Raw genomic sequence first — 228,376 nt, 5'->3', positions numbered from 1 at the left:
TACTCTGGACCCTTCGTTTCGGTGATGAGGTCAGGCCTGAGAAAGAATGCTTCGAGAATATCGAGGACGATTCTGACCCTGAACTAATCCCGCTGATGCAGAAACTCATCAAGCAAAAAACCGAGAAGTGGTCGCGTGAGATGGTGAGCGACCCTGTTCAGGAAACGCTGCTGCAACTGATTGCGACGAAAAAGAAATCACTGAAACCAAGGAACGGCGGTCGAAAAGGGAGTGCCCCCGCGGAACCTAACAACGTCGTCAACATTATGGATGCACTGAAGAAGTCGTTGGCCAAAGAGCTTAACGGCGGAAGAAAGGCTGGCTGATATGCATTTGACTGAAACACACATTGAACACTCAAATGATGGCTGGAAGATCGAATTCATTGGAGATGATGGCGATGAAGTGATCGTCAAAGTCGCTGGTGACAACGATCTTGACGAGATCGATGTTGTCGAGCGGGCTCGCGCCGTGATGGTGCAATTAACTGCATTTGGTACTCGCGGCGGTGGAGAAAGCGTCAATTCCTATGATGCTCTCAGTAACGGTAATTTTGATGATGACGACAGTGTCGTGGAGACGCACCACTGACTGCCCCTCACCTTCACTCGTGTTTTGGATTTCGTGCAGGGTCGCCAATGGGCGGCCCTTTTTCCAAACGGGCGCCAAACCTTATTGTCGTTTTACGCTTCCAATTGACTGACGCCATCAACCGTTGATGCATCTTTTTCATGAGGTTGCGAGTTAGTGAGGTATCGCTAACGAAGGAGAATACCATGACCAAGCGCGAACTGATTGATACGGGAACTGACAAGCGGTACGTCCGCCGAGATGAGGACGGCCGCTTCAAAGAATCCGTTGATGTGGGCAGGTCTCTCTCAGCAGACAAGCGGCATAACGCCAAACACGATGCGAAACCGGGGGAAGGAGACAAGGGCGACCGCAAGTCGAAGTGATAGTCGCGACCTACAATGTCAATGGCGTAAACGGCCGCCTTGAGGTTTTGCTGAAATGGCTCGAAGAGGCGCAGCCCGATATTGCCATACTTCAGGAACTGAAAGCACCTGACATCCGGTTTCCCGAAGACGCAATCGGAAAGGCTGGGTACGGCGCGGTTTGGCATGGTCAGAAATCGTGGAACGGTGTCGCGATACTCGCTAGAGGACAGATGCCATTACTCACCCGTAAGGGGCTACCTGGGGAACCAGAGGACGAACAGAGCCGCTACATTGAGGCTATAGTAGATGGCATCGTAATCGGCGGTCTCTATCTTCCGAACGGTAATCCATATCCTGGCCCGAAGTTCGAATACAAACTCCGCTGGTTTCAACGTTTGCGGGATTATGCGGCGGGGCTTCTCGAACTCGAGGTACCCGTCATTCTCGCCGGCGACTACAATGTTATGCCGACCGAGCTCGACGTATATAAGCCAGAAAGATGGAAGAACGATGCACTCTTCCGCATTGAGGTCAGAGATGCATTTCGCGAGCTGATTGCTCAAGGATGGACGGATGCCATCCGTGAACTTCACCCCGATGAGACAATTTACACTTTCTGGGATTACTTCCGGAATGCCTATGCAAGAAATGCTGGGCTCCGTCTGGATCATTTCCTTCTCAGCCCCGATCTTGCCGAACGGTTAGTGGAGGCGGAAGTGGACAAGCATGTCCGCGGGTGGGACCACACGAGTGATCATGCTCCTGTCAGAATTGAACTTGCAGAAAAGCCCATCAAAAGGAGAAAGAGATGACAGCGCAATGGCGAGATGAACTCCGGCTCAAACTCGAAGATTTGGTCGACAGGTTCGTTACGGAAGGTGTCGACCAAAAGGAAGTTCTCGTGGCGGTCAGCGAAGAGATAGGAAATCTGCATAAAGCCTACCAGCAAGATCCAGATCCCGCTGACGACGATAGCCTGGTCGATCAACCAGCCAACGACTGGCCCGCTGCGACCTAACTATCTGAGCCAGTGGTCTGGCTTCGCCCTTCCCCGCTTTGCCCGGGAAGCCATACGTGTTCCCAATCAAATTTGAGAGGGCGTGCAACCAGCTAAAACAGGCGTGTGTCGTGAGCCCTGAGCCTTATTTGAGATGCTGTGGCTGAAGATGGCGCTATCACGGTGCAAGGACGATCATATCTGAAGCAACGGCGATCGTATTTACGAAATCTCGTCCCACACCAGAAATGATGAGCTACACAGTGATCCCTCTCGCCTAGCCATTCACCTGTCCCGGAATAAGTAGTAGCTTTCCTGTGGTGGAGCGATCTTCCGTGGCGGCATGGGCACGCGCTGCATCGGAGATTGGGTAGCTGGCGCTGACATCAAGGCTGACATCCCCTGTGCTCAGCCAGTCGAACAGCTGTGCAGCGTGTCGACGCAACAATACCGGTGTATAGATGTGATCGAAGAAGACAGCAAAACCGATCTTGATACTCTTGGGAAGGATCATCAAATCGACCGGCGCTGGACGACCCAGAACCGGACCGTACCAACAAAAGGTTCCTGATCTACGCAGCACTGCGACCGAGCCCGTAAAAGTCGCCGGACCCGATCCATCATAAACGACATGAACGCCCTCTCCTCCAGCGATACGGATGACCTCGTCGGCGAAATTGCTTCCATCATCGACGACGACATGGTCCGCACCGGCGGCACGTGCGGCATCGACCTTGGAGGCCTTGGAGACGCGTCCGATGACCGTCCCCCCTCGCAGCTTGATAATCCGGGTGAGTAACTGACCGAGCCCGCCGGCTGCGGCATGAACCAGCGCAATGTCGCCAGGTTGGATAGGATAGAAATCGGTGGCGAAGTGGCTGGCGGTCAGTCCCTGCATCATGATCGCCGCGGCTTGCTGATCGTCTATTTCGTCAGGCACGGGGACAAGTGCGTCGGCAGAGATTGCAACGCGCTCGGCATAACTGCCCGGTCCATACGCCCAGGCGACACGTTGGCCAATCACAAAATCACACGTAGCCCCACCGATCTCGATGACACGGCCTGCCCCCTCGACGCCCAGTGTGTGCGGGAACTGGATATCGTGCCCAATAATCCCACGGCGCACGCCGATGTCCGAGAAATTGACACCGGCAGCCGCAACCTCAACGACCACTTGGCCAGGGCCTGCCACAGGCTCTGGCAGGTCGACCATTTCCATCACTTCGGTACCGCCAGGGCGGGTCGCTACAATAGCTTTCATCAGGCAACTCCTTGAGGTATTCCTTCGAAGGGAGATTAGTATCTACTTAGCACACCGGGCGCCCGTGGTATGCCCCGTGTCCGCTGATGCCACGAGGCTGCCACACCTTCCTGCAATGCGTCAGGGTAGCCGTCCGAACACAAAGGTTGCAATCGGCGTCACGCTCAATTCGACTTCGACATATCCTCGCGCTTCCATCATCGTTTTTATTTCGAGAGGGTCGGTGATTTCACCTCCGCTTCGGAGCGTTCTTAGATTTGCCATGAGCGCCAGAAATGGATCTGCTGGCTGGGTATATATCCCCGCGACGAGATAGGCATTGTGAACCGAAGCGCGTACAATCCTGTCAAACGCTGCCTCGACGATTGGACGTTTCAGAAACATCGTCGGCAACCATACTAGCGAATACCTGTCCTGCTCGTCTAATGCACAGACATCAAGATTGCGCGCGCTCACGCGGTCCGAGTAACCGCTTTCGGCGATGTTTTTCCGGGCTAGTTCCAGTGCCGGCTCCCAGATGTCGATCCCTTCAACCTTGATTTCAGGGCAGGATCTGGCTGCCTCGAGGGCGATGCCTGCGACCCCGGTGCCAACATCCAGAAATGTGCCGCTAAACGTTTCACGCATTGCTGGATACATTTCGGCAATTGATTTCATCCGTATGAAGGCGCTTTTGGACGAACGACCCATAGCCTGCATTGCCGCCGCATCCGTAATTTCCCAGTTCGAACCTCGGTCCGGATTGCGAAAAAGTTCGCCAGCCTCGCTCAGCGCCATTTCGACCATCGTCAGGGCCACGGATGCCTCCTCTTCATTGGCTTCATTCAAACCGTCACCCAAGGCCATCCGCGCACCAAGTTCGATCTGCTCGCGAATTGCCGACATGACTGAAGCGTCGGATCGCAGTCTGATTGAGGCGCCAACAAGCGACAGCATTCTCGCAGACTTGGCGAGCTCTTGGATCTTCAGCATAAACGTATCGGACATCTCTTTTACCTCACGTTGCTTCTCCGGCTCGGAGAATGCGTCTTGCACGACGTAAGCCCCACTCGAGGCGACCAGCAGCACTGTTTCATCCTCCAGACGGCGTTGAGCCTCTTGTGACGGTTCTTGCTGCGTGGTGGCACCGCTGCGCTTGCGGGCGGTCTTGAGCGAGGGAGTTCCCGGACTCAGAATTTCGGCCGGGGAGACATGACAGAGTAGACATTTTCAAATGGTGGAGGACCAACCATCACCGAGCCGCCATTCTTGGCCATTTCCGCGATTTCGGCCAGATTGCCGCCGTCACTGAAACCGATCAATCTGAAAGTTTCCTCCATTTCGCCTGGAGTGAAGATAATCAGAACCCTCACCAGCGCGTCGGAGAGATTAGCCCAGCTGTGGGGAGTGCCCCTCTTTACAGTTACGGAATCGCCAGGTGTTAGCGTCACGCTCTCGTTACCATTCACCATCTGAAACGTGCCCTCTAGAACGATGAAGTGTTCTTCCTCGTTGGCATGAGTGTGAACCGGCACAGCGTTACGTGGCTCGACAGTCATTTCGATGATGGTGCAGAAACCGCCCGTGTCCTCGACGGACGCACGGACTGTAAAGTTTTCTCCGGGGGTGACCTCCCACCACTCATTGAGAGGAGTTCTGGTTCTGGGCGTAGCATTGATGTTCATGCGGATTGACCTCTGTGTAGATTATGCCTGCGTATCAGGAGACCCTGTTTGCAGACCCCGCATTGCTCACTGGTTACAGTCACCGCACCACAGGTTGCAATTGTAACATGGGCATGCACAGGAGTAGAGGGAACCCGTATTATATGCGCCTTCGGCGCAAAACTCCCAGTGGTAACGATTTTTGGCAACTCGACGAGATCGTCATCACAATTGTTGGACGGAAACACTGGCCATGGCGGGGCGGCGATCAAGATGGGTATGTGCTAGACGAGATCGTCCATAACCGCCGCACCACTTAAGCTCCTAGGACATCGGTGACGCACCTACTGAAAAAAGCAGGGTATCGTACTGGAAGCGGATGATCACTGACACGTTGCGCTCTTATCGAGCAGCCCGGCGACAGTTCATGACGCACCTCGAATTCCGATCCCGATGGCTTTGCACACCCGTGTCGAGCATTATCATGTGCCTCTGCTAAAACGTGAGCGGATCATGGAAGGCTCCCGGTCACCGGAAAGTCATTTCCAGAGTTTTTACTGAACTGGTCCGATCGAACATGTGCGATTGCTCTGTGTATGCGCTGGCAACGGAATATCATTTGCCGCTGCGGCTCAAGGTCAATGACTTTACCGAAAACGATATTGAGCAGACATAGCTCACTCGTTAGGGCTTAATCGGCCCCAAAAATATTTGCCTAGTCTTGAACGATGTCGCGTCCATCCCAATATCATTTTCGCTTCTAGATCTGGTTGTTTAGATTGGAGGTATGAAATGGACAGCCAAGACGTGTTATTTCGTTCACCTGTTCGTGTCCGTCTGCAGTGCGGGCTCGAAAGAACATTTCTAAGTGTCTATGACGCGCTGGACTATCTTGAAAATGAGTGGCCCCTGCGGCGCGGCGAACGATATAAGAAAGCGGTAGACAAGTGTCGCGCAGCACTCTCCTGGTTCGCGCCAGTCGAGGTTGCCCGCGAGGCTTTTATTTCCGCATGCCTTGAGGCTGGCATGCCGCTGGTAATGACCGCCCCCCGAGGCATAGGAGATACCAGTATCCGGGCAAGCGCCTGACCCAAAATGGCCCCGCCGGATGGCGGGGCTTTATTGTTTTGGCAGGCATGCGGGAGAAACGCCCCTCGCCCCAAACAGGCCACATGCTGTAATATCGCGCCTACCCAAAGTTTTGATCTCGCGCACAAGGACGGCAATGGATGTTGTGGTCCATTATGGCCAAAGGGGGATGCGGTTCAGCAAAGCAGAGCTGCCGGAAGCGGCAATGTTTAATGCCAGGATTGAGGCTCTCGTGCCATTCTCGTAATAGGTTTCCCACAACTCTGGCACATCCGTGGGATGCCGAGATGGGACAAGCTGGCAAACATCGTATGTTTCGAGTGAAATTCCGCTATTTCACGCACTTGGTCAATGACGTTAGCATCTACGAAATATGCCACAGCGTTTCTTTCGAAAACATTCTCTGCATATCGATGCATAAAAGAATCCAGCTTTTGGTACACCCTCCTGGCAAGGGATAGAAATGAGGGCGCTCGACCCGCTTACGGGGAGCGCCCTCGCCATCCCGTCAACAGCACAAGCGCGACCGTCGATCGCTGCAGGCTGAGTTTGTTCGGGAGGTTATCCTTAGATGAGGATGTCGAAACGGATATTCAAGATCACATCACATGGCGCTGGCCGTCGTTTCCATCCAGGCACGATGTCGGGCCTCATCTTCGTGAGCCTTCATGAAAAATGCCTTCGACTGGGGAACCGCATCCTCGTGACGCGATGCTCGCTCGTAAGCAGTGACGGTATCATCTTCATTCGTCTTCATGGCTTTCAGGATCGCTGAGTCGCCAATCAGGTCCGCAAGTGCGATCTTGCCTGTCGTAAGCATCTGTTTCATGTCGCCTTCGGTCGGGGCTTCGATGCCGAGCTCTCGAGCCATGTCGTTCAAGACGGAAACATGCTGGAGATGGTCCTGTCTAAACTCGGCAATTTTCGCACTGAGTGCTTTGTCATCCAGCCGCTCGATGCAGGAATCGTATGCGGCGATTGCATCATGCTCCAAATAGAGAAGGTCTTTGACGAGCTTTTCAATATTGCCTTCGTTGCCAACCAGTGTAACCATTTTCAGGGCTCCTGTTGTTATGGGACCTCGAAAACGTCGACTGGCTCGTCTTGTTCCCAGTCAGGCTTCAACGGTACGCAACCGGACGCGGTGAATTTGATAGTATCCCACGTTTGACCGGGTCCATTGAACGTCCAGCGTGTGTAAGCTACGCGATGTCGGGCCCATCGCCGGAATGCGGGCATCTTCAACGCCACGAAAAAAATTTTGACGGATATCTTGAAACTGTTTTTCCCAAAATTAGATCATTCTCGTCAGTCGCCGACAGGGGCTGACAGAACCGGGGACGCGAGTTTCCGCGTCCCCATTCCATCTCGCTTCAAGGAGGATTTGGCTATGAGAACCGAACTCGATTTTGCACCTCTCTATCGCTCCAGCGTCGGTTTCGACCGCGTGTTCAATCTGTTGACCAACGCTCAGCGTCTACAGGCAGTTGACCCTTGGCCTCCTTATGACATCGTCAAAACGAGTGACGACGATTACCGTATCGAAATGGCGGTCGCGGGCTTCGGCGAAGCCGATCTCGACATCATGCAGGAGCGCAACGTACTGGTTGTAAAAGGCCAAAGGGCCGAGGACAGAGACGGCGAATATCTCCATCGCGGCATTGCCGGTCGTCCGTTTGAGCGTCGTTTTGAACTTGCCGACCATGTGAAGGTAGAAGAAGCCACTTTGGTGAATGGACTTCTACGCATTGCATTGCGGCGAGAGATTCCCGAGGCCCTGAAACCGCGCAAAATCACGATCGGCCCGGCTGGTAATCAGGCAGCCCCGCTACAAATCGAAGCGGAACGACAGGTCGCATAAGGCGCCCGACATGAAGACGCGGCTTGTAAGAACTTGATCATAAGCGGGAAGCGGACCACGCTTCCCGCATTCATCTCTCATACAGACACAATCGGGGCAGATGGAAAGGAAAAGCTGATGAAACCCGATATGTTCGAGGAACCCGTTACCATTCTTTTGGGTCTAGGCATGCCAACAAAAGTCAGATCGGTCATGCATGCCTACCAGATACTCTTGGATTGGCGAAACCCTGCGGATCTTGAGCGCGAGCTGGCGCTCAAGGCGTGCAAGACTGCGATCAAGGGGGAAATCGATGCCCAGACCGCACGAGCCGTTTTTGTGGCCTTTGCCGAACGACATGATCTCCTTGCGCCGGACGTTGACAGTCTGGTGGCGCAGAGTAAAAAGCGCAACAGCGACCCCCATATTCGTTGAGCGGATTATGACCAGTGCATTGCGGGGATCACACTTCTTCACCGCACTCCAGCTCGAAGAAATAAAAGCGGTCGTCGCCGTTAACGACCATTGCTCCCATTATGCGTCCGTCATCGAATTTGCAAAAATGATCGATGATGGGCCGTCTGTGGTAGATCATCGCAGCGCTCGTGACGCCTTGGTTTTTAATGAAGGCACAGCGCCCTTGGCCCTGAGTCGGCGGAGTAAGTCGGAAAGCAGGCCGGTTCCGGCTTGAGACCTCCCAATCTGGTGGAAACGAAAATCAAACGCAGTGGCACCCAAGCCGGTTCAATACCAGACACCTGGTACGGCGCGAAACAACAGCGCATTGGCTCGCTACTGAAGGGAAATGCGGTATCAAATCTTCGGCTTCAACTAGCACGCGAATTGGACGAACCAGTCTGCTCGCCGTGGTCTTATCACTGAGAAATCAATGAAGACCCGACATGACCGCAAGTCCTGCTAGACACGTGACTTTGTCGTCGCGGTTGTCCGCGCCTCAGAACCGTTGACGCGCGATGACGTCAACGAATTGCGGCATTCTGCAGTTGGCCTGCTGCCCATCAAGCGCGACGAGTTGCTTCCGCGACAATGAGCTTCACTGACGGAAAATCTCCTTAATCGCGTTGGTCAAATCCTCTTGGCTGTAAGGCTTTGTCACTAGGAAAGCGCCAGGGAATGTTTCTTCAATTTGGCGCGATTGACCGCTCGCAAATATAACTTTGAAGACTCGACCTGCGTTTCCAAGCTCCCGAACAAGCTCATAACCGGATAAATCGGGTAAGCCGATATCGGTCACAAGAAGATCGAAGCTTTTCTGGGCCAACATGAGTGCTTCTTTTGCTGAGCCCGCCTCCAAGACACTGTGCCCTAAATCCGTAAGCATCTCCGCCGTGTTCATGCGTATCAAAGCGTCGTCTTCGACCAATAGAACGTTGAGAGTAGGGTTGGGATGTTCTGGAGCTTTGGGAACTGTTGTCTTCTGTGTCCGAACTTGTACACGTTGAGCTCGATTGCCAAGGACGTGTCTCATCTTTCGTGCCAGGGCTTCACGGGTGTACGGTTTCGATAAAAGTTCGACGCCGGCATCAAGTCTACCGCCGTGGACGATCGAATTTTCAGTGTATCCGGACGTGTAAAGTACGGCGATATCCGGTTGACGCTCTTTGGCCCGCTTTGCCAGTTCGGTGCTTTTCATGCCGCCAGGCATGACAACATCAGTGAATAGAACGTCGATCGAAATTCCAGATTCGACAATCACTAGTGCCGCTTCCGCACTGGACGCCTTCAAGACACTGTATCCCAAGTCACTGAGCGTCTCGACCACGGTGGCACGGACCTCATCGTCGTCTTCAGCGACCAGGATGGTTTCCGAGCCTCCCATAATCGGCCCTAAGGCAATGGGAGTTTCGCGATCTTCACTCGCAAGCGCCCGCGGCAGATACATGCGAACAGTCGTTCCGTGGCCCACTTCAGAATATATTTTTACGTGGCCACCTGACTGCTTCACGAAACCAAACACCATGGACAGGCCAAGTCCTGTTCCTTTGCCCTCCGGCTTCGTGGAGAAAAATGGTTCAAATACCTGTTCAATCATATCGGCCGGAATACCCGTGCCCGTGTCGGTCACCGAGACCATAACATATTGGCCGACTTCGACTTCGTCATGCTTGGCTGCATAGTCGTCATCTAGAAAGGCGTTTCCAACCTCAATTGTTAACTTACCCTGCCCATTCATCGCGTCACGGGCATTAATCGCCAGGTTCAGAACGGCATTTTCCACTTGAGCCGGGTCCGCAAGGCAGTTCCAGAGCCCCCCAGTTATAATTGTCTCAATTTCGACGGCCTCGCCAATCGACCGCCGCAGCATGTCGTCCATGTCGCGCAGGAACCGCCCAATGTTAATGACCTTTGGATCAAGGGCCTGGCGTCGCCCAAACGCCAACAGCTGACTTGCCAATTTGGCACCGCGAGTGACCCCAGCCATTGCATTTGTCAGGCGACGCTGTGCTTTCTCGTTTCCAGAGAGGTCTTTTTGCAAAAGCTGGAGGTTGCCCGAGACAACTTGCAGCAAATTGTTGAAGTCATGTGCAACCCCGCCCGTTAGCTTACCAATGGTCTCAAGCTTTTGACTGTGACGCAGTCGCTCTTCTGAGGCCCGCAATTCTTCTGTTCTCTGAATGACTTTCTGTTCAAGACCCTCAGTGAGCTGTAAAAGGTCGTTCTCCGCGCGGCGGCGCTCCACGGCATTGCGCAGTCTCAGCGCCATCTCCTTTAAAAATGTCAGCTCCTCGTTGCGCCATGCTGTTGCCTTCGAGTTATTGACGAACAGGACGGCGACAAGTCCACTTTGCTCCCTCAACGGAACATTGACGCTTGCACGCGCGGAAATCACGTCTAATGCTGCGGCGCGCTCCCGTGTTCGAGGATCGACCTCGGCGTCGGATATAACAACGATTTCACCCTTCTTGAGGTCGTCAACAAACATGCCGTAGTCGCGAAAACGTCGTAGTCCGCTTAGGCTACCAGTGCCGCCACTCGTCCAGTCGTGTTCGATCAATATTGTCTCGCGGGCCTCATCGATTGTCCCATAACCTGCGCGACTGACTTTCAGCAGACTTCCAACCGTCTGCAGTGCTGCTTTCACGATATCGCCGGGATCACGCAGCGTTGCAACGTGCTCATTAAATTCGACAATCGCCGTTCGCTGTATCTCGGCAATTTTGAGTTCGTGCACATCCGTGCAAGTGCCATACCAGCGCGTGATTTGACCTTGGGCGTCAACGACCGGGTTTGCTCGACCAATAACCCAGCGATAATGTCCGGTATGATGTCGCAGACGATACTCGATGTGATAGGGCTCGCCAGTTCGCAAACATTCGCGCCATACAGCCCATGCTCTTTCGCGATCATCCGGGTGGAAAATCTCATTCCACCCAACGCCGTCCGTGGAACCACGCTCGACACCAGTGAACTCATACCAACGCTCGTTGTAGAAGTCGTGAAAACCGTCAGGCCGGGTCGACCAAACCATTTGGTCAATCGAGTTGGTCAGGGCTTTCAGGCCGCTCTCGCTTGCCCAGAGCTTTTGTTCCATATCGTGTCGCTCATCAATATCGATGACCGAGCCAATATAACCAAGGAATGTTCCATCCGCAGAAAAGCGGGGTTCCGCCGCGTCGATAGCCCACCTGTAAATGCCGTCGTGACGGCGAAGACGGTACTCGAGTCGAAAGCCTTCCCGACGAGCCAACGCCTCCATGAACGTTCGGGTCGCCAGTTCCTTATCGTCAGGATGCGTGGCGTCGAGCCAACCGAAACCTTCGGCTTGCTCCTGGGATTGCCCCGTAAAATCGTACCATTTGGTATTGAGGTAAGTGCATGCACCCGCCTCATCGACGACCCACATCATAACCGGTGCGTGATCTGCCATATTGCGAAAACGCGCTTCGCTTTCCCTAAGCTGCTGTTCGCCTCTCGTGCGCTCTGTCGTCTCGCTCACGATACATAATACACCCCCAACCGAACCATCGGCGATGGTTACGGCTGAGTAAGCAATGTCGAAGGTTACCGTTTCCGGATGACCATGACGCTCGATATAAAAGGGTCTATCCTTGAGAAAAACAGGCAAGCCCCTCTCCATAACCTGATCGAGGAGCGGCTTGAGATCTTCCCATAGCTCACTCCAATAATCCCGCGCGGGACGGCCGAAAGCATCTGGATGCTTCAGGCCAATGGATGGAGCGTATGCTTCATTGTAGAGAGCGACATATTCCCTACCCCAAAACAAAATAATCTGGTGTGGGGACGCCGCTATCGTCCGAAACGTAGTTCTCAAATCCGCTGGCCATTGCTCAAAAGCGCTGATGTGGGCGGTGGGAAGTCCACCTAGCATTTCTTGAACCCACGCCGTGTCGGCACCCGCGGACGTATTCATGCTTATCAAGCCTCATCTAAACCGTTAGACTTGCCTAAAGAAGCCAACGCAAACAGTAAAGACCTTGTAACGTACGAAGCTGTGAGCGCATGCTTTGCACGCGAGAGCCAGCCGTGAAATCAAACATCCGCTATCTCATCATCTTCTCGAACAGAAACCCTTCGTCGTCCGGTAAATCGTTAGGACCGGGATGGTTTGGATCGGGGTGCTTTGAATGAAAGAACGCGATGATCTTGAAGCCACACTTATTGACATAGAAGTGGATGTTTCTCCTCTCAAAGTATGGCGTGTGCGTTCGCCAGGTGGCGGTCTCCCGATAGCGCGCTTCAATGGCAAGCCAAGCCTTGTGACCGAGACCATTGCCATGCTCCCCGACCTTAAGGAAAAACAGGTCGAGCGTGTTGTGGTGGGTCTCCTCATCGATGGTCACAACCGCGCCACCAACCTTCTTGCCGTCTGAGAGAATCCGCAGGGCGACCGCGTTCGGAGCATTGATTGAATTGTCGATATCCTCGTCGGAAGGAATGGGACCATCGGGGAGCTCCCCGTACTTTTCTATAACCGCGACGGCGAACGCCTCTTGGAGTTCCCTTCTAAAGTCCGGGAGATCGGCGGGATCTGCTACGATGAGGCTCACAGTGTGACTGTTCATGACTTCTTTCGAACTCTTCAAACGAGCGACCCGTTTACACAGACCGGATGCCCGTACAGTTCCTCGTTGTTTTGTGGACGCTAGCAGGCCCAGTTTGCGGCTTTTTGGTGAGCGTGTAGAGTCTTCTCGGTGGTGATGAGGTTTACGGTCAGCGTATCCGTTATCTACTCAATTCTTATCGAAATGATAGACCTCGGCGGTCAGCCAGGCTGGCCAGTCCCTTTCAAAAAAGGACTTTGCATTTTCATCAAAGGACCTGTTCAGCCGCACCTGAACTTCCATGCTCTGATCGACCTTTTGGATGATGATCTGTTCATCGCGGTGCTCATCTCTTTCCTTGCGGAAGCGAAATTCTTCCAAAGCACCAGATCGCGACTGAGGCAGTGCCTCGCCGTCTTGATCACAGATGGCTCGCGCGCCACGACTTCCACCACCAGCAGAGATAAAATAATGCAGCGCTGTGAGGACGGCTTCTGACGCTGCTGCCATCTGCGCCCACTGTAGCGCCCTTCCCGCTTCTGCGGCTCGTTCGTACCCAATTCCTTCCGTACGAATACGGGCATTAAGATGTCTGGCATCCTGTAGCGCGCCGGCAACGCTTTCCGCGTCGCAGATCATTCCCGCTTTCTCACTCATCCTAGTCTGTACTTCGGAGCGGATATGCCTGACCGTAAGCGGGCTGTCTGGTCGGAGCAAACCAACGAACTGGTCTAAGGCATCGGCAGCGGACGCAGGCACGTTTTTGTCTTCGACGGCTTTCGCTTTCCCACTGGCTGAAATATGTTCAGCGACGCGTGTGCCGAACACCTGGCCGGAATTCAAGGCAGCGCCGCCTGGCCGTGTCACACCGTGCGTGCCTGCCGCCTCACCGACCGCATAGCAGCCGGCGAGATTGCTGCGGCCCCAGGTATCGACCATCACACCACCGTTCATATGCTGATTGTTGACAGCAAATTCGAGCGGCCGTGATGCGATGTCGACCTTGTAGCGACGATACAATTCTATCGACAGAGGGTTCATTTGCCGAAGGCGGTCAATCGGCATGTCCTGAACAGCACCAGCGTTGGACAGATATTCGCTGGCATCACGGTCGAGCCGCTCCAGCGAGAATGGGACATCTCCCGGAACCTGCTGAGGATTACGATTGAAATCCATGAATACGCGGCGACCTGCCGCGCTTTCGCGATAAATTGCCAAATCAACGAGGCTGGAGCCGAAGTCGAGCATTCGGGTCGAGTGGAAGGGCCACTGGTACCCTTTCCGGAAGATATTGGATGCCAATTCTTGCGTGGTACGATAATAGTCGCCAAGGAAATGGCGCTCCTTTCCGTCTGCGTCGACCGAATAGATGTGAGGCATTGCCTGCACATAAGTACCCGAAAGATTCCAGGGAAACCCTTCGCGGCGGGTGCCAATTCCAAACTGACTTTCAGTGAGATTGACGAGCTGGATACCTGCCTCCAATGCTAGGCCGAGCGAACCAAAACACCCATTCGGGTAAACGCTATCGCGATAGAGTTCCCCAGGGCCACCTGCAGCAAGCACCACAACGTTGCAGACGAAAAGGGCCCACCCCATTGGATTTTCATCGCTGCGCGCGGCGGCCATCATAACGAGTACGCCAGTCACACGCGACATGCCGGGCTGACCGTCGCTTAGAAGTTTTACAGCCGTTGTCTGGTTATAGAATGGAATTTCAAGCCTTAGCGCCTCTTCGGCAAGTACCTTGACCATCAATCGCGATGTTCTCGGCCCACAACTTGTCGCACGACCAACCTCGTCATGATCAGTCTGATAGCGTAGGGTGCCTCCCAGCGGATCCTGCGGCAACGGCAAGCCAAGATACTGCAGTGAGGCCATCATTCGAGGAGAACCAACGGCCTCGACATATGCGGTATCCTCGTCCATTGCGCCACCAGCGCGGATGGCACGCGCCATTGCTTTGAAATTGTCTCCCTGATCAGCCGTGTTGGCCGTATGCAAGGTCTGTTTGTCAGACCCAGAGCAGGCCGATGTCCCGCCCCATGCACTCTGACTGATGATCACCGCGTCAACGCCGCGGCGGTTGAGTTCGACAGCAGCGCGCAGCCCCGCCGCCCCGGATCCAACGACCACACATCCCGGCCGGTACACGGGCATTTCAACGCCACCAATGCGGATTTTTTCTGCCGACAATGCCTCTGGAGCAAGCTTGGGCATCTCTACATCTGTCAACGCGTCCAGAATATGTTGAGGAACTTTGATCGTCATGGGACTGGTCCTTAGAGGCTATTCAGGCGAACGGGAGGTCGACCCAGCGCCTGGTGCGGGACGATTCCATGCAGGCATCGACAATCTGGCAAATATGATGACCGTTTTCGAACGTCGGCCACATCGGTGTTCTCGTGGTGATTGCTCTCACGACCTCTGAAGCTTCGATAATTTTGCTCTCGTTGTAACCAAGCGCAAAGTTCGGCAGCGGTAGGAAGGCGCGGAACGTCGCATTCTCGGGACCTACGTCGATTTCGCGAAATCCTGCGCGGCCTGTTTTATCATCGCCTGAATAAAACCGCAGGCGATTAACCTCATCGTAGTTGTAGACGATGCTACCCTTGGTGCCATAAATCTCGTAGGTCTGCATGAACTTGCGGCCTGTGGCAACACGGCTGAAGTCTACGATACCAGCCGCTCCGTTCTGAAAACGGCATATCAGATGGGTTGCATCCGGATTGGTAATCTCGGCCCATTTTTCGTCACCCGTCAAAGCTACCTTCTCACCATAACCAAGACCTTCAACAACTGGACGCTTGGGAGTGAGGATCAAATTGTCGGCGACCAGCGCGGTAACGCGGCCAACCAGAAACTCCATGAAGCTGAAAACATGCGAGCCGGTGTCCCCAACAATGCCTGTGGGAGCCAACTTGCCGTCAGCCCGCCACATGTATGGAGCCAAGGGATCTCCATACATGTCGATATGCTGACACCCCTTGAACATCTTAATGTCGCCGATCTCACCAGCGTCAATGATCTCCTTGGCGAGATCATGCACGGGGTTTCGCGGAAAGGCGTGCCCCACTCTGGTAATCAGACCCTTTTCCTTGGCGATGTCGGCAAGCTCGCGGGCTTCTGCCGCGGTATCCGCAAGAGGCTTTTCGCAATAGACATGCTTGCCGGCAAGAAGTGCTGCCTTTGCGACCTCGTAGTGAAGGCTGTCCGGCAGGCAGATATCGATGAGATCGACCTCAGGATCACTTATGGCCTCTTTCCAGTGCCGCAGTATCTTCGCACCGGGGGCACGGCGGGAAAGATCGTCTTCAGCAGCCGGATTAGCCTCGACGATTGCAACGACGCGAGCAGTCCCGCCAGACGTGCCGATAAAGTGTGGAAAGGTCTGGTAGGCCATGGTGTGTACCTTGCCCATCCAGCCCGAGCCACCGAGAACAGCCACTCTTACTTCAGTCATTACGAGCACTCCTATGAAAGCAATCTTGGGCTGGGAAAAGTGTTTCCGTTAACGAATATCGGCGCGCGCTCTTGGTCGTGCATCGTTGCGTTCGTAAGAGAAGACTGCAGAGGGCAGAGGGGGCAGATTTCGGATGATGTCCGCCCCTTTTTCACCGACCATGATTGTAGGTGCATTGGTATTGCTCGACGGGACTCGTGGCATGACCGAGGAATCGCAGACCCGCAATCCCTCCAACCCGTGAACTCGCAGATCGAGCCCAACAACAGCCTCAGGCCCTGTCCCCATTTTGCACGTGCCGACGGGGTGATGATCTGTTTTGGCATTAGCGCAGCCATATTCGAATAGTTCATCGTCACTCATCACTTTCGGACCGGGCAAACGCTCTGCAAGGACAAACGGCTTGAGAGCCGCCTGCTGCATGATTTCGCGCGCCAGCTTGAGGCCTTCCAACGACATTTTCCTGTCGTGAGGATCAGCCCAATAATTGGGATCGATGAGCGGCGCGGCTGACGGATCTGACGATGATAGACGGATCGTACCGCGCGATCTCGGATGGAGATAGGCCGAGTTGAGGGTGACGCCGGCATTCTTGAGGCGCTCAACACCCGCCTCAATGCCAGAGCCGAGCCCCAGATGAAACTGGACGTCCGGTGAGCGGGCATTCGGGTCTGCATACCAGAAACCACCCGTCTCAAAAAGCGAAGACGCGACGGGCCCGGACCTGAAGAGGACATACTGAAGACCTGCCCAAAGCGTTCGATGGAGTTTTGCGACACCATCATACGTATGGTCTCCGGTGCATTCGGCGATAACAAAAAGATCGAGATGATCCTGCAGGTTTCCGCCAACTCCCGGCAGATCGTGCTGCACCTTCACACCGACGGAGTTGAGATGGTCAGCCGGTCCGATCCCCGATTGCAACAGAAGTTTGGGAGAGCCGATTGCACCTGAAGATATAACGACATCACGTTCCGCACGGATGATTTGAGGACCATTTTTACCGATGATTTCGACACCGACAGCACGGTTACCTTCCAACACAATGCGCGAAACGGGAGCATTTATGCGCACTGTCAGGTTCTTACGATCCTTGATCGGAGACAGATAGGCAAGAGATGCCGACGAACGACGCTTGTCGCGCTGCGTCAGCTGATAGAAGCCAACACCAGCCTGTTGCCGACCGTTGAAGTCATGGTTGTAGGGGATGCCGAGCTCTTGCCCCGCCCGGATATAGGCATCGCAAATCGGCAGCGCTGAAACTGGCATGGAGACGCCAAGTGGGCCGCCATAGGAGTGATAATCATCCGCGAAGCGCTGATTGTCCTCGGCGCGCTTGAAATAAGGCAGGATAGAACGGTAATCCCAACCTTCGCAGCCATCTTCATTGGCCCACATGTCATAGTCGGCTGCATTGCCGCGCGCATAAAGCTGCGCATTGATGGAAGACCCGCCACCGATAACCTTTGCCTGGGTATAGCGAAGTACCCGCCCCTTCATGTGTTTCTGCGGCACGGTGGACCAGCCCCAGCTGGCGACGCCCTTTGTCATCTTCGCAAAGCCCGCTGGCATATGGAAGAGAGGGTTCCAATCCCCGCCGCCCGCTTCAAGCAAAAGAACACGAACGTCCGGATCCTCTGACAGACGATTTGCCAACACGCAGCCAGCCGGACCTGCGCCTGTGATGATGTAATCAAAGCTCATATTTATAGCTCCTTGAAATAAAGAGGCCGAATCCGACGGGCGCGACGGAGATCTGACAAACGGCTGCGAAATTCATGAACTCAATCCTGTCGTCACCAGGTGGTCGGCGACGCGCAGTGCCTGAGCGGCAATCGTCAAGGCAGGATTGACGGCGGCCGATGTTGGAAGAAATCCGCCATCGACCACGTAAAGATTGGAGTGATCCCAGGCACGGCACCACGGATCAAGAACCGATGTTGCAGGGTCAAGACCCATGCACACCGTGCCGCATTGATGGGAGGGGGTGCGTTTGTCGAAGGCTTGCGAGAGGACCACAGGATATCCGGCCGCCTTGAAATGCTCTCGCATCTTGTTTTCAAGGCCCGATAGCGCCTCCATGTTCGACCGCCGCCACTGCATGATGATGCCTTTGCCGTCGACCATGATGCGGCTTTCCGGGTTCGGTAGATCCTCTGTCATCATGTACCAATCCACGGCGTGTCCCGCCATGAAGTCGAGAGCAAAACGCGGCGCATAACGCGGCGCATTTGCCCTGAGGATGTCACTGTTGATTTTGCCGAGCAGTTGAACATTGCCGAGCGGCAGGTTATCGCGCCCCCCTGACAGATAATAGTCATTCACCATCAAGGTCTTTTGATAAATGCTGTCATTGCGCTTGAACGGATTGATAGCCAGCATCGCGCTGCAGTTATGGTTCATGAAGTTTCGCCCGACCTGATCGGAGCGATTTGCCAGGCCCTTGCCCTCCCCTGAGCGGAGAAGAATGGCTGCAGAGTTGATTGCGCCGGCAGACAGGATGACAAGTTTCGCCACCAGGCGCTTTCGCTCACCTCGATGCGTGTAGTGGATCGCCTCAATCCGGCCGTCCCGTCCAGCTTCCAGCGTATCGACATGGGCGGACGTCACGAGTTCGATGTTGGGGTCTTTCAACGCCAACTCGAGGGATGCCGTTTCAGCATCCTTCTTGCCCTTTCCCGTGTTGGGAAAGCCGTCCCAGGGTGTGCGTCCGCCAGCCAGCCAGGCGTCGATATCAACGCCAAGCGGCAATGTTGCCGGGTGTAATCCCTGTGCCTTCAACTCCGCTCTAACACGCGCGATTACCGGTTCATCCGGCACGGCAGCGTGAGGATAGGCTGTAGAGTGGACCGGTTCCGTTGGGTCTTCCCCCAACCGGCCACGGGCCTCGAACAAATGCTCGGCCTTGCCGTACCAAGGCTCCAATTCTTCATAAGGAAATGGCCAGGCAGGCGAGACACCACCGAGGTGCTGCATCTCGGTAAAATCTTGCGAGCGGTAGCGCAGAAGAACGGCACCAAAAAGTTTGGAGTTGCCACCGACGTAATAAAAGTTGCCGGGATTGAATTCTGTACCGTCTGTTTCGCGCCAGGTTTCCTTTGGCCTGAAATGGCCATCGACGAAAATCGAGCGGTAACTGCGCGCCTCCGGCGTGTCGGGCAGGCGTTCACCACGCTCGAGAATGGTGATACGCGCGCCAGACCCAGCAAGCCCGGCAGCAATCGTTGCGCCGCCAATACCCGAGCCTATGATGACGATGTCAGGAGCCTGTGTCATTTCAAGGATCTCGTTAACTCTCACGCGATGCGAAGCTGGTTTCCAGGGTCGAAAAACACTGCCTTGTCCAGATTGAAGGCAAGACGCGCGTTTTGGCCGGCGGATATCCTGACGTCGGCGCGCAGTCGTGCGACGATTTCCTTGCCACCAAGATGGGTCACGGCAAATGTATCGGCACCAGCGGGTTCCACGACCTCGATCAGGCAATCACCTTCCGCAACGGTGCGTGCATTTCGGTCAGCACCGTCGGGATCGGTCAGCGCCTCCGGGCGAATTCCAAAAATGACGTCCTTACCCTGATATGCAGCAAGGCTTTCCGGTGCATTCGGCACCGCCAGCACCAATGGTTCAGCCTGATGGCGAGCAAGCGAAACGGCAAGACCCGAGCCATTGGCCGTAACCTTGGCCTTCAATAGGTTCATGGCTGGCGAACCCATGAAATCAGCGACAAAAGTGTTGGCCGGGTTGTTGTAGATTTCCGCGGGTGAGCCAAACTGCTGAAGCACGCCGTCTTTCAGCACGGCGATCTTGGTCGCAAGTGTCATAGCTTCGATCTGATCGTGCGTGACATAGACGATGGTTGTCTTCATGCGCTGATGCAGTCGTTTGATTTCCGTTCTCATGTCGACACGCAGTTTTGCGTCTAGGTTCGACAGAGGTTCATCAAACAGAAAGAGTTTGGGGTCGCGAACGAGTGCCCGCCCCATGGCAACGCGCTGACGTTGCCCACCAGACAGCTGACCGGGCTTACGATCGAGCAGATGCGAAATCTGCAACATCTCGGCCACCTGTTTGATGGATTTTTCCCGTTCATCCTTTGCGATGCCGCGAATCTCCATGCCGAAAGCGATGTTACCGGCAACCGTCATATTGGGATAAAGTGCGTAAGACTGAAAAACCATGGCGATGTCGCGCTTGGATGGGTGCAAGTCCGACACCGAACGGCCGTCGATGGCGATATCACCTGAGGTGATCGGCTCAAGACCGGCGATGGTGTTCAACAACGTGGATTTACCGCAACCGGACGGGCCGACGAGAACCAGGAAACCTCCCTGCTCGATCTCTATATTGATGTCCTTGAGGATTTCGAGTGCGCCATAGGACTTGCGCAGATTGCTGATCTTGAGGAACGACATGTGGCATTATCCTTTCACTGCGCCGGACATCAGGCCGCGCACGAAATATCGTCCTGAGACGACGTAGACGATGAGGGTGGGCAGAGCGGCGAGAATCGCGCCTGCAAAATGGACGTTGTATTCCTTCACGCCCGTCGAAGACTGAACGAGATTGTTAAGAGCAACAGTCATCGGAGTCGTGGATGCACCCGAGAACGTGGCACCAAACAGGAAGTCGTTCCAGATATTGGTGAACTGCCAAATGACGGAAACAACGATGATCGGACCCGATGAGGGCAGCAGGATGCGGTAAAATATCTGGAAAAAACTGGCACCATCGATCTGTGCCGCCCGGACCAGTTCCGTCGGAAAAGACTCGTAGTAATTCCGGAAATAGAGCGTCGTGAAGCCGATACCGTAAATGATATGGACGAAGGTCAGCCCCCAAATCGAGCCAGCCAGTCCCATCATGCCCAAGATGCGTGCCATCGGAATGAGAACGATCTGGAACGGAATAAAGCACGACAGCAACAACAGGCCGAAAAAGATATTCGATCCCCTGAATTGCCATTTCGTGAGTACATAACCGTTCAAAGCGCCCATGATTGTCGAGATGGCAACGGCTGGAACCACCATCATGATCGAATTGATGAAAAACGGACGTAAACCGGTTGGTTGCACACCGATCTGGGCGGACGACCAGGCGGTAATCCACGGTTCGATCGTCCACTGTTGTGGCAGGTTAAGCATGCCGCCCTGGCGGATTTCATCCAGTGGCTTCAGTGAGTTCACCAGCATCACGTAGAGTGGCAGCAGGTAGTAGATCGCAAACAGCAGAAGCGCCGAGTAGATCAGTGCGCGTGTCAGTCGGTTATGCGATATGGCATTGTCGGGGCTGGATACGCTCATCGGCTTTTGCCTCCGCGAACTTCAGAATAGAGATAGGGAACGATGATCGAGAAGATCATGATCAGCATGATGATTGCTGACGACGCACCTATTCCCATCTGATTGCGGGTGAAGGTGTAGGAGTACATGAAGGTGGCGGGAACTTCGGTCGCCTGACCAGGGCCGCCACCGGTCAACGCGACGATAAGGTCGTACGCCTTGATAGCGAGGTGGGCGAGAACCACGAAGGCTGACAGGAACACGGGGCGCATCAGAGGAATGATGATGCGGCGATAAATCGTCGGGGTCGATGCGCCGTCAATCTGGGCCGCTTTGATGATCTCGTTATCGACACCGCGGAGACCTGCAAGGAACATCGCCATGACAAATCCAGACGATTGCCACACTGCAGCAATTACAACGCAATAAATGGCGTAGTTTCGATCCTTGATCCAGGTGAAGCTGAAGCTTTCCCAACCCCACAGATGCATGGTGTTCTCAAGTCCGATGCCCGGATCGAGGAACCATTTCCAAGCCGTACCTGTCACGATGAACGACAGTGCCATTGGGTAGAGGTAAATCGGCCGCAGCAACCCTTCTGCCCGAATTTTCTGGTCCAGCAAAATAGCAAGGCCAAGACCAAGCACCGAAGAGATGATGATGTAAAGCGTTGCAAATATTGCAAGGTTGCTGATCGACCGCCACCAGTGCGGGAGAGCCCACAGCTTGGAATAATTACTGAGGCCGACGAAATTATAGGACGGCAGCATCTTGCTGTCCGTCAGCGACAAAATACCCGTGTAGGCGATGAAGCCATAAACGAAAACGAGTACAATGAGAAAACTTGGAGCTAACACAAGCTTCGGCAGAAGCTCTTGCAGCCGGCTTCGGCTATCCATGGTCGATACCACCGTTGAATCTTGGTTGAGGGCGCGTCACCCCCTACTCTGGCCTGATCGCTCTCTTTCCTGTGAAAGAGACGCATCCGCTGCCCCCAGAGGCTCTCTCCCCGCAAGGAGAGAGCCGGTTGTGCAGTCGTTATTTTGCCGCTTCAACGGCAGCCTTCAGTTCCTCGACAGCTTCGTCTGAGGAAAGCTCGCCGTTGAACTGACGTGTCACAACGTCATAAATCGCGTTCTTCACGGATGCAGGATTGGCATGGCCATGCGCCATGGAACCGAACAGCGTGCCATTTTTATCGGCTTCCGCGAGATCCTTGATGGCCTTCTTGCCGCAATCGTCAAACGCCGCATCAGACACGTCGGTGCGGGCTGGAGCCGAGCCCTTGACCACGTTGAAGGCAGACTGGAAGGCCGGGTTTTCGATGGCTGATGCCATCACAAGCTGGGCGGCGGTCTTTTCTGCGGAAACCTTGAACATCGCGAACTGGTCGGAGTTGAAGGTGACAGTGCCCTGAGTGCCAGGGAAACGCATGCAGACAAAATCGGTGCCTGGCTTTTTGCCCGCCTTTACGAACTCACCCTTTGCCCAGTCTCCCATGAACTGTACGCCGGCCTTGCCTTCGATGACCATTGCCGAGGCAAGGTTCCAGTCGCGGCCGGAGAAGTTATCGTCCACATATGAGCGAAGCTTCGTCATACGATCGAAGGCTTCCTTCATCTTGGCACCGCCAAGCGCATCCGGATTGAGCTCGATAAAAGCCTGATTGTAGAAATCATTGCCGAGCGACAACACGACGGCGTCAAAGATGGTCGCGTCCTGCCAAGGCTGACCACCATGGGCGATAGGGGTAATGCCCTGCTCCTTGAACTTGTCGAGCAGCGCAATCAGTTCCTCCCAGCTTTCCGGCTGCTTGCCGCCTGCCTTGTCGAGGGCAGCTTTGTTGATCCAGACCCAGTTGGTGGAGTGTACGTTGACAGGCGCAGCAATCCAGTGGCCGTCATATTTGGAGAATTTCTGCAGCGCAGATGGGATGACCTTATCCCAACCTTCCTTGGCGGCAACCTCGTCCAGATTGCCCAATGCGCCTTCTTTTGCCCAGTCGACAATATCGAAACCAAGCATTTGAACAGCCGTCGGTGCGTTACCACCGGTAACGCGTGCACGAAGAACCGTCATCGCTTCGGTACCGCCGCCACCTGCTACCGGCATGTCGGTCCAGGATATGCCTTTGGTTTCCAGGTCTTTTTTCAAAACATCCAGTGCGCTCGCTTCACCACCAGATGTCCACCAGTGCAGAACTTCCACATTCTCTGCGGCCTTGGCGGCCATGCCACCTGTACCCACCATCACTGCGGCAATTGCAGTCATTGTCAAAAACTTGCGCATGAGAACCTCCCAGTTCGACTTGCCAGATGCAGGACCATTCCCGCACCGATTACCCGCCCTCCTCGGGCAGTCTCATTACCGGATGGACCGGCTTATTTCTGCGGCATCCACCAGCCCGTACGTGCTCCAATGTGCATGTTGAGTGTTTTGGTCTCGGTGTAATCTTCGACCGCATGACGACCCAGCTCACGACCAAGGCCGGATTGTTTGTAGCCACCGAACGGAAGCTCGGAGGCGCCGTCCATAAAGGTATTCATCCACACCGTGCCTGCACGAACTTTCCTGCCGATGGTTAGGCACGTATCGAAATCGCGGCTCCAGACGCCCGCCGACAGGCCGTAGTCGATGGAGTTGGCAATCTCGATGGCCTGTGCAGTCGTCTCGAAAGTCAAAACGGAAAGGACAGGGCCAAAAACCTCTTCACGAGCGACCGCCATCTCCGGTGTGACCGCGTCGAGGATCGTCGGTGCCATAAATTGGCCCATGCCGAAATCGAGCGTTTCACCGCCATGGGCAACGTGGGCGCCATTGCTGGTCGCACCGGCGACATAAGCATTGATCTTTTCGAGATGCTGGGGCGTGATAATCGCGCCGACCTGCGTCATTGGGTCAAGCGGATCACCGACCTTGACGTTTTTGGCGAGTTCAGCGACGCGTTTTACAACATCCGAAGCAATGCTCTTGTGAAGGATCAGTCGTGAGCCTGCATTGCAGCATTCACCTGCGTTGAAATAGGCTCCAAACACGGCCGCATCGATGAAGGCATCGAGATCCGCGTCTGGAAAGACAATCTGCGGGTTTTTTCCGCCGAGTTCCAGCGAAACTTTTTTCAAGGTCTGCGCAGCATTGGTCATGGTCAGCTTGCCAACGCCTGTCGAGCCCGTGAAAGACACCATATCGACATCCGGATGCGTCGTCATGATTGCACCGACCTCCGGACCAGTACCGGTGACGATGTTAACGACACCATCCGGAACGCCAGCCTCCTGGAGAATTTCGCCGAGCAAGAGCGTCGATCCGGACGTCAGCTCGGAAGGCTTTACGACTGTGGTGCAACCAGCAGCGATTGCAAATGGCAACTTCTGTCCGACGATCAGGAACGGGAAATTCCACGGCGTGATAATGGAAACAACACCAATGGCTTCACGAAGAACGACACCAAGCGTTCCTTCACCAAGCGTGTTGTAGCTTTCGCCGTGGAGATCACGGGCGAGTGCGGCAGCATAACGCCAGATATCGATGGAGCCTGCGATTTCTCCGCGAACCTGCGAAATTGGCTTGCCGGCCTCAATCGCGTCGAGATAAGCGAGCTCCTCGGCGCGAGCGGAGATCAAATCAGCCGCCTTCAACAGAACAGTTGAGCGCTCCGACGCCGTCATCCGTGGCCATGGGCCGTGATCGAAAGCCTTGCGTGCTGCTGCAATGGCGCGCTCCGCGTCGGCCTTTGTGCCTTTGGGATAACGGCTGACAACGACGCCGTGGCTCGGTGCCACGCGCTCAATCGGCTGTGCGCCACCGGCTTCCCACTTCCCATCGATCAACATTTTGAAGTCGCGGGTTTTGTGATCGGCAAGAGCCTTGGGAGTAACCAGAACCGTCATTACCATTCTCCTTTGAATTGTGCTGGGCGCTTCTCCGAGAAGGATGAGACGCCCTCCTTGAGATCACCTGTTTTCGCGACAAGAATTGAGCCCAGTGCCTCGACGGCCGTGCCGTTATCCTCGCCGTTCGCGGAAGCGATCATCAGTTTCACGACTTCGAGTGCTGCCGGGCCCCGCGCCGAAATTCTTTGCGCATATTCCATGGCCGCATTCACAGCATTGCCTGTTGAGGTCACGGCATCGACCAGGCCAAGGTTGGTCGCTTCGTGAGCTGTGAAAATCTCGCCGCCGAGCGCCATGCGGCGCACAACCTGTGCGCCAAAACGCTTGACCAGACGCTGCGAGCCTGACCAGCCCGGCACCATGCCAAGTCCCGTTTCAGGCAAACCGATCTTGATCTGCTCTTCCGCAATTCGAATGTCGGCAACACCAGCGAGTTCAAGACCGCCGCCCAAGGCGTGGCCATTCAGCGCAGCAACAAGGGGAACTCGCAAAGTGGCCAATCTCTCGAAAACCCGGTGGCCGTGACGAACCCATGCGTGACCAAATTCTTCCGGCCGCATACCTCCCCATGCCTTGATATCGCCGCCGGCTGAAAATCCTTTGCCTTCGCCGGTCAAAATAGCGACCCGCACATGGGTATTGGCTTCAACCTCATCGAAAGCAGTGACCAGCGCTTTCAGCATGTCCAGATCAAGTGCATTCAACTTTTCAGGTCGTGAGAGTGTCACAATCGCGACGTGCCCCTCGACATCGACTTTTACAGTGCCGCTAGCCATTAAACACGCCCTCCAGAATCCGGACGGGTTTCGTTGAAAGCGTAAGACCGATATTTGTCTCGGCGAAGAGGTTCGCATCCATCGTCTTGAGGTTTTCGGAGACGATCAATGGAAACTCGGACTGGTTCAGAATGTGCTCCTGGAGATCAACACCCGGAGCAATCTCGGTCAGTACGATACCTTTCGGCGTCAGCTTCATGACGCAGCGTTCAGTGACATAGGTGATGTCCTGGCCCTGCTCGACAGCGCGTTTGCCGGAGAACGTCACGTGTTCGACCTCCTCGACAAGTTTCTTGAGCTTGCCTTCCTTTTCGATGACCAGCTTTCCATCTGTCATTGCAAGTTTGGCACCGGCATTGAACATGCCTGAGAAAACAATCTTTCTGGCGCGAGCCGTAATGTCGACGAAGCCGCCTGCCCCTGCGGTCACGTGCGGGCGAAATGACAGCTTTGACACATTTACCGACCCATCTCTGCCGATCTCAAGGAATGAGAGAAGCGAGGCGTCAAACCCGGCGCCCTGAAAATAGGTGAACTGATACGGCGAGGGCATATATGCATCGGCGTTCGACGCGCAGCCGAATGCAAAATCAAGTAGCGGAACGCCGCCGACCGCGCCTTGTTCGATGACCCAGGTCACAGCGCCGTGCAAACCTTCTTCCATGAGAATACGCGGAACATTCGCCGAGATGCCGAAGCCAAGGTTCACACAGCTGTTTGCCTGCAATTCCTGTGCGACGCGACGGGCAATAACCTTCTGAATATTGAATTCAGGCACCGTGAAGGTGTCCAACGGCCTCATGATTTCGCCGGAGATGGCAGGGTCATAAATTGTTTGCGTTGTCTGCTTCTGGTCCGGATCGACAATGATGTAATCGACGAGCATGCCGGGGACACGAACGTCATGGGGTTTCAACGACCCTTCTTTGGTTATGCGTTTGACCTGGGCAATGACGATCCCGCCATTGTTGCGCGCGGCGAGCGCCTGATCCAGACCACCGAGATATGCACCTTCGTGCTCGTAGGTGAGATTGCCACGCTCATCAGCGGTCGTGGCGCGAATAATCGTCACCTGTGGCGCCATGGCTGCGAAATAGAGATAGTTTTCACCCTCGAATGAAACATGCTTCACGACCGGCTCTGCGGAGCCGAGCGCGTTCATTGCGCAACCCTGCCGGCTTGGATCCACGAAGGTATCGAGTCCGACTTTGGTGAGGACACCCGGCCGTTTTGCAGCGGCCTCACGATGAATGTCGAACATGATGCCGGACGGAATATTGTAGGCAGGAATTTCGTTGTTTGTGATCATCTGCCAGATAAGTGGCGGCTCTGCACTCGATGGTCCCGAAGGATACGATCCGCCGATAATCTTCTTCAGCAGCCCCTTCTTGGCGATGTGGTCGATGCCCTTGATACCGCTCATATCGCCAGCAGCGATCGGATGCAGGGTCGTCAACTCGCGCGGATGACCGGTCGCATCGAAACGTTCACCAATTGCCTTCAACATCAAATCGGGGCAGCCAAGGCCACTCGAAGATGAGACGGAAACGACTGCGCCGTCCGGTATAAGAGCTGCGGCCTCGGCCGGAGTAATGTGCTTGCTCATGTGCGATTAAAGCCCTGTTTCAACTTTTACAGCCATTCGCGTTTCCACCGCCTTTTTCACGGAGAGCGCAGTGGCCAACGACCAGATCCCGTCCTCGGCAGTTGCCGTGGGAGAGCCGTTCTTGATTGCTGCATGGAATGTGCGGATCACGCCCTCGTAAAGATTGCCGCCGACGGTAGAGAGTTCCTGGTCTCCGGCCGCTGTGCGCAGCACAACGCTACCGACGGGACGCTGGGTCATGACATTGCGCCCGATAAGCGAACCTTCAGTCCCGTGCACTTCAAGGCCGGTCTCGGCAAAGCTTGTTGTAAAGCCATCGTGCAACTGGGCAATGATATCGTCATCGAACCGAACGACTGACATCACCGCATCCTCGAGACCGGAACTCGTCATCCCCGCAGACTGCGCGAATGCCACGACTTCTATTGGGTTGCGCCCGAGGACGAACCGCAAGGCATCAACATCATGAACGGTGAGATCGAGAATGGCGCCACCGCCGGCTGTTGGCTTGTCGAGACGCCAGCCTTGCAGGTGTTTGGGCAGATATCCTGCGTGAAACACGCGCGCTGAAAGCGGGCGACCAATCTTGCCAGCTGCAATTGCGTCACGGATTGCCTTATGGGTCGCAGAATTGCGCAGATGATGATTTGTCGCAAAAACAACACCTGCCTTTTTGGCGGCGTCAGCCATCGCTCGGGCATCCTCGACGGAAAGAGCCAGAGGCTTCTCGCACAGGACGTGCTTCCCAGCACCTGCCGCCGCAATGGCCTGATCGCGGTGCAGTTCATTTGTTGTTGATATATAGACGGCGTCGATATTGGCATTCGACAAAAGTTGCTCGAGGCTCGTGGTATAACCCTCAATACCGTTGGCTGCTGCGTAACTGCGTGCACGATCCTCATCAGAACTCATGACAGACACGATGACGCCATCAGCTGCGCGGATCGCACCGATAACCCATTCCTTTGCGATCGTACTTGCGCCGACCAATCCCCAGCGAATTGTCATACCCGGCCCTCCCCTGCATTCGCGTCCTTCGAAGCGCCGCAGCTTTCACGCACCACCAGTCTGACCGATGAAACAATCGTCTCGGCTTCTGCCTTGCCGGCACTTATCTGCTTCAACAGTAATTGCGCGGCCCTGCGTCCCATGCCCTGCGGATCCACTGATATTGTCGTGAGGGCTGGTACAGCGGTTTTTGCCTCAATCACATCATCGAAACCAACCACGGCAAAGTCGCGCCCAGGCTCCAGACCTTTGGCGCGAAGACCATCACATGCACCAAAGGCAACGGCGTCGTTGAAACACACAGCACCGGTCGGCCCATTTGAAATCGCAAGCGCGCGATTTATGGCTTCCGCCCCCCCTGCCCTGGACGGCGCAGAATCGACGATTAGTTCGTCATCCAGATTGAGGCCACAGGCAACAGCAGCAGCGCGATATCCCTCCAGACGTTCACTGAACACCGCCGTGTCGCGAAACCCTCCGAGAAAAGCAATCCGGCGATGACCAAGCGACACAAGGTGCTTTACGGCGGCAAATATACCTTCGCGGTTGTCGGAGGCGACAGACGAGACCTTTGCACCCGGCACGTTTCGTACAGCGACCACAACAGGAATGCCTGCAGCAACCAGTGGCTTCAAATCTGCAGCTTCCGTTCCGCGCGATGGAGACAGAATGAGACCTGAGATCCCATGCTCTCGCATGGAGGCGATGACCTCGCGTTGGCGATCAAGGCTTTCGCTCGTATTCGAAAGAAACTGAACAAACCCGGCGGATTGGACAACCACATCGACGCCGACTGCAAGCTCAGCAAAGAAGCTGTTTGTCAGGTCGTTGACAACGACGCCAACGATCATCGATTTCGAACCTGACTGCCTAAGGTTCGCGGCGCCACGGTTATAGACATAACCAAGCTCGCGCATAACCGTACTAACCTTGGCGCGAGTGGCATCACCAACAAGCGAAGAGCCCTGCAGCACAAGCGACACTGTCGACTTCGAAACGCCCGCAGCCCTCGCGATATCGATGACGGTAACACGTGACTTTGCCATCAGACCCTCCCAAAATCTTCAGCCGCAAGCGATCATTAATTGGAACGTTCCAATAAATCAACTTAAATATCATTGGTCTTATCTTAAAAACCACAAGCGCCCCCACATCACATTGTTTTAAATCAATCTAATCTCTGCGACGCTGTGCTCAAGACGAACAAAAACCCCCGATATTATTGGAACGATCCAATATTTCCATTCTGAAATCCCTATCTCTACATACCGTAAATTTCTGGAGTAGCGTGGAAGAGGGAGCATGATGCGTTGGCGCACCTTGGGTAGATGTTTTCAATTGAAGGCCTCAGTCACATCCTTTCGGATGTGGCAAGTTTGCCTTGAGTCGTCACCGCGATCGTCATGCACGAAAGCTCTGGCAAGTTTTTAAACATCCAGGTATGCAGGACGGTATCCAGTTTTTGAGATGCTTAGATGGGCCAACTCTGTATCAGGAACAAATATATCCGTGAATTGGCTATGGCTGTGATGAAGGCTACCGGCGACAATAACAAAACGGAGGTTGTTCGTCAGTCGCAACGCGCACGGGAAACCGTGCCTTTGCGAGAGGGTATGCGCAAGCTTCAAGAAGCCGTCACTGCGAAACGTGGACCAACCCCGAAACCTATCGATTTGAAGAATATCTCTGATGAAGTCTGCAACATGTAGCTTGATGATGCTCCAGCCACGGCTTCGATCCTGACGAACGAGGACAATAAGGGGGCAGTCTCCTCGCATTCTATGGTGGTCACATCTCCAAAACAGATATCAATTGCGCGTAAGTCGAGGTCAGGAGGCACCATTTGCCGTGGCTGTACCCGTGAACCGACTTGGCGCGGCCTCCTCTTGCTATCGCATAGAAAGGCTTTCTTAGACATACCGCCGCGTTATAACACCGCGTTCACTTGAAGCACCGCGTCCAAGGACGGGACAGGTCATTTGATAGTCGATTATGATCGCTGTTGGCTGGTGCCGTTCTTCACAAAAAAGTACCGCCGAAAGCGGCGATGTTCAATGCCAGTATTGAAACCGTCGATACGTCGGGCGCGTTTTGTGAGCCGTTCAAATCGTAACGCCCTGCACTTCCTGCCGATGGATATTTCGAGTGGGCGACCAGCGCCGAGGATTGCAAGAGAAATCCAAGGCTAATTCAAGATGCCAGAAGTAAGAGGGTCGCAAGTTTCACCACAAAGCAGAATTTGAAAAATTTGATTTCGATAACAGGCGGCTTATTAGCCCACAGCTTTTCACTGCGCTGCACCTGCGGATGGTTCGGCTTGAAGGATTTCAAACATACTGGCCACCGTTCACGGCTTGCCGTTGACGTGCACAATCCCCGCCTTCAACGCCGAGCAGGATGCGTCAGAGTAAAGAGGACAGGACACAACGACGCTGTGTCCGCAGGCGCATATGTTGGGGACCCGTGCAATTTCATGAGTGAGCTTCTGCGTCATCGCACTTACATAAGAAAATATGGGCCAGCGATTGCGCTCCCCTGGCAGCACATCATCTTTATGGAACCCACACCATACTCCAGGGTTGAATAGTTGAGCCCAAAGGAGAGAGTAATGATCGACGAAACACGACGCCCTAATCCACCATATGCTAACCAGCAGCAGGAGCCGCCGGGCAAAACTGCCTTGATGCAACCTGTCCCAGACCATGGCGAGCATTCCTATAAAGGGGATGGCAAACTCACAGGGAAAGTCGCGCTCATTACCGGAGCCGACTCGGGGATTGGCAAGGCCGTCGCCATCGCTTTCGCCCGGGAAGGTGCCGACATCGTTATTTCCTACCTCAACGAGGACGATGATGCCCGCGACACCGCAAAATGGGTGGAGGACGCCGGCCGGAAGGTCCTTGTCATTCCTGGCGACATCAAATCCGAGGAACACTGCACCGACATTATACAACGCACCGTCGACGAGCTCGGTGGCATCGACATCCTTGTAAACAACGCCGCTTTCCAACGAACCTATGATGACATCGCCGATATTACGGGTGATGAGTGGGATGAAACTTTCCGAACCAACATCTACGCGCCATTCTTTCTCTCGAAGGCTGCTACTCCTCACATGAAGCCGGGCAGTTCAATCATTAACACGACCTCGATCCAGTCAAGGCAGCCATCGCCGCAGCTTTTGGCCTATGCGTCCACCAAAGGCGCCATCTCTAACTTCACCGCGGGTCTGGCCGAAATGCTTGCAGACAAAGGCATACGTGTAAATGCGGTTGCGCCCGGGCCAATTTGGACTCCGCTTATTCCCTCGACAATGTCGGCTGAAAAAGCAGCCAGATTTGGTGAGAACACCCTTATCGGTCGGGCCGGGCAACCAGCAGAACTGGTCGGCGCTTACGTCCTGCTTGCCTCTGCGCTGGGCAGTTACATGACGGGGGCCGTGGTTCCAGTTACCGGTGGCGAGATCATGATCTAATCGACAACTGGCTGCCGATGCAATGTCAAGCGCGGCCACTGTCACGAACCTGTACTACAGGATCTGTCGCCGTTAGCGTGGATGACGTCGACAGAGTTCACACTTTTGCACTGCAGAAACCTAGCGTCGGACCATAATTTGCCCCCTTAAATGACGAGCGGGATGACGTTTGGGTCTTGCCGCGGGCATAGGCGGGCATCATCCAGTTAAGTGCACCTGGCACCCGAGGCGGTTATAAAAGCGTTAAACTGTACGATTGAGGGAGTATCGGAAATTCCGATAATGACAGCTGTACTGGCGATGCATTAATGAACGCCAAGCCTTATTGGACACCTGCCGGTCCCGGCCAAAGCTTGGATACTAGATATCGATCATGTCGCAACAGGTCGCTCGCGCGATCGCCTGATACACCGTCGCTGCCCGCAGTTTCCTTCTGGCGGTGCTGATATAGAGGCGTACCGCGCTTTCTGATAGGTGTAAACTCGACGCGATCCGCTTGGGAACAACGCCTTGAGCCAACATCTGTAGGCATTGGCGTTCGCGTCTGGAGAGGTGGCGAAAATCATGATTTCGCGCTTCCAGTACATCTACAAAACGTTCATGCATATAGTGCGAAATGAGGATAAGGTCGGGTTTGGATCGCGTTTTGAGATATGTCCACTCTCGCCGTGATCTGTCTGATGTCGCTGAAAACAAACTTCGCTCACCTGACGGCCCCCTCACTGGGACAGTAAGGCCGTGGCGTCCGACGCCCAGACTATTCGCCTCGCGGAACAGGTTTTTTATCGGCTTAGATGTCCGGTCAAGTGAAGACCAGTCGACTGGCAGTAGATCAGTTTTGTGGACTTGAACAACGGGATCCACGGAAAAGTAGTCGTTTACGACATAGTGTGCAGTCCACTCTTCGGGATAGGTAGTGCAGTACACGGGCGAAGAATTTCCACTGCCTGGATTACGTACAGAAAGGAACGTCAAATGATTAAACTCGTAGATATCCCTGATGCCGGAGAACGCTTGTTCGAGCCCGTTCCAGCTTTTTGCTGACTGCAGCTTTCTGAGAGACCGGGAAAGCTTAGATTGTTCATATTTCCCCATTAAACCGGATCCTTAAAATAGGGCTTGGACAGTCTTGAATTTGCGCAACCACCTACCTTCGCGCACTTAAATGCTTCCCGAGGTGCTGATCGAAATATCTGTCACTTTGGGTTAGGAGTTTGACTACCACCCTCATAATCGCCTCAGTTGCGCTCGGAGTCGAGACCATCGGGCGGTGATCTCGCCCGTTCCTAAGTCTACAGTGGAATGATCGAGCGGGAATTGGCCTGCACAAACTTTCTCTCGCACAGTCCCATGCTTTCCAGCTTTCTCGCGATCTGATGGTGCCCATCACGCCTTTCAAATTTGGCGTCCTTGGTCCAACGAACTCGATGGCGAAGACTTGCTAGAAGCCGTGAATATTTTCCGCACTGGTCTCAATGAAACCCACTTATCCGTGCCGCTGGCAAGCAGTTGGCCTCAAGGCAACTTCGCCGCAGCACCGCCCTGCAACTTTTACCAGTTGCAAGCAGCGCTCTTCTACCCTCCGCTCTTCGCGGCTGATTGCAAAACGTTCTGCAAATTGACGAAAAGGAAAAAGGGGCGGCCGCGACACGGCCGGAGACAGTATGAAAAGAGAAGACTTAGAGGCGCTGCGCGCCAAGGTCAGTTGCGAAGCTGCGCTCGAGAATGCCGGATACGAGATAGACCATAAACAGAGCACGCGACGGGCTGTAAAGTACCGGCATGGCAGCAACATCGCCATCGTAACCCATGATGGACGAGGATGGTTCGATCCGCTTAGTGACAACAAGGGTGATGTCTTCGAACTTGTAATGTTTCTCGAAAGGATCCCGTTCCCGACTGCCGTGGACATGATTGCGTCATTGGTCGGGTTTGAACCTTCACGGCTGCAATGTAAGGCATCGCACCCGAAGCAGCAAATCAAAGGCATCGTGGAGCGCTGGCAAAGTCGTCGCGCGCCATCGAGGGGCTCCAGCGCATGGCACTATCTATGCTCGGTGCGCAAAATCCCAACAGCCATCGCCCTCACGGCCATACAGGCCGGCGTCCTTCGGGAAGGACCGTGCGGCAGTATCTGGGCGGCACATCTCGACAACGGATGCCGCACCGTCGGCTGGGAAGAGCGTGGTCCAGAGTGGCGAGGTTTTTCCAAAGGGGGCTCGAAGGTCCTTTTTCGCATTGGCTCAAGCCGCGCTTCCCGTCTCTGCGTAACGGAGGCTGCAGTCGACGCGCTAAGCTTGGCCGCACTTGAAGGTCTGCGGGATCAAACGCTTTACGTCAGCACAGGCGGCGGCTGGTCTCCGGCAACAGAAGCCGCACTTAACGTAATCGCCTCGAGGCCGGGCTGTCAAATTATCGCCGCGACCGATTCCGATCCACAGGGGGATGTCTATGCGGAACGTCTGCGTCTCATTGCTCAAAGTACGGGAAGCGACTGGCAACGGCTCCGCCCACCTGCGGACGACTGGAACGACGTTCTCCAGAATATGAAAGATATTAAGGCAAAGAAAAAGCTGGGGCCTGCCGCATCTAGAGAGGCATCCTCCGACAGACGCCCATCATTGACCCGTCCCGACACCACGTCGGCAACGCGCGAGGGGTGCTAGGCTGCGATCGATAGTCACGTTTAAATGACATTTTAACCTTCACTTCCAGCCCTTGAAAGGGTCAAGATGATGAACTCAATAGCCCGCCGTCGTCAAGTGTTTCCAAGCTGTAGCCAAGCGCGTGCTGGACTTGTCTGGTTTTGATGTCAACTGCATGGGGGGCTTGACCAGTCTGCCTTCTCGTGGCGCGCGATCTGTGCCGCACCGCCCTTATTGTTCGCAGCGTTGGGAACCGCCGGCCGATCGTTTCAAGGCCGCGGTGAGGCCGACTTAGCCTGCCTGCGCAAGGCAGGTCCGCACTCCCGAACAGTTCGAAACCCGCAAGCACGCAAACCTGCCCTGCCGGTTCAGACGGATCGAACCTGTGCAGCGCTCGTCATTTGCCGGTTCTCGTCATCGGCAACGAAGCGCAGACCAGCATGGGTTTAACGGCTTTGGCAGCTAAGGAAGGAACAGAGATGGTCAAGGCAACCGCTTTAACACGGGCCCAGTGAAATCTCGCCGCGGCACCATCCTCGAAGTGGTTGGCCTCCACCCAAGCCAACAAGATCGCAGAAAGCTTCAGCACGCCAGTTGTCGACAGCGATGGCATCGGCCATCTCCATGAGCGATTACTCGTCGAAACCGCCGAAAACCTCGGCGCGAAGGCAATGCAGATCCATCTGCAGCGCATCGTAGGTGCCTCCGTTGGATCGGCGCACGACGCCGGTCTGTTCCACTCTTGCGCCGTCACCGTCTCGCGTGACGCAACGGCCAAGCCGTCGAACTGCGCGCGCTACGAATATCTTGGCGGTCCTGTCGGCTATGACAGCACCGCACGGGGCAAGAGCGAGTTCGCGGCCGATATAGGCGTCCAGTCCCACGCACTTCGCATGGCAGCAGAGGGTGCGGGCCGCCTATGATCAACTCGTTGGCGAACCCTGGAGGCCGTTCGTTCGGGCGGTTGAAAACCCCGATGCGCCCATCACAGGCTCGCTTCCAGTCGCAGTTGTCGAGACGGGTTACAGTCGCATAATCCTCTTACCGCTTACCATTAAGTTGCAGCGAACTATCAGCATCGAGCCGTCCCAGTTCAACGCCATCCTACCGTCGGAAAGAGCTTTGCGGATGGCTCGCGATCCCACCACTGCTGAGTTACACCTCTGTCAGTGATTGATGCATATCACAGTGAACCTTCACAGAGACGTGACAGGATAGGTGCGGTTTGCTCAAGCCGCTAACATTCCGGTAGGCTGGTTTCATATCCCTTGCTCTTCATTTCCGGCAGCCCGTCTGCGGGCTCGATGAGGCATGTCTGACCGGAGACCGGCCTCGCCTCGATCGTCTTCCCGCAACGGCAGCTCTGATTTCTTACCCCAGAGACCTCCGGTCTCCTCCTCTCCCACTAACAAATCTGCGACTTGCCGTCCTCCATTATATTACGGCCCAATTGCCACCCCATCGCACGCGATGGGGCCCCGGCTGGGTGCGGTCCGATCGTCACCGGTCTTAGCGACAGCCATCGAGGCCGCGATGGGCGCGGCCCGAATAACCAGAAGGAATATGAACATGGCAACCATCGGTAAATTCGCCTCCACCGAGAACGGCTTCACCGGCTCCATCCACACTCTGGCCGTCAATGTCAAGGCACGCATCACGCGCGTCGAGAACCCCTCCGATAAGGGCCCTCAGTTCCGGGTTTACGTAGGTAGCGCTGAACTAGGTGCCGCTTGGCAGAAGACCTCCGGCGAAGGCCGCGATTACCTGTCGGTCAAGCTCGACGATCCTAGCTTCCCGGCTCCGATCTACGCAACACTGGCTGAGGTCGAAGGTGAGGATGACCTCCAGCTCATTTGGTCCCGTCCGGGACGCGACTGACGAGATCAAGGGGCTCCGTCAATGGCGGAGCCTCATGTCGGCTTTTGGTCGAAAACCGAAAACACGCTGGCACACTAACGTTTAACCGAAATTGAGGTCGCTTTCGGTCTTTATCGTGACGACAAAAGCATTGCAGTCGGAGGTGACCCTTCCCCTCGTGAGTTTATGCCTTCCATACAATACGAAGATTGGGTCTATCGCCACATCACCCGCCGGGCATATGTCGCAGTTTAGCACCAAGATTCACGCGTGCCGCTCCAGGTTCTCGCAAAGCCTTCGGAGACAAGGATGTCACCGAGCCTGCGGCCATCCCGAACCAGCACGCGAAGATTGCGACCGTATCGGTCCTTTTCTCTACCGGGCCATGCCTGAAGCTCGAACGGACCATCGTTGATGAGTTCCATCAATCGTCCCGTGGCCTTGATTCCGAGTGAAAGTTCGGAGGCACATTTTGGTCTTCTTACCTCAGGCGTATCTATGTCGGCGATACGGATCTTATGGCCATCCAGCCAGATCGTATCACCATGAACGACACATGTTGTACGGTTGCCGGTCTCGCAGTTTCGGATGATCTGGGAAGGTCTGACCTTGGTCGTGTGCGCTGCTGTACTGTTAACGATCAAGCTAATGACAGCGAATGCAGTCATCACCGACATCGGCACCGATTTGGTACGCAAGTTGGTAAAAGACCAACTAAGACTATTACCTCGGTGTTGTAATCACATGTTGCCATCCCACAGTTGTTTTGAACTGCCTCTGATTAGCGACTGGTTCCTGTGGCAGGTAAGACGAATGAACAGCCGTGACGACGCTTTCGTGAGAGCTGTGGGCAAACGGACTGACCGCGTCGCTTTCGACGGCGATGTGATGAACCTTTAAGTGCCTCTGGTTCCGATAGGTCTAAACTCCGTAGTAGAGACATTTGCCAAACTAATCCGGCTCAGTGGACAGGGCGAAACGATAGTTGTCATCGTGGATATTCGTGTTCTATATGAACAATCCACCCGTCTATTGAAGTCACTAGTCCGGTGTTCCATCTTGGGTAGACAGATCCATGCGCTATATGAGCAAGGGCCGTATTGGTCCTCGCTCATTTGGGTCACGATCTCTCCTCATCATCACTCCGCACCTTCGTAGGCAATCCGATCGCTCTGGTCTCACGGCTCAACCCTCTTTGCGAAACACATGCCATCATATCCTTGCGCCTGAACCAGATCGCGCGACCGCATCTAAGCGGCGGGTTGCCGGCGGTAAACACTATCTGTTCGTCGGCACGCATGCGCAGGACTTCGTGCGGCTGGATAAGTGACCGGGCGGCAAGTTGCTTCGAGCGGGTGCGAGATGATCCGCGGGATTGGAAGCTGCGACTGAGCTGGTCGATCTCCACCGTGGTCATACCGCAACGCCTGGAAATATACTCGGCGGTTTCTGGATCATTGATCGCTGCAAACGAGATCCAGCTGGCGCTTTCGAACCACTTGCTTGATGCATCACGCCCGCCATAGGTTTCGCGCAACTGCCCTATCGATTGATAAATCATCGTCAGCACTATGCCGTATTTGCGACCTGCGTCACGTGCCGTCTCCAGAATGCGCATGTAACCAAGCCGGGCGACCTCATCGAGAAGGAACAGGGCGCGGCCGTCCATGTGGCCGTCTCTATTGTAAATGGCGTTGAGCAATGATCCGATCACAACGCGCGCAAGACCGGAATGGGTTTCCAGTGTCTTCAGGTCTATATTGACGAATATATCGGTCTTTCCCTCCGCAATGTCGTGCGTGCGAAATGTCGCACCTGACACAAGTGCCGCGTAGTTCTGGTAGGAAAGCCAGTGGGTTTCCTTGATGGCGTTGGCGTAAACACCGGAGAATGTTTCCGCAGTCATGTTGACGAAGGCAGCAACGTTCTCCTTCACGAAGTCCGATCCGGAATTGTCGTAAATGTCCTGCAGCCGCTGGCGAAGTTTGGGCTCAGGTTCCGAGAGATTTGTGCGCACCTGACGAAGCGTCTGTTGCTCTCTTGGTGTGTGGCCCGACAAGCAAACGTCGGCGATGATTGCCGTCAGAAGCTGCTGGGCGGACGCACGGAAAAAGTCGTCCCGTAAACCGGTAGCTCTTGCGCTGTCACTCATGATCCATGATGCAACCGATGCAATATCCTCCTCTCTGGTTCGTCCGTACTGGCCGACCCAATCGAGCGCGTTAAATCCGGTCGTGGGATTGCGCGGATCGAGCATCCTGATCCGCCGACCGGCGCGTTCACGGTGTTTTGACACCATCGGTGCGACCTCGTTCGATGGATCTAGGATGACGAGTGAGCCTCCCCATTTGAGTGCGGTTGGAATCGTCACCGAGCTCGTCTTGAACCCGCCTGATCCGGCAAACACGATGCCGTGAGATGAACCGAAGGAGCCATCAAAACAAAGCAGTGGTGATTTCCCCCCTGCCCCCCAGGTTTCTTTGTTATCGTTCCGGAATGGCACCGCCGCAACACTGTCAAGATCGACCCTGTATTGTTCGCCAACCACAATACCGCCGGTATCAGGCAACAGCGTTGCAGCTTGAGTAAGCGTCATCCAATCGGCCTCCCCGTGCAGGGCACGTCTGCCGATGATCCGTCTTGGTGTTGCCCGCGCAAAGGCAGCATTGCCAAGCATTGCGACGCGGATGGCAAAACAGCCGGACATCATTGCCGCGACCGCACCGATCACCGTCGCCGGGTCGAGATACGTTATCACCGATGTCCCTGTAGAGAGCTGCGTTGAGATGCTCGCAAGCCGCATGGTCTCTCGCGCGGCCGCAATCACAATGGTCCCGATGTTTGCGATGATCACTCCCCAGGCGGCGGCGCGAATGCTTGATGAACTGGCTGTTGCAAACAGGAAGATCACGCCGGTTGCTGCTGCCACCACATAGGGTGCTGCGATACCGATCTGCCCCAGAGTCAGCCTCGCCGCGTCGGTTTTGCCAAAGCCGACAAGCCACACCTCGATCCCCGTCAGGAACAACACTGTGACGATCATCATTGTGACGGGAAGTCCAGCGAGCAACATCTTAGTCGCTTTCATGACCAAACGCCTTTGCACCGACTACCGTCAGGCGAGTACGCTCACCTTCATCGACCGCCAATCTCTGCCGCAACTCGATCAGAGCGCCAAGCAGCAGAGCCCGTTTCTCAAAACGCAGCCCTGCTTTGACGATCAGGCCGCCAAGCTCGATCTTGTCACGGGTGTCTTTCTTGCGCGCATGCGAGATTGCGTTTCTCCTCATCCGCTCAAACCTCATCAGTGCTGCCCGTAGACGCGCCAGGCGTGACCGCTTCGGGATACTCGCTGCCCTCACAGTCTGTCCCTTCTCCTTTCCGTCCGCTCGTAATGGGCTTTCCCGCGCGAAAGCGTCTGCGCAATTCCTCGAAGGCCTCCTGCAGGTGTGTCTCGTCGATCTCGATGTCGCCAATCCCAGCCTTTAGTGCAATGCGCCCAATGCGCTCGGCCTCTCTCGTCTCGGCTACCTTTAGCTGGTCCTGCAGCTTGGCGATTTCCTGCCGAATCTTTGATGATGGTTTCTTCATTTCCGATTGTCCCTTGACGGCATTGATCGTAATTTATGCCATCATGCTCTGTCAGATCGGCGCGCCGATCCACTGACAGAAATGCGAGTAGGCGCAGCCTACGCTTTTGCGCACCATCCCGACCGTTCGAAGGACGGATCCGAAGGGCGCAAATGTACTTGCTGAGCGCGGTCTTCTTCGGCTCGAGTGGCCGGTAGGTCAGAATTATCGCATGCTTGCTCTCGAAATGCCCCTGCTCCCGCCCGAAATGGGTCCGGCGCTCGGCATCGATCGCGCGGGTAACGGGGTCAGGGAAATGGCACTGGTCCGGTGTGGGGTAGTCGATCGTCGGTACTCGGATGGCTTCGACCTGAATCATCCAGCCCGTTCCCAGACGCGACAAGATTGCATTGATCTGCCGGGAAAGCTCGTTGCGTTCGAGGTCGGTGGCGCTTTCGGAGTCAGGACCGGCAAAATACCAGCCAGCCATCAGGCTTCCGTCCTTCAGCAGCAGTACACCGTTGTCAACCAGGCCGGCATATGGAACGAGATCAGCGAACGATGGACCGGTCGCGCGGAAACGTTTGAGGGCAGCCATTGGACACCTCTAGTATCTTCGCCACGGCGCGGCCGTCGGCCGGTAGTGGGACTTGTAGGAAATGTGCCTGATATAGACCTGCCGCATGAGAGGGTCGGACTTGGCCATCATGCGAAGCAGGCCAACGATGACGATCCAGACGGCAACACCGAAGAGCGCCGAGTAGACCGTCAGGACAACGAAGATCAGGATCACAGCCGCAAGCCCGGTGATCAGCACCAGCTCGCGGTCGGCACCCATCAGGAGATTCGGACGCGACAGCGCGCGATGAATGCGATTGCGGTGGAGGCTCACGACGCCCCCTCCCCCGCTCCGTCCGAAAAAACTTCTGTGACCTGATCCCTTGGCAGGCCGATAGACGCGCCGGTGGCACCAAAAAGACCGACAATCGTCGTCGCGCCGAGCAGAATGCCGGCAACCAGGACGACATATATCAGCCTGCGGGCGAAATCGTTGAGCTCACCACCGAAGATCAGCATGCCGCCGGCAATCGCCACAGCTGCCAGTGCGATGTAGCCTGCGACGGGACCAGTGATGGATACCTGGATCTGTTCGAGTGGCCCTTCCCAAGGAAGACTTCCGCCAGAACTTGCGAAGACGGGCGACACGGCGGCGACGGCAGAGAAGGCGATCACGGTCAGTGTCAGGAAGGATTTCTTATGCTGCATCGCGGCTCTCCTCTGCGTAGGGCTCCGTCTGGTACTGGCCGCCTGCAAAGCGGGTGACGTGAAGGATTTCGCTGATGCGCCGACCCTTGGCCGTTCGCTCGATCGAGATGATCAGGTCGACTGCATCTCCGATGACCGCTTGCATCGGCTGATGGCTAGCCTCGGCGGTCAGTTGCTCGAGACGCTGAAGTGCGGAGCGTGCGCTGTTCGAATGTATTGTTGCGACGCCTCCGGGATGGCCGGTGTTCCAGGCCTTCAGCATCGTAAGCGCTGCACCGTCTCGGACTTCCCCGACGATGATCCGATCCGGCCGAAGGCGCATCGTGCTTTTTAGGAGACGTGACATGTCAATGGCATCACTGGTATGCAGGCTAAGCGCATTTTCGGCAGAGCATTGGATTTCGGCGGTATCCTCTAGGATGACGAGCCGATCGTGGGGGCAGTTAGTTACAATTTCCTCGAGGATTGCATTGGTAAGCGTGGTCTTACCCGAGCCAGTGCCACCGGACACAAGAATATTGAGTCTCGATGCCACGGCGCTGCGAATAACTTCAGCGTGTCTGTCGGACATGACTTTGTTCGAAACAAAGTCATCGAGCGGGATAAGGCGCGAAGCGCGCCGACGGATTGTGAAGGAAGGAGCTGAGACAATCGGGGGAAGCAATCCCTCAAATCGATGTCCTCCGATTGGGAGTTCGCCTGAGATGATCGGGCATTCATCGTCCACTTCGGTAGACAATACGTGGGCGACACTGCCTATTATTGTTTCTGCGTCGAAACGGTTCATCTCACCCGCTGGAGACATTCCCACACCAAGCCGCTCAATGAACAGTTTTCCGTCTGGATTGAGCATGATTTCAGTGACTTCAGGATCGTCAAGGGCGCAGCACAGGTGGTCTCCCAGAGCGTTTTGCAGCTTATTGACGAGCCTTGGAAATGATCGGTTTGGTTTGCTGATCATAGTCTATCAGGCTCCTCTGTCTCTCCCATGAAACTTGACGAGTAAGTGCTTGGCCGGAGCAGATCGAAGCTCCCCCAATCCGCCGGTAACAAACCAGCGACGCTCTTAGTCTCGTTTATCGTTATCGCAGGACCTAAGCGGCGCAACGACCATCCAACGCGCCGAAATATTCGCTCAAGGCGCACATCCGTCGCGGTCACAATCTCGCTATAACCGTTGAGAATGCTCCACTCGACAATCCCGGCAAACATAGTCAGAGTTGCCTGGTGAAGACCGCCCTGCTCCCGACCTGCGGAGGCTTCGGTGTCGACACAAAAGCGCGAACTTTCGATCATCCTTTTGTGGGCGGTCAGGTGCCCGGCTTCCAGAAGTTGCGGGAATACTTCCTGCAGCATATTTTGCTGGTTCGCCGGAAGAAGACGTGCGCAGCCAATCACTGTCTGGGACTCGTCAAGACAGAGAATGTAGGTTGGGTATAGCGCGTCGAACTGATCGATTTCGAGACCCGAGTGGCAGTCCAGGTCCCACGCTAGGCGGCCTTTGAAAATGCGTGTGCGGAGACGATGCATTTCTTCAACCAAGCGAATATCGAATGCGTTTTTTGGGTTCTTAATTGCGACAACGCGCATCAAGCAAATCTCCCTTGCATTGTTCACGCATTCAGGTTTGCCGGAGCGTCAAAATTAGGTCTACTACCAAAACTATCAGTGACCGACACTCTTCAGCATCGCATACCTTGTTGTTCTGGCGGACGAGGTGTCACCCCTCTAACCACTTAAGCTCGAGCGGAGGCTTGTTTGATATTGCCACAAGGTTATCGCTCGCTGGAACTTATCGCGTAGTTCCTGCGGAGACATTCCTCCGCATTTTTGAAGATGGAGAAGCAGCTCAATGTTGGCGGCAGGTCATTGATCCGTGAAAATGGCGTCCCGTCTTTTCCGCGGCATTGAGACAATCAGACGAAATTTTGAGCGTCACTGAAAATTCCGGCTCTTTACCTTCAGCGTATCAATATGGAGGTCGCGGACAAACATATCCCTTGGCTGCGCCACCTTAGGTCTGTCTCGGGAATCGGGTCCCCCGCCATGCGAAAATTCGTCGCCTCTTCCCGTAGGGAGCCTGAAGCCAGTCTCCCTGTCCCCCAGACCTGACAGATCAGAGGTCAGATCAAACAGTTGTTGTGCCACAAGGTGGACGACATCGCCTTCCCGCTGAATACGACCGTTTACCGCCATCATTGAGGATCCGAGCACGACACGCCGACGCTTCTCAAACAGCGTCGGCCAGACGACGAGATTGGCGGGACCTGTTTCATCCTCGATGGTAATGAACATCACGCCCTTGGCAGAACCAGGCTTTTGTCTCACGAGAACCAGTCCTGCCGTATAAACCCACCGCCCATCCCTAGCATTCATCGCGTCCGCGCAGGTGATAATGTTGCGGGTTAAGAGTTCATTGCGAAGAAAGCTGACTGGGTGGTGGCGCAACGTCAGCCCCACATGGCTGTAATCCTGGACCACATTGTGTCCCTCAGTCATTTGCCGCAATGCCACCTCAGGCTCCTGCTGTTCCGCTATGGCTGTCATCAGTTTATCTGCTGCCGCGGCGAATAGGGGCAGAGGTTCATCGCGCAGCGCCTTTATTGCCCAAAATGCGTCACGGCGTTCAAGTTTCAAGGAGGGCAGAAACGCATCAGCCTTGGCGAGTTGTACCAATACCTCCGACGGTACGCCTGATCGCCGCCACATGTCGTCGATGGATGTAAACGCCACATTCATTCTCGCCGCAACGATCCGCCCAGCATCGACACATGCCAACCCCTTGACCTGCCGAAAACCGAGCCGAACCGCATGGCGGCCGTTGTTGCCCGCTTTCTCCAGTGTGCAATCCCATCGCGACCGGTTGACACAGACCGGTCGCACCTCGACACCGTGCGCTCTCGCATCGCCAACTATCTGGGCCGGCGCATAAAAGCCCATCGGCTGCGCATTTAACAGTGCGGCACAGAATGCATCCGGATAGTGGCATTTGATGTAGTTCGAGGCATATGCAATAAGGGCAAAAGAAGCGGCATGACTTTCCGGGAAGCCGTAGCTGCCGAAGCCCTCGAGCTGGGAGAACGTCTTTTCGGCAAATTCCGGCGTGTAACCGTTCGTCACCATACCGGACACAAGCTTTTCCTTGAACCGCGACACCCCGCCGGTAAACTTGAATGTTGCCATCGACTTGCGCAACTGATCGGCTTCGCCGCCTGTGAACCCGGCGCACACCATCGCCACCCGCATCGCACTTTCCTGAAACAACGGCACGCCCAGCGTCTTGCCAAGGACGGCTTCAAGCTCTGGTGTGGGGTATTCGACCGGCTCCTTGCCCTCTCGCCTTCGCAAATACGGATGCACCATGTCGCCCTGGATCGGGCCGGGCCGAACAATCGCAACCTGCACGACGAGGTCATAAAAGGTGCGGGGTTTCAGGCGCGGCAGCATTGCCATCTGTGCCCGACTTTCGATCTGGAAAGTGCCAAGCGTATCGGCCTTGCGGATCATTGCATAGGTCGCAGGATCCTCCTGCGTGATCTTTGAAAGGTCAATGTCCTCCCCCTTGTGATCGCGGATCAGATCAAAGGCCTTTGCCATGCAGGTCAGCATGCCAAGCGCCAGCACGTCGACCTTCATGAACTTCAGCGCCTCGACATCATCCTTGTCCCATTCGATGATCTGACGATCCTTCATCGTCGCCGGTTCGATCGGGACAAGATCATCGAGCCGATCATGGGTCAGCACAAATCCGCCGGGATGCTGACCAAGATGCCGGGGGGCACCCATCAACTGCTGCGCAAGCTTCAGGGTCAGGACGAGCCGGCGATCATCGGGATTGAGATTGAGCTCGCGGACATTTCGGTCGCATACCGCCTCCGACCAGGACCACATGCCCGATGACAGCGCCTTTATGACATCCTCGGGCAGACCAAGTGCCTTACCGACATCCCGGACCGCACCCCGTGCCCTATAGCGGGTGACAGTGGCGCACAGCGCCGCCTTCTCACGGGTGTAAGTCTTGTAGATCCACTGGATGACCTCCTCCCGTCGCTCGTGCTCGAAATCCACATCAATATCGGGCGGCTCGTCCCGTTCCTGGCTGACGAAGCGCTCAAACAGCAGATCGTTGGTTGAGGGATCAATCGACGTGATACCGAGAACATAACAAACCGCGCTATTGGCCGCTGACCCTCGCCCCTGACAGAGAATGCCCTGACTGCGGGCGAATCTGACTATCGAAAACACCGTCAGAAAGTACGGAGCGTACTTCATTGTGCGTATAAGGTTGAGCTCGTGCCGAATGGTCTTCAGAACTTCCGGCGGCAATCCTTCTGGATAACGATCGGGCACACTCTGCCAGACATAATGTTCCAGCGACGCCTGGGCATCCTTGCCCGGTACGATTGCTTCCTCAGGATACTGGTAGGTCAGTTCTTCAAGCGAGAAGGTGCAGCGCCGGACAATTTCCACGGTGCGTGCCAGCGCTTCAGGGTAGCGCGAAAACAGCCGCTGCATTTCCTTTGGTGGTTTGAGGTAGCGATCTGCGTGACGTTCGCGCTCGAAGCCTACCTCGTCAATGGTGGTGTTGTTCCGGATGCAGGTGACAATGTCCTGTAGCTGCCGACGACCAGGCTCGTGGAACAGCACGTCATTGGTGACGACGGTTGTCACATTGAACCGCGCTGCCAGACTGGAAATCTCATGCAGTCGCATCTGATCGTTCTGCCGTCGGCGCAAACAGAGCGATACATAGGCTCGATCTGCAAACACATCGGCCATCTTCCTCATCTGCACCGCACAGACATCGTCCGGCAAATCAGGAATGAATATTCCGATCATGCCGTCGCAATAGGCAATGACATCATTCCAGGTCAGAACGCAGTTGTTCTTACCGCCACGGGATTTTCCAAGCGTGATTAGACGGGTCAATCGAGAGTAGGCTGCTCGGTCTACCGGATAGACCAACAACGACATGCCGTCTTGGAGATCTAGTCGGCAGCCTACAACAAGCCGCAAGCCCGTTGATCGCGACGCCTCCAGTGCCCTGATAATGCCTGCCAGCGAATTGCGATCGACAACACCAAGCGCCTCGATACCGAGCGCCTTGGCAGTTTCGAACAGTTCCTGCGCAGAACTGGCACCACGCAGGAAGGAAAAATGTGTGGTGACCTGAAGCTCGGCGTAGCTCATGCGAATATCCCATGCATGAACCAGCGATGGGATCCGGTTTCAGGGTCAACGCCATCGCCTGAGCGGAACACCCACAGACGCTCGCCGGTTTCATCCTCGATCAGGAAATAATCGCGGACCGCCTCCATTTCCGCGTTGCGCTGCCACCACTCACCGAAGATACGCTCCGGCCCATCAGCCCGCTTCACCTTGCGGCGCTTGCCACGCCAGACGATCGAGACTGGTGGGCGGTCAGGCAACAAGGCAATGGCTTCAATCAACTCCGGTTTTGGCAACAATCTAACAGGCCTTCGCCAATGACTGACCCAAGCATTGGCGACAGGATCAGCCGCCGCAGAAATCCTCTGCACGCAGCGTTCAGGCACGTCAGACGCAACAGGGGCCACACGATAGACCCGATTCCCGCGATTGCCGTAAATGTCGATCAACGGCGTGACATCGGTGACGTCGTCCTCAACCAGTGAGGACACTTTCTGCGTCTCTTCCAGAAGTTCGACCATCACCGCGACCAAGGTCAGTTTTTCGATACCAAAACCTGGTTCGATCTTTTCGGTGCGGTCGCGAAACAGCTTTGTCAACCAGGCGATATCACGCGCTGGTTTGGCGGTTCCGGCACGGATCGCCTGTCGTGTGCCATCTACCTTTTCGACGATCAGGTCGGCACGCCTGACACCCAATCCCCTTTTCTGCAATTCATCTATCAACTGGACGACAAGTCGGCCGACATATTTGTTGATGGTATCTGCAGCTCCGATCGGTTCGGCAAATGCTCTGCTGACCTCGATCAAATCAGGTGTTCTGATTGGATCAATGGGTTCTGCAGCCCGACCGAACATCTGATCAAGCCGACGGCCAATTTCAGGCCCGAAGCGTAAGGTCAGTGGCGCGCGTGGTGTGTTGGCAAGTTCGCCAATCGTCTGGAAACCGAGGGTCTTGAGATCAGTGATGACATTTGGTGGCAAACGCAGCAGCGATACAGACAGTTTCTCCACGGCCCGCACGCTCTCCCCTACCGGAACAATCACCGTGCCGCGATTGATGGTTCTCGCACAGGCATGGGCTACACCCCAGGTATCAGCCACCGCCACACGGACGTTAAGCTTCTTTGCCAGAAACTGGTTGGTGATTCTGGTAACCATCGGCAGTTCACCACCCTGCAGATGATCAGCCCCTTCCGTATCCATGACAATGCCATCTAAACCGTCGACCGCAACAACTGGCGAATAGATGGTGAGTGCCCAAAGGGTAATACGTTCCAAGGCAGCCGCGTCAGCTTCAAGATCAGCATCGACCAGCAGCAATTCGCGAAACAGAGCCTGCGCTTTCGCCGCTGGCATGCCGACGTAGACGCCAGCTTTTCGGGCCGCGTGATCAGTGGCAGATACCCAGCGTTTGGAGCCGCTTCTGGCAATCACCACAATTGCCTGATCAGCCGAAATTGAAGGATCGGCGCGACGAATGCGATCCGTCGGCAGATCCGGTAGATAGATGGATACGACCCGTGTCATCGCACGCCCTCACGAAAAACTCCGCACACTCGCCCGCTTTCACGCGCATCAGTTCCAGAAACCACTGGGCACTGCCTACCCCGGGTACCGGAAGTCCTTGCGATGGCATCACACTGACGCGCCATCTGGTTGTTGACGCAGTTGGTTGGCCGAAATCATTGGCCTCCGTTTGACGACGCCATCGCCGGACTGCCAGGGCCATGGTGCCAGTTCGTTCGGCCGCCAGTTGAAGCCGACGTGAACCGACCATCGGCAAACGAACGAGTTCACCAACGACAGCCCCCAACCCGCCAAAGGATAATCCCTCTTCCATGTTGGCAAGCACGTCTTCTTCACGGTCGGATTCCACAAAAATCACTCGATCCGGATGGAGGCCGACTTGTGCGAGGGCTGGAAAAAACAGATCAGGTCGCGTCAGGCACCAGACGATAGGGCCCTTGGTGCGGGCAGCAATACCGGCCGCAAACAGGGCTGCGGCTGCGCCATCAACCGTCCCTGCCCCGCCGCCTGCAAACTCGTGAAGCGCACCAAAGGCGAGGCCACCACTTGGCAAAACCCTATCAATATCAGCGACGCCAAACGGTAACACTCCGGCTTTGCGCATGGATGCGCCTTCAAGCGACGCTATACGCTCACGCAAATCTGCGATCACCCGTTTGCAGGCAGCAGTCATCGTTCACAGCTCCCTTCGGACGTGTGTTTGCAAGTCGACATTACGTCGCAAGAGTTCATTTGTTCATTGTTTGTTCCCAAGGCAACGAAGAGTCAAGCGCTGTAGAAATTGGGAATATTATCCTTTTTGCTAGAATGTCGGCAAATAGTGATTAGAATCAAATTCGTAGCGAAAACGCAATTTATCTAAAAATATTTGCCTATCTGTAGCCAGATGGTGGATAGCGGGGAAAAATGGCCTCGTCCAATTTTCTTGAGCTTCCCCGGATCAGTCGCCCTGAGCCAAGGCTAACAGCTTGGCCCTGAAAACATCTGCTTGGCTCTCAGAAAATAGAGCTGAGTGGTAAGCAGCACGGGCCGAAACCTCTCTTTTCGACCGCACCAAGGCCGCGAAAACCATACGGCGTAACTCATGTAGACCAAACGGGCACTAACTTGAGAAATCTGCGGGCTTCGACACGGTGGTGTCTAACCTAATGCATGGCTTAGTCCGTCAACGTACACAGAGCTTGTTAGCGGAACACAATAGCGACCGTTACCATTACACACTGCCGCCGCAGTGGGCGATGTGGAGTAAATGCATGAATACCAGAATTTGCATCATCGGTTCAGGCCCAACCGGAATTTTTACACTCAAGACGCTGGTTGCCTCTCCAGTCCCGCTGATAATCAGCGTGTTTGATGCCGAACTTGTCGCCGGCAAGGGAACACCCTACCTGCCGGGGGCAAATGATCCGGTTATGTTGTCAAATATTCCCAGCATCGAGATACCGCCGTTGATGGAAACGCTCGTGGATTGGCTTAACCGTCAGTCCAACGACTATCTGAGCACATTCAACATAAACCGATCATCAATAAATGATCGCGAATTTTATCCGCGTTTAGTGATCGGAGACTATTTTCACGATCAATTTCAGGCGATCCTCTCCGTTGGAAAAATCAACCGCCATCGCGTGGAGGTTTATCCCGGCCATAGGGTTACCGACATTGAGCTCGGTACAACCGATATCCGTCTTAAAGTCTCCAGCTTCGACGGGGATTTTGACGCCGTGTTCGACCATGTCGTTATGGCCACGGGTCACAACTGGCCTGAAAACACTCAGGTCAAACCCGGATATTTCGCGTCGCCGTGGCCCGCCACAGAACTGCAAGAGATCGGCGATGGCAGACTTGGCATTCTTGGTACATCGCTCAGCGGTATCGATGCACTTCTAACAGTTGCGACCTCTTGTAGTTCATTCGTGTGTGACGCCGGAGGAACATTGCAGTACGTAACAAGTGCAGGACACCAGGACTTTCACGCAACAATGATGTCCCGGAAGGGCTTATTGCCCGAAGCTGACTTCTACTGCCCACTTCCCTATATAGAACCACAAATTTGTACGTATGAAGCCATCCAAAACGAAGTCAATATCGGTTCTCAGGGCCTGCTGGATCGGGTGTTTGATCTGTTCCAGCGAGAGTTGTTGGCAGCTGACCCTGATTATTCCGCTGAAATCGGTCTTAGTCACCTGTCGGTTGACACATTTGCGGACGCTTACTATGGGCGGCGTTCAGACACCGATCCATTCGTATGGGCGGCGGCAAACCTTGCGGAAGCGCACCTTAATTTCGAGCTGCAGTTCACCATTCCCTGGCGATACGCCATTCTCATTACGCATGAGATTATAGAGAAAGCCATACCACACCTCGACACAACCGATCTCACGCGTTTTAACCGGTCATTCAAGGGTATTTTTATCGATCAGTATGCGACGGTTCCACATCTTTCTATTCGTCGGCTTTTGGCACTGCGTAACGCTGGCCGATTAGACATTATTAAGCTCGGATCGGACTATGACATTGAGACCGAGGGGCTCGAACGCGGAGCACGGATCCGGACAGGCGATAGAGAACAACAGTTCAGCAGTTTCATCGACGCGACCGGACAAAGCAGTTTGTCTGTTCGTGAACTGCCTTTCCCTACACTGTTAAAGCAACGCGGAATCCAGGCGGCAAACACGCCTGAGCCAGCACGTCGTTTCATGGATGGCGAAAGTGCCAACTTTAAAAAGACAGGTGGCATCGAGATCGACGAGGCGTACCGACCACGGGGAGCAACTGCACTCTCAAACCGACTTTACTGTGTGGCAATCCCATTCCTCTTGCACAAGCGTCCCTTCGTTCAGGGCATCACAAGTGCAGCGGAACTGGGAAAAACGGCAGCAAACGCTATATTGGCGGATATTGCTGTGGATCAGCCGCCCATACTTCGCATGGCATAACAGAGGCTGTGGAACAGCTGAATTCGTCAAGCGTTGGCTGGTAATGAAAAAAATCGGAATAGTAAAAGAGATTTGGCGCTACCCGATCAGTTCAATCGGCGGGGAACGGTGTCGTCGGGCGGAGGTGAATGGCTCAGGGATGTGCGGAGACCGTCAGTATGCTCTGTTCGATGCTCGCTCAGGGGCTGTGGCGGCGCCCGAGAAGGACAGCCGGTGGCGCCCTGCCCTGTTCTTGAGCAGCCGCACCTGCGATAATGACATTACCCAGATTTGCTTTCCCGACGGGCGTCGAATGGACGTCAATGAACCAGGGTTGCTGCCATACTTGAGGGATCATTTCGGATTTGACGTGGCTGTAGGCCAGTACGATGAACCAAACGCACAAAATGTTTCGCTTCCACAGGTAAGTAATCGATACGATCTAGCACCCCTACACCTGCTGACCACTGCCTCGCTTTGTGAGATTGTAAAAACAGCTCCAGAAAGTGCTAACGATCCACGGCGCTTTCGGCCAAATATCTTGATTGAAACAGATTGTGAAGCAAGCTTTGCAGAGACAAATTGGCTCGGCGCGAAGTTGAGTATTGGTCCCACCACATTGAATGTCTCAGAGCCCACGAAACGTTGTGGAATGACCTTCATTGGCCAGCCGGGTCTTGAGGAAGAACCAGAAATATTGCGCAATATCGTCCGAAAAAATCGCAGGACACTCGGTGTCTACTGCGACGTGATGATATCAGGATCGATCGAGTCGGGAGCAGCAGTCAACCTGCAAATTCAGTCGCTGAACGAAAAGCCTACCAACTGACCTCAACTCATTGCCACAACTGATGGACATGGGCTTTGTGGTCGGGTTAGCGATTGAAATAGTTCTGGAGAAACATAGACGCCTTCTGCGCTCCGGATGAGGAGATCGTGTGACCAACATCTGGAAGCAATGTCACTGAAACATCAAACCCAGCAGCCTTCAACTGCGTGCCGGCAGCTACCGAGGCAGCCGACGGAATAGTTTTGTCGGCGCGACCATGGATCAACAGAACGCGTGTGTCGTTACTGGCAGAGATCGCTAATGGCAGCATGCCGGCAAAACTAACGACGGCGCCTACTTTCCATCTCCCATTGGCGACTGCGTCCAAAGCCATGATTGCGCCTTGCGACACACCCACGAAAGCAACGTTACGAAGGTTACCTTCGAAACCTTCTCTTCTCACGATCTCCGATACCAGTTCGTCAAATGCCTGTCGCGCTCCCTGGATGCGATCGGGACGCATAACTTGGTCATCCACTACGAACCACTGCCTCCCACCCGATCTGTGAACGAAGGGTGCATCGGGATACACGAAGCTCGTATTCGCCAAGGTCTTTTCCCACGATTTTCCGATCGTGGTAAACTGACTCCCCCCTCCTCTGATGCCGTGGAAAAAGATAACCAACTGTCGGCTTTTCTGTGCGTTGGCCGAGCTTTGAGCGATCTGTGCAGTGAAAAGCTCATGGGTTCGAAAAGCGGTTGGCTGGAGAACTTGGCCGTGGACTGCAACTCGTCCGGGACGCTCCAACGCGCTTGCGTTGGATGAAACCACCCCCAAGAAACCGACTGAAAAGACCATGCAAGTGACGAAGGTGAATACGGCGAGTGATGACATCATAAACGGTCCCGTGGAATTATCGAAACCAGTCTGACTTGCCTTTGTTCCCCTGTTCCGCCGTTACCATGGCTAACAACTGCGTGATTACATATCGCTTATTTTAGTTGGCACGACGACGCAGGCCTGATGGTGTTCGGAACATTCGATTTAGACCATCGTTATCGGACGAGAAGTCATCACACATGTCGGGAGAATTTCATGCAGCGCTTCCACGGTAAGGTTATCATCGTCACCGGAGCTGGATCCGGAATTGGCAAGGCAACAGCAGAGAGATTTCTGAGTGAGGGGGGCCAAGTCACACTCGTTGGCCGCACCATGTCAAAGTTGGAAGAGGTGGCGAAGCGATATTCGCCCGATCAGGTGTTGATCGTTGAAGCAGACGTATCGAATGAAGCTGAAGTAGCTGCATTTGTTGCGGGAACCAAAGAGAAGTTTGGCCGCATAGATATTCTTGTGAACAATGCAGGCGTGGTCGCCGAGGGCGACGTCGAGACGCTCTCTACTGATGACTGGCGCAATGTGATGGCCACTGATCTCGATGGTGTCTTCTTCGCGTCGCGTGCAGCCATGCCACATCTCAAATCGTCAAAGGGTTCGATAGTGAATGTCAGTTCGGTTTCCGGGACAGGTGGTGACTGGGGTATGGCTGCCTACAACGCAGCCAAAGGCGGTGTCACGAACCTGACGCGAGCAATGGCGATGGATCATGGCAAGGACGGCGTGAGGATAAACGCAGTTTGCCCGAGCTTCACAAGCACTGGAATGACCCAGGATATGATGGGTGATGAAAAGCTTCTCGCCAGATTTAATGAGCGGTTCGCGTTGAATGGGCCAGGAAAGCCGGAGGATGTGGCCGGGGTCATCGCCTTTCTTGCGAGCGAGGACGCGAGATTTGTGACTGGAGTGAACTTACCCGTAGATGGTGGCATGTCGGCCTCCAATGGCCAACCGCCTCAATAATCCAAACGCTTCATAAGATGGTTCAGTGGTCAGGCTGATCTGCAGGAACAGTGCGATGTCAACATTTCGAGTTCGCGTGATTGATCTTGAGACGGCAGGAAACGGCCAAAGCGATGTGTGCGAGATCGGCTGGCAGGACGTGGTTTTCGACAGCGCCAATGGCTGGGTCGTGTCGAGCGAACGTGGATCGCAGTTGGTCAATCCGGGTAGGCCTATATCTCCTGATACGATGGCTGTTCATCACATTCTCGACCGTGAGGTTGCCGATGCGCCCTACTGGAAAGAAATAGCGCGATCGATACTGCGTCCTGACGGTAAAATTGATGCTTTAGCTGCGCATCGCGCGACCTTCGAACAGAGATATTGCACGCCGCGCATGACCGGTGGCCTGCCCTGGATCTGCACATGGAAATGCGCGCTCCGAATTTGGCCGGAACTTCCACGATTCTCCAATCAGATGCTGCGCTACCAACGTATGCCTCAGGGCCTTATCCACGAGCTTGGACTTCCGGCGCACCGGGCCATGCCGGACGCCTATGTCACGGCTCACCACCTGCGAGACCAATTGAACGCCACATCGCTCGAACAGTTGCTCGCGTGGAGCAATGAACCTGGGCTTTTGCCACGGGTGCCTACCGGTAGTGACCGAGGCAAGAGGTGGGACCGTCTCAGTCTCGAAACGCTGGCTGAATTCCTCCACGACAGAGATGTCGATGTGCGTTTCAGTGCTCAGACAGAGCTTACGCGAAGAAGCGAACTGCAGCCTCCCGTGGTGTCGGAACCAGTTCAGCGAACTTTGTTATGAACGAGCACTCGCCTTCATCAAAATATCCCCACACGCCGGATGGAAGATACTTTGTCGTGCGCGGACGTTTGTGGCGAGCAAGTAACCCATTTCTCGATGAGCAAACGAGACGACATCTGGTCAAACAGTTAATGTCAGCGCGTCGTGCGGTTCGGCAGGCTAAGGGTGATCCTGACCGTCTGGCTGCTGCACGCAGCCGTGTCGACATTGCGAAGGTGGCGCTGGGCGAGCGCGGTCCTGTGTGGTGGAACGCCGAGGAACCGGATTTCAATAGGCAGCTTGTCAGAAAAACACCTTACGCCGCATGGTTTTCTGCGATTTCAAAATAGCGCGGAGCTAGCAGGGGGAGTATGAACAGAGGATTAGTAACCACCTCATTGACATTGCGCGCCAACGCAGATGTTGAAAGCGAAAGTAAACGGACATCGTCATCTTGGCGCGGGTGTCGCCTCAGCTGCCACCAGCTGAGATTTATTAGACGTTCAGGTGGCGCTCAAATGCGCTTAATTTCCTGTCTGAGCGCGCGGGACATGCAGAAATGGTATGCCCACAGGACGATTTTCCCGCGATGCCAAGGTCCAGGGTTACCTTATTACCACCTCGCAGTATCGTGCTGGTCCGTTAAGTACGGTTATTTTCCAGTCATGACGTGACACTGTGGGGCTTGTGGAACATCGAATTCCGCTTTTATACGCAAACAACCCAAAAACTTTCCACACGCGTTACGGATCGTAATTTATATCCCAGTCCTTGCTGGGCTTTTTGGCCCCAGGCGGCGCCTTATTTACGGTCGCATCGTCTGATCCCGTGATAACTCGGGGTTTGGCGCTAGACACTCCATTGTTTCTGGATGATTTTTTACCACGGGCAAACTGCGGTTTGCTGTCCTGATGAATCTGCTCAATATTGTCTTTTTTCGTCATGTGTACTTCCTCCACTCCCCCCTAACTCTGATCGTTTGACGTTGTTCCTGATTTTCTTCGTACCCTCCTTAGATGAGCGCGGGTCCTAACAGGTAACCCGCCTTTTCAGTGACCAGGACGACGAACAGAATGAACATGCATGACAGCTGCCAGCCCCCAACTGGAAACGAAAGCAAAAGTTTACCGGTTTTTGGTCACCAGCACAGAACCTGTTTTCTATAAAGGGCTGACCCCGAGACTTCTCACCGTACGGTGCCGTACGGCAACCATAGACGCGTAAAGGCATTCCTATCCCATGTGAGGAAGCCAAGATGAGTAATCCTAAAATAGTCGGCGCTACGCTAAGGGTTTCGAACGAAAACGAGATCAGTTTACTCAAGGACCAGATCGCGGGATTCACCACTATACTTCTGGTGTTCGCCCGCCGGTTTGTGCGAACGGACCAAGACGCTGAAGATTTGGTACAGGAAGCAATTTTCCGGGCGCTTCGGTCCGCGCATCTTTTCACTCCCGGTACGTCGCTCAAATCCTGGCTTTTTACCATTCTACGAAATAGCTTTTGCAGTCGCTACAAAGTCGCAAAGCGGGAACACGTGGGTCTCCCACTATCGGTTCATCAATGCATGACAACGACACCAGAACAAGAATGGAAATTAGAACATGATCAGGTAATGCTCGCGATCCGGGATCTGGACGTGAGGCAACGACAGGCCCTTATGCTCGTTGCGGAAGGGACAAGCTATGCCGCCGCAGCCGAGATTTGTGGCTGTAAGATCGGCACTATAAAAAGCCGCGTAAACAGAGCTCGAGAGACCTTAAAGCGAGATCTCTACTGAGTATGTATTTCCCGCCTCATCTGGCACATCTCTATTCATTTTTTTAATCCAGCGCCTTAGTCTGTTCGAGCGGTGGCCATATTCTCAACATCCACCGAATGCACGGAGACTGGAAATTGTCCGTGCCGGAACGTATTCTGCGTATTTGCGTGATTTGTTATCATGAATGATAGAAGACTGCGGATGTCCTGCTCTGATAGAGAGCGACTAATGCTGAGGAGCAAATGCACGTGCACACGCTCGTTGAGAACAAATGGCCTTGACGATTTCGTTAAGCATCTGGGTGAAGTGAAATAGGCATACGGAATCGGGCCAATTCGGTGGACCAGCCTTTGGGATTTTTGTCCTACGGTCCAGTTAGCCACTAAGAACGTTCAACGAAATGGCTTCGGGCAAAACGTGGTTGCCTGCATCAGGCCACTGCCAAACGACGAGATCAAGGTTCGTCAGCGCTCATTCACTCATGAAAGAGCAACGCAGATGGCGCGAGCTAGTGATACATTCGTCGGTTAGGACGACTACTGTCAAAAAGCGAAGCCCAGAGATAGTCCCGCACTTTACCCATTACATTCTCAAGCCCTGCCGATTTCAACAATCCATCCAGATGGCGGACGACTTTTGCCAGATGCTGTCTTCCCCCGAACTCGTTGTAGTCGTCAGCTCGCTTCATCAACGCAAATAGCTCGGCTTGCAACTGAATTCCACTTAGTCCGGCTGCGATTAAAGCCGCATCGCTAGTAGACGCGACCTTTAAGCGCGCGGCGCGAAATCTTTCTTCGGCGCTACTACCAGGGACAGCTGGATCTCCACGCCATGCATTGATCATAGCATCATACAGGTTGGACGCGAATAACCGCACACCCAGACTATCCTCGCCGGAAACAACGAGTTGGCACAGGAATGCCTCTGCCTCGTTAAGCAACTCGATCAACATAACGCGGCTCGACTTGTCCATGGGCAGTGGAATGTTAATTATGGACAAGCCGTACCTCGCGATATTGGAGACCGGAATTACCTTAAGCACGACATGTGCCGGGACCGTCGAGATGATTAGTCTGAAATCCTTAATGTCTGCCAAAAAAACGCCCCACCGAAACCAGCCTTAATCCGAAAAGACTTGCCGCTTCGTAAAAATCCTTAATGCGCAATCGTGACCCATCAAGTGAAATTCTACCGAGGATTTCGTCGGGTCCGACGCGCACGCAGCTGGGCTTCGTTCTGGGGGCCAAGGGTCACGTGTCACTCACGCGTGTCTAGCAGCTGCCCCGTCAGTTGCTCGGACAATGTCCAAAGCCGCTCTGCCGCCTCAACATCCATGGCCCAAGACGCGACGCCCTTGTTCCCGTCAGCTTGGCTCTGCGGCAAAGCAATCTCGCAATCCTCGCAATAAACGCCGCCAATGCCATTGAGTTCAGGACGGGTTGCTGCCCAGACACTGGTCGCAGCGCCTTGTTCCGGGCTCTTGAGATCGCGTGATGGGTCAACGCGACGGTTACCCTTCTCGTCATACACATCGAATGAGTTAATCTCGTCTGCGCTCAGATGCCGGGCAAGATCTGTTAGAATGACACCGGGGTGGAGAGAGAATGCCCGCACACCGTGTTGTTCACCGCGCCGGTCGAGTCCGACAGCAAAGAGCGCATTGGCTGTTTTAGCCTGTCCGTAAGCCTGCCACTTATCGTAGGCGCGTTTTCTGAAGTCGATATCGTCGAAATCAACCGGCGCAATCTGATGACCTCTCGAAGATACGGAAATCACACGCGCACCATTCGCCTTAAGGAGTGCGGGCCATAACCCTGCCACTAGCCGGAAATGCCCGAGATGGTTTGTCGCGAACTGGTTCTCATGTCCATCCGCATCTCGGGCCAGCGGCGTCGCCATGATACCCGCACTGTTAACCAGAATCGAGATCGGCGTGTCGTTCGCGACCATCCTGTTTGCGAATGCCGCGACGGATGCCGGATCCGCGAGGTCCATGGTTTCGATGATCACCCTGTCGATGCCGGCAAGCGTGCGCTGCGCCTTCTCGCCGTTTCGGGCCGGCACAATGACGGTGGCGCCAGCACCGGCAAGCGCTCGTGTGGTCTCGATTCCCAGACCCGAATAACCGCCCGTGACAACCGCCGTCTTGCCGGACAGGTCCATCTCAGCCACCACATCATGCGCCGTGCTTGCCGTGTTAAAACGGGACCCAATTGGTTTTTGCTCGGACATATCGGCACTCCTTTTTTGTTTGTGCTGATTTTTATATCGGATAAGATATCGGAGCCTCCAGTTCGCAAACGCCGGATTTTTGTCGTGATCGTCCAATATAATCAGGATGCCCTATCCGATGTGCTAAGCGTGATTGATGCGCAAGCTCTGTTTACGGTACGGTTTGCCGCAGGTGGTAACTGGTCAGTTGCCTTCCCACCACCCGGATATGTCAAGTTCAATGCTATCCGCCAAGGCGGCGCATGGTTGCTCTCATACGGTGAGGCGCCCATATGGGTAAAAGCCGGAGATTGTCTCGTGGTGAGCGGCAGGGCCTTTACACTCTGTGGCAATCCGAAGGCGAAGCCCATCCCCGCGAGCGAAGTGTTCGCGGGCGGTGCTTTGGACGTTTGTGTCGGAGATGGTCGAGATTTTGTGCTTCTTGGCGGCAGTGTCAGTCTCGACACGGTCGATGGCTCCCTGTTGACCGATGCCCTTCCACCGGTCGTCGTAATCGAGCGCGAGGAGACTGGTCCCATCACTTTCCTACTCGAACAGCTTGATCTCGAATGGAACGGTGCAGCGCCTGGCTCGCGCATAGCCTGCAACGATCTGCTGCGGTTGGTATTCATCCACGTTCTGCGCGCCTACCTGGCACGCCAGACCTCGCAGCATCCGGGTTGGCTTGCTGGACTTGCCGACGCACGCCTTGCGCCATCCATGCGGGCGATCCATTCGCAACCGGCGCGCAGATGGACAGTAGATGCACTGGCCGAACTTGCAGGACTGTCACGCTCGGCCTTCGCCGAGAGATTTCGCGCTACTGTTGGATCCTCACCGATAGATTATCTTGCCAACTGGCGGATGCGGCTTGCGGCAGCAAGGCTGCGTCGTGGCAATGAGCCATTGTCACGGATCGCTCAATCCTTCGGTTACAACTCAGACAGTGCCTTTGCCGCCACATTCCGGCGCGTTGTTGGGCAGTCTCCCGCGCGCTACCGCAGCCTACACCGAGACCAGGCGGACGCTTAGCCGTCACGGTCCCATCAGTGCGTCGGAGCGCACCGCTTCAATGATAAAATCAAACGCTGCTTTCACCCGCAAAGGCTAATATCTGGGCGACGCAAATATGAATTGATCGAGAAACGCGCCGACAGACGCGACCGGAGTTGCGCTGCGAAGATTTCGACAAATCGATAGAAATGCGCTTTGTCGCATATTAAGCCAAGAAAACGGCTGTTGTAACGAGGTGGGATTTTACCCGGCTGCAGGATTTGTACCTGCTAGCCGGGTCAATGTTTTTGAGCGATCCGTGCCAATATATCAATTATCCACTCAGATCGCCGTCTCCCTTACCTTGCTTTCCCGACAGTCGAGAGCCTTGTCTGCCAGACAGGGCTTATGGTCAGTCCGGTGATGTCTGCGCGTATGGCAACGGAGTCAGTGACCTGAGAGATTGCCTGGATCGCGGGCACTCGATCGCGATAGATTTGCTGGATTTTGGCATATTCGGCTTTTTGCTGCTCGGGTGCCATGAACAGCGCCTTATCAATCTTATTGTTGAGCTCTTCGTCGCGGTAAGAAACCCGCCAGCTCAAAAGACCTGACAATTGCGCTTCGTCACTATTGTCAGGATTATGGACAATACTGCGCAGGTCACCGTCTGGATGAGAAACCTGGCCGCCACTTCGCCCTACCAGCAGCTGGAATTCGCGTTTGCGCATTGGTCCGTAAACAGTCTCTCCACCGCCTGTGATCAATTTTACATCCACGCCCCCATCTGACAACGCACCCTGAATGGCGACTGATAGATTGTCAAACGGTGGTTCCGACAGGGCGTGTAAGGACAGTTGCAGGCCGTCTGGATATCCTGCTTCTTTCAAGAGCAACTTGGCGCCTTCGACGTCCCGCTCAGGCGGAGTGTCATTGTTTTCACCACCCAGACCAATCTGGATCGGGTCGACATGAAGGACCCCGTAATATTTCATAACGGCATCGTTGATCGCTTTGAAATCAATGAGCTTGATTATTGCTTGTCTGACCTTGGGGTCTGACAGCGCCTTATCCTTTACTGACATGGCCAGATAATAGAGACCGTTACCGACCTCATTGATTATCTTGACGTCCTTGTCCTTTTCCAGTGCACTGAGGTCTCCAGCGCTCAGTGAATAGGCGATGTCCAGATCACCTTTGCCAAGAAGCAATCTCTGAGACTGAGATTCCGGCAGATGCCGCATTATCACCCTGTCCATAGTCGCGGGTGCGCCCCAGTAGTTTTCATTGCGCTTCAGGACCACCATCTCGTTCGGCGTCATGACCTGCAGGTCGAATGCACCGGACCCTGCTGCATGTGTTGCAAGCCAAGCGCTGCCGAGATCGCCGTTCTTTTCGTTTTCAAGCACCGTTTTCATATCCAGGATGGATCCTGGACCGGTCATTGCTATCGTCAGGAGAATGATTTTCGGGTCGGTCTTTTGCGGAATGCGAATTTCAACTGTCTGCGGGTCTATTGCTATGAAGTTTTCGTCAGCATTTTGCGCGGTGTAACCCCTAATCTTGAAATTCGTGGCTTGGGCAAGGTTGAGTTTCAGGACGCGCTTGAAGGACCAGACGACATCTTCGCTGGTAACAGGGTTTCCAGAAGCGAAAGCGGCCCCGGGTCGTAAGTTAAGACGTATGGATGTTCCGTCCTGCGCAACAGTCCAGCTCTCCGCAAGTTCTGGTTTGAGTGCGGTACGGTCGGCCGGGTCAATAGCAATGAGATTGTCATAAAGATTGGTGATGATCTGGACACGTTCTTTGCCACCTGCGCCAGCCGGATCAAGCGTCAGAACGTTAGCCATCGAAAACCCGACGACCAGTTGGTTTTCCGGTGTTTTAGCGACGGCCGTCCATGGCTGCAAAGCCAGAAGAACCATAGCCGTCGTGGTTGCGATAAAACCTCGCCGGTTCAACTTTTTCATAATATTTCCTCCCATGGCGTTTCCTCCTCAGGGCGCCTACGTGGCAAAGACTCTCTCACTTCACCAGGTTGTCGTTGATGTAATCAAGGTTGATGTCGACGCCGATCCCCGGCTGTTGAGACAGCGACACGTAGCCTTCAGAATCCATCGGATCATCAATGGAGTTGAGGTATTCGGGGCATGCATCATAATCCAGCATGGGATGCAGGAGGCCACGCTCGTACCAGCGGCAGTTTTTGCTGACTGCAGATATCAGAAGATTTTCAGCGCCGTGACCATGAACCTCGCAATTCATGCCAAAACTCTCCGCCAGATGCATTGTCTTCAACGCAGGCGTAATACCTCCGACGTCCTCAACGCCGGTGCGCAAAATATCGCAGGCACCCGCCTTTACCCATTCGGCCCGGTGCTTGTACTTGCCACCCATGGACTCAGGACCAATCACGGGGATTTTCAGTTCGGCGGCAAGCCATGCGTACGAGGACATGGACTGCTCGTCCATTACTTCCTCAATCCATGTAAAGTTCAACTTCTCAAGGCCTTTACCGAGCGTGTATGCCTCCTCACGCGAATACCAGTGATAAGCGTCCAGCATGAGCGGTATCGCAGGTCCGACAGCTTCGCGCACGGCAGCACAGGCTTTCAAATCCATGTCGATATTGGGAGACCAGCTTACAGGGGGCATCCAAGTGTGCAGCTTGATGGCACGGTAACCGCGTTTAACCAGCCATTCAGCAAAGCGACCGTAATCCTCAGGCGTCGCCAGTCCGCCTTCAATCTCGTCACCGCACATGATCGAACCATAGGTCGGCACCTTGTCCCTGTACGATCCTGCCAGCTTGTAGGACGGTATGTTCGCCAGTTTCCCGCACAGATCCCAAAGTGCCACATCCACAACGCCAAGTGTTCTGTCACTCAACTGGCCACCACTGCCCCGTTGCCAGTGTGCCAGATCCTGCCACAACCGTTCGCGTGCAAATGCGTCCTGATGTAACAGCACTGGCCTGATGAAGTTGTCGAGCAGATGCGAACGAACCTGTTCAGGGCTGCCAAACGCGTGTCCCTCCATGCCATTTTCGGCGACCAGCGTTAGAATGGATTTTCTCACCCGCTTTGCTGGCCCCGGGTGATCGTGACCATCCGTATCCTTTTGCAGATGGGTGGTGTGCCAAAACGTGCGGACATGCACATCGACAATCTTCATTCTTCAACTCCCTAGCATTCATTTGACCCTGGCGGCTGGACGCAACCGGCACAGATTTCACGTGCACAACAATTCCACAACGTAGTAGGACATGTAAACACGACTTCAGTGCTTTTTTTCAACGCATCGAGAAGATGGACACTTCTTCGGATTTCAATACAACATCTATAAAATTGTTTTTTCTACCTTTATTCCGCTAGACGAAAACGAAAATAAAATTTTTGCTGTCCTACTACGATTGAACAACAGCCATTACTTGTCATACATATTGTCACGTAGTATGAAGAATTCAGGAGATCAGGAGGACCGGAATGAACAAAACGACATCGCTTGACAGCCTGTCATTGGCCGCCACGGATGCACGCCCTCTTGTTGCCCGCATCACGGATACTTTGCGCGAAGGCATTGAGCACGGCGATCTTGAGGCTGGTGACCGCCTGTCGAGCGAAACTGAACTCGCTCGACAGCATTCAGTCAGCCGTGCAGTCGTCAGAGAAGCTATCGCAATCCTGAGATCAAAGGGTCTCGTCGAAGTCAGGCGAGGCGTTGGCGCGTTCGTAGCGGAGCGTGTTCAAGAACCAGTCCCGTTTGCTGACCTGTCATTGGAGCGAATTTCGTCGGTCATTGAGTTGATCGAGTTGCGGCTTGGGTTTGAAACGGAGGCGGCATCGCTCGCTGCTACGCGACGCTCGGCGACCCAGCTTGAAGCAATTTTCGATGCGCATCGCCGAGTGGCTGAAGATATCGAACAGGAGCAGCCGACACGTTACACAGATTTCAATCTCCACCTGAAGATTGCCGAAGCCACGCAAAACAGCCGGTTTCCTGAATTGATGTTACTAGTCAAAGCAGGAATGGTGGCGGCAGGGCCGAAGGCCATATCGGAGGATTCCGCCTCGCTGCTTCCTAAAAATCCCCATCTTCAGGAAGAACACGGGCGGATCGTCAATGCCATATTGCGTGGATCGTCCGAAGATGCACGTGCCGCCATGCGAGCTCACCTGGAAGGCAGTCTCGAACGTTACAAAAATCTGCTCCTGGCTCGCATCGCGATGTAGCAAGGCAAAGTCGATGCGCTCAGGCATCGTCAACTCACCATAATTCTATCAAGAACCTGCTCGGGAGGCAGGCGGGAGGAAACATGTCCATGTGGAGGCTGCGGTTTATGCGATTTGCCGACCAGTTCGGTACGATAGCGGTCACCCTGCTCGGCTTGCTTATGCTAACTTTCTTTATCGGCCGCATGATGCCCGCCGACCCGGTGCGGGCTATTGTCGGTGAAGATGCGACACGGGAGACCTATGAGCAGGTCTTTCGTTCGCTCGGTCTCGACCGCCCCGTGTGGGAGCAGTTCTTCTTATATCTGCGCGATGTGCTGACCGGTAATTTCGGCACGTCTATTCGCACCGGTCAGCCGGTCATTCAAGATATCCTGCATGTCATGCCGGCGACGATTGAGCTGGCAACCTTTGCCATCATCATTGGTGCTGGCCTTGGTGTGCCGCTTGGCGTGTTTGCGGCTGTGAACAAGGATCGCTGGCAGGACCATGCCGTGCGTGTCGTCAGTCTGTTCGGCCATTCCATGCCGATTTTCTGGACCGGCATGATCGCGCTGATCGTGTTTTATGCCCATCTCGGTCTTGTCGGCGGTAGTGGCCGTATGGACCAGTTCTATATCGGTCTGGTCGATGAACGCACGGGCTTCCTGCTGATCGACAGCCTGCTTGCCGGTGACATGGATGTGTTCTGGTCGGCGGTAAACCACCTCATTCTTCCCGCCAGCCTGCTTGGGTATTCGTCATCGGCCTATATCACCCGTATGACCCGCAGCTTCATGCTGGATCAGCTGGGTCAGGAATATGTGACGACGGCACGAGTGAAAGGCCTTTCCAGCCGACAGACCGTCTGGTTACACGCCTTTGGCAACATCCGCGTCCAGCTCGTTACCATCGTGGCGCTGGCCTATGGCTCACTGCTTGAAGGCGCCGTGCTGATTGAAACGGTTTTCGCTTGGCCCGGTTTTGGCCAGTACCTCACCAGCAACCTGATTATCGGCGATATGAACGCGGTTATGACCTGTGTTCTGATCGTGGGCGTCATCTTCATCGGGCTTAACCTGTTGTCTGACGTTCTCTACCGCTTCTTTGATCCGAGGACACGCTGATGACCACGCAAACACAAAGCACAGTGCGTCTTCCCGCCTGGTTGAATGCCCTGAAAAACATCTTTGTTTTTCTGCTGAAAAGTCCGACCTCGACCTTTGGTCTGATCGTTCTGGGATTACTTATTCTGGCGGCGGTTTTTGCGCCATTCATTGCAACGCATGACCCCTATGCTCAGGATCTGGTCAACACCCTGCAGGCACCCGGTAACGGACATCTGTTCGGTACGGACGAGCTGGGACGCGATATTTTCAGCCGCCTGATCTGGGGCGCCCGTATCACACTGACCATCATCTTTCTTGTGTCGATCATCGTTGGCCCGATTGGGCTGATTGTCGGCACGGCGTCCGGTTATCTCGGTGGCAAGTTTGATACGGTGATGATGCGTATTACCGATATCTTCCTGTCTTTCCCAAGCCTCATCCTGTCACTGGCTTTTGTTGCGGCACTTGGGCCAAGCCTCAACAATGCAATCATCGCCATTGCCTTGACCTCGTGGCCACCGATTGCCCGTCTGGCGCGCGCTGAAGCAATGACATTCCGTAATGCCGATTACATCGCAGCCGCACGTCTTCAGGGTGCGTCACCCATGCGCATCATCGTCAAGTCGATCATGCCGATGTGTCTGCCATCTGTTCTCATCCGCCTGACACTCAATATGGCAACGGTGATCCTGACAGCTGCCGGTCTTGGCTTTCTCGGCCTCGGCGCACAGCCACCATTACCTGAATGGGGCGCAATGATCGCGACGGGACGGCGTTATATGCTGGATAGCTGGTGGTTGGTGACCTTCCCGGGCGTTGCCATCCTGTCGGTCAGTCTTGCCTTCAACCTGTTGGGCGACGGTCTGCGTGATGCACTCGACCCGAAGCAGATGAACCGGAGATAAGACGATGGAAAAGACCATTCTTGACGTTGAAAATCTCCGCATTCGTTATGGTGGCTCCGCCACGGAAGCCGTGCGCGGAGTGTCCTTCACCCTTGGACGCGAACGTCTCGGTATCGTTGGGGAAAGTGGCTCTGGTAAATCGACCGTAGGGCGTGCGTTGCTGAGACTGCTGCCCGGTGCGACCATTACCGCTGACACGTTGCGTTTCGACGAACTCGACCTTCTATCGCTCTCGGAAAAAGAGATGCTCAAGGTTCGCGGTCGTCGTATGTCGATGATCCTTCAGGATCCGAAGTTTTCGTTGAACCCGATCCGTCGGGTCGGCGATCAGGTGGCTGAAACCTATTTGCGGCATTTCAAATGCGCCAAGTCGGAAGCGAAAGACAAGGCACTGGCCATGCTGGAGGCGGTGAAGATCCGTGACCCACAGCGTGTCTACCAGCAGTATCCGCACGAGATTTCTGGCGGCATGGGCCAGCGCGTGATGATTGCCATGATGCTGTTGGCCGATCCTGATCTGGTGATTGCCGATGAGCCAACCTCGGCGCTTGATGTGACCGTGCGCCTTCAGGTGCTCAATATTCTCGACAGTCTTGTCCGCGATCGCGGTATTGGCCTGATCATGATCAGTCACGACCTTAATCTGGTGCGCAATTTCTGTGACCGCGTTCTTATCATGTATGCCGGTCGCGTTGTGGAAACCCTTGAGGCACGTAATCTCGATAATGCGCAACACCCTTACACGCGTGGTCTGTTGGCTGCACAGCCGCGTATTGGCGGCGCGCGCGCGCCGCTTGCGGTGCTTGACCGTCGTCCTGAATGGCTGGAGGAAACTGTCTGATGTCCGTTTCTGTCGAAACTCGCGATCTTTCCATTTCCTTCGGTACTGAACCCAATGCGGTCAAGGTTCTGCCCGGTGTATCGTTTTCTGTTCAGCCGGGAGAATGTTTCGGACTGGTGGGAGAATCCGGCTCTGGCAAGTCCACCGTTCTGCGTTGCGTTTCCATGCTGACGGATTTCTGGAAGGGTGAGGTGCTGATCGCGGGCAAATCCGTGCGTGATATGCCGCTGATCGACCGTTGCCGCATCCTGCAAATGGTGTTTCAGGATCCCTATGGTTCCTTGCATCCGCGCCAGTCGGTGCGCACAGTTCTGAATGAACCGCTGGTGATCCACAAGCTGGGCGACAGGGAAGAGCGGATGCGCAAGGCCATCACCGATGTGGGGCTGCCGGTGTCCTTCCTTGATCGTTTTCCGCACCAGCTGTCCGGCGGTCAGCGCCAGCGCGTTGCTATTGCCCGCGCGCTGATCCTGGAGCCATCCTTGCTGCTATTGGATGAACCAACTTCGGCACTGGATGTGTCTGTTCAGGCGGAAATTCTCAACCTGCTGCAGCGTCTTCGCGAAGAGCGTGGTTTTACCTACATCATGGTCACACACGATCTGGCCGTGGTTGATCATATGTGTGATCGCTTTGCGGTGATGTTGCGGGGCGAAATTACCGAAATCCTGCCGCGCCAAGCCATCGCTGGAAACGGTGCCACGCATGATTATGCGCGTGAACTGATTGGTGCATCTCTGGAGTATGAAGGCGCACATTAAAACGCCTGAAAATTTTCAAGTCTAATAGCCGTGTTCGCTGTCAATTATTAGCGAAAACGACAGCGCGCCTTATTGTACTCGAATGGAATTTCTTGCCGAGTAGATAGCGTGTTCAAAGCGGTCAGGTCTTCCAAAAGATGACGACAACTCTGCGATGCCTTGAAACACCATCATACCGGCAAACGGCGAGAGGTTTCTCAGCTCACGATTAGGCTGTACATTGAAGAGAGCTTCAGTTGCGCGCAGTTCAGCACGAGCTGATCGGGGTGTCGCTTACAGACTGTTCAGCGTAAGGGTGACCTGCGTTTGCTGCACGATTCTGATCAATTCGTCGAGAAAGAACTCGAGCAGAGATTGCGCCCCCTCTGGCCAAGCTGAATTAAAACGTGCACACCAGATTTGCACGAAAGGAAATAACAATGGCGACGAGACCACGACGACCGTCCAATCCTAAAGACGCAGCCGAGGCGCTGTTCAAACCGGCCAAGAAAGTCACGGCGCCGGTCTTTGAACGTCCGGTTATCCGCAATGCCAAGGAGTTGGTGTCGCTGAAAATCGACAGCGATATATTGGCGCACTTCCAAGCAGACGGCCCAGGCTGGCAGGACCGTATTAATGACGCCCTACGGGCAGCGGTGAATGAAGCAACTTAACGCTCTTGTGGCGTCACCTACATCATGGTCACATCATCTGGCCGTGGTCGATCATATGTGTGATCGCTTTGCAGTGATGTTGCGGGGCAAGATTACGGAAATCCTGCCACGCCAAGTATGGAGTTTTGCACCGCAATTCGTTTTATTCACATCTACGACAGAAGTAATAAAGCGACGGGTGCGATGCGTCGACAAGCAGTTTGGAAATTTGCGCGTAAGCAAGTCGAAACCTGGTTGAGGCGGGTCCATGCAACAATATTTTGCGAAATTGACTTCGATCAATATCACAATGCTTATTCTCATATACTAAAGTGCGAACATACAGTTCGTGCAAGCCTTTGCTATTTTGCGAGGGTTCGCCTAATTCAGCAGCTGCAATTCAAAATTACACCGCGAGAGAACTATACCGGGACGACCATCTATGACGCAAATCCGCCCGCTGAAAACAGCAGATTCCAAGCTTCGTCTTTTGGAAGAAAAGTTGAATGTCGGAACGTGGGTTTGGGATCTAGCTACAAGTGAACTCGTCTGGTCGTATGGTCTGTTCAGAATGCTGGGTTGCGAGCCGACGTCCGTGGTTCCCAGCCTGGACCTTTTCCAATCGCTCGTCCACCCCGATGATCAATGGGACTTTGACAATGCGGTAGGGCTCGCATCCGACAAGCGCACTCAGGACAGGCGCTTTCGTATTATCAGGCCTGATGGCACTCTGCGTTGGCTCTTCAGCAAAGCGCAACCGCACCACGACCGCCATGGAAACACGATGATTCTTTTTGGCGTGATCGCCGATGTTACCCAGGAAGAAGAAACAAGATCTGCCCTACTTGCAGAAGAGCGTACTAACACAGCGCTCACGGGGCTTCTCAAAGGCAAGGTCTGGCGAGCCTATCCCAATGGCAAACTGATTGAAACCGCAGACTGGACTAAGCTAACCGGTGAAACCGCCGCGCAAGCTCATGACTGGGAAACACTTGCAGCAATACACCCCGAAGATAGAAGTTCCTTTCGCGCAGCATGGAAGCAGGCGATAGATACTCGGGGGGAATATGTCTTGACATTCCGCGTGAGAACCGTGGCCGGACACTATGTGCATATTGCCAACCGAGCCATGCCTATTTTGGGAAACCATGGCCGTATCGAACAATGGGTTGGTCATTCGGTTATGGTAGAGCCAAGCCAGTTGCCACAGCGTACGCCTGTAGCTTTGTGTGCATCACAGGTTCGGGCCGCAAGAGGATTTCTAAACTGGTCGGCCCAGGATCTTTCAAATCATTCTGGCGTGTCCTTTTCTACTGTTCGGCGCATGGAAGCATCTACGACTTCGGTTCGGCCTGAAGCGGTGGCCGCAGTGCGGACTGCCTTCGAGGCTCACGGTGTTCTCTTCGTTCAAAATGAAGGCAGCCTGTCAATCGTTCTAAGCGACAATAGATTCTACTCGGGCGGGTAGAACGTCCGCTGAGCGATTTTCGCCCACAAACGGCAACATATCTCTGCGAGGTGAGCCAGATTGGCTCATTTTGCATTTCTGGGCAATTTTGGTCCACTAAATAAGCATTTCTAAATAAGCAAATATAAAGCCTCCACTAAACGCCCCTTGCTAGACTGATGGTCGACGGGGAGCAGTGACGTTACCTGCATGATGCAGCCCATTTTCCGTATTCTCTCCAATGACCAACGCAAACGTTGCGCGCGTGCCAATTTGCTCGCCGAACAGAAAGTCGTGTAAAATGCAGCATCATGCTCGGAACCAGCTTCAGGAACGGCTCGATTTTGTAGGGCTGGACAATCGCCAACGGACGGCGTTGGCCGACCTCTCTTCTGTCATTGCAGCGTCGCTCGACGGAGCGCTCGACATCTTTTATGGCAAGGCCAGAGTTCATCCCGACACGGCGAAATTCTTCTCGAGCGAGTCCCACATTCAGCACGCCAAATCACGCCAGGTTCGCCATTGGGAAAATATCGCATCCGCACGGTTTGACGACACCTATGTCGAGGCAGTGACGACAGTTGGACGAACCCACGCCCGTCTTGGTCTCGAGCCGCGTTGGTACATCGGCGGCTACGCTCTCATCCTGGAACAGATCGTGCGCCGTGTCATTGCTGCCCAAATGCCGGGTCGCCTGTTGCGGAAAAAGCGAGACAAGGTGTCGGATGGAATATCTGCAGTCATGAAGGCTGCACTTGTCGATATGGACTACGCCATTTCAGTTTATCTCGACTCTCTCGACCAGGAGCGAAAAAAGGCTGAGCAACAACAGGCGTTGCTCAAGCAGGACCAGGATGTTGCAATAGATGCGCTCGACCGTGCCTTGGCAACGCTTGCGTCCGGTGATCTCACATCACCACTGACCGAACAAGTGGCCGAAAATTTCACCGCCTTGAAGGACAATTACAATTCATCCCTACTGGGCTTGGGTACAGCAATCTCTGAAATTCACAGGGCAGTCGCTTTGGTATCTGCGCAGTCGCACGAAATATCCTCAGCGACAAATGAGATGGCGCGCCGCACGGAAAAGCAGGCAACCGCCCTTGAGGAAACGGCAGCAGCACTCGAAGAAATCAGCACTATCTCCCGCCAGGCACAAGACCGGACGAATGAAATTCAGGGTCTTGTGCACAAATCTGCCATGGAAGCGACCGATTCCGGGTTGGTAGTGGAACAGGCCATTACCGCCATGAGCCAGATTGAAAGCTCGTCCAGGGAAATGACCGAGATCATCAGCGTGATAGATGAGATTGCCTTTCAGACAAATCTCCTGGCACTGAATGCCGGTGTCGAGGCAGCGCGCGCCGGAGATCAAGGCAAAGGGTTCGCTGTTGTGGCGCAGGAAGTTCGCGAACTTGCACAACGCTCAGCCAAGGCGGCCAAAGAAATCACAGCCCTAATTGGCAAATCCTCGGAAGAGGTCGTCCGTGGGGTTGGCTTGGTCAATCGTACCGGGTCAGCCTTGCAAAGCATTGGTGATCAAGTCCGTTCGATCAATGATCACATGGTATCCATTTCGAAATCATCGCACGAACAAGCAACCGGCATTGCGGAGATCAATGCGGCTATTGGTAGTCTGGACAGTATCACCCAACAAAACGCCGCCATGGTGGAAGAGTCCTCGGCGGCAACGGCTAAACTCTCGGATGAAGCAATCAAGCTGGAGAGACTTGTCGCCGATTTCAAGGTGCCAACCCATCCGGCCAGCAGTCGGCCAGGCTTGACTGGTCTTCTCGGTACACCCGTTCGCTCTCCAGCACATCAGCTTGTCAGGGCTGTAAAATCGAGCTTTTCCGCGGCGCCGGCGGCTGCTCTGCGTGACGCATCTTGGGAAGAGTTCTGACACGCCAAGCAAATGGAAAACCCGACTTTGACCATAATTGGCCAAGGCTTGGACCCACCTTCAAAATCGCACAGAGGGAACCGTAATGAGACTTGCACTACTTACCGGCTTTGCCATCAGTCTAATGACAGCGCAGCATGCGTTCTGTCTTGATATGCCAAAGGGCAAGGTGGTTTTGACCATCTCGGGCCATGTAACCCAAGCCAATGTCGGCGATACTGCGCAATTTGACCTTCCCATGCTTGAGGCGCTGGCGGGTCGCAGCGGCACTATGGAAACACCATGGACAGAGGGAACCGTAAAGTTTAGCGGACCGTTGTTGCGGTCGGTTCTTGAAGCGGCAGGTGCCAAGGGTGGCAACTTGAAAGTGGTCGCATTAAATGACTACGCAGCGGACGTCCCATTTTCCGATGCATACGATCTCGACACTATTCTTGCCACGCGCATGAATGGCGCGCCGATGAACGTCCGGGAAAAAGGTCCGCTTTTTCTTATCTATCCGTTTGATCTCAGGCCGGAAACCTATAACGAAAAGTACTTCTCCCGCTCGGTCTGGCAGATCAAGTCGATTGAGGTCCGGTAATGATTCATGCCGCCCATGCCAGTGGCGAAGTAATCCGCAAGGCTGGCAAATCGACAGCCGTCCTTCAGGTCTTTGCTGTCATTCTCCTGGCGCTGCTGGCATGGGTCTATTCTGACATATCCAAACGTTACGCAGAACTTCAGGACGGCATCAAGGAAAATGCCCTGTGGTCGGTCTATCAATTGGAAAGGGAATCCCGCAGGTTTGAGGAAGAACTGACGCGGATGATATTAACGCTGGACACATCAGACGCGGTCGTTGAGAAGCTGTCGCTGCGTTATGACATCCTGTATTCGCGAATGGTAATGCTCGATCAGGCTCGGTTTGAGTACTATTTTTCAACCGACACAACGGTTCAGACCTATCTGCAAACCATTCGATCGGTGATATTTGCCAACGCGCCGTTATTTGACGCTATTGCCGCCAACAGCAATCCGGACATGCAGGGTCTGGAGCTGTTGCTGGATGATGTGACGCAGATGACCAAGAGCAGCGAACAGTTGCTCAACTACAGCAACAATGCACTCAGCATAGCCCGCGCAGAAAACCGTACAATCCTGAGCAAACTGGCACGGGCGTCCATGCTCCTGACCGTGCTTATTATCGTCTGTGTGGTGTTTTTGATCTACACGCTAAGGCGTCAGCTCAAGAACGTTCGTGAAGCTGGTCTAAGCTTGGAGGCGATGGCGCGGCGGATCAATGACGCATACCATGCCGCCGAGGCAGGAAACCGCGCGAAATCACAATTCATGGCAACCATAGGCCATGAAATCAGGACTCCTTTGAACGCCATTTTGGGTATGGTTGAGTTGCTGAAGCTCAAAACACTGCCGGATCATGTCGTTCCCAATATCAAGACCATTCAGCGCTCGGGTGAGGCACTTCTCGACATCATCAACGAAATACTCGATTTTTCAAAGATCGAGCATGGCAAACTCGAACTGGAGTATCGGACTGTCAACCTTGTTACACTTATCGATAATACCATCGAGATGATGCGTGGCCGGGCGACTGATGGCGGGAACACGCTGCTCGTCGATATGCCCGTCCATTTACCTGCACCGAATATCATGACCGACCCTACGCGATTGCGCCAGATTGTGCTGAATCTGCTCGGCAATGCTGTCAAGTTTACCAGCAATGGTTCGGTCACGCTGGTGGTGAAGGAGCGAGAGACATCCGACGGCCTCAGACTGCGCATTGAAGTGCGCGACACAGGCATTGGTATCGATACTGACGGGATGGCCAGGCTGTTTCAACCTTTCAGCCAGGTAGACGCCAGTATTTCCCGCAAATATGGTGGTACCGGCTTAGGCCTGACAATTTGCAAGCAGATTGTTGCCGCAATGAATGGCGAGATGGGCGTAGACAGCATTTTGGGACAGGGCAGCACATTCTGGCTGGAAGTGCCAGTTGAGCACGCCATGGCATCCGGCCCGGCTACGCCTGAAGCATTCGAAACCCTTGAGCCATCGCTTCCACGGCTCGACATCCTTGTGGTTGAGGACAACCTCGTCAATCAGCAAGTCGCAATGCAATTTCTCAAACACCTTGGACAAAATGTTACGCTTGCTGAAAATGGCGCGATCGCTGTCGAGGTTGCGGCGTCGCAGCACTTCGACATGATATTCATGGATATGCAGATGCCGGTGATGGATGGTATCGAAGCCACACAAATGATCCGGTCGGGTACTGGGCAATGCGCCAACGCGCTAATTTATGCCATGACCGCCAACGCGTCTGATCAGGATCGTGAGCGCTGTCTACAGTCAGGCATGGACGGGTTCCAATTGAAACCCATCAAGTTGCAACAACTTCACGAGCTGATCTCCCAAAGCCAGTCAAAAATCGCAATAGCCGACAAGGTGGAAAGCGATGACATGTCACCACGCGCGCAGGAGTTGATCGCAGTGATTGGCAGACCCACCTTCGACGGACTGGTTCTCTCATTTTTTGACGATGCGGTTCTATTGCTTGACGATACCTGCACAGCGCTGAAAAGAGCTGATCACATTGGCATGGATGCATGTCTTCACACACTAAAAGGTGCTGCCGCCAATCTGGGCTTTGACAGCATCGCCCACAAATCGCAGGCATTGCGTGGCGCCTGGAATGACGTCTCTGAATTAAATGCCCTCTCCGACATGATCAACGAATCCCGTAAACACTTTGTCAGGTGAATTGATGCGCATTCTGCTGGTAGACGACAACAAAACCAATCTCGCACTGCTTACGCATTTGGTGGAGCGCCTGGCAGATTGCCAGGCCGTGCCATTTCTCCGGCCGGATCTTGTGCTTGAACAGGTGCCACAGCTTAATTTCGATATTGCGATATTTGATTTCCAGATGCCCGGGATGAACGGTATTGAATTGATGAAAGCGCTGGTGTCCCTTGAGCAATACCGTGAAAAGGCCTTCGTATTTGTAACCGGCGCCACTGATATTGATACCCGCATGGCAGCACTCAATTGCGGTGCGATGGACTATTTGACAAAGCCAATCAATCCACTGGAGTTCAGCGCGCGCGTGCGCAACCTCGTAGCTTTGGCCGACGCGCGCAACAAACTGGCCGATCGCGCCGCGTGGCTTAAATCCGAAGTGGACAAGGCAACTGCAGAGCTGAAAGACCGCGAGCACGAAATTATTGATCGACTGACCATGGCGGCCGGGTACAAAGACCCTGAAACAGGAAAACACACGCAACGTGTCGGCGCGTACGCCGAAGCCATTGCTCTCGCGTATGGGCTTGATCAAGAAGTTGCAACAGACATTCGCTGGGCCGCTCCAATGCATGACATTGGCAAGGTTGCTACGCCAGATGCAATCTTGCTGAAAAAGGGCAAGTTGACGGACGAAGAGTTCAACGAAATGAAACAACATGCATCTATAGGCTACCAAATCCTGGCCGGATCTCAGTCCAAATTGTTGCAGCTTGCAGCCGAAATTGCAGGCAGTCACCATGAAAGATGGGACGGCACCGGGTATCCGCAGCAGAGGCGTCGTTTCGACATTCCTCTATCTGCCCGGATTGTGGCAATAGCCGATACGTTTGATGCTTTGACCGTCGCCAGGCCATATAAGCCTGCATGGAGTTTCGAAGATGCCGTCGCGTATATCGTTTCATGCGCTGACTCGCATTTCGATCCCGCCTGCGTGGTCGCCTTCTCCTTCGCAAAACCACGTATTCGCGACATAATGCAAGACTATGAGGATCAGGCAGAAGAGCATCCGCGGCTCGCTGCCTGTCTGTAATACGAGCCTTGCCTGTGTAGTTGCCTTATTGGCATGACCTACTCTAGGCCACGGAGTTTCCAAGACTGATCGATTAATCGTTTGCAATATATCTAAAAACCTAGTGTCAAAAGTCCCGCTTATTCTTCCGTGGGCAGCAGCCGCATCCCTCGAAACGGAGTGGAGGACCGGCGAAGTAGTTTCACAATATCGGCTCAATACACAGGCTGGATACTGAGCCGATATGGATTTTAAGCCTACCTCAAGCGCTCGACGGTCAACCAGACCGGCTCCTTGTGGAGATAGGTGGATTCCCATACAGCTGCGCCGACCTTGGCAAGCTTCGAAACATCTTCGGGCAAAACGGAGCCGATAACCGGAGCGAGGATATCTTCTGTCGTGCGCCCATATTGCACAATCAGCTTCTGCCCGGTCCTTGGGTTAAACCTTATGCGACCCGGAGGGGCAAGACGTATTTCCTCTTTGAAGGGCGTGGGTGCGGTTGATACCAGAGGTGTGTAAGCCATAAGTGACTCGCCAGCGACCATCGCATGCGTCTGAAGGCATTTAAACGGCATGATGGCCATTAGCTCATTGCACAACTCCGCATTGCCGTCAGTTACTACAAATGCTTTGACTTCAATACCAATTGGGTCCCACCTCAACTTTATCAGCGTGCTTGTCGGCTCGAGGCTGTCAACGACTTCTGGAAGTTCGATTTCGCCCCCTTCTTCATAACGCATGGCATCACCGATGTTCCAAGGGAACCAGTGATATGCCCAGCCATAGAGTAGGTTTGTATAACGGAGAAACCGAGTGAGCGCTTGATCAAACTGCTCGTTGTTCAATGTTGGAGCCAAGCGCAACAGCCTATGCCCGAGCACCTTCAATTCGCCAAAACCACTGTAGCCGAGATAGTTTAAAACCGTGGGGAACATCTCTGCAATCATTGCTCGCGATGCATCCAGGTCTTGCCGCTGGCGGTGCAGAACAAGGCCAGGATAGACAATGTACATTGTAAAATCTCGCAGCATTCCATGGGCGATGTCGAGCGTCGTGAAATAACTTCCCTTACCACCAGGCCGAGCCTCAAGCTTGCCGGTTCGAAGTTTGCGGTGTTCCTCAGGCTCCTCCTGCGCGACCCGCGCAACGGCAGCATCCATCGCAACGAGGAAGTCCTCGAAGTCCTTCATATCAGTTCCTTTCGGTGTTTTAGTTTAGAGCAAGGTCATGCGACATGCGCCTGAAGTGATCGTGTCAATCGCTCATAGGTTTCGGTAAACACTTCCACAAAACGCTCCAGCATCGGGCTTCGGACGATTTCAGGCGCGTAGACAACGGACAGTTGATAGCGAATTTTGGGAGAGAATTTGCGCACCACTGTGCTCGATGTATCGACCATCGACGCGACCAGAGGATCAACAATCGCCAGCCCCAGTCCACGATTGACATAGTGGACAACGGTTCCTGAAAACAGACTTTCTACGCGCAAGCGTGGATGCGCCTCAGCCGCGCGCAATAGCGCCTCTAACTCCATACGCATCAGGCTGCCGTGGCCCAACGCGATATAGTCCTGTTTATCAAGGTCTGCCGGACTAATGACCTTCTTTTCGGCAAGTGGATGGGTGCGGGGAAGTATGCACACAGCCTCTGCCTCCGGAAGAAGCCGGAATGAGCAGTCGTTGCGAGATGCAGGACGCGCAATGATGGCGACATCCACGTGGCTGGCGGCAACAAGATCGATGAGGTCAACCGATGCGCCGTTGTGCACAGATACTATCGTATTGGGGAAATCAGAGGCGTAACGAGCAAGTGCATCCGGCAAGCAATGGCCGGAAAGTGCAGGTATTGCCGCAATTCTAAGCCTTCCTGTTCCAAACTCCCGAATGCTGGAGGCGCTCTCCCGCAATCTTTCAGTCGAAATGAAATGCCTCTCCACCTCGTTGAAAAACTCTCTTGCTTCTGGAGTAGGACTGACTGTCGCACCACTGCGTGAAAACAGTTGCATTTCAAGATCAAGTTCAAGATCACGTATGAGCCGTGTCACCGCAGGCTGCGAAATGGAAAGAAGAAGCCCTGCTTTGGTAATGCTTCCAGATACCATGACGGCGCGAAACGCCTCGAGCTGGCGCGGATTTAGCGATCTGTTTCCCATATCATCCCCTATAGACCCGACGATGGTTGCCCCTCGCGATGTCGCGAGGGGCAAATCTTTTACTGGCCTAACTTGATGCCAAGGCGGGTGATAAGATCGGAATAGGTCTTCTCCTCACTTTGCAGCATGGATCTCGCCGCCTCAGGACTATCGGCAACGACCGTTGCCCCCATCGAAGAAAACTTTTCAACCACCTCCGGTTTTTTCAGAACTTCCACGATCTTTGAGTTCAGGTATTGGACGCGTTCTGCAGGAATGTTGGCTGGAGCAAGAACCATGCCCCATGTATTGGCACTATAGCCAGTGACACCCTGTTCGGCAGCGGTAGGAAGGTCAGGATAAACGGCTGTACGTTCAGGACCCCCAGCGGCAATCGCTACGAGCTGACCGCTGTCAATATATCCACGGACCGCCAGCACCGACTTAAAGCCAACTTGAATAACGCCTGACAGCAGGTCCGGCATTGCGTCCCCAGAGCCCTGGTACGGCACATGAATCATCTCGATGCCTGCCGCATCTGCAAACCACTCTCCAAACAGATGTGTGTTGCTGCCCTGACCGGATGAATCGAAGGCGACATCGCCGGCATGTTCTTTTGCGTAGGAAATAAACTCCTCGACATTTTTTACACCGATCGATGGCGTGGTAACCATCACGATGTCTGTTCTTGCAGTCGTGGTTATGGGGGTGAAACTTGTTACAGGGTCGTAGGGCAGGTTGGGAACCAAAGCCTTCGCCATCGCATGAGACGCAACAACGACACCAATCGTATGGCCATCGGCCTCGGCATTGGCTATCGCAGAGATCCCGATAACGCCATTGGCGCCCGGTCGATTCTCGACGGTCACTGGCTGCCCGATCAGTGGTGACAAGTGCTCCGCAATCAGGCGGCCCGTGATATCACCCTGGCCACCCGGCGCATAAGGAACGATGATTGTGACGGCGCGTGACGGGAATTCATCCGCCAACGCACCTGTCGTCATTGGGATTAACGATGCCAAGGTTAAAGCTGCGAAAGTTCTGCGTGAGATTTTGTACATTCTGAAAGTTCCCTTTTGTATTTTTTGGCAGGCTTTAGTCTTCAACAAAGACTTCTTCTCGTTTCCTGCGCACCACGGGCGAAAGAACGGAAATCAGGAGTGCGAGCGCGGTCAGCAAAAGAACGAGCGAAAGCGGTTGCGTTACAAAAACGCTGACGTCTCCTTTGGACAACAGCAGCGCGCGGCGCATATAGACTTCGATCATCGGGCCGAGAATGAATCCGAGCAACAAAGGCGCAGGCTCACAACCCAAGCGGTTGAACAGATAACCAAGGATGCCAAAACCGGCCGCCATCAAGATCGGCGCAGACGAATTTCCGATGGAGTACAGGCCTACCAAGGAAAATATCAGGATAGCCGGGAAGAGCATATTGTAAGGCAGGCGAAGCAAGCGGACCCAAATGCCGATCAGTGGCAGATTGATAATAACGAGCAGAAAGTTGCCGATCCACATTGAGGCGACCAAACCCCAAAAAAGATCTGCATTGCGTGTCATCACCTCGGGACCGGGAACGATGTTATGGATCATCATCGCGCCAATCATCATGGCCATGACCCCGTTCGACGGCAAACCTAACGTCAACATTGGGATGAACGCGCTCTGGGCGCCAGCATTGTTGGCACTCTCAGGTGCAGCAACGCCGGCAGGTGCCCCTTTGCCAAATCGTTCCGGATGTTTTGAAAGCTTCTTTTCAATCGAATAGGACGCAAAGGAGGACAGCGTGGCACCACCGCCAGGGAGCAATCCAAGGAGTGATCCCAGCGCCGTGCCCCTCAGGACAGCTGGCCAGGCTTCCTTAAATTCTTGCTTGTTTGGCCAAAGATCCGTGACCTTGCCCTTCACCATACTGCGGTCATGGGTTTTGCTCGCATTGGCGATAATGTCGCCGATCGCGAACAGGCCCATCGCCAGCGCGGTAAATTCCAAGCCGTCAAGAAGCTCGAAAGTACCAAAAGTGTAACGCGCCGTGCCAGTCGTGAGATCGGTACCGACCGAACCCAGAAGAATTCCCACAAGGATCATTCCGAACGCCTTCAGCAGGCCACCGGATGCAAGCACGATTGCAGCGACCAAACCAAGAACCATGAGCGAGAAGTAGTCTGCCGGCCCGAAGGATAGTGCTATCTTTGAAAGATATGGCGAGAACGCCGCAATCATAAGTGTGCCAACGGTGCCAGCAAAGAACGATCCTAGCGCAGCTATCGCCAACGCTGATCCTGCACGGCCGTTTCTGGCCATCGCATTGCCGTCAATGCAGGTAACAACGGAACCAGATTCCCCTGGCAGGTTCACCAGGATCGCTGTGGTCGATCCACCATATTGGGCACCGTAGTATATGCCCGAGAGCATGATCAAGGCACTCGTTGGCTCCAACGAATATGTCAATGGTAGCAATATCGCTATTGTGACAAGCGGTCCCACACCCGGAAGAACACCGATTGCGGTCCCAAGCAAAACACCGATGAAGCATAACATAATGTTATTTAACGTTACGGCTGTCTCGAAACCGCCCGCGAGGTTTGCAAACCAATCCATTACAAAACTCCTGCCAGAAACGGGAGGCGCACGCTGAAGCCAACGACAAAGACAAGCCAGACGAACACCGTCAAAAGCGCAGCCAGTCCAAGAGCGTGCGATATGGGAAAATCACGCGAGGCACGGCTGGAAATCAAAACGGCGCCTGGCACAGCGACCGCTATGCCTCCAACCCGTAAAGTTGCTGCAGCAAAAACCAACGCTGCAACAATATATGCTGGCGTACGCAGGTTCATCTCTGCTACCGCAGCCCCCTTGTGGCCGCATAGCGACCTGATAACGAGTAGCAGGCCCACAAGCGCGAGAAGCAGACCTACCACCAGCGGAAATACGCCCGCGCCTAGGCGGCGCACGCTTCCAAAGCCATACCCGATTGCCGGGACGACAAAACAGACGGCAAGAATAAGGTAGAGCAGGCCTGCTGCTCTATCGGAATCAGATAACTTCATATGTGTCCCCTTGCGATCTTCGCCGCGTTCGTCTGCAGATGATCACTATGAGCGCATAACATCAAATCAAATTGCGTCATCGCATTATACTTAAATGTTATGACGGCTTGGATTGCAGCCCAGGCTTGCATTTTGCAGATCGGCATTGGCGAAACATGGCTGGGCGACAACGACTTACGCGTGACGGCATCACGCTGAGCGGGCCTCTCTACCCCGTAGTCCCGTTTCAGGCTCTAGAAGCCAGAGTTCAGGCCTCCGGGTTTCATGCATTCGCTATCTGAAGACCGAGATGGGATCGATGGGGATCGCCACAACAGGCTGCATTCGGCCAGAATGAAGGAACCATCAATGTCTGCGTCTGCGCTGGAAATTCAACCATACCGGTCATGGTCCGATCGCCAAGCGCCTTCGAACGTCGGATAGGAAAAAGGTTCTCATCGACCTTTTTCTTACTTATCGGTAAGCCGACGCACGAACCGCCATAAAGCGCGCCGATGGCGGCTTGTGAGTTTTTGCAATACGGAAGCTGACAAAAGACAATTTGATTGCCCGTCCCACCGGCGCTCCGGATAAATTATCTTCCTGCCATCAGGAGGCCGAATGGCATTTGGTTCAACGCCGCCAGCTTCTGAGCGAAATTGCATCGGCCAGTTTGTGCATCCACGTCAGCTTGCCAGGTTGTGACATAACCTCAGAGACGTGCTCTGCCGGAAAAGATAGCTCACCGACTGTCGTTTCTTCAGATACAATTGATGGTAGTGTCTTAGCACCCACAACCACATGAGAGATGTCTGTATGGTCGCGTTTAACAGCAACCAACACTTCGGAGCCTGAACGGATCAAATCGATTGCGTTTTGCGCCGCAGATTGTGGGTCATCCGCTTCAATGAGAGTGGTCTGGGTGACAAGATAGAATGGCATGGATATTCCGCAGTCGTTTCGTAACAAGTCCATTGTCTGGCAGCGCGCGTCAAGACGCATCAATCAACAATCTACAGAAGAAATTTAAGCCCATTTCTCTACCATTGGTTCAGTCGCACACGGTGGCTTTCCGGCGCCAGTAATGACGCACAGTCGTCCGACAGGAATGAGAAAGAAAAAAGGCCGTCGACAAAAGTCGCGGCCTATAAGTTTGAAGGTTCAAAACCTCCAGAGGGGAACAACCGACGCTGCGATCCCGGGAGGAGGTCGCCATGTGCATCGGTTGTAGTCGTTATGCCCGATTTTTGACCATTTGGAAAACAATTACTGTGCAACTCAGCTATGCGCGTATCGCGCTGCTTGTCTGAAATGCGCTGAACGAAATATGGATTACCCACGATCCACCGGTCCTGCCGCCGCTCGGCACCACCACGGTCGCGGAAGCTCCTTGGCCCAATGCAGTTTGGTCCCGCCCGAACAGCGCCGACGTGTGGGTGTATTTCGCTAGATGCGCAACGTGGTGCTGATCAATTCGTCTTTTGTGCAAACACCTGATACACCCATGGGCTGATGGGTATGACGGTCGAACATCATCTTCAGAGTTTAAGAACATCGGACCGATATTGGAGACCATTCTATGGGTTGGAAAACGACAAAGTTTGAATACGTGAATGGATATAAAATCGTCGAAATCGACGGACCCGCCTTCCAGGTTTACGACGGCGACCGTCAGTTGTCAGACCCATTTCCATATTCCGGCGAAGCTGCTGCTTACGCAACCTCTTTGCCTAGGCGAGAACAGCAGCGCACCTAGGCAGGAAACCATCAAACCTCTGTAAACTCCGACAGCGAATGCGATAAGAAATTTGACCGAATCCCATCTTCACACCGCCTTGGTATCGCTTGGTTGGTCAGACTTCTTCGCAGATCAGATCAAGCCTGGTGAAGCTGGCCTCTTGCCTCGGCGCGTCGCATCGGTCCACCGCGCGCGCATCGACGTGATCGGTGCCGCAGGGCCTGTCGAGCTGGTGCTTCCGGCCAATGCCAATACGGCGGAATTTGCGGTCGGAGATTGGGTTTTAGCCGATCCCTACTCTGAAATGTTTGTCCGTCGGCTTGATAGGAAAGCGGTGTTTCAGCGGCGTACAGAGGTCGGACGTGGCCAACAACTCGTTGCTGCTAACGTCGATACGCTGCTGATTGTGACGTCGTGCAATGCCGATTTCAATAGTGATCGGCTGGAACGCTACATAATCATGGCCAACCAGGCTGGGAGTAAGCCGGTAATCGTGCTAACAAAAGCTGACACCGCCGACGATGTCGGCCTGTTTCAGACCAAGGCAGAGGCTTTGCAGCGTGATCTGCCTGTCGTTGCGCTGAATGGTCGATCCGGCGATGCAAGGTCTCTTTTAAGTCCCTGGTGCGGTGCTGGCCAAACGATTGCTTTGGTTGGATCCTCAGGGGTAGGAAAATCGACGCTGGTGAACACGCTGATCGGCCCAGCGTCTGACTTAAAGCAGAAAACCGGACCTATTCGCGAATATGATGCGCAAGGCCGTCACACCACGACCGCGCGATCCCTGCATGCCATTCCCGGTGGTGGCTGGGTGATTGATACCCCTGGGATCAGGACACTCTACATCAGTGATGTCACCGACGGTATTGACACACTTTTTGCAGACGTCGTTGAGCTTGCACCACATTGCCGATTTCGTGATTGCACCCATGCGCATGAGCCGGGCTGCGCAGTTCAGACGGCCGTCAAAAGCGGAGCTTTGGCCGCCGAACGCGTTGATCGGTGGCGCAGGCTTGTCTCTGAAAATCTGGCGAGAACACCTGTCATCAGCGGAGCACGTGGCAACAAGAGTGTTCGCAAGAAGAAATATTGAAGCCCCGCGCTACGATGCGGAGCAACGACGGCGGCGTAACCGCTACCATTACAGCGCTACTGCAAGGCAAAAAGTCCGTCGCCATCATAGTCGGCAACACCGTCGCGGTACTCCTCACACCGTAGAGATGGCCTCCTGATTTCCGGACTACCAGCCAGCCCTCCGTTTGGCTGCACACGGTCAGCCCGCGATCGTTACGGAATGCTGCACTGCGCCGCCTGACTAATTGTCGGCAGGCTTCGCCCTTTGCATCGATTTACGACGCTTAACTCGCCAAACAAAAATCAGTCAGGTAACGTCATCTCGTCAAAGGCCGTCAGAGGAGGATGCTATCAGCGATCGCACGCTGGCACTCGCATCGGGGAACCAGATGATGTCGTCCGCACATAATTGGACGATACGGAAATCTATTCCCAGACAGGGGTCTTGTGACACTGACCTGCTTGACTTCATCGAAGGCTGGACTCTCATTTGCTGCACGCGATGGCGCAGTAGCGACAGGCACCACGCCAGATCAAAAAAAGGGGAATGGCATGATGATTTTTCTCGCGCTTTTAATCGGTGTCATCGCCGGACTACGAGCGATGACAGCTCCAGCTGCCATCGCTTGGGCGGCAAGCCTTGGCTGGCTGGATGTTTCCCAGACACCTCTGGCCTTCATAGGTTACAAGTGGACACCTTTGATTTTGAGCGTTCTGGCACTTGGTGAATTGATCACCGACAAGCTCCCAGGCACGCCATCCCGCAAAGTGCTGGTCCAGTTCGGAACCCGCTTGGCATCAGGCGCTCTGTCAGGCGCAGCCATCGGTGCGTCGGCTGGATTGCTCGCTTTAGGCTTGGTCGCCGGGATCGTCGGAGCGATCATCGGTACCTACGGCGGAGCAGCCGTCCGCGCCAGACTTGCCACCTCGTTCGGGCGCGACCTGCCCGCCGCCCTGATCGAAGACGCTGTCGCCGTCGTTGGAGCGCTGCTGATTGTAGCGGCCGTATCATGACTTCCTTCGACGCCATCTTCATCGGTGCAGGACAGGCCGGTCCATTTCTGGCGGCGCGAATGGCGGCGGCTGGACGCAAGGTCGCGCTGATCGAGCGCAAATATCTTGGCGGCACATGCGTCAACGCCGGATGCATGCCAACCAAGACATTGGTCGCCAGCGCACGGGCTGCACACGTCGCCCGGCGCGCTGGCGAATATGGGGTCGTTGTCCCCGGCGAGATCGGTATAGACATGGAGACCGTGCGAGGCCGGGCTGAAAAGGTCACGCTCGATGCCCGCAAAGGCCTTGCTACCTGGTTTGACAGTCTCGACAGCATGTCGGTGATCTACGGACAAGGAAAGTTCGAAAATCCCAATACGGTTGTGGTCAATGGCACGCGTCTGACAGCACCGCAGGTGTTCATCAATGTTGGTGCACGTCCGTCTATTCCCGACTACCCTGGGCTTGCGGACGTGTCATACCTGACAAGTACGTCGATCATCCAGCTGGCGGAGGTTCCGCGTCATCTCGTTGTGATCGGGGGAAGCTACATCGGCCTGGAGTTCGCGCAGATGTACCGCCGTTTCGGCGCAAGCGTAACCATCTTAGAGCGTGGCACCCGCCTCGCCTCCCGTGAAGACGACGATGTCTCATCCGCCATCGCTGACATCCTACGGGCAGAAGGCATTGCAGTTCATACGGGGGTAACCGGGCTATCGTTCAGACAAACTGCGGATGACATCGCGGTCACGACAAACAGCGGGACCATGAATGCAAGCCACGTCCTTGTTGCCACAGGTAGACGACCCAATACCGATGATCTGGGTCTTGAAGCGGCTGGTGTCGAGACCGACGACAAAGGCTTTATCGTCGTAGACAACAGCCTCTCCACGAATGTCAGCGGCATATGGGCATTGGGGGACTGCAACGGCCGCGGCGCTTTTACCCACACGTCCTACAACGACTTCGAGATCGTCGCCGCCAACTTGCTCGATGGAGGCGACCGGAAGCTCAGCGATCGCATTCTGGCCTACGCTCTCTACATCGATCCTCCGCTTGGACGGGTCGGCGTGACGGAGCGCCAGGCAAGAGCATCGGGTCGCCAAATTCTCGTATCGACACGGCCCATGAGCCGTGTCGGCCGAGCCGTTGAGAAAGGCGAGACACAGGGCTTCATGAAGCTAATCGCGGATGCCGAAACCCGACAAATCCTCGGGGCGGCTATACTCGGCATAGAGGGCGACGAGGCCATCCATGGCATTATCGATGCAATGAACGCTCGCACCCCCTACCCGGCTCTCCAATGGTCGGTACCGATACATCCCACCGTGTCGGAACTCGTCCCTACGCTCATCGGAGACCTGAGGTAAGCCTCCTGATCTGCGCATGGAAAGCGAAGGGGTACCCAGCAGGCAAATGGTGAGAAGGGTTCCATCCCTTCCTTTTGCCGAACAGAGAAAGGCTGCCAAAGGTGGCCCGCCGTACGGCCGGCGGCGCGCACGGGTTCGCGGCGTTCGTTGTACCTGTGGAGGCGGAACTTCATGGCCAACCAACCGTTTCAGTCCAGCGAACAGGGCCGCGTCGCCACGTTGTTTTCGAGGCCCACGGAGGAGAAGAACATGGTAAGTGGTCAACTGAAAGCATTGCTTGGTGTACTTGCCGTCGCTGGCTATCAGAACAGGGACAAGATCGCGGACCTCCTGCGCGGATTGAACAAGCCGCAGGCGGAGGGCGCAAACACAGGTCAAGACGCTGGATCGCGCCAGACAAGTGGCCTTGACGATCTGCTTGGCAAGCTCGGTGGAGGCAATGAGCCGGGGGGACTCGGGTCTATTCTCGGCGGCCTGACCTCTGGGGGAATTTTGAGCGGTGGCCTGAGCGACCTACTCAAAACGTTCCAACAGAACGGCTTTGGACAAAAAGCTGATTCCTGGGTAAAGCCTGGAACAAATGACGATATTGATGACAACGAACTTGCAGAGGCGATTGGACCGGACGTGCTAGACGAATTGACTGAAAAAACCGGTCTGTCGCGAGAGGAAATCCTCGCACGTCTTAGCAAGGATTTGCCACGAGCGGTCGATGAACTGACACCGGATGGGAGGATACCCGGCGATGATCAGCCAACGACTGTCTGACCCCCAGCGATGCGTCCTATAGCCGACGCATCGTCGCCAGCGCAGTGATCCTACTCTGGTAAGAGCGTCTCATTTCTATTGATTAGTAGCGTGCGGCAATTTCCATTGCCGCATGAAACATCATGGACGCCTTGTTCGAATTATCCACCGGCTGTTTTGACTGCACCACAGCAGTTCTTCTGCTTTTACCTGGCACTTTCCCAATGCGCACATGCCCGGACCTGCAGATCAACAGTCTCAACCTTTGAAAAGGGGTTAATGAGACGGAGCGGTCGGCGTAGGCCGAAAGCCCATAGGATCCGCTTACTTTTCACTGTCTGAACGGCGGTGCGATTAGAGGAGCCGACAATCAGCCCAGTTGCGACCGCCACAAACCATGCCATTGGAATTAAGTCTTCTGCCAAATCGTCGTCAAATGCCCGTCGCGATAGCTCTGCAACCACTTTACGGACATGAACCAGCTTCAAATTGCCTGCTTGAGAATCGCTGAAAATCGAGGGTCGAAAGCGCGACTGATGGGTTCTGCCGCCGCCCCCAGTGCTACCGCCCATGGATCTGTCATTCCCAGCTGAAACCTTGGAACGCTGCGGTCGGAGCGCTGCGCAACCGACGGAACCAGCGGCTCCATCGCTGCCATCAAGCGACAGGCAAGCGCTTCGGGCGCACCACCGCACAAGATCACTGTTTGTGGGTCGAAGACTGTTTCAATGAGATGGACGCTCCAGCGAAGATCCATCACCGCTTCATCAAGCCATAGCTGGACCCTCGGATCATCCGTCGATGCAAGTTCGTTCACCTTGGCGTAAACCCTGGGGTCGGCCGGATCGATTTCAAGATGCTGGTAGAGTGCTGCCAGCGACGCTCGATGTTCCAGGGGAGCAGCACGTCCTCCCGGCGACAACAGAGCCATACCAATTTCACCAGCATTGCCATTTGCGCCACTGTACAATTCACCACCGAGAATCAAACCGGCACCGATACCATAGCCGAGATAAAGGCAAACGGCGTGGTCGAGCCCGTGGGCCGCACCTACCATGCGCTCCGCTTGCGCACAGGCTGCCGCATCGTTCTGCAACCCTACTTCAAGGCCGGTGCCTGCAGCCAGCATTTCCAGCAGCGGAAATGTCTGCCATGCCGACATCATCCAGGGATCGTCTGTCGTGGTTTCTGTGCCGAAGGGCCCCGGCATCGCCGCGCCAAGGCCGACCAAGCGTCGCTCAGACTGGCTAAACATCTGACCAAGTTCCCGTCTGACGGCCTCGACAAGATCCAGGATGACCTTCACGCCCCCCTGTGGACCGTTCGCCGGCAGCGGCGCTTCGGCGCGGGTCAGAATTGTGCCCATGAGATCGACTGCTAGCGCGCGGGTGATGTGCCGGTCGATCTGCAGGCCGATAGCGAATGCACCTGCCGGGACCAGACTGTAAGGAGTCGAAGGTTGCCCCCTGCCCTTTCGTATCACATCATGCGCGGCCACAAGCCCATCGCGCTCGAGTTCATCGATGATGTTGGATACGGTTTGCTTCGTCAGTCTGGTGGCACGGGCAAGATCGGCCCGCGAGAGCGCGCCGTTGACGCGCAACGCATCAATCATCACCCGTCTGTTATGCGAACTGGTGCCTTCTTGGTTGGTCCCGCTTTTGGCCCTTATCGGACGTCTGTCATGCATCTGCAATTCCCCTTGACACCAATAGAATATTGAACAAGAAATAAAGTCAATGCAATTGACTTAATAAGGAACCGCAGAGTTCCGGGGAACGCAGAGAGCCCAAAACGGCTCCACGACGCTCCGAAATCGGCATCTGAAACACTGGATGCCTTAAAGGCCGGAGGCGACGTACAGCCGCCCCCGGGAAACGCGTGAATGCCAAAAAGCTGGAGGCTGGCTAAATGTTGAACTCATTAAATAAGACACTGCTTGGAGCTGCACTATTCGGCGCTTCCTTTGCACCACATGCATTTGCAGAAACCACGATCAATGCACTTTTCATGGCGCAGGCGGCCTATAGTGAAGCTGACGTGCGCGCGATGGCCGAGGCTTTCAGCAAGGCAAATCCCGAGGTGAAGGTTAATCTCGAATTTGTTCCCTATGAAGGCTTGCACGACAAGACGGTGCTCGCACAGGGTTCCGGCAGCGGCTATGACGTCGTTCTCTTCGACGTGATTTGGCCATCGGAATATGCCTCCAACAACGTACTCGTGGATGTCACATCGCGCATTTCCGACGACACCAAGAAGGATGTTTTGCCGGGAGCCTGGACCACCGTTCAGAACGACGGCAAATACTATGGGATGCCTTGGATCCTCGACACCAAATACCTGTTCTACAACAAGGAAATCCTTGAAAAGGCCGGCATCAAAACACCGCCAAAGACCTGGGACGAACTTACCGAACAGGCCAAGGTAATTAAGGACAAAGGACTGTTGGACACCCCGATCGCGTGGAGCTGGGCGCAGGCCGAAGCTGCGATCTGCGATTACACGACGCTGGTCAGCGCCTATAAGGGCGACTTCTTGAAGGACGGAAAACCGGCTTTCCAGTCCGGCGGCGGTCTTGATGCCCTCAACTACATGGTCGCAAGCTACAAGTCCGGCCTGACCAACCCGAACTCCAAGGAATTCCTCGAAGAGGACGTCCGCAAGGTCTTCCAGAATGGCGACGCCGCCTTCGCGCTGAACTGGACCTATATGTACAACATGGCAAACGACCCCAAGGAAAGCAAAGTTGCCGGCAAGGTCGGTGTCGTGGCTGCTCCCGGTGTATCCGGCAAGAGCGAAGCATCTGCGGTGAATGGCTCGATGGGTCTCGGCATTACCTCGGCCAGCAAGCATCCTGACGAAGCCTGGAAGTTCATTGAATTCATGACGTCGCAGGCGACGCAGAACCAGTATGCCAAGTTGAGCCTGCCAATCTGGGCATCCTCCTATGATGATCCTGCCGTCACCAAAGGCCAAGAGGAGCTGATTTCCGCTGCGAAAATCGGTCTCGCCGCCATGTATCCGCGACCCACGACACCGAAATATCAGGAGCTCTCGACCGCCCTTCAGCAGGCGATCCAGGAGTCCCTTCTCGGCCAGTCTTCTCCCGAAGATGCGCTGAATACGGCTGCAGAAAACAGCGGCCTTTAAGCAAGTGAACCACCAGGCGGCCACTAGCGCCGCCTGGCTTGCCATCTCCATACCGATGAATTGAAAGGGCGCCCCATGTCCGGCACCTGGATGACTACCCGTGCGTGGCTTTTGATGTTGCCGCTGCTCGCGGTGATGATGGCCGTCATCGGATGGCCGTTGATTGACACCGTCACCTTGTCCTTTACTGACGCCAAGTTGGTCGGCACCGCAGGCAATTTTGTCGGTATCGATAACTACGTGAAGATGCTCACAAGCTCTAATTTCCAGCGCACGCTTTCAACGACCCTCGTGTTCGCGATTGTCTCGGTGACCGCCGAGATGGTGATCGGTGTTCTTGCTGCGCTGCTGCTGAACCAGAATTTCTACGGCCGCACCCTGCTGCGTGCGCTGATGATCCTTCCCTGGGCGCTGCCCACCGTGGTCAATGCCACCCTCTGGCGGCTGATTTATAATCCCGAATATGGCGCGTTGAATGCAATGTTGACCCAGCTCGGATTGCTCGATGCCTACCGCTCCTGGCTTGGCGAGCCGGGCTCTGCGCTTGCAGCGCTCATCGTCGCCGATTGCTGGAAAAACTTTCCGCTTGTTGCACTGATCGCCCTTGCCGCACTGCAGGCCGTGCCCCGCGATATAACATCGGCATCGCTGGTCGATGGTGCAGGGCCTTTCTCCCGCTTTCGTTTTGTCATCCTGCCCTACATCGCTGGTCCGCTGATGGTTGCGCTGGTTCTGCGCACGATCGAAGCTTTTAAGGTTTTTGACATCATATGGGTGATGACCCGTGGCGGACCTGCCAATAGCACTCGCACGCTGTCGATCCTCGTCTACCAGGAAGCATTTTCGTTTCAGCGGGCGGGGTCCGGGGCCTCTCTGGCATTGATCGTCACACTGCTGGTCACCGTGCTTGCGGCCGCCTACGCCATACTTGTTCGCAAGACCGCAGGGAGTGCAAGCTGATGGAACGTCGCAATCCTGTGTTCAACATCTTTATCTACGGCTGCGCGCTGTTGCTTGGCGCCGTCATTCTCGCTCCGGTCCTCTGGCTGTTCATCATGAGCATCTCGCCAGCTGCCGACCTTGCCGCCAAGCCATTGCGGTGGTGGCCGCAATCGCCAGACTTTTCGCGCTATGGTGTGTTGCTGTCGACGTTGGAAAACAGCGCTGGCGCGGCATTCACGTCGTCGCTGGTTAACAGCATCGAAGTTGCCGCATTGTCTACTATTGCAGCGATCGCCCTCGCCATCCCCGCAGGCTGGGCTGTGTCAAGGACACCAACGGTCGGCTGGTCGCTCACAATGGTGATCGCCACCTACATGCTTCCGCCTGTGGCGCTGGCCGTGCCGCTCTATATGGGTCTTGCCCATCTCGGCCTGCTCAACAACGTCTTCGGACTGGCACTGGTATATCTGACAATTCTCGCTCCCTTTACCACCTGGCTGATGAAATCCGGGTTCGATTCTATCCCGAAGGAAATCGAGGCAGCGGCGATGATCGACGGCGCGGGCCTGTTCCACACGCTGAAGATCATCACGTTACCACTGGCCATGCCCGTGATGGCGACGTCGGCCCTATTCGCCTTCCTGCTGGCCTGGGACGAATTCTTTTATGCGCTGCTGTTCACCTCCGATCAGCGCGCCAAGACACTCACGGTTGCCATCGCAGATCTCGCCGGTGGCCGTGTCTCCGATTATGGACTGATTGCAACCGCTGGAGTGCTTGCCGCCCTGCCCCCGGTGCTGGTCGGTCTTGTCATGCAACGCGCCCTGATCTCAGGGCTTACCAGCGGTGGCGTCAAGGGATGATCATGACCCAGCAAAAGAACAGACCCGTCGGCCTCGTCGCCATTGACCGCGAAATGGCCCGGCAGTATGCCGATGCGCTCGCCTCGTATGAAGCAGCGAAGACAAAAGCCCACACCATTGCCGCGTCATTGGCAAAGACAAGGAAGCTGCTGCTGCTCGGAATGGGCGGATCGCACGCGGTAGGCCGTGCCGTCGAACCACTCTATCGGGCGCTTGGAATTGACGCCATTGCCGCGCCTCTTTCGGAACAACTGGGCCAGCCACTGGCGCTCGAAGGTCGCACCGTTCTGGTCACCTCGCAGTCGGGCGAGAGCGCTGAGGTCGTGCGCTGGTTCGAAGAGACAGGCGGCAATGCCGAGACCTTCGGGCTGACATTAGAGGGCGGATCCTTCCTGGCACGCACTGTGACATCACTGATCGGTGCCGGTGGCACCGAGCTTGCCTTCGCCGCGACCCGCAGCCTCACGGTAACCTTCGCCTTGCACCTCGCCATTTTGTCAGCGTTCGGAGACGATCCATCAGCGGCTTTCGCCGTGCTGAATGCACCAGAGGAGCCCGACATCGCGCCGGCACTCGCTGCTCTCGCCACGGTTCGTACCGTCGTCACCTCCGGCCGCCGCCTGCAGGGCCTTGCCGAAGCGCTCGCACTCGGCCTCACCGAACTGTCGCGTCTGCCATGCTTCTCGCTCGAAGGCGGCCAGTTGCGGCATGGTCCGATGGAAATGCTCGGCGCGGATATTGGCGTCGTTCTGTTCCGCGGCAACGACAGTACGGCCGGCCTCGTGACGGCCATGGCCGTCTCCGCGGTGGAAACGGGCGCTCCTGTCATCATGTTCGACGCTTCGGGCGACGAACCGGTCGCTGGCACGGTCTCTATCCGCTTTGCCCCAGCCAACGGCCTTGCGGCGATCTTCGCAATGCTGCCTGCGGCGCAGCGGCTGATGATCGCATTTGCCGATGCCCGCGTCGACGATGCCGGCACGCCTGTACGCTCAACCAAGATTACCAGGAGCGAATAAATGCGACCTCTCGCAGTCATCGGCAACGTCAATGTCGATCTTATTTTGGGGCCTGCAGCTCCATGGCCAAAGGCTGGCACCGAAATCATTGTCGATCACGACGAGCTTCGTGTCGGCGGCAGCGCCGGCAACAGTGCGCTGGCCTGGGCAGCGCTCGGCGTGGAGTTCTCGATCGCCGCCAATGTCGGCAGTGACCAGTTCGGCAGCTGGCTGCGTGAGGCCTTCGGGGAGCGCGCCGCCAAATGGTCTGTCCGCTCGGAGCGCACCACGCTGTCGGTCGGCATTACACATCCGGACGGCGAACGAACCTTCTTCACGACACGTGGTCATTTGCCCCGCTTCGGAATATCCGATGTCCTGACCACGATCGACGGCGCGGCGATGGCGGGTGGATATGCACTGGTTTGTGGCTCATTCCTGACCGACGACCTGGCTCATAACTATGACACACTGTTCGACTGGGCGGCGACCCACCAAATCACCCTTGCACTCGACACGGGCTGGCCGCTGGACGGGTGGACAGAAAAGAACTGCACGAAGACACGTCGCTGGCTTTCCCGCTGTGGTATTGCATTGCTCAATGAGATTGAGACGACAACGCTCGCTGGCCTTGATGATCCGATCGAGGCTGCACGCGAAATCAGCTCGCACATGCCTGAAGGAGCGATTGTCGTCGTCAAACGCGGTCCTGATGGCGCAGTTGCCATTTGCCCTGACGGCTCGTTGGTTACAGTTGCAGCACCCAAGGTCGAAGTCGTCGACACGATCGGCGCCGGTGATGTTTTCAACGCCGCATTTCTGGCTGCGCTTGCCGATTCCAAATCTGTTGAAGCCTGCTTGATTGCTGGAACACAAGTCGCGTCGCGCGCAATTTCCACCCTTCCCCGTCATTATGGCGGACCACTTGCTTCCGAGGAGGCCGTTCGATGAGCGCGCTTGAGATCAACAGTATTCGCAAGACATACGGTGAAGTCGAAACACTGAAGAGCGTCGATATCTCGCTTGAAAGCGGCGAGTTTCTTGTCCTTCTCGGCTCGTCCGGTTGCGGCAAATCAACGCTTCTGAACATCATTGCCGGGTTGGTAGAAGCGACTAGCGGCGATATCCGGATTGGAAATCGTTCGGTGCTGGGCGTGCATCCAAAAGATCGCGATATCGCGATGGTGTTCCAGTCCTATGCGCTTTATCCCAACCTGACAGTGCGGCGGAACATCGGTTTTGGACTGGAAATGCGTCAGGTACCGGTGCAGGAGCGTGACAGAGCGGTCAACGAGGCTGCCAGATTGCTGCAGATCGAGCCGTTATTGGATCGCAAGCCGGCTCAGCTTTCCGGTGGACAGCGCCAGCGCGTCGCGATCGGTCGTGCGCTGGTGCGAAAGCCTGAAGTCTTCCTGTTCGACGAGCCCTTGTCCAACCTTGATGCCAAATTGCGCATGGAAATGCGCACAGAGCTCAAGCGGCTGCACCAGATACTGAAAACGACGGTGGTCTATGTCACGCATGACCAGATCGAGGCAATGACACTTGCGACCCGGATCGCCGTCATGAAAGACGGACGCGTCGAACAGCTTGGCACACCTGCAGAAATCTACGACCGACCGGCAACCTTGTATGTAGCCACTTTTGTTGGCGCACCGCCGATGAACCTGCTGCAGGTGACGGTCGAGAATGGCGCTCTGGCGATCGATAATGGAGACGGCCGTGTGCCTTTGCCGTCAACACTGAAGACTGCGCCAGCAGATGGGCAGAAGCTCATCCTCGGCATTCGCCCGGAAGCGCTTTCGCTCGCCGGCAATGGCAATACCATCGACGCGCGTTGCGATGTGGCCGAGTTGACCGGTCCGGAGCTGCTCGTTACCGCATCCGTCGGCACACAGCGCGTCACAGCGAGCCTACCACCAAGAACAGCTCTGGCCAGCGGCGACCACATATCGCTGTTCTTTGATCCGGAAGCCGTTCACCTCTTCAATGCGGAAACCGGGCTTCGGTACGGCTGAGCGCGTAATCGTTTTCGATGCGTCAGGACTATGCCGGGTAGGCGTCGCGCGTCGACGCCCCAGAATTGCCCATAAACAAGATGTCGCCTGGCATTAGAATCTAAATCACTGATGCCACGTGAAGCTCCAACAACGGTAGAGCCTCAGTAATTATTCACCTCGAAAGAATTCGACCCCGCGTTCAAAAAATCGATTTATAGTCAATGCGAGACAGTCCCCGCAATTGTCCTGAGATTCGATGTTGGCCACAGCACCATCGCCCTGCCCTCCGGTAAACTGGCTGTCGAAACAAATGGATTGAATGAATTCCGGATCTGGCACATTGAAATGTCTTCCGTTGGTTGTTACCTGATCGCAAAAATAACAGGATGTCAGATGGCAGCGCGCGACAGATATTCCCGAAAGCTTGAATGTTCAAACTGTGGTCACCAAGGCTTTGCAGAAGTCTCGGAAACCGACGATAAGCGTTCAGCTAATGTCGATTTTCGCGTCGACGAGATGCCGCGCGGATTTCGTGCCGAGCGTCCATCCAGCATTCCCTCGGAATTCATGATCCGCTGCTCGCACTGCGGCAACCAGTTCCGATTTGTGGAAAAGACAGCCTACGCTCAAGGCGGTGAGCCGCGCAAGCCGGGGCGCTAGGTCTCCAGTTCCATACAGGCTTCAAACACTTTCGTTATACAAGACACGCATATCAGTGTTCAGGGATTCTAGCTGCTACTTGTCGGTGACGAAAACTCTCGATGGGGATCGACGACACACCAGTCGCTCTACCCTGGTGGTTCGCAACGAACATCACAGTATTCTGTGAAGCGTTTGCCCGACTATCCGATCTTCTAACGCGTCGACAATGCAAAAGTAGTCATCATTCATATTCTGCATGGCGCCACCGACTATGGCCCTCCCTTTCGCAAGCTCGGCGGCAACAAGATACCAGAAACATGCATTGACAGGGTTTTTATGCCTGAAAAATGCGGTAAGCGGCACGGCCTCCCTATGACCTTACGCGCGTGACAGTCTTTCTACAGGACAATCACCGACCGGCCGCTTGCCGCGAAGGCTTACCTTACAAGTCCACACCTTGCAGTTTTTCGATCAGCGTGTTGCGATCCTCGAGGGACTTCAATCGCACCGTGAGGGCCTCACTCTTGACCGGCACCTGGGGCGGCAGGGACACGGCGACGCCCGGAATATTTTCGGCCGCCCACCGCCTGAAACGAGGCAACTTGTTCGGGCCGCTGATGGGGAACGTATGGGTGTATCTAAAAGTCATTGGTGGCTCTTTCTGGATATGGATTATGCGCTGGCACAAAGGGCCAGGCTTGCCCCACAGTTTCAGTCACGGATTGGGAAACACCTGGCGCCAATGTTGCAATCGCAGCTCTTGGCGCCAGGCAGTTAGCGTCCGGCACTGGTCCTTCGAATTGGAAAGACAGAAGGCATCCAACCTGCGAAGCCTGTCAGAAATATCGTCGGCACGTCAGGCACCTCGCGTATGGTGGTCGCGTAGTCCCTCGGAACGGTTGTGTTGCTCAAGGCGACCCGGCTCCGAGTCGATTGTCCTTACGAACTCGGCAAGCTGGATATCATCAAGCTTGTCCGCCGCTGCTTCGAGGGAAAACCACCGTCGGTGTCTTTGCTCCTTCTGACGCCAGTGGGTCAACGTGCCACGCACGTTCATACCGAACACAGTGACGCGGCAGGCAACCTGCGATCCTTCGTCAAGGACCTTGATGTATTGGTAGGTTGTCACCGGGACGGTGGAAATTTCACCGATGATGCCCGCCTCCTCGAAAGCCTTCCGGGACGCCGCAACAAAGGGCGGTTCTCCCTTCACGGGCAACCCCCTGGGCATGATCCATCGTCCCTGCCTGCGCGAGGTGATGAGCAGCACCGTCCGTTCGCCATCACGCCCGATACGCCACGGAAAGACCCCGACCAGCTGCAACTCGTCCGTATCGCCACCTGTTAGGGTCTTACCGCTCAAGGTCATCGCGCAAGTCATAGTCCGGCATCCTCCGAGAGCAAAAGGAATGTCTCTAGAGACGCCTGTTGCTTACGAACGGCAGAGCGGCGGTCGATTGTGGACGGAACAAAGGTGTCGCACCATGGGCAACGGGCCGCAGCACCCGGCAGTTTTCGGTTGCATGTGACGCAGGTGGGATGGTGTCGAAAAAGGGACATGATACGCTCCATGACACGCCTCAACGACGTGTAACGAAACCGCATTTTCTATTACGTGTGTGCCCGGAGCGGCTGGGTCTGTGGCGGCGTTACAGGATCAATGCTGCCAGCTCCGGGTGACGGAGCGTGCTTGATCGGTAAGCCAGGAGATTTGAATGACCCAAGTATTTCGCATGACAGTTAGGTAAGCAGAGGAAACGTATCCTTCAAGGCGACGTTTTGCCGCACGATTAAGAGAACGCATGACATCTGGGCCAGTGCGCGATGACCTCATAGAAGTCTTCAGTAGCCTAAAACGCCGTCGGCGATTTGCGTCTGACAGTGGTGATGTCTTTCACAAGCGCCCATATGACGCGTCTTCGCCCTTTCGATGAAGAGCTTGGTCGGCGCAACGATCAGTCAAACGAGATTCCTGGAATGTGATCTCGAGGAACAAGATGTCTGCTGTGAGCTTTACTATTGGCATTATCCAAGGAGTTTCATAATGGCATTTATAAAAGCAAAAGACGGGACTAACTTGCACGTAAAAGACATGGGTCAAGGACGCCCTGTGGTGTTGATCCATGGCTGGCCCCTGACCGGCGACATGTTCGAATATCAAACGGTTGCTCTGCTCGAGGCCGGTTTCCGAGTCATCACATATGACCGCCGTGGATTTGGACAGTCTGGTCACCCCGCAAGTGGCTATAATTACGACGTCTTCGCTGACGATCTGGCCTCAGTTATTGATGGTCTTAATCTGGAAGGTGCTGCGCTTGTCGGTTTTTCCATGGGTGGAGGCGAGATTGCCCGTTACCTGTCGAGACACGGCGCATCCAAGATTTGTAAAACCGTGCTCGTCGCATCGGTCGCGGGGTACTTACTCAAGGATGATACGAACCCGGACGGTGTCGATGGAAGCGTCTTTGAGGGAATGAAAAAAGACATCAGAGAGGATCGCTTTGCTTTCCTCCAAAGCTTTGCCAAGACGTTTTACGGCGTCGGATATGTCACTAAGCCTGTTAGCCAAGGTGTGCTGGACTGGTCGTTTGTGCTGGGTGTGATGGCGAGCCCGAAAGCCACAATCGATTGCGTAGATGCATTTGGTAAGACCGACTTCCGTGCAGATTTTGCTGCCTTCACGGTTCCAACACTGGTGATTCACGGTACAGGCGACAAAACCGTCCCCATTGATCCCACTGGGCGGGCTGCCGCGAAGGCTATCGCAGGGGCGAAACTGATCGAATATGATGGCGAACCCCATGGCCTGTTCGCAACGGTCCCTGATCGCCTCAACCAGGACCTTATTGCGTTTCTGTCTTAAGCAAAAACGGGCGAGCGCAAATGTTACTTTGCGCTCGCTATCTCAACGATCACGAAATCAACGTGGATATCTGATCTCAGGAAACCCATTTTCGTAGAACCGTCGCGAGTATTGATAGACCTGTAGCGTAGTTTTTCCAGCACATCGACAATCCACATACGCACCGGTGACTGATCATCAATGACGAGCACTGTTTCGATCGTTTCAGGCCGATTTTCGACGAGCAAGCTTCGAGTGGCGTCTGTACCAGCGACTTTAGCATCTTCGGGGCGAGGCAGCATGAGGGTGAAAGATGTGACCTTTCTAACTTCGGACTGCACGTCCTGTCAGACTGACTGGTTGCCAGACCCGAAGATCATCAAAGCCAAGTCCCGTTCGCACGCCAATAAACTTTTACTCCAAATGGACGGGCCCAGCAGCTTCGGGCACTGTGGGGTGAGTTCGAGCCTTACGCCGCCGAAGAGGCCTGCCGCGTCGCGCCGGTCGGAGTTGCGTCAGCCACATTGTGCATGGCTTACTCGTTGCGCTGGGAGTTCATCGCCGAACAGCGAGCGAAATCCACCACGACAACATTGCCGCCTGAGCTTAGATCGACGCCTCCTACCTCTTCACAGCTCTGATAAACTGTCAGTTCCTCACTACTTGACGTGCAAGTCGAATTGTTGAGGTGGCTTTCGTCCTTCGCTGTTTGCCGGTTCTGATGAAGCTGCACGACAAGCTTTTTGTAATATGCGACTATGGCGTTATGTTCTGCACGGCTTATGTAGCGCTCATGAAATTGGGGGGTCATTCTATCCTCATCTGCAACACCGTAATCGGAATGCCCGCGCTCAGTTGGAGGTTCCCGCGCCGCTTAGACCATGCTTAATGCATAGTAAATACGGGATGTTGGTTAACCGGCGTGTCGTGGACGAGCGTTCGATGGCGGAGTTGGTCTATCGAGTGTTGAAAAACGAAAGAGCCGGGTTCTACCGCGACGAAGTGCAAAAAGTTTCGACTCGATGCAATGCCACGGAGAGGTTCCAGAAGCTCTCATGTTCGAACTAATGCCCTCCCCGGGGGCCTCGCTATTGAAAAAAAGCGCGGAACGCGGCCACTATATCCGAAAGGATGCTAATCTCGTCTTCACCGATTTCACCGTGCAGTCGCCTCAACTGTATTGCCCTGGATGGTCCCCTCATGGCCTGGGTGGAGCTCCCCATTTCCAAGCCAACCATGCCATGCTTCGTTGGCGCGGACGTGTACCGTCTGTCGAAAACGCTACCGCGAATGGAGCCTCGTGCAAAATATCGGCACATCAAACTCAGTTCTCTAGGGGTGCGCTGCTCTCCAGACGATAACCTTGCTGGACACGCCCACGCCGACGTGTCCCAACAAAGCATTGCGCGTGCCGCCGAAAACGTTGCACGCGCTTTGAAAAACCGCTCAGAACTGGACCATATCGTCGACTTCGACCGGTAAGCCCGTCTGGAACGACCGGTTGGCGGCAAGGCCGGTCAGGATTGACATGGCACCATCGCGAAAATCTGCGGCGAAGGCACCGCCGGAATTCGAACTACCGAAGATATCTGCCAGCATGCGGTTGTCGCCACCGCCATGACCGCCCTCCTCCATCACGACAGGTACGATACGCGGTTCGCCGTGCAGCGGGAAATGATAGAGTTGGATACCCTTTGCAGCGCCTTCCTCGTGTGAAGAACCACCGGCATTGATATAGGAGGTTTCGCGAACCATGAGTTCGATTCTCCCCTTCGACCCGTTGAAGGCAACATTAAATCCTTCCCAGGGCGCATAGGTGTTGAGCGAATAGGTCATGACCGCGCGGCTCTTGTAGCGCACCATGACCTGCATCGTATCTTCGATGCTTATGCCATCCCCGAAGACGTTCTGATCCCGTTGGTAACCGTCCTCATGTTCGGCATCCCAATAGAGCGCTTTCTGGACCGGGCTTTCGGTCAGGTCGATGGCGAAGGGATCGGTTTTAGCGGCGGCAACTCCGGTGGTGCGGTTGTAAGGCGTGAACAGGCCCCGCTCCTCGGCATTGGCGCGGCCATAAAAGCGCAGATCACCCATTCCGAACACGGTCTGTGGCTGGCTTTGCAGCCAGAAATTGACGAGATCGAAATGGTGGGTGGACTTGTGCACCATTAGCCCGCCGCTGTTGCGCTTGTCACGATGCCAGCGGCGGAAATAGTCGGCGCCGTGTTTGGTATCGAGCAACCACTCGAAATGGACGGAATAGACATCACCAATTCCGCCTGAAGCGATGATCTCGTGGACAGCCGCATTGTGCGGCGCGTAGCGGTAATTGAAAGTGACGCGGACCGAGCGACCGGTACGCTTGACCGTATCGATGATCTGCTGGCATTTGACCACATCCGTGGTCATCGGCTTTTCGGTGATGACGTCACGGCCAGCTTCCAACGCCGCGATGATGTAGGTGTGATGTGTACGGTCGATCGAGGTGACGATCACGACATCGGCAGCTGTCTCATCCAGCATGCGACCGAAATCCTCGACCTTATAGGTGGGCAACTGGCTAAGGCCGAACTCCTCGATCAGCACTTTGTTGGTGTAATCCATGCGCGTCTGGTTGGTATCGCAAAGTGCTACCAGTTCATTCTGCGCGCTGAAATTACGCGCAATGGCTTCGTAAAACATGCGGGCGCGCGCGCCTGTGCCAACGATGACGTATTTTTTCTTGGCCATCGACTATCTCCTCTTCCATTCACGCCAAACCGCTTCGATCAATGATGCCGATCTGACGCAGCCACGTGTTTCTGATTGTCCCGTGAGAAGGACGCTACTTCGCTTTACCGGCGCAGGGCGCAACCTTCCGCATCGAATAGGTGCAATATTTCGGATCAGTCCGCGATGCGGCACGATCGGCAGATCGGCAGGGCACGCCGGGTGCCAGGGGTCAGCTTATCAACCAACAAACTGGCCGGTGGGATTATTAATTGTCCCCACTTTTCCTCCTTAAGTGTGCTCTGCACGGCGAAGTTAGCCCTCTCGAGGTATATGGACAAATATAATATTTCCGACCATTCATAAAATTTCTTTATGGAGAAGAGAAGGCGGACATGAACAAAGCACTTGAGCAATTTGTGGCGGTCGCCGAAGCTGGGTCATTCATGGCAGCGGCAGAGATACTGCACATCTCGCAACCAGCACTGAGCTACAACATCAAGCGACTGGAACAGTCACTGGGTGTGGAACTCTTTTATCGCTCGGCACGCGGTGTCCAGCTGAGCCCTTATGGGGAAACGCTCTACAACAGCGCGATCCTGATGAACCGCCTACACACGAACGCCCTTACAACAATCGCCCGGCAGAAAGCGGAGCTGGAAGAAGGCATCAGTATCGGAACCGGCTATTCCACCTGGATTCTGCTTTTGAAGGATTTTGTGATCGAACACTTCAAAGCCCACCCGGCAGCACCAATCAATGTCAGCATAGGCAATATGATGCGCTGCATGGACCAGCTGGTCGCTGGCGACATTTCCCTGTTCATGGGACATCGCATCGACCATCTAAAGCCGGGGCTTGCGGTCGATTTCATTCCGTTGGGATCAGCGACCGACGGATATTTCGTCCGTGAAGGGCATCCGCTTCTTGAAGGAACCCGTAAAATTGACGAAATCCGTAACTATCCAACGACAATGGCGAATCCGGCAGAGGCTCGTCAAAAGCGCCTCATCTCAGGGACAGGTGCTCAAAACCTCGACGGCACTGGCCACGCATTCGCATGCAACTCGATGGATGCCTGCATCGGTTTTGCGCAGAGTACGGACGCAGTGCTGATCCACAGCGATGTCCTGAGAGACTATTTTGTCGAAAAGGGTCTGCGAGAGGTGAAGATTTGCCCGAATAGTCCTCGCCGCCTGGCAGTGATGGGGTTTTACCTTCTGCCGGAGAGCAGATCCAATCCCAAGATTAAGGACATCATCTGCCTGATATCAGCCCGTGCCGAGGCGGCGGGACTGTTTCCATCGGCGATTTGAAGACAAGTATTGTTAACCCGCCCACGGTAACGAGAAGGCAACCGGGCGTTCGACGGCTGGCTATCGTCGGGACGGCAGCTCGGGACCAGCGGCGATAACAACAACTATCACGCGGGCGTTTATGAAATTGCGCGACGGCAAACCATCATCGCACACAGGTTGAAATTGCACCGCAGGCAAGGAGAAAAAATATACTACAAGTTGCCAAAATAGATCAAAATAATTTCGATAAACCTCAAGAAATGATATTTAATTATATTTAAACCATAACTAACTAAGCATAGGCGCGACAGAGCATCGATCAGGTCGCCATGATGGCACGCACCGTCTGTTATTCTTCATATCCACGCCGAATCCCCTGCAGCAGAGTTTTTCGTTCGACCGGCCTCGGTCGTAATGCTCCCTGCTTCGTGTTCGCGACTTCAAAATAGAACCGCGAGGAAATATGTCATTTCTTAAAAATGCGAGCATTCGCACGAAAATTCTGTCCCTGATCCTTCCCCTGTGTGTGGTTGGCTTGAGCGCCACAGCCTTTATCTCCACCCGGTACAAACAAGCAGATACAAGCTATTCCGACTTTATCTCAAATGACGCTGCGGCAAGCGTGGAAATGTCGCGCGCAAACCGAAATGTCGTGGCAACCGCATATGCCGCCTATCAAATCCTGACTTATCGCCAGGAAGATCCAGCGATGAAAACAGCGGTGGACTTTTACAACGATAGCAAAAGTAAGCTATTTGAGCGTCTTCAGAATACGAAACTACTCTTTCCCAGCGAGAGTGTTGCGATCGACAAAATCATAGAGAGAACGAAAGACGTCGTCGCCCTGACCGACGAGGCCGTACAACTGGGGCAAGCGGACCAGAACGACCCTGCAAGGGCGGCTCTCGCGAAAGCCGACACGCTGATCCTGCCTCTGACCACCGACAGCGCAACGTTTCTGGATCAGATATTGAAAACGGTCGCCGTGAGAAGTGACGAACTGACCAACCAGACAAATTCTACTATCTTCACCTCGCTGACGGTCGTCGGCGTGGCCTTCGCGCTTGGCATCATTGCATCACTCATCGTTGCCGCCAAAGGCATTACCACTCCAATCGCAGCCTTGCGTGAACGCATGATTTCGCTGGCCCAGGGGCAGACGACTGCACCTGTAGATGGGCAGGACCGCAAGGACGAAGTCGGTCAGATGGCAAAGGCTGTCTCCGTTTTCCGTGACAACGCCCTTGAGAAAATTCGCCTCGAAAAAGAAGCTGACGCGAACCGCAGCCTTTCCGAACAGGAACGCCTGGAACGAGAGGCCCAGAAGGCGCGGGACGCTGCCGACACGCAATTCGCCGTCGATCAACTGGCCAAGGGTCTCGATCGCCTTGCAGATGGTGATGTTGCCTACCGCATCGAAACACCTTTTGTTGCCCATCTCGATACGCTACGCAACAACTTCAACGGTTCGGTTGCCAATCTGAATGACGCACTACGTGCCGTCGGCCAGAATGCCCGCGGTATCGACGCTGGTGCCAATGAAATCCGTTCTGCGGCCGACGACCTGTCAAAGCGTACCGAGCAGCAGGCTGCATCGGTCGAAGAAACAGCGGCCGCGCTGGAAGAGATCACCACCACAGTGAAGGATAGCAGCAACCGTGCCGAAGAGGTCGGCCACCTCGTTGCCAAGGCCCGTAATGGGGCGGAGAAGTCAGGTGAAGTCGTGCGTCAGGCCGTGACGGCCATGAACGAGATCGAGCGCTCGTCCGGTGAGATCACCAGCATCATCAGCGTTATTGATGAGATTGCCTTCCAGACCAATCTTCTTGCTTTGAACGCCGGTGTCGAAGCTGCACGCGCTGGTGAAGCTGGTAAAGGCTTTGCAGTCGTCGCACAGGAAGTTCGCGAACTGGCGCAGCGTTCGGCAAAGGCTGCGAAAGAAATTAAGGCACTGATCACCACTTCCGGTGAACATGTTCGCTCAGGCGTGAATCTGGTCGGTGAAACGGGTCGCGCGCTGGAAGTGATTGTCACTGAAGTCCAGGAAATCAACCGGCACATCAATGCCATCGTGGAATCCTCACGCGAACAGTCGGTTGGCCTTCAGGAAATCAATACTGCCGTCAACACGATGGATCAGGGCACGCAGCAGAACGCAGCCATGGTTGAGCAGTCGACCGCGGCTAGCCACAGCCTTGCCAAGGAAGCTGCATCTCTCAACCAGTTGCTGTCACGCTTCAATCTGGGCAACGGCGCGGGTGCAAGCAGCTCGGCTCCAACTGCCGCACCTGTCCGCTCTGCGTCAAGCGCGTCCATACCAGCGCCATCTCCAGCACGTGCGCTTGGCCGCAAGATCGCGGGCGCATTTGGTGGTGGCTCTGCTGCTGCCGTTGCACGGGATTCGTGGGAAGAATTCTGACATCCAAGACTGCTGCTAGGGGCGCTTATTCGTCCAGCCCTTAACGAAACTTTGAAATAACTATGGTCGGGAATTTTGCTTACGGTAAAGGCAGGTTCTCGACCGATGGTCTTTCCAACAAAGACCGGGTAATCAGTGGCTGAACGGCAATGAGGATCGGCGGAACAGTAAGCCCACAGCCAGAGTTTGTTTTTAGCTGTTTCTCCAGTCGGCGCCGTAAGCGGCACACGACGGCGCGCTAGGCAAGAGCATGGGGGGGCCCGCCCCATCCTCACACCGACACGACTACATGAGCCATGTCAGCGGAGCCGTTGAGAAGATGAGACACCGGGTTTCATGAAGTTAATCGCAGATGCCGAAACCCGACAAATCCTCAGAGCAGCTATCCTTGGCATCGAGGGGACGAGGCAATCCAAAGTATGGATGCAATGAACGCCTGCCCCCCCCATAACCGACCCTTTTAATGCTCGGCACGTGCCCACGCTTATCGGAGACCTGAAGTCAGCCTCCTGATCTGCGCACTCGCACCGCTCAAGCCAACCAGAAAATCAAACCCGATATAGCAAAGCCCACAAGGCCGACTAACGTTTGCATAACAGTCCAGGTCTTGAACGTTGTTTTAATGTCCATTTCAAAGAAACGGCCAACCAGCCAGAAGCCGGAATCGTTGACATGTGAAAGTACAGCAGAACCGGACGCGATCGCAATGACGATGGCCGCCAGCTCAATGCCCTGGTAACCGGCAGCCTGGACAGCAGGCTGGATCAGTCCAGCAGCTGTAATCAGGGCAACTGTTGCAGAACCCTGTGCGACCCGCAATGCCGTTGCAACCAGAAAACCTGCCACAAAAACTGGCATACCGATATCGACCAATGCGCTCGACAGAGCATCGCCGATCCCCGAGGCACGAAGGACACCGCCGAACATGCCTCCTGCGCCGGTAATCAAGATAACGGAGCAAACCGGACCCAGAGCGGAGTCGACGATGCGCTCAACCTTGATAGGATCACGACCCCGCATTGGTCCAAGAACGACGGCCGAGACCAAAACAGATATTAAGAGGGCAATAGGCGTCGAACCAATCGCGCGTAACAACTGAAACCAGCCTGCATCCTTATCCACCCAGTCCTGAGCCCGGGCGAAATCAAGTCCTGTATTCATGAAGATCAGCGCAAGCGGCAAAAGCAGGAGCCCGACGACAAGTCCGGGACTTGGCAGGGACGCCTCGTCCTCAGGCGTTTCGTCTTTCTGAACGACTTGGGGAACGGGTAAAAGGATTCGTTTGCCGATCCATTTGCCGAAGAAATGACCAGCAATGATCCAGGTCGGGACGGCAACAACCAGACCGACAATGACGAGTAGACCAACGTCCGCACCGAGCAACTCAGAGGCGGCAACCGGCCCTGGGTGCGGTGGCACGAAGACATGCATGCATGAGAACGCGCTCGCAACAGGAATACCATACAGCAGGAGACTTCCGCCCAGGCGACGCGCAACCGTGAACATCACAGGCAGCATAACAACGAGGCCTGCGTCAAAGAAGATCGGGAAGCCGAAAAAGAGGGAGGCGATGCCCAAGGCCATTGGCGCGCGTTGCTCGCCAAAACGCCGGACAAGATCATCGGCGAGAGCTTGTGCGCCACCAGATACTTCGAGCAGGCGTCCCAGCATTGCGCCAAGTCCGACAAGCAGCGCTACGCCGCCAAGTGTAGAGCCAAATGCATTTGTCAGTGTGTTCATGATGTTTGCCATCGGGATGCCCGTGACAAGCGCCGTCAGGAAGCTGACGAGAATAAGGGCAACGAAGGCGTGGACACGAAACTTGATGATGAGCAACAATAGTAGCGCGACAGCGCCAACCGCTATCGAAATCAGTGTGCCTGCGGATAATGTCTGTTCAAATTCCGGCAAATATAAGCTCCTTGATGTGATGGAGTGGCTGTTGACAGCCGCTTTTCTGAAAATCCCTGTTGAACTTAAAAAGATTTCTGAGCCGAGGCCTTACGACAAAGAACAGCACCACTCAACGAGATCACGCGTAATTCTCCTGAAAAGAAGCGCGCGAGCGTCACCTCTTCGTGACCATCCGCCTACGCGCGCGAAAAACTCGAAAGCAAAACTAAGCGATTAACATTCGACCCATCCTGCCCGTCGATGTACCCGCCATTCGTGATCTCTTTCTACGGTCACGCCGTGCAGCGTTCGTATGGGAGCGGTGCTCGGACCCGACGCTTGATGATTTCGACAGTCAGACCGAGGGCGAGTCACAAATGATCGCGCTCGATGAAGAGCGACATGTGGGTTCCATCTCGATGTGGGGACCTGACAATTTTATCCATCATCTCCACGTCACGAGTCGTTTAACTGGGCGGCAGATACTCCGGCCATTCCTGCGCCCCATGAAGCACACGAAGGATCCGAACTTTCGTCTCGGTAATAGTGTATGCCGCGACGTAAGGCGTGCCATTGATAACGAGTTCGCGTGTCCCGGCAATTCTGCCCACGCGCCCACTCGCCGGGAAATCGAGTAAACGACGAGAAGCGGCGACTATTCGTTCATCGATCAGAACTGCGGCAGCGGGATTGTCAATTTCGACTTATGTAAAGATGGCATCGCGATCTGATAGCGCAAATGCAGACCAGGCAAGTTTCACGATTTTGGTGCGCCTGCTTTTAGACGGGCGGCTTTTCGCCGTTCTGCAAAATGCGCCTCAACCTCTTCGTCTGATAGATCCGGTCGAGTATCGTTCAACGCTTGAAGCACCTTGGTCCGAAACCAGGCATCATGCGCTTCACTGCCCGAAAGAAGTTCAAGCGGTAGCGCCCCCTCGTTGGCAGTCCGCGTGAGCAAGATACGAACCACATCAGATACGGTGAGGCCCATACTTTCGAGCACGGCGGAGGCACGGTCTCGAACCTCGGCATCAATACGTGTTTGGACAAGTGCGTTTGCGGCCATGACTATCTCCATATTTGTCGGAATAGTAATGCAATTGAATGACATCTTCTGGATGAACTTTAACGGCGGGATAATCCTGCTGACGGCTCTTTTAAGATGTGGGAGAGATCGAACTGTCTCGCAACAAACAACGGCCTGTAGAATCGACACAGATATTGATTTCATTTGGAAACACCGAGAGCTCGATAAGCCTAAGCGGCACCAACTGTGATGACGTTGCTGTCGTTGCGACATACAATGTAACAGCAAACGGCTTCTCCAGGTCACAGCAGGAACGATGTAGCATCACTAAGGGCGATTCTTGCCACAGGATAAAACAGTGCTGGCAGACCGAGTTCCCGATAAGGTTTTGGCAGGCGGCTTGAGAAGATGCCACAAGTCTACCTCCCATCATTCAGAGTTATGGCAAACCGCGAACGTCCCCTTCGACTAAGGCACATTGAAAGGCTTCAATCTTCCTTCGAAAGCGACGTTGATGATAAGCCAAAAATTGGGGCCTTATGACAGTATTGCGCCGACATCGGAGGATGCTTCCCTCGGAGAACTCCCAGATCAGCTGTACGGACAAAACCAGAGAGTGAACAGATGGTCGAAATTCGCCCCGCAAAAGCCGCTGATTATGAGGAGATTGTCCAGCTCTGGCACCAAGGATGGCATGATGCCCATGCTAACCTTGTGCCTGATGGGGTGCTGCCTTATCGGTCTAAGGACGATTTCAGTCTCTGGCTGACTGAAGCGGAGGACGCATTCTTCGTCGCAGCAGACGACATTGGCATAGTCGGGTTCGTCTCCGTAAAGGGAGCTGAGGTTGTCAAACTCTATGTCAGCGACCGTGCTCGTGGTACACGCGTGGCCCAGACATTACTATCCTTCGCTGAGAAACTTCTGAGTGAGTCCGGGATAGCAAGAGCGATGCTGCTCTGTACGGCCGGCAACATTCGGGCTGAGCGGTTTTATGCGCGGCAGGGGTGGGAATTATCTGGTTCCTACGAAGACGCGCTTTGGACACCAGCGACTAGCAATGAAAGGTTCTTTGTGCTGACCCACCGATTTGAAAGGGACCTGAAGCTGCTTCTTTAACAACGCTGCGAACAGTTTAGGATCTGCGTCGCGGCTATTTTTATATGACCGGTTTGGGCAAATTTCGGCCATCAAGACTAATGTGCTCTCGAATAGATGTGAACCGACAACCTGCCAAAGCAAAGACTGCCAATCATGGGCAATATTCTATAATATCCTATCGCTCGTCACGAGGATCGACTGATCGTACTTAGTCGCCGATGTTGCTCCGATGCACACGCCAGTGCCTTGTCGAAAACGGCTTGGCGTTGTCGGCATGCTTGGGTTGGTCTATCGATGCGGCGCGAACGCAGTCTGACAGCCGATAGAGAGGCACCAAATCAATGGCACGCAAGCAGAGAGACAATTTTACTACGCAAGATGTGGAGGCGGAGCCCGTCATCTGCCAGCTCTGCGAGCGGGTGATACCTGACGACCAGATCGAGCACCACCATCTTGTTCCCCGGAGTAAGGGTGGCAGGGTCACGGTGCCTTTGCATCGGATATGCCATAGCCACATACATGCAGGCTTCACTGACGCCCAGTTGGCAAAGAAATTCTCCACGATCTCAGCTATTCTCGAGGACCCCGCGATTCAGAAGTTCGTCAGTTGGGTAAAAACAAAACCAATTGGCTTCGATGATGAAGCAGAGGAGCGGGGCCGACGTCGCTGACTATTGGCCACCAGACTACGCGCTCAAGGCTTGATTTAAGATTGCCTGCGCGTTGCCTGCCCCGATTTAATGCTTTGACCCCTGGTAAAACATTGATGCGGCAACGTAGCGGAAACGCATTTTTGCGGGAAAACTGCGTTAAATGGCCGATCCACAGTTATTCAGTGACTACGTAGTCCCGTTGGATCATTGACGTGGCTGTGAACCACTCGGATGCGCGAGTACGCTGCTGATGAAAATCAAAGGCGGCTCGGTCCGAAAACACTTCTTCAACGCACCAGACGAGAGGGTTTTCAGTCTGCGACACCTCAAAGGAGAGGCAACCCGGCTCTGCCTTGGTCAGACGGATATGATCAGGCAGGTGCGTTTTGACGATCTCCACCTCATCAACGGTCGCGCAGCGAAGGAGGCCAGAGAGCCGAACCTGAGTTTCTGGTTTGTCCATATTGTTTCTCCAATTCCAGCGTTTGGCCGTGTTCGTCCATCAGATATCGCGTCGACATGTGGTGCTATGAGGAGCCGAACTATTATTGACGATATGGCGGCCGAGAAGCCGCCATTGCCTATCTCATACCGGTAAAGACACGCGTCTTTTCACCACCCTATCCGTAAGTGGATTGGAACGCCCCGCCGTCGAGCAAAAGATTTTGTCCAACGATATAGCCTGCGTATTGGCTGCACAGGAAGGCGGCGGCGGCACCAAACTCTTCTGGCGTGCCGAACCGGCCTGTCGGATTGAGCGCATGTGCTTTGCGTCGAGCCTCATCGAGGCTGATACTTTGTTCTGCGGCGGTTCTCTTCATTAAACCCTCTGTACGATCTGTTTCGTGTGAACCGGGTAGAAGATTGTTGATGATGACCCCGTGTTTTGCCACCTGCCTAGCCGTTCCGGCAACGAAACCGGTAAGCCCGCTGCGCGACGCGTTGGAAAGCCCAAGTTCGGGGATCGGCGCTTTGACAGATGCGGAGGTGATATTGATCACCCTTCCCCATTTCCTGTCGATCATGCCCGGCAGCACCGCTTTCATCAGCAATATCGGCGCAAGCATATTCGCGTGAAGAGCTTTGAGCCAGTCATCCTCAGTCCAGTCGGACCAAAGCCCCGGCGGTGGGCCCCCAGCATTGTTGACCAGGATGTCCGGTGATGGTTCCGCGTCCAGAAGTGCCGCGCGACCTTCCGCCGTGGTCACGTCAGCAACGACCATGTGAACCTCGGCATTGGTCTGTTTTCGAATTTCGCTTGCAGTCAACGCAAGTGCTTCAGGGTTCCGGCCATTGAGCGTGACGATGGCGCCCGCTTCCGCGAGTTTCTGCGCGACACCCTTGCCAAGCCCTTTTGAACTTGCGCAGACGATTGCCCGTCTGCCAGCTATTCCAAGATCCATTGCGCGTTCTCCTTCTATCGTTTGGCCATCCGGGCGATTGCTTCAACCGCTTCAACAAGTTGGACGATCTCATCTTCGGTGTTGAGGTAGCTGACCGAAGCGCGGGCCACTTCCTGCAAACCGCGAGCTGTCATATCGTAAGGCGTGTATGACACCCCGTTTGCACCGATGTTGATGCCTTTTTCGGCTAAGCTACTTTTGACGTTTGAGGCCAGGATGCCGTCTACCGTGAATGAAACCAGTCCCGAATATGTCGATCCGAGATCACGCACTTCGACCCCGGGAACAAACCGCAATCTCTCCCGAAGGCTTGCGGAAACCACGCCGATGCGGTCCCGAATTGCCGCCACACCCAACTCCGAAGCAAGGGAAATCGCCTCTCCCAAACCCATAAGCAATGCGATTGATGTCTCCGACATTTCGAACTGACGCGCATCTGACCGCAGGAATGGCGTACCATTCACAAGAGGAGCTGAACTTACATCCACAAAAAGCGGATCGAGTTTGTGGAGAAATTCGGGCCGAATATACAAGAGCGCGGTCCCACGCGGTCCTCGCAAATGTTTCCGTCCGGCACTTTTGAGCACGTCACAACCGATCTTTGCTACATCAATCGGGATTTGACCCAATGCCTGCCCGGCGTCCACCAAATAGGGAATGCCCGCGGCGTTGGCTATCTTGCCAACGGCCACGGCATCGTTGATCAGGCCACCATTCGCGGGAAGCCAGGTCAATGAAATCAGCCTTACCGTATCATCAATCATGTGGGCCAGCGCATCCGGATCGACACTTCCGTCCTCGCGGCAGGGAATGACCTCAATGCGGGCGCCGCTTCTGCTTGCCGCGCGCTGCATCGTAGCGACATTTCCACCCCATTCGTGGCGACCGACAAGAATGCGGTCGCCCTCGCGCAGCGGTGGCAGTGCCGCAAAAACCATGCCCCACACGGAGGACCCCGACGATCCGAATGCGATATCTTCGGGCTCTGCACCCATCAGGTTTGCCGCATTGTGACGTATGGTTGAAAGCAGATCTGCGACAACGGCTGCAGCCTCCATCGGACCACGTGATGATTCAAGTGCCAAGTGTCGTGTCACCGCCTCCGCGACAGCCCTTGGTGAAAGCGATGCGCCAGCATGGTTGAAATGGATGAGCTCGGCGCAGCCTGGGGTGTCAGCTCGTAAGCTCCTGACCCTGGCGTCTGTCAGCACCTGCTTTCCTCCAACTCAACAATCGCATCGATCTCGACAGCAGCTCCGGCGGGCAGCGAACTCATTCCGAGTGCGGCCCTTGCGTGTTTGCCAGCATCACCGAAGACAGCAACCATCAGGTCTGAAGCGCCATTTGCGATCTGGGAGTGATCCTTGAACTCATGTGTTGCAGCGATATAGACGCCGAGCTTGAGGACACGGCGCACGGATGAAACCAGGCCATCCGTATGGGCTACGATCTGAGCGAGAACATTGATGGCCGCAATGCGGGCGGCCTCGGTGCCCTGATCATCCGCACAATCCCTACCAAGTGTTCCCGCGAGAACCTCACTGTTGGGAGCCTTGCTGATCTGACCTGAAATGAACAGGAGATTGTTCGCTTTTGTCACAGAGACGTAGCTTGCGACAGGCGCAGTTGGAGCAGGCAGTTCAATTCCGAGAGTCTTGAGCTTTTCGCTGATGGATATCGACATGTGTTTCTCCTTTTTTTAATTCATGGAAGAAATCCGTGCCATCGACCAATTCAAAGCTTTGCAGCCTGCGATCGAAATTGTTAATGTCACGCACAACACTCGTGAGGCAGACCAGATTTGCGCAGCTCCCCCCTTCTTCCTCCACTGCCCGCTCTCAGGGTATTTCAGGCCGTAGCCCACCGTTTAAGTTTTCGGCTGGCTGGTGAGGAGTTGCTGATTACTCAAAGCGCCGTCAGTCATCATATCAAGCAGCTTGAAACCGCATTGGGCACGCAGCTTTTCCAACGCAAAAGCAAAAGCATCGGGTTGACTGACGAGGGTGTGATGTTTCTAGACACCGTGGATCAGGCATTGTCCCTGCTGGCGACAGGGACTGCGCAGTTGCGCGCACGCTCAGGCCAGACATATCTGCGCGTCAGCCTCTTACCATCTTTTGCTGCAAACTGGCTGATCAGTCGCCTTGAGCGGTTTGAAATGCAATATCCGAATATAGAGCTGGATCTAGACCCAACTCTGCATGTGGTGGACATAAATCGCGGAGAAGCAGACGTCGCAATCCGTTTCGGTGACTTTAGTGCGGATAAGCAGGGAGGCATTCATCTCGCGAATGAGGAGCTTTCACCTGTGATGAGCCCGGTTCTTTTCGGAGACGGATCCCGCTTCCAGTCTACCGATGATCTGCTGCCTCACCCCATATTGCAGGCGAAAAGCGGGCTCGAATGGCAATTGTGGAGCGAGAGCGCGAACCTCTCCCTCGACAAAGCCAGACACATACGCCTAACCGATTACAATATCGTCCTGCAGGCAGCACTTGATGGACAGGGTATAGCCATGGGCCGAAACCTGCTCGTCAAGGAACATCTGCGAAAGGGGCGGCTGATTCAGCCGTTTCCAGTCAGTTTCAGCTCAGAGAAGGCAGCCTATTGGGCGGTATGTGATCTAAACTCAAAAAATGCCGCCGCTATCGAGGCATTCGTGGAATGGCTCAAAGCCGAACTGCAATTTTAGCTTGGGTCAGGCGTACGCGTTGACCGTAACATTTCCTTCTTCTGAATCAGGCCCGTAACTGAATGCCAACAAAATTTGCAACGTCTCCTTCGGCTAAAGCTCGACCAGGCGTTACCAACGTCGACGATCTCGGGCGGACGTAGCCGAAAGTTGACTACTGCGCTGATGAGACGGCATTGCGTAACGAGCCTCTATTTGCTGTAGTGCTGGCCTCGTAAACGTGCCCAGTTTTGCTCTGTCAAGGGCCCGTTCCAATGCCTCGATGCAAATAGGATCGTGCGATGTTCCCGCTCCTTCTCGCAGGATTCCTATGGCTTTGTCTATCGGCATTGCAGATCGGTAGGGTCGATCGGCGGTAAGTGCGTCAAACACGTCAGCAGTAGAAACAATTCGGACTTCCATCGGGATTTCTTGCGCGGTTAAACCCCGCGGGTAGCCTTTACCGTCCAACCGTTCATGATGAGCGCCCCCTATTAACGCTGCCTCTGAAAACGCTCCGATTGTGGACAGAATCCGCTCGGAGAATTCCGCATGGCGCTTCATTTGCAGCCACTCTTGATCGTCAAGCTTCCCCGGCTTGTCCAGCACGCTGTTGCTCACGCCGAGTTTGCCTATATCGTGAAGAAGAGCAGCTCGTTTCAGAAGCCGACGATCCTCAAAACCGATACCCATTTCTTCAGAAATCAAATCCGTGTAGAGCGCAACACGATCGCTATGGCCTGACGTGTAGGGGCTTTTTGCATCAATGACTTTCGCAAAACCGGCGGCGATATCATCCAGATAATCATCGTCAGCCATGACGGCCTGCTGTCCGGGCTCCGACGCAAGCACCAGGGCCTCAAGATCAGGCGAGACTAAAGTCTCCCAGAAATTTGAGCGCGATGACAGCCGGATGAAAGCATCTACCAAATCGGGGTCGAACCACTCTCCCCTACGCTTCCTTATCTCCCTCAACGCACTGTTGGGGCCGCCGGATTCCTGAAACACGTCGATGACTTGTGATAAGAGCGCAATACGGGCAAATAATGGGATTGTCAGACCTGCAGCGCCGTTTGGTTTTCCGCCACCATTCCAGTGCTCATCAAGGGCAAGAATACCGTCTGCCACCTGTTCAGAAAACCTCATCTGACGGGCAATGTCTGCGCCTCTTTGGCATCGCGTCTGGATGAGCTCGGCGGATATAGTGCCGCCGTTTTGAAGAATGTTCAGAATTCCACGAAAGCGCTCGGCCAAACCCGACTTCATCCCGGTGTGACCAATCACGAAACGCAGCACCTGGCCGAGACTTCCATCGACCAGTTTGAAATCGTGTTTGAAGCTCAGATCGTCAGCAAGGTAGAGTTCGCAAATGCGGGCAGCATTACTGCTGCACCCAAGGTCTTTCAACAGAAGAGTATAATACAGGTCGCGGAGATCGCTGTCCTCAAGTCCAATTTCGCGCCCGATTTCCGTTCCAATGTAACAGCACCGAATGCAATGTCCTTCCGGCTGCCCTTCTGTCATATCGAGCGCCTTGCTCAACGCTTCGATAATTTCAGCCAGGCGGATTTTTATGCCGGTCATGGAGTGGCCCTCGTTTGAACGACCACAATATTTGGAAGAGCGTTTCAAAATCATTGATCGAAGACACTAAAACGGCAGAAAAGCCATCGAAATCAATTAATTAGATCGAGCTAACAAACGCGCTAATTTTAAGTATTGAGTATAAAACAACCTGACATGGCTAAGCTTCTATTTTTTGCTCTCCACCGTGGGAGGACGCAACTACAGCGTTGCGGCCACTGGCTTTTGCTCGATAAAGCGCTTCGTCTGTTAGTTTGAACAAGCTCAACTGATCAATGTTGGCAATGTCTGTTGCGACCCCAATACTGATCGTTACGTGCCCGAAGCTACTGTCTTCATGCGAAATGTTGAGGTCTGCGACGGCCCGCTTCATCGTTTCTGCAAGTAAAAACGCACCTTCCTCGTTCGTGTTCGGGAGAACGACGGCGAACTCTTCGCCACCATAACGGGCGCAGCTGTCAGCCGGGCGTCTAATGGATGCGGAAATTGTTGTTGCCACTCTTTTAAGGCAATGGTCACCTATAAACGCGCCTGACTGACTATAGAATTAGAAATCAGGTCTATTCGCGCCATCCGGCCAATGCTAGCCGCCGACAGCGAATAACTGGCTAAGTTGAGCAAAGTCTCTACGCGTTAGCCTATCAATCTCGAGGTCTGAAATTCCGTCATCGCTCATGAACTGTTGAAACCGTGCGTTCTGAAGCTGAAAGATCGTGTCAGCTAGCGCGTCGGGATCGATCGCAGCCGACAACGTGCCTGCTTTTATACAGATACGCGCCCAATGAGCCAGGAAATCCGTTAACGCCACGTCGAGGGCCCGGTAGCTGCGCCCGAATTCTTCACTTCCGCTCTGGATCGACGCAGCCAGAATTTCGCGCCAGACCGGCTTGGGAAGGTTGCCGGTAGCGTGAAGACGAAGACGTTGCGCGAAGTCGGCACAGTAACCCACGAAATCGGGTGCATCATGCGCCAGCACCGCCTGCTCCTCAATCAGTCGTCGGGTAAGGCTGCGGTCGCTTTCCTCGACAAGTGCCAGCAACAGACCAGCCTTATGACCAAAATAATTGTAAACAGTCACGCCTGAAATGCCTGCTTCATAGGCAATCGATTCAACTGTGACGTCACCATAGGGTTCGTCCCGCAACTTACGGCGTGCAATATCCATTATAAGTTCGCGACGCTTTGCCTTTTTGCGTTCTCTAAGTCCCGTTTCAGTCATTATCTGCCTGTTTTTTATCCGTTTTTTCGTCTGGTTCGATTAATAACTAAGCTAAATATTTAATTGACAAAAATATTTTATGTCATAAAAATTTTTATAAATATAACCAAAGGGAACTATCTACATGATTAAGTCATTGCGCAATGGATTAATCGGCACCGCGCTAGTGTTCGGTGGCCTTATCACGCCTGCATCCGCTGATGATTTCAAGGTCGCGATCGTGCTTCCTGGCGTTATCACCGACAATTCCTTCAATCAGTCAGGCTATGAAGGCGTCAAGGAAGCTGCCGACGCGCTTGGCATCGAGTTCGCCTATAGCGAAAAGACGGCGCAACCTGACCAACCGCAAGCGCTGGCGGACTACGCGCGCCGTGGCTACAATCTCGTCATCGGTCACGGAGGGGAATTTCAGGATGCTGTCGACCGCGTTGCAGGCCGCTTCCCGGATACTAAATTTCTCGTCGTCAATGGTGTCGAGGCCGGCAAGAACGTTTCCGTAGTCAGCTATGACTTCCCGTCCATGGGCTATGCAATGGGGTATGTCGCCGGAAAAACATCACAGACCGGCAAGGCCGGATATATCGGCGCGCAGAAGCTGAAATTCTATGTCGAACTTGGTGAAGGCTTCGAGAAAGGCTTCAAGGCCGCCCGCCCCGACGGAGCGGTCATGACCGCGTGGACCAATGATTGGGACGACGTCGCCAAGGGCAAGGAAGCTGCGCTCAATCTGATCGGCCAAGGCGCCGACGTGATCTTTCCGTCCATGGACAATGCGGTCGTCGGCAGCCTTCAGGGAGCCAAGGAAAAGGACAAGATGGCGATCGGCATCTATTATGATGCGATCAAGGACTGGCCGGATACGGTCATTCAGTCAGCGGTCTTTGACATGCGCGGCGCGCTCGGCGAAGTCATCGGGTTGGCGAAGTCCGGCAAGCTTGAGCCTAAACCCTATATTTTCAGCTTCGACCACAAGAATGCGACGCGCATCGGGACTTACGGGCCGAAGGTTCCGGCGTCCGTGCCCGCCGAAGTGGATGCACTGCTTCCGAAGCTTGCTTCCGGCGAAATCTCCGTAAAGTAAGCCCGATTGCCGGCAGAATTGCCTTCTGCCGGCGGCCTCGGTTGCCAGAGAAAGGTTGGTCGCATGGTGGTTCCTGCCCTTTGCCTTCACGGAGTCGGAAAACTGTTCGGTGAATTCCGCGCGCTCGACGCGATCGAAATGACGGTGGCCGCGGGCACTATCCACTCGATCCTCGGAGAGAACGGCGCCGGCAAGACGACACTGATGAACATCCTCTACGGTCTTTACCAGCCCGATGAAGGCGAGGTGGAGGTCTTCGGTCAGACCGTCAGTATCCCATCGCCACGTGCAGCGCTCGACCACGGCATCGGCATGATCCATCAACATTTCATGCTGGTGGATACACTGTCCGTGGTTGAGAACATTATTCTGGGACTTCCTGGCCAGGGTATGCGTCTGTCACTTGACGAGCATTCCTCAAAGATTGACGCGCTGTCGCGTCGCTATGGTTTCGACGTCAATCTCCACGCACCGGTCTGGACGTTGCCCATGGGCATGCGTCAACGGGTCGAAATCCTAAAGGCGCTCTATCGCGAGGCGCGAATTATTATCTTCGACGAGCCGACAAGCATTCTTGCGCCACAGGAAGTCGATGGACTGCTGCGGGGACTTAGGCGCCTGCGTGAAGAGGGAAAGACTGTTGTCCTCATTACCCACAAGCTAGAGGAAGTGGCCGCCGTCGCGGATCGCATCACTGTGATGCGATCGGGCCGTGTCGTGGCAGAGCAGGATGTCGCTGGTCTCGAAAAGTCCGACATGGCGAGAATGATGGTCGGGCGCGATGTCGCGCTATCATCTTACGACGTCGAGCGCCCGGATCCCGGCCCTGTCGTCCTCGAAGCCCGCGGACTCGCGGCTCGCAATAGCCGTGGCGCCCTGGCACTCAAGGCTGTCTCCTTTGAGCTTAGGGCGGGCGAAATATTCGGGATTGCCGGCGTCGATGGCAACGGCCAATCCGAACTGGCCGAGGTTCTGACAGGTATACTGCGCCCTGAAGGCGGCACACTAACACTTAACGGAGCAGACATTCTGCCCATGACCATCGACCAGCGCCGCCACGACGCAAAGATTTCGTCCATTCCGGAGGACCGACAGCATACGGGCCTCGTTCTGGATCTCTCTGTCTGGCAGAACGCAGCACTACGCGATTTCCGGCGGCAACCATTTTCGCTGAGGGGATGGCTCAAGCCAACACGCATGCGCGACATCGCCGCCGACTGGGTGAAGCGCTACGATGTGCGGCTGCGCAGTCTCAATCAAGCGGTGCGCTTCCTCTCTGGCGGCAATCAACAGAAGTTGATCTTTGCACGTGAGATCGAGGCCAGACCCGCGGTTATGGTGGTCATGCAGCCCACCAAAGGCGTCGATGTAGGCGCCATCGAACTTATCCAGCGCGCCATTCTCAAGGCACGCGCCGAGGGTGTTGCCATCCTCTATATCTCGACCGAACTCGAGCACATCCTCGCCGTAGCCGATCGTGTCGCAGTGATCTGCGGTGGCCAATTCACCGGCATGCTGCCGCGCGCCGAGGCGACGGTTGAGCGTATCGGCAGCCTTATGGCTGGTATCAGTGAAACACCGGAGGCCCCATGATCCGTCTCGTCGCAACGCTCTATGCCCTGCGCACCGTCTGGGCTCTCTGTATAGCCTTCGCGCTTGGCGCACTGCTGATGCTATTTTCCGGCGGCAATCCGCTTGCCGCCTACTCCGCGCTGATCAACGGTGCTTTTCTCGATTATTGGGGAATATCCGGCACGCTTGTAAAGATGTCGCCGATCCTGCTCGCCGGCCTCGCCGTCATCCTCTCGTTGCGCGGCGGCCTTCTCAATCTGGGTGTTGAGGGGCAGATCTACATGGGCGGTCTGTTCTCCTCGATCGTTGCGCTCTATGTCACCGGGCTTCCGACAACATTACATCTCATCCTCACCATCCTCAGCGGTGCGCTCGCCGGCGGGGCATGGGGCATGATCGCGGGCGTGTTGAAGGCTAAGCGGGGCGTTAACGAGGTGATCGTCACGCTGCTCCTTAATTTCGTTGCCATCAATCTCGTCAGCTATTTCGCAGGCGGGCCGATGATGCAGGACGGTGCGCCTTATCCCTATTCCGAGGAAATTCCGGAAGGCCTATTTCTGCCGATTATCATGCCAATGACGGATGCTCATTTCGGCGTGGTGCTCGGTTTACTGATTGCCATATTGTTATGGGTTCTGCTCCGTTCTTCAACGCTCGGCTTCTCGCTCGATCTCGTCGGCCGCAATCCACAGGCGGCGCGTTATGCGGGCGTCGACGTTGGGCGCGCCGTGATCTCGACCATGTTTCTTTCCGGCGCACTCGGCGGCTTGGCTGGAAGCTTCGAAATTCTTGGGCTGAAACACCGTCTCTACCACCTGTTCTCTGCTGGTTTCGGCTTTGACGGCATCGTCGTCGCCTTCATGGCACAGCTCAATCCGCTGATGTCGGTAATCGCCGCCTTCTTCCTCAGTGGCCTGAAAAGTGGCGCACTGATGATGCAGCGCGCAATAGGACTGGAAAGCACCGTTGTCGACGCGGTAATAGGCATTGTCATCATTTGCGTCGCCGCATCGCAGGCCTTCACGTTCAAGGCCGACCAGTGGCGCGCCTGGTTTGCCAGACGCCAGAGGCTCAACGCTGCGCTTGCTGTTCAATCGCAGGAGGCCAAGTGATGGATTACATTATGAATCCGGCGTTCCTCACCGATTTTCTCTCGTCCTCCCTACGCTTGTCGATCCCGCTCATCTTTGCCGCGATCGGCGTCGTCTGGTCGGAGCGCTGCGGCGTGTTCAACATCGCCATCGAAGGCTGTATCCTCGGCGGCGCCTTCGGCGCAGCAATCGGCACGTGGTGGTTCGGCGACCCTCTGGGCGGCCTCCTTATGGCCCTGGTCATCGCCAGCCTGCTCGGCCTTCTGCTAGGCGGGCTCTCGGTCGGCCTCGGCATCAACCAGTTGGTGGCCGGCATCGCAATCAATCTGCTGGTCGGCGGCATGACAGCCTACCTCGCCCGCCAGATCATGGGCAACAACGCGACCGCGCCGTTGCCTGGCTTCGCCGTCATGCCGATTCCCCTTCTGTCAGATATCCCAATCGTGGGCCCCGTCCTGTTCAGCCAGGGGCCGCTTGCCTATCTCGCCTATGTCATCGTGCCGCTCGGCTGGATGCTGCTTTACCGCACGCCATGGGGACTGCTTGTGCGGGCTGCGGGCGACCAGCCGATGGCGGTCGATACGGCCGGCGTCGACGTGCAACGGCTTCGCTTCCTCTCGGTCCTCGGCTCCTGCATGCTGGGCGGGCTCGGCGGCGCCTATATCGTTCTCTCGCAGGTCCATGTCTTCACCGAGCACATGAGCGCGGGCAAAGGCTTCATAGCGCTCGGCGCCGTCATCCTCGGGCGGTGGAACCCACTCGGCGCAGCCATCGCCTGCCTCGCATTCGGCATGGCTGACGCTACCCAACTGCGGCTGCAATTCGGCAGCCCCGAAATTCCCTATCAGCTGTTCTCCACCCTGCCCTTCATCGCGGCCCTCGCAGCCCTGGTCCTGTTCTCGGGCAAGGTCCACGCGCCAGCCGCCGTCGGCAGAAAATTCGAGCGCAGCGGCAAATGAAAGGCATAGACATGATCACCAATCCCGTTCCGTGGCCGAACGGTGCCAAATGCGCAGCCTGTGTCACCTTCGACATGGATGCCGAAAGCCTCATCCACATCGACCATCCGCAAGACGGCTACAAACGCGCTTCAGCCCTCTCCATGCTGCAATACGGACCGACCGTCGCTATTCCTCGCATCGTCGAGACCTATCGTCGGCTCGGCCTAAAGCAGACCTTTTTCATCCCGGCTTGGTGCATAGAGCGCTATCCGCAGGCAATCGAAACCATTCTCGCCGGTGGCCACGAGATCGGCCAGCACGGGTTCCTGCACGAAAATCCGGTCAAGCAAAGCGCAGAGGAACAGGCCTATTGGCTCGACCGATCGAGTGACGTGATCGAACGGGTCACCGGCAAGGCGCCGCGCGGTTTTCGCGCGCCGCTTTACAATTTTTCCGACCAGACGGCGCGGCTCCTGGTTGAGCGCGGTTTCCAATATGACAGTTCGCTGATGGCCGATGACGTGCCGTATCTGGTCCAGGCCGCGGGCGGCGATTTCGTCGAGCTACCAACGCACTGGGGCGTCGACGACTGGCCGCAATATGTGCAGTCGATGGACCTTGATTACATGATGCCAATCCGCTCGCCGAGCCACGGCTTCCAGATCTTTCGCGAGGAGTTCGAGGCGGCCTATCTTTATGGCGGTCTGTGGATTCCTGTCGTCCACCCCTTCGCCACCGGCCGCCTGGCACGCTGGCATGTCGTCAGCCAATATCTCGAAGAAGTCGTCGCCCGCGGCGATGTCTGGTTCGCGCCAATGGAAGAGATCGCCGCGCATGTTCGCGACGTCATCGCCAAGGGGCTCTACACACCAAGGGAAATCCCGATGCCGCAATATGACGGGCCGGTAGAGCTCAGCGCACCCCGGTTCGCATAAGCGGTCGCTTCCCACCGATTGCCTGAAAATTCACGGCCCCTGTGCCCTAACCATTTTGAAAGGAACTGTAATGGCCTCCCACGGATATGATTCCGGACGGCTGAACCTGCCGTTCGTAGGCATCTCGACCTTCGCCAAAAGCCCCTATGTGGAAAACTGGGACCAGATCGAAGCCGATGTCGCGATCCTCGGCGCGCCCTTCGATTTCGGCACACAATGGAGGTCCGGCGCCCGTTTCGGGCCGCGTGGCATCCGGGAAGCCTCAACGTTGTTTGCCTTCGGCCATGCCGGAGCCTATGACCACGAGGACGACGTCACCTACCTGGAAGGCGTTCGCATGGTCGATCTCGGCGATGCCGATATCATCCACACCGACACGATAAGCAGCCATGCCAATATCGAATACGGCGTGCGCAAAATTCTGGCGGCTAACGCCCTGCCTGTCGTCCTCGGCGGCGACCATTCGATCAACATCCCCTGCATCAACGCCTTCAGCGAGCAGGAGCCAATCCATGTCGTACAGTTCGACGCGCACCTGGACTTCGTCGATGAGCGCCACGGTGTCCGCTTCGGCCATGGCAGTCCGCTGCGCCGAGCCTCGGAAAAACCTTGGGTCACTGGCATGACGCAGCTCGGGATCCGCAACGTCTCCTCCACTGCCAAGGAAGGTTATGACGATGCGCGCGCAAAGGGCTCGGACATTCTTTCTGTGCGGCAGATCCGCAAGCTCGGTGTCGACGCCGTTCTGGAGCGCATTCCGGCCGGCAAACGCTATTACCTGACCATTGATATCGATGGATTCGATCCATCAATCGCACCGGGCACCGGTACACCGAGCCATGGCGGCTTTATCTATTATGAAGTGCTGGAATTGATCGCAGGGCTTGCGAAGCGCGGTACGATCGTCGGCGTCGATCTTGTCGAAGTCGCGCCGGATTATGACCACACTGGTTCCACTGCCATTCTTGCGGCTCAGCTGCTGCTCAACACGATTGGCAGGATCTTCGTGAATAGAAGCAAATGAAGGTGTCCGCAGACGTCAATTGGCGAGCATCCAAGATGCTCGCCAATTGACACAGTGGAGGAGATATAAAGTTTGCGTTTCTTTCCGAGCCGCGCAGACGGCATGATTATCCGAACGCGCTCCTTCGCTGCGGCACGTTCACGAAACAGTGTCGCTATTCATCAGCGGCTTGGTGTTAGACCTGCGCTAAGCCGCCATCAACGAAGACTTCGCCGCCCGTCATGAAACTGGAATCTGAAGATGCCAGAAATGCTGCAACACCGCCTGTCTCAGATGGCTCGCCCATACGACCAAGCACCGTCGTCGCTCCGATTGCGTTCATCCCCTCGTCACCGAGAACTTCCAGTGCCAACTCTGTGGTGATCGGGCCAGGTGACATCACATTGACACGGATGCCGGTACCTCGCAGGTCTAGCGCCCAACTGCGCGCTAGGTTTCGAACCGCGGCTTTGGTCGCACTATAGATGCTGAACGCCGGTGTCCCCATCACACCCGTGCTTGAACCCGTCAGAATAATCGAGGCACCCGCCGTCATGAGTGGCAGTGCCTTTTGTACCGTAAAGACCGTGCCCTTTACATTGAGGTCAAATATCTGGTCATAGTGCTCGGGCGTAATCTCGCCGAGCGGCGCGAACGCTCCGGTTCCTGCATTAGCAAGGAGTATGTCGAGCCCGCCCCGCTCGTTTTTTACCTTTTCATAAAGACGGTCGAGGTCGGAGAGATCGGTCACTGAGCCCTGAACCGCCTGCGCTGAAGATCCAAGTTGCGCAGCGGCGGCATCAAGCGTTTCTTGCCGACGGCCAAAAATATAAACGAATGCCCCCTCCTCGATAAACCGCTTGGCGGCTCCAAAACCTATACCGCTTCCGCCACCCGTTATAACTGCTGTCTTACCCTGTAGTCTGCCCATGTCGCGCTCCTTTGTTGTAATCACACTAAGCTGGCGACCTACGCACCCATTGACAAGTATGCACCTTTTGGTAAGTACCTAGAAATGTCAAATCGATCACACCCATCCGTATCACCGACGGCGGCCGAACCACCTTCGGAGACCTGCACCCCGACGCTGGCCGGCTTCACCTGCGGACTTGACGCAACCTTGCGTGTCATATCGGGGAAGTGGAAACCGTTGATCTTGTACTTCGTCGCCCAGGGTGGCCCGACCCGCTACGGTGCGCTTCGGCGCGCAGTGCGCGACGTAAGCGACAAAGTCCTAATCCAACAGCTCAAGGAGTTGGAGGCTGACGGTCTCGTGAGGCGGACTGACTACAAAGAGGTCCCGCCGCGCGTCGACTACAGTCTGACCCCACTGGGCAGGAGCTTGGCCGAAGCCTTAGTGCCGCTCTGCTCTTGGGGCACTGACAACATGGCCGAGGTTACGCGCGTCTTCGCTGAGCGCGGTGCTTTGCGGTAAAGCCGAAGCTCTTGTCGGTATCATGCCAATATTGAACTCACCAAGTCTGGCCACCTAACTTAACGCAACGGTAGCCTGCACCAGCGGGTACAAAAATAAGCCCGCGGCCCCAAAGCCGATTGTTGAGCAGTCAACAATTATGAGCTCTCGGCCACTGTGCGCCATTAGCGGACAATTTCTACTTGGCTGTCGCTTTCACGATGCGCTCAGCAAAGCTTGCCGCGGCAAGTGGCAGGATGCGTCCGCGCAACTGGCACATCACGAGGTCGGATCGCGGGATATCGCGTTCATCGATTGGCCGACCAACCACACCCATGCCGAACTCTTCGCGCGGCGCGCCAACGTCAATCTGGAAGGAGATCATGTTGCCGCGCAGCACAAGGCCGCGGAGCATCTCAAAGGAATTGGATTCGGCCATGACGTCGAACCGAAAGTCGCGCCTTGCAATAACTTCATCAAGAACCTGGCGTCCGCCAAGACTTTGGTCCGGCAATGCCAACGGATGCCCGACACAGTCGGATAGGCGCAAAACCTCTTTGCTAGCCAACGGATGGTCATCGCGCATGATCGCGACGAGTCTTTGTGGAACCGAGGCCAGAATTCGAACTGCGGGGCGCATGGCTGCGCGGTAGACGATCGCGAGATCGACGTCGTAGTCGATCAGAGCATTGATCGCGGCATTGTGATCCATGACCTTGATGTTGAACACCAGGCGCGGATTGGCCTTTCTGAACTCGCCGATCTGGGAGGGCAGGAAGTCGAGCGCAAGTGCCTGGCTGCAGGCGATTTTCACGGGACCACGGCGCAATCCTCGCAAGTCTTCAACCTGGGAGCTCAGGCGTTCCGCGTCGGCGATCTGGCTTCGTGCATAGCGGACAAACATCTCTCCGGCGGCCGTCAGCCTCACGCCACGCGCTCGACGTTCGAAAATCGGCGTTCCGATCTCAAGCTCGAGGTCCTGGATTTTCCTGTTCATCGCTGATGCCGTGATGTTCATCTTTTCCGCCGCCTGACGGATCGAACCAGCACGGGCGATTTCCGAGACTTGCTCTAAAAGCTTGAGATGTCGCATGGCGTTCCTCCTCAGTGAGGCCTTTTTGTCACCGCTGATGCACGATAATAGCGGTAGATGTGTTCACTGAATAGTGGCACTTCTGCATTGCAACACAGACGAAGAGCAGCCGGACAAGGCGGCCCCCAACCACCAGATCAAGGGAACAGAGAATGGCTCACCATCAGATGAAGACACACGCCCGCATGGTTGCACTCGCTGCGATGACGGCGCTTGCTACGGTTGGCGCTTCCGCGGTCGCGCATGCGGAAACCAACATCAAGCTGGTCCTGAACTGGAAATATCAGGGACCGCAGGGCTTGCTGTTTCTTGCAGAGGACAAGGGCTACTTCAAGGAAGAAGGCCTGAACGTCACGATGGACCAAGGTAATGGCTCGGGTGCCGCGGTCCCGTTGGTAGCCAATGGTGCCTACGACATGGGCTTCGGCGACATCAACGCGCTAATCGAGTTTGCGGCAAAGAAGCCGGAGGATGCCCCGGTCGGCGTCTTCATGATGTATAATCAGCCGCCCTTTACCGTTGCCGTCAAGGCCGACAGTCCGATCAAGACTCCTGCCGACTTCGCGGGGCATACGTTAGGCGGAGCCGCCAACGACGGCGCGCTGAAGCTATTCCCGGCTCTCTGCTCGATCACCAAGACGGATTGCTCCACGGTCGAGATCACCAACATGCAGCCGAACCTGCGCGAGCAGATGCTGATGAAAGGCCAGGTCGACGGCGTCTTCGGATACGTCAACACCATCCGCTTCAGCGCCAAACTCATCGGCGTTAATCCGGACAAGGATATCCGCTTCATAAACTACGGCGACTACGGCATAGACCTCTACTCAAACGCCATCATTGTCTCGAAGACCTTCATGAAGGATCACCCCGATGCCATCAAGGGTTTCCTGCGCGCGCTGAACAAGAGCATCAAGGACGCGATCAAAGATCCCGAGGCTGCCATCGCCTCTGTGAAAGCCCGCGAGCCGCTGATCAAGTCCGACGTAGAACGCGAACGCTTTGATGCGACCCTGGCCGATGAGATGGCGCATCCGGAACTTGCGACCGTCGGCCTCGGTGATATCGACGAAGCACGTCTGGCGAAGTCGATCGACATCCTTGTAGACGCCAATAGCCTGCCGCGCAGCCCGACGGTCGGCGAGGTCTTCGACCGTAGCTTCCTGCCTGCCAAGCGCGAGCTTCTGACCTCGGTCAAGTAACCGACGGCGCAGTGCGCCGTCCCCCTTTCTCCATACACAACGAACGGAGCAACATCATGGACTTGATGCTGAAGGATAAGGTCGTCTTTATCACCGGCCCCGCCAAGGGCATGGGCGCGGCAATCACGCTGGCCTTTGCCCGGGAGGGCTCTAAGCTCGCACTTGTCGGTCGCGACACGGCAGCGATCGAACCTGTGGCTAAAGACGCCCGTTCCAGGGGTTGCTCCGTCATCGTTATCGACTGCGATCTCACCGATGCGGGCCAATGCGATGCGGCGGCTGAGAAAACTGTCGAGGCTTTCGGCCGCATCGACGTTCTGGTCAATGTCGCAGGCGGCTCCGGTCCTATGGGCAAGACCGGCGTCGAAACCACGCCGGAAGAATTCGACGAGATCGTCACGCTTAACATGAACGGCTGCTTCCATACGATCCGCGCAGTCCTGCCGTCGATGATTGAGAACCGCTATGGCAAGGTTGTCAATGTGGGCGGCACCTTCGGCATGAGGGGACGCTCCGGTCGCTTGGCCTACTCGGCATCCAAGTGGGGTCTGCGCGGCATCACCAAAAGCTTCGCACTTGAGGTCGGCCAGCACAACATTAACGTCAACAACGTCGCACCCGGCATGGTCGATGGGCCCCGCTTCCGTGACAAGGTCTGCAAGACCATGGCGCAGAAGCTCGGCATCACCGAAGAGGAAGCCGCGATCCGTCACGCCGAGGATTACGCGCTGAGGCGCATTACCGTCGACGAAGATGTCGCCAATGCCTGCCTGTTCTTTGCCAGCGACGTATCGCGCCAGATCACCGGCGCGGATATCCCGGTCGACGGCGGCTGGGCAGCACTTTAAGGAAGGTTCTAAGTCATGACCGCAGATACCACCGCAGACCTCGTCATCCACGGCGGCACCATCGTTTCGCCGGACACCGAATACAAGGCTAGTATCGCCATCAAGGACGGCACAATCCTCGCCATCGGCGAGCAGTGTGCCATGCCTGCCGCGAAGGAAACGCTCGACGCAACCGGCCTCCACATTCTTCCCGGTGCAATCGACGTCCATGTTCATTTTCGCGATCCGGGCTATGCCCAGAAGGAAGACTTCGCCAGTGGCACGGCGGCCGCGGCATTCGGCGGCGTCACCACGGTTTTTGACATGCCGAACACCCTGCCAGCGATCTCCGACGCGAAATCACTTAAGGAAAAGCATGCAATCGCCAGCGCGAAGGCACATGTTGACTACGGCCTCTACGCCGTGCTCGGCGAAGACAGCCTGCCGCACATCCATGATCTGGTCGATGGCGGCGTCATCGGGTTCAAATGCTACATGGGCAACACCTTCGGCCGCATCCCGTCGCCAAGCACTGGTGCAATGCTGGAACTGTTCGAGATCGTCGCTCCTACGGGTAAGCGCATCTCGCTTCATGCCGAGACGAACTCGATCATGGAGCGTCGCGAGGCACGCCTTCGCCAGATGGGGCGCACCGATGCGCTTGCGCATCTTGCCGCGCGTCCGGCCGTGGTCGCCACCGAGGCCGTGGCCCGCGCTGCGATCCTCGCCGAATGGACGGGTGCCCGCATCCACATCCTTCACATCTCCTCTGCGGCCGAATTACGGCCTCTCGCAGAAGCCAAGGCACGTGGCGTTGACATCACCGGCGAGACCTGCCCGCAATATCTGGTCCTCTCAGCCGACGACTATGAGGAAAAGCGCGGCGTGATCCGCGTCAATCCGCCAGTCCGAGAAGCGGAAAACCAGGACCCGATCTGGCAGGCGCTAGTGGACGGCACGATCGACATGATTGCCACCGACCATGCCCCGCATTCCATCGAGGAAAAGACACGTGAAGACATCTGGACAGTTGATTGCGGCTTCCCGGGCGTAGAAACCCAAATGCCGCTGATGCTGACGGAAGTCGCGCGCCGCAACGCAAGCATCTCGGACTACGTTCGCTGGAGCGCGGAAAACCCGGCCAAGTGCTGGGGTCTCTTCCCGAAAAAGGGCGCGCTGATGGTCGGCTCCGACGCCGATATCGCTATTGTCGACACCAACCGCACCTGGACAGTCGATGACAACCTGATCCAGTCCACCGCCAAGATTTCTCCCTGGCACGGCATGGAGACAACCGCTCTTCCGATCCATACGATCGTCCGCGGCCGCTTCGCCATGAAGGACCGCAAGCTTCAGGAAGACGCACGAGGCTGGGGGCGCTCGGTCCACGACATTCAGGCGATGCCGACGCCAGACGTCCGCCACGCAGATCAGACGATGGCAGCCGTCACGTCTCAAACAGCAACGAACAAGGGGAGTGCTGCGGCATGACATCAGCTCTCGCTACCGAAATCGCAGTCCGTAATGCTATTATCGATCTGGAAAGGGTGAACGTCACCTTCGGTGGCGAGAAGAACAAGACCGTAGCACTGGCGGAAACGTCGCTTAGGATCGAGAATGGCGAATTCGTCGCTCTCGTCGGTCCCTCTGGCTGCGGCAAGTCGACGATCCTCAAGCTGGTGGCGGGAACGCTCTCGCCATCCCAGGGACACATCTTCGTTGCCGGCCGTGAAATCGGTGCGAATAACGTTCGGATCGGCATGGCCTTCCAGAACCCGACACTGTTGCCCTGGCTCAACATCCGCGACAACGTGATGATGCCGCTGAAGATCGTCTCTCCGTTTAAACAAACCTATTCGAAGAAGAAGAGCGGTGAATATCGGGATCGTGCCGAGGCGCTCCTGAAGCAGGTCGGCCTGACTGGCTTCGGAGACAAATTTCCCTGGCAGCTTTCGGGCGGCATGCAACAGCGCGCTTCACTCTGCCGGGCGCTGATCCACGATCCCACCCTGCTCCTGCTCGACGAGCCTTTCGGCGCACTCGATCAGTTCACCCGCGAGGAGCTCTGGGAGATCATGCAGAACCTCTGGATCGACAAAAAACCGACGGTGCTGCTCGTCACCCATGATCTCAAGGAGGCCGCCTACCTCGCATCCCGCATCTGCGTGATGCAAGCGCGCCCGGGTCGCATCATCGAAGACAGCACCGTGCCTTTCGCCCGGCCGCGCACGATCGATGTTTCCTTCGAACCCGAATTCGTTTCCCTCACGCAAAGGCTTCGCGAGCGCATCGTCGCGGCACGGGCCGTCAAGGAGCATCAGTCATGAAGCCGGATACCAGACGTCGCCTTCTCTCCGCCTGCTGCATATTCGGCTTTTTCATCGCCTGGGAAGTCATCTGCCTCGCCTTCGGGATCTCAGAAATGGTCCTGCCCCGTCCGACACAGGCCATCTACACCTTGGTAAGCCAGTTCCCGTCGATCTGGCCGCATGCGTTTCAGACTATTTACACGACGCTGGTCGGCCTCGGTCTCGGCATCATTATTGGTGTGCTACTCGGCATGCTCATTGGATCGTCAAAGCTTGCGTATGACGTCGCTTATCCAATGCTGGTCGGCTTTTCCTCGATCCCCAAGGTTGCGATCGTCCCGATCCTAGTTCTCTGGTTTGGAGCGGGAACGGTTCCGGCGATCCTGACGGCGATGGTGATGTGCATTTTCCCGATCGTCGTCAATGTGGCGACCGGTCTTGCCTCGACGGAACCCGAGTTGCAGGACGTGATGCGGACATTGAAGGCGACGAAACTCGAAATCCTCTGGAATATCGGGTTGCCGCGGACCATGCCCTACTTCTTCGCTTCGCTGAAAGTCGCCGCCACGCTCGCATTCGTCGGAACGGTCATCGCCGAAACCGTCGCCTCAAATCGCGGCATCGGCAACCTGATGATGATCGCTAGCTCCAGCTTCGACGTGCCTCTGGTGTTTGCCGGGCTGTTCATTCTCGCAGCTCTCGGCGTCGCCCTCTACATCATCTTCTCTGCCATAGAGGCACGGGTCACTGGTTGGGCAGTGCGCAACGATAACTTCGCCGCCAACGGCTGATCTTTCCTAAAAATCACATCCTCGCCTCCTCTACCACGACGGAGCCGAACCTCAGAGGGACAATCCCATGACCAAGCTCAAAATAACGGCAGGCCCGTTTACCTTCGACGCCCGCCTCGAAACCGGAAGTGCGCCAAAAACATCGGCCGCTTTCCTCAAACGCCTTCCTTATGAAAGCCAAATCGTCCATGTCCGCTGGAGTGGCGAAGGCGTGTGGGTGCCGCTGGGCGACGAAGACTTCGGCGTCGGCTACGAAAACCACACCAGCCACCCGGCTCCAGGTCACATCATCCTCTATCCGGGTGGCATCAGTGAAACCGAAATCCTGCTCGCCTATGGCGGCGTCGACTTTTCCTCGAAAATGGGGCAGCTTGCCGGAAACCATTTCATCACGCTGACCTCGGGATTGGAGAATTTGCCCGCACTCGGAAAGACGACATTATGGGAGGGCGCACAGCCCATCCGTTTCGAGCTGGCTTGACCCATGGCCGAGCACGAGCTTCTTCCAGGCATCGATACGGTCCATTGGGGTTATCTCGACGCGACCCTGCCACCGGCGCTGGAGATTGCTGATGGTGATATCGTCACAGTCCACTCCGTCAGTGGCTCGGCGGAAGAAACTCCTGTCGCCGGATATTGCGTGCGTCCGGAACTCAAATCCATCCAACAGGCACTATCGCCGGAGCTTGGCCCTCATATTTTGACCGGGCCAATCAAAATCAAAGGGGCAATGCCTGGCGATACCCTCCGGATCGACATTCTTGACGTCAGATTACGCGACAACTGGGGCTACAACATCATTCGTCCCGGCAAGGGTATGCTGCATGAAGAATTCGGAGAGCCGCATACAGTGCATTTCGGGATCGATCTGGAAACAGGAGCCATCGCGACTCCCTGGGGTGGCGCACTAACAGCACGGCCATTCTTCGGGGTGATGGCGACGGCTCCCAATGCCGAAGATGGTCGTCGTTCATCGGTTGCGCCGGGATATTTCGGTGGCAACCTAGACAACAAGGAACTGACCGCCGGCTCCACACTCTATTTGCCGGTGTCCGTTGCAGGGGCGCTCGTGTCTATTGGAGATGGACACGCAGCGCAGGGCGACGGCGAGGTCTGCCTTACCGCCGTTGAAACTGCGTTGACCGGACGTTTCCGTTTTACGGTTATCAAAGCTGGACTGATGCCGCTACCTTACGCCGAGACACCAACCCATATGATTACCATGGGCTTTGGCGAGAACCTCGACCTCGCCGTTCGTGAAGCCCTGCGCAGCGCCATTTCTCTCATCTGCAATCAAACGGGCATGAGTGCGGCAAATGCCTACACGCTCTGCAGCGTCGCCGCCGACGTGCGGATTACCCAACTCGTCAACGTTACAACGGGGGCTCACGTGATGATCCCCAAATCCGTCTTCCCACCGGCCAGGCCTGAATAAAGAATGCCATGACCCACCGTGCGATAAAAATCGATCGCCGTTTTCTGCTGTTCCAATTTAGCGGCTCGGGAGACGTCGCCAATGGCGCTGGGTAAGGCCGGTATCCAAGCTGATCTACGGTGGCACGACGAAAGTGCTTCATGCTTTTATCGGCCTCATCGATCATATGGTCGCTGAGAAATCTGCCACCTGCGCACCAGCATACGGCTTTTGTCGATGCGGATGCAGAGGTATTGATCGGCAAATTACACGCATACCAACGCATCGACGTTCCCAAGTGGACGTGATGCCGACCACGACGTCGAAAGGCAGAAAAATGAGCGGCGCGGGTGACGCGCCGCTCATAGCGATCAGCCAACCTTGAAGGTCAGTTCATCGACGCCGTCCACATGGGCAACCATGACATCGCCCTTGACGATCGCGCCGACGCCGGCAGGAGTGCCTGCGAAGATCAAATCGCCTGGTTGCAGGGTGAATAAACCTGAGAGATAGGAAATCATTTCCGGAACCTTCCAGATCATCTGGTTAAGGTCGCCCGTCTGGCGCACTTCGCCATTGACCTTGATCCAGATCGCGCCGGCGGAGGGATGTCCCACCTTGGACACGGGATGCAGCGGGCCGCAGGGAGCGGAAGCCTCGAAGGCTTTGCCAGTTTCCCAGGGGCGACCGAGCTTCTTTGCTTCGTTCTGCAGATCACGGCGGGTCATGTCGAGGCCGACGGCATAGCCGTAGACGCAGTCCAGTGCCTTATCAAGCGGGATATCTTTGCCGCCACCCTTCAGCGCCACGACAAGCTCTACTTCGTGGTGCACGTCCTTGCTCCGCGCCGGGTAAGGGAAATCCGTACCCGACAGAACCAAGGTGTCCGGGTTCTTCTGGAAGAAAAACGGCGGCTCTTTGTTTGGGTCGTGGCCCATTTCGATCGCGTGGTCGGCGAAGTTGCGGCCGACACAGTAGATGCGGTGCACCGGGAAAAGTGCCTGGCTGCCGGCGACCGGAAGGGTCGGAATGGCGGCCGGATTGATGACGTAGGCGGGGTTGGTTGCGGTCATGTCGTTCATTATCGTGCTCCTGCGTAATATTCGATGCGTTTTTCGAAGAGTTCCACGGCCGCGGACAGCAGCATTGCCACCGCGAAGAGGATGATTGTCAGAGCCCAGAAGCGCTCCATGTCGAAGCTGCGGGAGTAGAGCTCGAAGAGTTCACCGTATCCGATGATAGATACGAGGATCTGGCCAATGACCACGCCCTTCACGCCACGGATGAGACCGATGCGGATGCCTGCCAGGATTTCCGGGAGGGCTGAGAAGAGAATGATCTTGGTGAAGATGGTGAACCGGGACGCACCGTAGCAACGCCCCATCTCAATGAGCGACGGCGGAACCTGCATCACGCCGGCCCGTGCATCAAGCACGATGATCCAGACTGCGAAGAGGAACACCGTGACGAACACCGTGGTCTCGCCAAGCCCGAACAGGATCATAAGAACCGGAACCAGAGCCGAAAGAGGCGCGCTGACGAACATGTTGACCCAAAGGCCGAAGATGTTGTCGACGACCTTGAAACGGCCCATGGCGATACCGAGCGGCACGCCGATGCCGATGGCCAGGGCCATGCCCAACACGAAGGACCGGATCGTCACCAGTGATGCATTCTGCCACGAGTTCGTCGCGACCAGCTCAAAGCCGGCCGAGATGATCGCGCTCATCGGCGGGACCAGGAAGATCACGTCCATCCGACCGACGATTTCCCAAATCAGCGCCCAGAAGATAAGCGATGTCATCATGGGGATCTTGATGCCAAAAAGTTTCATGGCCGGTTACTCCGCATACTGCCTGAGGCCCTGCCAGATCTCTTCGACCACATCGAGATAGCCCTTGTCGCGGCGGATGACATCGGGTGCAGCGGAGCGATCGATGTTGGGCTCGATGATCTGGGAGACGCGACCAGGGCGCGGCGAAAGCAGGACAATGCGATCGGAGACGTAGACCGCCTCTTCGATCGAGTGGGTGACAAAGAGGAAAGTCTTGCGCTCCTTCTCGACCAGTTGCAGCAAATCTTCCTGGAACTTTCGACGGTTCTGTTCGTCGACGGCTGAGAAGGGTTCGTCGAGCAGCAGGACATCCGCATTGACCGAGAAGGCGCGGGCGATGCCGACGCGTTGGCGCATACCGCCCGAGAGTTCGTGCGGATACTTTTCCTCGAAACCGGTCAGGCCCACCTCGCTGATATAGTGCTTGGCGATGCGGTTGCGTTCAGCCTGCGGAACGCCTTTGAGCTCAAGGCCGAAGGCAACGTTGCGCAACACGGTGGCCCAGGGCATAAGGGCAAAATCCTGGAACACGAAGGCACGTTCCGGGCCGGGGCCTGTGACGACCTTACCGTTGACACGGATCTCCCCTGAGGTTGAAGGCACAAGGCCCGCGATGATTTTCAGGAGCGTGGTCTTGCCGCAGCCAGAGGGACCAAGCAGGGTGGTAAGCTTACCGCGCTCGAACTGAAGATTGATGTTTCTGAGCGCCTCGATGTCACCGTAGCGTTTGCAGATGTCGCGCACCTCGACAATGGCGTCGGACATGGTTGAGCGCGATGGATCGATGGTGCGGGCCGTCATGGAAAGAGCCATCTTATTTTCTCCTCTTTTCGGGACGCAGGAAGTTGACCTCGACATATTGCAAGGCAGCGAGTGTCAGCGTCGAAACGGCAATGATGGATGCGACGGCCGCGTACATGTGGGCGTAGTTGGCAATCGAGCGGTGATAGGTGATGAGGTCGCCGATACCGGTCGGGGTAATCAGCAGTTCGGCAAGCATGACACCGATGAAGCCGGCGGCTATGCCAAGGCGTAAGCCCGCGAACAGAACCGGCGTAGCGTCGGGTATGATGATCTTGAAGATCTGCTGGAGGCGATTGCCCTGAAACGATCGGCACATGTCGACCAGCGACGGATTGACGTGACGAACCGCCTTGTAGGAATTGAGCACGATCACCGGCAGGGCCAGCATAATGACGGCGAGCGTTTTGGCGACCAGACCAATGCCGTAGATGAAGGTGACCAAAGGAACCAATGCAGCCATTGGTGCGGCCTGGAGCACGATGAACACGGGGGCCAGAAGCCATTCCGCCTTGTCCGATAGGCCCATGATGATGCCAAGCCCTATGCCAAGCACGGCTGAGACGGCAACGCCGATCAACAGCGGCTGGAACGTGATGAGATAGGCGCGCAGCAGGGTGCCGTCGAATGCCATCTCGAACAGCGCAAAAAGCGTGTCGAAGAAGGTGGGGAAGGCGAAGCTGATCGGGACGCCTCCCGCGATTTCCCAGATTGTAAAAAGAGTTGCAAGAGAAGCCACCACCCAGAAGGATTTACGGCGTCTGGCGAATTCGGCGAGCGTTTCGGCGAACCGTGGGGAGCCGGTGGCGGCCCCCTCCGTTGCACTCGCCCTATGGGGTGAAGTGGTCATGTGCATCACTTCGTTCCGACTTTGGCAAGTGCTGCATTGAGCGCGGTGAGGTCCCAGAAGTCTTCGACCTTGAGGTCGGCCGACTTGCCTTCGAGCGCGCCGGAGACCGTGTAAAAGTCGAAGTCGTCGCGTGCGGCGTCCTCGCCGCCACCATTGACCGGGAGGGTAGATGCCGCCTCGCTAAAGTAAGGCTCAATGTCGGCTAACATGTCCGGCGTCGCATCGGGAAGAAGCTTGTATTTTTCACGCAGCGCAACGGCCGCCTTAGGATCCGATGCGACCTCCCGCCAAGTGGTCAGAATGCTCTCGACGAGGATTGCGACATCCTTCTGGTTTTTCGAGAGATAGTCAGTGTTGGCAAACAGCGCCTCGTCCGTCGCGCTGACTTCGCCAAGCGGCAGGAAGCCGAATTTCCCTGGCGCTTCCTTCTCCAGCACGCGCTTGCCGGAGGAATCGACGATCGTTGCCTTTACATTGCCCTGAAGCAGGGCGCCGGTGCGGACTTCCGCGCCCGGAACGTAGGAAATGTTGGAATACTTGATTCCGTTCTTGTCGGCCATAAGGCGCATGATCGCCTCGGTACCGGAACCGCGGGAGTGAACCGCGATTTCCTGGCCATCAAGATCCTTCCATTCCTTGTAGAACTCGGTGTTAACCACCGGATAGAACTGGAGCTTGGAAAGCTGCATGAAGATGCGGATCGGCGCCTTCACCTTCTGGAGGAGGGAGTAAGGGCCGCCGATGCCGATGTCGGCCTGACCGCTCACAACCGCCTGCGCCGCGATATCCTCGCTCTTCAGGAAGGTGACCTGCACATCAACGCCCTGCTCCTTGGCGCGTTCGATCGCCGCGAGAAGATGGACGGATTCCACGGTTGCGATATCGCCGAACGCGATACGCATGGGTTCGGCAAGCGCCAGGCCCGGTATTGCTGCTGAAAGGCAGAAGGCGGCGGCCACGGCCGATGCCTTCAATCGTCTGAGATAAGTGTTCATGCTCATTCCTCCCAAAATTGTGTTTTTCTCAACCCAATCTGAAACCAATTCTTCATTAATTATGAATTGTGTCAACCAATGAAACATGTTGCGGCGCGACAGAAAAGGTCGAAAAATAGGCTATTTGTGCGATAAATTATTGTTATTTATGGTTTTAAAATTATCGTAATTTGCCCGTGAGTGGGTGCGTTGACATGCACCAATATGCCGGATATAAGCAAACCAATCGTAAATTGGTTCGGAAATTGAGCATGACAGACTTTTCGGATGGGGCGGTTCTCACGCGCCTCAGGGACTTCCTCACAACCGCGGAATTGCAGGATGGCGGACGCCTTCCGCCGGAGCGGGAGCTGGCGGAATCGCTGGAGATCGGGCGCGGTGCGCTGCGCAAAGCGCTGGCAACCCTGCAGGCGGAAGGGGTGGTCTGGCGACATGTCGGCAAGGGCACGTTTACAGGCGAGCGGCCGATCGACACGGTGGCCGACATCAACGCCATGGTGCATCGGACCAATCCGCTCGAAGTGATGGGAGCCCGCATCGCCTTCGAGCCCGAGGTTGCCCGTTGTGCCGCGCTCAACGCCACACCGAGCCAGATTGCCGAGCTGCGCAGCTGCATGATGAAGGCGCAGCAGGCGCCAACCTGGCGGCTCTATGAGCAGTGGGACAACCGGCTCCATCGGCTGATTGGCGAGTCCTCGCAGAACTCGCTGCTGCTTGGGTTGCTCGACACGTTGAATGCGGTACGCCGCGCCGTCACCTGGGGACGGTTGCGTGACACGCCGGTGCGCCCGCCGGTCAATCACCATTCATTCGAGGAACATGAACGCATCGTGGAGGCCATTGCCAATCGCGACGGCGCCGGGGCTGCGGATGCGATGCGCAAGCACTTGCGCAGCGTGGAAAGCCATATGCGCGACATGCGCTGACACGAAAATCTTTGAGGAGGGGCGGCGCAACGTCGTCTCATGGGAGAACACAATGGCAAAGATCAAGGTTGCAAACCCCGTCGTCGAACTCGACGGTGACGAGATGACGCGCATCATCTGGCAGTTCATCAAGGACAAGCTCATCCACCCCTATCTTGACGTGGATCTCGAATATTACGACCTGAGCATCGAGAACCGTGATGCGACCAATGACCAGGTGACAATCGATGCGGCACATGCGATCCGCAAGCACGGCGTCGGCGTCAAATGCGCGACCATCACCGCCGACGAGGGGCGTGTCGCTGAGTTCGGCCTGAAGCAGATGTGGAAGAGCCCGAACGGCACAATCCGCAACATCCTGGGCGGTGTGATCTTCCGCGAACCGATCATCTGCAAAAACGTGCCACGCCTTGTGCCCGGCTGGACCCAGCCGATCATCGTTGGCCGCCACGCCTTCGGAGATCAGTATCGTGCAACCGATTTCAAATTTCCCGGCAAGGGAAAGCTGACGATGAAGTTCGTCGGCGACGACGGCACTGTGATTGAGCGTGACGTGTTCGATGCTCCGTCCGCCGGGGTGGCACTTGGCATGTACAATCTCGACGAGTCCATCACCGAATTCGCCCGCGCTTCGTTGAATTACGGCCTGCAGCGCAAGGTGCCTGTCTACCTTTCAACGAAAAATACAATTCTCAAGATCTATGACGGTCGCTTCAAGGATATCTTCCAAACCGTGTTCGACGAGGAGTTTGCCGCCAGCTTCAAGGAAGCGGGCATCTGGTACGAACATCGCCTGATCGACGATATGGTCGCTTCGGCTCTCAAGTGGTCCGGCGGCTACGTGTGGGCCTGCAAGAATTATGATGGCGACGTGCAGTCGGACATCGTTGCACAGGGCTTCGGCTCGCTCGGCCTCATGACCTCCGTTCTGTTGACGCCAGATGGCAAGACTGTCGAGGCGGAAGCTGCCCATGGCACTGTGACCCGCCATTATCGGCAGCATCAGAAGGGTGAGGAAACCTCAACCAATTCGATCGCTTCGGTCTTCGCCTGGACGCGAGGCCTTGCCCATCGTGCCAAGCTGGACAACAATACGGAACTTGCAAAGTTCGCGCACACGCTTGAGCAAGTGTGCGTGGAAACTGTCGAAGTCGGCTTCATGACCAAGGATCTTGCGCTGCTGATCGGCCCGGACCAGCCATGGCTCTCCACCACGGCCTTTCTCGACAAGATCGACGAACACCTGCAGGAGGCCATGCAGGCTTAAACTGAGCCGAGGGCGACGTGGCGACGTCGCCCTGCCCGCTCCAGGGCAACGTCTGGCTTGTCAATCTGGGGCTGTTTTTGACTCAAGGCTGCAGGAAACAATCAAGGATGGCACTAGCGACAATCTGCAGATGGGAAATGGATACGAGAAACCTATCCTGAGGTTTGCCCAAATGGCAGCCCAGCAGCCCGTTTCCTGATCGTTCGGCGATTGCAGAACATGCCTGGCAAGTCATGAAAGAACAGACGCCATAGCCATGACTGGGATCTCAGAAAACACAGAAATAACAACCGCGCATGACGGTTCAAGGACAAGACATTCAAAACAATGGCGAACATTTTTTTTCGCTCATTCGACGTGTCTTAAGAGAACTCAAGATTCGCAATCGTGAATTCCTAAGAGCTATTAAATGCAACTAGCGCTCGAAATCGACTAATTCACTTCGATATTTCCAAGGATATTCTACTTTAAATCGTTATTAAGACTTGACTCAAATAGTCATCTTTGAGATTGCGTCTCTACGTTCCAAGTTTTTTTCTAGAAGACGCGGACAAAACGCACTCAAGTGATACGATCCGAGGTATTCATGTCCAGCAGGCAGGCGATCATTTCGACGGAATATGGAAGTCGCTATCTACAACAACTTTCCAAGCACTGGGCACATAAATTTGAAACGGAGGCCACGCCCGTTTCGGCAAAGATTGCGTTGCCGCTAGGAGAAGCCCGACTGCGGGCGGACGATAGAAGCCTACACATCGAAATCACTGCACATAAGAGCGAAGACCTTTCAGTTTTACAGGATGTCGTTCAAACGCATATCGAGCGCTTTGCCTTCCGGGAGACGCTAGAGTTCGATTGGCAGCCGCAAACCTGACGCTGCCGGCAACACGTTCTAATCATCAAACAGAATTCTATTGAAATGGGGATGGGGTACATGTCGAAGGGAACACACCAGTTCTGCCTGCGTAGTTACGGCTGCGCGATACTTGCTGGCGTTTCGCTGCTCGCGCTAACGCCAGTTTTAGCGCAAGGCCAAGAAGCAAATCGCGCTGAACGCGGTCCAGGCACCTCCGCAACAGTACTTGCCCCCATCTTGATCGAATCTCAAAACGAAAACAAACCGAAGACAAGCACCATCGGACTGCCTCCTGCATCGTTCAGTGGTGGACAGCTTTCGACAGGAGCACGACTTGGCTCCCTTGGAGACCGTCCTGTTAAAGACACGCCCTTCAGTATCACGGCCTATACAGCTAAGCTCATCCGTGATCAGCAGGCGCGAACTGTTGCTGATATTACACTCAACGACCCGTCCGTGCGCGCGGATGCGCCTGCAAACAGCGAGCGCGATTCGTTCTTCATCCGCGGCTTTTCGGTGGTCAACCTCGATATTCTTTACGATGGACTTCCGTATATAGCCAACCCGCGTCGTCATTTCCTTGAAGGCATTGAGCAGGTTCAAGTTTTGAAAGGACCGAGCAATTTTGCGAACGGCGGGCTGGGTCGCGTCGGCGGAACGATCAATCTCATCCCAAAGCGTGCAGCAGATGAACCATTAACCCGCCTCACGACTGGTTATCGCAGCGATTCACAATTCTGGACGCACGCCGACGTTAGCCGTCGGTTTGGTCCAGCAAATGAATGGGGCGTTCGCGCCAATGGCTCAATCAAGGGCGGTGAAACCGCTCTTGATCACAATGATACCAAAGTTGGCGTGGCAACGCTCGGCATCGACTATCGTGGTGATGATTTTCGTGCTTCGTTAGATTTGAGCCACTCGACACAAAAGCTCGATTCGCCAACATCACTGTTTAACACCGTAGATACACGACCTGTATCTTTGGTAACGCAGATACCGCGAGCTCCAAATGGCAAGGTGAATACGGGCAATCCGTTTGAATATCTTGATAGCTCATACAATATGGCTACGGGCCGGATTGAGTACGATATACTGGACAGCACGACGATCTATGCTGCGGCTGGCGCATATCGTTACCGTGAGGACTTTCTGACATCGTCCTATACAATTCTAAACAACAGCGGTGATGCCCGGATCGATTTCGGATACAATCCGCAAGAAATTATCAGCTATTCCGGCGAGACAGGGATTCGTTCAGAATTCGAAACGGGTGAGATAAACCACCAACTGAACATATCCGCCCAACTAGCCTATACGGAAAATAATCGCGGTTACCTCAACCCATCTGCTTTGGGTTTCCCAAGCTACGTGTCCAATATCTACGATCCCGTTTATATCTCAGGGAGCTTGGTGAATACGTCGGGCTTGCCCCGTTCTGGTAACCTGAACCCGTTTTCAGAACTGTTGTCTACCAGCTTTGCAATCTCGGATACGCTTTCCTTCCTAGACGACAGACTTGAACTGACTTTGGGCGGGCGCTTTCAAAGTGTCCGCCAAAAAAGCTTCAATGTGCGCCCAGATCGTGGACCTCTCGGAGTACAGAATTACTTTTATGATGAGTCACGGTTTAGTCCAGCGGTTGCAGCCAGCTTTAAGTTGACCGAAGACCTATCCATCTACGCAAATTACGTAGAGGCGTTGACGGAAGGCGCAATCGCTCCTTTGACGCCAACGTTAAGTAACCCAGGCGAAGTACTTCCTCCTACGGTCAATCGACAAAAAGAAGTTGGGGTGAAATATGACACCGGTTCGCTCATGCTCACGGCCGCGCTTTTCGAGATAAAGCAGCCTAGCGCTTATGTGGTCGGGAACACCTATGGTCTCAATGGTCTACAGACCAATAGCGGCGTAGAACTTACGGCTTACGGAGAGCCAATCGATGGCCTGCGACTTCTTGGTGGAATCACATTTCTTGATGCAGAGCTAAGCCGCACCAATGGCGGAGGAAATGATGGCAACGTGGCTGCTGGCATCCCGAAGACTTCGATCAGCCTCTATGGCGAATATGATTTGCCATGGATTGAAGGCCTAACAGCCACCGGTCGCGTCGTTCACAGCGGCAGCACTTACTTCAACGCGGCGAATACCCTGAAGGTCGACGACTGGACACGCGTTGACCTTGGTGCAAGGTACAAATTCGAGCGCGAAAACGGAAAGCCTATCGAAATCCGCGCCAATGTCGAAAACGTTTTTGATGAGAACTATTGGGCGTCGTCGGCTCGCAGCTTCCTAGCAGCTGGCGCATCTCGTACCTTTACACTTTCGGCATCGTTCGATTTCTAAAAAGGAACATTCACATCGAGCCAGAACCGAGCCACTGCATTCTCAAATCAGGCGCGATTATTACCCGCGCCTGTCTCTATCGCACAGAAAGACTATTGCGAACGTGGCAGACTGTGACGGCGCGGTGGTCGTGCGATTTTGAGACATGCTTTCTGCAAACTCGCTTATCGATATTCCGAACAGTTCATGATCTGGAGCGGTTAATAAGCGGGTTTTTACGACACTAGAGTAATAAAACTCCGTGACTGTCGAAATAATGGAGTTTTGACGGATCGGCGGTTAATCCGACCTCGCTTCCCACAGAGGGCATTTCCGGCCTGTCGTGGGTGACAAGGCAAATCTGTCCGCTGGGCAACGCGATATGCAGCAGAGATATTGCGCCCGTATACTCACAGAGATTGACAATCCCACGCATAACGCCCTCTCCTGGGGCGGAAATGATGAAATGTTCGGGTCGTACGCCTAGAGATTTGGTGGAGGCAGGATGCTGTCCGCTCAGCAATGCACTTGCCTCACCTGCCGGTATCACGTTCATTTTAGGGCTCCCTATAAATTGGGCCACGAAAATGTTGGCCGGCCGTTCATAGAGTTCCCTTGGTGAACCCACTTGCTCTATCCGCCCGTCGCGCAGAACGACGATCTTATCGGCCAACGTCATGGCCTCGACCTGATCGTGGGTCACGTAGATCATCGTGGTGGCAAGACGCTTATGTAGCGCGGCGATCTCCGATCGCATGTGCACCCGCAGTTCTGCATCAAGGTTGGACAGGGGTTCGTCAAACAGGAATACGTCGGGATTGCCGACGATGGCCCTACCAATGGCTACGCGCTGACGTTGGCCACCGGAAAGTTCGCGCGGGTAGCGATCCAGCAAAGCCTCCAGCTTAAGCGTTGCCGCCGCTTCGCCAACGCGCCGGTCGCGCTCCGCAGTCGGTACCTTCCGCACCTTCAGCCCGAAAGCCATATTGTCGCGAACCGTCAGATGCGGATAGAGTGCATAGGACTGGAACACCATCGCCACGCCACGTTGCGATGCCTGCACCTCGTTCACCACGCGCCCGCCGATCGATAACTCGCCGCCAGTGATATACTCCAGCCCTGAGATGAGCCGGAGCAGTGTGGATTTTCCGCATCCGGAGGGGCCTACGAAAACGACGAACTCGCCGTTCTCAATCTCCAGATCGACACCGCGGATGACGTCCACCGCCCCGAAGCTTTTTTTAATGTCCGTTAGCGTAACACTGGTCATATCTTACCCTTTGACGCCGGAAAGCGCGAAACTTTCAATGATCTGCCGCTGGGCGATCAGATAGACGATCAGGATCGGCACCACGGCAAGGCTGGTTGCGGCAAGCTGCAGGTTCCATAAAGGAAGTCCGTAGCTGTCGTTGAAGTTGGAAAGTGCGAGCGGAAGCGTGAACATTTCGAGCGAACTGACAAAGATCAGCGGTTCGAGGAACAGGTTCCACGAATGAAGAAAGGTGATTATCGCAACCGCTGCCAGTGCCGGGCGCGACATCGGTATCGCAATCTTCCACCAGACCCCAAGGCGTGAAAGCCCATCCATCTTGCCCGCATCTTCCAGCTCCTTTGGCAGCGCCAGGAAATATTGACGCATCAGGAACGTCGCCATCACGCCCTGCGGACCAAAGGTCGGCAGAAGGATGAGAGGCCAGTGGCTATCCACCATGCCCATCCCGCGCATCAGAAAGAAGTTGGGAATGATCGTGACTTCCTCCGGCACCATCAGCGCCGAAATCAGGAAGACCATCAGCAGCCCCGCTCCTGCAAATCGCATCCGCGCCAGCGCATATCCGGCCAGCGAAGCGATTATCAGCGTCAGCACGGTCACAACGACGGCGATGTATATCGAATTGAAATACTGTCGGGCAAATGGCTGGTAGGTGAAGACCTCGACAAAGTTCTGCCAACGCCAGACACGCGGAATGAGCGTCGGCGTGCCGAAGATTTCGGTCACGCTTTTAAAGCCCGCAGATACCATCCAGATAAACGGAAAGACGAAAGGTATGGCGACGATCAAAAGCGCAATCGTCCAGCAGGTGCGATAAAGAATCTGGATCTGACGCTGCGTCATTGCATGCCCTTCCGTCTCAGCATGACCTGGACCAGTGTCAGGGCCATCACGATGACGAACATGATCATCGCCAGTGCAGATGCGTACCCGATATTGAAGAACTTGAAGCCCTGCTGGTAAATGTAGAAGGCCAAGACCAGCGTGCCGTTTTCAGGCCCGCCTCCGGTCATCTGGTATATGTGATCGAATACCTTGAACGAACCGATCGTGGTGATGACCATGATGACGAGCGTCGTCGGCGCAAGCAGCGGCCAAGTAATCATTTTGAAAACCTGCCGACGCGAGGCGCCTTCAAGGCGAGCTGCCTCCTCGTAATCCCGCGGAATGGATTGCAGGGCGGCGATGTAGAGAATCATATTCAGTCCCACCATCTTGATGACCCGCGTCACGATGACAGCGGCCATCGCCCAGTTCGGCTCACGCAACCAGTTCGGTCCACTGATGCCGACAATCGCCAGCACCTGATTGATAAAGCCGCCTTCTCCCTGCAACAGAAACTTCCAGACTATCGCCCAGGCGATTGCCGAGGTGATAACCGGAGCGAAGAACACCGTGCGGAAGAACACAACGCCGAAGAAAGGCCGTGAAAGCGCGAGCGCCAGCATGAGAGCCAGCGCCATATTGAGCGGCACGAGCCCGATTGCAAAAATAACCGAGTTGCGCACCACGAGCCTGAAATCCGGATTTTCGAGCAGCGCATTCTCGAAGTTGGCCAGGCCGATAAAGGTTGCCTCCTGCGTCAGCAGGTTCCATTCCGTTGTCGAATAATACAGGATGGCGCAGAGCGGCCCGAGAAAAAAGATGAGGAAGCCGATGAAGGTGGGGCTAACAAACAGCCACGCCTCCATCATTTCTCTCGCCTTCAAACTCAGCCAGGGCTTTTGGTTGTTTACTCTCACGGATCCAAGCACTCCATCGTCATCCTCCGCCTTGCGCCGAGAATTTGACTGCGTTCATGTTGGCACAAGGTCGGGTGACGAAGAGGCGTCATCAGAGCTGTGGTGTAATTGCCGCGCAGATGTCCTTGATGGCGGCATCGACATTCGCATCGGTCTTCCAGAGAGCGTCGACACGAGGCATCATTGCGGCAAGGATTTGTGGCGCCTTCTCATGTCCGGGAACGACACGGCCCTTTTCAATCGCCGCCGCGACATTCTTCATCATCTCCGGCGAAATCAGCTTGTTGCCGTTGATGAAAGCTGGCGCTTGCAGAACACTCTTACGGGCAGGCGGGAAAAATTGCGCCATGGTGGCGACATTTTCCTTACTGGTCATGTGCGCCACAAACTCCGCAGCAACCTTGGTGTTCTTGCCCTTGGCAAAAACGACGAGCGCAGCTTGGCCGATGACCGGAGATTCCCCTCCCGGACCCGTCGGCAAGGGTGCGATACCCCACTTGAAACCCGCCTCCGGCATTTTCGATGCGCGCGAAATCTGGTTCACGGTCATCGCTGAATTTCCCGAGAAATAGTCGCCCTGAGTGCCAGGCGGCACGATCGACTTGTCCTTGAACACCATGTCATGCAGTTGCTTGATCGCCTTCACGGCTTCAGGCTTGTCAAAACCGCATTGCTTGTTCGACCAGATATCACCGCCATAGGCGCGGATGGGAGGCAGGAAAGCATGCGTCATGCGCGAGGCATAACCTTCACCGTCCTTGAACTCGAAACCCCATTTACCGGGGTTGGCTTCTACCAGCTTCTTGGAGACCTCTTGGAACTTGTCCATGTTCCACTCGCCCTTGGCCGCTAGCTGTTGCGGATCCTCAAGGCCTGCTTTGTCGAACATGTCCTTGTTGTAGTAAATCAGGAATGGCGAGGTGGAAAATGGTATCCCGTAAACCGTTTCACCCTGCTGCCACAGGCCCATGGCCGGCTGAGAAAAGTCCGCGAAATCATAGCCCTCCGTAGCCTTCAGTGTTGGCCCGAGATCCATGAGAAGCTTGGCGTTCTCAAAAGCGGGGGCCGCATCTTCCATCATCCAGGCGACATCGGGCGGATTTCCGCCCGCCACCTGGAAGGTCAGTTTTTGGGTGTAATCGTTGACCGGAACTGTCTCGAATTTGACGTTTACGTCCGGATTCTTGGCTTTGAAACTCTCTGCGATGGCATTCAGCATCTTCAGATGGGCTTCGCTACCGGTCCACACCGTCATGCGGAGATCCACAGCGAGCGCGGCAGATGTCGACATCAATAGTGCTAAAGCGGATGCTGCTATACCTGCTAGTGCGGTCCTCATGGCTTCCTCCCGTTTGGTCGCTTCGTAAACAGTACTCCTCCAGCGATGCCACTGGCATTCGCTGTAACTCCTTGTCGCAGGCGTCTAATCAGCAACCTGCGGAAGGACACCAGGGGCATCACCGATCGACCATCCTCCGTCGACCGGTATATTTGCTCCGGTAATGTAGCTGGCAGCGTCGCTGCACAGAAAAACGAACGCACCTGCCAGATCCTGGGGCTGACCCTGTCTTCCTGCAGGGATTTTAGCCGTCACGGCCCTGCGAAAAGCAGGGTCGCTGTACTGGGCCGCGTTGGCCTCGATCTCGATGGCGCCGGGCGAGACGACATTGACTGTAACGCCACGCGGCGCGACGTCGCGGGCAATGGCCCGCACCGCCGTCAGTTGCGCTGCCTTCAAGGATGCATAGACGATCGTTTCAGTCCTCGGTCGGGTCGCCATGATACTGCCGGTAGCAACCACTCTGCCCCAACCACGCTCGACCATGGGCGGAATCAGTCTCCCCGTCAGGGCCAGAAGTGCCGCGAAGTTCGATGCCACATGCGCGGCTATATGCGCCTCATCGATATCGTTCCATGGCATGCGCCGTTCGATAGCAGCATTGGCGATCAGGATATCTATCGGCCCAAACTGATCAAGTACATGGCGGGCGAATGCTTCCGTCGCGCCCTGCCTGGTAAAATCTGCCTCAATGACGGGCGCTTTGCCGCCCGTCATTTCTGCCACTTCCCTCGCGCCGGCCTCGTTCCCGAAATGGTGAAGGATAGGTTCCGCGCCATGCTCTGCCAACCCCAGAGCCACCGCGCGGCCGATACCAGAACTGGCACCGGTCACCAAGGCACGCCGACCTTTGAGCGAGAAGCGCACGCTCGTCATCCCTCTGCGCCATCCAGCTTGTCAGCGACTTCTAGCGAAGCGATATCGGCAGCATCGAAATGCGCGCGTATCCTTTGCTCGGCTTGGTCGGCATCGCCCAAACGGATGGCTTCGCAGATTGCAGCGTGCCGTGCGATCGTCTCATACCAATCCGCCTCGCTACGGTTGGCCCGCCGTGAGAAAAGCTCCGACACTTCCCGCTGCACTGTGCGCATGCCTTCCATCTGAACGCGGATCATCGCATTGCCCGTCGCGGTCGCCAGACCAAGATGGAACAGAATGTCCGCAGCCGTGAAACTGGCGGGATCATGGACGCCTGCATTCATGTCTTTCAACGCCTGCTCCATAATCTCCAGGCCTTCGGGGTCTCGACGCTCGGCGGCAAGTCTCGCAATGCCGGTCTCGATGACCCGGCGCATCTCATTGGCTTCCTGCAGGCGCTTGAGGCTCGAGCGCACCGCATAGCCGTAGATCTTGTCCATCGTCTCGCCGCTCATTGCCTTGGCGCGGGCCACTTTTCCTTGCTGCGTGAAGATCAGTCCAGCAGCTGTCAACTGGCGCAGAGCCTCACGCGCAATCGGCTTCGACACACCGAATTCCTTGGCGATTTCTCCCTCGGGCGGCAAAGGCTCGCCCGGTGGAATACGGCCGTCGAACAAAGCGGCAGCAATAGCATCCGACACACCGTCGGCGAGCCTGACAGGGCTCAACAGCTTGGCATCGAATACGGATTTGCGGGACATAACCATCGTTTGCTTCCTCATGATCAAAAGCTAGCATACAGTTTACAACATAGCAACTAGGTTTATCAGTTGCCAAGATGATACGATGTGGCTAGAACTAGCATACAAGCAGGCCGCTGAACACAGTGAGGCAAAACCCGATGGCATCATCAACACCGAGCCAAATGGCAGACATGACGGAAAGCTTACGCATCGCTCTGTTGCGGGCCGATCCAGCTCTCAGTCGTTTTGACCCATTGCCGCGCATTCTCTCGTTCGACGACTTTTCGCGCGGCCATTGCGGCTGGTCGCAACTGGTCGGCAATTACGAGGACACGCTGGATGCCATGCTGCCCGGTTACGCCCAGCATTCCAGCGCGATGATTTCCACACTTGGGCATTGGGATGCCGGGTCGCATGGCGGCATGGATTCGTCCTATGCGCTCAAGATCGCAACCAGGCCCAAGCCGGGCGCACAGAATGTCGCGATCAAGCGTCACACGTTTCGCAAAAGAGGGCCGATCCGCTTCGAGATTTACTTCACCTTCAAACCGGAAGCCTCCGAGCTGAAGCTGTCGGAAACCGACGTGCGTTCCGTCGGGTTTCTGTTCGATCTGCAAGGCGGCGACCGTGACAGCGATAGCGAGCGGGTGATGCCGCATTTGAGGTTTCTGAATGCCGAAAACGGCAAATTCCTGCAGAAGTGGCAATATAAGCGTGAGACGACCGAAATCAAACCTCTCGGAACGGACAACAAGACGGTCAGTCATTACCACCTTGCACCGGAAGGCTGGCTGGATCTGCCAGATGGCGAACAAAAGCTTTGCTACAACGAGATCCCGACCAAAGTGAACTGGAGTTATCTGCGGTTCGATTTCGATCTTGAAAAAATGCAGGCCACCGGCATGCAATGCAACGATCGCACCTTCGATGTATCGGGCTTCGAGCCTATCCGTATTCCGGCAATGAAAAACCTCTGGTGCATGCTGAACTTCTGCTTGTTCGCGGAAACGGACGTCGCCAAGCGCGCCTTTCTCTATGTCGATTCGATCTGCATTTCGGGAGATTTCTGATGCTGCCTGAAAACATCACAGCGATCATTGCCCGCAACGAACGCTGGAGTGGTGATGCCGCCAGTGAACCCTATGAGGCAGGCTGGGCGCGCGAAGCAGTCTTCTTCATCCGCGCGCTAAAACAGCCGGTTGGCGCATCGCCTCGCGGATGGGTGGAAATTTCACCCGATGGCATGCACTGGGTGCGCGAGGGAACTGAGTTCGATATGCCGACCGAGTTAGATGGACTGACATCTGCACGGGTACAACATTTCGGTAACTGGCTACGCGTCGTAACTCACTTTGCCGAAGGCGCGGAATGCACCCTGCTGATCACATTGCATTTGAAGGCGTGAACGTGAAACGGGCGAATGATATATCCGCCCCTCACCTCACCCCAGATAAGCGCCCTGCGCCAGCAATTCCCGGCGCAGGTCCTCGTATTCGATATGGCGAGGGCTGGCGCGATTACCCACGGAAAGCGCAGCCGCGATGCCGGCAGCCTGGCCAAGCGCAAAGCAGGGCGGCATGACGCGGATGGCACTTAGCGCCTCATGCGTTGCTGATACGGCACGACCGGAGACCAAAAGACCATCGTGGATGCGCGGTACCATCACTCTATACGGAATCTGATAGATATTGGCGGCGTCCGGCCCTTCTCCACCCGTGCCACCACCCGAACCCGTCGGATCGTGGATATCCAGCGGATAGCCACACAGTGCAACGACATCCTCAAAGGCGCGACCGGAATGCAGATCCTCAAGCGTCAACTCGTAGTCGCCCTCGATGCGGCGAGTTTCCCGCACACCGATCTGCGTTGCGGTATCGCGCAGCGTCGCCTCTTTGAAACCTGGCAACTCGTTGCGGAAGAAATCGAGAAGAGCCACAGTTTGCTCACGACCCTCCACCTCGGCCAGTGACAGTTCGAGCGCATCGGCGCCGTTTCGTTTAAGCACCCGCCCGGTATTGATACGCCAGACTCCCGGCTCCATGGTCTTATAGAGACCTATGCCACGACGAGGTGCAGGGAACCGCCCCTCTTCCGTCGCCTTGGCGACAATCGACGAAAACGGGCGATAGTCGTCCGGGTGCGATCGAACATACTCCTCGACAACCTGATCATCGACATTTTGAACGCGAAAGAACAGGGTCTGGGGCTGGGACAGCCCGTCGCTGTCACGCCCCTGCCGGGTGTGGACGCCAGCATAATGAGCGACATCGCCATCGGCTGAGCAATCGACTACCACTTTGGCGCGAGCGGCTCTCAAGCCACCTTTGCCTGCGCAAACAACACCGAGCACCCTGGGATTGTCGGCATCGCGGTCGCCGACGATAGCATCTACCACCATTGTGTGAAGCAGAAGTTCGACGCCTGCCTCAAGACACATGCGCTGGGCGACAACCTTCGCTGCCTCGGGCTCGAAAGGGGTGACCTTGTCATGGCCGTAAACGATAAAGCCGCAATAGGCCGAACCAGCAGGGATGGCACCCGGATGCAATGCGCCTCCCATCGCCATCATACCCTGTACGAATTCCTCGTATATGCCTCGGATAAGCTGTGTTTTGCCATCAAGCGAATAGGACGTCATGCAGGGACCGACCAGACCTGCGGTCAGGTTGCCCCCGAGGAACCCGTAACGCTCTACGAGTCGTACCCTCACACCGAGACGGGCGGCCGCTACCGCTGCTGAAATTCCCGAAGGCCCGCCACCGATGACGAGTACGTCGACTTCATCGAGTTCGGGAACGTCGACCGAATAGGCATAACGCAACTCTGTCTGATGCATCTTGTCCTCCCAGACTGACTTAGCGGAACATCGATCCGCCATCGACATCGAGCGCTGATCCGTAGGTGAAACTGGCGGCGTCGGAGCAAAGGAACATAATGGCAGCGGCCATGTCATCCGGTCGACCCATGCGACGCATCGGCAGGTTACCAGCGATGCGCACTTTCAGCTCGGGATCAATATGGGAATGCATCGGCGAATCCGTCGGCCCGGGGTTCAGTGCGTTGATGCGGATTTTCTTACCCGCCAACTCTCGCGCGACAGACTTGACCATCGACAGGGTGGCCGCCTTCGATGCAGCATAGGGCGTATCGGCAATGAGCCCGCCACCGCCATGGACCCCTGCATCGGAAGCGGTGCACACGATATTGCCACCTTCAGGATTATGGAGCATTCGCTCGACTGCCGCCTGAACCGTGAAGAAGGTGCCAAGCAGGTTGACGTCCAGCACGCGGCGCCAATGCGCCCAATCCTGTTCCAAGATACGCTTGGCGGTAATGATTGCCGCACAGGTTACCACGTTGTCGAGCCGCTTTAGATTGGCGTCACAATATTGGAATGCAGCCGCAATACTCGCTGGATCGCTGACATCCACCTTGACAGTGTGAATCTTGGCTCCCGATTGCCGCAAATCAGCACTATACTTCTCAAGCCCGGCCTCGTCTCGGTCTGCCATGACAACCTCCGCGCCCTTGAGGGCGAAAGCACGGGCGGTCTCGAGACCCATTCCACTAGCGGCACCTGTTATGAATACCGATCTGTCGGCAAAACAGTTATCCGCAAAAGTCGCATATTTCACTGGCATACTCGGTCTCCTCTTTACGGTCTCGTAAGATGTTACAGGGGCGTAACACACCGGCACTGAGCAACCTAGCAACTATGTTAGTTAGATGTAAAGGCTATTTTTACATCGGCTGAATCAACGCCAACAAAACCGCTGTCGCGGAGCGAAGTTGACCCCCTCTACCGCATTCAGCAGGTCCGCCCGGAGCGATATTTTGCCAGTCAAAGGTGGAGTGTAGCCGTCTTAAAAAGATCTGAATCAACGGTCCCAAAGCCGAGTGATTTGCAATCGGTAATTGCAGGTCGCTTAAATAAAGAGCCGTGCGCTGCCCTGGCCACGCGACGTCAGAATGTCAATTTTGCCTCTCAACCCTCATCGATCATTGGGGGGCGGGGAACGTCTCATTTTATCTAAAGTCTTAATTCGGTGTTCCGCTTGGTTTCGTCGGCTAGGAATTCGCATGCAGTTTTGAGTACACGTTCCGTATAATTCTTCGGTACACACGCCAGACCATCGGCCAGACCTCGATAGGCGGGCGCTGGTGGAAAGAATAGACCAGCGCACGTCAGGTTCCTCAAACTTTCGAGTGACAGTCCTATCAGTGGCCGCACGCTTTAGCATAATCACGCAACGTCGCCTGGACACAGGCAAGCTTTATCCCATCGAAATCAGCCACGACGTCGCCTGATCGCACTTTCGCAGTCAAAGGAGCGAGGTACTGGCTGATCAGTGTTTCAGGTATGGACCTATTCCCGAGGCGGGTTCTCACAACGTCTACTGCCTGTCGCGCAGCGGGCTGGGACCAATAATAGCGAATGCGGTCCGAATAACTGAAATGCCGTTGGAGGCGCTGTTGCGACGAAGTACCTGAATAATATTTAGCCCAATGGTTGCGATTTCCCATCATGATGTTTTCCATTGTCTGCTTGAGCATCGGGGCTTCACCATCAAGTTCCGACGCAATCAAATCCAACCCATAGAGCGCTTCCCGCAACGCAAACGTCAGGCCGGGCCCAACCTTTAGAATGGCAAACCCGCCGCCCACGAGCGACGAGAGCGCCGCAGCAGTTTGGTAATCAGTCGAATGTGCTTCGAAGACCACATTCGGCATGTCGGTAAGCGATTGAGAGAGGTTCCTTGCTTGCTCCGGCTGGTAAGCCACAACATTTGCGTTGCCGAATTCGACACCGGGCTGCACAACCAAACCGATCACCCGCTGAAACGCCGCCTCCAGGCCTTCTTGCGCGAACGACCTGAAATGCACATCATACGTCCTGCGCGCCGCAGCCGGATCCGTCACATCAAGATCATCAACGGCATGAGAAGCACCACCTGGAACAGGCACTTCCGTTCCGATAATGTAGACGGGTGAAAAAGAACTGTTGTCTTCGGCAACTGCTGCCAGCTGCGCTGCGCGCCGGGCCACGATTTCATCCTCGAGCGCCTCGGGCTCGCCGGAACATCCCATTGAGCAATCGAGATGCAGCTTGGAAAAGCCTGCACTGGCGTATGCTGCAACCATCTCTCTGGCCTTGATCATCGCGTCAGTCGCAGGCAGATGTTTCCAGGGATTGGGACCTAAATGATCTCCGCCAAGGATGAGGCTTTCGGTATTGAAGCCCACACTGGACGCGATCTCCCCAACAAACGTCCGGAATATCGCAGGTGTCATACCCGTGTATCCGCCGTCTTGATTCACCTGATTACAAGTGGCTTCGATCAGGACCGGCTGATCAATGTCGCGACCAAGTATCAAAGCTGCGCGAATGACATCGGGATGCGCCGAACAAACGGATGTTATGCCATATGTCTCACCACGATCGCGGCGCGATCGTAGAGACGTGAGTGTAGAGGTATTCATGTAGATCTCTCAAATTGCGGGCAAAAAATTGCGCGGACGGATGACTACATATCGTTGCGCAGTCATCAGCATGATTTAAGGGCATATGGTCCAGACCCCGTGTCCCGCGACGGCGGTTCTGTTGCGCAGAAACGCACAGCCTTAGAAGCTTCATCCCAACCGTCTTCCAAAAGCGGTGCGAGATAATCAACAACGCAGCCTTTGTTCACGCGGAAGAATTGGCTGAGTGTTTTAAGGTCGAACGTCACGGCATGGAGATGATCAAACTCGGGGAGTTGCCCGGCGGCCAGTTGTTCCGATCGATAACTAGCGAAAGAATTTTGCGCCTGCCCGGCGGTCATATCGAGAGACAGGGCGTGGAATATCCCGATGGTGGAAAGGTTTCCTCCACACTTCAGACCAAAGGGATGAAACCTTGCCACGTCGTTGAAAAAATCCGATCCAAGTTCCTCAGTTACCTCGCGCTGGCAGCAGGTTTGTGCGTTGAGTTCACCATCGGCGCCCATTTCGACGCCGCCTCCCGGAAACTGGATCTGACCGGGTGTTGACGTGTGCTGCGCCATTTCACCAAGCAAGAGGTAATTATCGGAGGTCACAATGGCGGCCGCGCAAAAAACAGCCCGGCAATCGAACTCGTGATCCCGGTCTTGAGCAGCATAAAGATAATGCGCATAGTCGGTCGAAGAGACCTCGACAACAACACGGGAACTATCCGTAGCGATTGACGATGCGGCAAGAACCGGGCCGTTAAAAAACCGCCCGTTGTTACTGATGCGGGCCCAGTGTGTTTCGACCTTGGAGCGATACCCATCTGGATACATGATTGGCGATTTACCGAGAACAAGCCGAACGTCCTGATTGATAAAGGTAATTTCAAGCATCTCGTTGTCCTTCTTCGCCATTAGGTTTGGAGTGCTTCAGACCACAGCAGCGATGCTCAGCGGCACCGAAGCTGTTCTAATTGTCATCCAAGTGCGCTGGCGGCAGCGCTGTCGAGGTACCAGTGGATATTTGCATGAGACGTCAGCAACGAAGCCGGGCAGTCGGTTGAGGGTCTGTGCCGCAGGCTGCGGCGAACAGCAGTCGCCTTCGCCGGTCCCGTCGCCAGCATGATGATTTCACGCGCATTCAATATATCGGCGATCCCCAAGGTAATGGCCTGCGAGGGTACCGAGCGCAGTTCCACAAGACCAGGCTGGTTGGCCGAGAGGGTTTCATGGGAGAGATCAACGATCCGTACATGACTGTCAGGTGCCGATCCGGGCTCATTGAAACCGATATGTCCGTTTGTCCCCAGGCCAAGAAGCTGTACGTCGATACCTCCGCTTTTGTGCAGCAAAGTCGCATATCGTGCAGCCTCGGCCGCGAGATCCGCTGCGGCACCGTCGATGAGGTTGAGGTTGGCAGGATCGAAATCGGCAAGACCGAAGAGTTCGCGCTTCATGAACGCGGCAAAGGAATCTGGATGGGATGCAGCCAGGCCACAATATTCGTCCAGATTGAAAGTCGCGACATCTCGAAACGAAACTTCGCCCTCAAGAAATGCATCGACGAGACTTTTATAGACGCGGCGCGGCGTCTGGCCAGTTGCAAGACCCAGAACGCTTTTGGGGTCACGCCTGACTGTTGCGATCAAGTGATCTGCAACCGCATCAGCAGCATCATTCGCCGTCGGAAATACCGTTAGCAGACAACCATCGCCGACAGCTGTCCTCTGCAATGAAAGGTTCATTATTTCAATCCTTTAACTGGTCCTGTCGTGCGACGCAAATGCTCTGCAGGGGTCAAATCACAACACGCTTTAGTGCATCGTCGAGCGCTATGATTTCGTTGGCAGGCGTTCCCGGCCGAAGTGACGGCCGCGTGAGGCCCATTACATCCAGAGGGATCATGGCTGCCATCTGATATGCTTCCGCCAATGAGAGCCCGACATGCAGGACGGCGTTTGCGAGGCATGTGGCAAGATCTACATGCGCTCCGGCAAGAGAGCCTGCCTGATTGATGAGTGCCCCATCCCGAACCCTTATGATCTCACCATAAAGTTCGAATTGATCAGGCCCGCCAATCGTCGCCATAGCGTCGGAAACCATAAACATACGCCCTGGCGATGGACGCGCACGGCAGGCCAGAGCCACCATCGACCAATCAACATGATGGCCATCGACAATAATCCCGGCATAGGCATCCGAATTAATAGCCGCACCAAGGATACCGGGCTCGCGCGAGCTCATAGGTGGCATTGCATTGTAGAGATGGGTGAAGCAGCTAACACCCGCTTCTATTCCAGCTCTGGTTTCCTCAGCGGTCGCCGCAGAATGACCTGCAGAGACGATCACGCCCATATCTGCAATGCGGCGGATCGTATCAAAATCGACTGTCTCTGGTGCAAGTGTCAGCATCACCGGAATACCAGCACCACGCAGTTCTTCAAGGATGGCAACCGTCGTCTCATCCATAGGGCGGATGAACGCAGGATTGTGCGTGCCTTTGCGCAACACATTGAGATGCGGTCCCTCCACATGAAGACCCAGGAAGCCATCCGTTCCCCAAGCATCGCGTGCTGCTGTCGCGGCCGTGCGCATACGTTCAGCCTCGCAGGTAATAAGGGTCGGCATTACCCAGCCAGTGCCGAGAGAGCGCTGCGTCTCGACAATGCGCAAAATTGATTTTGCCGAAGGATCGGAATTCAGCATCACTCCGCCGCTACCGTTCACCTGCAGATCAGTCAACGCCGGACCAAGCAGACTGAGGCGCACGTCCGGGCTTTCACCACTTTCAAGCGGGCGGATTTTTCTGAGCTCACCGCTGGTCAGCTCAGCCGCAAGCCCGGTTTGCATGGCACCATCCAACCAGATGAAATCGGCGGCAACGAGTTGGGTCATGAAAATGGGACTCCGGACGGTTAGAGTGGTTTTCTGCTGGCCATGATCGCGGCGCCACGTGCTCCCGAACTGTCACCATGGATGGCGCATCGGATGGCCGGCATGCGCATTTCGCCGAGCTTTACGGATTGAAACGGTTTTTCCAGCAGCGGCACGACATCCGGAATGCCGGACAGTCCACCACCGAGGACAATGCAGTCGGGATCATGCATGAGCTGGATGATCAGTAACAGCTCTGAGGCGATCTCTGCCCACTGCCACAGTACCTGCTGGTGTTGCGTGCCCCCGGCTTGGGCCGAAGCTACGATCTCTTCGGCAGTCACCGGCCGGCCCAGCCAGTGCGCGCCCAGTGCCGCCAGGCCCGTGCCGGAGACATAGCGTTCGAAACACCCTCTCTTCCCGCAACCGCAATCCCATAACGGCAGACTGCGGGACGCCAGGAGATGGGCCGGGATGCCGATATGGCCAATTTCCAGTGCCGAACCATTGAGGCGCGGCGGTAAGTGACCGTCACACGTCAGACCGGCCCCAACGCCGGTACCCATGATGAGTCCAACAACAGTCTTGAACCCTTCACCGGCTCCGCCATTTGCCTCCGACAGCGCAAATGCCTGGCAGTCATTCATTAATGGTAGCCTTCGACCTATCCGTTCCTCGAGTATGGCGGCGATATCGTGACCACTGGCTGGCAGATTAGAGGTGAAAGCGCGCCCCGTGTGCACATCGATAAGACCGGGTATGGCCATTCCGACGGTTAAGTCCTGGCCCTGATGCGAGAATTGCTCGAGCCATCGGACCTGCTCGGCGAGGGCATCGATGAAATCGGCGAGCCGGTCCTTTGGCGTTGGGATGCGTCGCATCTCGACGGTCGCCAGATCGTTGGAGAACAGCCGCGCTTCGATCTTGGTGCCGCCGATATCGATGCCGCCGCAGATCATGCCCGCACCGGATAAAGCGTCACGCCGGAGACGACACGCGACAGATTACCCTGCCCCGCAAACGGATTGTCGATATTGAGCGCAAGTTCCCCGGACCATGCAACGGCCCAGATCTGGGCCGCCAGCACGTAAAGTGGCGCTTCCCAGCAGGCATCACCCAGGGTGCGCAGATCCACATCGCATCCCTCTCCGCCGAGTGTCAGCACTGTGGCCTCTGGGTACTGTGCCTTGATCTCGCGTGCCACATCGTGATCATATAGTGAAGTGTGGGCATTCGGATGGATCATCACGACGATAAGGTCGCGGCCGGTGATGACCGCCTTAGGACCATGTCGAAATCCGAGCGTGCTGTCCCAAGAGGTCATGGTCTGGCCAGCTGTCAGTTCCAGCACTTTAAGCGCAGATTCGCGCGCAACGCCCTTCAGCGCGCCTGAGCCGAGAAATACCACGCGGTCGGGCCGAGCCGGCGTCATGGAGTGCAGCGCCGGCAGTAACGATGACGCCTTGTCGGCGATCCTTTTGAGATTACCCGCCACATCCGCCCCAGTATCGAGGCACGCCAGTGCCGACAAGAGCATCGTCGTGAAACTGGACGTCATTGCAAAACCGCTGTCATGCGTAGCTTCGGGCAGCGCAATCACCTTTTGCTCTCCGCTTCCGGCGGGTGCTCGCGTGGCGAGCGCGCCATTCGGGTTACAGGTGATATTCAGCCGCTGCACCTTGGGAAACTGGTGGTCGAGAAGATCGAGCGTGCCAATGCTTTCAGAACTGTCGCCAGAGCGACCAAACTGCACGACGAGAAGCTGCGGGTCATCGCGCAGGCACTCGAAAGGGCACGCCACAATATCGGTCGTCGGGATTGCCTTGATGAGAAAGCCGTCGGACGGCGCAAAGCTCAATGCGTCACCAATAAAGGCAGATGTTCCCGCACCGGCAAAGACAATCTCGGTAATCTGCTTTTCCTTGATCCAGGCACTGATTTCCAGCGCCTTACCAGCAAGCGTCGGGGCCCATTCGTTCCAAATGAGCGGCTGTGCGAAAATTTCATTCCATGTCTGACTGTCTTCGGCCCGCATGATAGGTTCCTGTTCTATGTGTTTAAAGGCCATCCTGGTTGCCCGGTGGCAACGATGCTCTTCGGATCAACTCGTGAGAGATCGGGGAAGGATGGCGCAGAGAATTGTCCTGTCGTCACAGCTTTCGACGGAGGTGGAGCCCTTCACCGCAGGAAAAGCACCAGTCTTGTGAAAATCGACGGTTTCGACCCGCTCGAATTCCTTCTCCCAGTCACCCACCCGGATTCCACTGGTTGGGATCGAAACATAGCCGTCGGAAAAGATTTCGATGCTCGCAACGTCGTTTTTGGATAACAGGACATCGGTCAAACCATCGACTGTGATGCCCTTGCCATTTATCGACGCATAGCCAAGCGGTTGCGTGCTATTTGCGTAATGGAATTGCGTACGGATGCCGCCCTTGAGAAACGTCTCGGCGATTTCGGGGGCTGTCCCGGCAGCAGCGACAGAGGCGGCGATGGCGGTTGATGCCTCTTGCGCCGTCAAACGCCCTGTCTGCACGGCAGCATCAAGACCGTCAAAAATAACCTTGCGCGTCGCCATCTCGACTTCGTCGCTGTCGTGCATCCGGTTCGACAAAACTCTATGTACGGCGATGCGCGCCGCGGTACTGACCGTATCGATCAGCTTGTGATGCTGATAGATGGTCTCACCGTTGATGCGAATGCCGGTATCCCCGAGTGCCAAGAGACGAAAGTGATCGCCGGCGCTGACGACGATTGCCGCCGTCGTCGATGGCGGATGGGCAATGTTGCGCTCAATCGCTGCATCTCGGACGCTGTCGCTCAGCGCCTGAAATATCTCACGGCCGGCGGCCGAAACAAGCTTGCCTGAAGCGGCAAGACGCGCAGTGCATTTTGCAGCGCTTCGGGCTGCGATGCGGCCAGAACTTTCCCCGTTGTAAAACGCACCTGTTGGATCAGTTGCGCCGTCAAAGACCGCCAGAAGTGTATCCGGCTCGATCAGAATGATATCATCACCCGGCTTGGTTCCGTTCTTATATTTGGAGCGTGAAAATGCTTCGATATTCATAAATGCAGGTCCTGTTGGCGACAGCAGTCCGCCCGGCGCCCCAAGACGTCGGTCAGATCTGTCGATTGGCCGAGGCCGGGGATCAGACGAACGCGGATTCCTTACGATCCGAGAAACGGAAAACGATGAAGACACAGAGTCCGGTCGAGGCTAACAGCAGGGTTGACAGAGCCGCGGCCGTGCCAAACTCACCGTCGATCACCTGTACATAGATCAGCACCGGCATAGTGACGGTTCGCGACGTGTAAAGAATGAGCGTCGACGACAGTTCGTTGATGGCGGTAATGAAGCTCATCAGCGAGCCGATGATGAGGCCTGGCATCATTAGCGGCACGGTCACCGAGGCAAAGGTTTTTGCTGGCGATGCTCCGAGGTTAACGGCCGCTTCCTCGATCGAAGGTTTAATCTGACGCAGGATCGATGTCGTTGAGCGTACGCCGTAAGGCAGGCGCCGGATGAAGACCAGAAGGATGATGATCAATGCAGTGCCGGTGATGTCGAACGGCGGATGACGGAACGTCGCGACATAGCCGATCGCCATGACGACACCCGGGATCAGGTAAGGCACCATCAGGACGAGATCGAGCGAACCTGAGACGACATTATCCTTTCGAACGACGATGAAGGACAAGAGGCCCGAGACGACGGCAATCATGGCCACGGCCGCCAACGAGAACAGGAAACTGTTGTAGATTGCCTGCGGAGAATCCCGAAGAATACGCTCATAGCTGCCAAGCCCGAAATTGCCGGTAAAAACAGGTCCGCTTGTCTCAAGGAACGAGGTGTAGACAACGGTAAATGCTGGCAGCATGGCGATGAAGACGACCAGATAGCAGAAGCCGTGCACGAAAAGCGATTTCAGCGGCGACATTGCCCTCTTTACGGGGCGGTTGGTCAGGGCACTGGCGTAACGACGCTTGGAAAGAATACGGCGTTGCAGCAGAAGTGCTATCATCGAAATTGCGATCATCAGCATCGATACCGTGACCGCCATTGTTGGCGTACCGCCCATTTCGGAAGTGTATTGCGCATAGGCGATGGTTGCCAGCGTCCGAACGCCGCGACCGAGAATGGCAGGCGTTCCAAAATCGGCGATCGACAGCACGAAACATATGATCGCACCAGTGCTCACAGCCGGGAATATCAACGGCAACGTAACCTTGTAGAAGCGCTGGAACGCGGTACAGCCTAGGTTCTCGGCGGCATCCTCGTAAGACTTGTTGATTGTGTTCAGCGCATTCTCCGTCATCAGGTAGATGTATGGAAAAAATTTCAGGCTGAAGACCATAACGATACCAGGGATTCCATAAATGGTCGGCGCGGGTAGCCCAATAGCCTGCAGAGCGTTTGTAACCGCACCGTTTGAGCCAAACAGCATGATCCAGGCATAGGCGCCGATAAACGGTGGAGCGCAGAGTACCAGAACTGCGAAGGTCGCGATTACCGCGCGGCCGCGAATGCGGTAGCGGGACGTGCAAAACGCGAGCGGTATGCCGATCAGGCAGGCTCCGAGCATGCCCAAGAGGCCGATGACAATCGTGTTCCACAAAGCCAGTGTATAGAAGCGCCGGGTCAGCACCTGAACATAGTTGGAGATCCCGAAATCACCGGTTGAGGCATCGAAGAAGCTGATCGCAAGCACATTGACAATCGGCAGAAGTAGAAAGACCGCGAGAAGAATAACGGCCAGCGCGGTAATCACCGTCCAGAAACCTGGCATTCTAAAGCGGCTAGCAGGAGTGGATATGGCTGTTGCTGTAGTCATCAGAACATCCTCGCCCCGGTCACGCCGTCCTCAAAAAGCTGCACGCTGCGAGCGTTGAATGCAAACGTGGCATCGTCGTTTGGATGTAGCGCGATGATATCCGGCGTCGGCTTGGTGATTGCCTCGATTTCCTCGCCGGAGGCAAGGACCGCAGCGACAGCCATTTCGCGGCCAGTAAAGCTGACCTGACGGATCTTTACAGGGAGATGAATGAGATCATCGCCAGCTGGAGCATTGACGGAGATGAATTCCGGACGCACTGAGGCGACAAGTGGTTTGCTAGTCGAAACACCTGTCAGTTGTGGCAGCACGACAGCAGTACCTGCTATGGCTGCCTGTGCACCCTCTACCGCCAGCGCCATGAAATTGTTAGCGCCGACGAACGACGCAACAAACCGGTTGGCCGGACTGTTGTAAACTTCCCAGGGAGCCGCCGCCTGCTGGATGACGCCACCATACATGACGCAGACGAAGTCGGACATCGCCAGCGCTTCTTCCTGGTCGTGGGTGACATAGACGGTCGTGATATTCATCGACTGCTGAATGGCGCGCAGTTCGCGGCGCAGGTCTACACGCAGCTTGGCATCCAGATTGGAGAGTGGCTCGTCCATCAGCAAAACTTGCGGATTTATGACGAGAGCACGTGCAAGGCCGACACGCTGTTGCTGGCCCCCGGACAATTCGTGCGGCATACGCTGTGCGTAGGACTTCAGTTGCACGACATCGAGAATGTCTGCAACGCGACGCTCGATCTCACTGCGTGAAACCTTACGTTGCTTCAGACCGAAGGCGATGTTGTCAGCGACGCTGATATGCGGGAAAACCGCATAATCCTGGAAAACCATGCCGACATTGCGCTTGTGCGCGGGCACGTTCTCAATGCGCTGATCGGCAATCGCAATGCTGCCGCTGTCCTGCTGATGAAACCCGGCGATTGTGCGCAAAAGTGTGGTCTTGCCACAGCCGCTTGGACCAAGCAGTGTGAAAAATGAGCCGGATGGAATGGAAATGTTGATATCCGAAAGAGCGATGGTCGCCCCGTAACTTTTTCGGATGTTTGAGATTTCGACAGCGGACATAAAGCGTCTCCGTAGACCGGCAGGTGTCTTAATGCCTGCGGACGAACGAATGGGAATGGCGGATCAAATGGGAGAAGCGGACATGGCAAGCATGCCATGCCCGTCCATTGATGTTACTGGATGTCCAGCATGACATCGTTCCAGGCCTTCATGACCTGATCGCGGTTTTCCGCGGCCCATGCAAAGTCGTATTTTGCATCTGGAACTTCAGACAACGGCACGAGGGCAGCATTGGCTGCGACGTCACCACGGATCGGCCGACGACCATGCTTTGCGACGACTTCCTGGCCTTCCTTCGAGACGATAAAGTCGATGAAGGCTTCGCCGTTTGCTGCGTTCGGCGCCCCTTTGACGATGGCCATACCGTCAGGAGCAATTGCTGTGCCTTCCTTCGGATAGACGATATCGACCGGTGCGTTGCCAAGCTTGTAACGAAGCGCGGCGTCTTCAAGGGTAATGCCAATGGCCTGCTCACCATCATTGACGAAACGCGGTACGGCACCGGAGGATGTTGAGAAGACAGTGTTTGCGAGAATGCCCTTGTAAATTTCCCAGCCTTTTTCTTCAGGCTTGAAAAGCTGAAGCACGGTCGATAGCTGAATATATGCCGAGCCGGACTGGTCGGCGCGAGCCGATGAGATCAGTCCCTTATATTCCGGCTTGGCAAGATCTTCCCATGACGTGGGCGCCGGGGCACCCTTTAGCGCATCACGATTGACGATGAATGCTGTGACAACAGCTGTAAAAGGGATCCAGTTCTTGCTCGGCGCTAGCGAGGGAGTGATTGCCGAAGCTTCCTTCGCCTCATAGGGCTGGAAGAGATCGGCAGAAAAATCGATGACGGTGCCATCAACACTCCACAGAACGTCGGCTGCAGGTTTGCCGCTCTCCGCCTTGATGCGGTTCATCAACTCACCGGAACCGGCTTTGACGAGTTCGACCTTGGTGCCGGTCTTTTTCTCGAATGCTGGCAGCAAATCGTCCATCAGCTGCTGGGGAGCTGCAGAGTAGACCACAACGGTCCCGTCAGCGTGAGCAGCCGACAGCGAAGCGAACATAGCCGCACTCGTGGCGAGAGCGGTCACAAAATTACGAACATAGCCCAATGTGGCCTCCAGATTGTTTTGGTTCCCGAAAGCGCATGTCGATTTGCCGCGTCCAGTTTGCCTGGATCTATCAATCGTATTCAGCGCTACAATTAATTTTCATTACGTAATTAAATATGTCAAGACTGATTTCGCAAAACTGTCACAATTTGAATAAGTGGCTGTTATTGCTATTTTAAAGCCCGCCCACCCCACCGAATTCGTGGGGGTCCACGCAGGGGCAAAAAGAAATCAGATGCTACGTCTAGTGAACTAAGCTATGCAAATTAAGAGATGTGAGACAGGGGACAGATTTGATTAACCTCGGCTATAACGAACGTCGATTGATCGAAATGTTGCGCGGCCGCGGCGGCATGTCACGGACCGAGCTCGCGCGGGACATGGACGTCTCCGCTCCAACCCTCACACGACTTACGTCGAGTCTGCTCGAAGAAGGCCTTATTCGTGAGGCAGAGACCCACCGGCCTGGCTCCGGCAGAGGTAAACCAGCTACCGTACTAACGCTTGATCCCGACGGACTGTTTACAATTGGCGTATACTTCAATCCGGACGACTTGAGGATCTGCGTGGCGGATCTCAATGGCAAAATCAGAGCCGAGATTCGCGAAGATTTGAGCGATCATAGCTTCCGTCACATTATGAACATCGCAGCCCCGGCAGCGCGAACGGTTGTTGGGACTTCAAAGGTCGACAAGCGGAGAATTCTTGGTTGCGGCCTGTCATTTCCTGGTCATTTCTCTCGCAACCCGGGCCACGTTTTTCAGATCCCACAGTTTGCTGCCTGGCATGACGTTGACGTAGATAGAGATTTCCAGCCGTTCTTCGATCACCCGGTACATCACGAGAATGATGGTAAAGCGGTGATACTGTCTGAACTCTATTACGGCGTTGGCCGTAACCTCGCAAACTTCGCAATGATCTGGCTGACATATGGCATCGGAGGCGGTGTTGTCGTGCAGCGGCATCTCTACCGAGGTAGCAACCGTAATGCCGGCGAATTTGGTGGCCTTTTTCCCAAATCACATCACCGTCCCTCAGGGCAGGACCTCTGCAACCTTCTGGATAGCAATGGCATCACCATTAAGCGGCTGTGTGAAATTGACGAAAGTTACGCTGATCACCCTGTCGTGATGCAGTGGTTGGAGCGCGCGACGGATCAGCTTAGAAGCCTGGCGCTTACTGTTGCTAGAACACTCGATCCCTCCACGATTGTTTTTGGCGGGTCGTTGCCGGCCTGGCTCATAGCGGAAATTGTCGAAAGGCTTGGATCGCTGGAAACTCTCGGTGAGGACTTTTTCGTTGAGCCACCGGAAATCCGCAAATCGGAGTTAAGCGAAGTACCGCATTTAGGAGCCGCGACCATTCCACTCTACCGCGCGACGACGCCAAGCTACTACTCAGGTAGAGCCTTGAAGGGTTGGGCGTGATGGTATGCGCGGGAAGCGCGCACATCCAGCTCTGAACGGAATGGCGACCAGCTTCAATCCCCGCGAACCATGAAATGCACGAAATTCCGCTCGATCCGCCCCCCCCTTAGAGTCGACCGCCTCTGACAGGTACAAACCCGCATTGCCAAAGCCGGATCGAGTGGTCGCCACTACCCTGGACATCCGACGTGGATAATTAGCGCCTGATGTTTAAACTGTTTATGGAACGCTCCCGTGTAGGCACTCTTGCCCGTACAGAGGTCGTATAATGAAATGACATGAATTCACGGCTCAAACATCAGGGGCCAACGGATCGATCAGGGCTCAGATCAGCACCGTTCAGCATGAAGGCACTCAGTCGGCACTCTTCATGTGCCCCTAATCATTCCGCCATCAACGCGGATGGCAGAGCCGGTGACATAACTTGCATGTGCGCTGGCGAGGAAGACCGCGACGGCTGCGAATTCTTCCGGCTTTCCGTAACGACCGGCCGGGATTTCGGCGCGCGATGCTTCCTGCACGGCTTCGACCGTGTTGGCGGTCTTCTCGGCCTTGCCGGCATCCAGTTCGCGCACGCGGTCGGTGTCGATCCGGCCGGGCAGGATCATGTTGACTGTGATGCCGTGACGGGCAACTTCACCGGCCAGCGTTTTCGACCAGCCTGACACGGCGGCGCGCACACCATTGGAAAGCGCCAAGTTGGGTATGGGCTGTACAACGCCGGAAGACCCGATGGTAATGATGCGGCCCCACTTGCGGTCGATCATGCCTTCCAGCATCGCATCGGTGACCGCGAAGATCGAAGTCGCCATGCTTTCGAATGCGTTTGTCCAGCTGTCTTTCGACTGGCCGACCGCAGGACCAGCCTTCGGCCCACCGGAGTTGTTGACGAGTATATCGACGCCACCGGCAGCTTTGATCGTGGTGATCAGCGCTGCCACTGATGCGGCGTCGGAAAGATCAACGCTGACCGGAATGAAGCTCTCGGTCTCCTCCATCGCCGAGACATTACGGGCGGCGGCAAAAACTTTGACGCCCTCTGCGGTCAGTCCCTTGGCGATGGCGGCCCCCAGGCCGCGGCTGGCACCGAGAACGAGTGCGGTCTTGCCGGAAATCATAAAGTCCATGGTATCGATGCCTTACTTCAGTTCATCTAGTTTGCGTGCCTGACGCTCGATCAGTCGTTCGACTTCAGCGATGGCCTTGGCATTAAGAGAAACGCCGGGACGGCGCTGTGCAGCGCTGGCGATGGCACCGCGTCTGGCCAGCACATATTTACGGATAGCAAGGCCAAGGCCCGGCTGCTGTTCGTAGCGCATCAACGGAAGATAAGCGTCGAACAGGTCCTGAGCTTTGTCATGCTTGCCTTCATCGCAAAGGCGGCAGACCTCGACCATCATCTCCGGATAGGCAAACCCGGTCATCGCCCCATCGGCTCCGCGCTGCATTTCTTCCGGCAGAAAAACGCCCGCATTGCCGCACAGGATGGACGTGCGACGACGGCCCTTTGCTTCTGCCTCGCGCAGATCGGTGATCTTCTGCAGACCCGGCCAGTCTTCATGCTTGAGCATGACGATGCTCGGATGCGCCTCAAGGATCACGCCAAGTGTCCGCGACGAGATTTGCACGCCGGTAGACAACGGGAAGTCCTGCAGCACGACGGGCACATCGGTGCCGATGGTCTCGATGACGTTGCGGTAGTAACCGATGATCTGCTCGTCGGTGCGCAGGCTGGATGGCGGTGCGACCATGACACCGGCAGCGCCCATGTCCATCACCGCCTTGGTCAGTTCGCCGATCGCGGCCAGACCCGGTGCGGAAACGCCAACCACCACCTGTTTGTCGGCCGACCGGGCAATCGTCTCGCGGGTGATATCGATGGATTCTGCCTGTGTCAGCTTCGGCGCTTCTCCCATCATGCCGAGGATCGTCAGACCATCAGCGCCCTTGTCGTAATAGAAGTCCACCATTCTGTCGACGCTCGCCACATCGATGGCGCCGTTGTCAGTGAACGGTGTGCAGGCAATCACGAAGACGCCCGATGTCTCGTTGTTGATCAGTGTCATATCTGTCTCTCCGAAGCTCAGAACCAGCTGGATGTGCCGCGGGCGACATACTGCCCGTCGCCGGCTGCGTTGACGACGTTTGTCCCGTCGAAGGCCAGCTTTCCGCCGACATATGTTCGCGAAACCTTGACGGAGAACTCACGCCCGTCGAAGGGGCTCCAGTTCAACTCGTCATGCGCCTTGGCGGCGTCCCATACTTGCGGTTCAGCCTTCAGAATGGCGATGTCGGCATCAGCGCCAACGCTCAAGGTGCCTTTCTGGGGCCACAGGCCAAAGAATTTGGCAGGGCGTTCGCACAGTTGCTCGACGGTCAACATGGCGGCATCATAGCCACGCAGTTCTGCCCCGGTGAAGAAAGCCGGGAGCAGGGTTTCAAGACCGGGAACGCCAGCGCCCGCCTCGAAGATCGATGGTGTGAACTTGTTGTCGATCGGCCAGGAGGAATGATCCGAACTGACGAAAGCCACCCGGCCGGAGATGACGTCGCCCCACAGGGCGTCGATCTGACCGGGGCGGATCGGCGGGTTGACCTTCATCTTAGCGCCCAGTGCCGGTCCGTCGGCGTCAGGGTCGAACCAGAGATAATGCACGCACAGTTCGCCGGTTGAACGATAACCATCAGAGACGTAGTTCTCGACGATGTCGAACCCGCGTGTCGTTGTCAAATGCACGATATGCGCATGGGCATCAGCGGCGGCACCGAGCTCAAGGAACTGCGCTGTGGCCGCCATCTCGGCTGCCACGGGTCGGCTTTCCGAGTGAGCCTCGATGCCATCACGGCCTGCAGCCTTTGCTGCGGCGATGTGCGCACGCACGATTTCCTGGTCTTCATTGTGGACACCAAGCGGAATGTCAGTATCCGCCAGCGCGTTGAAAATTTCCAACGTCTGATTGGAAGATATACGCGGAAAGCGCGTCGGGCTGCTTTCAAAGGTCGAAATCTTGAAGGCTACAACGCCACCCGCAATCAGACCGGCGATCTCATCCGTCGACTGACCCGGCATGACGGTGCCATACAGCGCAACGTTGGAGTGGGCATGCTTGCCAATGGCGGCAATCTTGGCGTTGAGCGTTGCCAGTGAGTTGAGCGGATCGGGATTGTCATAGGGCATGTCGACTATCGTGGTGATACCACCGGCGACAGCAGACCGCGTCGTAGAGGCAATGCCCGGCAAGCCACCATAACTGCAGGCATGCGTCTGACCGTCGATGACGCCCGGGATGATCAGATCGTCACCAGCGTCGAAAACCTCGTCGCTCACCGGCACCTCGCCCGTTCCAAGTGCAGCGATCTTCCCATCGCGTATACCGACCCATCCATGCTCAAGCAGACCATCGGGTAAAACTGCAGTGCCACGGATAACGAGAGAAAATGTCATGTTTCCATTCTTTCATTGGGTGGAAATTGATCTTTAACAGGCACAATCATGCGGCAAGGAACGTTTGCACCCTTTCCGGCGCAAGCTCGGAAAACAATTCAGCCGGGGGTGCCTTGGTGTAAATCGACCCGTTTTCCATGAAGACCACCTCGTGGGCGACGTTGCGGGCAAAACTCATTTCGTGGGTGACAACAATCATCGTCATCCCCTCTTCTGCAAGCTCCTGCATAAGATGAAGAACCTCTCGCGATAATTCTGGATCGAGAGCCGATGTTGCTTCGTCGAAGAGCATGACCTTCGGCTCCATCGCAAGAGCACGTGCAATGGCTATGCGTTGTTGCTGGCCACCGGATAACTGTTCAGGCAAGCTGTCCAGCTTGTGCGCCAATCCAACGCGGGCAACAAGACGCCGCGCTCGATCGTTGGCTTCCGCACGGGTGCAAATACCCGAACATACAGGAGCAAAAGCGACATTCTCAAGAATGCTCATGTTACGGAACAGGTTGAATTTCTGAAAAACCATTCCTGTCTGTCGCCGGTGGTGGCGCAATAATCTCTCACCAGCAGGAACAAGCCTGTTATTGCGCTCACGATGTCCCACAAGCTGTCCACCAACCCAGACCTCACCTGTCGTTGGCCGTGCAAGATAATTGATGCAACGCAGGAGAGTGGTCTTGCCTGATCCGCTGGGACCAATGATCGCCGTGGTCGTCGCCTCGCGAATGGCAAGATCGATATTGTTCAAAATTCCCTGCTCGCCAATTGAAAGCCCGACACCGCGCAACTCGACAGCATGAACAGGGTCCGGTTTTTCTGGCCAGCGTGGTGTGTAAGAATGCGCGATTGCGTGAACAGAACTCATGCGATTGCCATCCTTCGAGTACAGCGTTTTTCAATTGTGATCAGGAATGTGTTGATAATCGCGTAGATTGCACCGGCGACAGCGACCATTAGCAAAGGGTTCTCTCCCGAGTAGATGAAGGCACTGGTAGTGCTCATGATTTCGCTTACCGATATCGCCGACGCCAGTGAGGTCTCCTTGAACAGAACGGTCGTCCGCCCCATAAACGGTGCGGCGGCAATCCTGACGACCTGGGGAATTATTACCTTTATGGCAAAGCTTAGCGGAGGAATGCCAAGCGCATATGCAGCTTCGAACTGGTCCTGCGGAACGCCGTTATAGCTCGCTCGGAATATCTCGAAATAATAAGCTGTCGCAAAAAGCACGAAGGCAATGACAGCAGCCGTCATTGGCGAGATAAACCATCCAAATGCGGTCGATCCATAAAACGCCAAAAACAGCAGGATGAGTGGTGGCGTAGTTTGTGCAAGCCAGCTGTAAAGCCTAATAAAAAGGCGCAGGGCTTTCGGCGCAGCAATATCCGCAACCGTCAACCAGACAGCCAAAAAGCTTGATAGAAATACGGTTGTCACCAAGAGAAACAAGGCATTGAGTGTTGCACTCGCCACTGATGGTGCAAGATTGAGAACTGTTGACCATATAGCGATCATGAACTGACCTTCTCGCTCGCCCTCGGAAGCAATTTTGCGGCCATTGAAATCGACGCAACGGCTGCCGAAATAACGGGAACGCCGAGTTTCAGCGAGAGACTTTCAGCACCATCTTTTCCTTGCCCGACACCGGCGCCATAAGCCCAGACCAGGATCAGATCAGGTATGGTTGACCGGAACTCTTCGGCAGCAGCGTCGAGGTTGTTGCCATGACCGCAAAAGACGAGACTAAGGTCACCTGCCCAGGTCTTGGCTGCCCATCCATCCTGTTGTTGCTGGCGTTGGCGGTCTCCGTAAACAAGAAGTCCTAAAGTTGCAGTTGGTTTGGTGTTTGCCAGTAATTGCCCATAGGCAGCCATCGCAATGCTTGGCAAGACAACCGGACGGTTTGATCGAAAGCTTGCAGCAGGAAACTCCTCGGCAGCACAAATGATGGTCAGATCAACACCGTCTTTTACTTCCAGATCATCGATGGCGTCCTGAACCAGCGGTATGAAACTGTCACGGTTAAACCAACGTGCAGTCCAACCCGGACCCAGAGCGCCATGCTCACCCGACTGCCGCAGATTGGAGCGAATAGCAGGCGTGCCATCTTTCGCAGCCATAGACGCCAGCGCCTCGTGAGAAAGCCCATCAAGGACATGTCTCCAAATGACGCGTGCCTTGATACCCGTCTGCTCCAGCAGGCGTTGGTGATAGTTGTCCAGATCAAGACGCGGCCCCTGCCCGAGACTAACAAAACCTATTTTCGGTTGATTTAGTTGGCTGGCGCTCATTTTGGACTCCATCGGCGCACGGAGGCCCGTGCAATTAGGGAAAGAAAACCACCAAGCAGGATATAGATTGCGGCAGTCGATAGCAGGATTTCAAATGGCCGGTAGCTCTCGGCGACGAGTTCGTTGGCCTTGGCTGTGAGTTCGGGGATTGTGATGATCGAGGCGACCGATGTACCCTTCAGGATTAGCGTTGCGTTCGAAAGCCATGTGGGAACGACAACAGGCAATGCTTGAGGATAGATGATCCAAATCCATACCCTCCATGCAGGAATACCAAGCGCACTTGCTGCCTCGTATTGCCCAGGATCGACCGATTTTAATCCTGACCGAAATATTTCCATCGTATAGGCAACCGCCGAAAGCATAAGTCCTGCCAGTGCTGTGACCAGCGCGGGTAGAACAATTCCAATCTCTGGCAGGCCGTAATAGACCAGAAACAGGATCACGAGTGTCGGCACAGAACGCATCAGTGTGCTGCAGGCCTGAATGACGCGCGACAACCGTCCGGGTCTGCGAAGACCGCATACGGCAAGAGGCAGAGCGACGATCGTGGACAAGACGAGCGTAGCGGCTGTCAGCCACGCAGTTGTCCAGGCTGCCCGCAAAAGGATGGGCAGGCTCTCAACGAGAAAACCGAAATCCATGATCGTTGCCCGCTATCAGTTACGACCAATCCAGGTCTCTTCGAGCTTGGCGAGTTCACCACTCTGTTTCATTCGCGCCAGTTCACCATTCACCGCTTTCAGCAGTTCTGGCTGACTACGGCTAACGATCAACGCATGGGTGTAAGGAGAAACGCCATCACGTTCGAAACCGGGTACAAGAATCTTCAGCGCCGGAGCACCGTGAACATGATGGCTGGCGGTGACGTAGTTGATCGCAACGGCATCGATACGACCATTCTTGAGATCGAGTATTTCCTCGGCAATCCCGGGATACGTCGTGACCGTGACGTCTTCACCGAATAAATCGGACAGCAGCTTGCCTTCCTGACCGCCACGCACGACCCCGATGGTCTTGCCCTTGGCGTCACCGACCGCAGCAATCGTTGCACCCTCAGCTTTGACCAGCAGGGTTGAAAAATTCTCGACCGTCGGCTCGGTCATGAACAGATCGGGCGATGCGAGCCTCTGTGGGGTACGGGCAGTCGCAGAGCAGATCATGTCGAACCGCCCGCTTTTCAGGCCGGGGATTGTCGCGGCAAAATCGACACGCACGAACTCAGTTTTCAGCTTCAGGCCGGTGGCCACTGTGCGGCAAAGCTCCACGTCAAAACCGGTAAGCGTACCATCGCCACCCATCGTGGTCATGGGAGGAGCATTTCCGGTCGTGGCAATGGTAATCGTTCCCGGCGAAACAAGTTTGGAAGCATAGGCAAGTTCCTGCGCGCAAGCGGTCGACGCGAGCGCCAGGGACGTAGAAAGAGGAATAGCAAGAGCGAATAGTCGTGGAAGCATGAATGGAGTTCCCTTGTTTTGTTATTGAGGAAAAGCCAGAGCCAAGACCTTTAACGGTGTGCATCTCTTGCTGCATGGCGCCTTCCCGTGACCGGATTGGAGACCATGATCTACTGTGCGTCCAATATTTTCCTTCTATATTTTCATAGGAAAATGCCTATGGTCTGAGCGGGAGGCAACGATTGCTCTGGAGTGCACATGAACCCGAATCTTCGGCATCTGGAAGTTTTCCGGCTTTTCTCCCGCGTCATGAGCGTCACCGAGACGGCGAGGCTCTTACGCATAACCCAACCCTCGGTCAGTCAAGCGCTAAGGGATTTGGAAAACCAGCTCGGGGTTGAACTAATCATTCGTGGGAACGGTCCGCTAAAGCTGACCGCGAATGCAGAGTTGCTACTGAAAAACATGGAAGACGTTCTCGATAATATGCAGGCCCTGCGAGAGCGTGCCGCAAGACTGCGCGGAGAACAGGATAACAGTCTTTCGATTGCAACGGTCCACCCCCTGACTGGATGGATTCTGCCACAGTCTCTGAGCCGGCTGAAGGACGCCCATCCGCAGACGCGCATCAGCATCGAGGCCTATTCCAGCCGTGAAGTTACAAGACGGGTTCAGGATCGTTCTGCCGATATCGGCTTTACCTTTCTGCCTGTCGAACATCTTGACATGGTTGTGAGACCGTTGATGGCAACGGAAATGATATGCCTAATGCCAGCGCATCACCCATTGGCAGGCACTCCAGTGTTGACACCGGAAGCGCTGAAAGACGAAGTTGTCATAACTTTCGGTCAGCAGGTACGTCAGGAATTCGATGTACGCATGTCTTTCGACCGTAACACCAATGAAAGCAGCTTTCTGACCACTAACCTCTCCGTGGTGTCAGCGGACCTTGTAAGGCAGGGTCTGGGCATAGCCATCACCCTACCTTTCGTACTGTCTCCACGCGGAAACGATGATCTTGCCGTCGCCGCCTTCAAGCCGGAGATCCGCAGATCACTGGTTGCTGTGTATTTGAAAAAACCAGGACTTTCGCCTCTGGCCAAATCTTTTCTTACCCAGGTTCGCGAAGAGATGCGTGGTTTCGCGAAACACCTGAACGAACTTGGCATATCCGCAAAACCGAACTAATCCGACATTAGTAATAGCCTATGCCTTTATCCGCGTTTCTTATTGGACATCCCCCCCGCTCCCCTTCAGCTTTGCCACATCAAAAACCGGCATTTCTGAGGAAGAAAAAATGAGTAAACCGCTATGGTCCTATTCCGCATCCGAGCTGCACTCGGCATACAGAAAAGGCGAGCTGCAACCGACCGCCGTTCTTGAAGAGGTTCTCAAGCGCAACGAAACCGTCAATCCCAACCTTAATTTGTTCGCAACGATGGACGTCGATGGCGCAAGAAAGGCTGCGGCTGAAAGCGACAAGCGCTTTGCGCAAGGGCAACCACTCGGCGACTTCGACGGTATTCCAGTCACTATCAAGGACAATATCCATGTGAAGGACCTGCGTTGTGCCTGGGGCAGCAATTTGTTCGTCGATCAGATTTCGCCTGAAGATGAATTGCCCGTCGCACGGATCAGAGCACAGGGCGCTGTCATTCTTGGCAAGACCAATGTTTCGGAGTTCACACTCGGCCGCGGCAATGTCAGCACGTTGGCTTTTGGCACGACGCGCAACCCATGGAACCCGGAACTAACCAGCGGTGCCTCCACAGGCGGCGGCGCTGCTGCAACGGCTTCCGGTGTCGCACCAATTGCTTTCGGAACCGATGGCGGTGGCTCCATTCGCCGTCCGGCAGCCCATAACGGACTTGTTGGCCTCAAACCTTCGACCGGTCGCGTCGCGCGCATCAACGGACTGCCACAAATCCTGCATGACTTCGAAATCATCGGGCCCATAGCGCGCACGGTCGCAGATGTCGCCCTGGCATTATCGGCTGTCGAAGGACCGCACCCGCACGACCGGTCATCCTACGGCTTTACAAAGGGTAAACTCACACCTGCGCGCAAGGGCTTGAAAGTCCTCTATGTCCCACAGCTAGCCGACATGCCTGTTGAAGAACCCATCCGTATTTCCTGTGCCAAGGCAGCCGAAAATCTGGCGTCGATTGGCTTTAAAGTCGAAACCGGCGCGGCTCCCTTCGATGTTGCGCTCTTCGAGAAACATTGGCCGGCAATCGGCGGTTCCGGACTTGCATGGCTGCTGAAAGATACGGATTGGGAAGGTAAAATTGGGACCGCCTATCCGCCGATGATCGAAAAAGGCAAGTCGCTCTCTGCGATCGACTATGTCGATGCACTGATGGCGTTCAGGGAAATCTACGCGCAGCTCGCCGTCGCATTCGAAACTTATGACTTCATCATGACCCCGTCTGCAGGCGCAATGCCATGGAAAGCAGAGGAATTCGGACCACCTTATCACCGGGCCTTCACAGGCTTCGTGAATTCCGCCGGTCTTCCAGGCATTAGTATTCCATGCGATCCTGCATCCGATGGCATGCCAATCGGTTTCCAGGTCATCGCACCCTTCGGCGGTGACTGGGACCTGCTCTCGGTGGCCGCAGCTTATGAACAAGAGTTCCCCTGGGCGGCTCGCTGGCCGAATATCTAATCACGAAAAAACAGAAGCGGGCGTGGCGGTTTCAGGATTGACCGCCGCGCCCTAGTCCAATTGTCCAGACGGGACTCAACACCATCAGACCGACAAGCCGGATGAGATGATGCGAACTGACAAAGCTCGGATCCAGGTTGAGGGCAAAGGCAAGCACGGTCATGGCCTCAACGCCACCCGGTGCAAAAGCCAGCCAGATCTCGTTGAATGGCAATCCTGTCAAAAAAGCCGCCAGCGCTGCGAAAAAGCCAGCAATAACAATCGCAAAAGCAATGCTTCCAAGTGCCGGTCCGCAAAGTGCTATGATAGCTGGCAGGCTTGTACCACGAAGTCTTGCACCGATGGCAGAGCCAACGACAATATAGGCCACGATCAATATTGGAGCAGGAAGTACGCCTTCGACGATCCCGGTTGCATGCAATGAACCGCTGGCCAGAAGAGCGCCAAGCAAGAGGCCACCGGGAATGCGTAATCTGGCGCAGATGAGACCACCAATGCCGCCAGCCACAAGCATCACTCCGATATCAAATACCGAGGCCAGCCGGATGTCGACTTGCATAGGCCCTGCCGGACTGACATAGATCAGCAACGGCACAAGTGAAACCAGAACGATTTGCCGCAAAGTCTGGCTGATGGTGATCTTGACAAGATCCCCCTTGCTGTCGCCTGCAATTGCCAAAACAGCCGAAAGTGCCCCCGGGACAGAACTCAATCGCGCCGATGCCAGATCCCAGCCATGCCGACGGATGAGATACTGTGTCCCGACAACCATGGTTGCCGCCACCGAAATACCCAAGAGGGCTATGCTGGCAGGCCACTTTTCGAGTTTGACCAGCATTTCCGGTGTTATGCCCGCCCCCATGGAGGAGCCTAGCAAGATGAACGCTGCACCACGAAATCCATCTGGAACTCGTAAAGGTCTGCCTGCGAACACGGCGATGATGACTGCAAGCATAGAGCCGCACAGCCATCCGGCAGGGAAGCCGGAAAGCTCGAGAAGCCCCCCGCCTAATGCACCTACAGCCAATGTCTCCAACACCCGGACAATCAATTTCCGGTCGAACAAACTCGTACGGATGGATGACATCAGACTGTTGCCAATGCTGGCCAGCGATCAGCCCAGGGCTGAGCCTTCTCGAATTGTGTTGCAAAATCCAGAAGCAGATCATCCGCGCCATAGGCCCCAACAGCCTGCAAGCCCGCGGGCATATTGTCGCTGTTCCAGCCTGCGGGTAGCGAAATGCCCGGATGCCCGCATGCATTCACCCAGTTGGTGAAAATTGCGTGACCACGGGGACCCGCATCCTTTCCATCGATAACGGGGGGAAACTGCGTGTCTCGCGGCCATGGATGAGCAGCAGAGGACGGCGTTATGACGACATCGAAATCTTCGAACAATTTGCCCGCCGCGAAGCGGAAAACATTGATCGTTTCAATAAACCCGACATAATCGCTGGCAGAGAGTTTGGCACCTGCCCTTGCCTGATCTGCAAATGCCGGTGAGACCAGATCGAAGAAACATGGCATGTCCTGCGCGAGCTTGGCCAATCCTGCATTTGCCAGTATTTGCCAGCCATTTGAGATCGGCCCAAGGTCCAGTGGCAATGATCCACGTGTTATCTGATGGCCAAGGCGTTGCATGACATCAACAGATGCTGAGCATAGAGCAACGATCTCGGGATCGACAGGTGCTTCTCCGAAACGTTCTACAAACAGAATACGCAATGCTTTTGGTTCTTCTGCCTCCAGAGATATTGGCCGGAAACCATATGACCGCTGATCCTCACTGGTTGCATGACCGATCACACTCATGATTACGCGAATATCATCGCTTGTCCGAGCAATTGGCCCAACAACCTCGCAGTCGGAAAGCAGCGGCAATAGGCCATTGTTACGTGGTATACGGGCAATTGAAGGCTTCAAGCCAACGATCCCTGTATAACCGGCAGGACGTCGAATCGAGCCTCCGCCATCGGTGCCGATGGAATAGGGCGCAAGTCCGCCAGCAACCGCTGCCACCGATCCACCACTGGATCCACCTGGGGTCAGCGCCGGGTTCCACGGGTTGCCTGTCGAGCCGAAGACCGGATTTCCCGTAAAGCCGCGCAATGTAAATTCCGGGACATTCGTCTTGCCGAGAATAACCGCGCCCGCCTCACGCAACAGCTGAACGGGCAGTTCGTCGGTCTCTGCGCTAAAGTTTTCAAAAAGCCGCGTACCCCATACGCATGGCATGCCAGCGATCAGGAGGTTATCCTTGACTGCAACAGGAATGCCGTCAAGCGGACCAAGCGGCTCACCGGCGCTGAACCGCACATCGGCTTGCGCGGCTGCGCCGCGTGCACTGTCTTTATCCAGATAAACGAAAGCATTCAGTGCAGGATCGATCCTCTCGATCCGCTCAAGATAATGATCCACGACTGCAATCGCGGTCAGGCTTCCATCCCGCAGGCTTTCACCCATTTCCCGAAGGGTCATGCGATAGATATCTTTGGTCATACTGTTCACTCTGATCTGACGGTTATTGCGAGGCATCGGGTGCAAGAAGACTGCGCAATCCCTCGCCTAAAAAGGTTATTCCAACGACCAGCACAAAAATTGCCAGACCGGGAATGTTGACGAGCCAGGATTCGAAGAACACGAAGTCTTTCGCTTCCGCGATCATCAGGCCCCAAGAACTGTCGGGTGGTCGAATGCCGAGACCGAGGAACGAAAGAGCCGCCTCAAGAAGAATGGCATGGGCCATCTCAAGCGTGCCGACAACAATCAGCGGGCTCACAAGGTTTGGGAGGATTTCACCAGTCATGATGCGGAAATTGGATAGTCCAGCAGCGCGTGCCGCCAGAACAAACTCGGCATTGCGATAACGCATGGTCAGGGACCGTGTCACCACAAGAAACTGATCCCACAGAAAACAGGCGAGAATGAGCATCATCAGAGGCAACGAATTGCCAAGCAGGCCGACCAGCGAAATCGCGGCAAGCATGATGGGAAGGCTGAGGCGGACCGTCAGCAAAAACATGACGGCCATATCGATACGGCCACCAAAGAATCCGCCCAAAAGGCCAAGACCGATGCCCATGACCGCCGAAAGCAGGATGGTACCAAAGCCGATGATAATCGACAGCCTTGCTCCATAGATCAGACGGCTGAGATAATCCCGGCCGAGGTGATCAGTCCCCAAAATATGGTTCCAGTTGCCACCTTCCATGAAGACAGGACGGATAAGGCGGTCGGTCAACGACTGCTCATATGGTGAGTGAGGCGCGATCCATGGTGCTAGGATTGCGACTATGGCAATCAGCCCGATAATGACCGCCCCCGTTGTCAGACCCCATCGACCGACAGGAATACGGGGACCTTTCCAGAGGCGCGCTGTTGGTGTGTTTTCAGTCATATGCAGGCGCATGTTTAGTCCAATCTGATACGGGGATCGATCATCACGTTGATGAGGTCGGCCAGAAGCGTCAGGACGACGTAAGCGGAGGACACTGCCAGAAGCGCTGCCTGAACGACGGGGTAGTCATTCTGGTTGATGGCCTCCCAGGTCAGGTATCCGATCCCGTGAATTGCAAAAATATTCTCTACGACAACAGAACCACCCAGCAGGAAGCCGAATTGGACGGAGGCTACAGCGACAACCGGAACCAGCGTGTTGCGAAGAGCATGGTGCAGATAAATCTGCCACGGGCGCAGGCCCTTGGCGCGCGCGGTGCGGATATAGTCGGAACGCATCACTTCGATCATGCCTGCGCGAGAAATACGGATGATGGCAGGCATCGAGTAGAACGCAAGCGCCATTGCCGGCATTAGCAGGTGCTTGAACGAACCGCCGCCTGAGATCGGCAGCACAGCGAACTGTAACCCGAGCACCAGAATAAGGATGAAGCTGAGCCAGAAAATCGGTGTCGAAACGCCGAGAAGCGCAATGAACAAGGCTATGCGATCCACCATCCCGCCAGGCGCACGACCGGCGGCCATGCCAAGAGGAATAGCCATGGCCAGTGCCATGACGATCGCAATGGCTCCCAGTGCCAAAGTTGCTGGCATTCTATCGAGGACCAGTGTGACGACAGGACTGCCGTAATAGAACGAAGTACCGATATCACCCTGCAGTGCCCGAAGAAGCCAATCCCAGTATTGCGCGATCAGCGGCTTGTCCCAGCCATATGTCTTGCGAAGAAAGTCGACATAGTCGGCACCACTTCCCTCGCCTGCAAGTGAAATCGCCAGATCACCAGACATCTTGAGCATCACAAAACTCAGGAAGGAAATGGTCAGCATCACCAGTATGGCAAGGCCTAGTCTTCGGGCGATGTAATAAGCCATCTCTGTTCGTCCTTATGCGAAACTCCGCTCCGGCAGTCGTGGCGCCGGAGCGAAAAGATAATCATTTCCAAGTGGCGCGCCAGAATTCGACGTTCTCGTCTCCCGGAACAGGAACCGTCACATCTTTTGCCGTCACATAGTTGACCGGCATGCTGAACATCGGCACCCAATAGGCCTGATCTGCAATCTGCTTCAGAGCGGTTGCATAAAGCTCCTTGCGCTTTTCAGGATCTGCAATCGCACCGGCATCCTTCACCGCTTGCGTCACGACTGGATCACGCGACTGATCATCCGGGGATTCAGCGAAGAAGAACGGCAGGATGGCGCCCACGTCATTTACACCCGCCGAACCGAAGTCATCGATGACGATTGGAGTCTTGTGATCGCGACGCTGCTGGATGACGGCCGAATACTGCAGCCAATGAAGGTTGGCACGGATGCCAATGGCACCGAGATAACCGATGATGGCCTCCGCGACAGGGCGGCTGCGATAACCGTAGATATCGATATCGAAACCATCCGCATATCCGGCTTCAGCCATCAGAGCTTTAGCCTTTTCGACGTCATATCCATATTGCGTGACATCGGCAAAGCAACCGAACTGCGATGGAGTGCACGCCGAAGGGACTGTCTTGGAGGCCCCGCCAACCAGCGACTTTGCCATGGCGTCGCGGTTAACCGCATGAGCGATAGCCTGACGAACACGAACATCCTTGAGAGGGCTTTTCGCGTCGGAAAGCCCAGCAGCGTCCAGAGTAAGAAAGCCGATACGGAAAGTGTCTGCATTCACCACATCCACCATCGGCATCATCTTCAGGCGATCGGCCTGATCAGCCGGAATGTAATAAGCCCAGTCAACGCCGCCACTGATGAGCTCGGCAACCTGTGTGTTCACGTCCGGAACTGCCCGGTACACCAAGGTCTTGATGTGCGGCTTGTTCTTGCCACCGCCTTCGAAGTAGTCGTCATTACGTGTGAAGATCACATCGTTGCCGCTACCGCCGCTGATCTTGTAAGGACCCGTACCCACAGGCTTTTCGGCAAATCCCTGCAAGCCAACGCTTTCCCGGTATTTTTTGGGTACAATCGGGAGCTGAATAATGTATTCCAGAGCCAGTGGTGTTACCTGCTTGCCAACCACCCGAACCTTGAAAGGATCGACGATTTCGATCTTTTCAATCCAGCCACCGGTCATACGGTTGAAGACCTTGTTTTCAGGCTCGGCGGCATACATGAAACTGTAGGCAACATCTTCGGCGGTCATCGGATCGCCATTGTGGAATTTCACGCCCTGACGCAGGTCGAATTCCCAGGTTTTGTCATCCACCTGCTTCCACGCAGTTGCCAGCAAGGGCTTCAGCTCGAAGGTATTCGGATCGCGATAAACAAGCGCATCATAGGCAAGCAAACCAAGGAGAAATCCCTCGCGGCCGGGCGAATGATAGCGGTCCAGACTTGGGAGCTTGGCCTGGAACGCGGCAACTAGGGTATCGTCATCTTTGCCAGCGAAAGCAGCTACAGGCGTGAAGGCTATGCTTGCGGCAAAAAGAGCAAGGGTACTCTTTCGAGCTAAATTCAACATGGAGTATCTCCGATTCAAGATATGCTGGTTTGGGGAGGAATAAAATCTGGCGACACAAGCGGTCGAGCAAGATCCGGGTCTACCGGCAGAACAGCCGAGAGAAGCCGTCTGGTGTAGTCGTGAGTGGGTGACGACAGAACATCGTCAACAGGGCCATCCTCAACGATACGCCCGTTGTACATGACGGCCACACGGTCGGACAATTCGGCTACGACACCGATATTGTGGGTCACGATTAGGTAGGAGAGGTTCATCTCTACCCGAAGTGTTTTTAGAAGCTCGAGTATCTGGGCCTGTACTGAGACGTCGAGTGCCGATGTCGGCTCATCACAGACAAGGATTCGTGGCTGATTGATGAGCGCACGCGCAATCGCAACACGCTGGCGCTGACCTCCGGAAAGTTCGTGTGGAAACCGCTCGGCAAAGGAAACAGGAAGATCAACCTTGCGTAACAGGTCTTCAACACGATGCCGCGTTTCATCGTGACCAACTTTGCGTGCCGCCCGAAGCGGCATCGATATAATATCCAAGAGACGCTTGCGCGGATTCAGGGAGGCATAGGGATCCTGGAAAACCGGCTGCACCAGCGCCGCAAGCTGCAAACGGGAATAAGTCGAAATATCGCGCCCGAATACCTGAACGTCACCGCGTGTGGGTTCCAGAAGTCCTAGCATCATGCGTGAAAGTGTTGTTTTGCCGGAACCGGACTCTCCGACAAGTGCAAGCGATTCTCCTTCGTACAACCTGAGACTGACTTCATTTACTGCAACAAACGGCTGCTTCTTGCCATTGATCGCGAATTCGCGGGTAGCCATCGCTGTTTCCATGGAAATGTTGCGGGCTTTGTCAAACATGACCCACACTCCCAATGACACTGCGTGCTTGTGACGCAATTAGCGGCTTGGCTTTCGGAACTGCGGCAATCAACGCTCGGGTGTAATCGTCGCGTGGGCTTTTCAGAACCTGGTAGACGTCACCAATTTCCACGACCTGCCCGGCCTTCATGACGGCAACCCTGTCGGCAATCGCCGCCACCACCCCAAGATCGTGGGTGATGAACAGAATGGAGACGCCAAAACTAGCCTGAACGGACTTCAGCAAAGACAGCACCTGAGCCTGCATCGTCACGTCGAGCGCGGTGGTCGGCTCATCGGCAATCAAGAGTTTCGGTTCGCACATCAACGCCATGGCAATCATCGCACGCTGGCGAAGTCCACCGGATAACTGATGGGGAAACTGCGTCATCCGGCCTTCAGGCTCCGTCATTCCAACGCGCGACAGCAGTTCGACAGCTTTCGCACGGGCGGCTTTCTTGTCCTGTTTGATATGGCGCAGATACACTTCCTCCAACTGCCTTCCGACCGTCATTGTCGGATTGAAGGCCATCATCGGATCCTGGAAAATCATTCCAATGGATCGCCCGCGAAGATCCTGCATCTGCCGTTCCGACAAATGCGCGATATCCTGTCCGACAAAAGTCGCAACGTTCGTACGGCGGGATGCGTTTGGCGGTAATAGACCAAGGATTGAAAGTGCCGTGAGTGACTTTCCGGAACCCGATTCGCCAACGAGGCAGAGGGTTTCTCCACTGGCGATGCAAAATGACACGCCCCGGACGGCATGAAGAATGCCCGCCTTCATGGCGATGTCGACCTCAAGGCCTTTTATTTCAAGGATATTATCCAACGTGTTCCGGTCCTGCTTTATGCTCTTATGTTCCCGAGATTGAGAATTGCAGAGTTTTAACATTAGAACTAATACAAAAGCTCTATAGTGACATAAGGAAAAGATTATGAACCTCGGGATACGTCAGCTGGAGACGTTTCGGCTCTTCGCCCGGACCCAGAGCGTAACGGAAACAGCGCGGTTGATGCGTGTTTCACAACCGGCAGTGAGTCAGACGCTGAAGGAACTCGAGGCGCAGCTTGGATTTGCGTTATTCGTCCGCTCGAATGGCAGAACGCGTCTGACAATCGAAGCAAATAATGTTCTGCCGGATGTAGAGCGGCTTTTTGCGCAGATGGCGACGTTGAGGGGAAAAGCCGAAGAACTTAAGGATATGCGGGCGGGCGCACTGTCGATTGCTTCAGTGCCGTCCTTTACGGCCAGAATCCTGCCAACCGCACTTGGAGCTTTTCGGGCAGAACGCAGTCAAGTCAGATTGCGGCTTGAGGTCTATACCGCAAGTGATGTCGTCAGGCAGATCCGTCAGGAATATTGCGATATCGGCTTTGCGTTCATGCCACTGGACGAGGCGGGTGTAGCCGTCCAGCCTTTGCTCCGAATGTCTATGGTGTGCCTTGTACCGGTCGGACATCCCCTTGCCTCAAAATCCATCATCACTGCAGGTGATCTGGAAAATGAAACCATCATTGTTCACGGCGCGCAGACGACCCCCGGTTTTGTGCTGCGGGAAAGCTTGAGAACTGAAGTCGAGAGTTTCCAGATACTAACGACAAACCAGTCGGTCGCTTCCCTCCATATGGTTCAATGCGGCATGGGTATAGCTTTTGCGCATCCGTTGGTTCTGCCGTTCGATCCGCTTGGGCAGGTCGTGGCAGTACCTTACGAACGAGACGTGCCTTTGACATTTGCCATGCTTTACTCCCGCAATCGTCCTGTCTCGCGTTTGGTTCTGCAGTTCGAGGCAATCTTGCGCAAATCGATCACAGCCTTCTGCCATGAACTGAAAGGAAAAGGATTGACTTGCGAGGTTCTCGTCTGATCGCCCTTGCGGGACGTGGAACGTAGCAGCTTTCCATGGCCGATCCGAGTGAGCCAATCATGCCAGCGATCATAGCACCACGTGTTGGTTGCCGGATCAGTGATATCCTGTTTTCCATTGTCAGTAATCCGTCAAAACCGAAACAGTTGTTTTCTGACGATTGGTTACGTTCGATTTCCTGAACCAACCCAGAATGGAAACTTGGCTCATCCTGCTAAAGTTCAATAGCGCAACCCGGCCGATGCTGGCCGCCGACCGCGAATAACTGGCTAAGTTGAGCAAAGTGTCTACGCATGAGCTCGACCCCAGCGTTAGAGGAGAGCTCGCAAGACGCATGCGAGTTCTTCGCCTTGAAAGGATTCGTCCTGCAGTCACAAAGTCGATTGATGAGTCGTCAAAAATGGCGAAATACCCTCACTGCCGTAATCAACGCTACCCAAACGGTTGAAGGCATGCAGACTAGACATGCACGGACGAGGATGTGTGATCAGGACCGATCTCACACCCAGGGTGCCAAGTTGCACTATCTCGGAATAGCAAGGATCGCGCCCTAATGCGAAAGCCAATGTATATGTCCACCGTGATCTTCCTTACTCTTTTCATTGAGTGCTGCTAATCCCTCCACCATATCAATGTCGGAAACACTTCCACCTAACCGCGTCAGTGAGTTGGGAGAGCAGGTCGGCATCTAGTTTATCGCATAGTTGGTCTCAACGACGTCGGTGCTCATTGCGGTTTTGTGGTGCACCACACATATGAAACGCATGAGCATAGAGACCATGATAGATAAAACACGCTTAAAAAGAGCACTACTCCTGATTAATCCCCACGCCAGACGTGGGCGTGATAGCCTTGTTCAGGCACGCCAACTGCTCCTTCAGACTGGCTTTGATGTGGTTGAACCATCACAGGATTTCACAAACACATCGGAGGCTATCGCGTCTCATCGGGACAGCGTCGATCTTGTTGTTATTGGCGGTGGTGACGGCAGTCTCAACAACGCAGCACCGGGTTTGCTGGAAGCCGGATTGCCTTTGGGCGTTCTACCTCTTGGGACAGCAAACGACTTTGCCCGGACGATGGGCATTCCGCAGGATCTTCGTGCAGCGATTGAAGTGATTTCTCGTGGCCGGACCATCGATGTGGATCTTGGCACAGCCAATGGGCATGCGTTCTTCAACGTTGCCAGCATCGGTTTCAGTGCTGACCTCGCGGCATCGCTGACCCAGGATGCAAAGAAGCGGTGGGGTAAGTTGGGGTATGCGATCGTTGCCGCCCAGTTACTGGCGAAGTCACAGCTTTTTACCGCCGATCTCGACCACGACGGAAAGGTAGAAACTCTCAAGACCCTGCAGGTTTCTGTCGGAAACGGCCGGTTCTATGGCGGCGGCATGTCTGTGCATGCGGACGCCACCGCAACGGATGGAATGCTCGATTTTTATAGTCTTGAAGTGGACCATTGGTGGCGCCTGCTTGGCCTGCTTCCCGCGATCCGGCGTGGCACTCATGGAAACTGGCATGATGTCCGCGCCTTTTCCACCAAGGCACTGACGATCAGAACGAGCAGACCCCGCCCCGTAAACCTTGATGGCGAACTGAAGACACAAACACCTGTCGAATTTGCTATTTTCGAAAAAGCAATCAAGGTTTTTGTGCCATAAACACCAAAATGGCATGCCCGTCGCGATTCCAGCTGCCAGTTTAGATCGGACCATTCATGACAGTTGTTGGCTCTTACCTCTATCGAAACGGTGTGCGTGCCGAAGAAATCGCGCTGACTGATGAGGTTTTCGAAGCAAGCGATGGCGACTTCGCATGGATTGGCCTGACAGATCCAAGCGTTGAGGAAATGGCAAGCCTGCAAAAGATGTTTGGTCTTCACTCGCTGGCGGTGGAGGACGCGATCAATGGCAAGCAGGTTCCAAAAGTCGATATTTATGGCGAGCAGCTGTTTGTTGTTGCCAAGACCGCTCATCTCGAAGGCGACAAGATTGCTTATGGAGAAACCTGCATCTTTGTGGGCAGGCACCACCTGATCTCGGTTCGGCATGGTTCAGCCAGATCCCACCAGAACCTGCGGCGTCAACTCGAGCAGTCACCGAAGCTCTTGAGCCACGGCCCCGATTATGTGTTGCACGGCATTCTGGATTTCATAGTCGACGGTTACCTCCCAATGGTCGAAACGTTGGAAGACAAGGTATTGGACATGGAAAAACATGTCCTTGTCTCCTTCCTTCAGCCCGAACAAATCAGGCGCATCTTCCGCATGCGCAGACAGGTCATCAAATTCCAGCGCATTCTTGGCCCGATGGCCGAAGTTGCAGGCAAACTTTCTCACCTCGATATGCCCTGCGTCGATGATGACGCACGGCCGTATTTCAAGGATGTCTATGATCACATGCGTCGTGTTGAAAACCTCGTTGGTGGTCTGCGCGAAATCATGACGTCGGTGTTCGAAGCGTCAAATTTGCTGGAACAACAACGCCAGGGTGCCATCACCAGGCAACTCGCCGCCTGGGCCGCGATACTGGCGGTTCCGACAGCCATTGCCGGTATATATGGCATGAACTTCGAATATATGCCGGAACTGAAATCGCAGTTCGGCTATCCAGCTGTCATCTGCGTCATTATCGTCTTGTGCAGCACCCTCTATTACCGTTTCCGTAAAAGCGGCTGGCTCTGAACCTTACAGATGCAGACTGTAGACCAATACTTTCAAAATTTGACGATGCTGTCATAAAGCACGCATTTCCTTCGTGAAGTTAAGTTTCAGGTGCGTCATCTAGAATACGTCTTCGGCATCTTGCGCTTCTTAGATGACGGGTTTGGGTCAAAAGTGATTATTGTAAATTATAAGCTTCTGAAAGGAGTCGGTTCGGAGGCCCAGCGATCGGAGTTAGGTGACTGCGGTTCAGCCCCGACAGAGGGATGAGTTGAGCATACGTGAGCCGCACCCGCATACCCTTACTAAGGTGTCTGCCGATCCTGTGTTTGCGGAACTTATCGTAAACTGCTGAGTTTGGATTTTGTACGCCGTGTAGGAAGACCAGCAGTCGGGACACCGACGTTTCACGGTCGATGACCAATTATCGTGATCTATCGACTAGTCGAAATGACTACCGAGCCTTCTTTTACCGGTGTCAAATTGCGAGCCAACTCATCAAGGAACGTTTAAATGCAAATAAATACAGTCGTCTGGGGCGAGAATATTCATGAGCATATCAATGAAACTGTTGGCTCGATCTATCCAAACGGCATGCACTCCGCCATAGCCGAAGCCCTCAACAAGCATTCAGATATCACTGCGACCACTGCCACCCTTCAGGAAAATGAACATGGCCTGCCGCAGGCAAGGCTTGATCAGACGGATGTCCTTATCTGGTGGGGACATAAGGATCACGGAGCGGTTGAGGACGAAATCGTCGAACGTGTGGTGAAACGCGTGTGGGAAGGCATGGGCTTAATCGTTCTTCACTCCGGTCATTTTTCCAAGCCGTTTAAGCGCCTGATGGGCACTCCTTGCGCGCTGAAATGGCGCGAGGCCGGCGAGCGCGAACGTGTCTGGTCCATCAATCCCCGTCACCCCATTGCAAAAGGGCTGCCGGAACATTTCGAGCTTGAAAACGAGGAAATGTACGGTGAGCAGTTCTCGGTCCCAGAACCGTTAGAAACGGTGTTTATCTCTTGGTTTCAGGGTGGTGAGGTGTTCCGCTCCGGCCTAACCTGGCGGCGGGGCGCGGGAAACATCTTCTATTTCCGACCGGGTCATGAAACCTACCCCACCTATCACGACTCCAATGTCCAGAAGGTGATCGGCAATGCGGTCAAGTGGGCATATAATCCGTCAGGCGCGTTAAAGACGATCCACGATGCGCCGAACGTCCCCGTCGATCAGGCACCCGAGCCAATCGAGGAACGTGGCCCCAAACTGCACAAGGCGGGTGAAGCAGGTTACAGGTAATCAATTATGAAGCTTCTTATTCTTGGAACCGGTGGAATGGCGAACAGCCATGTCATGCATTTCTCGCAGATCTCAGGAGTGGAGTTGATTGCGGCGGTCGATGTTGATGACGTCGTCGTTCGCGCCTTTGCCTTGCGCCATAATATTCCTCTCACCTTCACATCGCTCGACGACGCGTTGGCCTGGGGTGAATTTGACGCAGCGGCAAATGTCACACCGGATGCGATCCATCACCCCACGACGTTGAAGCTGCTCGCTGCTGGTAAACATGTGTTTTGCGAAAAGCCGCTGGCGGAAACTTACGCAAAGGCCGCGGAAATGGCGGAGGCCGCCGAAACAGCGGGGCTTATCGGAATGGTCAATTTGACCTACCGCGACGTCGCGCCGCTTCAGGCGGCACGGCAGATGGTGATGGAAGGCCGGATCGGTAAGCTAAGGCACCTCGAAGCTTCCTATCTTCAGAGCTGGCTTGTATCCAAAGCCTGGGGTGATTGGATGACGGAGAGCAAATGGTTGTGGCGTCTTTCCACCAAACATGGCTCTAACGGTGTACTCGGTGATGTCGGCATCCACATTCTCGATTTCGCATCGTACGGAGCAGGCAGCGACGTGGAGCGAATTTTCACGCGCTTGAAGACCTTCGATAAATATGAAGGCAACAGAATAGACGCCTACGATCTGGATGCCAATGACAGCTTCACCATGACGGCTGAATTTGAAAATGGAGCCATGGGTGTAATCCACGCAACACGCTGGGCAACCGGTCACCTAAATGAACTGCGTCTTCGTCTTCACGGTGACCAGGGAGCCCTGGAAGTCATTCACACTCCCGATTACTCCACGCTCCGCGGTTGTCTGGGCGACGATGTGGACAAGGCCATCTGGAGAGACCTCCAAGTAGAGCCCGTACCCACCAACTATGAAAAGTTTGCATCAATCGTCATGGACGGAGGGATGGCGGATCCTACGTTTCGACACGCCGCGAACCTCCAAAAAATACTTGATCTGTCAATCGTGACTGACCGGGAGCGACGTGAACTTAGCGTTATCCCGTAGCAACTGAAAGTTAACCCGTTCAATCGGGATTATCCAAAACCGCCAGTGAAGAGTGTGGAAGCTGGTTTCATACCCGCTTCCACTGTCAAAAAGGAATTTTGGTTATGACACAGACACTTCCAAGGTAATTGGCACTGCAGACAGAGCCTTTGAAACCGGGCAGCCCTCCTTGGCCTTATTCGCGATTTCGCTGAAGACGGCGTAATCGGCGCCTGGAACAGAACCACGGAGCGTCAAGGCGATTTCGGTGATCGCAAAACCCTCACCGACCTTGTCAAGGGTGACCACGGCCGTCGTATCGAGATCGGTCGCAGTATATCCGGCTTCTCCAAGCATTTTGGAGAGGGCCATCGTGAAGCAGGCTGCGTGAGCTGCACCGATCAACTCTTCTGGGTTCGTTCCCTTTACACCTTCAAAGCGAGTGTTGAACCCGTAAGGATGCGAACTAAGAGCGCCGCTCTCTGTCGATATTTCGCCCTTTCCGTCCTTGATGCCGCCCTTCCAGTGAGCCGAACCGTTCTTTTGTATAGCCATAGTAATGTTCTCCTTAGGTTTGATAAATTAGCTGACGCCGAGTGGCCGGCCGGTAGGTTTGTAATGCAGAAATTAAGACACGTCTCAGCTATCCAAAATGACGTGCAGCTAGGTAACCGCAGGCACTGGCTACGCCAGTCAGCATTGTCCCCCAAATGAGGTCGACGACACTCATCAACACTGGCCACCCGCGGATGGTGGAGAGGTTCGTCATATCGTAAGTGCCATAGGCGGCCAATCCAAGCACCGCTCCGTAACAAATGGCAACCCAAAGTGAGCCAGCTTCAAGTCCGGGAAGAACTGCGAGAATGACGATTGCCACCGCGAAAAACGCGTAGAAAATAGCCGCAACTGCAAAGTTCAATTTGGGAAGCATCAAGTGGCCAAGTTGGTCCCGATAAAAGTTCTTCGCTACAAAACCTAGCCAAATGGCATCTATCAAAAGAAAGGAAATCAGAGTTCCAGCGTAAGCAAGACCGATTAGCTTCATTCGTCGACATCCTGACAGGTTGTTTCAGCTACTAGAGAACACAACAGCGTCGGACTTGTTCCGGCTTCGTGGCGTCAACTCGGCAGTACGTTGAGTAACATGTGACTACCTCCAGTATTCACACCCTGACCCCACGAAATGTCGGCCTGTTCCGACCTTCTTCACCAAGTGGCGGGCGTTTTGTGACCTGAGGCGGACGATCTGCAGTCCAGGTCATCACACTTTTTTATGATGGTGCTTCCGCGGAGCTCCGCCCGGCCTGCAAATGCACGTTCGGCTAACAGGTTTTTTGATCCAGGCCTCGTGATGGAGAAGTGTCTTTGGGTGGTAGTCTATCTTGGCAATGTGGAGCCGGGAGAGTGGACGGATATTAACTTCCGAAGGCTGAAGTGGGGACATGATGTCGCTCGATTTGGCGCGGATGAAAAACTACTGGCTTTGATGCGGGTCCGTTTTCATCACGACAGATAGATCGACCCTCCCCTTGAAGGCCGGATAGCAAGCGGGGAATATCTCGCCTTGATGGGATCTGAGTTCACGATACCTACACGCACACTGTAGTCACTTGGACCAGGGATTGATCACCTTCAGCCCAGCAGCCTCGAAGAGGCTTGTGTCGCGAGTTGCAATCGCGAGGCCATTTGCTGCCGCCGTAGCTGCAATGTAGCCATCAGCGGTGCCAATCGCTTTCCCAGATACGCGAGCGCGCGCCATCAGCTCGGAATAAGACTGAGAAGTAGCCAGATCGAAGGAGAGGACGCGCTCGGAAAAGTGTGGCAGCACTTCACCCTCAAGGCGGTCGCGAAGGGTATTCTGCCGTTTCCCTAAAGGCATAGCAGCAATCCCGAAGCGAAGCTCAGCAACGGTTATTGTGGAGAGAAAAAGCGTTTCAATAGATTGTGCGTCCAACCAGGCAATTACTGCTTCGTCAGGAACAGGTTTCCAAGGCTCGGATACAACGTTGGTGTCCAGCAAGATCATTCAAAAGCCTTTGGTTCGGCAGGTGTCTTATCGCGACTTGTCTGTAGGACTTCAACGTCGCTGTCGGTAAGCTCGGCGTCGCGACCAATGGCCATCAACAAGGAACCGAGCTTAACACGTTCAGCGGGACGAACAGCGGCTTCAATAATGTCTCGGATCTCTGCTTCGGTGCTCCGGCCATGATGAGCAGCTCGCACCCGGAGTGCACGATGTGTTTCGTCAGAAAGGTTTCGAATGGTGACCGCAGGCATTGATATCACCTCCAGAAAAATGATTGCTTTGATGTCAATATATGTAGAGTGATGCCAAACTTCAAGGCGTTCCTTAACGAGGAGTGACACCATGTCTGTCTAAATTTAATGCGCTTGAGGGGACGTGAGCCCGCGTTCCCAGAGCCGATTGAGTTTTAGTCAATAATTTGGGCAAGCTGTCAGATCCGCAACGCGACAGGAGTTTCGACTTCCATGCCTACAGCCTCTTCGAATGGATGACGGTTGAGCACAATATTTGTTTCGCCCTTGAAAAAACGGCATATTCCCGGACCGAAAAGAACAAACTCGTCACGCACTTCGTGCATGCTGTAGGTCTCACCGGGTTTGAAACGGCCTATGGGAGCGCCGTAATTTCCATCTTCTGACGATGGACATCGGTCGCCTAAAGGAGCTGGCACAAAGGGATTTCTGTCCAATCGTAGCAGCGCGGCTTTCACCCAACTTGTGTCCAGTGAGGCCGCGCCACTGCGGCACTCACCCTTGGGCGACTGCCGGTCGCCGCAACGAGACGAATACGACCACCGCCGTTATGAGTGTGACGGCGGCCAGGCATAGCGTAAGCGTGCCAAACGCTTCACCGTAACTTGCGAGAAGTGTCGGTGGCGGAACCTCAGGAGCGAGCGCAGAAGCACCTCCAAAATTGCCCGTCGCAAGTCGCTCCGCAATTAGAGATGAAGTCGTTGGTTGCGAAACAATTTTCGAGACCTGGGACTGCGCTAAGCCGCTCAGCGGTGCAGTGACCAGCGCCAATGCGATGCCTTCGCAGATCTGGACGCTTCTATCCTACAGATGCACTCGCGCGATTACAGGCGTCCCTCGCAACTACCAGATGGCGGAACCTTGATTGTGGGCACAGGGCAATCTGGCGTGCAGATCATGGACGACTTTCATCTGGAAGGTCGTCCAGTGCACCTGGCAGTAGGCCCCGCTCCGCGCAGCCCGCGCAAATACCGCGGGCGCGACGCGACAGATTGGCTTTACGACGCCGGCACATATGCCGTCACGATCGATAGCCATCCCGATCCTGTAAAAGCGCTCACCCAGACGAACCATTACATGTCTGGCCGAGACGGTGGGAAGGAGATCGATCTGCGCAAATACGTCCTGGAGGGCGTTCGGCTATACGGATCGGTCGCGGGTGGTTCCGGCACAACGATCATGTTCCTGCCCGACCTCGAGAAGAACCTTGATGATGCTGATCAGAGCTACCTGGGTATACGCAAGCAGATCGATGCCTGGATCGCCACACACGCAATTAGTGCTCCAGAGGAGCCCCCATTTGAAAAGGTTTGGCGTCCCGCTCAAGAAATCACCGAAGTTGATCTGACGGAGGCAGGCATAACGTCGATCATTTGGGCGATCGGTTTCCGCCCGGATTATTCGTGGCTGAAGGTCGACTGCCTGGATCAGCGAGGCAAGCCGGTGTTCCGTCGCGGTGTAACCGATGCACCTGGTCTGTATTTTATTGGTCTTGGCTGGCTGAACACATGGGGCTCCGGCCGATTTCTTGGCATCGACGAGGACAGCCGGTATCTCGCCGAACAAATAGTAGCACTCCAAAAGAACAGGCTGGCTGCATGAGCACTGTTCAGCTCGCCAGGCACGAGGGGTCGGAGCTAATCGAATGCCACGTGCTAGGAATGGCGGAAATGGGCTACAGCGGCATTTCGGAGCAATGGCTCAAGCGACGCGCCGGTGATTTGCACTGGCGGCTCATCGCGCGCGCCACGGGACAGCGGGATGCTGTTTTCACTTGCTCAGAGGGCGCACCACTTTATGCGGCTTTTTGTGCGACCAGCTTGCAGCTCGTAAGACCTCATCTTCCCCATCTGGGCGGGGAGATGACACTGGCTGCGGATCTCTACCGCGTCGGCCACGGGCGTCTGGCGTCACTTATCCGCGTCACCGCTGGCGGCGATATTGTAGGCCGCATGATTTTGGTCTCGACCTTTGTGGGACGTTCCGAACCGCGGATCAACCGATCTGTCGTCCGGCGGAGCCCGCGAGCGCTAGCGATGCCGCCCGAGGCGCCCCTCACGGTTCGTCGCGTTGACGAGATGGCCTCGGCCGCCACGCGAGACATTCGCAACAACCATTTTAAAATCTCCGGGATGTCACAGACACAGATGGTCCTGCCGTGCCCGGCCACAGACTTCAATGCCGCCAGACTTCTTTATTTCCCGAGCTACAGCGCTTTAGCTGACCGGGGATTGTTCCAAGCAGGAGAGACGCATACCGGGATGATCGCCTCACGGAATGTAGTTTATCTAAGTAATGTAGAGCCGGGAGAATGGATGGAGATCAACTTCAAGAAGCTGCCTTCTGGGTATGAAGTCTTCCTGAACGGTCAAGACTGTCGACCTTTGGCGTTGATGCGCGTACGTTTTGACCGTGGGAACGACAGCTCTATAACCGCTTAACAACGCGACGCGGTCGAAAAGAAATGTCGGCTTCAAATGCTGATAGGGCAACTCATGCGATAACGTCTTGCTTAGTCTAGCTCTTGATGAGATTCGCACTTACGACCAATATGTTATAAATTCGGCGAAGTGGTTGGTTAGAAAGAATCTCCCGCCCAATCTTCATGGCCGTGCCGTATGCGGATGACGAATACGCTCCCGTCTTCAATGATGCGGTACACGACAAGGTGAGCTTTGAAAGGATGGATCCTGACAGGAGGAGAAATCTCATGGCGTTCGCGTGCCATTCTTGGGTTGGTGGCGATGAGCTCAAGCAAGGCAAAAAGCTCATCGTGATATTGTCTGGCGACTAGTGCTCCGAAGATGCGGATGCCTTCTTCTGCAATGGAAATAATATCCTCTTCCGCTTGGACAGATAGGCTAAATGGCATTAAGCGCGTCCGCGGCTGATGTCAGCTCGAGAAGTGGCTAAAGCAAACAACTCTTCCGTTGAACGGCTCCCAACTCCGCTTCTGATCCCGTCGTCGACAAATCGCTGCATCTCGGCAATCTTATCCGTACGCGCTTGGTCTCTGCGGATCAGGTCCCTGACATAATCGCTCGCATTCGAGTATCGACCAGTCTTGGCCTGTGCTTCAACCCAATCTTTCATGGGGTCTGGCAGGGATACATTCATCGTCGCCATTCGAGTCTCCTTAATGCCTCAACATACTCGCCGATGGCAAAGTTTGTCAAACTAATGATGAGGTCGCAATTACAGCTCTTGAACTGATTCGAACTGACGACCAGTGACAGTTCTTCTGATTTACATCAATTCTTCAATGGGTTACAAAATTACATGGTGTAATAGTGCATGTTCTCTACCTGCCACGGTTACGCCTCAGCCATGGGGAACATTTTAGGTGGTTCGCATATCTGCATCGGCTATCGTCCATGACCTTCCGGAGGGCCAGTCAGTTCCGGGATTTTCGATATTCGAGTAGTAGATTTATTTCGGAATTTCCCCCTATATAATTCAATTATTTCATTAAGATAGATGCTGAACTGCGGCCAATATTTGCATGAAATTTGGAAAAAATTGCATTCACGACCATATATCGTTATAGTGAGTGCAGGAGCTATCCCATGACGAAGTTGCAGGAACTGAAAAAGCATCTACGGTCCGGCAAGGTCTACCGTCGAGAGGATCTCGCCCAGTGGTCGTCGTCTGTTGATCGGCATCTTCGGCAGCTACTGGCAGAAGGGTACCTGACCAAGCTATCGACCGGCGTCTATCACAGGCCAAAACAGACTGCATTCGGCAAAGCCCCCGCGGAGGATGGCGCGCTCGTCGAGGCTTTCCTGAAGGATGACCGTTACCTCGTCACCTCACCTAATGCCTATAACAGCCTGGGTGTCGGCGCGACGCAGCTCTATAACAAGACCGTCGTCTATAACCATAAGCGCCATGGCAACTTCATGCTGGGCGGCCGAGAGTTCGAGTTCCGAAAAAAGCCAGCCTTCCCCAAAACCCTGACCAAAGAATTCCTGCTGGTCGACCTGGTCAACAATCTCGACCAGTTGGCCGAGGACCGCGATCAGGTGCTGGCCCGCGTGAAGGAACGTGCCCTGCAAGGCAATCGCACCGCCCTCACCCGTGCCGCCAAGGAATACGGTAAGGTGCGCACGCGGAAATTCTTCAACACCATCGCAGCGGATCCGCATGCCAGCTGATTTTCTCCATAGGCACAAGGATTTTGCTTCCCTGCTGCGCATCGTCGCGGACCAGATGAAGGTGCAGCCGGTGCTGGTCGAAAAAGACTATTGGATCATGCATTGCCTGTACGGTCTGCAGCAGTTGGAGATGGCGTTCGAGTTGAAGGGCGGCACTTCGCTCTCGAAAGGATACCGCATCATCAACCGCTTCTCGGAGGATATCGATATCCGTATCGAACCGCCGAAGGGGATGGAGGTAAAATACGGCCCCAATCACGACAAGGCGGCACATAGTGAAAGCCGCAAGGCCTTCTATGACTGGCTGGCCGAGACCATTACGATCGACGGTATCCAAAAAATAGAGCGCGATACCGAATTCGACAATGAAGCGTACCGCAGTGGCGGCATCCGCCTCTACTACCCCGAGACGACGGGCACGAAATCGGATCTCAAGGATGGCGTGTTGCTCGAAGCCGGGTTCGACACGGTGGCTCCCAATATCGATAAGGATATCAGCTCCTGGGCCTATGATTACGCTGCATCGCGCGTCGAGCTGATCGATAATCGTGCACTGGCCGTGCCCTGCTACGAGCCCGGCTACACGCTGGTCGAGAAGCTCCAGACCATCTCCACCAAATATCGCAAGCAGCACGAAACCGGCCAGTTCCCCGCCAATTTCCTCCGGCATTATTACGACGTCTACTGCCTGCTAGGCCAACTGGACGTGCAAGCTTTCGTCGGCTCGAACGCGTATGGTTCCCACAAGCAGAAGCGCTTCCCGAAGGCAGACAATCAGGACATCGGCAGCAATCCCGCGTTCAGCCTACCCGACCCAGCGACGTTCGGACTTTACGAGCGCGCTTACGAGTGAACGTCGGCGCTATATTATCATGGCCGGCCCACCCTGAGAGAGATCGTGGCCCGCATCACCTCATACGCAGATCGTCTTTGACAACACCGTTCCCGTTGGGCTGATCTTTATTGGATCAATTGGTACACGCGCCAAAGGGACGGCTTCGATTGTCCGGTGTATGGCGGAGTTCATATCGCGAATCCACAGTTGAACAAAGATCACAACTCAGGTCCACGCCATTGCCAAGCGACCTTTAGCCCCCCCCTTGATGGGCATCGAACCAGCTACTTAACTTTATTGATGGGTAGTCAATAATATCAATGTTCGCCTTCAGGAGTCATTCGCACCTCTGTCCAAACTATCGTCAACGAAGGTCACGTACCACGTTAGACTTCCTATCCGATTGGCGAGAGACAATGTTGCTGAGCGGGACAGCCAACAGCCGTTATGTGAACGAAACGGGAAAGCCGTGCATGATTTTCGCGGGCGAGCGTACAACTGCCCACACACGGTGACGATGCCTTATGAGTGCTCGGTAACTTGAGACGCGATTTTTTCTTGTCTGATGCCTCGACTATCCCGTAAGTCAATTCCTATGAGCTCTCATCAGTTTTGCCGGGACATCAGCATTGAACGTGGAGAACCTTTGCCGGGTTCGGGCGTGGCTGCAAATCGATATGCATTGTTACATTGGCCTCGCCGCCATTGGCGGGTTCCCAGAACGAAGTCCGCTGAAATGTCGGAAAATCTGTCGGAGGCAATTGTCAAAGCAAACGAGGCGGGTGTGCATGTTGCACTGGTTGACGGCGATGACATTGCATTGTCGGTCGACGGAAAGATGTTACACGTCGCATCTCAGGAACTGGCCGCAGAAAATTTACTAAAGGTCGCCGCCGGCGGGACACTGGATGGTGAGGCTGACGCGCGGATCACGATACTCTGTTGCACGGACAGCAAACAGGATCCCTGTTGTGCCAGATACGGATTTTCCACCTGGAAAGCATTGAAAGAAAAAGCCGATCCTGCCAATTTTCGAGTGCTGCAATCGACCCATCTGGGTGGTTGTCGGTTCGCGGCGACCCTTGTTGTTTTACCTGCAAGGCAGAGATATGGGCGGCTTGAACCACAAGCAGTCCCTGCATTTTTGGAGAGCCTATCCGGAGAAGTTCCATATCTACCGGCCTATCGCGGCAACCCGACGCTTGATGCAGCAAGACAGGTAGCAGAGCACACTGCGCTTACCTACGCAGTCGACGACGGAGTAACGGAGGTGACTTTACAGGAAAACGCGGAATTTTCGTGCGACACGGGAAACGAAGCTGAATTCATCGCTGTTGTGTCATCGCGCCGTCTGCGCGTTCGACTGGCTCGACATCCATTTGCGGTCAGTACCCGGTGCGATATCATCAAAGCGGGATCAAGCGATGAGGTTGACTGCTGGCAGGTTGTAACGGTGAACCCCATCGATTGATGATAGGTTTAGTGGGGTTGTGGTGCCTCATCGGTGTCGGCTTGCCGCTGCACTTCCCGCTCACCAATATGCGAAAAAAGTAACGTCGCGGATCCGATCAGGCCGTTCATCGTTTCGGCATAGCGGCTACGGTTAAGGTACAGGAACTGGCGGTTGCGGACTGCGAAGAGATTTTGCCATTGCGCGGTCGAGCGAAATGCCTTCGTCTCCGCTTCTTCATTCAGCATCTCTTCATAGGTGTCGATGATCACATCGCTGTCAAAATCGGACAACCGTTCCAGACTGTAGGGTATGTCGCGCGAGCTGTTGGTGTAGGCTGCAACGTGACCAAGACCGAAGTCTGAAATCACCTGCTCCATACCACCACGACCGATGATACGAAAACCATCGCGATAAATCTCCATTGGCGTAACAGTGATTGTTGCAGGATCTCTAACACGGCGTTTGAACGCGCTGACGATGCCTTGATACTCCATGCTCAACTCGTTGTAGCGTGCCTGCTTGCCAACGATATCTGCCAATTGTTCAGCATATTCGAGTATTCCGCTTTCGTGGACCGGCAAAAGAACCACTGGGGCAATCGACGACAGCTTATCGCGAAGGGCTGCGTGATAGGACAGGCCAACGATCAGGTCAGGCTTGAGGGCCGCGATAGTCTCGATATCAGGTGCCTGATGGGTGCCGACATAACGGATGGCGGACGTATCGAACCGTTGCGATGCGCCACGAATAACCGTTTCCTCAAATAGGCGCTTGCGGCCAGAAGAGCCGCAGGGTGTAACGCCAAACTCCAGCAATTGCGTGGTCAGGCTGAAATCATGCAAAGACACGACGCAGCGGGGTGACACAGGAATTTCTGTTTTTCCGAACTGGTTGGTGAACATCCTTGTCGGCTCACCTGCTTCAGCGAACGCGCCACTCACAAAACATAACAATGTTACAAATACTGCTGGCATTCTCATGAGATATGTCCTCTGCGCGAGAGCAGGAAAAGGAGATATGGTGCACCGATCACCGCCACGACCAATCCAGCCGGTATCTGCAACGGCGCGAACAGTGTTCGACCGATCGTGTCGCCAACCAGCACGATACAAGCGCCGACAAGGGCCGTTAAAGGTAACAGAAATCGATGGCGGTCCCCGACAAGAAGTCGGGATGCATGCGGCGCGAGAAGACCGATGAAACTCATCGTTCCAACATTGGCGACAGCGGAGGCGGTCAGCATCACACTCAGCAGCAATCCAACCAGGTGGAACCTGCCAATGTCCAGCCCCCGACTACCTGCGACTGCCTCACCAAGCTGGAAAAGATCGAAATGACGATAAAGCAGAACCACAGGCATACCTGATATCACCAGCCAGACAAATTGGCCGCGCACATTTGCCCAACCTGCATTACGAAGGCTGCCGGCCAGCCACAGCAGGGCAGATTCGACCTGATCGATGCGGCCATATGTTATCATTGTGTCGGACACTGCGCTCAAAATTGCAGTTATCCCGACGCCAACCAGAATTAGGCGTAAAGGATTTACGCCCCTATTCCAGGACAACACTGTTATCAGCAACGCAACCGAAACACCGCCAACGAAAGCTGCCAACGGATAGAACTCGACAGTCAGAGTCGATCTCCAGACGATCATGGCCAGAAGCACCGCTGTTCCCGCCCCGGCTTCGACCCCGACAAGACCGGGTGCGGCTAGAGAGTTACGGGTCAGCACCTGAAGCACAACGCCTGAAAGGGCCATCGCCATGCCAGATAAAATGGCAAGCAAGATACGAGGAAGACGTATTTCGTAGATGATGGTGCGCAGTATGCCAGTGTCGTCGCCGGTCAACAGGGTGGTGACCACGTCAGCCACCGTCATCGAATAACTGCCAAAAGTGATCGATAGAAAAGCAAACAAAAGCGTGAAAATGAAGACGAAAACGACGATGTTGCGCGCCTGCTTGTCCCTAAGGGTCGTACCTGAATTGTGAAGAGCAGAGATCATTTCAGCCTCCGCAATACCAGTGCAATGAATACCGGTGCACCAACCAACGCCGTAACAATTCCAGTGTTTAGTTCGAGCGGCCGTACGACAACGCGCGCGACAGTGTCGCCGATCACCACCATCAGAGCGCCGAGAAGTGGCGCGGCTACGACGAGAGTGCGATGATCGTTACCAAACAACAATCGGCCAACGTGCGGAGCGACCAGACCAACGAAGCCGATGGGTCCGGCGATTGCTACTGATGACGCGGAAAGCAGGACCGTTGACAGCAAAATGGACAGACGAAAACGCCCAATGTTCAGTCCAAGCAAGGATGCCTTGTGTGACCCCAGGCGATAAAGATTGAGACCAGGAATATTGAACACGGCGATGCCGCAGGCAAGAATGAGCAGAGGCAAGGTGTGCCATCTTGCCTCGCTGGTTTCGAACGCCAGCGAACCAACAAGCCAACGCCTGAGAGTATCAAGTCCTTGCTGATCCATCAAAAGAATGGTTGATGTCAAAGCGCTGAACAGTGCACTGATGACAACGCCGGAAAGGATAAGCCGCGCCCGATGTTGCTCTACCCCTGCATTGAGAAGAACAAAAGATGTCGCCACAACAGCGCCGGAAAATGCCAGAAGCGGGATCATCGCCAGCGTCATATTGGGCACAAGCAGCAACCCGCCAACCACAAAAAACGCAGCGCCGCTGTTGATGCCAAGCAGGCCCGGGTCCGCAAGCGGGTTTTCAGTCAGTCCTTGCAGCAATATACCGGCCAAACCCAATGCACCGCCAACGATCAGCGCACTGAAGAGACGCGGCATGCGCATATCGAGGACAATGTTGTGGAGTGGATTTGCGTAATCAGAAGACAACACGGCGTCCCATACGACATGCCATTCAAGCGCACGTGCCCCGAGTGCCAGATGCAACAATGCAGCGATGGCAAGAACAATCGTGAGTGCGGTAAAAGGGATTAAACGTCTGGCGGATAACATGTCCGCCGCCTAAGCCTGTTGCGCAGAAGGGATACAAATCATGTCCCCGGTCACGGTGTCCACCAACATTCTGGAACGCACGCCAAACACGGTTTCGATGTTGCCGTCGGTGAAAACCTGCGAGGTCTCCCCTTGCGCAACAATATGGCCGTCGCGCATCATGACAAGTTGATCCGCATATCGGGCCGCCTGATTGAGGTCATGGAGAATAGCGACAACCGTACGGCCAGCATTTCGCAGTACGGTCAGCAGATCAAGGAGGCTCAACTGATTGGCGACATCCAGGTAGGTGGTGGGTTCATCAAGCAGGACAATTGGTGCCTCCTGCGCCAGCGTCATAGCAATCCATGCGCGTTGCAGTTGGCCACCCGAGAGCGCTGAAAGCGGCCTGTCCAGCAATATTTCAACCTCACACAGCGATGCTGCGCGTTGAACAGCCTCCTCGTCCGCGTTTGACCATCTCCCCAGCCAGTTGCGCCAGGGAAAACGCCCTTGTACCAGCAATTCACGAACACTTATGCCGGTTGGCGTATGGGTTCTTTGCGGAAGAAATGACACGAGACGGGCAAAATCACGCTTCGGAAAGGACCAGACCTCTTTTGCTTCGAGGCGCACGCTACCCTTTTTAGGACGCACATTGCCGGCCATTGTGTCCAGTAGCGTCGATTTCCCTGAGCCGTTGGGACCGATCAAGGCAGTGAAGCAGCGTTCCTTGATCGTCAGGTTGATACCGCGCAGCGCATGCGTGTCACCGTGGTATACATTTAAATCATTAATCGAAAACATGCGTGCTATCCGCCGTCGGGTTCATGTCGACGAGACCAATATTCAGTTCCGGTTTGGCCACCTGTAACACCGGATCGCAAACCACACACAACGCTAAAAGTGTATTGAGACACTATAACGTTTTAACCAAAGTGCCTCACATGGTAGTGACGCCCATCTTTGTTGACCGCGACTGTCATGTTTCTGCGGCAAGGTCAAGACTATGGGGATTCAATGCGCCGACATCTCAAGAAATTCAGCACCACACGCCTGCTTTGCAACTCGGCTTTGATCCCGACAACTGCTTTGGCATGGGCCGTATTGTCAGCGGGTGGAGCCATCGCGCAGGATGGTCAGAGTGCAACCGTCCTGCAATCCATCGTCGTAGATGCCAAAGAAAACGCGACGGCACCAATCGATGGTTATGTCGCGCGCACGAGCAATAGCGCCACAAAAACCGACACCCCTATCCTTCAGACACCCCAGTCGCTGTCGGTGGTGTCTGCAACGGAAATAAAGGATCGCGACGCGCGCACCCTTGCCGATGTTCTTTCCTATACGCCCAGTTTTACCGCGCAACCACGTAGCTTCTCCCGTGTAGCTGACCGCTTTCGTATTAGGGGTTTTGATGTAGAGCCAGGCACGGGCGGCTTGTTGCGCGATGGAATGCGCCTGCAAAACAATTCCTATGACGGAACTCAGGAACCTTTCGGTTTAGAGCGCGTGGACGTTGTCCGCGGCGCATCCTCTGTTCTTTACGGCCAGCTTTCGCCCGGCGGATTTGTCAATGGAGTCAGCAAACGCCCGACCGACGAGCCGCTTCGTGAAATTGGCATTGAAGGCGGACTGCATAAGCGCAAACAGGTGACTGCTGATTTCAGTGACGCCCTGACCGATACATTATCCTATCGCCTCACCGTCATGGGACGGGATAGTGATACGCCGGTAAACCACATCAATGACGACCGTTTCTACATTGCGCCAGCTTTGGAATGGAGCCCTGACGACGATACAACGCTGTCGGTCCTCGGTTTCTACCAACGAAGCAGCACGCGGTTTCCAGCATCAATCCCGTACCAGATCATTGACGGTATAGGATCTGGCCCCTTCTTCCTGGGACGGGACACATTTATTGGCGAGCCCGGTTACGACGGAATGGAGAGCGACATGAGCGCTCTTGGCTACGAGTTCACGCATCGTTTTGATAATGATGTGAAGTTCTCATCAAAATCGCGCTACTATGAATCGGACCTTGATTGGCGCTATCTGATGGCCCAGACCGGTACTGCGGCCGTGAACCACGCGGCTGCGACCGGTATTCTGGCCCGGCAATACAGCGACCGCCAAGATCGCGCCAAGGGTTTTACACATGATATGAATGTTGCGTTTGACCAGGATACAGGCCCACTGTCACATTCCTTCGTCGTGGGATATGATTTTTATGACACATCCTATGACTCTGACAATTTCCGCGCAGCGGTTGGCTCGATCAATCTAAACAATCCGGTGTACGGAACACCCATTGTGGTGAACAAAAACCCTGCTCTCAATCGTGGTGGGAAAACCACGACCACGCAGCACGGAATTTATCTTCAGGATAATATCAACTTCTACGAACGCTGGAATGTGCTGCTAGGCTTGCGCCACGACTGGGCGGACCAGGAATTTAAAATCCATAGAACCGGACAAATCATTACCCGCGATACGCAGAAAACGACATGGCGTGCGGGACTGGTGTATGAGGCGGCCAATGGACTGGCACCTTACATCAGCTATTCGCAATCGTTCTTCCCCGTATCCGTTGGTGCTTTCACCAGCGATATAAATTTCGACCCCACCACTGGTGAACAGATTGAGGCCGGTATCCGTTATCAGCCGCTGGGAACCAACATGCTGTTCAGTGCAGCCGTCTATCAACTGACTCAGGATAATGTTGTTTCCGCCAATTTGGCCGGTGACCTCACACAGATTGGTCAGCAACGTGCACGGGGCCTGGAACTGGAAGCGAAAGCTGAGCTTACAGACTATCTCACTGTGGTTGGGTCATACGCCTATACGGACGCAAGAATTACCAAGAGCGAGGTCGCTGCAGAAATTGGTCGACGCAGCGAAAACACGCCTTATCACCAAGCCGCCTTGTGGATGACCTATGATCTTGCGCAACTGGGAGTCGAAGGTTTGAGTGTTGGCGGCGGTGTGCGTTACAAAGGAACAACCCGCGCTTCAGGTATCGATCATGGGATACCAGCCAATGCGGTTGTCGATGCGCTAGTCCGCTACGATGTCAACGAGAACGTGACACTTTCGGTCAACGCCACCAACCTGTTTGGAAAAGATTACGTCAATTGCGAGTTTTCCTCCTGCCAATATGGCGACGACAGGGAAGTCATGGCTTCCGTCCGGATCCGTTGGTAGCTATGATCGAACCTAAGAGGACAGCAACACCCGGTAACAGCTTCAAAGCGGCCCTGTCCTCACACAGGGCCGCTTTGAAATTTTGCCAGTATTGACAGGCCGCGCGATAATTCATCAAAAGAAGGACCGCCGAGACAAAGCCGTATCCCCGTCAACTTATCCTGGTGGTCCGCGCGCATTGCATCCGGTGGCGTGACGATAACCCCCATCATTTCGGCTGACAAAACAAATGCCTCCGCCTGTGTATGCGGCATTGGTATCCATGCATGAAACGCCGCAGGATTGGTGACGATCTTCCTGTCAGAAAACAGCGAAGCAGCAAGATGTGCTCTCCGGCTGGCTTCAGCTCGAAGCGATGCTCGCGTGGCTTCAACAACCCCGCTGCTGAACCATTCTTCAAGTAAAGAATAGTCCAGTGGCGATGCCGCCAATGGGATGATTTGCAGAGCTTCTTCCGCTGAAGCGACCCATTTTTCAGGCAGAACCAGAACGCCTAACCGAAGACCTGATGTCAGTGTTTTAGAAAGGCTGGTTACGTGGAAAACGGACTCTGGAGCCAATGTAACCAGAGGCGGATGGTCATGAGCGGACCCGATCGTATAGACGCCATCCTCTACGATTGGCACGTCACGCTGATGGCAAATCTCGATGATGTCTCGTCGGCGGCTAAGGCTCATCGTTGCGGTGGTCGGATTATGGAGAGAAGGCGTAAGGTAAACCAGCCTTCGCCGTCCCTGATTGCTTTCGTTGTCCAGAACCCGTGCCAAATCGTATGGGATCATGCCCTCTGCATCAATCTCCACACCTGCAATCGGATGCCCTCGGTGGCGGGCGAGCGCTAAGGCACCGGGATAACTCAGTCGCTCAGTGATGATAAGGCCTCTGCCACCGCACAAGGTGTCGAATGCCAGCCAAAGCGCCTGCTGGCCGCTTCCTGTCAGGATGATGCGGTTGGGCTCAACAAATATCCCGAGGCTTTCAAGCCATTTTCCAAAGATTCTTCGGTGCGCATCATGCCCGGCAAGTGGCGGCCTTAGTTGGACATGTTGTGTATCGATCTTGCGAGAGACCGTGGACAAGGTTCGCGCTAGCAATCGATCGCTCAACATCGGCGGGATGGTATTGACGGAAAAGTCGATGGTTGCCTGGCTTTGAGACTGCAATGTTGCAACAAAGGTTCCCCTTCCCTTGACGCTTCTTGCCAAACCACGCCGTTCCAACACCGCATAAGCCTTGGTCACGGTGCCAACACCAAGGCCCAGGGTCCATGCAAGCTCACGATGCGGCGGCAACCGGTCACCACCTGCCAATATTCCGGACAAGATGTCTTCTGAAAGGGCTTCCAGCAAGCGGGTTGAGGGATTACCATAACCGTCGTTAAGGCGGGCCTTCCAGGGAGATTTCAGGCGCATCAGTTTCTCGAGTTATCCATCACATGGTTGTCCGATGTCACCGATTAATGTCCACTCGTCAACACTCGGTTTGAACGCAACTGAACCCGTGTTTTTGGAATGCGATTAAATCTTGGCCCGGAACGTCGTGTTTTCGCTTCGCGCTCCAGATGAGTAGTCAATATTATCGATATTGCTTCGCTGATCGGTGATCAACGTTTGTCTGCTTCGCAGCGTCCCACAGTGATATGTCTTGAAACTTCTACGATCTTGGCGGGCATGTCCCTTTTGCGAAAAAATAAATTGATATCGTAATCGCTAAAGTCGTGCTGTTTGATCTATCGCACAGACGAGGAACTCGCGGTGCTACAGAGTGAATTCGTAACGTCATCTCCATCACGCAGCAGCAATTTTTCTGCTTTGAGTGGATTGAGCACGCAGCAATACGAAGTGAACTTCACACACTGTTCGGGCGAGGATTCCGGCGATGATAGCGAGGGTGACGAGATGGCAGAAAGGGGTGCGCATTCTTTGCGCTCTGGCCCTGCTTGCCATCGGTTTCGCCCATCGCGTACCAGTAGCCGATGCCGGTTACGTCGGCACTGAAATTTCCGCCTATATATTGCCCGACGGCAGTTTGCCGGATCTTTGCCACACTTTCACTCTCGACGAAGGACAGTCTCACCCCGACCGGCATGCCTTCGCCCCTGTTTGCGAGGTTTGCCGAATCTCGGTCGGCATCCTGCTACCGCAGCCGCTCGATATGACCGGCATTCCGTTCATCATTGACACCGACGAAGGGTTTGTGGCGGATACGGCGGAAGTGAGACCGCCAGTTCTTGTGGCGAGCGCCGCGCCGCGTGCACCACCTGTTAATGCCTGACCGCAAAAGAGGCGTGTCCCTGCGACAGCCCTAGGCCTTTGGGCCGGCAGACGGGTTTTTCTCTCCTTCTCCCCCCGCTGTCGGCTCAAGGTCGGCCACTGGCGCCGTTTTCCGGAACGGTCCCAGATTCCAGCCTTGTCCGCAGCACTCATATGCGGAGACGCGGCTGGATCGCAAGGGCTGGCAGGTGACACGAGTATTCCAGCCTAAAGGCAGCATGACAGATAAGCTCACTGGCGCCGGACCGCGTACCAGTGGCTGCCTCAGCATTCAGGATCATAAAATGCGTAGTTTCCTATGGCTGGCGCTTGCCAGCCTGTTTTCCGGCCTCGCCTTCCCAGCATTGGCCGATATTACTGTGAAAGACTTGCGGGACCGTGAAGTGACAATCCGCGAACCAGCAAAGCGCATCCTCCTCGGCTTCAACTATGAAGACTATATCGCAGTTGCTGGGCCAGGCGCGATGGACAAGGTCGTGGCACTCTCGCTGACACCTTGGAAAGACTGGCGACCCGAACAATATGCAGCCTATGTAAAGGCCGTGCCGTCAATTGCCGGTCTTATCAATGTGGGGGATACCGAAACCGGCACCTTTTCGGTGGAAAAGGCGATCGCGGCACGGCCCGATCTCGCCATTCTGGCGGCTTGGCAATATGATGCGCTAGGGGCCAACGCGGCTCAACTTGAGGCTGCTGGCATTCCCGTGATCGTCATTGATTACAATGCTCAAACTGTTGATAAACATGTGCGCTCGACATTAGTTCTTGGCCAAGTGACCGGCCAAAATGAACGGGCAGAACAACTGGCCAACGATTATCGCACCAAAATGGAGATTATTCTTGCGCGTGCCGCGAAGGCCGGGCCATCACCGAAAAAAGTTTATGTTGAACTCGGCAAAAAGGGTCCCGACGAGATCGGAAACACCTATGGCAAGGGCATGTGGGGTGGCGTCATCGACCAGTTGGGAGGCGTAAATATTGCTAAAGGGCAGATCGAGAACTGGGGTCCGCTCAGCCCGGAATACACACTTTCGGCCGCACCAGACATCGTCGTCATCACCGGCTCTGAATGGAGGGGCTCGCCCTCTGCCGTTCTGCTCGGCTTTGGTTCAGATGAGAGATTGGCGAACGAACGCCTTGGTGCCTATCTGAAGAGACCTGGCTGGTCCGATCTACCGGCTGTCCGCAACGGTGAGGTCCATGCCATCTATCACGGCGGAACAAGAACGCTCTCCGATTATGTTTACGTGCAATATCTCGCCAAGCTGCTTTACCCCGAAGCATTCAGCGATATCGATCCCGGCCAGGAGATTAGTCATTTTTACGAAAAATGGTTGCCGATTCCCGCAACGGGCGTATTTGTTCTGCGGCACCGCCAGTCCGGACAATGACCATGGTCATGACAACAACAGTGAGCGGTGTTCACTCCAGTTATGCCCGTGACGTGAAACGCCGCCTTTTCGCGGTTACCGGTTGCGCTGTCGGTCTTGCACTTCTGGTCATGCTTGATTTGACCAGCGGTCCCTCCGGTATGCCGCTTGCTGATCTCTGGCAGGCGCTGATAGCTGGACCCTATGGCCAGGACCGCACGGCGGCCACTATTTTGTGGCAACTGCGGATGCCGCAAACCGTTTTGGGCACGCTGGTCGGCATGTGCCTCGGCCTTGCCGGCCTGCAAATGCAGACCATCCTCGCTAACCCGCTTGCCAGTCCATTTACGCTAGGATTCTCCGCTGCGGCGGGTTTTGGTGCCGCCCTGGCCATCATGTTCGGCGCGTGGATTCCCGCACCGGCATTTCTGATAACGCCGATCTGCGCCTTCCTGATGACGTTGCTCGCCTGCGGCCTGGTTTACTCCATCGCCATCTTACGCGGTTCGCGGCCAGAGATTCTGGTTCTGGCGGGCATTGCCGTGCTGTTTTTCTTCCAGTCCATGCAATCACTGATGCAGTTTCTGGCCTCACCTGAGGTGTTGCAGCAGATCGTCTTCTGGCTCTTCGGCAGCCTTCTAAAAGCGACATGGATTAGCGTCCTCGTCGTCTTGGTCATTCTCGTTGCTTGCTTGCCGTTGCTAATGCGCTGCGCTTGGCAACTAACGACGCTGCGTCTTGGCGACGCCAATGCCGCAAGCCTCGGCATGGACGTGGATGCGTTTCGCAGGCGCAGCTTCGTGCTGGTCGCTGTGTTGACCGCCGCAGCCGTGTCCTTTGTCGGCACCATCGGTTTCGTCGGACTGATTGCGCCGCATGCGGCCCGCGCCGTTGTCGGGGAGGATCACCGATTTTCTCTCCCAGTTTCGGCTATGACTGGTGCGATCATTCTAATTGGCGCTTCTGTTTTCGGCAAAATCATCTCACCTGCGGCGGTTATTCCCGTCGGGATTATCACGGCTGTGGCAGGCGTGCCGATCCTGTTCGCGGTCATTGCCAGACGCGGCCGAGGAGACATCTCATGAGGGAAGGACTAGTCTTGGAAGCCGTTGATGTTTGGCGCGGAAAGACGCCGATCATCCAATCGGTGTCCACAGGCATTGCGCGCGGCCAAATCGCGGCCCTGATCGGACCGAACGGCGCGGGAAAATCGACACTCCTCGGGGCGATTGCCGGTCACCTCGCATTCAGCGGCGGCATAGCGTGGAATGGCCGTCGTCCTGAGGCCAGCAAGCTTGGCTTCATGCCACAATATTGTACCGTACTTTCATCGCTATCAGTGCTGGAGGTCCTGCTGCTCGGCAGGCGCGAAGAACTCGGCTGGCAGGTGAGCGGCTCAGACCTCGACGCTGCGGCAGCAACACTCGAGTCATTCGGCTTGCAGGGCCTCGAGACCCGGGCGATGAACACGCTTTCGGGCGGGCAGCAACAGCTTGTACTTCTGGCGCAGCGCCTGATGCGCGAACCGGAGCTGCTCATCCTTGACGAAGCCACAAGCGCCCTCGACCTGCGCCACCAGGTGCGTGTCCTGGAACTGCTATCCGCCTATGTGGCGAGAACCGGCGCGCTGGTTCTGATGGCGATGCACGACCTCAATCTTGCGGCGCGACACACGCAACATCTGCTTTTGCTGAGAAAAGGCAAGCTGGTGGCTTGCGGTACCCATGATGTGGTGCTTTGCAGCGATAATATTCGCGACACCTACCGCATTGAGGCAAACATCGTCCTCTCAGACGGCTTTCCAGTCATCGTACCGGTTGGATCTCTATGAGAACCTGAGACCTGCGCGCTCAAGCGCGCAGGTAGACTTCAACATTGCGTAGCGACGCGCGCTGTGTTTCCACGTCCGCCTTATCTGTAAGGCTAAAGGCGGTCGATAGCGCATCGGCCGTAGCCGCATCCTCAGCTACCACGGAAACACGCGAATAACGGCGCGCGCTCAGGCCCGTGCGCGGATCCAGGATATGGCGGAAATTTCCAGCGGGGTCGAACTGGAAACCCGCGCCTGCCGAGGTAGCCACGGCACGATCGGTGATTTCGAGCACAGTATCAGGGTAGGCTGCATCTTCGGATTGCGCGAGACCAACACGCCACGGCGCGCCTTGCGCGTTGGCGCCGATGGCTCGGTTTTCGCCCATATCCACAAGGCTGCTAGTCACACCAGCATCACGCAGCAGGGCAACGATGCGGTCGGTAATGTAGCCTTGAGCTATACCGTTCAGCGTCAGCGCCATGCCGCGCTGCCCGAGTGCAACCCTGTTCGCGTCGAAATGCACCCTTTCGAAGCCTACCAGCGATAACGCTTTTTTTAGTTCAACCGCAGACGGGCCAGCAGGATCGGCATCCTCGACCGAGAAGTGCCGGGCGTGCAGTAGCCAGAGCGGCTGTATCGTTGGATCAAAGCACCCGTCTCCAAGTCTATGGAATGTGCGGCATAATTCCAGCACTTCGACCATTTCAGAAGGCGGTGCCGCCAGAGCGCCAGCGCGATTGAGCTCGTTTAGTGCCGATCCAGGCCTAAAGAGGCTGAAAATACCTTCAAGACGCGCCACTTCTGCCACAACCCCACGCAGCAGGCGTTTCGCTTCTGTGGGATTTTCATGGTTGAGGACAAGCGTTGTCGGCGCGCCAAGAGCCTGCCCATGCCAGACAACAGGCGAACCAGAAGCTAGGCCCTTGCCAGGCAGCAGCGGCAGCCCTGCGAAAGCGGCCATTAACTTGAGCAAGCGCCGGCGGCCGGGTCTTTTATCCATGATCATGCGCTCCTTCCGGAAGAGTATCGTCCGCTGTTTCCTCTGCTGCGCCGAGAATGTAACCTTCAGGCAGGTCGTTGAATGTTACAACTTCGCCGCCGTTCTTGGCGACGAATTGCCGGGCAGCAGCCTCCTCCGAAAAGGGCACCGCTTCCTCCGAGCCCATCCCACCACGAAGGGAACTGCCGATCACGAAGAAGGCTTTGCGTGCGTCGATCCAGTTATCCGCGCCGGGCTTTTCCCAGCTTGCAGCCTTACCCATATCGGACACGTAAATTGCCGCGATTTCCTTCGGTTCGTCCGGCAGCATTGTGAAGGCCACTGCGTCACGCGCCGAAGAAAACCATATGGCCTCTGGTATTTGTTGCAGGATGACCTGACCCTTGGGTCCCGAATGTTCAAGCACGTTCATGCCGCAGTATCGGCCCATCGCCTCGGCGGTGAGGGAAAAGGGCGGCGGCATTTCCGTATGGGTCTGCTTTTCGCAACCGGCAAGCTGCAGCGACGCTGCAAGAATAAGGGATAATGTGATCTGTCTCATATGTCCCTCCTTGAGAAATACAGTGAAGCCAAAGCGAGCGGCATGACCGTCCAGGCACAAAGAGCGGCGAGCAGAATCTCGTTGGTGAGGATGGAGGTTTTGGCAAGTCCGCCCATGCCAGAGAGGGCCGCCGCGCCGCCGCTTCCGAGATTGAGGAGCCGATAAGCATCCGTCGGGTTTGCCAGCAGCAGCACATCCAGCAATCCCGCGGGCAACGCGCGGCCCTGCGCGGCTACCAGTCCGCCAAGGAGGGCCATGTCGTAGATGAGCACAAAAAACAGCCAGATGCCGATGGCAATGCCGCCTGCGGTGCTTCGTTCCGCTGAAAGCACGCTGACCAGGTAGCCAATCGCGACGAATATTGCCCCAAGCAATATGGAGGACGTGGTCATAAAAAAGAATGACAGCCACACGTCAAATCCGGCGCCCCCCCCCAACAGAGTGAGCGCAACGGCCGCCGTTCCGTATCCGCAAGTGGTAGCAAAGGAGAGGATGGCTATGTGGCCCACAAACTTGCCGAACACAATCTGGCTGCGACCAACCGGATATGCAAGCAGCAACAACATAGTACCACGCTCAACCTCACCCACGATCGCATCATGGGAAATGATAAGAGCGATCAGAGGCACGAGAAAAATAGTCAGACTGGAGAGGCTGACGATCACCACGTCCATGCGGCTGGCACCGACATTGCCTGTCGGAGCGCTACCGATAAACGTCAGTGTTAAAGCAAGCGTTGCCAGTAGCATTGTCGTGGCAAGCACCCAGCGATTGCGCATGCCTTCACGGATTTCCTTTGCAGCGATGATCAGAATATTGTTCATGTCGCAGCCTCCTGGCTGTTCAGGAAATGAGCGTAAAGGTCATCCAGCGTCGGCTCGATGACGGTCAGGCTGTCAATACCTACGTCAGGGTCGCTGAGACGATGCAGCATCGGCAACCTTTCGCAATGCGCTACCTCCATTTCATATGACCCTTCACCAGTCGGCAGCCATTGTTTCCCATGACAAGCAAACGAGACGGGGTGCTCCCCGGCAAGTGGACGCACCCGGATTCGTGACGGCAGACTGGCGATGCGTCGCAGATCGTCCAGCGTCCCATCCGCGATCCGCAGACCGCGATTGACGATGATGACGCGTCCCGCCCGATCCTCCAGTTCGCCGAGCGCATGCGACGATAGAAGCACCGTCGCGCCCCCTGTGCGCAACTCGTTGACAAGCGTATAAAAATTGCGCCGCAGCGCTGGGTCGAGGCCACTGGTTGGCTCGTCTAGCAGCAGAACACGGGGTGCACCGAGCAATGCTTGGGCAAGCCCGAGCCTTTGCCGCATGCCTTTAGAATATGTTCGGATAGGCCGATCGGCGGCGCTGGCAGTCAGGCCGACGCGCTCGAACAACCTGGCAGCGGATTGCATATCAACTCGTTTAAGACGGGCGTAAAACGCAAGCGTTTCCCGCCCGGTCAATGCCAGATGAAACGACACACTTTCCGGCAGGTAGCCCAGTACTTTTCGTACGCCGAAATTGCCGCTCGCGGGATCCTCGCCCAAAACTTGTACATCACCCGAGGTCGGACGTATCAGCCCGAGCAGCAGTTTGATCAGCGTCGTTTTTCCAGCGCCGTTGTGACCGACAAGCGCTACCGTCTCGCCTTCATGCAGGTCGAATGTCAGCTCGCGCAAGGCATCGACCTTTCCGCCATATCTCTTCGTCACGTTCCTGACGCTAACGGTTATAGTCATGATTTTGGCTCCGTGGGAGACTGGTGGGATGGAACTGGAGGTGACATCAGCGGATGGCTGTCGGTCACCCCGCCCGGCAAAAGGGCTGGAAACCGCGCCTGCGCCCAGCGCACGACCTGCACGGCAGGGCTGCTGATCAGTACGCGCGCCTGTGGCGTGGTCCAAAGCACACGGTCAATCAGGTCGTTCGGGCGATAGGGATTGTCGGCTATGCCGTCGCCATCAAGATCGAAGGCGGGGTTATCGCTCCAATAGTTCCCACGGCCGTTTTCCGACCAGTCAACGTAACGCGTGCCGACATATTTTACCTGGTTGCGATTGGCGATGAAGGCGTTGCCGCTCATCAGGTTGCCTTCGGAGCCGGCGGTAAAATGGATGCCTATATCGCAGCCCTCGAAACGATTGTCGCGCAACCTGTTGCGGTTGGCGTTGTAGATAAAGACGCATTTTTCGGGGCCGGGCCGCGTTCCAGAGGTATCCGCCGCGGACTGGTCATCGTCTGTCGGCAAACCATGTTCCTGCGAGCGGACACCGCGTTCGCTCCAGCGAGATACCGGCTGCATGGAACCCAGCACTGTGTTGCCGGTGATAACCGAACTATTGGTGTAGTTCAGCAAAAGGCCGTGGTCCCGGTCACCATCCGAAATGTTTCCGATAATCTTTAGTCGGCTCGAGAACATGATCGCATATCCCACCGAGTTGCCGGTGGAAACATTGTTGCTGATTTCGCTGTCGTTTGTGTACATGTAATGGATAGCGAACCGAAGATTGCTGAACCGGTTGCCGCTGAACACATTGCGTTTGCTGGCATTGGTGGCGATGCCGTCGCGACCGAAACTGATATCATTCCCGGTGACGCGCGCACCAGGCGCATTCCAAATTGTAATGCCGTTGCCTGTTTCGCTTAAACGCCCCGCGCCTGTACCAATAATGACATTGTCGCGCGCGACTGAATCGTTCGCGCCGTGCAGATAAATGCCATACAGATTTTTTTCAAAACGGCTCTTTTCGACGATGGTTCGCTTAGCGGTGCGGGCAACGAAGACGCCCGAATTCATATCCTCAAGCGAATCGCCGGAGCCGGATACGATGATCCCGCTAAAGATCACGTCCTCGGCAGTGATCGTGACGACGCTGCCCTGACCCGTGCCGCGAATGGCAGCACCTGCCTCGCCGCGTATCTTGAGCGACTTTCCAATCGTTACCGGCCCGGTATATTCGCCGCTTTCCAGCACCAACTCGTCGCCCGGCCGGGCATCGTCGATGGCCTGTTGAAGTGTAGAGATCGCGACAGGAGACAGGCGGAGGGTTTCCGCGCTCGCCAGGCCGGGGATGATGGCGGTTATCGCCACCATCCCCCATCTCGCCGCATCATGGAGTTGCGTCATGCCTTTTTCGGCTCCACCAGCATGCGGCCCTTCATTTCCATATGCATGGCATGGCAGAACCAGGAGCAATAGTACCACCACACACCTGGCTTATCGGCCTTGAATGTGACGGACGCGGTGGCCTGCGGCGCCACTTCCATGTTGATGCCGTAGTTTATAATCGAGAAGCCGTGGGTGAGGTCTTCGACCTCATCGATATTTGTGACGTAGACTGTCACCTCATCGCCCTGTTTGACGGTAAAGCTCTCCAGACCGAAGGCCGGGGCCGCTGATGTCATGTAAACGCGAACCTTATCGCCGTCTCGAATGACTTCGGAATCCATCAGCAAATCAATGTTGTCGGCCTTCGCTTGGGCTACAGCATCGGCAAAGAAGCTGTCCTCGCGGCTCCAGAGGCTCACCGGGTTGATCTTCGAATTGTGAACGATCGTGGCGTCGTGCGGTTCGGCGAATGTTGGATTATCGTGAACGAGAACCATTTCGTCGCCGGAAATATCGATCAACTGATCATTTTCTGGTTTAAGCGGACCGACGTTTAAATACCGGTCCTTGGAGAACTTGTTCAACGAGATCAGCCATTTGCCGTCGGCTTCTTTGGTCTGGCCCATGGATGTGTGGTTGTGTCCGGGCTGGTACTGCACATCGAGCTTCTGGCGGATGGGGTTTACTTTCTCGCCCTTGTAGGCACTTTTCGCATCCTCAAGATTCCACTTGCAAATCTGACTGTCGATGAACAGCGTCGTATAGCAATTGCCGCGCCCGTCGTAGGCCGTATGAAGTGGGCCCAGCCCGAGTTCCGGTTCCGCAACAACGGTATCGCGCGGCTTGATCTTATCATCGAACAGGTCGTCGAACAGCCGGACGTCGAAGACAGTAACTGTTGGAGACAGCTTGCCGGCGGCAACGATATGGATGCCATCCGGCGCAGTGTTCATGCCGTGCGGGCCATTGGAAACTGGAATGTAGCGTGTGAATTGCGAGCCATGGCGCCCGTCGACCACCGGCACACCGCCCATTTCCTTGAACTCGCCCTTAGCGACAGCTTCCTCAATGCGTTTCAGGTTGAAGACGACGATCCAATCCTGATCCTTCGCCATCATTTCCTCAAGGTTCACACCTTCTTCGGAATTGTAGCAGGTAGCGAAGGCATATTTGCCTTGGTAGTCGGCATCAACGTTATCCAGATTGCCGTCGACCATCACCTGCCAGGCGACTTTCATCGTGTCGCCATCAATGGCCGAGAAGATTGCATGATACTGCTTGTGGTCATCGAGGATGGAACCGTCATTTGGGATCGGCACCCGATCCTCACCATTGGCGAAGACATAACCAGTGCGTGGATATTTCTGCACCCGCAGGCCATGAACCGTGTGTTGGTTCGGAAGCTGAATGATCTTATCGCATTTCATAACGTCGAGACGGATGCGGCAAACGCGTGTATTCGCTTTGTCATTGGCAAAGAGGTAGCGGCCATCATAGGTGCCATCCGTGAAGGAAGGATGCGGGTGGTGCAGGTCGCCGTTGAGGTAAATCCCGCCCTTGTCTTTCAGAAATTCTTTGGTTTCAGGCAATAGCCCTTCCGTCAGGATTTTGCGGCTTTCGTTCGTCTGTCCCCAACCCGTGGCGCTGTCGCGATTAAATACCGGAATGCGCATAAGCTCACGCATCGACGGCAGGCCTAAAATGCGAAGCTCCCCGCTCTGTCCACCCGAGACGAAGACGTAATACTCGTCAAGTTCTCCCGGCTTGACCTCAAAGGATTGACCTCCTGCGGCGAGTGCCGGTGCTGCCGTAATGCTGGAAATCGCAAGCGCGCCGCCGACTGTTGTCGCGCCCGCGACAGCAGCAACTGCCGTGGAGCCGAGCAACTGACGTCTGCTAAGGCCATTTTCGGTATTTGTATCTGACATGTGTTCTCTCCTTTGATGGTCGCTCAGGCCTGTCAGCCCGCCATCTCTTCATCTCCACCGATTGGTTTGCCCTTGTGGGTAACCACGGTCTTCGGACGCTCTTTCCCCTTTTCCGGAGGGGTGGAAAGCGCCACGAATTTCTCCCGCTTGAGCCGCACTTGAATCATGTGCGGACAGCGGTGATCGTCTTGGTAAAGTTCCTGGCAATGCATGCAGTAGATGCACTCGTTGACGTTGATCTGCCCCTCAGGGTGGATCGATTGCACGGGACATTCCTTGGCGCAGCGCTGGCAGGGGGAGCCGCATTCTGGCCAACGTTTCAGCCATTCGAACATGCGCAATCGACCTGGAATGGCGAGCGCGGCTCCGAGTGGGCAGAGATACCGGCAGTAGAAACGTTCGATGAAAAGACCGGCAGCGAGCAGAGTCAGAGCAAAAATCACAAACGGCCATTCGCGGGCGAATTTCAAAATAATCGCCGTCTTGAAAGGTTCGATCTCGGCGAAGGCCTCCGCAAGCGCGACAGAATAAAGCGACAGGCCGAAGAGACCGAGGAAAATGATGTACTTGATTGGCCAGAGCCGCTCATGCAGCCCCCAAGGCAGCTTCACCTGGGGCACCTTCAGCCACTTTGCGACACCGTTGGTCAGTTCCTGAAGCGCACCAAAGGGGCAGAGCCAGCCGCAGAATGGGCCGCGACCCCAAAACAGCAAACCCGCCGCAACCGCAGCCCAGAGAATGAAAATCAACGGAGCGGAGAGGAAGAAATCCCAGTGGAAGCCAGAGATAAGCGCATTGATGAACGTAAGGACATTGACCACGGAAAGCTGCGCATTGGCATACCAGCCCAGCCAGGTGAGCGCGAAAAGCAGATAGCCACGCCTGATCCAACCGAACAGCCTTGGACGTTTGACCAGCCAGTCCTGAAAGAAGAAGATAGCGGTGAGAACCAAGAGCCCGACAAATGTGATAGCAACGGCGACGCGGTTCATTTCCCATATGCTGATCCAGAGTGGTGCGTTTTCCATATCGAACCCAACAGCGTCCGGCGCAATTTTCGCGGCTGCCGGTGTCGCTGCGGGTGTCTCGATGCTGAAATAGTTGTCCGGCAGCGTATAGCCGAGGTCGTAAGGCATCGTAGCCTTATCCCGCACCCCGGTGCTGCGTTGCACGAGCAATTGCAAATCCCACTGTTCGGTCACGTCGAAGGTGAAATTGTCGGGGATCACGAAGAGTGCGATTTCACGCAGATGCGGTGCGCCCCCAGCCGCGATCTGTGTCAGCCGCGTGTGATCTCGATCGCGGAAGCGAATACCCTGCCCGTCCTGAAGAAGCTCGATACGGTCAAAAATACCGCCTCGCACGTAACCCGATCCCTTGAATGAATAAGCGCCCTCACCCGCCACGAGAATGGCGGACTGACCTGGTTTCAGTCGCTTTACCAGACGTCCGTACCCTTCTTCACCCAGCAGACTACGGCCAATCGTAGGTACACTGACCGGCGCGACATAGAGATCGATGAACGGATCCTGCGGATTGCGCGTTTCCGGCGTTCGGGCCGCATCGAGTTGGCCGGCCTTTACAAAGTCATCAGAGACTTCACCGACACTAAGGCGCAGGGCGCGAATTGAACCGTCGCCAAGCAGCGTCTGCCAGTCGGAAACATCCTGTTTTGAAAGATCGAGATTTTTGACCGACTGCGGCACCGCATCCGCCAGCGCGGCTGTACCATCTCCCAGCCTGCCGCTGCGAATGATTTTGACCGCCGAGCGGACGACGCTGTCGCCCATCACAAGAACGGTCACCGTGGCGCCGCTGACGATGTCGACCTGTGGCGGACGTTCCGCACCCATGGCGACCTTCGCAAGATCGCGGCCGATCACCGAATTGAGCGCTGCGACGACCCGGGTTTCCGGTATCCCGATCAGCACGATCGGCTCCTTGTGATCGACAATCTTTAGGCCGCGCACGACGCCAGCCTTGTCAATGCCGACAACGATGTGAATCGGCTTTCCTGAATAGCCGGTGGAACTGGTGAAATCCGAATTGAGGTAAGCGTAACCGGCAACATCGTTGCCCTTGTAGACCGGCACGATAGCCGGCTCACCCACTGGGTCGCCAAAGCGGTCGGCCGCAGCGAACAACTCTCCCGGCTGAACCTTGGGGAGATAGTCGCCAAGATTGCCGCCAGCGAAGGCCTGGCCCGCGAGGGTGAAAAGCGCGATCAAGAAAGGAAGAAAAACAGCCAGACCGTGTTTCCCCACATGATTATGTTTTGGCATTGGCATTCCAGCGGGGTGCGACCAGACATTAACTCCCACGCTTGGCCATGTCACATCGGTCGGGCACTCGGTGGTTGGAGTGCAAAATAGTCTCATGGCCAAATGGCTCATTGATCTACAACAAATACTGCGTTGTTTAATGTGGCAGTGTGGGACAAGGAATTTTAAAGAGAAACCCATGCCAGTACTGAATGCCGAACCGCCCGTTCTGACGACGATGCACGCTGTGCTGGAAACCGCAGCCCGCATGGAACAAGAAGCCATCGAAGGCTATGTCGCCCTCAGACAACGAATGCTGGATGAAGGCCAGCCAGGGCTTGCGGCCGTGTTCGAGCGGCTGATCACCGAGGAGGAAACGCATTTGCGTCAAGTCGACGTATGGGTTGCCGAGGTGGGGTCAACGGACGCAGAGGGCATCCTATCCGCTCCAGACCTGTTACCCATGTTCGACGCCGAAGGCGCCGATTTGGTGCCGCCGGAAACGCTCGACGCCTACCGTGCGTTTTCTGTCGCGGTCAGGAATGAAGAGAGAGCATTCGTCTTCTGGAGCTATGTGGCAGCTCGGGCGCCCACCGCGGATATTAAGCATGCCGCAGAAAGGATGGCCCGCGAGGAACTCGGCCACATTGCGACGTTGCGACGGGAAAGGCGGATGGCGTTTCATAGATCGAGGATCGCGGCTTTCCCCGGAGAATTACCGGACATCCTTGGGCTAGAGGTACATTTCCTGAAATTGCTTAAGAGCCTGCCCGAATGGCGGGACGCAGGGTCGGTACGAGAATTTGCAGAAGAAACACAGGCGCGCATCTCGACCGTTTCCGAACTGGCGTTTCGCATCAAGCCGCGATTGTCCGGCCAACTCGATCTAGCGCTCGGCAAGCCGGCCACGCTCTGCGGAATTTTGCTTGATTATTACTTAGACCATATGAGCTGCGAGAAAAACGAGCTGATCGTCGAGTTTTGTGCCAATGCCGCGTCACAATTGGTGCGCTGTCTCTCAGTTCTCGTAAAACTAGCTCACGTTAAATGATAATTCGACGCTGAAAGGCAGTTATGTCGCAATCACAGACAAGATCAAAGCGTGGTGTTGCTGGTTATTAAGCGAAGACATGAGAAGGAAAACGCCTCCTTTACGGCTGTCGCTGCGATGTTCCACACCGCTTGGTGTATTAGTCTTTGCTCCAACTCGCGTTGCGCTGGAATATATTATGGTCAGCCACGATCATCCAGCCATGACATAGCTAATCGGCGACGGCCGAGGCCCAAACTGCAAGGGCTTATAACTGGTTTGCGACGCTGCTTAGGGTCGAACGAAACAGTCAACATGCAATCCCAGTCCAATTGCACTGGCTTGGGCGTCTTTGTCTCGCTTTTGTATTGAGATTAACTCGGTCCCTGCGACACGGCCGTATCGTTTTGCCTTCGAGGCACACTTGACGCCCAGTCTGCCCAAAATTTGGGGGTTATCAATATTGTAGATCGAAAAATTCGTGGAGTTCACGGCGTATCCAGGTGCCGCTGACATAGGGTGTAAACCGTGGGTCGCCGATTGCATATTCTGCGAGGAGCTCCAGCCCGAATGTGTTAGCCTTAGCTGCATTGGCAGCGATTGATAAAGGAGGCGAACTCGCCCTCGTTGTCAGGCAGTAGGTCTTCACAGCCACGCAGCGGCTGGTAGAGATGTAGTCCTTCGCCTTCGAATAAAAAACGGCGGTATCGAGCGCCCCCTTGTCCATAACGGACCCCAATTTTCAAAATTACGCGAAAGTGCTGCCTCAATTTCCAGATTTCCGTAGGGTGTACCCTTCCGCCAACTAAGTGGAAATAATCTCTTATTAGCAAGGGCATTTTCCCGCGATAATTCGTGTTGTGATAAACGTCCTTTATTGAGACATCACGACCGTCGAACTGCTGTCAAAAGAGGCTGCGGCAATCTTTCCTCGCCCATTTTGATGGCGCTTGCCTATTTTAAAATCAATGGCTTGGACCCTATCTTTTGATTTTCGTCATTTTTGACAAATAATTAATAAATTCAAAGACTTGAGCACATAAATCATGCTGCTATAATCCCTCGTGAATCTGAGAGGGAATACGGCAATGCCTAAAATTGTATCTGCCGAGGCCGAGCAAGCCAAGCCAAGCCGGGCGAGAGAATTGATCACTTTTGCCATTCTTGCCTTCGGTATCTGGCCGGTCCTGGCTGTGGGATTTGTCGGTGCCTATGGTTTCATCGTCTGGGCATTCCAGATCATTTACGGGCCTCCGGGTCCTCCAGGTCACTGAGAGCTCTGATAATGTCGCACCTCATTTCCAGACGTGACCTTTTGAGAGGTCGTCGCCAGACCCGGATAAAACGTATCTGTCCACCCGGGGTCACGTTGAGTGATCTCACCGCGTGTAGCGGCTGTGGAAAATGCGTGGAGCAATGTCCGAACCACATCATTGATATGGTTGATGGGTTACCTGCGCTAAACTTTGCGAAAGGTGAGTGCACATTTTGCGGTCAATGCGACGCTGCATGCCCTGAACCGGTTTTTAAGTCCGAGCCAACCGCGCATTTTAATCATGTGATGGTGATCGGAGACGAATGTCTGGCCTTCAGGAAAGTGGACTGTCAGGCCTGTCGTGATGCTTGTCCCACGCAAGCCATCCGTTTTCGGCCACGGCTTGGTGGCCCCTTCATTCCCGAACTGAACGAGACGCTGTGCACGGGATGCGGTGCATGTGTGTCCGTTTGTCCGGCCAACGTGATCGAGATCAACGAACGATCTGCCGAGGTTCAATATGGTTGAAAATACAGAGCGATATCACGTTTCCAGTGCTGTCGTCGCCACGCTGCCGCAGATGACGCAATCAGTTGTGGCGACCTTGCAGAGATTGGAAAATGTCGAAATTCATGGCGAGGGCAACGGCAAGATTGTCATCGTCATCGAAGGTACCAGCAGCGGCATGATGGGCGGTGTGCTGACTTATATTTCGACACTCGACGGGGTGATCTCGGCCAACATGGTTTTTGAACAGGTCGACACAGAGGAGAATAGCGGCGATGAGCAGCCAATTAACGCGGCGTGATATAATAAAGGCGCATGCCGCAGGCATTGCAGCCGCAACGGCAGGTATTGCATTGTCGGCCTCCGCGCAACCTGTGTCTGGCGGCGTTAGTGCGCTGGAAATCAAATGGTCCAAGGCACCCTGTCGGTTTTGTGGCACCGGTTGCGGTGTCATGGTTGGTGTCAAGGAAGGTAAGGTCGTTGCCACGCATGGCGACATGCAGGCGGAAGTTAATCGCGGCCTGAACTGCATCAAAGGCTACTTCCTGTCCAAGATCATGTACGGCAAGGACCGTCTACAAACGCCTCTTCTACGCAAGAAGGGTGGCGTTTACGCCAAGGACGGCGAGTTCGAACCGGTCAGTTGGGATGAAGCCTTCGATGTGATGGCCGAGCAGTGCAAGCGCGTACTGAAGGAAAAGGGACCGACAGCCGTTGGCATGTTTGGTTCCGGTCAGTGGACGATATTTGAAGGTTATGCGGCAACCAAATTGATGCGTGCCGGCTTTCGATCGAACAATCTCGACCCGAATGCGCGCCACTGTATGGCTTCAGCCGCCTACGCCTTCATGCGCACTTTCGGTATGGACGAGCCGATGGGCTGTTATGACGACTTCGAACACGCAGACGCCTTTGTGCTCTGGGGTTCAAACATGGCTGAAATGCACCCCATTCTCTGGACGCGCATCGCGGACCGTCGTCTAGGCCACGAACATGTTCGGGTTGCTGTGCTGTCGACCTTTACCCACCGCAGTATGGACCTAGCCGACATCCCGATGGTGTTCAAGCCGGGCACGGATCTGGTGATCCTTAACTACATCGCCAACCACATCATCCAGACAGGTCGCGTCAACGAGGACTTCGTCAAGAAACACACCAAATTCGTCCGAGGTGTGACTGACATTGGTTATGGCAGACGCCCTGATGACCCACAGGAGATAAACGCTGCCAACTCTGCCGATCCGGCCAAGACGGAAGCAATCGACTTCGAGACATTCAAAGCCTTCGTTGCCGAATATACGCTGGAAAAAGCGGTGAAGATGACCGGTGTCGAAGCAAGCTTTCTAGAAGAACTGGCGGAGCTTTATGCCGACCCGAACCGCAAGGTCATGTCGCTGTGGACCATGGGCTTTAATCAGCACGTGCGCGGGGTATGGGCCAATCAGATGGTCTATAATATTCACCTGCTGACGGGTAAAATCTCCGAACCGGGCAACAGCCCGTTTTCGTTGACTGGCCAGCCTTCGGCCTGCGGCACAGCTCGTGAAGTTGGTACATTTGCTCACCGTCTGCCAGCCGACATGACCGTGACCAATCCCGAACACCGGAAACATGCCGAGGAAATATGGAAGGTACCGCATGGCATCATTCCTGAAAAACCCGGCTACCATGCCGTTCAGCAGGACCGCATGCTTCATGATGGCAAGCTGAATTTTTACTGGGTTCAGGTCAACAACAACGTTCAGGCTGGCCCCAACACCAGCAACGAGACCTATCTCGGTTATCGCAATCCAGAGAATTTCATCGTTGTTTCGGATGCCTATCCTACGATCACCGCAATGAGTGCCGACCTTATTCTGCCCGCGGCCATGTGGGTGGAAAAGGAAGGCGCCTACGGCAATGCCGAACGCCGCACCCATGTCTGGCACCAGTTGGTACAAGCAACCGGCGAAGCGCGGTCGGATCTTTGGCAACTGGTCGAGTTTTCAAAACGCTTCACAACAGATGAGGTCTGGCCCGCCGACATTCTGGATGCCAACCCGGAATACCGCGGCAAGACATTGTACGACGTCCTGTACAAGGACAGCGATGTCGGCAAATTCCCGTTGAGCGAAGTCAGCAGTGAATATGAAAATCAGGAGGCCAAACACTTCGGCTTCTACCTGCAGAAGGGCCTGTTCGAGGAATATGCCGCTTTTGGCCGTGGTCACGGACATGATCTGGCGCCTTACGACGCTTATCACGAAGTGCGCGGCATGCGCTGGCCGGTTGTCGATGGCAAGGAAACCCTTTGGCGTTACCGCGAGGGATACGACCCCTATGTGAAGCCGGGCGAAGGCGTGAAATTCTACGGCAACAAGGATGGCAGGGCGGCAATCATTGCCGTGCCCTACGAGCCACCAGCGGAATCCCCTGATGACGAATTCGACACATGGCTGGTCACCGGGCGTGTGCTTGAACATTGGCATTCTGGCTCCATGACCATGCGCGTCCCGGAACTTTACAAGGCATTCCCGGGTGCACGCTGTTTCATGAATGCAGAGGATGCGCGCAAACGTGGTTTCAATCAGGGCTCAGAAATCCGCATCATCTCACGGCGGGGTGAAATACGCTCCCGCGTTGAAACGCGTGGCCGTAACCGCATGCCGCCCGGCGTGATCTTTGTGCCGTGGTTCGATGCCAGCCAGCTCATCAACAAGGTGACGCTGGATGCAACCGATCCCATTTCCAAACAAACGGATTACAAAAAATGCGCAGTCAAACTAGAACCCGTCGCATAGTTGCGAGACGCGGCTGGATTGTCGCCGCCAGTACCATTGCGCTTATTGCAACAGGCGCTTTTGCCCAGATGGTGCCCGAACTTTCAGGTCCTAGTGGCGATCCAATGCGGACGGAAGCGGCCAAGCCGCTTCCAAAGTGGATCATTGACGACCTGAGACGGATGCGCGCTTATCCCGAACAGCCCCCGGTCATTCCGCACTCAATCGACGGCTACCAGCTGTCAGTGAACGCGAACCGCTGTCTGTCCTGTCACAAGCGTGAATTCTCTCAGGATGCCGGTGCGCCGATGATCAGCGTCACCCACTACATGACGCGCGAAGGCCAGATGCTGGCTGACGTTTCACCGCGCCGTTATTTCTGCACAGCGTGCCACGTGCCTCAGGCGGACACGCGCCCACTCGTGCCAAATACCTTCCAGGACATGAGCGAGATGGGTGTCAAAAAAGCAGGAAGCGAATGATGTTTTCCCGTGTCAAAAAGCTGCTGCTCTGGGTATGGACCGTGCTTTCAACACCGGCAGCGACACTCAGCCTGGCGTTCCTGACGCTTGGCGGTTTTGTTGGCGGGGTCATGTTCTGGGGTGCGTTCAATACTGCGCTGGAAATGACCAATAAGGAGGCATTCTGCATCTCCTGCCACGAGATGAAGGACAATGTTTACGAGGAACTGACCCGAACGGTGCACTTCTCCAATCGTTCAGGCGTGAGGGCATCGTGCCCTGACTGTCACGTACCACATGAATGGACCCACAAGATTGCCCGCAAAATGCAGGCTTCCAAGGAAGTGTGGGGCAAAATCTTTGGCACCATCAATACCCGCAAGAAGTTTCTCGACCATCGTCTTGAACTTGCCCAGCACGAGTGGGCTCGTCTAAAAGCCAATGACAGCCTTGAATGCCGCAATTGCCACGCATCAGTTGCTATGGATTTCACCAAGCAGACACAACGTGCGGCTGACATCCATTCCAGGTTTTTGCTCCCTGGCAAGGCGACATGCATCGATTGCCACAAGGGTATCGCTCATGAACTTCCCAGCATGGAAGGTATTGATCCCGGTTGGAAAATGCCACCTGAACTTCAGGGCGAACAACTGCCGTCTGCTTCCGCAATTGACGACCTTAAACGTGCCATGGCAGATGCACACCAATCTGTTCACTGAGTTTCCAGTGCTAAGAAACAGCATATGAGGGCAAAACATGCCGCTTGGATACGTCAACATGACCGACGGTGAAGAGATGGACCTGTGCCTGTCACAAGTGGTCACGCTGTTCGAAGAAGCCGGCATCAAGCCATCCGGCGCCATCCATGCGCCATATAAAGGGGCCAATCGCAGCAAATGCGATATGGATCTGAAAATATTGCCCGATGGACCTGTTCTTCGTATCAGCCAGGACTTGGGCGAACTTTCAACCGGCTGCCGTTTGGATAGCGCAGCTCTCGAAGCAGCAACAGCAGAGGCTGCTGCACACTCAGATGGTGCCACAGTGCTTGTCGTCAATAAGTTCGGCAAACACGAAGCCGAAGGCCGTGGTTTCGTACCGCTGATCGTCGAAGCCATGGAAAACGACAAACCCGTGGTCATCGGCGTCAACGGTCTTAATCTCGATGCGTTTCTGTCATTTTCTGGTGGGATGGCCGAGCGGCTAGACGCAGACCCACATGGTATTGTTCAGTGGGTACAAGGAAGTTAAATCCGACAAGGATGGGCGCAATCCGTCACGTCCCTCGATTTATCCCTCTTCAGAGGCGACGAGCCGTTTAACACGACGCAACAGTCGCAGCCCGATACCAAAACCACCACCGCTTCGTTGCGCCAGACAACCTCCATAAATTGCATGGATCCTTTCTCACAATTGACAATTGTCAGTCAGATTGTGTGTGATCCGTCAACGAAACGATTGGTGGAAAGCGTTATGACAAAGCTAGCAACCGAACCCGTCGAGATAGCTGCGAAATGTCTGGCATGTCACATCAGATATACCGGAATTTGCGCTGTCATGTCGTTTGAAGAATTGAGCGAGGTCGGGAGGAAAACGATCCGGCGAACGTTCAAGGCAGGCACGCCGATCTTCTTTGAAGGCGACAATGTGCGTGCCAAGAATATTGTGAAAGGCGTGGTCCATCTGTCAAAGGGACTATCGGATGGACGCCAACAAATTGTTGGGCTGCAGTTTTCGTCTGCCCTCTTGCCCGCAAGGATCAGCCAAGTGACAGCTCAAGCTGCCACCGACAGCGAATTATGCGCGATTCCGAACGCATTGCTCACTGACATACTGGGACGTAATCCCAAAGTGGAAGATGCGATGTACAAACAAACTTTAGATGAGCTCGATCAGGCCAGGCATTGGATGTTGTCTGTCGGACGCAAGACCGCTCTTGAAAAAGTCGCTAGCCTTATATTGATGTTTGTCATGAAGGCCGGTCCCGCTTCAGGGATTGGTTATCAATGTGACCTGCCACTCACGCGAACTGAAATCGCGGACTTTCTTGGGCTGACAGTGGAGACGGTCAGTCGTAACATTACGAAGTTGAGAGCAAGCGGTATCATTCAGCTCGACAATGGAAGGACCGTGACTGTGAACAGCCTGCCAAAATTGAAAAGAGCGTCTGGCGATTGAAGACGGAAAGAGTGGAGAGCTGCTTATGGTAAGCATCAGTGATTTGCTCTTTAAAAAAATCGAGCCGACTTTCGAAAAGAAAAATTAATACAAGACGAAAATCGCGCCTCGCTTCGCAACTCGAGGTGAAACGCGTTGTGGATGAGTAGTTAATAATCGGCATTACCTGAAAACTAGCTTAGCGACATTCGTGTTGCTGGATTTCTAATCTAACGACACCATTTGAGCCGCGATCTGCTGTTCAAAGAATTTGGAGAACGATGCAATTCTTGGAGGCAACGCTTGATAAGGCGGGTAATAGAGCGTGAGCCAAAGTTCTGGCGGAGACCAACCCGGGAACACGCGAACAAGTCGACCGCTTTGAATGTGCTCCGCAATGTTGAACCCTGGAAGGAGTGCGACGCCAAAACCGTTTGCGGCCATGTCTGCTAGGACCTCTCCGCTGTTTGCGCTAAACGATCGTCCGGCGGATACGGTAATGGTCGAATTGCCTTCGGTCAGCATCCAAGACTCGCGTCGACTTTCACCGCTGTAGGCCAGACAATCATCTGCTGACAATTCGCTTGGATGGATCATCTCAGTAAATTTCGATCCAGGTGCTGCGACGAGTACCCTTGGAACGGGCCGGATCTTCCGCCAAATGGTAAACTTGTCGGATGGCTGTGAAGATATACGGATCGCGAGGTCGTAATCATCGTCAACAATGTTCACCAACCCGTCCGAAAGCGATATTTCGAAACACATCAGCGGATACAGCTCCTTAAAGCCCGCAATAATCGGCGGCAAGACCGTCTTTCCTAGCCATGTCGGAGCACTGATACGTAAACGTCCCTGATCTGCCTTATGAGCATTCTTCACTTCTCGCCGTGCATTCTCCAAGGCTTCCAAAGCGGGTTGGACTTGAGCAGCAAAAACAGCGCCATCGGTTGTGAGTGACACCTGCCTTGTCGTGCGCACGAACAGTTGGACGCCTAGATCCTCTTCCAACGCGGCAATTGATCTTGTAACCGCCGCAGGGGTCATATCAAGTTCTCGCGCGACCTGTGCAAAACTGCGCTTCTCCGCCGCCATCATGAAAATTTTCAATGCCCTGTAATCGTTCATTCTGTGCACTCCGTTCAAGCACGGGCGTTATGTGGCGGCCTGAGGCCAAAAGCAACAGCATTGACAAAACAACAACTCACTCTTGAGAATTATTGCAATTCACGGTGCTGATCCGTTGAGAGAGACTGTGCTCATCGAACAATGCGAGGAGCTACCATGACATCCAATGAAAAAAATCCGATCGTGCAATCTGAAAACCACGGCGTGGCTTGGGAAAAGACATTTGGTTATGCCCAGGCAGTAAAAGTCAAAGATACGATCTACATTTCCGGGCAATTAAGTCATGACGCTGTTGGCAATTTGGTTGCTCCAGCCGAAATCGACTCAGCAGGTAAACCGATGTCATTTGAGACGATGGAGGATCAGATCCGCCAGACTTATGAAAATGGGCGTATTTTGCTAGAGCGGTTCGGCGCTTCGTTTGCTGATGTGGTCGAAGAAACCATTTACGTTCTCGATGTAGACGCTGCGTTTGGTCCGGCCGCTGACATCAGGAAGAAAGTATACGGCTCAGAAGTCCCGCAGGTCGCCAGCAATATCATTGGTGTGACGCGTCTGGCGTTCCCGCAACAACTGGTAGAAGTTACTTTTAGAGCGGTAGTTGACCGCTAACGGTCCAACCCAGTACGCACGGGCCAATCGTCTTAGTTGCAGCTCTGCCGCCGAAAAACAATGGCAATGATTGGCTGCTCGTCGAGTGACGAGCGGTTGGTCTAAAAACAATAGTTGGGGCTCCGGCAAAGGCCGACCCCCGATAGCGGGACAGTTCGGCGTGTCAAACCTTCGTCGCGACTTAGTCCCGATTCACAAATCCGGCTGGGTAGCCACGCGCGATGGTCGCGAAATTACGATTGCGTTCCGTGTGGAGAGCCAGTGCCGCGTCCGAGAATCCAAAAGTGTTTCAAATTCACTCTGATTAGTGTCTCTGATCAATTCAGAAATGAAGGCAGAAACAGAGTTGCTCATTTCCTCCTAAACTTTGTCAAAGAGAAGGGAAAAACAGCAATCGCTATGTCGACGAAGCAGTAGGGAAAACTGCCGGAAGACCTCCAAATATGGCGCGATGGCGTGGACACACTGCGGTTTCAGTGAAATGAAATGGTCATAAGGGTGACTGGAATCTGCAAGATGAGTGTGATGAAGCAACTGAGGTGGGTTGGAGTGGCTTTATTAGCCCTCGGCTTTCCTGCAGCTGGAATATTGCCTGCTTGGGCGGGGTTCGAAAACGGCCCTGTTGAAGTTGGCCAAGTTCTCATATTGCTGGGCGGTGCAGCCATGGCGCTATGGTTCGCGGTAGAAAATCACACAAAGCTTCGATGGTTCTGGCTTGCCGTCTCTATCGTTTGGGCGATCTTGGCATTTCGCGAGCTCAGTTGGGGTGGAGTTTTCATGCCTCCGTTGTCCAAGGGCGATGAGGGACCCTTTTTCTCTTCGTCGCAGCTTTGGTACAAGCCTTACATCACGCCTGCACTCATCGTCGTAGGCCTGATCTGCGCGGCATTTTCCATTGAGGGCAAGGGTATTTACGTTCTCAGGTTTCTGATTGTCACCTGGCGCTTTCCATTTGTCGACATTCTTCTGTTTATTGTCGCAATGATTGTCTCCGCTGGTGCCGAAGGACATATGGGTTTGAATCTTCGCGACTGGGGCCACATGCAGATACTTGAAGAAATGTCAGAGACTGCAGCTTATGTTTTCCTACTGTCAGCGCAGACAAGAGTGAAGCTTGCCCTTGGGCGGTAAGGACAACTCGTAAACCAGAGCGCTTGGACCGTCACCGTACAGCCTGATAGAACTCAGACCGTTGGGCCGCCGATCATTTCGGAACAAACTGCAATTGATTGAGTTCAACTAGAGAGCGCGCGGCCGTGTCAACCGGACGCGACAGGGATGGTGAACATCGCGGTTTTTCCGGTTTCTCGCGATGGCCAACGAAATGGCAGACGAGCGCCCCACCTGTCCGGCTTCGCACTCGACACTTACTTGAACAGAAAGAATCAGAACTTGAACTTCCATCCGGAGCGAATCCAGACGATTGGGTCGTCGCCTTGGGTTGTCACGTTAACGTTGAGCGAGGCCGTGCCGCCAGCAACATCGACTTCGCACCCAAACCACCGCGCAGCCAGAACTGGTTGGTTTCCTGCTCGTCGAAACTGGAAGTGGAAAGACCGGTGATGGTACCGCTGGTGACTGCGGTTTCGTCCTCGAACCGGTAAGCCGCTTAGGCGCGCGCCAGCAGGCGAATGTTGTCGTGGAATGCGTGAACGCCATCGACACCGGCACGGACAACCATGCTGTGGTCGCTGGTTGAATTAAAACTGGCCGGGAAGCCTCCCCCGGTTTCTGTGTAAGCATCGAGCTTTGCATGCGCACATGGTCTAGAAGTAATGTTAGGTATACTTCAATGAATATACTTCGGGCGTAGGCTCGGACGCGCGGAACCCAGTGCCCTTTTCGTCCC

At 55.1% G+C, this 228,376-nt stretch carries 215 protein-coding genes and 6 pseudogenes (1 of these 221 running past the window's edge); 98 read left to right on the top strand and 123 right to left on the bottom strand.

The genetic code is table 11. From position 1 onward, the window contains the following. The 5 genes and pseudogenes from ku to ACZ5FM_RS23480 form a co-directional block, all read left to right on the top strand. Positions 1–326, top strand: a pseudogene (gene ku, locus ACZ5FM_RS23500) (non-homologous end joining protein Ku); it begins 485 nt to the left of the window's first position. Between the two features lies 1 nt (position 327). Then, entirely contained in the window at positions 328–591 is a 264-nt protein-coding gene (locus tag ACZ5FM_RS23495) for a hypothetical protein (RefSeq protein WP_312948312.1), read from the top strand. A gap of 185 nt (positions 592–776) precedes the next feature. After that, on the top strand, positions 777–956 hold the full coding sequence (locus tag ACZ5FM_RS23490) for a hypothetical protein (protein WP_464041404.1): 180 nt from the start codon (positions 777–779) through the stop codon (positions 954–956). Continuing rightward, positions 953–1,750: an exodeoxyribonuclease III gene (gene xth, locus ACZ5FM_RS23485; RefSeq protein WP_464041292.1), complete on the top strand. Its 798-nt coding sequence runs from the start codon at positions 953–955 to the stop codon at positions 1,748–1,750. Before ACZ5FM_RS23490 ends, xth begins: the two co-directional genes overlap by 4 nt. Then, entirely contained in the window at positions 1,747–1,956 is a 210-nt protein-coding gene (locus ACZ5FM_RS23480) for a hypothetical protein (protein ID WP_464041403.1), read from the top strand. Before xth ends, ACZ5FM_RS23480 begins: the two co-directional genes overlap by 4 nt. Before the next feature lie 256 nt (positions 1,957–2,212). Here ACZ5FM_RS23480 and ACZ5FM_RS23475 read toward each other — a convergent pair whose 3' ends face one another. From ACZ5FM_RS23475 to ACZ5FM_RS23465, 3 genes are all read right to left on the bottom strand, one after another. Then, a complete protein-coding gene (locus ACZ5FM_RS23475) occupies positions 2,213–3,196 on the bottom strand; it encodes a quinone oxidoreductase family protein (protein ID WP_464041402.1) in 984 nt (327 codons plus the stop codon). Between the two features lie 120 nt (positions 3,197–3,316). Further along, positions 3,317–4,183, bottom strand: coding sequence for a class I SAM-dependent methyltransferase (locus ACZ5FM_RS23470; RefSeq protein ID WP_464041401.1), 867 nt, complete (start codon positions 4,181–4,183; stop codon positions 3,317–3,319). 182 nt (positions 4,184–4,365) lie between these two features. Further along, positions 4,366–4,860 (bottom strand): cupin domain-containing protein, encoded by a 495-nt coding sequence (locus tag ACZ5FM_RS23465; RefSeq protein WP_250984810.1) that lies wholly within the window; start codon positions 4,858–4,860, stop codon positions 4,366–4,368. 771 nt (positions 4,861–5,631) lie between these two features. Here ACZ5FM_RS23465 and ACZ5FM_RS23460 point away from each other — a divergent pair. Further along, on the top strand, positions 5,632–5,928 hold the full coding sequence (locus ACZ5FM_RS23460; protein WP_250984811.1) for a DUF982 domain-containing protein: 297 nt from the start codon (positions 5,632–5,634) through the stop codon (positions 5,926–5,928). A gap of 604 nt (positions 5,929–6,532) precedes the next feature. Here the strand turns inward: ACZ5FM_RS23460 and ACZ5FM_RS23455 are convergent. Next, on the bottom strand, positions 6,533–6,982 hold the full coding sequence (locus tag ACZ5FM_RS23455; protein WP_464041400.1) for a DUF892 family protein: 450 nt from the start codon (positions 6,980–6,982) through the stop codon (positions 6,533–6,535). Positions 6,983–7,318: 336 nt separating this feature from the next. Here ACZ5FM_RS23455 and ACZ5FM_RS23450 point away from each other — a divergent pair, with 336 nt between their 5' ends. After that, positions 7,319–7,789 (top strand): Hsp20 family protein, encoded by a 471-nt coding sequence (locus tag ACZ5FM_RS23450; RefSeq protein WP_312948294.1) that lies wholly within the window; start codon positions 7,319–7,321, stop codon positions 7,787–7,789. 117 nt (positions 7,790–7,906) lie between these two features. Continuing rightward, the gene (locus ACZ5FM_RS23445) at positions 7,907–8,203 is read left to right on the top strand and encodes a DUF982 domain-containing protein (protein ID WP_312948292.1); all 297 of its coding nucleotides are present in this window, start codon (positions 7,907–7,909) and stop codon (positions 8,201–8,203) included. 28 nt (positions 8,204–8,231) lie between these two features. Here the strand turns inward: ACZ5FM_RS23445 and ACZ5FM_RS23440 are convergent, their stop codons facing one another. The 16 genes from ACZ5FM_RS23440 to ACZ5FM_RS23365 form a co-directional block, all read right to left on the bottom strand. Next, complete coding sequence (locus ACZ5FM_RS23440) at positions 8,232–8,363, bottom strand: DUF4334 domain-containing protein (protein WP_259149854.1); 132 nt, start codon at positions 8,361–8,363, stop codon at positions 8,232–8,234. A 459-nt stretch (positions 8,364–8,822) separates the two neighbouring features. Continuing rightward, the gene (locus ACZ5FM_RS23435) at positions 8,823–12,161 is read right to left on the bottom strand and encodes a PAS domain S-box protein (RefSeq protein ID WP_464041399.1); all 3,339 of its coding nucleotides are present in this window, start codon (positions 12,159–12,161) and stop codon (positions 8,823–8,825) included. A gap of 130 nt (positions 12,162–12,291) precedes the next feature. After that, positions 12,292–12,813, bottom strand: coding sequence for a GNAT family N-acetyltransferase (locus ACZ5FM_RS23430; protein WP_312948286.1), 522 nt, complete (start codon positions 12,811–12,813; stop codon positions 12,292–12,294). 168 nt (positions 12,814–12,981) lie between these two features. After that, positions 12,982–15,063: an FAD-binding protein gene (locus tag ACZ5FM_RS23425; protein ID WP_464041398.1), complete on the bottom strand. Its 2,082-nt coding sequence runs from the start codon at positions 15,061–15,063 to the stop codon at positions 12,982–12,984. A gap of 22 nt (positions 15,064–15,085) precedes the next feature. Next, positions 15,086–16,255: a Gfo/Idh/MocA family protein gene (locus ACZ5FM_RS23420; protein WP_312948282.1), complete on the bottom strand. Its 1,170-nt coding sequence runs from the start codon at positions 16,253–16,255 to the stop codon at positions 15,086–15,088. Between the two features lie 48 nt (positions 16,256–16,303). After that, positions 16,304–17,959 (bottom strand): GMC family oxidoreductase, encoded by a 1,656-nt coding sequence (locus ACZ5FM_RS23415; RefSeq protein ID WP_464041397.1) that lies wholly within the window; start codon positions 17,957–17,959, stop codon positions 16,304–16,306. A 72-nt stretch (positions 17,960–18,031) separates the two neighbouring features. Further along, positions 18,032–19,531 (bottom strand): GMC family oxidoreductase, encoded by a 1,500-nt coding sequence (locus tag ACZ5FM_RS23410; protein ID WP_312948277.1) that lies wholly within the window; start codon positions 19,529–19,531, stop codon positions 18,032–18,034. A gap of 20 nt (positions 19,532–19,551) precedes the next feature. Further along, positions 19,552–20,667 (bottom strand): ABC transporter ATP-binding protein, encoded by a 1,116-nt coding sequence (locus ACZ5FM_RS23405; protein WP_312948275.1) that lies wholly within the window; start codon positions 20,665–20,667, stop codon positions 19,552–19,554. A gap of 6 nt (positions 20,668–20,673) precedes the next feature. Then, positions 20,674–21,555 (bottom strand): carbohydrate ABC transporter permease, encoded by an 882-nt coding sequence (locus ACZ5FM_RS23400; protein WP_250984823.1) that lies wholly within the window; start codon positions 21,553–21,555, stop codon positions 20,674–20,676. Next, on the bottom strand, positions 21,552–22,433 hold the full coding sequence (locus tag ACZ5FM_RS23395; RefSeq protein WP_250984824.1) for a carbohydrate ABC transporter permease: 882 nt from the start codon (positions 22,431–22,433) through the stop codon (positions 21,552–21,554). The genes ACZ5FM_RS23400 and ACZ5FM_RS23395 overlap by 4 nt, the downstream gene beginning before the upstream one ends. 139 nt (positions 22,434–22,572) lie before the next feature. Further along, positions 22,573–23,823 (bottom strand): ABC transporter substrate-binding protein, encoded by a 1,251-nt coding sequence (locus tag ACZ5FM_RS23390; RefSeq protein ID WP_464041396.1) that lies wholly within the window; start codon positions 23,821–23,823, stop codon positions 22,573–22,575. 92 nt (positions 23,824–23,915) lie between these two features. Continuing rightward, positions 23,916–25,430, bottom strand: a complete 1,515-nt coding sequence (locus ACZ5FM_RS23385; protein ID WP_312948269.1) for an aldehyde dehydrogenase family protein — start codon at positions 25,428–25,430, stop codon at positions 23,916–23,918. Continuing rightward, positions 25,424–26,203 (bottom strand): enoyl-CoA hydratase/isomerase family protein, encoded by a 780-nt coding sequence (locus ACZ5FM_RS23380; protein ID WP_250984826.1) that lies wholly within the window; start codon positions 26,201–26,203, stop codon positions 25,424–25,426. Before ACZ5FM_RS23380 ends, ACZ5FM_RS23385 begins: the two co-directional genes overlap by 7 nt. Next, a complete protein-coding gene (locus ACZ5FM_RS23375; RefSeq protein ID WP_250984827.1) occupies positions 26,196–27,809 on the bottom strand; it encodes an acyl CoA:acetate/3-ketoacid CoA transferase in 1,614 nt (537 codons plus the stop codon). The genes ACZ5FM_RS23380 and ACZ5FM_RS23375 overlap by 8 nt, the downstream gene beginning before the upstream one ends. 6 nt (positions 27,810–27,815) lie before the next feature. After that, on the bottom strand, positions 27,816–28,817 hold the full coding sequence (locus tag ACZ5FM_RS23370) for a Gfo/Idh/MocA family protein (RefSeq protein WP_250984828.1): 1,002 nt from the start codon (positions 28,815–28,817) through the stop codon (positions 27,816–27,818). Continuing rightward, the gene (locus tag ACZ5FM_RS23365; protein ID WP_250984829.1) at positions 28,814–29,863 is read right to left on the bottom strand and encodes a LacI family DNA-binding transcriptional regulator; all 1,050 of its coding nucleotides are present in this window, start codon (positions 29,861–29,863) and stop codon (positions 28,814–28,816) included. The genes ACZ5FM_RS23370 and ACZ5FM_RS23365 overlap by 4 nt, the downstream gene beginning before the upstream one ends. A 1,562-nt stretch (positions 29,864–31,425) precedes the next feature. Between ACZ5FM_RS23365 and ACZ5FM_RS23360 the strand changes: the two genes are divergently transcribed. Further along, positions 31,426–32,292, top strand: a complete 867-nt coding sequence (locus tag ACZ5FM_RS23360; RefSeq protein ID WP_312948261.1) for an SDR family oxidoreductase — start codon at positions 31,426–31,428, stop codon at positions 32,290–32,292. Positions 32,293–32,652: 360 nt separating this feature from the next. Here the strand turns inward: ACZ5FM_RS23360 and ACZ5FM_RS23355 are convergent, their stop codons facing one another. Beyond that, positions 32,653–33,387, bottom strand: coding sequence for a helix-turn-helix transcriptional regulator (locus ACZ5FM_RS23355; RefSeq protein WP_464041395.1), 735 nt, complete (start codon positions 33,385–33,387; stop codon positions 32,653–32,655). A gap of 569 nt (positions 33,388–33,956) precedes the next feature. On the opposite strand from ACZ5FM_RS23355, the gene ACZ5FM_RS23350 reads away from it, so the two are divergent. From ACZ5FM_RS23350 to ACZ5FM_RS23340, 3 genes and pseudogenes are all read left to right on the top strand, one after another. Further along, positions 33,957–34,958: a DUF3991 and toprim domain-containing protein gene (locus tag ACZ5FM_RS23350; protein WP_464041393.1), complete on the top strand. Its 1,002-nt coding sequence runs from the start codon at positions 33,957–33,959 to the stop codon at positions 34,956–34,958. Between the two features lie 530 nt (positions 34,959–35,488). Continuing rightward, positions 35,489–35,912 (top strand): annotated as a pseudogene (locus ACZ5FM_RS23345) (hypothetical protein); the annotation flags it as partial. Between the two features lie 594 nt (positions 35,913–36,506). Continuing rightward, entirely contained in the window at positions 36,507–36,815 is a 309-nt protein-coding gene (locus ACZ5FM_RS23340) for a DUF736 domain-containing protein (protein ID WP_250984833.1), read from the top strand. 230 nt (positions 36,816–37,045) lie between these two features. Here ACZ5FM_RS23340 and ACZ5FM_RS23335 read toward each other — a convergent pair whose 3' ends face one another. From ACZ5FM_RS23335 to ACZ5FM_RS23280, 12 genes and pseudogenes are all read right to left on the bottom strand, one after another. Next, positions 37,046–37,462: a thermonuclease family protein gene (locus ACZ5FM_RS23335; RefSeq protein ID WP_464041392.1), complete on the bottom strand. Its 417-nt coding sequence runs from the start codon at positions 37,460–37,462 to the stop codon at positions 37,046–37,048. Positions 37,463–37,914: 452 nt separating this feature from the next. Further along, the gene (traG, locus tag ACZ5FM_RS23330) at positions 37,915–39,882 is read right to left on the bottom strand and encodes a Ti-type conjugative transfer system protein TraG (RefSeq protein ID WP_464041391.1); all 1,968 of its coding nucleotides are present in this window, start codon (positions 39,880–39,882) and stop codon (positions 37,915–37,917) included. Further along, positions 39,869–40,084: a conjugal transfer protein TraD gene (gene traD, locus ACZ5FM_RS23325; RefSeq protein WP_250984836.1), complete on the bottom strand. Its 216-nt coding sequence runs from the start codon at positions 40,082–40,084 to the stop codon at positions 39,869–39,871. The genes traG and traD overlap by 14 nt, the downstream gene beginning before the upstream one ends. A 4-nt stretch (positions 40,085–40,088) precedes the next feature. Next, on the bottom strand, positions 40,089–40,385 hold the full coding sequence (gene traC / locus ACZ5FM_RS23320) for a conjugal transfer protein TraC (protein ID WP_312948249.1): 297 nt from the start codon (positions 40,383–40,385) through the stop codon (positions 40,089–40,091). A 151-nt stretch (positions 40,386–40,536) separates the two neighbouring features. Further along, positions 40,537–40,962, bottom strand: a pseudogene (locus ACZ5FM_RS23315) (conjugal transfer protein TrbE); the annotation flags it as partial. 9 nt (positions 40,963–40,971) lie between these two features. Beyond that, a complete protein-coding gene (locus ACZ5FM_RS23310) occupies positions 40,972–41,256 on the bottom strand; it encodes a conjugal transfer protein TrbD (protein WP_312948247.1) in 285 nt (94 codons plus the stop codon). Beyond that, a complete protein-coding gene (locus ACZ5FM_RS23305) occupies positions 41,253–41,630 on the bottom strand; it encodes a TrbC/VirB2 family protein (protein ID WP_312948245.1) in 378 nt (125 codons plus the stop codon). The genes ACZ5FM_RS23310 and ACZ5FM_RS23305 overlap by 4 nt, the downstream gene beginning before the upstream one ends. Beyond that, positions 41,620–42,591, bottom strand: a complete 972-nt coding sequence (trbB, locus tag ACZ5FM_RS23300; protein WP_312948243.1) for a P-type conjugative transfer ATPase TrbB — start codon at positions 42,589–42,591, stop codon at positions 41,620–41,622. The genes ACZ5FM_RS23305 and trbB overlap by 11 nt, the downstream gene beginning before the upstream one ends. Further along, on the bottom strand, positions 42,588–43,220 hold the full coding sequence (gene traI, locus ACZ5FM_RS23295; protein ID WP_312948241.1) for an acyl-homoserine-lactone synthase: 633 nt from the start codon (positions 43,218–43,220) through the stop codon (positions 42,588–42,590). Before traI ends, trbB begins: the two co-directional genes overlap by 4 nt. Before the next feature lie 345 nt (positions 43,221–43,565). Further along, entirely contained in the window at positions 43,566–46,820 is a 3,255-nt protein-coding gene (locus tag ACZ5FM_RS23290) for an error-prone DNA polymerase (protein ID WP_312948239.1), read from the bottom strand. Beyond that, positions 46,817–48,328 carry a Y-family DNA polymerase gene (locus ACZ5FM_RS23285; RefSeq protein ID WP_312948237.1) on the bottom strand — a complete coding sequence of 504 codons (1,512 nt, stop codon included), beginning with the start codon at positions 48,326–48,328 and terminating at the stop codon, positions 46,817–46,819. Before ACZ5FM_RS23285 ends, ACZ5FM_RS23290 begins: the two co-directional genes overlap by 4 nt. After that, the gene (locus tag ACZ5FM_RS23280) at positions 48,249–49,001 is read right to left on the bottom strand and encodes an ImuA family protein (protein WP_312948217.1); all 753 of its coding nucleotides are present in this window, start codon (positions 48,999–49,001) and stop codon (positions 48,249–48,251) included. The genes ACZ5FM_RS23285 and ACZ5FM_RS23280 overlap by 80 nt, the downstream gene beginning before the upstream one ends. A 580-nt stretch (positions 49,002–49,581) precedes the next feature. On the opposite strand from ACZ5FM_RS23280, the gene ACZ5FM_RS23275 reads away from it, so the two are divergent. After that, positions 49,582–51,264: an FAD/NAD(P)-binding protein gene (locus tag ACZ5FM_RS23275; protein WP_464041390.1), complete on the top strand. Its 1,683-nt coding sequence runs from the start codon at positions 49,582–49,584 to the stop codon at positions 51,262–51,264. Between the two features lie 43 nt (positions 51,265–51,307). Beyond that, positions 51,308–52,072 carry an MOSC domain-containing protein gene (locus tag ACZ5FM_RS23270; RefSeq protein WP_464041389.1) on the top strand — a complete coding sequence of 255 codons (765 nt, stop codon included), beginning with the start codon at positions 51,308–51,310 and terminating at the stop codon, positions 52,070–52,072. 46 nt (positions 52,073–52,118) lie between these two features. Here the strand turns inward: ACZ5FM_RS23270 and ACZ5FM_RS23265 are convergent, their stop codons facing one another. Further along, entirely contained in the window at positions 52,119–52,910 is a 792-nt protein-coding gene (locus tag ACZ5FM_RS23265; protein WP_464041388.1) for an alpha/beta hydrolase, read from the bottom strand. 198 nt (positions 52,911–53,108) lie between these two features. Between ACZ5FM_RS23265 and budC the strand changes: the two genes are divergently transcribed. The 3 genes from budC (at position 53,109) to ACZ5FM_RS23250 (ending at position 55,004) form a co-directional block, all read left to right on the top strand. Then, positions 53,109–53,870 carry a meso-2,3-butanediol dehydrogenase gene (gene budC / locus ACZ5FM_RS23260; RefSeq protein WP_312948211.1) on the top strand — a complete coding sequence of 254 codons (762 nt, stop codon included), beginning with the start codon at positions 53,109–53,111 and terminating at the stop codon, positions 53,868–53,870. A gap of 55 nt (positions 53,871–53,925) precedes the next feature. After that, positions 53,926–54,675 (top strand): exonuclease domain-containing protein, encoded by a 750-nt coding sequence (locus tag ACZ5FM_RS23255; protein ID WP_259149844.1) that lies wholly within the window; start codon positions 53,926–53,928, stop codon positions 54,673–54,675. Positions 54,676–54,806: 131 nt separating this feature from the next. Continuing rightward, positions 54,807–55,004, top strand: a complete 198-nt coding sequence (locus ACZ5FM_RS23250) for a hypothetical protein (RefSeq protein ID WP_310503238.1) — start codon at positions 54,807–54,809, stop codon at positions 55,002–55,004. 393 nt (positions 55,005–55,397) lie between these two features. Here ACZ5FM_RS23250 and ACZ5FM_RS23245 read toward each other — a convergent pair whose 3' ends face one another. Next, positions 55,398–55,598, bottom strand: a complete 201-nt coding sequence (locus tag ACZ5FM_RS23245; RefSeq protein ID WP_259149846.1) for a hypothetical protein — start codon at positions 55,596–55,598, stop codon at positions 55,398–55,400. Between the two features lie 311 nt (positions 55,599–55,909). Here ACZ5FM_RS23245 and ACZ5FM_RS23240 point away from each other — a divergent pair, with 311 nt between their 5' ends. Continuing rightward, on the top strand, positions 55,910–56,434 hold the full coding sequence (locus tag ACZ5FM_RS23240) for a sigma-70 family RNA polymerase sigma factor (RefSeq protein WP_312948206.1): 525 nt from the start codon (positions 55,910–55,912) through the stop codon (positions 56,432–56,434). A gap of 490 nt (positions 56,435–56,924) precedes the next feature. On the opposite strand, the gene ACZ5FM_RS23235 is transcribed toward ACZ5FM_RS23240, so the two are convergent. Both ACZ5FM_RS23235 and ACZ5FM_RS23230 read right to left on the bottom strand, forming a co-directional pair. Continuing rightward, on the bottom strand, positions 56,925–57,512 hold the full coding sequence (locus tag ACZ5FM_RS23235) for a hypothetical protein (protein WP_464041387.1): 588 nt from the start codon (positions 57,510–57,512) through the stop codon (positions 56,925–56,927). A 161-nt stretch (positions 57,513–57,673) separates the two neighbouring features. Next, positions 57,674–58,648 (bottom strand): oxidoreductase, encoded by a 975-nt coding sequence (locus ACZ5FM_RS23230; protein ID WP_464041386.1) that lies wholly within the window; start codon positions 58,646–58,648, stop codon positions 57,674–57,676. A gap of 84 nt (positions 58,649–58,732) precedes the next feature. Between ACZ5FM_RS23230 and ACZ5FM_RS23225 the strand changes: the two genes are divergently transcribed. Further along, positions 58,733–59,659, top strand: coding sequence for an AraC family transcriptional regulator (locus ACZ5FM_RS23225; RefSeq protein ID WP_312948200.1), 927 nt, complete (start codon positions 58,733–58,735; stop codon positions 59,657–59,659). A 320-nt stretch (positions 59,660–59,979) separates the two neighbouring features. Here the strand turns inward: ACZ5FM_RS23225 and ACZ5FM_RS23220 are convergent, their stop codons facing one another. Next, positions 59,980–61,590 carry an ABC transporter substrate-binding protein gene (locus ACZ5FM_RS23220; RefSeq protein ID WP_312948198.1) on the bottom strand — a complete coding sequence of 537 codons (1,611 nt, stop codon included), beginning with the start codon at positions 61,588–61,590 and terminating at the stop codon, positions 59,980–59,982. A 55-nt stretch (positions 61,591–61,645) separates the two neighbouring features. Beyond that, complete coding sequence (locus ACZ5FM_RS23215) at positions 61,646–62,794, bottom strand: enolase C-terminal domain-like protein (RefSeq protein ID WP_312948196.1); 1,149 nt, start codon at positions 62,792–62,794, stop codon at positions 61,646–61,648. 311 nt (positions 62,795–63,105) lie between these two features. Here ACZ5FM_RS23215 and ACZ5FM_RS23210 point away from each other — a divergent pair, with 311 nt between their 5' ends. The 12 genes and pseudogenes from ACZ5FM_RS23210 to ACZ5FM_RS23155 all read left to right on the top strand — a co-directional run bounded on the left by ACZ5FM_RS23210 (position 63,106) and on the right by ACZ5FM_RS23155 (position 75,264). Then, positions 63,106–63,852, top strand: coding sequence for a FadR/GntR family transcriptional regulator (locus ACZ5FM_RS23210; RefSeq protein WP_192490044.1), 747 nt, complete (start codon positions 63,106–63,108; stop codon positions 63,850–63,852). 83 nt (positions 63,853–63,935) lie between these two features. Next, positions 63,936–64,958: an ABC transporter permease gene (locus ACZ5FM_RS23205; RefSeq protein ID WP_250984866.1), complete on the top strand. Its 1,023-nt coding sequence runs from the start codon at positions 63,936–63,938 to the stop codon at positions 64,956–64,958. Continuing rightward, a complete protein-coding gene (locus tag ACZ5FM_RS23200; protein WP_192489325.1) occupies positions 64,958–65,845 on the top strand; it encodes an ABC transporter permease in 888 nt (295 codons plus the stop codon). Before ACZ5FM_RS23205 ends, ACZ5FM_RS23200 begins: the two co-directional genes overlap by 1 nt. A 4-nt stretch (positions 65,846–65,849) precedes the next feature. Further along, a complete protein-coding gene (locus ACZ5FM_RS23195; RefSeq protein WP_464041385.1) occupies positions 65,850–66,686 on the top strand; it encodes an ABC transporter ATP-binding protein in 837 nt (278 codons plus the stop codon). Beyond that, complete coding sequence (locus ACZ5FM_RS23190) at positions 66,686–67,447, top strand: ABC transporter ATP-binding protein (RefSeq protein ID WP_192489323.1); 762 nt, start codon at positions 66,686–66,688, stop codon at positions 67,445–67,447. Before ACZ5FM_RS23195 ends, ACZ5FM_RS23190 begins: the two co-directional genes overlap by 1 nt. Positions 67,448–67,866: 419 nt before the next feature. After that, a complete protein-coding gene (locus ACZ5FM_RS23185) occupies positions 67,867–68,100 on the top strand; it encodes a BrnA antitoxin family protein (protein WP_464041384.1) in 234 nt (77 codons plus the stop codon). 9 nt (positions 68,101–68,109) lie between these two features. Beyond that, a pseudogene (locus ACZ5FM_RS23180) lies at positions 68,110–68,215 on the top strand (ABC transporter ATP-binding protein); the annotation flags it as partial. A gap of 306 nt (positions 68,216–68,521) precedes the next feature. Then, positions 68,522–69,547, top strand: coding sequence for a PAS domain-containing protein (locus ACZ5FM_RS23175; protein WP_464041383.1), 1,026 nt, complete (start codon positions 68,522–68,524; stop codon positions 69,545–69,547). Positions 69,548–69,827: 280 nt separating this feature from the next. Beyond that, complete coding sequence (locus ACZ5FM_RS23170) at positions 69,828–71,429, top strand: methyl-accepting chemotaxis protein (protein WP_464041382.1); 1,602 nt, start codon at positions 69,828–69,830, stop codon at positions 71,427–71,429. Between the two features lie 85 nt (positions 71,430–71,514). Further along, positions 71,515–72,012: a putative pterin-binding protein gene (locus ACZ5FM_RS23165; protein WP_275642941.1), complete on the top strand. Its 498-nt coding sequence runs from the start codon at positions 71,515–71,517 to the stop codon at positions 72,010–72,012. Further along, positions 72,012–74,192, top strand: coding sequence for an ATP-binding protein (locus ACZ5FM_RS23160; RefSeq protein ID WP_312948183.1), 2,181 nt, complete (start codon positions 72,012–72,014; stop codon positions 74,190–74,192). The genes ACZ5FM_RS23165 and ACZ5FM_RS23160 overlap by 1 nt, the downstream gene beginning before the upstream one ends. A gap of 4 nt (positions 74,193–74,196) precedes the next feature. Continuing rightward, on the top strand, positions 74,197–75,264 hold the full coding sequence (locus ACZ5FM_RS23155; protein ID WP_464041381.1) for an HD domain-containing phosphohydrolase: 1,068 nt from the start codon (positions 74,197–74,199) through the stop codon (positions 75,262–75,264). 236 nt (positions 75,265–75,500) lie between these two features. On the opposite strand, the gene ACZ5FM_RS23150 is transcribed toward ACZ5FM_RS23155, so the two are convergent. The 6 genes from ACZ5FM_RS23150 to ACZ5FM_RS23125 form a co-directional block, all read right to left on the bottom strand. Next, the gene (locus ACZ5FM_RS23150; RefSeq protein WP_312948179.1) at positions 75,501–76,436 is read right to left on the bottom strand and encodes a cucumopine synthase-related protein; all 936 of its coding nucleotides are present in this window, start codon (positions 76,434–76,436) and stop codon (positions 75,501–75,503) included. 35 nt (positions 76,437–76,471) lie between these two features. Beyond that, positions 76,472–77,398: a LysR family transcriptional regulator gene (locus tag ACZ5FM_RS23145; protein WP_275642937.1), complete on the bottom strand. Its 927-nt coding sequence runs from the start codon at positions 77,396–77,398 to the stop codon at positions 76,472–76,474. A 59-nt stretch (positions 77,399–77,457) separates the two neighbouring features. Next, the gene (locus ACZ5FM_RS23140) at positions 77,458–78,483 is read right to left on the bottom strand and encodes a Bug family tripartite tricarboxylate transporter substrate binding protein (protein WP_464041380.1); all 1,026 of its coding nucleotides are present in this window, start codon (positions 78,481–78,483) and stop codon (positions 77,458–77,460) included. Next, the gene (locus ACZ5FM_RS23135; RefSeq protein WP_192490038.1) at positions 78,473–79,975 is read right to left on the bottom strand and encodes a tripartite tricarboxylate transporter permease; all 1,503 of its coding nucleotides are present in this window, start codon (positions 79,973–79,975) and stop codon (positions 78,473–78,475) included. Before ACZ5FM_RS23135 ends, ACZ5FM_RS23140 begins: the two co-directional genes overlap by 11 nt. After that, positions 79,975–80,424: a tripartite tricarboxylate transporter TctB family protein gene (locus ACZ5FM_RS23130; protein WP_312948176.1), complete on the bottom strand. Its 450-nt coding sequence runs from the start codon at positions 80,422–80,424 to the stop codon at positions 79,975–79,977. The genes ACZ5FM_RS23135 and ACZ5FM_RS23130 overlap by 1 nt, the downstream gene beginning before the upstream one ends. A gap of 612 nt (positions 80,425–81,036) precedes the next feature. Beyond that, positions 81,037–81,345 (bottom strand): hypothetical protein, encoded by a 309-nt coding sequence (locus ACZ5FM_RS23125; protein WP_464041379.1) that lies wholly within the window; start codon positions 81,343–81,345, stop codon positions 81,037–81,039. An 866-nt stretch (positions 81,346–82,211) separates the two neighbouring features. On the opposite strand from ACZ5FM_RS23125, the gene rsgA reads away from it, so the two are divergent. The 4 genes from rsgA (at position 82,212) to ACZ5FM_RS23105 (ending at position 86,349) form a co-directional block, all read left to right on the top strand. Further along, positions 82,212–83,234 carry a ribosome small subunit-dependent GTPase A gene (gene rsgA / locus ACZ5FM_RS23120; RefSeq protein ID WP_312948175.1) on the top strand — a complete coding sequence of 341 codons (1,023 nt, stop codon included), beginning with the start codon at positions 82,212–82,214 and terminating at the stop codon, positions 83,232–83,234. A gap of 533 nt (positions 83,235–83,767) precedes the next feature. Next, positions 83,768–84,229: a DUF4126 family protein gene (locus tag ACZ5FM_RS23115; protein ID WP_312948174.1), complete on the top strand. Its 462-nt coding sequence runs from the start codon at positions 83,768–83,770 to the stop codon at positions 84,227–84,229. After that, positions 84,226–85,581, top strand: a complete 1,356-nt coding sequence (locus ACZ5FM_RS23110; RefSeq protein ID WP_312948173.1) for an FAD-containing oxidoreductase — start codon at positions 84,226–84,228, stop codon at positions 85,579–85,581. The genes ACZ5FM_RS23115 and ACZ5FM_RS23110 overlap by 4 nt, the downstream gene beginning before the upstream one ends. A gap of 249 nt (positions 85,582–85,830) precedes the next feature. Then, positions 85,831–86,349 carry a YidB family protein gene (locus ACZ5FM_RS23105; protein WP_464041377.1) on the top strand — a complete coding sequence of 173 codons (519 nt, stop codon included), beginning with the start codon at positions 85,831–85,833 and terminating at the stop codon, positions 86,347–86,349. Between the two features lie 463 nt (positions 86,350–86,812). Here the strand turns inward: ACZ5FM_RS23105 and ACZ5FM_RS23100 are convergent, their stop codons facing one another. Further along, entirely contained in the window at positions 86,813–88,018 is a 1,206-nt protein-coding gene (locus ACZ5FM_RS23100) for an ROK family transcriptional regulator (protein WP_275642928.1), read from the bottom strand. Between the two features lie 221 nt (positions 88,019–88,239). On the opposite strand from ACZ5FM_RS23100, the gene ACZ5FM_RS23095 reads away from it, so the two are divergent. The 7 genes from ACZ5FM_RS23095 to ACZ5FM_RS23065 all read left to right on the top strand — a co-directional run bounded on the left by ACZ5FM_RS23095 (position 88,240) and on the right by ACZ5FM_RS23065 (position 94,941). After that, positions 88,240–89,478: an extracellular solute-binding protein gene (locus ACZ5FM_RS23095; protein ID WP_312948170.1), complete on the top strand. Its 1,239-nt coding sequence runs from the start codon at positions 88,240–88,242 to the stop codon at positions 89,476–89,478. A 75-nt stretch (positions 89,479–89,553) separates the two neighbouring features. Continuing rightward, entirely contained in the window at positions 89,554–90,438 is an 885-nt protein-coding gene (locus tag ACZ5FM_RS23090) for a carbohydrate ABC transporter permease (protein WP_192490028.1), read from the top strand. After that, positions 90,438–91,283: a carbohydrate ABC transporter permease gene (locus ACZ5FM_RS23085; protein ID WP_464041376.1), complete on the top strand. Its 846-nt coding sequence runs from the start codon at positions 90,438–90,440 to the stop codon at positions 91,281–91,283. Before ACZ5FM_RS23090 ends, ACZ5FM_RS23085 begins: the two co-directional genes overlap by 1 nt. Further along, the gene (locus ACZ5FM_RS23080) at positions 91,280–92,302 is read left to right on the top strand and encodes an SIS domain-containing protein (RefSeq protein ID WP_312948166.1); all 1,023 of its coding nucleotides are present in this window, start codon (positions 91,280–91,282) and stop codon (positions 92,300–92,302) included. The genes ACZ5FM_RS23085 and ACZ5FM_RS23080 overlap by 4 nt, the downstream gene beginning before the upstream one ends. After that, a complete protein-coding gene (locus tag ACZ5FM_RS23075) occupies positions 92,303–93,232 on the top strand; it encodes a PfkB family carbohydrate kinase (RefSeq protein WP_312948164.1) in 930 nt (309 codons plus the stop codon). Beyond that, positions 93,229–94,299, top strand: a complete 1,071-nt coding sequence (locus ACZ5FM_RS23070) for an ABC transporter ATP-binding protein (RefSeq protein ID WP_464041375.1) — start codon at positions 93,229–93,231, stop codon at positions 94,297–94,299. The genes ACZ5FM_RS23075 and ACZ5FM_RS23070 overlap by 4 nt, the downstream gene beginning before the upstream one ends. Before the next feature lie 375 nt (positions 94,300–94,674). After that, a complete protein-coding gene (locus tag ACZ5FM_RS23065; protein WP_192490308.1) occupies positions 94,675–94,941 on the top strand; it encodes a hypothetical protein in 267 nt (88 codons plus the stop codon). Positions 94,942–95,365: 424 nt separating this feature from the next. On the opposite strand, the gene ACZ5FM_RS23060 is transcribed toward ACZ5FM_RS23065, so the two are convergent. Further along, complete coding sequence (locus tag ACZ5FM_RS23060; RefSeq protein WP_312948160.1) at positions 95,366–95,572, bottom strand: hypothetical protein; 207 nt, start codon at positions 95,570–95,572, stop codon at positions 95,366–95,368. Between the two features lie 207 nt (positions 95,573–95,779). Further along, positions 95,780–96,304 carry an NUDIX hydrolase gene (locus ACZ5FM_RS23055; protein ID WP_312948157.1) on the bottom strand — a complete coding sequence of 175 codons (525 nt, stop codon included), beginning with the start codon at positions 96,302–96,304 and terminating at the stop codon, positions 95,780–95,782. Between the two features lie 663 nt (positions 96,305–96,967). Between ACZ5FM_RS23055 and ACZ5FM_RS23050 the strand changes: the two genes are divergently transcribed. Next, positions 96,968–97,786, top strand: coding sequence for an alpha/beta fold hydrolase (locus ACZ5FM_RS23050; protein ID WP_312948545.1), 819 nt, complete (start codon positions 96,968–96,970; stop codon positions 97,784–97,786). A 23-nt stretch (positions 97,787–97,809) separates the two neighbouring features. Here ACZ5FM_RS23050 and ACZ5FM_RS23045 read toward each other — a convergent pair whose 3' ends face one another. From ACZ5FM_RS23045 to ACZ5FM_RS23035, 3 genes are all read right to left on the bottom strand, one after another. Beyond that, entirely contained in the window at positions 97,810–98,106 is a 297-nt protein-coding gene (locus ACZ5FM_RS23045; protein WP_464041374.1) for a hypothetical protein, read from the bottom strand. A gap of 194 nt (positions 98,107–98,300) precedes the next feature. Beyond that, positions 98,301–98,576: a hypothetical protein gene (locus ACZ5FM_RS23040; RefSeq protein ID WP_464041373.1), complete on the bottom strand. Its 276-nt coding sequence runs from the start codon at positions 98,574–98,576 to the stop codon at positions 98,301–98,303. Between the two features lie 635 nt (positions 98,577–99,211). After that, complete coding sequence (locus tag ACZ5FM_RS23035) at positions 99,212–100,495, bottom strand: Gfo/Idh/MocA family oxidoreductase (protein WP_275642919.1); 1,284 nt, start codon at positions 100,493–100,495, stop codon at positions 99,212–99,214. Positions 100,496–100,869: 374 nt separating this feature from the next. Between ACZ5FM_RS23035 and ACZ5FM_RS23030 the strand changes: the two genes are divergently transcribed. Both ACZ5FM_RS23030 and ACZ5FM_RS23025 read left to right on the top strand, forming a co-directional pair. Further along, the gene (locus ACZ5FM_RS23030) at positions 100,870–101,790 is read left to right on the top strand and encodes a LysR family transcriptional regulator (protein WP_312948150.1); all 921 of its coding nucleotides are present in this window, start codon (positions 100,870–100,872) and stop codon (positions 101,788–101,790) included. 445 nt (positions 101,791–102,235) lie between these two features. Further along, the gene (locus ACZ5FM_RS23025; protein WP_275642917.1) at positions 102,236–104,191 is read left to right on the top strand and encodes a methyl-accepting chemotaxis protein; all 1,956 of its coding nucleotides are present in this window, start codon (positions 102,236–102,238) and stop codon (positions 104,189–104,191) included. A gap of 531 nt (positions 104,192–104,722) precedes the next feature. Here the strand turns inward: ACZ5FM_RS23025 and ACZ5FM_RS23020 are convergent. The 3 genes and pseudogenes from ACZ5FM_RS23020 to ACZ5FM_RS23010 all read right to left on the bottom strand — a co-directional run bounded on the left by ACZ5FM_RS23020 (position 104,723) and on the right by ACZ5FM_RS23010 (position 107,150). Beyond that, on the bottom strand, positions 104,723–106,102 hold the full coding sequence (locus ACZ5FM_RS23020) for a GntP family permease (protein ID WP_259148082.1): 1,380 nt from the start codon (positions 106,100–106,102) through the stop codon (positions 104,723–104,725). Between the two features lie 449 nt (positions 106,103–106,551). Continuing rightward, positions 106,552–106,845 (bottom strand): annotated as a pseudogene (locus tag ACZ5FM_RS23015) (type II toxin-antitoxin system RelE/ParE family toxin). Further along, complete coding sequence (locus ACZ5FM_RS23010; protein WP_259148084.1) at positions 106,842–107,150, bottom strand: type II toxin-antitoxin system RelB/DinJ family antitoxin; 309 nt, start codon at positions 107,148–107,150, stop codon at positions 106,842–106,844. The pseudogene ACZ5FM_RS23015 and the gene ACZ5FM_RS23010 overlap by 4 nt, the downstream one beginning before the upstream one ends. A 585-nt stretch (positions 107,151–107,735) precedes the next feature. Between ACZ5FM_RS23010 and ACZ5FM_RS23005 the strand changes: the two genes are divergently transcribed. Continuing rightward, a complete protein-coding gene (locus ACZ5FM_RS23005) occupies positions 107,736–108,230 on the top strand; it encodes an N-acetyltransferase family protein (protein ID WP_464041372.1) in 495 nt (164 codons plus the stop codon). A gap of 323 nt (positions 108,231–108,553) precedes the next feature. Next, positions 108,554–108,883, top strand: a complete 330-nt coding sequence (locus tag ACZ5FM_RS23000) for an HNH endonuclease (protein WP_259148087.1) — start codon at positions 108,554–108,556, stop codon at positions 108,881–108,883. Positions 108,884–109,040: 157 nt separating this feature from the next. On the opposite strand, the gene ACZ5FM_RS22995 is transcribed toward ACZ5FM_RS23000, so the two are convergent. The 4 genes from ACZ5FM_RS22995 to ACZ5FM_RS22980 form a co-directional block, all read right to left on the bottom strand. Continuing rightward, the gene (locus ACZ5FM_RS22995) at positions 109,041–109,328 is read right to left on the bottom strand and encodes a putative quinol monooxygenase (protein WP_312948139.1); all 288 of its coding nucleotides are present in this window, start codon (positions 109,326–109,328) and stop codon (positions 109,041–109,043) included. A gap of 157 nt (positions 109,329–109,485) precedes the next feature. Next, on the bottom strand, positions 109,486–110,268 hold the full coding sequence (locus ACZ5FM_RS22990) for an SDR family oxidoreductase (RefSeq protein WP_464041371.1): 783 nt from the start codon (positions 110,266–110,268) through the stop codon (positions 109,486–109,488). 14 nt (positions 110,269–110,282) lie between these two features. Continuing rightward, positions 110,283–111,479, bottom strand: a complete 1,197-nt coding sequence (locus ACZ5FM_RS22985; protein WP_464041370.1) for an aminotransferase class V-fold PLP-dependent enzyme — start codon at positions 111,477–111,479, stop codon at positions 110,283–110,285. Further along, on the bottom strand, positions 111,473–111,952 hold the full coding sequence (locus ACZ5FM_RS22980) for a RidA family protein (protein WP_312948133.1): 480 nt from the start codon (positions 111,950–111,952) through the stop codon (positions 111,473–111,475). Before ACZ5FM_RS22980 ends, ACZ5FM_RS22985 begins: the two co-directional genes overlap by 7 nt. 117 nt (positions 111,953–112,069) lie before the next feature. On the opposite strand from ACZ5FM_RS22980, the pseudogene ACZ5FM_RS22975 reads away from it, so the two are divergent. Both ACZ5FM_RS22975 and ACZ5FM_RS22970 read left to right on the top strand, forming a co-directional pair. Continuing rightward, positions 112,070–112,261, top strand: a pseudogene (locus ACZ5FM_RS22975) (LysR family transcriptional regulator); the annotation flags it as partial. Positions 112,262–112,303: 42 nt separating this feature from the next. Continuing rightward, positions 112,304–112,960 carry a LysR substrate-binding domain-containing protein gene (locus ACZ5FM_RS22970; protein ID WP_464041543.1) on the top strand — a complete coding sequence of 219 codons (657 nt, stop codon included), beginning with the start codon at positions 112,304–112,306 and terminating at the stop codon, positions 112,958–112,960. 111 nt (positions 112,961–113,071) lie between these two features. Here the strand turns inward: ACZ5FM_RS22970 and ACZ5FM_RS22965 are convergent, their stop codons facing one another. From ACZ5FM_RS22965 to ACZ5FM_RS22955, 3 genes are all read right to left on the bottom strand, one after another. Further along, on the bottom strand, positions 113,072–114,523 hold the full coding sequence (locus tag ACZ5FM_RS22965; RefSeq protein WP_464041369.1) for an HD-GYP domain-containing protein: 1,452 nt from the start codon (positions 114,521–114,523) through the stop codon (positions 113,072–113,074). A 160-nt stretch (positions 114,524–114,683) separates the two neighbouring features. Beyond that, positions 114,684–115,046 carry a GGDEF domain-containing protein gene (locus ACZ5FM_RS22960; RefSeq protein WP_464041542.1) on the bottom strand — a complete coding sequence of 121 codons (363 nt, stop codon included), beginning with the start codon at positions 115,044–115,046 and terminating at the stop codon, positions 114,684–114,686. A 60-nt stretch (positions 115,047–115,106) separates the two neighbouring features. After that, the gene (locus tag ACZ5FM_RS22955) at positions 115,107–115,688 is read right to left on the bottom strand and encodes a TetR/AcrR family transcriptional regulator (RefSeq protein WP_250983747.1); all 582 of its coding nucleotides are present in this window, start codon (positions 115,686–115,688) and stop codon (positions 115,107–115,109) included. Positions 115,689–115,866: 178 nt separating this feature from the next. Between ACZ5FM_RS22955 and ACZ5FM_RS22950 the strand changes: the two genes are divergently transcribed. From ACZ5FM_RS22950 to speB, 6 genes are all read left to right on the top strand, one after another. Next, a complete protein-coding gene (locus ACZ5FM_RS22950; protein ID WP_464041368.1) occupies positions 115,867–116,823 on the top strand; it encodes a BMP family protein in 957 nt (318 codons plus the stop codon). A gap of 63 nt (positions 116,824–116,886) precedes the next feature. After that, positions 116,887–118,416: an ABC transporter ATP-binding protein gene (locus tag ACZ5FM_RS22945; protein WP_464041367.1), complete on the top strand. Its 1,530-nt coding sequence runs from the start codon at positions 116,887–116,889 to the stop codon at positions 118,414–118,416. Further along, positions 118,413–119,507, top strand: coding sequence for an ABC transporter permease (locus tag ACZ5FM_RS22940; protein ID WP_464041366.1), 1,095 nt, complete (start codon positions 118,413–118,415; stop codon positions 119,505–119,507). The genes ACZ5FM_RS22945 and ACZ5FM_RS22940 overlap by 4 nt, the downstream gene beginning before the upstream one ends. Beyond that, positions 119,507–120,445, top strand: a complete 939-nt coding sequence (locus ACZ5FM_RS22935; protein WP_464041365.1) for an ABC transporter permease — start codon at positions 119,507–119,509, stop codon at positions 120,443–120,445. The genes ACZ5FM_RS22940 and ACZ5FM_RS22935 overlap by 1 nt, the downstream gene beginning before the upstream one ends. Next, positions 120,442–121,362: a polysaccharide deacetylase family protein gene (locus ACZ5FM_RS22930; protein ID WP_464041364.1), complete on the top strand. Its 921-nt coding sequence runs from the start codon at positions 120,442–120,444 to the stop codon at positions 121,360–121,362. Before ACZ5FM_RS22935 ends, ACZ5FM_RS22930 begins: the two co-directional genes overlap by 4 nt. Positions 121,363–121,432: 70 nt before the next feature. Beyond that, a complete protein-coding gene (gene speB, locus ACZ5FM_RS22925; RefSeq protein WP_464041363.1) occupies positions 121,433–122,386 on the top strand; it encodes an agmatinase in 954 nt (317 codons plus the stop codon). Positions 122,387–122,561: 175 nt separating this feature from the next. Here the strand turns inward: speB and ACZ5FM_RS22920 are convergent, their stop codons facing one another. Then, positions 122,562–123,296, bottom strand: a complete 735-nt coding sequence (locus ACZ5FM_RS22920; protein ID WP_275642900.1) for an SDR family NAD(P)-dependent oxidoreductase — start codon at positions 123,294–123,296, stop codon at positions 122,562–122,564. Between the two features lie 156 nt (positions 123,297–123,452). On the opposite strand from ACZ5FM_RS22920, the gene ACZ5FM_RS22915 reads away from it, so the two are divergent. Then, complete coding sequence (locus tag ACZ5FM_RS22915; protein ID WP_192490007.1) at positions 123,453–123,800, top strand: winged helix-turn-helix transcriptional regulator; 348 nt, start codon at positions 123,453–123,455, stop codon at positions 123,798–123,800. A gap of 178 nt (positions 123,801–123,978) precedes the next feature. On the opposite strand, the gene ACZ5FM_RS22910 is transcribed toward ACZ5FM_RS22915, so the two are convergent. After that, positions 123,979–124,872 carry a LysR family transcriptional regulator gene (locus tag ACZ5FM_RS22910; protein ID WP_192490006.1) on the bottom strand — a complete coding sequence of 298 codons (894 nt, stop codon included), beginning with the start codon at positions 124,870–124,872 and terminating at the stop codon, positions 123,979–123,981. Positions 124,873–125,024: 152 nt separating this feature from the next. On the opposite strand from ACZ5FM_RS22910, the gene ACZ5FM_RS22905 reads away from it, so the two are divergent. From ACZ5FM_RS22905 to ACZ5FM_RS22875, 7 genes are all read left to right on the top strand, one after another. After that, positions 125,025–126,074, top strand: coding sequence for an ABC transporter substrate-binding protein (locus ACZ5FM_RS22905; protein ID WP_464041362.1), 1,050 nt, complete (start codon positions 125,025–125,027; stop codon positions 126,072–126,074). Positions 126,075–126,130: 56 nt separating this feature from the next. Then, positions 126,131–126,922: an SDR family NAD(P)-dependent oxidoreductase gene (locus tag ACZ5FM_RS22900; protein WP_464041361.1), complete on the top strand. Its 792-nt coding sequence runs from the start codon at positions 126,131–126,133 to the stop codon at positions 126,920–126,922. A gap of 15 nt (positions 126,923–126,937) precedes the next feature. Further along, complete coding sequence (gene allB, locus ACZ5FM_RS22895; RefSeq protein WP_464041360.1) at positions 126,938–128,392, top strand: allantoinase AllB; 1,455 nt, start codon at positions 126,938–126,940, stop codon at positions 128,390–128,392. Continuing rightward, positions 128,389–129,228: an ABC transporter ATP-binding protein gene (locus ACZ5FM_RS22890; protein WP_192490003.1), complete on the top strand. Its 840-nt coding sequence runs from the start codon at positions 128,389–128,391 to the stop codon at positions 129,226–129,228. The genes allB and ACZ5FM_RS22890 overlap by 4 nt, the downstream gene beginning before the upstream one ends. After that, the gene (locus ACZ5FM_RS22885; protein ID WP_259148107.1) at positions 129,225–130,001 is read left to right on the top strand and encodes an ABC transporter permease; all 777 of its coding nucleotides are present in this window, start codon (positions 129,225–129,227) and stop codon (positions 129,999–130,001) included. The genes ACZ5FM_RS22890 and ACZ5FM_RS22885 overlap by 4 nt, the downstream gene beginning before the upstream one ends. Positions 130,002–130,068: 67 nt before the next feature. Then, positions 130,069–130,482 carry a DUF3830 family protein gene (locus ACZ5FM_RS22880; protein ID WP_464041359.1) on the top strand — a complete coding sequence of 138 codons (414 nt, stop codon included), beginning with the start codon at positions 130,069–130,071 and terminating at the stop codon, positions 130,480–130,482. Positions 130,483–130,485: 3 nt separating this feature from the next. After that, the gene (locus tag ACZ5FM_RS22875; RefSeq protein WP_464041358.1) at positions 130,486–131,436 is read left to right on the top strand and encodes an acetamidase/formamidase family protein; all 951 of its coding nucleotides are present in this window, start codon (positions 130,486–130,488) and stop codon (positions 131,434–131,436) included. A gap of 350 nt (positions 131,437–131,786) precedes the next feature. Here ACZ5FM_RS22875 and ACZ5FM_RS22870 read toward each other — a convergent pair whose 3' ends face one another. The 5 genes from ACZ5FM_RS22870 to ACZ5FM_RS22850 are packed head-to-tail and all read right to left on the bottom strand — an operon-like array spanning position 131,787 to position 135,895. Further along, complete coding sequence (locus tag ACZ5FM_RS22870; RefSeq protein ID WP_464041357.1) at positions 131,787–132,497, bottom strand: fumarylacetoacetate hydrolase family protein; 711 nt, start codon at positions 132,495–132,497, stop codon at positions 131,787–131,789. Continuing rightward, positions 132,497–133,249 (bottom strand): ABC transporter permease, encoded by a 753-nt coding sequence (locus tag ACZ5FM_RS22865; RefSeq protein ID WP_464041356.1) that lies wholly within the window; start codon positions 133,247–133,249, stop codon positions 132,497–132,499. Before ACZ5FM_RS22865 ends, ACZ5FM_RS22870 begins: the two co-directional genes overlap by 1 nt. Positions 133,250–133,255: 6 nt before the next feature. Next, positions 133,256–134,062, bottom strand: coding sequence for an ABC transporter ATP-binding protein (locus ACZ5FM_RS22860; protein ID WP_275642890.1), 807 nt, complete (start codon positions 134,060–134,062; stop codon positions 133,256–133,258). Between the two features lies 1 nt (position 134,063). Continuing rightward, the gene (locus ACZ5FM_RS22855; RefSeq protein WP_464041355.1) at positions 134,064–134,906 is read right to left on the bottom strand and encodes an ABC transporter permease; all 843 of its coding nucleotides are present in this window, start codon (positions 134,904–134,906) and stop codon (positions 134,064–134,066) included. Continuing rightward, the gene (locus ACZ5FM_RS22850; RefSeq protein WP_464041354.1) at positions 134,906–135,895 is read right to left on the bottom strand and encodes an ABC transporter substrate-binding protein; all 990 of its coding nucleotides are present in this window, start codon (positions 135,893–135,895) and stop codon (positions 134,906–134,908) included. Before ACZ5FM_RS22850 ends, ACZ5FM_RS22855 begins: the two co-directional genes overlap by 1 nt. 251 nt (positions 135,896–136,146) lie before the next feature. On the opposite strand from ACZ5FM_RS22850, the gene ACZ5FM_RS22845 reads away from it, so the two are divergent. From ACZ5FM_RS22845 to ACZ5FM_RS22830, 4 genes are all read left to right on the top strand, one after another. Then, complete coding sequence (locus tag ACZ5FM_RS22845; protein ID WP_464041353.1) at positions 136,147–136,821, top strand: FadR/GntR family transcriptional regulator; 675 nt, start codon at positions 136,147–136,149, stop codon at positions 136,819–136,821. 52 nt (positions 136,822–136,873) lie between these two features. Then, positions 136,874–138,088 (top strand): NADP-dependent isocitrate dehydrogenase, encoded by a 1,215-nt coding sequence (locus ACZ5FM_RS22840; RefSeq protein WP_464041352.1) that lies wholly within the window; start codon positions 136,874–136,876, stop codon positions 138,086–138,088. 586 nt (positions 138,089–138,674) lie between these two features. Next, positions 138,675–138,962, top strand: a complete 288-nt coding sequence (locus ACZ5FM_RS22835) for a DUF2218 domain-containing protein (RefSeq protein ID WP_312948120.1) — start codon at positions 138,675–138,677, stop codon at positions 138,960–138,962. Between the two features lie 60 nt (positions 138,963–139,022). Beyond that, entirely contained in the window at positions 139,023–141,287 is a 2,265-nt protein-coding gene (locus tag ACZ5FM_RS22830; protein ID WP_464041351.1) for a TonB-dependent receptor, read from the top strand. Between the two features lie 223 nt (positions 141,288–141,510). On the opposite strand, the gene ACZ5FM_RS22825 is transcribed toward ACZ5FM_RS22830, so the two are convergent. The 6 genes from ACZ5FM_RS22825 to ACZ5FM_RS22800 form a co-directional block, all read right to left on the bottom strand. Further along, complete coding sequence (locus tag ACZ5FM_RS22825; RefSeq protein ID WP_464041350.1) at positions 141,511–142,536, bottom strand: ABC transporter ATP-binding protein; 1,026 nt, start codon at positions 142,534–142,536, stop codon at positions 141,511–141,513. Between the two features lie 3 nt (positions 142,537–142,539). Further along, positions 142,540–143,382: a carbohydrate ABC transporter permease gene (locus ACZ5FM_RS22820; RefSeq protein WP_259148118.1), complete on the bottom strand. Its 843-nt coding sequence runs from the start codon at positions 143,380–143,382 to the stop codon at positions 142,540–142,542. Further along, on the bottom strand, positions 143,379–144,233 hold the full coding sequence (locus ACZ5FM_RS22815) for a carbohydrate ABC transporter permease (RefSeq protein WP_464041349.1): 855 nt from the start codon (positions 144,231–144,233) through the stop codon (positions 143,379–143,381). The genes ACZ5FM_RS22820 and ACZ5FM_RS22815 overlap by 4 nt, the downstream gene beginning before the upstream one ends. Positions 144,234–144,372: 139 nt before the next feature. After that, positions 144,373–145,620 (bottom strand): ABC transporter substrate-binding protein, encoded by a 1,248-nt coding sequence (locus ACZ5FM_RS22810; RefSeq protein WP_250983771.1) that lies wholly within the window; start codon positions 145,618–145,620, stop codon positions 144,373–144,375. 84 nt (positions 145,621–145,704) lie between these two features. Continuing rightward, positions 145,705–146,496, bottom strand: coding sequence for an SDR family NAD(P)-dependent oxidoreductase (locus ACZ5FM_RS22805; protein WP_464041347.1), 792 nt, complete (start codon positions 146,494–146,496; stop codon positions 145,705–145,707). Next, the gene (locus tag ACZ5FM_RS22800) at positions 146,493–147,245 is read right to left on the bottom strand and encodes a FadR/GntR family transcriptional regulator (protein ID WP_312948101.1); all 753 of its coding nucleotides are present in this window, start codon (positions 147,243–147,245) and stop codon (positions 146,493–146,495) included. The genes ACZ5FM_RS22805 and ACZ5FM_RS22800 overlap by 4 nt, the downstream gene beginning before the upstream one ends. Positions 147,246–147,379: 134 nt before the next feature. Here ACZ5FM_RS22800 and ACZ5FM_RS22795 point away from each other — a divergent pair, with 134 nt between their 5' ends. Together ACZ5FM_RS22795 and ACZ5FM_RS22790 are read left to right on the top strand one after the other, a co-directional pair. Continuing rightward, positions 147,380–148,291 (top strand): DUF6772 family protein, encoded by a 912-nt coding sequence (locus tag ACZ5FM_RS22795; protein ID WP_312948098.1) that lies wholly within the window; start codon positions 147,380–147,382, stop codon positions 148,289–148,291. Beyond that, entirely contained in the window at positions 148,291–148,626 is a 336-nt protein-coding gene (locus tag ACZ5FM_RS22790) for a hypothetical protein (protein ID WP_275642878.1), read from the top strand. Before ACZ5FM_RS22795 ends, ACZ5FM_RS22790 begins: the two co-directional genes overlap by 1 nt. Before the next feature lie 36 nt (positions 148,627–148,662). On the opposite strand, the gene ACZ5FM_RS22785 is transcribed toward ACZ5FM_RS22790, so the two are convergent. From ACZ5FM_RS22785 to ACZ5FM_RS22730, 12 genes are all read right to left on the bottom strand, one after another. After that, complete coding sequence (locus tag ACZ5FM_RS22785) at positions 148,663–150,057, bottom strand: FAD-dependent oxidoreductase (protein WP_464041345.1); 1,395 nt, start codon at positions 150,055–150,057, stop codon at positions 148,663–148,665. A gap of 19 nt (positions 150,058–150,076) precedes the next feature. Continuing rightward, a complete protein-coding gene (locus ACZ5FM_RS22780) occupies positions 150,077–150,862 on the bottom strand; it encodes an SDR family NAD(P)-dependent oxidoreductase (protein ID WP_464041344.1) in 786 nt (261 codons plus the stop codon). Between the two features lie 577 nt (positions 150,863–151,439). After that, positions 151,440–152,702 carry a D-tagatose-bisphosphate aldolase, class II, non-catalytic subunit gene (locus ACZ5FM_RS22775; RefSeq protein ID WP_464041343.1) on the bottom strand — a complete coding sequence of 421 codons (1,263 nt, stop codon included), beginning with the start codon at positions 152,700–152,702 and terminating at the stop codon, positions 151,440–151,442. A gap of 65 nt (positions 152,703–152,767) precedes the next feature. Beyond that, positions 152,768–153,583, bottom strand: a complete 816-nt coding sequence (locus ACZ5FM_RS22770) for an NUDIX hydrolase (protein ID WP_464041342.1) — start codon at positions 153,581–153,583, stop codon at positions 152,768–152,770. A gap of 83 nt (positions 153,584–153,666) precedes the next feature. Continuing rightward, on the bottom strand, positions 153,667–154,434 hold the full coding sequence (locus ACZ5FM_RS22765) for a glucosamine-6-phosphate deaminase (RefSeq protein ID WP_464041341.1): 768 nt from the start codon (positions 154,432–154,434) through the stop codon (positions 153,667–153,669). Positions 154,435–154,486: 52 nt separating this feature from the next. Next, positions 154,487–155,584 (bottom strand): N-acetylglucosamine-6-phosphate deacetylase, encoded by a 1,098-nt coding sequence (locus ACZ5FM_RS22760; RefSeq protein ID WP_464041340.1) that lies wholly within the window; start codon positions 155,582–155,584, stop codon positions 154,487–154,489. A 20-nt stretch (positions 155,585–155,604) separates the two neighbouring features. Continuing rightward, the gene (locus tag ACZ5FM_RS22755; RefSeq protein ID WP_464041339.1) at positions 155,605–156,522 is read right to left on the bottom strand and encodes an ROK family protein; all 918 of its coding nucleotides are present in this window, start codon (positions 156,520–156,522) and stop codon (positions 155,605–155,607) included. Continuing rightward, complete coding sequence (locus tag ACZ5FM_RS22750; protein WP_464041338.1) at positions 156,519–157,598, bottom strand: AgaS family sugar isomerase; 1,080 nt, start codon at positions 157,596–157,598, stop codon at positions 156,519–156,521. The genes ACZ5FM_RS22755 and ACZ5FM_RS22750 overlap by 4 nt, the downstream gene beginning before the upstream one ends. Before the next feature lie 66 nt (positions 157,599–157,664). After that, the gene (locus ACZ5FM_RS22745) at positions 157,665–158,630 is read right to left on the bottom strand and encodes a PP2C family serine/threonine-protein phosphatase (protein WP_464041337.1); all 966 of its coding nucleotides are present in this window, start codon (positions 158,628–158,630) and stop codon (positions 157,665–157,667) included. 82 nt (positions 158,631–158,712) lie between these two features. Next, positions 158,713–160,395: an ABC transporter permease gene (locus ACZ5FM_RS22740; protein ID WP_464041336.1), complete on the bottom strand. Its 1,683-nt coding sequence runs from the start codon at positions 160,393–160,395 to the stop codon at positions 158,713–158,715. Then, positions 160,395–161,474 carry an ABC transporter ATP-binding protein gene (locus ACZ5FM_RS22735; RefSeq protein ID WP_464041335.1) on the bottom strand — a complete coding sequence of 360 codons (1,080 nt, stop codon included), beginning with the start codon at positions 161,472–161,474 and terminating at the stop codon, positions 160,395–160,397. The genes ACZ5FM_RS22740 and ACZ5FM_RS22735 overlap by 1 nt, the downstream gene beginning before the upstream one ends. Before the next feature lie 113 nt (positions 161,475–161,587). Continuing rightward, a complete protein-coding gene (locus ACZ5FM_RS22730; RefSeq protein WP_312948065.1) occupies positions 161,588–162,532 on the bottom strand; it encodes an ABC transporter substrate-binding protein in 945 nt (314 codons plus the stop codon). Between the two features lie 341 nt (positions 162,533–162,873). Between ACZ5FM_RS22730 and ACZ5FM_RS22725 the strand changes: the two genes are divergently transcribed. After that, a complete protein-coding gene (locus ACZ5FM_RS22725; RefSeq protein ID WP_464041334.1) occupies positions 162,874–164,007 on the top strand; it encodes an ROK family transcriptional regulator in 1,134 nt (377 codons plus the stop codon). A gap of 368 nt (positions 164,008–164,375) precedes the next feature. On the opposite strand, the gene ACZ5FM_RS22720 is transcribed toward ACZ5FM_RS22725, so the two are convergent. Genes ACZ5FM_RS22720 through ACZ5FM_RS22685 form a run of 8 tightly spaced genes read right to left on the bottom strand, consistent with a single transcriptional unit; the run spans position 164,376 to position 171,197 of the window. After that, positions 164,376–165,134, bottom strand: coding sequence for an SDR family oxidoreductase (locus tag ACZ5FM_RS22720; RefSeq protein WP_464041333.1), 759 nt, complete (start codon positions 165,132–165,134; stop codon positions 164,376–164,378). A gap of 12 nt (positions 165,135–165,146) precedes the next feature. Continuing rightward, on the bottom strand, positions 165,147–166,073 hold the full coding sequence (locus ACZ5FM_RS22715; protein ID WP_464041332.1) for a dihydrodipicolinate synthase family protein: 927 nt from the start codon (positions 166,071–166,073) through the stop codon (positions 165,147–165,149). 17 nt (positions 166,074–166,090) lie between these two features. Further along, positions 166,091–167,452 (bottom strand): dihydroorotase, encoded by a 1,362-nt coding sequence (locus ACZ5FM_RS22710; RefSeq protein WP_464041331.1) that lies wholly within the window; start codon positions 167,450–167,452, stop codon positions 166,091–166,093. Positions 167,453–167,498: 46 nt separating this feature from the next. Beyond that, positions 167,499–168,314, bottom strand: coding sequence for an amino acid ABC transporter ATP-binding protein (locus tag ACZ5FM_RS22705; protein WP_464041330.1), 816 nt, complete (start codon positions 168,312–168,314; stop codon positions 167,499–167,501). Then, positions 168,311–168,964 (bottom strand): ABC transporter permease subunit, encoded by a 654-nt coding sequence (locus ACZ5FM_RS22700; protein ID WP_259148150.1) that lies wholly within the window; start codon positions 168,962–168,964, stop codon positions 168,311–168,313. The genes ACZ5FM_RS22705 and ACZ5FM_RS22700 overlap by 4 nt, the downstream gene beginning before the upstream one ends. Continuing rightward, a complete protein-coding gene (locus tag ACZ5FM_RS22695) occupies positions 168,961–169,740 on the bottom strand; it encodes an AroM family protein (RefSeq protein ID WP_464041329.1) in 780 nt (259 codons plus the stop codon). Before ACZ5FM_RS22695 ends, ACZ5FM_RS22700 begins: the two co-directional genes overlap by 4 nt. Next, the gene (locus ACZ5FM_RS22690) at positions 169,737–170,384 is read right to left on the bottom strand and encodes an amino acid ABC transporter permease (RefSeq protein ID WP_464041327.1); all 648 of its coding nucleotides are present in this window, start codon (positions 170,382–170,384) and stop codon (positions 169,737–169,739) included. Before ACZ5FM_RS22690 ends, ACZ5FM_RS22695 begins: the two co-directional genes overlap by 4 nt. A 15-nt stretch (positions 170,385–170,399) precedes the next feature. Further along, positions 170,400–171,197, bottom strand: a complete 798-nt coding sequence (locus tag ACZ5FM_RS22685) for a substrate-binding periplasmic protein (protein WP_464041326.1) — start codon at positions 171,195–171,197, stop codon at positions 170,400–170,402. A 198-nt stretch (positions 171,198–171,395) separates the two neighbouring features. Between ACZ5FM_RS22685 and ACZ5FM_RS22680 the strand changes: the two genes are divergently transcribed. Both ACZ5FM_RS22680 and ACZ5FM_RS22675 read left to right on the top strand, forming a co-directional pair. Next, a complete protein-coding gene (locus ACZ5FM_RS22680; RefSeq protein WP_192489965.1) occupies positions 171,396–172,325 on the top strand; it encodes a LysR family transcriptional regulator in 930 nt (309 codons plus the stop codon). A 109-nt stretch (positions 172,326–172,434) separates the two neighbouring features. Then, entirely contained in the window at positions 172,435–173,805 is a 1,371-nt protein-coding gene (locus ACZ5FM_RS22675) for an amidase (RefSeq protein ID WP_464041325.1), read from the top strand. A gap of 31 nt (positions 173,806–173,836) precedes the next feature. On the opposite strand, the gene ACZ5FM_RS22670 is transcribed toward ACZ5FM_RS22675, so the two are convergent. The 7 genes from ACZ5FM_RS22670 to ACZ5FM_RS22640 form a co-directional block, all read right to left on the bottom strand. Continuing rightward, positions 173,837–174,892, bottom strand: coding sequence for an AbrB family transcriptional regulator (locus ACZ5FM_RS22670; RefSeq protein WP_464041324.1), 1,056 nt, complete (start codon positions 174,890–174,892; stop codon positions 173,837–173,839). Continuing rightward, positions 174,892–176,304, bottom strand: coding sequence for an amidase (locus ACZ5FM_RS22665; RefSeq protein ID WP_464041323.1), 1,413 nt, complete (start codon positions 176,302–176,304; stop codon positions 174,892–174,894). The genes ACZ5FM_RS22670 and ACZ5FM_RS22665 overlap by 1 nt, the downstream gene beginning before the upstream one ends. A gap of 22 nt (positions 176,305–176,326) precedes the next feature. Further along, entirely contained in the window at positions 176,327–177,214 is an 888-nt protein-coding gene (locus ACZ5FM_RS22660) for an ABC transporter permease (protein ID WP_250983799.1), read from the bottom strand. A gap of 2 nt (positions 177,215–177,216) precedes the next feature. Continuing rightward, a complete protein-coding gene (locus ACZ5FM_RS22655) occupies positions 177,217–178,134 on the bottom strand; it encodes an ABC transporter permease (RefSeq protein WP_192489960.1) in 918 nt (305 codons plus the stop codon). Between the two features lie 61 nt (positions 178,135–178,195). Continuing rightward, the gene (locus ACZ5FM_RS22650) at positions 178,196–179,716 is read right to left on the bottom strand and encodes an ABC transporter substrate-binding protein (RefSeq protein WP_464041322.1); all 1,521 of its coding nucleotides are present in this window, start codon (positions 179,714–179,716) and stop codon (positions 178,196–178,198) included. A 14-nt stretch (positions 179,717–179,730) separates the two neighbouring features. Next, a complete protein-coding gene (locus ACZ5FM_RS22645; protein WP_464041321.1) occupies positions 179,731–180,570 on the bottom strand; it encodes an ABC transporter ATP-binding protein in 840 nt (279 codons plus the stop codon). Continuing rightward, complete coding sequence (locus ACZ5FM_RS22640) at positions 180,563–181,402, bottom strand: ABC transporter ATP-binding protein (RefSeq protein WP_275642851.1); 840 nt, start codon at positions 181,400–181,402, stop codon at positions 180,563–180,565. Before ACZ5FM_RS22640 ends, ACZ5FM_RS22645 begins: the two co-directional genes overlap by 8 nt. Positions 181,403–181,508: 106 nt before the next feature. Here ACZ5FM_RS22640 and ACZ5FM_RS22635 point away from each other — a divergent pair, with 106 nt between their 5' ends. The 5 genes from ACZ5FM_RS22635 (at position 181,509) to ACZ5FM_RS22615 (ending at position 187,458) form a co-directional block, all read left to right on the top strand. Continuing rightward, positions 181,509–182,441, top strand: coding sequence for a LysR family transcriptional regulator (locus ACZ5FM_RS22635; protein ID WP_259148169.1), 933 nt, complete (start codon positions 181,509–181,511; stop codon positions 182,439–182,441). A 779-nt stretch (positions 182,442–183,220) separates the two neighbouring features. Continuing rightward, on the top strand, positions 183,221–184,102 hold the full coding sequence (locus ACZ5FM_RS22630; protein WP_464041320.1) for a lipid kinase: 882 nt from the start codon (positions 183,221–183,223) through the stop codon (positions 184,100–184,102). Positions 184,103–184,158: 56 nt separating this feature from the next. After that, positions 184,159–185,124: a magnesium and cobalt transport protein CorA gene (locus ACZ5FM_RS22625; protein WP_312948010.1), complete on the top strand. Its 966-nt coding sequence runs from the start codon at positions 184,159–184,161 to the stop codon at positions 185,122–185,124. Between the two features lie 492 nt (positions 185,125–185,616). Next, positions 185,617–186,402, top strand: coding sequence for a ThuA domain-containing protein (locus tag ACZ5FM_RS22620; RefSeq protein WP_312951364.1), 786 nt, complete (start codon positions 185,617–185,619; stop codon positions 186,400–186,402). A gap of 6 nt (positions 186,403–186,408) precedes the next feature. Then, a complete protein-coding gene (locus tag ACZ5FM_RS22615; protein WP_312951367.1) occupies positions 186,409–187,458 on the top strand; it encodes a Gfo/Idh/MocA family protein in 1,050 nt (349 codons plus the stop codon). Between the two features lie 102 nt (positions 187,459–187,560). On the opposite strand, the gene ACZ5FM_RS22610 is transcribed toward ACZ5FM_RS22615, so the two are convergent. The 5 genes from ACZ5FM_RS22610 to ACZ5FM_RS22590 form a co-directional block, all read right to left on the bottom strand. Beyond that, on the bottom strand, positions 187,561–187,992 hold the full coding sequence (locus ACZ5FM_RS22610) for an OsmC family protein (RefSeq protein ID WP_312951369.1): 432 nt from the start codon (positions 187,990–187,992) through the stop codon (positions 187,561–187,563). Positions 187,993–188,080: 88 nt separating this feature from the next. Then, a complete protein-coding gene (locus tag ACZ5FM_RS22605; RefSeq protein ID WP_250983808.1) occupies positions 188,081–188,482 on the bottom strand; it encodes a DUF2177 family protein in 402 nt (133 codons plus the stop codon). Between the two features lie 561 nt (positions 188,483–189,043). Next, a complete protein-coding gene (locus tag ACZ5FM_RS22600) occupies positions 189,044–189,463 on the bottom strand; it encodes a PIN domain-containing protein (protein ID WP_464041319.1) in 420 nt (139 codons plus the stop codon). Next, positions 189,460–189,714: a FitA-like ribbon-helix-helix domain-containing protein gene (locus tag ACZ5FM_RS22595; RefSeq protein WP_464041318.1), complete on the bottom strand. Its 255-nt coding sequence runs from the start codon at positions 189,712–189,714 to the stop codon at positions 189,460–189,462. The genes ACZ5FM_RS22600 and ACZ5FM_RS22595 overlap by 4 nt, the downstream gene beginning before the upstream one ends. A 179-nt stretch (positions 189,715–189,893) precedes the next feature. Then, positions 189,894–190,172, bottom strand: coding sequence for a hypothetical protein (locus tag ACZ5FM_RS22590; protein WP_464041317.1), 279 nt, complete (start codon positions 190,170–190,172; stop codon positions 189,894–189,896). 439 nt (positions 190,173–190,611) lie between these two features. On the opposite strand from ACZ5FM_RS22590, the gene ACZ5FM_RS22585 reads away from it, so the two are divergent. Both ACZ5FM_RS22585 and ACZ5FM_RS22580 read left to right on the top strand, forming a co-directional pair. Beyond that, complete coding sequence (locus tag ACZ5FM_RS22585; RefSeq protein WP_464041316.1) at positions 190,612–191,316, top strand: hypothetical protein; 705 nt, start codon at positions 190,612–190,614, stop codon at positions 191,314–191,316. Beyond that, positions 191,313–192,155 (top strand): Pnap_2097 family protein, encoded by an 843-nt coding sequence (locus tag ACZ5FM_RS22580; protein WP_464041315.1) that lies wholly within the window; start codon positions 191,313–191,315, stop codon positions 192,153–192,155. The genes ACZ5FM_RS22585 and ACZ5FM_RS22580 overlap by 4 nt, the downstream gene beginning before the upstream one ends. A 137-nt stretch (positions 192,156–192,292) precedes the next feature. Here ACZ5FM_RS22580 and ACZ5FM_RS22575 read toward each other — a convergent pair whose 3' ends face one another. After that, positions 192,293–192,586, bottom strand: a complete 294-nt coding sequence (locus ACZ5FM_RS22575; protein WP_312948978.1) for a type II toxin-antitoxin system RelE/ParE family toxin — start codon at positions 192,584–192,586, stop codon at positions 192,293–192,295. Further along, complete coding sequence (locus tag ACZ5FM_RS22570) at positions 192,586–192,840, bottom strand: type II toxin-antitoxin system ParD family antitoxin (protein WP_013637268.1); 255 nt, start codon at positions 192,838–192,840, stop codon at positions 192,586–192,588. The genes ACZ5FM_RS22575 and ACZ5FM_RS22570 overlap by 1 nt, the downstream gene beginning before the upstream one ends. Positions 192,841–193,280: 440 nt before the next feature. Between ACZ5FM_RS22570 and ACZ5FM_RS22565 the strand changes: the two genes are divergently transcribed. From ACZ5FM_RS22565 to ACZ5FM_RS22555, 3 genes are all read left to right on the top strand, one after another. Next, entirely contained in the window at positions 193,281–193,868 is a 588-nt protein-coding gene (locus ACZ5FM_RS22565) for a hypothetical protein (RefSeq protein WP_464041314.1), read from the top strand. Beyond that, the gene (locus tag ACZ5FM_RS22560) at positions 193,858–194,721 is read left to right on the top strand and encodes a nucleotidyl transferase AbiEii/AbiGii toxin family protein (RefSeq protein WP_464041313.1); all 864 of its coding nucleotides are present in this window, start codon (positions 193,858–193,860) and stop codon (positions 194,719–194,721) included. Before ACZ5FM_RS22565 ends, ACZ5FM_RS22560 begins: the two co-directional genes overlap by 11 nt. Before the next feature lie 718 nt (positions 194,722–195,439). Further along, a complete protein-coding gene (locus ACZ5FM_RS22555) occupies positions 195,440–196,174 on the top strand; it encodes a sucrase ferredoxin (RefSeq protein WP_464041312.1) in 735 nt (244 codons plus the stop codon). A gap of 8 nt (positions 196,175–196,182) precedes the next feature. On the opposite strand, the gene ACZ5FM_RS22550 is transcribed toward ACZ5FM_RS22555, so the two are convergent. From ACZ5FM_RS22550 to ACZ5FM_RS22535, 4 genes are read right to left on the bottom strand one after another with little or no spacing between them, the layout of a single operon-like run. Further along, entirely contained in the window at positions 196,183–197,136 is a 954-nt protein-coding gene (locus ACZ5FM_RS22550) for an ABC transporter substrate-binding protein (protein WP_312948986.1), read from the bottom strand. Next, positions 197,133–198,164: a FecCD family ABC transporter permease gene (locus tag ACZ5FM_RS22545; RefSeq protein WP_312948988.1), complete on the bottom strand. Its 1,032-nt coding sequence runs from the start codon at positions 198,162–198,164 to the stop codon at positions 197,133–197,135. The genes ACZ5FM_RS22550 and ACZ5FM_RS22545 overlap by 4 nt, the downstream gene beginning before the upstream one ends. Next, positions 198,161–199,144: a FecCD family ABC transporter permease gene (locus ACZ5FM_RS22540; RefSeq protein ID WP_464041311.1), complete on the bottom strand. Its 984-nt coding sequence runs from the start codon at positions 199,142–199,144 to the stop codon at positions 198,161–198,163. The genes ACZ5FM_RS22545 and ACZ5FM_RS22540 overlap by 4 nt, the downstream gene beginning before the upstream one ends. Positions 199,145–199,153: 9 nt before the next feature. Next, complete coding sequence (locus tag ACZ5FM_RS22535) at positions 199,154–199,930, bottom strand: ABC transporter ATP-binding protein (RefSeq protein WP_312948992.1); 777 nt, start codon at positions 199,928–199,930, stop codon at positions 199,154–199,156. Between the two features lie 213 nt (positions 199,931–200,143). On the opposite strand from ACZ5FM_RS22535, the gene ACZ5FM_RS22530 reads away from it, so the two are divergent. Beyond that, complete coding sequence (locus ACZ5FM_RS22530) at positions 200,144–202,324, top strand: TonB-dependent siderophore receptor (RefSeq protein WP_464041310.1); 2,181 nt, start codon at positions 200,144–200,146, stop codon at positions 202,322–202,324. A 59-nt stretch (positions 202,325–202,383) separates the two neighbouring features. Here the strand turns inward: ACZ5FM_RS22530 and ACZ5FM_RS22525 are convergent, their stop codons facing one another. Beyond that, entirely contained in the window at positions 202,384–203,736 is a 1,353-nt protein-coding gene (locus tag ACZ5FM_RS22525) for an aminotransferase-like domain-containing protein (RefSeq protein WP_464041309.1), read from the bottom strand. 466 nt (positions 203,737–204,202) lie between these two features. Here ACZ5FM_RS22525 and ACZ5FM_RS22520 point away from each other — a divergent pair, with 466 nt between their 5' ends. From ACZ5FM_RS22520 to ACZ5FM_RS22505, 4 genes are all read left to right on the top strand, one after another. Then, positions 204,203–204,598 (top strand): hypothetical protein, encoded by a 396-nt coding sequence (locus tag ACZ5FM_RS22520; RefSeq protein WP_312948998.1) that lies wholly within the window; start codon positions 204,203–204,205, stop codon positions 204,596–204,598. A gap of 283 nt (positions 204,599–204,881) precedes the next feature. Continuing rightward, positions 204,882–205,988, top strand: a complete 1,107-nt coding sequence (locus ACZ5FM_RS22515) for an ABC transporter substrate-binding protein (protein ID WP_464041308.1) — start codon at positions 204,882–204,884, stop codon at positions 205,986–205,988. 2 nt (positions 205,989–205,990) lie between these two features. Further along, positions 205,991–207,052, top strand: coding sequence for a FecCD family ABC transporter permease (locus tag ACZ5FM_RS22510; protein WP_464041307.1), 1,062 nt, complete (start codon positions 205,991–205,993; stop codon positions 207,050–207,052). Then, positions 207,049–207,798 (top strand): ABC transporter ATP-binding protein, encoded by a 750-nt coding sequence (locus ACZ5FM_RS22505; RefSeq protein WP_464041306.1) that lies wholly within the window; start codon positions 207,049–207,051, stop codon positions 207,796–207,798. The genes ACZ5FM_RS22510 and ACZ5FM_RS22505 overlap by 4 nt, the downstream gene beginning before the upstream one ends. Before the next feature lie 19 nt (positions 207,799–207,817). Here ACZ5FM_RS22505 and ACZ5FM_RS22500 read toward each other — a convergent pair whose 3' ends face one another. The 7 genes from ACZ5FM_RS22500 to ACZ5FM_RS22470 are packed head-to-tail and all read right to left on the bottom strand — an operon-like array spanning position 207,818 to position 216,642. After that, positions 207,818–208,780, bottom strand: coding sequence for an FAD:protein FMN transferase (locus tag ACZ5FM_RS22500; protein WP_312949006.1), 963 nt, complete (start codon positions 208,778–208,780; stop codon positions 207,818–207,820). Further along, positions 208,773–209,321, bottom strand: coding sequence for a nitrous oxide reductase accessory protein NosL (locus ACZ5FM_RS22495; protein ID WP_464041305.1), 549 nt, complete (start codon positions 209,319–209,321; stop codon positions 208,773–208,775). Before ACZ5FM_RS22495 ends, ACZ5FM_RS22500 begins: the two co-directional genes overlap by 8 nt. Then, entirely contained in the window at positions 209,318–210,145 is an 828-nt protein-coding gene (locus ACZ5FM_RS22490; RefSeq protein ID WP_464041304.1) for an ABC transporter permease, read from the bottom strand. Before ACZ5FM_RS22490 ends, ACZ5FM_RS22495 begins: the two co-directional genes overlap by 4 nt. After that, positions 210,142–211,062 (bottom strand): ABC transporter ATP-binding protein, encoded by a 921-nt coding sequence (locus tag ACZ5FM_RS22485; RefSeq protein WP_464041303.1) that lies wholly within the window; start codon positions 211,060–211,062, stop codon positions 210,142–210,144. The genes ACZ5FM_RS22490 and ACZ5FM_RS22485 overlap by 4 nt, the downstream gene beginning before the upstream one ends. Then, positions 211,059–212,450 (bottom strand): nitrous oxide reductase family maturation protein NosD, encoded by a 1,392-nt coding sequence (locus ACZ5FM_RS22480; RefSeq protein ID WP_464041302.1) that lies wholly within the window; start codon positions 212,448–212,450, stop codon positions 211,059–211,061. Before ACZ5FM_RS22480 ends, ACZ5FM_RS22485 begins: the two co-directional genes overlap by 4 nt. Then, positions 212,447–214,360, bottom strand: a complete 1,914-nt coding sequence (nosZ, locus tag ACZ5FM_RS22475) for a TAT-dependent nitrous-oxide reductase (protein WP_312949016.1) — start codon at positions 214,358–214,360, stop codon at positions 212,447–212,449. Before nosZ ends, ACZ5FM_RS22480 begins: the two co-directional genes overlap by 4 nt. A gap of 32 nt (positions 214,361–214,392) precedes the next feature. Next, on the bottom strand, positions 214,393–216,642 hold the full coding sequence (locus ACZ5FM_RS22470) for a 4Fe-4S binding protein (RefSeq protein WP_464041541.1): 2,250 nt from the start codon (positions 216,640–216,642) through the stop codon (positions 214,393–214,395). A 178-nt stretch (positions 216,643–216,820) separates the two neighbouring features. Here ACZ5FM_RS22470 and ACZ5FM_RS22465 point away from each other — a divergent pair, with 178 nt between their 5' ends. Further along, entirely contained in the window at positions 216,821–217,672 is an 852-nt protein-coding gene (locus tag ACZ5FM_RS22465; protein ID WP_464041301.1) for a ferritin-like domain-containing protein, read from the top strand. A gap of 436 nt (positions 217,673–218,108) precedes the next feature. Here the strand turns inward: ACZ5FM_RS22465 and ACZ5FM_RS22460 are convergent, their stop codons facing one another. Then, complete coding sequence (locus ACZ5FM_RS22460) at positions 218,109–218,378, bottom strand: hypothetical protein (RefSeq protein WP_312949020.1); 270 nt, start codon at positions 218,376–218,378, stop codon at positions 218,109–218,111. Positions 218,379–218,739: 361 nt separating this feature from the next. Here ACZ5FM_RS22460 and napE point away from each other — a divergent pair, with 361 nt between their 5' ends. The 8 genes from napE to ACZ5FM_RS22420 all read left to right on the top strand — a co-directional run bounded on the left by napE (position 218,740) and on the right by ACZ5FM_RS22420 (position 224,811). Then, positions 218,740–218,925, top strand: coding sequence for a periplasmic nitrate reductase, NapE protein (napE, locus tag ACZ5FM_RS22455; protein ID WP_275643124.1), 186 nt, complete (start codon positions 218,740–218,742; stop codon positions 218,923–218,925). Positions 218,926–218,936: 11 nt separating this feature from the next. Beyond that, positions 218,937–219,434, top strand: a complete 498-nt coding sequence (locus ACZ5FM_RS22450) for a ferredoxin-type protein NapF (RefSeq protein WP_312949023.1) — start codon at positions 218,937–218,939, stop codon at positions 219,432–219,434. Continuing rightward, positions 219,427–219,714: a chaperone NapD gene (locus ACZ5FM_RS22445; RefSeq protein WP_464041300.1), complete on the top strand. Its 288-nt coding sequence runs from the start codon at positions 219,427–219,429 to the stop codon at positions 219,712–219,714. The genes ACZ5FM_RS22450 and ACZ5FM_RS22445 overlap by 8 nt, the downstream gene beginning before the upstream one ends. Next, entirely contained in the window at positions 219,689–222,193 is a 2,505-nt protein-coding gene (napA, locus tag ACZ5FM_RS22440; protein ID WP_464041299.1) for a periplasmic nitrate reductase subunit alpha, read from the top strand. The genes ACZ5FM_RS22445 and napA overlap by 26 nt, the downstream gene beginning before the upstream one ends. Next, positions 222,163–222,654, top strand: coding sequence for a nitrate reductase cytochrome c-type subunit (locus tag ACZ5FM_RS22435; protein WP_275643128.1), 492 nt, complete (start codon positions 222,163–222,165; stop codon positions 222,652–222,654). Before napA ends, ACZ5FM_RS22435 begins: the two co-directional genes overlap by 31 nt. Beyond that, on the top strand, positions 222,651–223,352 hold the full coding sequence (locus ACZ5FM_RS22430; protein ID WP_275643129.1) for a NapC/NirT family cytochrome c: 702 nt from the start codon (positions 222,651–222,653) through the stop codon (positions 223,350–223,352). Before ACZ5FM_RS22435 ends, ACZ5FM_RS22430 begins: the two co-directional genes overlap by 4 nt. Before the next feature lie 58 nt (positions 223,353–223,410). Beyond that, positions 223,411–223,884, top strand: a complete 474-nt coding sequence (locus ACZ5FM_RS22425; protein ID WP_464041298.1) for a DUF2478 domain-containing protein — start codon at positions 223,411–223,413, stop codon at positions 223,882–223,884. A gap of 222 nt (positions 223,885–224,106) precedes the next feature. Next, positions 224,107–224,811 (top strand): Crp/Fnr family transcriptional regulator, encoded by a 705-nt coding sequence (locus ACZ5FM_RS22420; protein WP_464041297.1) that lies wholly within the window; start codon positions 224,107–224,109, stop codon positions 224,809–224,811. A 204-nt stretch (positions 224,812–225,015) separates the two neighbouring features. On the opposite strand, the gene ACZ5FM_RS22415 is transcribed toward ACZ5FM_RS22420, so the two are convergent. After that, positions 225,016–225,915: a LysR family transcriptional regulator gene (locus ACZ5FM_RS22415; protein WP_312949035.1), complete on the bottom strand. Its 900-nt coding sequence runs from the start codon at positions 225,913–225,915 to the stop codon at positions 225,016–225,018. Positions 225,916–226,071: 156 nt separating this feature from the next. On the opposite strand from ACZ5FM_RS22415, the gene ACZ5FM_RS22410 reads away from it, so the two are divergent. Together ACZ5FM_RS22410 and ACZ5FM_RS22405 are read left to right on the top strand one after the other, a co-directional pair. Continuing rightward, a complete protein-coding gene (locus tag ACZ5FM_RS22410) occupies positions 226,072–226,527 on the top strand; it encodes a Rid family hydrolase (protein ID WP_312949037.1) in 456 nt (151 codons plus the stop codon). Positions 226,528–227,076: 549 nt separating this feature from the next. Beyond that, entirely contained in the window at positions 227,077–227,658 is a 582-nt protein-coding gene (locus ACZ5FM_RS22405) for a hypothetical protein (RefSeq protein ID WP_464041296.1), read from the top strand. A gap of 478 nt (positions 227,659–228,136) precedes the next feature. On the opposite strand, the gene ACZ5FM_RS22400 is transcribed toward ACZ5FM_RS22405, so the two are convergent. Further along, positions 228,137–228,304, bottom strand: coding sequence for an autotransporter domain-containing protein (locus tag ACZ5FM_RS22400; protein WP_464041540.1), 168 nt, complete (start codon positions 228,302–228,304; stop codon positions 228,137–228,139). Positions 228,305–228,376 lie beyond the last annotated feature (72 nt).

It is taken from the genome of Agrobacterium sp. 5Ca50, assembly GCF_055381905.1.
The sequence above is the reverse complement of the archived record's forward strand: the minus strand, read 5'-3'. Positions and strand labels throughout refer to the sequence as shown.

Excerpts from the sequence above, each read along its gene's own strand:
- ACZ5FM_RS23495 (WP_312948312.1), top strand. The coding sequence starts at position 328 with ATGCATTTGACTGAAACACACATTGAACACTCAAATGATGGCTGGAAG.
- ACZ5FM_RS23490 (WP_464041404.1), top strand. The coding sequence starts at position 777 with ATGACCAAGCGCGAACTGATTGATACGGGAACTGACAAGCGGTACGTC.
- ACZ5FM_RS23480 (WP_464041403.1), top strand. The coding sequence starts at position 1,747 with ATGACAGCGCAATGGCGAGATGAACTCCGGCTCAAACTCGAAGATTTG.
- ACZ5FM_RS23475 (WP_464041402.1), bottom strand. The coding sequence starts at position 3,196 with ATGAAAGCTATTGTAGCGACCCGCCCTGGCGGTACCGAAGTGATGGAA.
- ACZ5FM_RS23470 (WP_464041401.1), bottom strand. The coding sequence starts at position 4,183 with ATGTCCGATACGTTTATGCTGAAGATCCAAGAGCTCGCCAAGTCTGCG.
- ACZ5FM_RS23465 (WP_250984810.1), bottom strand. The coding sequence starts at position 4,860 with ATGAACATCAATGCTACGCCCAGAACCAGAACTCCTCTCAATGAGTGG.
- ACZ5FM_RS23460 (WP_250984811.1), top strand. The coding sequence starts at position 5,632 with ATGGACAGCCAAGACGTGTTATTTCGTTCACCTGTTCGTGTCCGTCTG.
- ACZ5FM_RS23455 (WP_464041400.1), bottom strand. The coding sequence starts at position 6,982 with ATGGTTACACTGGTTGGCAACGAAGGCAATATTGAAAAGCTCGTCAAA.
- ACZ5FM_RS23450 (WP_312948294.1), top strand. The coding sequence starts at position 7,319 with ATGAGAACCGAACTCGATTTTGCACCTCTCTATCGCTCCAGCGTCGGT.
- ACZ5FM_RS23445 (WP_312948292.1), top strand. The coding sequence starts at position 7,907 with ATGAAACCCGATATGTTCGAGGAACCCGTTACCATTCTTTTGGGTCTA.
- ACZ5FM_RS23440 (WP_259149854.1), bottom strand. The coding sequence starts at position 8,363 with ATGATCTACCACAGACGGCCCATCATCGATCATTTTTGCAAATTCGAT.
- ACZ5FM_RS23435 (WP_464041399.1), bottom strand. The coding sequence starts at position 12,161 with ATGAATACGTCCGCGGGTGCCGACACGGCGTGGGTTCAAGAAATGCTA.
- ACZ5FM_RS23430 (WP_312948286.1), bottom strand. The coding sequence starts at position 12,813 with ATGAACAGTCACACTGTGAGCCTCATCGTAGCAGATCCCGCCGATCTC.
- ACZ5FM_RS23425 (WP_464041398.1), bottom strand. The coding sequence starts at position 15,063 with ATGACGATCAAAGTTCCTCAACATATTCTGGACGCGTTGACAGATGTA.
- ACZ5FM_RS23420 (WP_312948282.1), bottom strand. The coding sequence starts at position 16,255 with ATGACTGAAGTAAGAGTGGCTGTTCTCGGTGGCTCGGGCTGGATGGGC.
- ACZ5FM_RS23415 (WP_464041397.1), bottom strand. The coding sequence starts at position 17,959 with ATGAGCTTTGATTACATCATCACAGGCGCAGGTCCGGCTGGCTGCGTG.
- ACZ5FM_RS23410 (WP_312948277.1), bottom strand. The coding sequence starts at position 19,531 with ATGACACAGGCTCCTGACATCGTCATCATAGGCTCGGGTATTGGCGGC.
- ACZ5FM_RS23405 (WP_312948275.1), bottom strand. The coding sequence starts at position 20,667 with ATGTCGTTCCTCAAGATCAGCAATCTGCGCAAGTCCTATGGCGCACTC.
- ACZ5FM_RS23400 (WP_250984823.1), bottom strand. The coding sequence starts at position 21,555 with ATGAGCGTATCCAGCCCCGACAATGCCATATCGCATAACCGACTGACA.
- ACZ5FM_RS23395 (WP_250984824.1), bottom strand. The coding sequence starts at position 22,433 with ATGGATAGCCGAAGCCGGCTGCAAGAGCTTCTGCCGAAGCTTGTGTTA.
- ACZ5FM_RS23390 (WP_464041396.1), bottom strand. The coding sequence starts at position 23,823 with ATGCGCAAGTTTTTGACAATGACTGCAATTGCCGCAGTGATGGTGGGT.
- ACZ5FM_RS23385 (WP_312948269.1), bottom strand. The coding sequence starts at position 25,430 with ATGGTAATGACGGTTCTGGTTACTCCCAAGGCTCTTGCCGATCACAAA.
- ACZ5FM_RS23380 (WP_250984826.1), bottom strand. The coding sequence starts at position 26,203 with ATGGCTAGCGGCACTGTAAAAGTCGATGTCGAGGGGCACGTCGCGATT.
- ACZ5FM_RS23375 (WP_250984827.1), bottom strand. The coding sequence starts at position 27,809 with ATGAGCAAGCACATTACTCCGGCCGAGGCCGCAGCTCTTATACCGGAC.
- ACZ5FM_RS23370 (WP_250984828.1), bottom strand. The coding sequence starts at position 28,817 with ATGACAATTCGCTGGGGATTGGTCGGCGCAAGTACGATCGCAAAGGAA.
- ACZ5FM_RS23365 (WP_250984829.1), bottom strand. The coding sequence starts at position 29,863 with ATGGCAAAGTCACGTGTTACCGTCATCGATATCGCGAGGGCTGCGGGC.
- ACZ5FM_RS23360 (WP_312948261.1), top strand. The coding sequence starts at position 31,426 with ATGATCGACGAAACACGACGCCCTAATCCACCATATGCTAACCAGCAG.
- ACZ5FM_RS23355 (WP_464041395.1), bottom strand. The coding sequence starts at position 33,387 with ATGGGGAAATATGAACAATCTAAGCTTTCCCGGTCTCTCAGAAAGCTG.
- ACZ5FM_RS23350 (WP_464041393.1), top strand. The coding sequence starts at position 33,957 with ATGAAAAGAGAAGACTTAGAGGCGCTGCGCGCCAAGGTCAGTTGCGAA.
- ACZ5FM_RS23340 (WP_250984833.1), top strand. The coding sequence starts at position 36,507 with ATGGCAACCATCGGTAAATTCGCCTCCACCGAGAACGGCTTCACCGGC.
- ACZ5FM_RS23335 (WP_464041392.1), bottom strand. The coding sequence starts at position 37,462 with ATGACTGCATTCGCTGTCATTAGCTTGATCGTTAACAGTACAGCAGCG.
- traG (WP_464041391.1), bottom strand. The coding sequence starts at position 39,882 with ATGAAAGCGACTAAGATGTTGCTCGCTGGACTTCCCGTCACAATGATG.
- traD (WP_250984836.1), bottom strand. The coding sequence starts at position 40,084 with ATGAGGAGAAACGCAATCTCGCATGCGCGCAAGAAAGACACCCGTGAC.
- traC (WP_312948249.1), bottom strand. The coding sequence starts at position 40,385 with ATGAAGAAACCATCATCAAAGATTCGGCAGGAAATCGCCAAGCTGCAG.
- ACZ5FM_RS23305 (WP_312948245.1), bottom strand. The coding sequence starts at position 41,630 with ATGCAGCATAAGAAATCCTTCCTGACACTGACCGTGATCGCCTTCTCT.
- trbB (WP_312948243.1), bottom strand. The coding sequence starts at position 42,591 with ATGATCAGCAAACCAAACCGATCATTTCCAAGGCTCGTCAATAAGCTG.
- traI (WP_312948241.1), bottom strand. The coding sequence starts at position 43,220 with ATGCGCGTTGTCGCAATTAAGAACCCAAAAAACGCATTCGATATTCGC.
- ACZ5FM_RS23290 (WP_312948239.1), bottom strand. The coding sequence starts at position 46,820 with ATGAGCTACGCCGAGCTTCAGGTCACCACACATTTTTCCTTCCTGCGT.
- ACZ5FM_RS23285 (WP_312948237.1), bottom strand. The coding sequence starts at position 48,328 with ATGACACGGGTCGTATCCATCTATCTACCGGATCTGCCGACGGATCGC.
- ACZ5FM_RS23280 (WP_312948217.1), bottom strand. The coding sequence starts at position 49,001 with ATGACTGCTGCCTGCAAACGGGTGATCGCAGATTTGCGTGAGCGTATA.
- ACZ5FM_RS23275 (WP_464041390.1), top strand. The coding sequence starts at position 49,582 with ATGAATACCAGAATTTGCATCATCGGTTCAGGCCCAACCGGAATTTTT.
- ACZ5FM_RS23270 (WP_464041389.1), top strand. The coding sequence starts at position 51,308 with ATGAAAAAAATCGGAATAGTAAAAGAGATTTGGCGCTACCCGATCAGT.
- ACZ5FM_RS23265 (WP_464041388.1), bottom strand. The coding sequence starts at position 52,910 with ATGATGTCATCACTCGCCGTATTCACCTTCGTCACTTGCATGGTCTTT.
- budC (WP_312948211.1), top strand. The coding sequence starts at position 53,109 with ATGCAGCGCTTCCACGGTAAGGTTATCATCGTCACCGGAGCTGGATCC.
- ACZ5FM_RS23255 (WP_259149844.1), top strand. The coding sequence starts at position 53,926 with ATGTCAACATTTCGAGTTCGCGTGATTGATCTTGAGACGGCAGGAAAC.
- ACZ5FM_RS23250 (WP_310503238.1), top strand. The coding sequence starts at position 54,807 with ATGTCAGCGCGTCGTGCGGTTCGGCAGGCTAAGGGTGATCCTGACCGT.
- ACZ5FM_RS23245 (WP_259149846.1), bottom strand. The coding sequence starts at position 55,598 with ATGACGAAAAAAGACAATATTGAGCAGATTCATCAGGACAGCAAACCG.
- ACZ5FM_RS23240 (WP_312948206.1), top strand. The coding sequence starts at position 55,910 with ATGAGTAATCCTAAAATAGTCGGCGCTACGCTAAGGGTTTCGAACGAA.
- ACZ5FM_RS23230 (WP_464041386.1), bottom strand. The coding sequence starts at position 58,648 with ATGTCCGAGCAAAAACCAATTGGGTCCCGTTTTAACACGGCAAGCACG.
- ACZ5FM_RS23220 (WP_312948198.1), bottom strand. The coding sequence starts at position 61,590 with ATGAAAAAGTTGAACCGGCGAGGTTTTATCGCAACCACGACGGCTATG.
- ACZ5FM_RS23215 (WP_312948196.1), bottom strand. The coding sequence starts at position 62,794 with ATGAAGATTGTCGATGTGCATGTCCGCACGTTTTGGCACACCACCCAT.
- ACZ5FM_RS23210 (WP_192490044.1), top strand. The coding sequence starts at position 63,106 with ATGAACAAAACGACATCGCTTGACAGCCTGTCATTGGCCGCCACGGAT.
- ACZ5FM_RS23205 (WP_250984866.1), top strand. The coding sequence starts at position 63,936 with ATGTCCATGTGGAGGCTGCGGTTTATGCGATTTGCCGACCAGTTCGGT.
- ACZ5FM_RS23200 (WP_192489325.1), top strand. The coding sequence starts at position 64,958 with ATGACCACGCAAACACAAAGCACAGTGCGTCTTCCCGCCTGGTTGAAT.
- ACZ5FM_RS23195 (WP_464041385.1), top strand. The coding sequence starts at position 65,850 with ATGGAAAAGACCATTCTTGACGTTGAAAATCTCCGCATTCGTTATGGT.
- ACZ5FM_RS23190 (WP_192489323.1), top strand. The coding sequence starts at position 66,686 with ATGTCCGTTTCTGTCGAAACTCGCGATCTTTCCATTTCCTTCGGTACT.
- ACZ5FM_RS23185 (WP_464041384.1), top strand. The coding sequence starts at position 67,867 with ATGGCGACGAGACCACGACGACCGTCCAATCCTAAAGACGCAGCCGAG.
- ACZ5FM_RS23175 (WP_464041383.1), top strand. The coding sequence starts at position 68,522 with ATGACGCAAATCCGCCCGCTGAAAACAGCAGATTCCAAGCTTCGTCTT.
- ACZ5FM_RS23170 (WP_464041382.1), top strand. The coding sequence starts at position 69,828 with ATGCAGCATCATGCTCGGAACCAGCTTCAGGAACGGCTCGATTTTGTA.
- ACZ5FM_RS23165 (WP_275642941.1), top strand. The coding sequence starts at position 71,515 with ATGAGACTTGCACTACTTACCGGCTTTGCCATCAGTCTAATGACAGCG.
- ACZ5FM_RS23160 (WP_312948183.1), top strand. The coding sequence starts at position 72,012 with ATGATTCATGCCGCCCATGCCAGTGGCGAAGTAATCCGCAAGGCTGGC.
- ACZ5FM_RS23155 (WP_464041381.1), top strand. The coding sequence starts at position 74,197 with ATGCGCATTCTGCTGGTAGACGACAACAAAACCAATCTCGCACTGCTT.
- ACZ5FM_RS23150 (WP_312948179.1), bottom strand. The coding sequence starts at position 76,436 with ATGAAGGACTTCGAGGACTTCCTCGTTGCGATGGATGCTGCCGTTGCG.
- ACZ5FM_RS23145 (WP_275642937.1), bottom strand. The coding sequence starts at position 77,398 with ATGGGAAACAGATCGCTAAATCCGCGCCAGCTCGAGGCGTTTCGCGCC.
- ACZ5FM_RS23135 (WP_192490038.1), bottom strand. The coding sequence starts at position 79,975 with ATGGATTGGTTTGCAAACCTCGCGGGCGGTTTCGAGACAGCCGTAACG.
- ACZ5FM_RS23130 (WP_312948176.1), bottom strand. The coding sequence starts at position 80,424 with ATGAAGTTATCTGATTCCGATAGAGCAGCAGGCCTGCTCTACCTTATT.
- ACZ5FM_RS23125 (WP_464041379.1), bottom strand. The coding sequence starts at position 81,345 with ATGCCATTCTATCTTGTCACCCAGACCACTCTCATTGAAGCGGATGAC.
- ACZ5FM_RS23115 (WP_312948174.1), top strand. The coding sequence starts at position 83,768 with ATGATGATTTTTCTCGCGCTTTTAATCGGTGTCATCGCCGGACTACGA.
- ACZ5FM_RS23110 (WP_312948173.1), top strand. The coding sequence starts at position 84,226 with ATGACTTCCTTCGACGCCATCTTCATCGGTGCAGGACAGGCCGGTCCA.
- ACZ5FM_RS23105 (WP_464041377.1), top strand. The coding sequence starts at position 85,831 with ATGGTAAGTGGTCAACTGAAAGCATTGCTTGGTGTACTTGCCGTCGCT.
- ACZ5FM_RS23100 (WP_275642928.1), bottom strand. The coding sequence starts at position 88,018 with ATGCATGACAGACGTCCGATAAGGGCCAAAAGCGGGACCAACCAAGAA.
- ACZ5FM_RS23095 (WP_312948170.1), top strand. The coding sequence starts at position 88,240 with ATGTTGAACTCATTAAATAAGACACTGCTTGGAGCTGCACTATTCGGC.
- ACZ5FM_RS23090 (WP_192490028.1), top strand. The coding sequence starts at position 89,554 with ATGTCCGGCACCTGGATGACTACCCGTGCGTGGCTTTTGATGTTGCCG.
- ACZ5FM_RS23085 (WP_464041376.1), top strand. The coding sequence starts at position 90,438 with ATGGAACGTCGCAATCCTGTGTTCAACATCTTTATCTACGGCTGCGCG.
- ACZ5FM_RS23080 (WP_312948166.1), top strand. The coding sequence starts at position 91,280 with ATGATCATGACCCAGCAAAAGAACAGACCCGTCGGCCTCGTCGCCATT.
- ACZ5FM_RS23075 (WP_312948164.1), top strand. The coding sequence starts at position 92,303 with ATGCGACCTCTCGCAGTCATCGGCAACGTCAATGTCGATCTTATTTTG.
- ACZ5FM_RS23070 (WP_464041375.1), top strand. The coding sequence starts at position 93,229 with ATGAGCGCGCTTGAGATCAACAGTATTCGCAAGACATACGGTGAAGTC.
- ACZ5FM_RS23065 (WP_192490308.1), top strand. The coding sequence starts at position 94,675 with ATGGCAGCGCGCGACAGATATTCCCGAAAGCTTGAATGTTCAAACTGT.
- ACZ5FM_RS23060 (WP_312948160.1), bottom strand. The coding sequence starts at position 95,572 with ATGACTTTTAGATACACCCATACGTTCCCCATCAGCGGCCCGAACAAG.
- ACZ5FM_RS23055 (WP_312948157.1), bottom strand. The coding sequence starts at position 96,304 with ATGACTTGCGCGATGACCTTGAGCGGTAAGACCCTAACAGGTGGCGAT.
- ACZ5FM_RS23050 (WP_312948545.1), top strand. The coding sequence starts at position 96,968 with ATGGCATTTATAAAAGCAAAAGACGGGACTAACTTGCACGTAAAAGAC.
- ACZ5FM_RS23040 (WP_464041373.1), bottom strand. The coding sequence starts at position 98,576 with ATGACCCCCCAATTTCATGAGCGCTACATAAGCCGTGCAGAACATAAC.
- ACZ5FM_RS23035 (WP_275642919.1), bottom strand. The coding sequence starts at position 100,495 with ATGGCCAAGAAAAAATACGTCATCGTTGGCACAGGCGCGCGCGCCCGC.
- ACZ5FM_RS23030 (WP_312948150.1), top strand. The coding sequence starts at position 100,870 with ATGAACAAAGCACTTGAGCAATTTGTGGCGGTCGCCGAAGCTGGGTCA.
- ACZ5FM_RS23025 (WP_275642917.1), top strand. The coding sequence starts at position 102,236 with ATGTCATTTCTTAAAAATGCGAGCATTCGCACGAAAATTCTGTCCCTG.
- ACZ5FM_RS23010 (WP_259148084.1), bottom strand. The coding sequence starts at position 107,150 with ATGGCCGCAAACGCACTTGTCCAAACACGTATTGATGCCGAGGTTCGA.
- ACZ5FM_RS23005 (WP_464041372.1), top strand. The coding sequence starts at position 107,736 with ATGGTCGAAATTCGCCCCGCAAAAGCCGCTGATTATGAGGAGATTGTC.
- ACZ5FM_RS23000 (WP_259148087.1), top strand. The coding sequence starts at position 108,554 with ATGGCACGCAAGCAGAGAGACAATTTTACTACGCAAGATGTGGAGGCG.
- ACZ5FM_RS22995 (WP_312948139.1), bottom strand. The coding sequence starts at position 109,328 with ATGGACAAACCAGAAACTCAGGTTCGGCTCTCTGGCCTCCTTCGCTGC.
- ACZ5FM_RS22990 (WP_464041371.1), bottom strand. The coding sequence starts at position 110,268 with ATGGATCTTGGAATAGCTGGCAGACGGGCAATCGTCTGCGCAAGTTCA.
- ACZ5FM_RS22980 (WP_312948133.1), bottom strand. The coding sequence starts at position 111,952 with ATGTCGATATCCATCAGCGAAAAGCTCAAGACTCTCGGAATTGAACTG.
- ACZ5FM_RS22965 (WP_464041369.1), bottom strand. The coding sequence starts at position 114,523 with ATGACCGGCATAAAAATCCGCCTGGCTGAAATTATCGAAGCGTTGAGC.
- ACZ5FM_RS22955 (WP_250983747.1), bottom strand. The coding sequence starts at position 115,688 with ATGGATATTGCACGCCGTAAGTTGCGGGACGAACCCTATGGTGACGTC.
- ACZ5FM_RS22950 (WP_464041368.1), top strand. The coding sequence starts at position 115,867 with ATGATTAAGTCATTGCGCAATGGATTAATCGGCACCGCGCTAGTGTTC.
- ACZ5FM_RS22945 (WP_464041367.1), top strand. The coding sequence starts at position 116,887 with ATGGTGGTTCCTGCCCTTTGCCTTCACGGAGTCGGAAAACTGTTCGGT.
- ACZ5FM_RS22940 (WP_464041366.1), top strand. The coding sequence starts at position 118,413 with ATGATCCGTCTCGTCGCAACGCTCTATGCCCTGCGCACCGTCTGGGCT.
- ACZ5FM_RS22935 (WP_464041365.1), top strand. The coding sequence starts at position 119,507 with ATGGATTACATTATGAATCCGGCGTTCCTCACCGATTTTCTCTCGTCC.
- ACZ5FM_RS22930 (WP_464041364.1), top strand. The coding sequence starts at position 120,442 with ATGAAAGGCATAGACATGATCACCAATCCCGTTCCGTGGCCGAACGGT.
- speB (WP_464041363.1), top strand. The coding sequence starts at position 121,433 with ATGGCCTCCCACGGATATGATTCCGGACGGCTGAACCTGCCGTTCGTA.
- ACZ5FM_RS22920 (WP_275642900.1), bottom strand. The coding sequence starts at position 123,296 with ATGGGCAGACTACAGGGTAAGACAGCAGTTATAACGGGTGGCGGAAGC.
- ACZ5FM_RS22910 (WP_192490006.1), bottom strand. The coding sequence starts at position 124,872 with ATGCGACATCTCAAGCTTTTAGAGCAAGTCTCGGAAATCGCCCGTGCT.
- ACZ5FM_RS22905 (WP_464041362.1), top strand. The coding sequence starts at position 125,025 with ATGGCTCACCATCAGATGAAGACACACGCCCGCATGGTTGCACTCGCT.
- ACZ5FM_RS22900 (WP_464041361.1), top strand. The coding sequence starts at position 126,131 with ATGGACTTGATGCTGAAGGATAAGGTCGTCTTTATCACCGGCCCCGCC.
- allB (WP_464041360.1), top strand. The coding sequence starts at position 126,938 with ATGACCGCAGATACCACCGCAGACCTCGTCATCCACGGCGGCACCATC.
- ACZ5FM_RS22890 (WP_192490003.1), top strand. The coding sequence starts at position 128,389 with ATGACATCAGCTCTCGCTACCGAAATCGCAGTCCGTAATGCTATTATC.
- ACZ5FM_RS22885 (WP_259148107.1), top strand. The coding sequence starts at position 129,225 with ATGAAGCCGGATACCAGACGTCGCCTTCTCTCCGCCTGCTGCATATTC.
- ACZ5FM_RS22880 (WP_464041359.1), top strand. The coding sequence starts at position 130,069 with ATGACCAAGCTCAAAATAACGGCAGGCCCGTTTACCTTCGACGCCCGC.
- ACZ5FM_RS22875 (WP_464041358.1), top strand. The coding sequence starts at position 130,486 with ATGGCCGAGCACGAGCTTCTTCCAGGCATCGATACGGTCCATTGGGGT.
- ACZ5FM_RS22870 (WP_464041357.1), bottom strand. The coding sequence starts at position 132,497 with ATGAACGACATGACCGCAACCAACCCCGCCTACGTCATCAATCCGGCC.
- ACZ5FM_RS22865 (WP_464041356.1), bottom strand. The coding sequence starts at position 133,249 with ATGAAACTTTTTGGCATCAAGATCCCCATGATGACATCGCTTATCTTC.
- ACZ5FM_RS22860 (WP_275642890.1), bottom strand. The coding sequence starts at position 134,062 with ATGGCTCTTTCCATGACGGCCCGCACCATCGATCCATCGCGCTCAACC.
- ACZ5FM_RS22855 (WP_464041355.1), bottom strand. The coding sequence starts at position 134,906 with ATGCACATGACCACTTCACCCCATAGGGCGAGTGCAACGGAGGGGGCC.
- ACZ5FM_RS22850 (WP_464041354.1), bottom strand. The coding sequence starts at position 135,895 with ATGAACACTTATCTCAGACGATTGAAGGCATCGGCCGTGGCCGCCGCC.
- ACZ5FM_RS22845 (WP_464041353.1), top strand. The coding sequence starts at position 136,147 with ATGACAGACTTTTCGGATGGGGCGGTTCTCACGCGCCTCAGGGACTTC.
- ACZ5FM_RS22840 (WP_464041352.1), top strand. The coding sequence starts at position 136,874 with ATGGCAAAGATCAAGGTTGCAAACCCCGTCGTCGAACTCGACGGTGAC.
- ACZ5FM_RS22835 (WP_312948120.1), top strand. The coding sequence starts at position 138,675 with ATGTCCAGCAGGCAGGCGATCATTTCGACGGAATATGGAAGTCGCTAT.
- ACZ5FM_RS22830 (WP_464041351.1), top strand. The coding sequence starts at position 139,023 with ATGTCGAAGGGAACACACCAGTTCTGCCTGCGTAGTTACGGCTGCGCG.
- ACZ5FM_RS22825 (WP_464041350.1), bottom strand. The coding sequence starts at position 142,536 with ATGACCAGTGTTACGCTAACGGACATTAAAAAAAGCTTCGGGGCGGTG.
- ACZ5FM_RS22820 (WP_259148118.1), bottom strand. The coding sequence starts at position 143,382 with ATGACGCAGCGTCAGATCCAGATTCTTTATCGCACCTGCTGGACGATT.
- ACZ5FM_RS22815 (WP_464041349.1), bottom strand. The coding sequence starts at position 144,233 with ATGATGGAGGCGTGGCTGTTTGTTAGCCCCACCTTCATCGGCTTCCTC.
- ACZ5FM_RS22810 (WP_250983771.1), bottom strand. The coding sequence starts at position 145,620 with ATGAGGACCGCACTAGCAGGTATAGCAGCATCCGCTTTAGCACTATTG.
- ACZ5FM_RS22805 (WP_464041347.1), bottom strand. The coding sequence starts at position 146,496 with ATGACGAGCGTGCGCTTCTCGCTCAAAGGTCGGCGTGCCTTGGTGACC.
- ACZ5FM_RS22800 (WP_312948101.1), bottom strand. The coding sequence starts at position 147,245 with ATGGTTATGTCCCGCAAATCCGTATTCGATGCCAAGCTGTTGAGCCCT.
- ACZ5FM_RS22795 (WP_312948098.1), top strand. The coding sequence starts at position 147,380 with ATGGCATCATCAACACCGAGCCAAATGGCAGACATGACGGAAAGCTTA.
- ACZ5FM_RS22790 (WP_275642878.1), top strand. The coding sequence starts at position 148,291 with ATGCTGCCTGAAAACATCACAGCGATCATTGCCCGCAACGAACGCTGG.
- ACZ5FM_RS22785 (WP_464041345.1), bottom strand. The coding sequence starts at position 150,057 with ATGCATCAGACAGAGTTGCGTTATGCCTATTCGGTCGACGTTCCCGAA.
- ACZ5FM_RS22780 (WP_464041344.1), bottom strand. The coding sequence starts at position 150,862 with ATGCCAGTGAAATATGCGACTTTTGCGGATAACTGTTTTGCCGACAGA.
- ACZ5FM_RS22775 (WP_464041343.1), bottom strand. The coding sequence starts at position 152,702 with ATGAATACCTCTACACTCACGTCTCTACGATCGCGCCGCGATCGTGGT.
- ACZ5FM_RS22770 (WP_464041342.1), bottom strand. The coding sequence starts at position 153,583 with ATGCTTGAAATTACCTTTATCAATCAGGACGTTCGGCTTGTTCTCGGT.
- ACZ5FM_RS22765 (WP_464041341.1), bottom strand. The coding sequence starts at position 154,434 with ATGAACCTTTCATTGCAGAGGACAGCTGTCGGCGATGGTTGTCTGCTA.
- ACZ5FM_RS22760 (WP_464041340.1), bottom strand. The coding sequence starts at position 155,584 with ATGACCCAACTCGTTGCCGCCGATTTCATCTGGTTGGATGGTGCCATG.
- ACZ5FM_RS22755 (WP_464041339.1), bottom strand. The coding sequence starts at position 156,522 with ATGATCTGCGGCGGCATCGATATCGGCGGCACCAAGATCGAAGCGCGG.
- ACZ5FM_RS22750 (WP_464041338.1), bottom strand. The coding sequence starts at position 157,598 with ATGCGGGCCGAAGACAGTCAGACATGGAATGAAATTTTCGCACAGCCG.
- ACZ5FM_RS22745 (WP_464041337.1), bottom strand. The coding sequence starts at position 158,630 with ATGAATATCGAAGCATTTTCACGCTCCAAATATAAGAACGGAACCAAG.
- ACZ5FM_RS22740 (WP_464041336.1), bottom strand. The coding sequence starts at position 160,395 with ATGACTACAGCAACAGCCATATCCACTCCTGCTAGCCGCTTTAGAATG.
- ACZ5FM_RS22735 (WP_464041335.1), bottom strand. The coding sequence starts at position 161,474 with ATGTCCGCTGTCGAAATCTCAAACATCCGAAAAAGTTACGGGGCGACC.
- ACZ5FM_RS22730 (WP_312948065.1), bottom strand. The coding sequence starts at position 162,532 with ATGTTCGCTTCGCTGTCGGCTGCTCACGCTGACGGGACCGTTGTGGTC.
- ACZ5FM_RS22720 (WP_464041333.1), bottom strand. The coding sequence starts at position 165,134 with ATGGACTTTATGATTTCCGGCAAGACCGCACTCGTTCTCGGTGCCAGC.
- ACZ5FM_RS22715 (WP_464041332.1), bottom strand. The coding sequence starts at position 166,073 with ATGACACTGATCAACAACGAGACATCGGGCGTCTTCGTGATTGCCTGC.
- ACZ5FM_RS22710 (WP_464041331.1), bottom strand. The coding sequence starts at position 167,452 with ATGACATTTTCTCTCGTTATCCGTGGCACTGCAGTTTTACCCGATGGT.
- ACZ5FM_RS22705 (WP_464041330.1), bottom strand. The coding sequence starts at position 168,314 with ATGAGTTCTGTTCACGCAATCGCGCATTCTTACACACCACGCTGGCCA.
- ACZ5FM_RS22700 (WP_259148150.1), bottom strand. The coding sequence starts at position 168,964 with ATGATCGCTATATGGTCAACAGTTCTCAATCTTGCACCATCAGTGGCG.
- ACZ5FM_RS22695 (WP_464041329.1), bottom strand. The coding sequence starts at position 169,740 with ATGAGCGCCAGCCAACTAAATCAACCGAAAATAGGTTTTGTTAGTCTC.
- ACZ5FM_RS22690 (WP_464041327.1), bottom strand. The coding sequence starts at position 170,384 with ATGGATTTCGGTTTTCTCGTTGAGAGCCTGCCCATCCTTTTGCGGGCA.
- ACZ5FM_RS22685 (WP_464041326.1), bottom strand. The coding sequence starts at position 171,197 with ATGCTTCCACGACTATTCGCTCTTGCTATTCCTCTTTCTACGTCCCTG.
- ACZ5FM_RS22680 (WP_192489965.1), top strand. The coding sequence starts at position 171,396 with ATGAACCCGAATCTTCGGCATCTGGAAGTTTTCCGGCTTTTCTCCCGC.
- ACZ5FM_RS22675 (WP_464041325.1), top strand. The coding sequence starts at position 172,435 with ATGAGTAAACCGCTATGGTCCTATTCCGCATCCGAGCTGCACTCGGCA.
- ACZ5FM_RS22670 (WP_464041324.1), bottom strand. The coding sequence starts at position 174,892 with ATGTCATCCATCCGTACGAGTTTGTTCGACCGGAAATTGATTGTCCGG.
- ACZ5FM_RS22665 (WP_464041323.1), bottom strand. The coding sequence starts at position 176,304 with ATGACCAAAGATATCTATCGCATGACCCTTCGGGAAATGGGTGAAAGC.
- ACZ5FM_RS22660 (WP_250983799.1), bottom strand. The coding sequence starts at position 177,214 with ATGCGCCTGCATATGACTGAAAACACACCAACAGCGCGCCTCTGGAAA.
- ACZ5FM_RS22655 (WP_192489960.1), bottom strand. The coding sequence starts at position 178,134 with ATGGCTTATTACATCGCCCGAAGACTAGGCCTTGCCATACTGGTGATG.
- ACZ5FM_RS22650 (WP_464041322.1), bottom strand. The coding sequence starts at position 179,716 with ATGTTGAATTTAGCTCGAAAGAGTACCCTTGCTCTTTTTGCCGCAAGC.
- ACZ5FM_RS22645 (WP_464041321.1), bottom strand. The coding sequence starts at position 180,570 with ATGTTTGACAAAGCCCGCAACATTTCCATGGAAACAGCGATGGCTACC.
- ACZ5FM_RS22635 (WP_259148169.1), top strand. The coding sequence starts at position 181,509 with ATGAACCTCGGGATACGTCAGCTGGAGACGTTTCGGCTCTTCGCCCGG.
- ACZ5FM_RS22630 (WP_464041320.1), top strand. The coding sequence starts at position 183,221 with ATGATAGATAAAACACGCTTAAAAAGAGCACTACTCCTGATTAATCCC.
- ACZ5FM_RS22625 (WP_312948010.1), top strand. The coding sequence starts at position 184,159 with ATGACAGTTGTTGGCTCTTACCTCTATCGAAACGGTGTGCGTGCCGAA.
- ACZ5FM_RS22620 (WP_312951364.1), top strand. The coding sequence starts at position 185,617 with ATGCAAATAAATACAGTCGTCTGGGGCGAGAATATTCATGAGCATATC.
- ACZ5FM_RS22615 (WP_312951367.1), top strand. The coding sequence starts at position 186,409 with ATGAAGCTTCTTATTCTTGGAACCGGTGGAATGGCGAACAGCCATGTC.
- ACZ5FM_RS22610 (WP_312951369.1), bottom strand. The coding sequence starts at position 187,992 with ATGGCTATACAAAAGAACGGTTCGGCTCACTGGAAGGGCGGCATCAAG.
- ACZ5FM_RS22605 (WP_250983808.1), bottom strand. The coding sequence starts at position 188,482 with ATGAAGCTAATCGGTCTTGCTTACGCTGGAACTCTGATTTCCTTTCTT.
- ACZ5FM_RS22600 (WP_464041319.1), bottom strand. The coding sequence starts at position 189,463 with ATGATCTTGCTGGACACCAACGTTGTATCCGAGCCTTGGAAACCTGTT.
- ACZ5FM_RS22595 (WP_464041318.1), bottom strand. The coding sequence starts at position 189,714 with ATGCCTGCGGTCACCATTCGAAACCTTTCTGACGAAACACATCGTGCA.
- ACZ5FM_RS22585 (WP_464041316.1), top strand. The coding sequence starts at position 190,612 with ATGGACGACTTTCATCTGGAAGGTCGTCCAGTGCACCTGGCAGTAGGC.
- ACZ5FM_RS22580 (WP_464041315.1), top strand. The coding sequence starts at position 191,313 with ATGAGCACTGTTCAGCTCGCCAGGCACGAGGGGTCGGAGCTAATCGAA.
- ACZ5FM_RS22575 (WP_312948978.1), bottom strand. The coding sequence starts at position 192,586 with ATGCCATTTAGCCTATCTGTCCAAGCGGAAGAGGATATTATTTCCATT.
- ACZ5FM_RS22570 (WP_013637268.1), bottom strand. The coding sequence starts at position 192,840 with ATGGCGACGATGAATGTATCCCTGCCAGACCCCATGAAAGATTGGGTT.
- ACZ5FM_RS22565 (WP_464041314.1), top strand. The coding sequence starts at position 193,281 with ATGACGAAGTTGCAGGAACTGAAAAAGCATCTACGGTCCGGCAAGGTC.
- ACZ5FM_RS22560 (WP_464041313.1), top strand. The coding sequence starts at position 193,858 with ATGCCAGCTGATTTTCTCCATAGGCACAAGGATTTTGCTTCCCTGCTG.
- ACZ5FM_RS22555 (WP_464041312.1), top strand. The coding sequence starts at position 195,440 with ATGTCGGAAAATCTGTCGGAGGCAATTGTCAAAGCAAACGAGGCGGGT.
- ACZ5FM_RS22550 (WP_312948986.1), bottom strand. The coding sequence starts at position 197,136 with ATGAGAATGCCAGCAGTATTTGTAACATTGTTATGTTTTGTGAGTGGC.
- ACZ5FM_RS22545 (WP_312948988.1), bottom strand. The coding sequence starts at position 198,164 with ATGATCTCTGCTCTTCACAATTCAGGTACGACCCTTAGGGACAAGCAG.
- ACZ5FM_RS22540 (WP_464041311.1), bottom strand. The coding sequence starts at position 199,144 with ATGTTATCCGCCAGACGTTTAATCCCTTTTACCGCACTCACGATTGTT.
- ACZ5FM_RS22535 (WP_312948992.1), bottom strand. The coding sequence starts at position 199,930 with ATGTTTTCGATTAATGATTTAAATGTATACCACGGTGACACGCATGCG.
- ACZ5FM_RS22530 (WP_464041310.1), top strand. The coding sequence starts at position 200,144 with ATGCGCCGACATCTCAAGAAATTCAGCACCACACGCCTGCTTTGCAAC.
- ACZ5FM_RS22525 (WP_464041309.1), bottom strand. The coding sequence starts at position 203,736 with ATGCGCCTGAAATCTCCCTGGAAGGCCCGCCTTAACGACGGTTATGGT.
- ACZ5FM_RS22520 (WP_312948998.1), top strand. The coding sequence starts at position 204,203 with ATGATAGCGAGGGTGACGAGATGGCAGAAAGGGGTGCGCATTCTTTGC.
- ACZ5FM_RS22515 (WP_464041308.1), top strand. The coding sequence starts at position 204,882 with ATGCGTAGTTTCCTATGGCTGGCGCTTGCCAGCCTGTTTTCCGGCCTC.
- ACZ5FM_RS22510 (WP_464041307.1), top strand. The coding sequence starts at position 205,991 with ATGGTCATGACAACAACAGTGAGCGGTGTTCACTCCAGTTATGCCCGT.
- ACZ5FM_RS22505 (WP_464041306.1), top strand. The coding sequence starts at position 207,049 with ATGAGGGAAGGACTAGTCTTGGAAGCCGTTGATGTTTGGCGCGGAAAG.
- ACZ5FM_RS22500 (WP_312949006.1), bottom strand. The coding sequence starts at position 208,780 with ATGGATAAAAGACCCGGCCGCCGGCGCTTGCTCAAGTTAATGGCCGCT.
- ACZ5FM_RS22495 (WP_464041305.1), bottom strand. The coding sequence starts at position 209,321 with ATGAGACAGATCACATTATCCCTTATTCTTGCAGCGTCGCTGCAGCTT.
- ACZ5FM_RS22490 (WP_464041304.1), bottom strand. The coding sequence starts at position 210,145 with ATGAACAATATTCTGATCATCGCTGCAAAGGAAATCCGTGAAGGCATG.
- ACZ5FM_RS22485 (WP_464041303.1), bottom strand. The coding sequence starts at position 211,062 with ATGACTATAACCGTTAGCGTCAGGAACGTGACGAAGAGATATGGCGGA.
- ACZ5FM_RS22480 (WP_464041302.1), bottom strand. The coding sequence starts at position 212,450 with ATGACGCAACTCCATGATGCGGCGAGATGGGGGATGGTGGCGATAACC.
- nosZ (WP_312949016.1), bottom strand. The coding sequence starts at position 214,360 with ATGTCAGATACAAATACCGAAAATGGCCTTAGCAGACGTCAGTTGCTC.
- ACZ5FM_RS22470 (WP_464041541.1), bottom strand. The coding sequence starts at position 216,642 with ATGCCAAAACATAATCATGTGGGGAAACACGGTCTGGCTGTTTTTCTT.
- ACZ5FM_RS22465 (WP_464041301.1), top strand. The coding sequence starts at position 216,821 with ATGCCAGTACTGAATGCCGAACCGCCCGTTCTGACGACGATGCACGCT.
- ACZ5FM_RS22460 (WP_312949020.1), bottom strand. The coding sequence starts at position 218,378 with ATGGACAAGGGGGCGCTCGATACCGCCGTTTTTTATTCGAAGGCGAAG.
- napE (WP_275643124.1), top strand. The coding sequence starts at position 218,740 with ATGCCTAAAATTGTATCTGCCGAGGCCGAGCAAGCCAAGCCAAGCCGG.
- ACZ5FM_RS22450 (WP_312949023.1), top strand. The coding sequence starts at position 218,937 with ATGTCGCACCTCATTTCCAGACGTGACCTTTTGAGAGGTCGTCGCCAG.
- ACZ5FM_RS22445 (WP_464041300.1), top strand. The coding sequence starts at position 219,427 with ATGGTTGAAAATACAGAGCGATATCACGTTTCCAGTGCTGTCGTCGCC.
- napA (WP_464041299.1), top strand. The coding sequence starts at position 219,689 with ATGAGCAGCCAATTAACGCGGCGTGATATAATAAAGGCGCATGCCGCA.
- ACZ5FM_RS22435 (WP_275643128.1), top strand. The coding sequence starts at position 222,163 with ATGCGCAGTCAAACTAGAACCCGTCGCATAGTTGCGAGACGCGGCTGG.
- ACZ5FM_RS22430 (WP_275643129.1), top strand. The coding sequence starts at position 222,651 with ATGATGTTTTCCCGTGTCAAAAAGCTGCTGCTCTGGGTATGGACCGTG.
- ACZ5FM_RS22425 (WP_464041298.1), top strand. The coding sequence starts at position 223,411 with ATGACCGACGGTGAAGAGATGGACCTGTGCCTGTCACAAGTGGTCACG.
- ACZ5FM_RS22420 (WP_464041297.1), top strand. The coding sequence starts at position 224,107 with ATGACAAAGCTAGCAACCGAACCCGTCGAGATAGCTGCGAAATGTCTG.
- ACZ5FM_RS22415 (WP_312949035.1), bottom strand. The coding sequence starts at position 225,915 with ATGAACGATTACAGGGCATTGAAAATTTTCATGATGGCGGCGGAGAAG.
- ACZ5FM_RS22410 (WP_312949037.1), top strand. The coding sequence starts at position 226,072 with ATGACATCCAATGAAAAAAATCCGATCGTGCAATCTGAAAACCACGGC.